This is a genomic window from Parageobacillus caldoxylosilyticus, from assembly GCF_019272935.1.
Classification (GTDB): domain Bacteria; phylum Bacillota; class Bacilli; order Bacillales; family Anoxybacillaceae; genus Saccharococcus; species Saccharococcus caldoxylosilyticus.
Window position 1 is genome coordinate 2,521,445 of sequence record NZ_CP040553.1, and the last position, 230,686, is coordinate 2,752,130.

Annotated in this window: 229 protein-coding genes, 1 tRNA gene, 1 other RNA gene, 6 pseudogenes, 1 riboswitch and 6 other annotated features (2 of these 244 cut by a window edge); of the genes and pseudogenes, 213 read left to right on the forward strand and 24 right to left on the reverse strand. The window is 45.4% G+C overall.

Features of this window, described 5'->3' with window-relative positions:
- From mdh to BV455_RS12930, 21 genes are all read left to right on the forward strand, one after another.
- On the forward strand, nucleotides 1–730 hold the 3' portion of the coding sequence (mdh, locus tag BV455_RS12830; protein ID WP_026078647.1) for a malate dehydrogenase. 209 nt of this gene lie to the left of the window's left edge; the window shows 730 of its 939 coding nt (coding positions 210–939); the start codon falls outside the window, past its left edge; the stop codon is at nucleotides 728–730.
- 89 nt (nucleotides 731–819) lie between these two features.
- Nucleotides 820–1,287, forward strand: coding sequence for a MaoC/PaaZ C-terminal domain-containing protein (locus BV455_RS12835; RefSeq protein ID WP_017437246.1), 468 nt, complete (start codon nucleotides 820–822; stop codon nucleotides 1,285–1,287).
- Between the two features lie 97 nt (nucleotides 1,288–1,384).
- Complete coding sequence (locus BV455_RS12840) at nucleotides 1,385–2,092, forward strand: response regulator transcription factor (RefSeq protein WP_042407574.1); 708 nt, start codon at nucleotides 1,385–1,387, stop codon at nucleotides 2,090–2,092.
- Nucleotides 2,085–3,839, forward strand: coding sequence for a two-component system histidine kinase PnpS (gene pnpS, locus BV455_RS12845; RefSeq protein ID WP_017437244.1), 1,755 nt, complete (start codon nucleotides 2,085–2,087; stop codon nucleotides 3,837–3,839). The genes BV455_RS12840 and pnpS overlap by 8 nt, the downstream gene beginning before the upstream one ends.
- A gap of 87 nt (nucleotides 3,840–3,926) precedes the next feature.
- Entirely contained in the window at nucleotides 3,927–6,557 is a 2,631-nt protein-coding gene (polA, locus tag BV455_RS12850; RefSeq protein WP_061578736.1) for a DNA polymerase I, read from the forward strand.
- A 16-nt stretch (nucleotides 6,558–6,573) separates the two neighbouring features.
- Nucleotides 6,574–7,398: a DNA-formamidopyrimidine glycosylase gene (gene mutM / locus BV455_RS12855; protein ID WP_218687252.1), complete on the forward strand. Its 825-nt coding sequence runs from the start codon at nucleotides 6,574–6,576 to the stop codon at nucleotides 7,396–7,398.
- A gap of 138 nt (nucleotides 7,399–7,536) precedes the next feature.
- A complete protein-coding gene (gene coaE / locus BV455_RS12860) occupies nucleotides 7,537–8,136 on the forward strand; it encodes a dephospho-CoA kinase (RefSeq protein ID WP_042407566.1) in 600 nt (199 codons plus the stop codon).
- Between the two features lie 118 nt (nucleotides 8,137–8,254).
- Nucleotides 8,255–9,286: a glyceraldehyde-3-phosphate dehydrogenase gene (locus BV455_RS12865; protein ID WP_017437239.1), complete on the forward strand. Its 1,032-nt coding sequence runs from the start codon at nucleotides 8,255–8,257 to the stop codon at nucleotides 9,284–9,286.
- Nucleotides 9,287–9,559: 273 nt separating this feature from the next.
- Nucleotides 9,560–9,934, forward strand: a complete 375-nt coding sequence (gene speD / locus BV455_RS12870; protein WP_003248680.1) for an adenosylmethionine decarboxylase — start codon at nucleotides 9,560–9,562, stop codon at nucleotides 9,932–9,934.
- Nucleotides 9,935–10,065: 131 nt separating this feature from the next.
- On the forward strand, nucleotides 10,066–10,464 hold the full coding sequence (locus BV455_RS12875; protein WP_017437238.1) for a hypothetical protein: 399 nt from the start codon (nucleotides 10,066–10,068) through the stop codon (nucleotides 10,462–10,464).
- Between the two features lie 70 nt (nucleotides 10,465–10,534).
- Nucleotides 10,535–10,996 carry a transcriptional regulator NrdR gene (gene nrdR, locus BV455_RS12880; protein WP_017437237.1) on the forward strand — a complete coding sequence of 154 codons (462 nt, stop codon included), beginning with the start codon at nucleotides 10,535–10,537 and terminating at the stop codon, nucleotides 10,994–10,996.
- 71 nt (nucleotides 10,997–11,067) lie between these two features.
- Entirely contained in the window at nucleotides 11,068–12,456 is a 1,389-nt protein-coding gene (locus BV455_RS12885; protein ID WP_017437236.1) for a replication initiation and membrane attachment family protein, read from the forward strand.
- Nucleotides 12,457–12,471: 15 nt separating this feature from the next.
- The gene (gene dnaI / locus BV455_RS12890; RefSeq protein WP_081160148.1) at nucleotides 12,472–13,407 is read left to right on the forward strand and encodes a primosomal protein DnaI; all 936 of its coding nucleotides are present in this window, start codon (nucleotides 12,472–12,474) and stop codon (nucleotides 13,405–13,407) included.
- A gap of 99 nt (nucleotides 13,408–13,506) precedes the next feature.
- Nucleotides 13,507–14,385 (forward strand): putative sporulation protein YtxC, encoded by an 879-nt coding sequence (ytxC, locus tag BV455_RS12895; protein ID WP_042407562.1) that lies wholly within the window; start codon nucleotides 13,507–13,509, stop codon nucleotides 14,383–14,385.
- A 344-nt stretch (nucleotides 14,386–14,729) separates the two neighbouring features.
- Entirely contained in the window at nucleotides 14,730–16,664 is a 1,935-nt protein-coding gene (thrS, locus tag BV455_RS12900) for a threonine--tRNA ligase (protein ID WP_061578734.1), read from the forward strand.
- A 168-nt stretch (nucleotides 16,665–16,832) separates the two neighbouring features.
- Nucleotides 16,833–16,966 (forward strand) — a sequence feature (ribosomal protein L20 leader region).
- Between the two features lie 41 nt (nucleotides 16,967–17,007).
- On the forward strand, nucleotides 17,008–17,583 hold the full coding sequence (gene infC / locus BV455_RS12905; protein WP_218687253.1) for a translation initiation factor IF-3: 576 nt from the start codon (nucleotides 17,008–17,010) through the stop codon (nucleotides 17,581–17,583).
- Between the two features lie 21 nt (nucleotides 17,584–17,604).
- The gene (gene rpmI / locus BV455_RS12910; protein WP_017437228.1) at nucleotides 17,605–17,805 is read left to right on the forward strand and encodes a 50S ribosomal protein L35; all 201 of its coding nucleotides are present in this window, start codon (nucleotides 17,605–17,607) and stop codon (nucleotides 17,803–17,805) included.
- Between the two features lie 25 nt (nucleotides 17,806–17,830).
- Nucleotides 17,831–18,190 carry a 50S ribosomal protein L20 gene (gene rplT / locus BV455_RS12915; RefSeq protein ID WP_017437227.1) on the forward strand — a complete coding sequence of 120 codons (360 nt, stop codon included), beginning with the start codon at nucleotides 17,831–17,833 and terminating at the stop codon, nucleotides 18,188–18,190.
- Nucleotides 18,191–18,252: 62 nt separating this feature from the next.
- A complete protein-coding gene (locus BV455_RS12920; protein WP_218687254.1) occupies nucleotides 18,253–18,516 on the forward strand; it encodes a DUF1294 domain-containing protein in 264 nt (87 codons plus the stop codon).
- Nucleotides 18,517–18,520: 4 nt separating this feature from the next.
- A complete protein-coding gene (locus BV455_RS12925; protein ID WP_042407558.1) occupies nucleotides 18,521–19,006 on the forward strand; it encodes a dUTP diphosphatase in 486 nt (161 codons plus the stop codon).
- Nucleotides 19,007–19,075: 69 nt separating this feature from the next.
- Nucleotides 19,076–20,161: a M42 family metallopeptidase gene (locus tag BV455_RS12930; protein ID WP_042407556.1), complete on the forward strand. Its 1,086-nt coding sequence runs from the start codon at nucleotides 19,076–19,078 to the stop codon at nucleotides 20,159–20,161.
- Between the two features lie 68 nt (nucleotides 20,162–20,229).
- Here BV455_RS12930 and BV455_RS12935 read toward each other — a convergent pair whose 3' ends face one another.
- Together BV455_RS12935 and BV455_RS12940 are read right to left on the reverse strand one after the other, a co-directional pair.
- The gene (locus tag BV455_RS12935; RefSeq protein WP_061580003.1) at nucleotides 20,230–21,111 is read right to left on the reverse strand and encodes an IS3 family transposase; all 882 of its coding nucleotides are present in this window, start codon (nucleotides 21,109–21,111) and stop codon (nucleotides 20,230–20,232) included.
- A gap of 8 nt (nucleotides 21,112–21,119) precedes the next feature.
- Nucleotides 21,120–21,416 (reverse strand): transposase, encoded by a 297-nt coding sequence (locus BV455_RS12940; RefSeq protein WP_042409082.1) that lies wholly within the window; start codon nucleotides 21,414–21,416, stop codon nucleotides 21,120–21,122.
- A gap of 185 nt (nucleotides 21,417–21,601) precedes the next feature.
- On the opposite strand from BV455_RS12940, the pseudogene BV455_RS12945 reads away from it, so the two are divergent.
- From BV455_RS12945 to BV455_RS12965, 5 genes and pseudogenes are all read left to right on the forward strand, one after another.
- A pseudogene (locus BV455_RS12945) lies at nucleotides 21,602–22,376 on the forward strand (class I SAM-dependent methyltransferase).
- A 421-nt stretch (nucleotides 22,377–22,797) separates the two neighbouring features.
- Nucleotides 22,798–23,826, forward strand: coding sequence for an IS1595-like element ISBsu3 family transposase (locus BV455_RS12950; RefSeq protein ID WP_190977641.1), 1,029 nt, complete (start codon nucleotides 22,798–22,800; stop codon nucleotides 23,824–23,826).
- Nucleotides 23,827–23,881: 55 nt separating this feature from the next.
- Nucleotides 23,882–24,319, forward strand: a complete 438-nt coding sequence (locus BV455_RS12955) for a GNAT family N-acetyltransferase (RefSeq protein WP_160155171.1) — start codon at nucleotides 23,882–23,884, stop codon at nucleotides 24,317–24,319.
- A gap of 163 nt (nucleotides 24,320–24,482) precedes the next feature.
- A complete protein-coding gene (locus BV455_RS12960; RefSeq protein ID WP_218687255.1) occupies nucleotides 24,483–26,153 on the forward strand; it encodes an IS200/IS605 family accessory protein TnpB-related protein in 1,671 nt (556 codons plus the stop codon).
- Between the two features lie 509 nt (nucleotides 26,154–26,662).
- On the forward strand, nucleotides 26,663–27,586 hold the full coding sequence (locus BV455_RS12965; RefSeq protein ID WP_218687256.1) for a pseudouridine-5'-phosphate glycosidase: 924 nt from the start codon (nucleotides 26,663–26,665) through the stop codon (nucleotides 27,584–27,586).
- 148 nt (nucleotides 27,587–27,734) lie between these two features.
- On the opposite strand, the gene sspI is transcribed toward BV455_RS12965, so the two are convergent.
- Entirely contained in the window at nucleotides 27,735–27,950 is a 216-nt protein-coding gene (sspI, locus tag BV455_RS12970) for a small acid-soluble spore protein SspI (protein WP_017437220.1), read from the reverse strand.
- Between the two features lie 97 nt (nucleotides 27,951–28,047).
- On the opposite strand from sspI, the gene BV455_RS12975 reads away from it, so the two are divergent.
- The 14 genes and pseudogenes from BV455_RS12975 to BV455_RS13035 all read left to right on the forward strand — a co-directional run bounded on the left by BV455_RS12975 (nucleotide 28,048) and on the right by BV455_RS13035 (nucleotide 44,448).
- Complete coding sequence (locus BV455_RS12975; protein ID WP_081160157.1) at nucleotides 28,048–28,818, forward strand: TrmH family RNA methyltransferase; 771 nt, start codon at nucleotides 28,048–28,050, stop codon at nucleotides 28,816–28,818.
- 85 nt (nucleotides 28,819–28,903) lie between these two features.
- Nucleotides 28,904–29,141: a binding site (T-box leader), on the forward strand.
- Between the two features lie 48 nt (nucleotides 29,142–29,189).
- Nucleotides 29,190–29,558: pseudogene (locus BV455_RS20685) on the forward strand (NUDIX domain-containing protein); the annotation flags it as partial.
- A gap of 102 nt (nucleotides 29,559–29,660) precedes the next feature.
- Nucleotides 29,661–30,695, forward strand: a complete 1,035-nt coding sequence (gene pheS / locus BV455_RS12980; RefSeq protein ID WP_026078643.1) for a phenylalanine--tRNA ligase subunit alpha — start codon at nucleotides 29,661–29,663, stop codon at nucleotides 30,693–30,695.
- Nucleotides 30,696–30,711: 16 nt separating this feature from the next.
- Complete coding sequence (pheT, locus tag BV455_RS12985; RefSeq protein WP_218687257.1) at nucleotides 30,712–33,126, forward strand: phenylalanine--tRNA ligase subunit beta; 2,415 nt, start codon at nucleotides 30,712–30,714, stop codon at nucleotides 33,124–33,126.
- Nucleotides 33,127–33,365: 239 nt separating this feature from the next.
- Complete coding sequence (locus BV455_RS12990; RefSeq protein ID WP_218687258.1) at nucleotides 33,366–34,673, forward strand: ATP-binding protein; 1,308 nt, start codon at nucleotides 33,366–33,368, stop codon at nucleotides 34,671–34,673.
- 763 nt (nucleotides 34,674–35,436) lie between these two features.
- Nucleotides 35,437–36,219: a hypothetical protein gene (locus tag BV455_RS12995; RefSeq protein WP_218687259.1), complete on the forward strand. Its 783-nt coding sequence runs from the start codon at nucleotides 35,437–35,439 to the stop codon at nucleotides 36,217–36,219.
- Nucleotides 36,220–36,223: 4 nt separating this feature from the next.
- Nucleotides 36,224–36,604 (forward strand): GntR family transcriptional regulator, encoded by a 381-nt coding sequence (locus BV455_RS13000; RefSeq protein ID WP_017434544.1) that lies wholly within the window; start codon nucleotides 36,224–36,226, stop codon nucleotides 36,602–36,604.
- Nucleotides 36,601–37,305 (forward strand): ABC transporter ATP-binding protein, encoded by a 705-nt coding sequence (locus tag BV455_RS13005; protein WP_218687260.1) that lies wholly within the window; start codon nucleotides 36,601–36,603, stop codon nucleotides 37,303–37,305. The genes BV455_RS13000 and BV455_RS13005 overlap by 4 nt, the downstream gene beginning before the upstream one ends.
- Nucleotides 37,302–38,216, forward strand: a complete 915-nt coding sequence (locus tag BV455_RS13010) for an ABC transporter ATP-binding protein (RefSeq protein ID WP_042406578.1) — start codon at nucleotides 37,302–37,304, stop codon at nucleotides 38,214–38,216. The genes BV455_RS13005 and BV455_RS13010 overlap by 4 nt, the downstream gene beginning before the upstream one ends.
- A complete protein-coding gene (locus BV455_RS13015; RefSeq protein WP_218687261.1) occupies nucleotides 38,209–39,156 on the forward strand; it encodes an ABC transporter permease in 948 nt (315 codons plus the stop codon). Before BV455_RS13010 ends, BV455_RS13015 begins: the two co-directional genes overlap by 8 nt.
- 263 nt (nucleotides 39,157–39,419) lie before the next feature.
- Entirely contained in the window at nucleotides 39,420–39,920 is a 501-nt protein-coding gene (locus BV455_RS13020) for a DUF5946 family protein (protein WP_042406576.1), read from the forward strand.
- 180 nt (nucleotides 39,921–40,100) lie between these two features.
- Nucleotides 40,101–40,553 (forward strand): MarR family winged helix-turn-helix transcriptional regulator, encoded by a 453-nt coding sequence (locus tag BV455_RS13025; RefSeq protein ID WP_017435427.1) that lies wholly within the window; start codon nucleotides 40,101–40,103, stop codon nucleotides 40,551–40,553.
- Nucleotides 40,550–43,672 (forward strand): MMPL family transporter, encoded by a 3,123-nt coding sequence (locus tag BV455_RS13030; RefSeq protein WP_218687262.1) that lies wholly within the window; start codon nucleotides 40,550–40,552, stop codon nucleotides 43,670–43,672. Before BV455_RS13025 ends, BV455_RS13030 begins: the two co-directional genes overlap by 4 nt.
- A gap of 107 nt (nucleotides 43,673–43,779) precedes the next feature.
- Nucleotides 43,780–44,448 (forward strand): type 1 glutamine amidotransferase domain-containing protein, encoded by a 669-nt coding sequence (locus BV455_RS13035; RefSeq protein WP_061579356.1) that lies wholly within the window; start codon nucleotides 43,780–43,782, stop codon nucleotides 44,446–44,448.
- A gap of 110 nt (nucleotides 44,449–44,558) precedes the next feature.
- On the opposite strand, the gene rnhC is transcribed toward BV455_RS13035, so the two are convergent.
- Nucleotides 44,559–45,464 carry a ribonuclease HIII gene (rnhC, locus tag BV455_RS13040; protein WP_061579357.1) on the reverse strand — a complete coding sequence of 302 codons (906 nt, stop codon included), beginning with the start codon at nucleotides 45,462–45,464 and terminating at the stop codon, nucleotides 44,559–44,561.
- A 118-nt stretch (nucleotides 45,465–45,582) separates the two neighbouring features.
- Here rnhC and zapA point away from each other — a divergent pair, with 118 nt between their 5' ends.
- From zapA to BV455_RS13175, 27 genes are all read left to right on the forward strand, one after another.
- The gene (gene zapA / locus BV455_RS13045) at nucleotides 45,583–45,846 is read left to right on the forward strand and encodes a cell division protein ZapA (protein WP_017435431.1); all 264 of its coding nucleotides are present in this window, start codon (nucleotides 45,583–45,585) and stop codon (nucleotides 45,844–45,846) included.
- A 4-nt stretch (nucleotides 45,847–45,850) separates the two neighbouring features.
- Complete coding sequence (locus tag BV455_RS13050; RefSeq protein ID WP_017435432.1) at nucleotides 45,851–46,390, forward strand: CvpA family protein; 540 nt, start codon at nucleotides 45,851–45,853, stop codon at nucleotides 46,388–46,390.
- A gap of 97 nt (nucleotides 46,391–46,487) precedes the next feature.
- Entirely contained in the window at nucleotides 46,488–48,215 is a 1,728-nt protein-coding gene (gene polX / locus BV455_RS13055; protein WP_061579358.1) for a DNA polymerase/3'-5' exonuclease PolX, read from the forward strand.
- A 24-nt stretch (nucleotides 48,216–48,239) separates the two neighbouring features.
- A complete protein-coding gene (locus tag BV455_RS13060; protein WP_042406566.1) occupies nucleotides 48,240–50,594 on the forward strand; it encodes an endonuclease MutS2 in 2,355 nt (784 codons plus the stop codon).
- Nucleotides 50,595–50,609: 15 nt separating this feature from the next.
- Entirely contained in the window at nucleotides 50,610–51,017 is a 408-nt protein-coding gene (locus BV455_RS13065) for a DUF350 domain-containing protein (RefSeq protein WP_017435435.1), read from the forward strand.
- Between the two features lie 16 nt (nucleotides 51,018–51,033).
- Nucleotides 51,034–51,198, forward strand: coding sequence for a hypothetical protein (locus BV455_RS13070; protein ID WP_017435436.1), 165 nt, complete (start codon nucleotides 51,034–51,036; stop codon nucleotides 51,196–51,198).
- A gap of 112 nt (nucleotides 51,199–51,310) precedes the next feature.
- Complete coding sequence (locus BV455_RS13075; protein ID WP_017435438.1) at nucleotides 51,311–52,984, forward strand: long-chain-fatty-acid--CoA ligase; 1,674 nt, start codon at nucleotides 51,311–51,313, stop codon at nucleotides 52,982–52,984.
- Between the two features lie 101 nt (nucleotides 52,985–53,085).
- Nucleotides 53,086–53,673 (forward strand): TetR/AcrR family transcriptional regulator, encoded by a 588-nt coding sequence (locus BV455_RS13080; protein WP_017435439.1) that lies wholly within the window; start codon nucleotides 53,086–53,088, stop codon nucleotides 53,671–53,673.
- Between the two features lie 31 nt (nucleotides 53,674–53,704).
- Complete coding sequence (locus tag BV455_RS13085; protein WP_042406564.1) at nucleotides 53,705–54,478, forward strand: enoyl-CoA hydratase; 774 nt, start codon at nucleotides 53,705–53,707, stop codon at nucleotides 54,476–54,478.
- Nucleotides 54,479–54,542: 64 nt separating this feature from the next.
- Entirely contained in the window at nucleotides 54,543–55,316 is a 774-nt protein-coding gene (locus BV455_RS13090) for an electron transfer flavoprotein subunit beta/FixA family protein (protein ID WP_017435441.1), read from the forward strand.
- A gap of 29 nt (nucleotides 55,317–55,345) precedes the next feature.
- A complete protein-coding gene (locus BV455_RS13095) occupies nucleotides 55,346–56,323 on the forward strand; it encodes an electron transfer flavoprotein subunit alpha/FixB family protein (RefSeq protein WP_017435442.1) in 978 nt (325 codons plus the stop codon).
- 173 nt (nucleotides 56,324–56,496) lie between these two features.
- Nucleotides 56,497–56,811, forward strand: coding sequence for a thioredoxin (gene trxA, locus BV455_RS13100; protein WP_017435443.1), 315 nt, complete (start codon nucleotides 56,497–56,499; stop codon nucleotides 56,809–56,811).
- Between the two features lie 347 nt (nucleotides 56,812–57,158).
- Nucleotides 57,159–57,926, forward strand: a complete 768-nt coding sequence (locus BV455_RS13105; protein ID WP_218687263.1) for an ABC transporter ATP-binding protein — start codon at nucleotides 57,159–57,161, stop codon at nucleotides 57,924–57,926.
- Between the two features lie 17 nt (nucleotides 57,927–57,943).
- Complete coding sequence (locus BV455_RS13110) at nucleotides 57,944–58,969, forward strand: aliphatic sulfonate ABC transporter substrate-binding protein (RefSeq protein WP_218687264.1); 1,026 nt, start codon at nucleotides 57,944–57,946, stop codon at nucleotides 58,967–58,969.
- Nucleotides 58,962–59,807, forward strand: a complete 846-nt coding sequence (locus tag BV455_RS13115) for an ABC transporter permease (protein ID WP_017435446.1) — start codon at nucleotides 58,962–58,964, stop codon at nucleotides 59,805–59,807. The genes BV455_RS13110 and BV455_RS13115 overlap by 8 nt, the downstream gene beginning before the upstream one ends.
- A gap of 18 nt (nucleotides 59,808–59,825) precedes the next feature.
- Complete coding sequence (gene ssuE / locus BV455_RS13120) at nucleotides 59,826–60,359, forward strand: NADPH-dependent FMN reductase (protein ID WP_017435447.1); 534 nt, start codon at nucleotides 59,826–59,828, stop codon at nucleotides 60,357–60,359.
- A gap of 26 nt (nucleotides 60,360–60,385) precedes the next feature.
- A complete protein-coding gene (gene ssuD / locus BV455_RS13125) occupies nucleotides 60,386–61,513 on the forward strand; it encodes an FMNH2-dependent alkanesulfonate monooxygenase (protein ID WP_017435448.1) in 1,128 nt (375 codons plus the stop codon).
- A gap of 142 nt (nucleotides 61,514–61,655) precedes the next feature.
- Complete coding sequence (locus tag BV455_RS13130; protein WP_218687265.1) at nucleotides 61,656–62,843, forward strand: hypothetical protein; 1,188 nt, start codon at nucleotides 61,656–61,658, stop codon at nucleotides 62,841–62,843.
- Nucleotides 62,844–62,982: 139 nt separating this feature from the next.
- Nucleotides 62,983–63,924, forward strand: coding sequence for an NAD-dependent epimerase/dehydratase family protein (locus BV455_RS13135; protein WP_042406554.1), 942 nt, complete (start codon nucleotides 62,983–62,985; stop codon nucleotides 63,922–63,924).
- Nucleotides 63,914–64,858 (forward strand): lysylphosphatidylglycerol synthase transmembrane domain-containing protein, encoded by a 945-nt coding sequence (locus BV455_RS13140; RefSeq protein WP_042406552.1) that lies wholly within the window; start codon nucleotides 63,914–63,916, stop codon nucleotides 64,856–64,858. Before BV455_RS13135 ends, BV455_RS13140 begins: the two co-directional genes overlap by 11 nt.
- The gene (locus BV455_RS13145; protein ID WP_061579363.1) at nucleotides 64,855–66,354 is read left to right on the forward strand and encodes an alkaline phosphatase family protein; all 1,500 of its coding nucleotides are present in this window, start codon (nucleotides 64,855–64,857) and stop codon (nucleotides 66,352–66,354) included. The genes BV455_RS13140 and BV455_RS13145 overlap by 4 nt, the downstream gene beginning before the upstream one ends.
- Nucleotides 66,314–67,075, forward strand: coding sequence for a glycosyltransferase family 2 protein (locus tag BV455_RS13150; protein ID WP_017435453.1), 762 nt, complete (start codon nucleotides 66,314–66,316; stop codon nucleotides 67,073–67,075). Before BV455_RS13145 ends, BV455_RS13150 begins: the two co-directional genes overlap by 41 nt.
- A 100-nt stretch (nucleotides 67,076–67,175) precedes the next feature.
- On the forward strand, nucleotides 67,176–67,934 hold the full coding sequence (locus tag BV455_RS13155; protein WP_042406544.1) for a hypothetical protein: 759 nt from the start codon (nucleotides 67,176–67,178) through the stop codon (nucleotides 67,932–67,934).
- A 28-nt stretch (nucleotides 67,935–67,962) separates the two neighbouring features.
- Nucleotides 67,963–68,889: an FTR1 family iron permease gene (locus BV455_RS13160; RefSeq protein ID WP_017435455.1), complete on the forward strand. Its 927-nt coding sequence runs from the start codon at nucleotides 67,963–67,965 to the stop codon at nucleotides 68,887–68,889.
- A 67-nt stretch (nucleotides 68,890–68,956) separates the two neighbouring features.
- A complete protein-coding gene (locus tag BV455_RS13165; protein WP_081159609.1) occupies nucleotides 68,957–70,396 on the forward strand; it encodes a nucleoporin-interacting protein in 1,440 nt (479 codons plus the stop codon).
- 18 nt (nucleotides 70,397–70,414) lie between these two features.
- Entirely contained in the window at nucleotides 70,415–72,187 is a 1,773-nt protein-coding gene (uvrC, locus tag BV455_RS13170) for an excinuclease ABC subunit UvrC (RefSeq protein ID WP_081159612.1), read from the forward strand.
- A 69-nt stretch (nucleotides 72,188–72,256) separates the two neighbouring features.
- Nucleotides 72,257–72,437: riboswitch (Lysine riboswitch) on the forward strand.
- Between the two features lie 100 nt (nucleotides 72,438–72,537).
- Nucleotides 72,538–73,761, forward strand: a complete 1,224-nt coding sequence (locus BV455_RS13175; RefSeq protein WP_081159614.1) for an aspartate kinase — start codon at nucleotides 72,538–72,540, stop codon at nucleotides 73,759–73,761.
- A 36-nt stretch (nucleotides 73,762–73,797) separates the two neighbouring features.
- On the opposite strand, the gene BV455_RS13180 is transcribed toward BV455_RS13175, so the two are convergent.
- Entirely contained in the window at nucleotides 73,798–74,250 is a 453-nt protein-coding gene (locus tag BV455_RS13180; protein ID WP_017435459.1) for a YslB family protein, read from the reverse strand.
- A 261-nt stretch (nucleotides 74,251–74,511) separates the two neighbouring features.
- Here BV455_RS13180 and BV455_RS13185 point away from each other — a divergent pair, with 261 nt between their 5' ends.
- The 25 genes from BV455_RS13185 to yihA all read left to right on the forward strand — a co-directional run bounded on the left by BV455_RS13185 (nucleotide 74,512) and on the right by yihA (nucleotide 101,987).
- Complete coding sequence (locus BV455_RS13185) at nucleotides 74,512–75,120, forward strand: succinate dehydrogenase cytochrome b558 subunit (RefSeq protein ID WP_017435460.1); 609 nt, start codon at nucleotides 74,512–74,514, stop codon at nucleotides 75,118–75,120.
- Nucleotides 75,121–75,155: 35 nt separating this feature from the next.
- Nucleotides 75,156–76,913, forward strand: coding sequence for a succinate dehydrogenase flavoprotein subunit (gene sdhA, locus BV455_RS13190; RefSeq protein ID WP_081159617.1), 1,758 nt, complete (start codon nucleotides 75,156–75,158; stop codon nucleotides 76,911–76,913).
- Between the two features lie 3 nt (nucleotides 76,914–76,916).
- Nucleotides 76,917–77,678 carry a succinate dehydrogenase iron-sulfur subunit gene (gene sdhB, locus BV455_RS13195; protein ID WP_017435462.1) on the forward strand — a complete coding sequence of 254 codons (762 nt, stop codon included), beginning with the start codon at nucleotides 76,917–76,919 and terminating at the stop codon, nucleotides 77,676–77,678.
- 504 nt (nucleotides 77,679–78,182) lie between these two features.
- Complete coding sequence (locus BV455_RS13200) at nucleotides 78,183–78,407, forward strand: helix-turn-helix domain-containing protein (RefSeq protein WP_017435464.1); 225 nt, start codon at nucleotides 78,183–78,185, stop codon at nucleotides 78,405–78,407.
- Between the two features lie 256 nt (nucleotides 78,408–78,663).
- Entirely contained in the window at nucleotides 78,664–79,107 is a 444-nt protein-coding gene (locus BV455_RS13205) for a MarR family winged helix-turn-helix transcriptional regulator (protein WP_042406531.1), read from the forward strand.
- A 9-nt stretch (nucleotides 79,108–79,116) separates the two neighbouring features.
- Nucleotides 79,117–79,911: a glutamate racemase gene (gene racE, locus BV455_RS13210; protein ID WP_017435466.1), complete on the forward strand. Its 795-nt coding sequence runs from the start codon at nucleotides 79,117–79,119 to the stop codon at nucleotides 79,909–79,911.
- A gap of 99 nt (nucleotides 79,912–80,010) precedes the next feature.
- Nucleotides 80,011–81,087, forward strand: a complete 1,077-nt coding sequence (locus tag BV455_RS13215; RefSeq protein WP_017435467.1) for a GerMN domain-containing protein — start codon at nucleotides 80,011–80,013, stop codon at nucleotides 81,085–81,087.
- 141 nt (nucleotides 81,088–81,228) lie between these two features.
- Nucleotides 81,229–81,999: a ribonuclease PH gene (gene rph / locus BV455_RS13220; protein WP_017435468.1), complete on the forward strand. Its 771-nt coding sequence runs from the start codon at nucleotides 81,229–81,231 to the stop codon at nucleotides 81,997–81,999.
- Nucleotides 81,996–82,601, forward strand: coding sequence for an XTP/dITP diphosphatase (locus tag BV455_RS13225; RefSeq protein ID WP_042406526.1), 606 nt, complete (start codon nucleotides 81,996–81,998; stop codon nucleotides 82,599–82,601). The genes rph and BV455_RS13225 overlap by 4 nt, the downstream gene beginning before the upstream one ends.
- A gap of 7 nt (nucleotides 82,602–82,608) precedes the next feature.
- On the forward strand, nucleotides 82,609–83,118 hold the full coding sequence (locus BV455_RS13230) for a metallophosphoesterase family protein (RefSeq protein WP_026078486.1): 510 nt from the start codon (nucleotides 82,609–82,611) through the stop codon (nucleotides 83,116–83,118).
- Nucleotides 83,119–83,336: 218 nt separating this feature from the next.
- Nucleotides 83,337–83,410: transfer RNA gene (locus BV455_RS13235), tRNA-Arg, on the forward strand.
- Nucleotides 83,411–83,678: 268 nt separating this feature from the next.
- The gene (ilvE, locus tag BV455_RS13240; RefSeq protein ID WP_061579366.1) at nucleotides 83,679–84,578 is read left to right on the forward strand and encodes a branched-chain-amino-acid transaminase; all 900 of its coding nucleotides are present in this window, start codon (nucleotides 83,679–83,681) and stop codon (nucleotides 84,576–84,578) included.
- Nucleotides 84,579–84,599: 21 nt separating this feature from the next.
- Nucleotides 84,600–84,869, forward strand: a binding site (T-box leader).
- Nucleotides 84,870–84,944: 75 nt separating this feature from the next.
- A complete protein-coding gene (gene ilvB, locus BV455_RS13245) occupies nucleotides 84,945–86,678 on the forward strand; it encodes an acetolactate synthase large subunit (protein ID WP_017435473.1) in 1,734 nt (577 codons plus the stop codon).
- The gene (gene ilvN / locus BV455_RS13250; RefSeq protein WP_026078488.1) at nucleotides 86,657–87,175 is read left to right on the forward strand and encodes an acetolactate synthase small subunit; all 519 of its coding nucleotides are present in this window, start codon (nucleotides 86,657–86,659) and stop codon (nucleotides 87,173–87,175) included. The genes ilvB and ilvN overlap by 22 nt, the downstream gene beginning before the upstream one ends.
- 28 nt (nucleotides 87,176–87,203) lie before the next feature.
- Nucleotides 87,204–88,229, forward strand: a complete 1,026-nt coding sequence (ilvC, locus tag BV455_RS13255) for a ketol-acid reductoisomerase (protein ID WP_218687266.1) — start codon at nucleotides 87,204–87,206, stop codon at nucleotides 88,227–88,229.
- Nucleotides 88,216–89,763 (forward strand): 2-isopropylmalate synthase, encoded by a 1,548-nt coding sequence (locus BV455_RS13260; protein ID WP_218687267.1) that lies wholly within the window; start codon nucleotides 88,216–88,218, stop codon nucleotides 89,761–89,763. Before ilvC ends, BV455_RS13260 begins: the two co-directional genes overlap by 14 nt.
- Before the next feature lie 17 nt (nucleotides 89,764–89,780).
- Entirely contained in the window at nucleotides 89,781–90,896 is a 1,116-nt protein-coding gene (gene leuB / locus BV455_RS13265; RefSeq protein ID WP_218687268.1) for a 3-isopropylmalate dehydrogenase, read from the forward strand.
- Nucleotides 90,897–90,915: 19 nt separating this feature from the next.
- The gene (gene leuC / locus BV455_RS13270; protein WP_017435478.1) at nucleotides 90,916–92,331 is read left to right on the forward strand and encodes a 3-isopropylmalate dehydratase large subunit; all 1,416 of its coding nucleotides are present in this window, start codon (nucleotides 90,916–90,918) and stop codon (nucleotides 92,329–92,331) included.
- 13 nt (nucleotides 92,332–92,344) lie between these two features.
- Nucleotides 92,345–92,938, forward strand: a complete 594-nt coding sequence (gene leuD / locus BV455_RS13275) for a 3-isopropylmalate dehydratase small subunit (RefSeq protein ID WP_017435479.1) — start codon at nucleotides 92,345–92,347, stop codon at nucleotides 92,936–92,938.
- A gap of 114 nt (nucleotides 92,939–93,052) precedes the next feature.
- A complete protein-coding gene (locus BV455_RS13280; RefSeq protein WP_042406604.1) occupies nucleotides 93,053–94,036 on the forward strand; it encodes a tetratricopeptide repeat protein in 984 nt (327 codons plus the stop codon).
- Nucleotides 94,037–94,215: 179 nt separating this feature from the next.
- On the forward strand, nucleotides 94,216–95,502 hold the full coding sequence (gene tig / locus BV455_RS13285) for a trigger factor (protein WP_017435481.1): 1,287 nt from the start codon (nucleotides 94,216–94,218) through the stop codon (nucleotides 95,500–95,502).
- Between the two features lie 227 nt (nucleotides 95,503–95,729).
- Complete coding sequence (gene clpX / locus BV455_RS13290; RefSeq protein WP_017435482.1) at nucleotides 95,730–96,995, forward strand: ATP-dependent protease ATP-binding subunit ClpX; 1,266 nt, start codon at nucleotides 95,730–95,732, stop codon at nucleotides 96,993–96,995.
- Nucleotides 96,996–97,112: 117 nt separating this feature from the next.
- Complete coding sequence (gene lonB / locus BV455_RS13295) at nucleotides 97,113–98,783, forward strand: ATP-dependent protease LonB (protein ID WP_017435483.1); 1,671 nt, start codon at nucleotides 97,113–97,115, stop codon at nucleotides 98,781–98,783.
- 289 nt (nucleotides 98,784–99,072) lie between these two features.
- Complete coding sequence (gene lon, locus BV455_RS13300; protein ID WP_033313765.1) at nucleotides 99,073–101,409, forward strand: endopeptidase La; 2,337 nt, start codon at nucleotides 99,073–99,075, stop codon at nucleotides 101,407–101,409.
- Complete coding sequence (yihA, locus tag BV455_RS13305; RefSeq protein ID WP_042406505.1) at nucleotides 101,406–101,987, forward strand: ribosome biogenesis GTP-binding protein YihA/YsxC; 582 nt, start codon at nucleotides 101,406–101,408, stop codon at nucleotides 101,985–101,987. Before lon ends, yihA begins: the two co-directional genes overlap by 4 nt.
- 101 nt (nucleotides 101,988–102,088) lie before the next feature.
- On the opposite strand, the gene BV455_RS13310 is transcribed toward yihA, so the two are convergent.
- A complete protein-coding gene (locus BV455_RS13310) occupies nucleotides 102,089–102,574 on the reverse strand; it encodes a LiaI-LiaF-like domain-containing protein (RefSeq protein ID WP_218687269.1) in 486 nt (161 codons plus the stop codon).
- 172 nt (nucleotides 102,575–102,746) lie between these two features.
- On the opposite strand from BV455_RS13310, the gene hemA reads away from it, so the two are divergent.
- The 8 genes from hemA to ysxE all read left to right on the forward strand — a co-directional run bounded on the left by hemA (nucleotide 102,747) and on the right by ysxE (nucleotide 111,338).
- Nucleotides 102,747–104,084: a glutamyl-tRNA reductase gene (gene hemA, locus BV455_RS13315; protein ID WP_017435487.1), complete on the forward strand. Its 1,338-nt coding sequence runs from the start codon at nucleotides 102,747–102,749 to the stop codon at nucleotides 104,082–104,084.
- 16 nt (nucleotides 104,085–104,100) lie between these two features.
- Complete coding sequence (gene ccsA, locus BV455_RS13320) at nucleotides 104,101–104,931, forward strand: cytochrome c biogenesis protein (RefSeq protein ID WP_017435488.1); 831 nt, start codon at nucleotides 104,101–104,103, stop codon at nucleotides 104,929–104,931.
- A 14-nt stretch (nucleotides 104,932–104,945) separates the two neighbouring features.
- Nucleotides 104,946–105,878, forward strand: coding sequence for a hydroxymethylbilane synthase (gene hemC / locus BV455_RS13325; protein ID WP_017435489.1), 933 nt, complete (start codon nucleotides 104,946–104,948; stop codon nucleotides 105,876–105,878).
- Entirely contained in the window at nucleotides 105,878–106,681 is an 804-nt protein-coding gene (locus BV455_RS13330) for a uroporphyrinogen-III synthase (RefSeq protein ID WP_218687270.1), read from the forward strand. Before hemC ends, BV455_RS13330 begins: the two co-directional genes overlap by 1 nt.
- Nucleotides 106,662–107,639 (forward strand): porphobilinogen synthase, encoded by a 978-nt coding sequence (gene hemB, locus BV455_RS13335; protein WP_042406500.1) that lies wholly within the window; start codon nucleotides 106,662–106,664, stop codon nucleotides 107,637–107,639. The genes BV455_RS13330 and hemB overlap by 20 nt, the downstream gene beginning before the upstream one ends.
- 16 nt (nucleotides 107,640–107,655) lie before the next feature.
- Nucleotides 107,656–108,951 (forward strand): glutamate-1-semialdehyde 2,1-aminomutase, encoded by a 1,296-nt coding sequence (gene hemL, locus BV455_RS13340; protein ID WP_017435492.1) that lies wholly within the window; start codon nucleotides 107,656–107,658, stop codon nucleotides 108,949–108,951.
- Nucleotides 108,952–109,075: 124 nt separating this feature from the next.
- On the forward strand, nucleotides 109,076–110,257 hold the full coding sequence (gene spoVID / locus BV455_RS13345; protein WP_017435493.1) for a stage VI sporulation protein D: 1,182 nt from the start codon (nucleotides 109,076–109,078) through the stop codon (nucleotides 110,255–110,257).
- A 70-nt stretch (nucleotides 110,258–110,327) separates the two neighbouring features.
- Nucleotides 110,328–111,338 carry a spore coat protein YsxE gene (gene ysxE / locus BV455_RS13350; RefSeq protein WP_026078491.1) on the forward strand — a complete coding sequence of 337 codons (1,011 nt, stop codon included), beginning with the start codon at nucleotides 110,328–110,330 and terminating at the stop codon, nucleotides 111,336–111,338.
- Here the strand turns inward: ysxE and BV455_RS13355 are convergent.
- The gene (locus BV455_RS13355) at nucleotides 111,304–111,492 is read right to left on the reverse strand and encodes a hypothetical protein (protein ID WP_017435495.1); all 189 of its coding nucleotides are present in this window, start codon (nucleotides 111,490–111,492) and stop codon (nucleotides 111,304–111,306) included. The two genes, ysxE and BV455_RS13355, sit on opposite strands and share 35 nt — an antisense overlap.
- A gap of 155 nt (nucleotides 111,493–111,647) precedes the next feature.
- Nucleotides 111,648–111,886 (forward strand) — a binding site (T-box leader).
- A 45-nt stretch (nucleotides 111,887–111,931) separates the two neighbouring features.
- On the opposite strand from BV455_RS13355, the gene BV455_RS13360 reads away from it, so the two are divergent.
- The 6 genes from BV455_RS13360 to BV455_RS13380 all read left to right on the forward strand — a co-directional run bounded on the left by BV455_RS13360 (nucleotide 111,932) and on the right by BV455_RS13380 (nucleotide 118,675).
- A complete protein-coding gene (locus tag BV455_RS13360) occupies nucleotides 111,932–114,574 on the forward strand; it encodes a valine--tRNA ligase (protein ID WP_218687271.1) in 2,643 nt (880 codons plus the stop codon).
- 90 nt (nucleotides 114,575–114,664) lie between these two features.
- The gene (locus tag BV455_RS13365) at nucleotides 114,665–115,960 is read left to right on the forward strand and encodes a bifunctional folylpolyglutamate synthase/dihydrofolate synthase (RefSeq protein ID WP_218687272.1); all 1,296 of its coding nucleotides are present in this window, start codon (nucleotides 114,665–114,667) and stop codon (nucleotides 115,958–115,960) included.
- A gap of 73 nt (nucleotides 115,961–116,033) precedes the next feature.
- Nucleotides 116,034–116,411: a hypothetical protein gene (locus BV455_RS20410; RefSeq protein ID WP_052510005.1), complete on the forward strand. Its 378-nt coding sequence runs from the start codon at nucleotides 116,034–116,036 to the stop codon at nucleotides 116,409–116,411.
- 175 nt (nucleotides 116,412–116,586) lie between these two features.
- Nucleotides 116,587–117,489, forward strand: a complete 903-nt coding sequence (locus BV455_RS20415; protein ID WP_245005279.1) for a vWA domain-containing protein — start codon at nucleotides 116,587–116,589, stop codon at nucleotides 117,487–117,489.
- 44 nt (nucleotides 117,490–117,533) lie between these two features.
- A complete protein-coding gene (locus BV455_RS13375; RefSeq protein ID WP_218687273.1) occupies nucleotides 117,534–118,445 on the forward strand; it encodes an Ig-like domain-containing protein in 912 nt (303 codons plus the stop codon).
- Complete coding sequence (locus BV455_RS13380) at nucleotides 118,442–118,675, forward strand: hypothetical protein (protein ID WP_042406492.1); 234 nt, start codon at nucleotides 118,442–118,444, stop codon at nucleotides 118,673–118,675. The genes BV455_RS13375 and BV455_RS13380 overlap by 4 nt, the downstream gene beginning before the upstream one ends.
- A 126-nt stretch (nucleotides 118,676–118,801) precedes the next feature.
- Here BV455_RS13380 and BV455_RS13385 read toward each other — a convergent pair whose 3' ends face one another.
- Both BV455_RS13385 and BV455_RS13390 read right to left on the reverse strand, forming a co-directional pair.
- Nucleotides 118,802–120,406 (reverse strand): hypothetical protein, encoded by a 1,605-nt coding sequence (locus BV455_RS13385; RefSeq protein WP_218687274.1) that lies wholly within the window; start codon nucleotides 120,404–120,406, stop codon nucleotides 118,802–118,804.
- A gap of 74 nt (nucleotides 120,407–120,480) precedes the next feature.
- Entirely contained in the window at nucleotides 120,481–120,966 is a 486-nt protein-coding gene (locus BV455_RS13390) for a Tfp pilus assembly protein (protein WP_338117438.1), read from the reverse strand.
- A 2-nt stretch (nucleotides 120,967–120,968) separates the two neighbouring features.
- Here BV455_RS13390 and BV455_RS13395 point away from each other — a divergent pair.
- The 25 genes and pseudogenes from BV455_RS13395 to pheA all read left to right on the forward strand — a co-directional run.
- Nucleotides 120,969–122,222 (forward strand): annotated as a pseudogene (locus tag BV455_RS13395) (ATPase, T2SS/T4P/T4SS family); the annotation flags it as partial.
- 97 nt (nucleotides 122,223–122,319) lie between these two features.
- Nucleotides 122,320–122,781, forward strand: a complete 462-nt coding sequence (locus BV455_RS13400; protein ID WP_218687275.1) for a pilus assembly FimT family protein — start codon at nucleotides 122,320–122,322, stop codon at nucleotides 122,779–122,781.
- A 21-nt stretch (nucleotides 122,782–122,802) separates the two neighbouring features.
- The gene (locus tag BV455_RS13405) at nucleotides 122,803–123,558 is read left to right on the forward strand and encodes a prepilin peptidase (protein WP_218687276.1); all 756 of its coding nucleotides are present in this window, start codon (nucleotides 122,803–122,805) and stop codon (nucleotides 123,556–123,558) included.
- Nucleotides 123,559–123,566: 8 nt separating this feature from the next.
- A complete protein-coding gene (gene pilM, locus BV455_RS13410) occupies nucleotides 123,567–124,520 on the forward strand; it encodes a type IV pilus biogenesis protein PilM (RefSeq protein ID WP_218687277.1) in 954 nt (317 codons plus the stop codon).
- Complete coding sequence (locus BV455_RS13415) at nucleotides 124,510–125,100, forward strand: hypothetical protein (RefSeq protein WP_017435511.1); 591 nt, start codon at nucleotides 124,510–124,512, stop codon at nucleotides 125,098–125,100. The genes pilM and BV455_RS13415 overlap by 11 nt, the downstream gene beginning before the upstream one ends.
- Nucleotides 125,097–125,315, forward strand: coding sequence for a hypothetical protein (locus tag BV455_RS20425; RefSeq protein WP_223845226.1), 219 nt, complete (start codon nucleotides 125,097–125,099; stop codon nucleotides 125,313–125,315). The genes BV455_RS13415 and BV455_RS20425 overlap by 4 nt, the downstream gene beginning before the upstream one ends.
- Nucleotides 125,255–125,851, forward strand: coding sequence for a pilus assembly protein PilO (locus tag BV455_RS13420; protein ID WP_223845227.1), 597 nt, complete (start codon nucleotides 125,255–125,257; stop codon nucleotides 125,849–125,851). Before BV455_RS20425 ends, BV455_RS13420 begins: the two co-directional genes overlap by 61 nt.
- 19 nt (nucleotides 125,852–125,870) lie before the next feature.
- A pseudogene (locus BV455_RS13425) lies at nucleotides 125,871–126,333 on the forward strand (type II secretion system protein).
- Between the two features lie 113 nt (nucleotides 126,334–126,446).
- A complete protein-coding gene (locus BV455_RS13430) occupies nucleotides 126,447–127,403 on the forward strand; it encodes a hypothetical protein (protein ID WP_017435514.1) in 957 nt (318 codons plus the stop codon).
- A gap of 112 nt (nucleotides 127,404–127,515) precedes the next feature.
- Entirely contained in the window at nucleotides 127,516–128,076 is a 561-nt protein-coding gene (locus BV455_RS13435; protein ID WP_061579374.1) for a Maf family protein, read from the forward strand.
- 46 nt (nucleotides 128,077–128,122) lie between these two features.
- On the forward strand, nucleotides 128,123–128,803 hold the full coding sequence (gene radC, locus BV455_RS13440) for a RadC family protein (protein WP_042406483.1): 681 nt from the start codon (nucleotides 128,123–128,125) through the stop codon (nucleotides 128,801–128,803).
- A 164-nt stretch (nucleotides 128,804–128,967) separates the two neighbouring features.
- On the forward strand, nucleotides 128,968–129,990 hold the full coding sequence (locus BV455_RS13445) for a rod shape-determining protein (protein WP_017435517.1): 1,023 nt from the start codon (nucleotides 128,968–128,970) through the stop codon (nucleotides 129,988–129,990).
- A 21-nt stretch (nucleotides 129,991–130,011) separates the two neighbouring features.
- Nucleotides 130,012–130,875, forward strand: coding sequence for a rod shape-determining protein MreC (mreC, locus tag BV455_RS13450; RefSeq protein ID WP_017435518.1), 864 nt, complete (start codon nucleotides 130,012–130,014; stop codon nucleotides 130,873–130,875).
- Entirely contained in the window at nucleotides 130,872–131,390 is a 519-nt protein-coding gene (gene mreD, locus BV455_RS13455) for a rod shape-determining protein MreD (protein WP_017435519.1), read from the forward strand. The genes mreC and mreD overlap by 4 nt, the downstream gene beginning before the upstream one ends.
- A gap of 8 nt (nucleotides 131,391–131,398) precedes the next feature.
- Nucleotides 131,399–132,118 (forward strand): septum site-determining protein MinC, encoded by a 720-nt coding sequence (gene minC, locus BV455_RS13460; RefSeq protein WP_017435520.1) that lies wholly within the window; start codon nucleotides 131,399–131,401, stop codon nucleotides 132,116–132,118.
- A 2-nt stretch (nucleotides 132,119–132,120) separates the two neighbouring features.
- The gene (gene minD, locus BV455_RS13465) at nucleotides 132,121–132,924 is read left to right on the forward strand and encodes a septum site-determining protein MinD (protein ID WP_017435521.1); all 804 of its coding nucleotides are present in this window, start codon (nucleotides 132,121–132,123) and stop codon (nucleotides 132,922–132,924) included.
- A 113-nt stretch (nucleotides 132,925–133,037) separates the two neighbouring features.
- Nucleotides 133,038–133,805: a M23 family metallopeptidase gene (locus BV455_RS13470; RefSeq protein WP_042406482.1), complete on the forward strand. Its 768-nt coding sequence runs from the start codon at nucleotides 133,038–133,040 to the stop codon at nucleotides 133,803–133,805.
- Nucleotides 133,798–134,661 (forward strand): M50 family metallopeptidase, encoded by an 864-nt coding sequence (locus tag BV455_RS13475; RefSeq protein WP_061579375.1) that lies wholly within the window; start codon nucleotides 133,798–133,800, stop codon nucleotides 134,659–134,661. The genes BV455_RS13470 and BV455_RS13475 overlap by 8 nt, the downstream gene beginning before the upstream one ends.
- Before the next feature lie 115 nt (nucleotides 134,662–134,776).
- Nucleotides 134,777–134,856: a sequence feature (ribosomal protein L21 leader region), on the forward strand.
- An 18-nt stretch (nucleotides 134,857–134,874) separates the two neighbouring features.
- Nucleotides 134,875–135,183 carry a 50S ribosomal protein L21 gene (gene rplU / locus BV455_RS13480; protein ID WP_042406479.1) on the forward strand — a complete coding sequence of 103 codons (309 nt, stop codon included), beginning with the start codon at nucleotides 134,875–134,877 and terminating at the stop codon, nucleotides 135,181–135,183.
- An 11-nt stretch (nucleotides 135,184–135,194) separates the two neighbouring features.
- Nucleotides 135,195–135,527, forward strand: coding sequence for a ribosomal-processing cysteine protease Prp (locus tag BV455_RS13485; RefSeq protein WP_042406475.1), 333 nt, complete (start codon nucleotides 135,195–135,197; stop codon nucleotides 135,525–135,527).
- 15 nt (nucleotides 135,528–135,542) lie between these two features.
- Complete coding sequence (gene rpmA / locus BV455_RS13490) at nucleotides 135,543–135,833, forward strand: 50S ribosomal protein L27 (protein ID WP_017435526.1); 291 nt, start codon at nucleotides 135,543–135,545, stop codon at nucleotides 135,831–135,833.
- A gap of 152 nt (nucleotides 135,834–135,985) precedes the next feature.
- Nucleotides 135,986–136,528: a sporulation initiation phosphotransferase B gene (locus tag BV455_RS13495; protein ID WP_042406472.1), complete on the forward strand. Its 543-nt coding sequence runs from the start codon at nucleotides 135,986–135,988 to the stop codon at nucleotides 136,526–136,528.
- Nucleotides 136,529–136,735: 207 nt separating this feature from the next.
- Nucleotides 136,736–138,022 carry a GTPase ObgE gene (obgE, locus tag BV455_RS13500; protein WP_061579376.1) on the forward strand — a complete coding sequence of 429 codons (1,287 nt, stop codon included), beginning with the start codon at nucleotides 136,736–136,738 and terminating at the stop codon, nucleotides 138,020–138,022.
- 26 nt (nucleotides 138,023–138,048) lie between these two features.
- Nucleotides 138,049–138,492 carry an ACT domain-containing protein gene (locus BV455_RS13505; RefSeq protein ID WP_275973703.1) on the forward strand — a complete coding sequence of 148 codons (444 nt, stop codon included), beginning with the start codon at nucleotides 138,049–138,051 and terminating at the stop codon, nucleotides 138,490–138,492.
- A gap of 19 nt (nucleotides 138,493–138,511) precedes the next feature.
- On the forward strand, nucleotides 138,512–139,360 hold the full coding sequence (gene pheA / locus BV455_RS13510; RefSeq protein ID WP_017435531.1) for a prephenate dehydratase: 849 nt from the start codon (nucleotides 138,512–138,514) through the stop codon (nucleotides 139,358–139,360).
- Nucleotides 139,361–139,434: 74 nt separating this feature from the next.
- On the opposite strand, the pseudogene BV455_RS13515 reads toward pheA, so the two are convergent.
- The 3 genes and pseudogenes from BV455_RS13515 to BV455_RS13525 form a co-directional block, all read right to left on the reverse strand.
- Nucleotides 139,435–139,895: pseudogene (locus tag BV455_RS13515) on the reverse strand (NUDIX hydrolase).
- A gap of 47 nt (nucleotides 139,896–139,942) precedes the next feature.
- Nucleotides 139,943–140,482, reverse strand: a complete 540-nt coding sequence (locus BV455_RS13520; protein ID WP_042406463.1) for a transcription repressor NadR — start codon at nucleotides 140,480–140,482, stop codon at nucleotides 139,943–139,945.
- A gap of 1 nt (nucleotide 140,483) precedes the next feature.
- A complete protein-coding gene (locus BV455_RS13525) occupies nucleotides 140,484–141,623 on the reverse strand; it encodes an IscS subfamily cysteine desulfurase (protein WP_061579378.1) in 1,140 nt (379 codons plus the stop codon).
- Nucleotides 141,624–141,731: 108 nt separating this feature from the next.
- Between BV455_RS13525 and nadB the strand changes: the two genes are divergently transcribed.
- The 16 genes from nadB to yajC all read left to right on the forward strand — a co-directional run bounded on the left by nadB (nucleotide 141,732) and on the right by yajC (nucleotide 155,506).
- The gene (nadB, locus tag BV455_RS13530; RefSeq protein ID WP_061579392.1) at nucleotides 141,732–143,279 is read left to right on the forward strand and encodes an L-aspartate oxidase; all 1,548 of its coding nucleotides are present in this window, start codon (nucleotides 141,732–141,734) and stop codon (nucleotides 143,277–143,279) included.
- A 37-nt stretch (nucleotides 143,280–143,316) separates the two neighbouring features.
- On the forward strand, nucleotides 143,317–144,147 hold the full coding sequence (gene nadC / locus BV455_RS13535) for a carboxylating nicotinate-nucleotide diphosphorylase (RefSeq protein ID WP_017435535.1): 831 nt from the start codon (nucleotides 143,317–143,319) through the stop codon (nucleotides 144,145–144,147).
- A 20-nt stretch (nucleotides 144,148–144,167) separates the two neighbouring features.
- On the forward strand, nucleotides 144,168–145,271 hold the full coding sequence (gene nadA / locus BV455_RS13540) for a quinolinate synthase NadA (RefSeq protein WP_042406454.1): 1,104 nt from the start codon (nucleotides 144,168–144,170) through the stop codon (nucleotides 145,269–145,271).
- A 156-nt stretch (nucleotides 145,272–145,427) separates the two neighbouring features.
- Entirely contained in the window at nucleotides 145,428–146,648 is a 1,221-nt protein-coding gene (gene safA, locus BV455_RS21070) for a SafA/ExsA family spore coat assembly protein (RefSeq protein ID WP_245005280.1), read from the forward strand.
- Nucleotides 146,618–146,971: a hypothetical protein gene (locus tag BV455_RS20430; protein ID WP_245005281.1), complete on the forward strand. Its 354-nt coding sequence runs from the start codon at nucleotides 146,618–146,620 to the stop codon at nucleotides 146,969–146,971. Before safA ends, BV455_RS20430 begins: the two co-directional genes overlap by 31 nt.
- On the forward strand, nucleotides 146,958–147,902 hold the full coding sequence (locus BV455_RS13550) for a phosphotransferase (RefSeq protein WP_081159654.1): 945 nt from the start codon (nucleotides 146,958–146,960) through the stop codon (nucleotides 147,900–147,902). The genes BV455_RS20430 and BV455_RS13550 overlap by 14 nt, the downstream gene beginning before the upstream one ends.
- Before the next feature lie 38 nt (nucleotides 147,903–147,940).
- Complete coding sequence (nadE, locus tag BV455_RS13555) at nucleotides 147,941–148,681, forward strand: NAD(+) synthase (protein ID WP_017435539.1); 741 nt, start codon at nucleotides 147,941–147,943, stop codon at nucleotides 148,679–148,681.
- A gap of 110 nt (nucleotides 148,682–148,791) precedes the next feature.
- Complete coding sequence (locus tag BV455_RS13560; RefSeq protein ID WP_017435540.1) at nucleotides 148,792–149,520, forward strand: YhcN/YlaJ family sporulation lipoprotein; 729 nt, start codon at nucleotides 148,792–148,794, stop codon at nucleotides 149,518–149,520.
- Between the two features lie 112 nt (nucleotides 149,521–149,632).
- Entirely contained in the window at nucleotides 149,633–150,376 is a 744-nt protein-coding gene (locus BV455_RS13565; protein WP_017435541.1) for a YebC/PmpR family DNA-binding transcriptional regulator, read from the forward strand.
- A gap of 195 nt (nucleotides 150,377–150,571) precedes the next feature.
- A complete protein-coding gene (locus BV455_RS13570) occupies nucleotides 150,572–151,054 on the forward strand; it encodes an intercompartmental signaling factor BofC (protein ID WP_017435542.1) in 483 nt (160 codons plus the stop codon).
- A gap of 124 nt (nucleotides 151,055–151,178) precedes the next feature.
- Entirely contained in the window at nucleotides 151,179–151,784 is a 606-nt protein-coding gene (gene ruvA / locus BV455_RS13575; protein ID WP_017435543.1) for a Holliday junction branch migration protein RuvA, read from the forward strand.
- Nucleotides 151,785–151,798: 14 nt separating this feature from the next.
- Complete coding sequence (ruvB, locus tag BV455_RS13580) at nucleotides 151,799–152,800, forward strand: Holliday junction branch migration DNA helicase RuvB (RefSeq protein WP_042406397.1); 1,002 nt, start codon at nucleotides 151,799–151,801, stop codon at nucleotides 152,798–152,800.
- Nucleotides 152,797–153,003, forward strand: a complete 207-nt coding sequence (locus BV455_RS13585) for a DUF2905 domain-containing protein (RefSeq protein WP_017435545.1) — start codon at nucleotides 152,797–152,799, stop codon at nucleotides 153,001–153,003. Before ruvB ends, BV455_RS13585 begins: the two co-directional genes overlap by 4 nt.
- 15 nt (nucleotides 153,004–153,018) lie before the next feature.
- Nucleotides 153,019–154,047, forward strand: a complete 1,029-nt coding sequence (gene queA, locus BV455_RS13590) for a tRNA preQ1(34) S-adenosylmethionine ribosyltransferase-isomerase QueA (RefSeq protein ID WP_218687279.1) — start codon at nucleotides 153,019–153,021, stop codon at nucleotides 154,045–154,047.
- 17 nt (nucleotides 154,048–154,064) lie between these two features.
- On the forward strand, nucleotides 154,065–155,207 hold the full coding sequence (tgt, locus tag BV455_RS13595; protein WP_042406391.1) for a tRNA guanosine(34) transglycosylase Tgt: 1,143 nt from the start codon (nucleotides 154,065–154,067) through the stop codon (nucleotides 155,205–155,207).
- Between the two features lie 23 nt (nucleotides 155,208–155,230).
- The gene (gene yajC / locus BV455_RS13600; protein ID WP_017435548.1) at nucleotides 155,231–155,506 is read left to right on the forward strand and encodes a preprotein translocase subunit YajC; all 276 of its coding nucleotides are present in this window, start codon (nucleotides 155,231–155,233) and stop codon (nucleotides 155,504–155,506) included.
- Nucleotides 155,507–155,545: 39 nt separating this feature from the next.
- Here the strand turns inward: yajC and BV455_RS13605 are convergent, their stop codons facing one another.
- Both BV455_RS13605 and spoVB read right to left on the reverse strand, forming a co-directional pair.
- The gene (locus tag BV455_RS13605) at nucleotides 155,546–155,920 is read right to left on the reverse strand and encodes a TIGR04086 family membrane protein (protein ID WP_061579383.1); all 375 of its coding nucleotides are present in this window, start codon (nucleotides 155,918–155,920) and stop codon (nucleotides 155,546–155,548) included.
- A 69-nt stretch (nucleotides 155,921–155,989) separates the two neighbouring features.
- Nucleotides 155,990–157,552, reverse strand: coding sequence for a stage V sporulation protein B (gene spoVB, locus BV455_RS13610; RefSeq protein WP_061579384.1), 1,563 nt, complete (start codon nucleotides 157,550–157,552; stop codon nucleotides 155,990–155,992).
- Between the two features lie 117 nt (nucleotides 157,553–157,669).
- Between spoVB and BV455_RS13615 the strand changes: the two genes are divergently transcribed.
- The 12 genes from BV455_RS13615 to BV455_RS13670 all read left to right on the forward strand — a co-directional run bounded on the left by BV455_RS13615 (nucleotide 157,670) and on the right by BV455_RS13670 (nucleotide 172,129).
- Nucleotides 157,670–157,963, forward strand: a complete 294-nt coding sequence (locus tag BV455_RS13615) for a post-transcriptional regulator (protein WP_017435551.1) — start codon at nucleotides 157,670–157,672, stop codon at nucleotides 157,961–157,963.
- 174 nt (nucleotides 157,964–158,137) lie between these two features.
- The gene (secDF, locus tag BV455_RS13620; RefSeq protein WP_218687280.1) at nucleotides 158,138–160,390 is read left to right on the forward strand and encodes a protein translocase subunit SecDF; all 2,253 of its coding nucleotides are present in this window, start codon (nucleotides 158,138–158,140) and stop codon (nucleotides 160,388–160,390) included.
- Between the two features lie 167 nt (nucleotides 160,391–160,557).
- On the forward strand, nucleotides 160,558–161,460 hold the full coding sequence (locus BV455_RS13625; protein ID WP_081159667.1) for a cation diffusion facilitator family transporter: 903 nt from the start codon (nucleotides 160,558–160,560) through the stop codon (nucleotides 161,458–161,460).
- A 56-nt stretch (nucleotides 161,461–161,516) separates the two neighbouring features.
- A complete protein-coding gene (gene recJ / locus BV455_RS13630; protein ID WP_042406379.1) occupies nucleotides 161,517–163,874 on the forward strand; it encodes a single-stranded-DNA-specific exonuclease RecJ in 2,358 nt (785 codons plus the stop codon).
- Nucleotides 163,874–164,386 (forward strand): adenine phosphoribosyltransferase, encoded by a 513-nt coding sequence (locus BV455_RS13635; RefSeq protein WP_017435555.1) that lies wholly within the window; start codon nucleotides 163,874–163,876, stop codon nucleotides 164,384–164,386. Before recJ ends, BV455_RS13635 begins: the two co-directional genes overlap by 1 nt.
- Nucleotides 164,387–164,575: 189 nt before the next feature.
- Nucleotides 164,576–166,774, forward strand: coding sequence for a RelA/SpoT family protein (locus tag BV455_RS13640; protein ID WP_017435556.1), 2,199 nt, complete (start codon nucleotides 164,576–164,578; stop codon nucleotides 166,772–166,774).
- A 14-nt stretch (nucleotides 166,775–166,788) separates the two neighbouring features.
- Nucleotides 166,789–167,247: a D-aminoacyl-tRNA deacylase gene (gene dtd, locus BV455_RS13645; protein WP_042406375.1), complete on the forward strand. Its 459-nt coding sequence runs from the start codon at nucleotides 166,789–166,791 to the stop codon at nucleotides 167,245–167,247.
- 84 nt (nucleotides 167,248–167,331) lie between these two features.
- Nucleotides 167,332–167,517, forward strand: a complete 186-nt coding sequence (locus tag BV455_RS13650; RefSeq protein ID WP_143420788.1) for a hypothetical protein — start codon at nucleotides 167,332–167,334, stop codon at nucleotides 167,515–167,517.
- Between the two features lie 68 nt (nucleotides 167,518–167,585).
- Nucleotides 167,586–167,817 (forward strand) — a binding site (T-box leader).
- Between the two features lie 47 nt (nucleotides 167,818–167,864).
- The gene (gene hisS, locus BV455_RS13655; RefSeq protein WP_017435559.1) at nucleotides 167,865–169,136 is read left to right on the forward strand and encodes a histidine--tRNA ligase; all 1,272 of its coding nucleotides are present in this window, start codon (nucleotides 167,865–167,867) and stop codon (nucleotides 169,134–169,136) included.
- An 11-nt stretch (nucleotides 169,137–169,147) separates the two neighbouring features.
- Nucleotides 169,148–170,923: an aspartate--tRNA ligase gene (aspS, locus tag BV455_RS13660; protein WP_017435560.1), complete on the forward strand. Its 1,776-nt coding sequence runs from the start codon at nucleotides 169,148–169,150 to the stop codon at nucleotides 170,921–170,923.
- Nucleotides 170,924–171,014: 91 nt separating this feature from the next.
- Nucleotides 171,015–171,198, forward strand: a non-coding RNA gene (gene ssrS, locus BV455_RS13665) — 6S RNA.
- Nucleotides 171,199–171,364: 166 nt separating this feature from the next.
- Nucleotides 171,365–172,129, forward strand: coding sequence for a tRNA threonylcarbamoyladenosine dehydratase (locus BV455_RS13670; protein WP_017435561.1), 765 nt, complete (start codon nucleotides 171,365–171,367; stop codon nucleotides 172,127–172,129).
- 88 nt (nucleotides 172,130–172,217) lie between these two features.
- Here BV455_RS13670 and BV455_RS13675 read toward each other — a convergent pair whose 3' ends face one another.
- The gene (locus BV455_RS13675; RefSeq protein WP_017435562.1) at nucleotides 172,218–172,868 is read right to left on the reverse strand and encodes an RsfA family transcriptional regulator; all 651 of its coding nucleotides are present in this window, start codon (nucleotides 172,866–172,868) and stop codon (nucleotides 172,218–172,220) included.
- 194 nt (nucleotides 172,869–173,062) lie between these two features.
- Here BV455_RS13675 and BV455_RS13680 point away from each other — a divergent pair, with 194 nt between their 5' ends.
- The 25 genes from BV455_RS13680 to BV455_RS13800 all read left to right on the forward strand — a co-directional run bounded on the left by BV455_RS13680 (nucleotide 173,063) and on the right by BV455_RS13800 (nucleotide 199,159).
- On the forward strand, nucleotides 173,063–176,113 hold the full coding sequence (locus BV455_RS13680; protein ID WP_042406369.1) for an efflux RND transporter permease subunit: 3,051 nt from the start codon (nucleotides 173,063–173,065) through the stop codon (nucleotides 176,111–176,113).
- A 111-nt stretch (nucleotides 176,114–176,224) separates the two neighbouring features.
- Nucleotides 176,225–177,118 carry a TetR/AcrR family transcriptional regulator gene (locus BV455_RS13685; RefSeq protein WP_042406367.1) on the forward strand — a complete coding sequence of 298 codons (894 nt, stop codon included), beginning with the start codon at nucleotides 176,225–176,227 and terminating at the stop codon, nucleotides 177,116–177,118.
- A gap of 38 nt (nucleotides 177,119–177,156) precedes the next feature.
- Nucleotides 177,157–178,467, forward strand: a complete 1,311-nt coding sequence (locus BV455_RS13690) for a replication-associated recombination protein A (protein WP_061579387.1) — start codon at nucleotides 177,157–177,159, stop codon at nucleotides 178,465–178,467.
- Nucleotides 178,468–178,515: 48 nt separating this feature from the next.
- A complete protein-coding gene (locus BV455_RS13695) occupies nucleotides 178,516–179,175 on the forward strand; it encodes a YczE/YyaS/YitT family protein (RefSeq protein ID WP_017435566.1) in 660 nt (219 codons plus the stop codon).
- A gap of 10 nt (nucleotides 179,176–179,185) precedes the next feature.
- Complete coding sequence (gene cymR / locus BV455_RS13700) at nucleotides 179,186–179,602, forward strand: cysteine metabolism transcriptional regulator CymR (protein WP_017435567.1); 417 nt, start codon at nucleotides 179,186–179,188, stop codon at nucleotides 179,600–179,602.
- Between the two features lie 18 nt (nucleotides 179,603–179,620).
- The gene (locus BV455_RS13705; RefSeq protein WP_017435568.1) at nucleotides 179,621–180,763 is read left to right on the forward strand and encodes a cysteine desulfurase family protein; all 1,143 of its coding nucleotides are present in this window, start codon (nucleotides 179,621–179,623) and stop codon (nucleotides 180,761–180,763) included.
- Nucleotides 180,764–180,778: 15 nt separating this feature from the next.
- Complete coding sequence (mnmA, locus tag BV455_RS13710; protein WP_061579388.1) at nucleotides 180,779–181,894, forward strand: tRNA 2-thiouridine(34) synthase MnmA; 1,116 nt, start codon at nucleotides 180,779–180,781, stop codon at nucleotides 181,892–181,894.
- Between the two features lie 145 nt (nucleotides 181,895–182,039).
- A complete protein-coding gene (locus BV455_RS13715; protein WP_017435570.1) occupies nucleotides 182,040–182,702 on the forward strand; it encodes a tetratricopeptide repeat protein in 663 nt (220 codons plus the stop codon).
- Nucleotides 182,703–182,720: 18 nt separating this feature from the next.
- Complete coding sequence (gene recD2 / locus BV455_RS13720; RefSeq protein ID WP_017435571.1) at nucleotides 182,721–185,075, forward strand: SF1B family DNA helicase RecD2; 2,355 nt, start codon at nucleotides 182,721–182,723, stop codon at nucleotides 185,073–185,075.
- A gap of 35 nt (nucleotides 185,076–185,110) precedes the next feature.
- The gene (locus BV455_RS13725; RefSeq protein ID WP_042406361.1) at nucleotides 185,111–185,584 is read left to right on the forward strand and encodes a PRC-barrel domain-containing protein; all 474 of its coding nucleotides are present in this window, start codon (nucleotides 185,111–185,113) and stop codon (nucleotides 185,582–185,584) included.
- A 16-nt stretch (nucleotides 185,585–185,600) separates the two neighbouring features.
- Nucleotides 185,601–185,792, forward strand: a complete 192-nt coding sequence (locus tag BV455_RS13730; RefSeq protein ID WP_015864601.1) for a hypothetical protein — start codon at nucleotides 185,601–185,603, stop codon at nucleotides 185,790–185,792.
- A gap of 12 nt (nucleotides 185,793–185,804) precedes the next feature.
- A complete protein-coding gene (locus BV455_RS13735; protein WP_017435573.1) occupies nucleotides 185,805–185,939 on the forward strand; it encodes a YrzQ family protein in 135 nt (44 codons plus the stop codon).
- A 96-nt stretch (nucleotides 185,940–186,035) separates the two neighbouring features.
- Nucleotides 186,036–187,097 carry an AI-2E family transporter gene (locus BV455_RS13740; RefSeq protein WP_017435574.1) on the forward strand — a complete coding sequence of 354 codons (1,062 nt, stop codon included), beginning with the start codon at nucleotides 186,036–186,038 and terminating at the stop codon, nucleotides 187,095–187,097.
- Between the two features lie 323 nt (nucleotides 187,098–187,420).
- A complete protein-coding gene (alaS, locus tag BV455_RS13745; RefSeq protein WP_017435575.1) occupies nucleotides 187,421–190,054 on the forward strand; it encodes an alanine--tRNA ligase in 2,634 nt (877 codons plus the stop codon).
- A 70-nt stretch (nucleotides 190,055–190,124) separates the two neighbouring features.
- Nucleotides 190,125–190,391, forward strand: coding sequence for an IreB family regulatory phosphoprotein (locus BV455_RS13750; RefSeq protein ID WP_017435576.1), 267 nt, complete (start codon nucleotides 190,125–190,127; stop codon nucleotides 190,389–190,391).
- A 3-nt stretch (nucleotides 190,392–190,394) separates the two neighbouring features.
- Nucleotides 190,395–190,811, forward strand: a complete 417-nt coding sequence (ruvX, locus tag BV455_RS13755) for a Holliday junction resolvase RuvX (RefSeq protein WP_017435577.1) — start codon at nucleotides 190,395–190,397, stop codon at nucleotides 190,809–190,811.
- Nucleotides 190,812–190,827: 16 nt separating this feature from the next.
- Nucleotides 190,828–191,115, forward strand: a complete 288-nt coding sequence (locus BV455_RS13760) for a DUF1292 domain-containing protein (RefSeq protein WP_017435578.1) — start codon at nucleotides 190,828–190,830, stop codon at nucleotides 191,113–191,115.
- Nucleotides 191,116–191,239: 124 nt separating this feature from the next.
- On the forward strand, nucleotides 191,240–192,334 hold the full coding sequence (gene mltG / locus BV455_RS13765; protein WP_042406356.1) for an endolytic transglycosylase MltG: 1,095 nt from the start codon (nucleotides 191,240–191,242) through the stop codon (nucleotides 192,332–192,334).
- A gap of 139 nt (nucleotides 192,335–192,473) precedes the next feature.
- Entirely contained in the window at nucleotides 192,474–193,127 is a 654-nt protein-coding gene (locus tag BV455_RS13770; protein WP_017435580.1) for an O-methyltransferase, read from the forward strand.
- On the forward strand, nucleotides 193,124–194,053 hold the full coding sequence (locus BV455_RS13775) for a peptidase U32 family protein (RefSeq protein ID WP_061579637.1): 930 nt from the start codon (nucleotides 193,124–193,126) through the stop codon (nucleotides 194,051–194,053). The genes BV455_RS13770 and BV455_RS13775 overlap by 4 nt, the downstream gene beginning before the upstream one ends.
- Nucleotides 194,054–194,113: 60 nt before the next feature.
- A complete protein-coding gene (locus BV455_RS13780) occupies nucleotides 194,114–195,382 on the forward strand; it encodes a peptidase U32 family protein (RefSeq protein ID WP_218687281.1) in 1,269 nt (422 codons plus the stop codon).
- 1 nt (nucleotide 195,383) lies between these two features.
- On the forward strand, nucleotides 195,384–196,019 hold the full coding sequence (gene udk / locus BV455_RS13785; RefSeq protein WP_017435583.1) for a uridine kinase: 636 nt from the start codon (nucleotides 195,384–195,386) through the stop codon (nucleotides 196,017–196,019).
- A 127-nt stretch (nucleotides 196,020–196,146) separates the two neighbouring features.
- Nucleotides 196,147–196,623 (forward strand): transcription elongation factor GreA, encoded by a 477-nt coding sequence (gene greA / locus BV455_RS13790; RefSeq protein ID WP_017435584.1) that lies wholly within the window; start codon nucleotides 196,147–196,149, stop codon nucleotides 196,621–196,623.
- 49 nt (nucleotides 196,624–196,672) lie between these two features.
- Nucleotides 196,673–198,451 carry a peptidoglycan D,D-transpeptidase FtsI family protein gene (locus BV455_RS13795; protein WP_017435585.1) on the forward strand — a complete coding sequence of 593 codons (1,779 nt, stop codon included), beginning with the start codon at nucleotides 196,673–196,675 and terminating at the stop codon, nucleotides 198,449–198,451.
- Nucleotides 198,452–198,523: 72 nt separating this feature from the next.
- Nucleotides 198,524–199,159 (forward strand): YrrS family protein, encoded by a 636-nt coding sequence (locus BV455_RS13800; protein ID WP_042406350.1) that lies wholly within the window; start codon nucleotides 198,524–198,526, stop codon nucleotides 199,157–199,159.
- A gap of 36 nt (nucleotides 199,160–199,195) precedes the next feature.
- Here BV455_RS13800 and BV455_RS13805 read toward each other — a convergent pair whose 3' ends face one another.
- A complete protein-coding gene (locus BV455_RS13805; protein ID WP_013400339.1) occupies nucleotides 199,196–199,402 on the reverse strand; it encodes a YrzA family protein in 207 nt (68 codons plus the stop codon).
- Between the two features lie 243 nt (nucleotides 199,403–199,645).
- Between BV455_RS13805 and BV455_RS13810 the strand changes: the two genes are divergently transcribed.
- From BV455_RS13810 to BV455_RS20690, 6 genes are all read left to right on the forward strand, one after another.
- Nucleotides 199,646–200,293 carry a class I SAM-dependent methyltransferase gene (locus tag BV455_RS13810; RefSeq protein WP_042406348.1) on the forward strand — a complete coding sequence of 216 codons (648 nt, stop codon included), beginning with the start codon at nucleotides 199,646–199,648 and terminating at the stop codon, nucleotides 200,291–200,293.
- A gap of 15 nt (nucleotides 200,294–200,308) precedes the next feature.
- Entirely contained in the window at nucleotides 200,309–201,007 is a 699-nt protein-coding gene (gene mtnN / locus BV455_RS13815; protein ID WP_042406345.1) for a 5'-methylthioadenosine/S-adenosylhomocysteine nucleosidase, read from the forward strand.
- Between the two features lie 64 nt (nucleotides 201,008–201,071).
- A complete protein-coding gene (locus tag BV455_RS13820; protein WP_042406342.1) occupies nucleotides 201,072–201,995 on the forward strand; it encodes a PLP-dependent cysteine synthase family protein in 924 nt (307 codons plus the stop codon).
- A 2-nt stretch (nucleotides 201,996–201,997) separates the two neighbouring features.
- Complete coding sequence (locus BV455_RS13825; RefSeq protein WP_061579638.1) at nucleotides 201,998–203,134, forward strand: bifunctional cystathionine gamma-lyase/homocysteine desulfhydrase; 1,137 nt, start codon at nucleotides 201,998–202,000, stop codon at nucleotides 203,132–203,134.
- A 63-nt stretch (nucleotides 203,135–203,197) separates the two neighbouring features.
- Nucleotides 203,198–203,428 (forward strand): YrhC family protein, encoded by a 231-nt coding sequence (locus BV455_RS13830; RefSeq protein ID WP_017435591.1) that lies wholly within the window; start codon nucleotides 203,198–203,200, stop codon nucleotides 203,426–203,428.
- A gap of 147 nt (nucleotides 203,429–203,575) precedes the next feature.
- On the forward strand, nucleotides 203,576–203,698 hold the full coding sequence (locus BV455_RS20690) for a hypothetical protein (RefSeq protein ID WP_268801768.1): 123 nt from the start codon (nucleotides 203,576–203,578) through the stop codon (nucleotides 203,696–203,698).
- Nucleotides 203,699–203,758: 60 nt separating this feature from the next.
- On the opposite strand, the gene sigK is transcribed toward BV455_RS20690, so the two are convergent.
- Nucleotides 203,759–204,469, reverse strand: coding sequence for an RNA polymerase sporulation sigma factor SigK (gene sigK / locus BV455_RS13835; RefSeq protein WP_017435592.1), 711 nt, complete (start codon nucleotides 204,467–204,469; stop codon nucleotides 203,759–203,761).
- A 193-nt stretch (nucleotides 204,470–204,662) separates the two neighbouring features.
- Here sigK and gltP point away from each other — a divergent pair, with 193 nt between their 5' ends.
- The 3 genes from gltP to ytvI all read left to right on the forward strand — a co-directional run bounded on the left by gltP (nucleotide 204,663) and on the right by ytvI (nucleotide 207,810).
- Nucleotides 204,663–205,928 (forward strand): glutamate/aspartate:proton symporter GltP, encoded by a 1,266-nt coding sequence (gene gltP / locus BV455_RS13840; protein ID WP_218687282.1) that lies wholly within the window; start codon nucleotides 204,663–204,665, stop codon nucleotides 205,926–205,928.
- 143 nt (nucleotides 205,929–206,071) lie between these two features.
- The gene (locus BV455_RS13845) at nucleotides 206,072–206,665 is read left to right on the forward strand and encodes an undecaprenyl phosphate transporter UptA (RefSeq protein WP_017435594.1); all 594 of its coding nucleotides are present in this window, start codon (nucleotides 206,072–206,074) and stop codon (nucleotides 206,663–206,665) included.
- Nucleotides 206,666–206,784: 119 nt separating this feature from the next.
- Complete coding sequence (gene ytvI / locus BV455_RS13850; RefSeq protein WP_061579640.1) at nucleotides 206,785–207,810, forward strand: sporulation integral membrane protein YtvI; 1,026 nt, start codon at nucleotides 206,785–206,787, stop codon at nucleotides 207,808–207,810.
- A gap of 62 nt (nucleotides 207,811–207,872) precedes the next feature.
- Here ytvI and motB read toward each other — a convergent pair whose 3' ends face one another.
- The 3 genes and pseudogenes from motB to pssA form a co-directional block, all read right to left on the reverse strand.
- Entirely contained in the window at nucleotides 207,873–208,634 is a 762-nt protein-coding gene (gene motB, locus BV455_RS13855; RefSeq protein ID WP_017435596.1) for a flagellar motor protein MotB, read from the reverse strand.
- Nucleotides 208,627–209,419: pseudogene (gene motA, locus BV455_RS13860) on the reverse strand (flagellar motor stator protein MotA). Before motA ends, motB begins: the two are co-directional and overlap by 8 nt.
- A 176-nt stretch (nucleotides 209,420–209,595) precedes the next feature.
- On the reverse strand, nucleotides 209,596–210,135 hold the full coding sequence (gene pssA, locus BV455_RS13865; protein ID WP_017435598.1) for a CDP-diacylglycerol--serine O-phosphatidyltransferase: 540 nt from the start codon (nucleotides 210,133–210,135) through the stop codon (nucleotides 209,596–209,598).
- A gap of 122 nt (nucleotides 210,136–210,257) precedes the next feature.
- Here pssA and BV455_RS13870 point away from each other — a divergent pair, with 122 nt between their 5' ends.
- Complete coding sequence (locus BV455_RS13870) at nucleotides 210,258–211,037, forward strand: phosphatidylserine decarboxylase (protein WP_061579641.1); 780 nt, start codon at nucleotides 210,258–210,260, stop codon at nucleotides 211,035–211,037.
- Nucleotides 211,038–211,057: 20 nt separating this feature from the next.
- Here the strand turns inward: BV455_RS13870 and BV455_RS13875 are convergent, their stop codons facing one another.
- A complete protein-coding gene (locus tag BV455_RS13875) occupies nucleotides 211,058–211,198 on the reverse strand; it encodes a sporulation histidine kinase inhibitor Sda (protein WP_017435600.1) in 141 nt (46 codons plus the stop codon).
- A gap of 338 nt (nucleotides 211,199–211,536) precedes the next feature.
- Here BV455_RS13875 and BV455_RS13880 point away from each other — a divergent pair, with 338 nt between their 5' ends.
- The 8 genes from BV455_RS13880 to BV455_RS13915 are packed head-to-tail and all read left to right on the forward strand — an operon-like array spanning nucleotide 211,537 to nucleotide 216,596.
- On the forward strand, nucleotides 211,537–212,052 hold the full coding sequence (locus BV455_RS13880; RefSeq protein ID WP_017435601.1) for a YqeG family HAD IIIA-type phosphatase: 516 nt from the start codon (nucleotides 211,537–211,539) through the stop codon (nucleotides 212,050–212,052).
- Nucleotides 212,052–213,158 (forward strand): ribosome biogenesis GTPase YqeH, encoded by a 1,107-nt coding sequence (gene yqeH, locus BV455_RS13885; protein ID WP_280638371.1) that lies wholly within the window; start codon nucleotides 212,052–212,054, stop codon nucleotides 213,156–213,158. Before BV455_RS13880 ends, yqeH begins: the two co-directional genes overlap by 1 nt.
- 36 nt (nucleotides 213,159–213,194) lie before the next feature.
- On the forward strand, nucleotides 213,195–214,028 hold the full coding sequence (gene aroE, locus BV455_RS13890; RefSeq protein WP_081160182.1) for a shikimate dehydrogenase: 834 nt from the start codon (nucleotides 213,195–213,197) through the stop codon (nucleotides 214,026–214,028).
- A 4-nt stretch (nucleotides 214,029–214,032) separates the two neighbouring features.
- The gene (yhbY, locus tag BV455_RS13895; protein ID WP_042406328.1) at nucleotides 214,033–214,326 is read left to right on the forward strand and encodes a ribosome assembly RNA-binding protein YhbY; all 294 of its coding nucleotides are present in this window, start codon (nucleotides 214,033–214,035) and stop codon (nucleotides 214,324–214,326) included.
- A 39-nt stretch (nucleotides 214,327–214,365) separates the two neighbouring features.
- Complete coding sequence (locus tag BV455_RS13900; RefSeq protein ID WP_017435605.1) at nucleotides 214,366–214,956, forward strand: nicotinate-nucleotide adenylyltransferase; 591 nt, start codon at nucleotides 214,366–214,368, stop codon at nucleotides 214,954–214,956.
- Nucleotides 214,925–215,503 (forward strand): bis(5'-nucleosyl)-tetraphosphatase (symmetrical) YqeK, encoded by a 579-nt coding sequence (gene yqeK, locus BV455_RS13905; RefSeq protein WP_017435606.1) that lies wholly within the window; start codon nucleotides 214,925–214,927, stop codon nucleotides 215,501–215,503. Before BV455_RS13900 ends, yqeK begins: the two co-directional genes overlap by 32 nt.
- Nucleotides 215,500–215,856 carry a ribosome silencing factor gene (gene rsfS / locus BV455_RS13910; protein ID WP_017435607.1) on the forward strand — a complete coding sequence of 119 codons (357 nt, stop codon included), beginning with the start codon at nucleotides 215,500–215,502 and terminating at the stop codon, nucleotides 215,854–215,856. The genes yqeK and rsfS overlap by 4 nt, the downstream gene beginning before the upstream one ends.
- Nucleotides 215,853–216,596 (forward strand): class I SAM-dependent DNA methyltransferase, encoded by a 744-nt coding sequence (locus tag BV455_RS13915; protein WP_042406324.1) that lies wholly within the window; start codon nucleotides 215,853–215,855, stop codon nucleotides 216,594–216,596. The genes rsfS and BV455_RS13915 overlap by 4 nt, the downstream gene beginning before the upstream one ends.
- Nucleotides 216,597–216,781: 185 nt before the next feature.
- On the opposite strand, the gene comER is transcribed toward BV455_RS13915, so the two are convergent.
- The gene (gene comER / locus BV455_RS13920) at nucleotides 216,782–217,603 is read right to left on the reverse strand and encodes a late competence protein ComER (RefSeq protein ID WP_061579642.1); all 822 of its coding nucleotides are present in this window, start codon (nucleotides 217,601–217,603) and stop codon (nucleotides 216,782–216,784) included.
- A gap of 98 nt (nucleotides 217,604–217,701) precedes the next feature.
- Here comER and BV455_RS13925 point away from each other — a divergent pair, with 98 nt between their 5' ends.
- The 3 genes from BV455_RS13925 (at nucleotide 217,702) to BV455_RS13935 (ending at nucleotide 221,187) form a co-directional block, all read left to right on the forward strand.
- Nucleotides 217,702–218,307 carry a helix-hairpin-helix domain-containing protein gene (locus BV455_RS13925; RefSeq protein WP_042406322.1) on the forward strand — a complete coding sequence of 202 codons (606 nt, stop codon included), beginning with the start codon at nucleotides 217,702–217,704 and terminating at the stop codon, nucleotides 218,305–218,307.
- A gap of 104 nt (nucleotides 218,308–218,411) precedes the next feature.
- Nucleotides 218,412–218,867: a ComE operon protein 2 gene (locus BV455_RS13930; protein ID WP_017435611.1), complete on the forward strand. Its 456-nt coding sequence runs from the start codon at nucleotides 218,412–218,414 to the stop codon at nucleotides 218,865–218,867.
- Between the two features lie 34 nt (nucleotides 218,868–218,901).
- Nucleotides 218,902–221,187: a DNA internalization-related competence protein ComEC/Rec2 gene (locus BV455_RS13935; protein WP_061579643.1), complete on the forward strand. Its 2,286-nt coding sequence runs from the start codon at nucleotides 218,902–218,904 to the stop codon at nucleotides 221,185–221,187.
- A 46-nt stretch (nucleotides 221,188–221,233) separates the two neighbouring features.
- Here the strand turns inward: BV455_RS13935 and BV455_RS13940 are convergent, their stop codons facing one another.
- Nucleotides 221,234–221,368 (reverse strand): YqzM family protein, encoded by a 135-nt coding sequence (locus BV455_RS13940; RefSeq protein WP_017435613.1) that lies wholly within the window; start codon nucleotides 221,366–221,368, stop codon nucleotides 221,234–221,236.
- 286 nt (nucleotides 221,369–221,654) lie between these two features.
- Here BV455_RS13940 and holA point away from each other — a divergent pair, with 286 nt between their 5' ends.
- Nucleotides 221,655–222,689, forward strand: coding sequence for a DNA polymerase III subunit delta (holA, locus tag BV455_RS13945; protein ID WP_017435614.1), 1,035 nt, complete (start codon nucleotides 221,655–221,657; stop codon nucleotides 222,687–222,689).
- Between the two features lie 49 nt (nucleotides 222,690–222,738).
- On the opposite strand, the gene rpsT is transcribed toward holA, so the two are convergent.
- Nucleotides 222,739–223,008, reverse strand: a complete 270-nt coding sequence (gene rpsT, locus BV455_RS13950) for a 30S ribosomal protein S20 (RefSeq protein WP_042406317.1) — start codon at nucleotides 223,006–223,008, stop codon at nucleotides 222,739–222,741.
- Between the two features lie 207 nt (nucleotides 223,009–223,215).
- Here rpsT and gpr point away from each other — a divergent pair, with 207 nt between their 5' ends.
- The 7 genes from gpr to grpE form a co-directional block, all read left to right on the forward strand.
- Nucleotides 223,216–224,334, forward strand: coding sequence for a GPR endopeptidase (gpr, locus tag BV455_RS13955; protein WP_042406315.1), 1,119 nt, complete (start codon nucleotides 223,216–223,218; stop codon nucleotides 224,332–224,334).
- 77 nt (nucleotides 224,335–224,411) lie between these two features.
- Complete coding sequence (gene spoIIP / locus BV455_RS13960; RefSeq protein WP_061579645.1) at nucleotides 224,412–225,611, forward strand: stage II sporulation protein P; 1,200 nt, start codon at nucleotides 224,412–224,414, stop codon at nucleotides 225,609–225,611.
- Between the two features lie 14 nt (nucleotides 225,612–225,625).
- A complete protein-coding gene (locus BV455_RS13965; RefSeq protein ID WP_081160175.1) occupies nucleotides 225,626–225,967 on the forward strand; it encodes a YqxA family protein in 342 nt (113 codons plus the stop codon).
- Nucleotides 225,968–226,129: 162 nt separating this feature from the next.
- Nucleotides 226,130–227,959 (forward strand): translation elongation factor 4, encoded by a 1,830-nt coding sequence (gene lepA, locus BV455_RS13970; RefSeq protein WP_017435619.1) that lies wholly within the window; start codon nucleotides 226,130–226,132, stop codon nucleotides 227,957–227,959.
- Nucleotides 227,960–228,029: 70 nt separating this feature from the next.
- Nucleotides 228,030–229,172 carry a radical SAM family heme chaperone HemW gene (hemW, locus tag BV455_RS13975; RefSeq protein WP_081160190.1) on the forward strand — a complete coding sequence of 381 codons (1,143 nt, stop codon included), beginning with the start codon at nucleotides 228,030–228,032 and terminating at the stop codon, nucleotides 229,170–229,172.
- Nucleotides 229,173–229,255: 83 nt separating this feature from the next.
- Nucleotides 229,256–230,290 (forward strand): heat-inducible transcriptional repressor HrcA, encoded by a 1,035-nt coding sequence (gene hrcA, locus BV455_RS13980; protein WP_017435621.1) that lies wholly within the window; start codon nucleotides 229,256–229,258, stop codon nucleotides 230,288–230,290.
- A gap of 97 nt (nucleotides 230,291–230,387) precedes the next feature.
- Nucleotides 230,388–230,686, forward strand: partial view of a nucleotide exchange factor GrpE gene (gene grpE, locus BV455_RS13985; protein WP_017435622.1) — the 5' end (the start) only. It continues 370 nt past the right edge of the window; the window shows 299 of its 669 coding nt (coding positions 1–299); it begins with the start codon at nucleotides 230,388–230,390; the stop codon falls past the right edge of the window.

Consider the following 230,686-nt stretch of genomic DNA (forward strand, 5'->3'; position numbering starts at 1 on the left):
TGAAGACACTGCTGATTCTGATGTCGTGATCATTACGGCAGGCATTGCGCGCAAACCAGGCATGAGCCGCGACGACCTTGTCACCACCAACCAAAAAATTATGAAACAAGTAACAAAAGAAGTGGTCAAATATTCGCCGAACTGCTACATTATCGTCTTGACGAACCCTGTTGATGCGATGACTTACACGGTATTTAAAGAATCGGGATTCCCGAAAAACCGCGTCATCGGTCAATCTGGCGTATTGGATACCGCCCGTTTCCGCACGTTTGTCGCACAGGAATTAAACATTTCTGTAAAAGATGTCACCGGCTTTGTGCTGGGTGGACATGGCGACGATATGGTGCCTCTTGTTCGTTATTCCTATGCCGGCGGCATTCCGCTTGAAAAATTAATTCCGAAAGACCGCCTTGATGCGATTGTCGAACGTACCCGCAAAGGCGGCGGCGAAATAGTGAACTTGCTTGGCAACGGCAGCGCTTATTATGCACCGGCTGCTTCACTTGCCGAAATGGTGGAAGCGATCATTAAAGACCAACGCCGCATCCTTCCGGCAATTGCTTATCTCGAAGGCGAATACGGCTACGAAGGCATTTATTTAGGGGTGCCGACGATTTTAGGCGGCAATGGTATCGAAAAAGTGATCGAACTAGAACTGACGGAGGAAGAGAAAGCAGCGCTTGCCAAATCGGTCGAATCCGTGAAAAACGTCATGCGCGTATTAGAATAAATAGTGGCAAAGACAAAAATTCGGGAATCATCCCGAATTTTTGTTACCTATTTATTGAAAGCGTTTTCTAAAACAAAGGGGTGTTTGACATGCTAAAAAAGCGCAAACTTGGGAGAAATATATCGGAAATTTCGGTCGGGGAAAAACTAGTAATCAACGCGAAAATTGAAGATAAAGATTTGCTGCTTTATCTTGGACTGACGGATGATGCCAATCCGCTATACATCCAGCACGATTACGCTTCCCAGACGCCGCTGAAAAAGCCGATTGTTCCGGCAGTAATGTTAACGGGAATGATTACTTCCGCCATTTCGAAATATTTGCCGGGCCCGGGAAGCCATATTACCAAACAGGAAATTCATTTTCTGAAGCCGGTTTATCATTACGAGCAATTGCAGTTTCTGTTTGAAGTGACAGAAGTAAATGAGGATCATCATAGGATTACAATTTCTGTGCAAGCGACGCGGGACGAAGACAAAGTACTCGAAGGAACGCTGTCCGTCTGTCCGCCGTATGTTTTATCTCCGCTTGATGGCCGGGTGTTAGAAAATTTTTGAGCAAAAACCGCCTGTTTCGTAAGGCGGTTTTTTTTAGTTTTATGGTATGATAAACATGGACAAACTTAATTCTAAAATAGCAGAGCGGAGGAGAAGGATGGGCAAAAAAGTGTTAGTTGTCGACGACGAACAATCGATTGTCACGCTATTAACATACAATTTGGAACAAGCAGGATTTACGGTCGTGACGGCAAACGATGGCGAGGAAGCGATCGAGAAAGTAGCCGATGAACAGCCGGCGTTAATCATTTTGGACTTGATGCTTCCAAAGCTCGATGGGGTCGAAGTGTGCAAACAATTGCGCCAGCAAAAAGTGATGACACCGATTTTAATGTTGACGGCGAAAGACGACGAATTCGACAAAGTGCTCGGGCTCGAACTTGGCGCGGATGACTACATGACCAAGCCGTTTAGCCCCCGTGAAGTCATCGCGCGGGTGAAAGCGATTTTGCGGCGCACGCAGCTTTCCAATCCTGCCGAGGAAAGCGAGGAGCGAATCGTCATTGGTGACTTGGAAATTTTTCCAGACAATTATGAAGCATATTTTGCCGGAAAACAGCTCGAGCTTACTCCGAAAGAATTTGAACTGCTTCTTTATCTAGCCAAACATAAAGGCAGGGTGTTAACGAGAGATCAACTGCTTAGCGCGGTATGGAATTATGATTTTGCCGGCGATACTCGTATTGTCGATGTTCATATCAGCCATTTGCGGGAAAAAATTGAACATGATACGAAAAAACCTTTATATATTAAAACGATACGGGGGCTTGGATATAAATTAGAGGAGCCAAAACGGAATGACTAGCTTCCGCACACGTCTGTTGTTCTGGCTGGTGACATTGATTGTCACGGTATTGATATGTCTTGGACTATTGCTTGGGCAATTATTTAAAGACTTTTATGTGGAAACGATGAATAAACGGTTGGAAAAAGAAGCAAAAGCAGTTGCCATTTTGTTGAAAAACGAATCACTGGCGCAAATTCGCCCCGACTTACAAGAAATGAGCGAGGAGCTGTCCTCGCGCATCACGATATTAAACCGCGAGGAAAAAGTGGTGTTTGACACCGGGCACGTTGCCAATATTAACGATCAAGCTCATGAGCAGATTATTCGCGACATTTTACACAAAAAACAATTTCACCAATTTTCGATTATCGAAAAAACGAATGATGTATATTATTATATTGTTCCTTACACAAAGGAAGGGAAAAACGCAGGATATGTCATTTTAAGCTCTCCGACCAATTCGTTGAAAAAGGTGAACCAGCAAATTTGGGGAGTATTGGTCAGCAGCCTGGGCACCGCTTTGATTGTCATTATTTTGCTTGGGTTAAAAATTGCCAATCAATATATGAAGCCGATCGAAGCGGCAACAGAAGTAGCTGTTGAGCTGGCGAAAGGAAATTATGAAGCAAGGGTGCCAAACGGGGAATACAATGAAGCGGGGATGCTCGTTCAATCCATTAACCGGCTTGCCCGCAATTTGCAGGAAATCAGCAAATCTCGGGAAATGCAAACCGACCGCCTTCATACACTGATCGAAAACGTCGGAAGCGGGCTTATTTTAATTGACAGCCGCGGCTACATTAATTTAATTAACCGCGCCTTTAAGGAATGCTTTCATATTCAACCATCCGATTATTTGTACCGGCCGTATACGGAAGCATTTATTCATAAAGAAATTGTACAACTTGTAGACGACATTTTTATTAAAGAAACAAACATTCGCAAACAGTTGTTATTGACGATTGGCATCGAACGAAAGCATTTTGAAGTGTACGGCGCCCCGATTATCGGCACGAATGACGAATGGCAAGGCATTGTGCTCGTTTTCCATGATATTACCGAGCTAAAAAGACTGGAACAAATCCGCAAAGATTTTGTCGCTAACGTTTCTCATGAGTTAAAAACGCCGATTACCTCGATTAAAGGATTTGCCGAAACGCTGCTGGATGGGGCGATGAAAGATGAGCAGGCGTTGCAGCACTTTTTGTCAATTATTTTAAAAGAAAGCGAACGTCTGCAGACATTAGTGCAAGAGTTGCTTGATTTATCGAAAATCGAGCAGCACGGGTTTGAGCTTCAGATGGAAACGGTCGATTTAGTAGCGGTGTTAAAGGAAGCTGCCGCTATCTTTCAACGCAAAGCGGAAGAAAAAGGCATTCATTTTTATTGGCATGCGCCTGCTGCGGCATATATAAAAGGGGATGTCAACCGTCTTAAACAAATTTTCATTAATTTGATTACAAACGCGTTAACGTATACGCCAAAGGGTGGAAAAGTAGAGATCGTCATTGAGGAACAAGCGAAGGAGATTCTTCTTCACGTTAAAGATACAGGCATTGGCATTGAACAAGAAGAGATTCCGCGCATTTTCGAACGCTTTTACCGAGTCGATAAAGCGCGTAGCCGCAACTCGGGCGGAACGGGTTTAGGACTGGCGATTGTCAAACATTTAGTGGAAGCACACCACGGCTATATTACGGTCACAAGCAAAGTCGGGCACGGTACGGCATTTACGGTGCACTTTCCAAAGCTATTCCAAAAGTAAACGAGAACGAAAAAACGTTCTCGTTTTTTTATTTATAGATGGGATCATGGTACAATAGGAACAAGAGTGCTAGAGGAGGGGAATGCGTTGAAAAAGAAGCTAGTATTGATTGATGGAAACAGCGTTGCCTATCGCGCTTTTTTTGCGCTGCCGCTTTTACATAACGATAAAGGGATTCATACGAATGCTGTATATGGCTTTACGATGATGCTGATGAAAATTTTAGAAGAAGAAAAACCGACACATATGCTTGTTGCCTTTGATGCCGGGAAAACGACGTTCCGCCACAAAACGTTTACCGAATATAAAGGAGGGCGGCAGCAAACGCCTCCGGAATTATCGGAGCAATTTCCGTTGCTTAGAGAGTTGCTTCAGGCATACCAAATCTGCTCCTATGAGTTGGAAAATTATGAAGCGGACGATATTATCGGCACGCTGTCAGCAAAGGCCGAAAAAGAGGGATTTGAGGTTAAAATCATCTCTGGCGACCGCGATTTGACGCAGCTTGCCTCTGATCATGTGACGGTAGATATTACCAAAAAAGGCATTACTGACGTCGAATCGTATACGCCGGAAACGGTGCGGGAGAAATATGGACTGACGCCGGAACAAATTATTGATTTAAAAGGATTAATGGGCGACAAGTCGGATAATATTCCAGGAGTGCCTGGCATTGGCGAGAAAACGGCGGTAAAGCTGTTAAAACAATTCGGTTCGGTGGAAAACATATTGGCATCCATCGAGCAAATCAATGGGAACAAACTAAAGGAGAATTTAGAGAAGTACCGTGATTTGGCGCTGATGAGCAAGCAGCTGGCGACCATTTCCCGCGATGCGCCGATCGAGCTCTCATTGGAGGATATCGAATACCACGGGCAAGATGTTGACAAAGTCATCGCTTTATTTAAAGAGCTTGGGTTTAATTCGCTTCTTGACAAAGTAGCTCCGCAAACGAAAAAAGAAGAGGCGGTACTGCCAAACATCGATTATACGATCGTCGAGGAAGTAAGCGAGTCGGTGCTCGCCGATCGGTCGGCGCTCGTTGTCGAAGTGCTGGAATCCAATTATCATAAGGCGCCGATTTTAGGGTTTGCGCTAGCGAATGAACACGGCCACTTCTTTATCCGCACCGATACCGCCCTGTCATCGCCGTTGTTTACCGCCTGGCTCGAAGATGAAACAAAGAAAAAAAGCGTTTTTGACGGAAAGCGGGCGATCGTTGCGCTAAAATGGAAGGGCATTGAGCTGCGTGGAATCGAGTTTGATTTATTAATCGCCTCGTATTTATTAAATCCATCGCAATCGACGGAAGATGTCGCTTCGGTGGCAAAAACGAAGCAATATATGGCTGTGCAATCCGATGAAGCCGTATACGGCAAAGGCGCCAAACAAACCGTGCCGGAAGAAAAGGCGCTGGCCGAGCATCTTGTGCGCAAAGCGGCGGCCATCCGCGCTTTAGAAAAAGAGTTTATACACGATTTGCAAGAAAATGAACAATACGCTTTATTTACCGATTTGGAATTGCCGCTGTCTTCGATTCTCGCTGAAATGGAATTTACCGGCGTAAAGGTTGATGTCGAGCGCTTAAAAGAGATGGGAGAAGAATTGACCGAGCAGCTCCGTGCCGTGGAGCAGGAAATTTACGAACTGGCGGGACAAGAGTTTAACATTAATTCGCCAAAACAATTGGGGGTTATTTTATTTGAAAAGCTGCAGCTGCCTGTATTGAAAAAAACAAAAACCGGATACTCCACATCGGCGGATGTATTGGAGAAGCTGGCGCCTCAGCACGAAATTGTCGAGAAAATTTTACATTACCGCCAGTTAGGAAAACTGCAGTCGACCTATATTGAAGGATTGCTAAAAGTAGTGCATTGCGACACCCACAAAGTGCACACCATTTTTAATCAGGCGCTGACGCAAACGGGGCGGCTAAGCTCCACGGAGCCGAACTTGCAAAACATTCCGATCCGTTTAGAGGAAGGGCGGAAAATTCGCCAGGCGTTCGTTCCGTCCAAGCCGGATTGGGTCATTTTTTCCGCCGATTATTCGCAAATTGAGCTGCGCGTGCTTGCCCATATTGCCAATGATGAAAATTTAATCGATGCGTTTCGCCACGATTTAGATATTCATACGAAAACGGCGATGGATATTTTCCACGTCACAGCCGATGAAGTGACGCCAAACATGCGCAGGCAGGCGAAAGCGGTGAACTTTGGCATTGTTTACGGCATCAGCGACTACGGGCTGTCACAAAATTTAAACATCCCACGAAAAGAGGCAGCGGAATTTATCCGCCGGTATTTTGAAATTTTTCCGGGCGTTAAGCAGTATATGGAAAACATCGTCCAAGAAGCGAAGCAAAAAGGATATGTCACGACGCTGTTGCACCGCCGCCGCTATTTGCCGGACATTACGAGCCGCAACTTCAACCTGCGCAGCTTTGCCGAACGGACGGCGATGAATACGCCGATTCAAGGAAGCGCCGCCGATATTATTAAAAAGGCGATGATTGATTTGGCGGATCGGCTAAAGCAAGAAAAGCTGCAAGCGCGGATGCTGCTGCAAGTGCATGATGAATTGATTTTGGAAGCGCCGAAAGAAGAAGTAAAGCGGCTGCAGCAAATTGTTCCTGAAGTGATGGAAAATGCGATACAGTTAAAAGTGCCGCTTAAAGTCGATTATCATTATGGACCAACATGGTATGACGCAAAGTAAAAGGAAGGGATGAAGGATGCCGGAACTGCCGGAAGTAGAAACGATTCGCCGCACTCTTATTCCGTTAACCGTTGGCAAAACGATCGAAGAAGTGCGGGTGTTTTGGCCAAAGATCGTTCAATATCCAGCCGATGTGACGGAATTTGCTGAGACGGTCAAAGGACAAACGATCCATGATATTGAACGGCGGGGGAAATTTTTAAAATTTATGCTCGATAAACATGTGCTCATTTCCCATTTGCGAATGGAAGGACGCTATGCGGTTTGGCGCAAGGGTGACCCTGCCGAACCGCATACCCATGTTATTTTCCGCTTTACCGATGGTACAGAACTTCGCTATCGCGATGTAAGAAAGTTTGGGACGATGCATCTTTATCCTAAAGGAGAAGAAGATGGCCGGCCGCCTTTGTCCCAGTTGGGCCCTGAACCGTTTTCTGAAACATTTACTGCAAATTTTCTTGCAGAACGGCTGCGAAAAACGAACCGTACCATCAAAACAGTGCTTCTTGACCAAACGGTTGTCGTTGGGTTCGGTAATATTTATGTAGATGAGTCATTATTCCGTGCGGGAATTCACCCTGAACGTATCGCGTCGTCGTTAACCGATGAGGAAGTTGCACGTTTACATCGCGAAATGGTGGCAATATTACAAGAAGCGATCGAAAAAGGAGGAAGTACGGTAAGGTCATACGTCAACACACAAGGAGAAAGCGGAATGTTTCAACTGCAGTTATTCGTGTACGGACGAAAAGGAGAACCGTGCAAACGCTGCGGGCAACCGATTCAAAAAACGGTTGTCGCCGGACGCGGCACCCATTATTGCCCTTGTTGCCAACGCTGATAAATGGGAATGACTCGATCAAAAACATAAATGTGCAAGGAGTCAAATCGAGGCGCTTCTCTGGCGTTTTTCGCGCATGTGTCGTTATAGCGGAAAGCATGGATCAGACGAATCGACGTGCATAAGGGAGAGGAAATCATGACGCTGACGATTGGATTGACCGGCGGCATCGCAAGCGGGAAAAGCACGGTGACCAAGATGATTCGCGAGCTGGGGATTCCGGTGATTGATGCGGACCAAGTCGCGCGCGATGTCGTCAAAGTGGGAGAGGAAGCATACACACAAATTGTCGCAACGTTTGGCCAGGATATTTTGCAGACAAACGGGGAAATCGACCGGGCCAAACTAGGAGCGATTGTCTTCCATAATGAGCAGGAACGAAAAAAGCTGAATGCCATCGTTCATCCGGCGGTCCGCCGCCGCATGATGGCGGAAAAAGAAGAGTACGTGCAAAGCGGGGCGAAAACGATTGTCCTCGATATTCCGCTTCTATTTGAAAGCGAGCTGACTCATTTGATCGATAAAGTCATTGTCGTATACGTCGATGATGAGGTGCAGCTCGAACGGCTAATGAAACGAAACGGGTTTTCGAAAGAGGAGGCGCTGGCGCGAATTCGTTCGCAAATGCCGCTTCGTGAAAAAGTCAAAAAAGCAGATGCCGTCATCAATAATAACGGAACGGTGGAAGAAACAAAACAACAGCTTTTGCAAATTTTAAGAGAATGGGACGCCCTTTAAAATGGGCGTCTTTTTTTATCATTTTGCTGAATTTTTTCTCCACATTTCACAAAAATATGATATACTATTTATGCGTAAATTCGTTAATTAGTATAACATATATGAGAGGAGAACATAAATGAAAGCGAAAGTAGCGATTAATGGATTCGGAAGAATTGGAAGAATGGTATTTCGCAACGCCATCCATTCTCCACACCTCGATATCGTGGCGATTAATGCAAGCTATCCATCCGAAACGTTAGCGCATTTAATAAAATATGATTCCAATCACGGCAAATTTGACGGAGAAGTCATTCCGCTCGAAGATGGCCTTCTCGTTGATGGAAAAAAGGTAAAACTGCTCAGTTCGCGCGATCCAAAAGAGCTACCGTGGAAAGAGCTCGATATTGATATTGTCATCGAAGCGACAGGAAAATTTAATTCCCGCGAAAAAGCAAGCCTTCACCTCGAAGCAGGAGCGAAGCGTGTCATTTTAACCGCACCGGGGAAAAATGAGGATGTCACGATTGTCGTTGGCGTCAATGAGCATGTGCTTGATATCGAAAAGCATTACATCATTTCCAACGCTTCCTGCACGACAAACTGCCTTGCCCCTGTGGTAAAAGTGCTCGATGAAGCATTTGGCATTGAAAACGGTTTAATGACAACGGTCCATGCTTATACAAACGACCAAAAAAATATTGACAATCCGCATAAAGATTTGCGCCGCGCCCGCTCTTGCGCACAGTCGATCATCCCGACAACAACGGGAGCGGCAAAAGCGCTAGGACTAGTATTGCCTCATTTAAAAGGAAAACTGCATGGAATGGCGCTCCGTGTTCCGACGCCAAACGTATCGCTCGTTGACTTGGTCGTGGATGTGAAAAAAGAAGTGACGGTGGAAGAAGTCAATGAAGTGTTTATTCGTGCCGCAAACGGCCCGCTAAAAGGCATCCTCGATTTTACGATGGAGCCGCTTGTTTCGATCGATTTTAATACGAATCCGCATTCGGCGATTATTGACGGCCTTTCGACGATGGTGATGGAAGGACGGAAAGTAAAAGTATTAGCATGGTATGATAACGAATGGGGCTATTCTTGCCGCGTCGTCGATTTAGCGAATATGGTCGCTGCTAAAATGATGGAAAAATTAAGCGTAAATGCAGGATAAAAAGGCGCTGGTCTTACCGGACCAGCACTTTTTTATGTGATCGGCAAGGGGGGTTCGCATCTTTTGTAAAAAAATTTAAAAAGCATGTTGCAAAAACAACATAAACAAAGTATACTATGTCTCGTGAACTTCTTAAAGGCAACGGTAATGTGACTACTTAAAGGGTTAGGACCTCTTAGGACTAACTTTCCCCCGTGGTAGTTATACATGCCATTATTGCAAAGGAATTTCATGTTTCTATTTAAGAAAATTTGTTTAAAGGGGGATTATGGAATGGACACAATGGGTCGTCACGTTATCTCAGAATTATGGGGATGCGATTTTGATAAGCTGAACGATATCGAATTTATTGAAAAAACGTTTGTCGATGCCGCACTGAAATCGGGTGCGGAAATCCGCGAAGTAGCATTTCATAAGTTTGCACCACAAGGTGTCAGTGGAGTAGTCATTATTTCTGAATCCCATTTGACGATTCACACATTTCCAGAGCATGGCTATGCGAGCATTGATGTTTACACATGTGGACATTTAGATCCGACCATTGCGGCAGATTATATCGCCGATAAACTCGGGGCCCAAACGCGGGAAACGATTGAACTTCCGCGCGGCATGCGCCCGATTGAAGTGAAAAAAGCGCAAGCATTATAATCGTAACGAGCGAAAGAAAAGAGGTGCGAAACGGTGGCGCCTCTTTTTTATTTTCAATAGTAGTACCCTTCTCGCCCAAAATAATGGTATGATAATGATGAAGTTAAGGAGAAGAATGAGGAGAAGTCGCGATGAGTGCTTGGAAAAAATGGAAATATGCGCTAACCAATCATTGTGAAACAAGGGACAATCATGAAGATGAAGAACTGCGGAGCCATTACTATAAGGCGACAAACAATGCGGTGATGAAAGCGGTAAAGGAGCTATTTGCCTCTTCCCCAGATTATGAATTGCTATCTGTTTCAGAGGAAAGGGGCGAATTTAGCGCGCAAACCCGCCGTGGCAAAAAGGTGTTTATTATCGCTACTGTGATCTCCGTCCGGCCGCTGGAAACCGCGGTGGACTTTTCCGTCACTACAGAAACGACATTGCTGCCGTTTGATTTCGGCCGGAGCCGCAACGTCATTATTGATTTGTACCGAAAGCTGGATCAGCGCCTGCCGTATATCGGATCGGGGCTGAATGCCTAATGAAACGGCTTGTCCGCTCTTTGTTGTTCCGTTATTATAAAAGATAAGAATAAAAAACGGAGTTGGTTTTATGAGATGCCCATCATGCCAGCATCACGGCACAAGAGTTCTCGATTCGCGGCCAGTGGATGAAGGGCGTTCGATCCGGCGCAGGCGGGAATGCGAACAGTGCCACTACCGCTTTACAACATTTGAAAGAGTGGAAGAAATGCCGCTCATTGTCGTGAAAAAGGAAGGAACGCGTGAAGAATTCAGCCGTGATAAGATTTTGCGCGGCTTAATTAAAGCGTGTGAAAAACGGCCGGTTGCGTTAGAAGAGCTGGAAAAAATTACACAGGATATCGAACGGGAGCTGCGCAACCAAGGCGTCGCTGAAGTAAAAAGTGAAACGATCGGCGAAATGGTGATGGAGCGGCTGTCGAAAGTCGATGAGGTGGCGTACGTCCGTTTCGCCTCCGTATATCGCCAATTTAAAGATATCAACGTATTTATCGAAGAGTTAAAAGAACTAATTAAAAAAGGACAGCGTTAAAGGGCTTATTTGCATATCGGTAACAAGCCCTTTTTTTCATCGTCCAAACTAAGCAACGGAAGGTCGAGAACATGGAACACCATTGGAAAGAGTTAATTCCGGTTGACCGTTATACGGTGCGAAGCAATGGAGTGCTGCATGACTTTGATCGAAAAGTGCTGACGCTTCTTTATCAACCGCTAATCGGTTATCGCGCCTTATGTTTATATATGACGCTATGGAGCGAATTAGAGCTGCTTTCGGAGAAGGAAACGACCCATCATAGCCTGATGGCGCTGATGCAGTGCAATTTAAAAGAAATTTATGAGGAACGTTTAAAATTAGAAGGGATTGGATTGTTAAAGACGTATGTGAATATTGAGCATGGCGATGAACCGAAGTTGTTCATTTACGAATTGCAGCCGCCGTTAGCGCCGGAGCAGTTTTTCACCGACGGAATGCTGAACGTTTTCCTCTATAATCGCATTGGCAAACATAAGTTTCAACAATTAAAACAATTTTTTTCCACCTCCGCGATCGACCAAACGAAATTTTCCTCTGTTACCCGTTCGTTTCATGATGTTTTTGCTTCTGTTCATATCGAGCAGATGGTGGCGAACATTCATGGGGAAATGCAAGAAGATTTGCAGCTGGCCGATGGGTATGAATATGTTGGCCGAAAAGAAAACACCTATCACCTCGACGATGACGTATTTGATTTCGAATTATTTTTTGCCGGTTTGTCGAAACATATGGTGCCAAGACGGGCGATTACGGCAAAAGTAAAAGAAGCGATCAAAAAATTGGCGTTTTTGTATGGTGTTGGACCACTTGATATGCAAAAAATTGTCATGAGCGTCATCGACCCGTCTTATCATATTGATATCGATGCGCTGCGCAAAGCCGTCCATGAATGGTATGAATTTGAACGCGGCGATTCATTGCCAAACTTGAGTTTACGAGTACAGCCGCTTCCATATCGAACCATGACGAATGTCGAGCCCAAAACGAAGGAAGAACAGCTGATGAAACAGCTGGAAACGATTTCTCCCCGCCAGCTGTTAATCGAAATTTCCGGCGGAGCTGAACCGTCGATGAGCGACTTGCAGCTGATTGAAGATATTATGTTTCAGCAGAAACTGCTTCCTGGCGTGGTGAACGTATTAATTTATTATGTCATGCTGCGGACGAATATGAAACTATCGAAAAAATATGTGGAGAAAATCGCAAGCCACTGGGCGCGCAAAAAAGTGCGCACCGTCAAGGAGGCAATGGAGCTGGCAAAGCAAGAAGCGAAAACGTACCAAAGCTGGGCGGATGAAAAAAGCAAAAGAACAAATAGAAGAACCGTGCGGAAAGAACTGTTGCCAGAATGGCTTAATATGGATTATAGTCAAAGCGATGAGCAAGATAATGAGGTCGACATTGAGGAAAAACGGCGCGAGCTGGAAGAACGGCTAAAAAAATACCGCGACGAATAATAGGATGTGAAAGCAATGGAACGAGTGAATCAATTATTACATCGGCTGCTAGGCAGAAAAGATTTTCAGCAGCGTTATGAACAAATGAAGCGGCAGATTTTGACGCATCCGGAAGTACAAGCGTTTTTGCGCGCGCATGAGCAGGAAATTACAAAAGAGATGGTAGACCGCAGTTTAATGAAACTGTACGAATTTATCGAGCAAAGCAAAAACTGCGATCAGTGTCCGAGTTTAGAGCAATGTAAAAACTTTTTGAAAGGATATCATCCTCATCTCGTTATAAAAGGGACGGTCATTGATGTAAAGTATGACCGCTGCCCGGCGAAAATCAAGCATGATGAACGTAAACAGCAGGAATCGCTCATTCAAAGCTTATTTGTGCCGCGCGAGATTTTGCAAGCGTCGCTGTCCCATCTTGATCTGGATGACGAAGGGCGAATGAAGGCGATTGAGCTGGCCGACCGTTTTGTTTCCGAGTATGAACCGGGAAAAAAGATGAAAGGCCTTTATTTATACGGCTCGTTTGGCGTTGGAAAAACGTATATCCTTGGCGCGATTGCCAACGCGCTGGCGAAAAAAAACGTCCAGTCGCTGATCGTGTATGTTCCCGAATTTTTCCGTGAGCTGAAAAGTTCGCTGCAAGATCAAACGGTGAACGAAAAACTTGATTACGTCAAAAAAGTGCCTATTTTAATGCTCGATGATATCGGCGCTGAATCGATGTCAAGCTGGGTGCGCGACGACTTGCTGGGACCGATTTTGCAATATCGGATGTTCGAAAATTTGCCGACGTTTTTTACCTCGAATTTTGATTTGCAGCAGCTTGCCCATCATTTGACGTATTCGCAGCGCGGCGAGGAGGAACAGGTGAAGGCGGCGCGCATTATGGAGCGGATTCTCTATTTGGCGCAACCGGTAGAAGTAAAAGGCAAAAACCGCCGTCTTGAATAGGATATTTCCGAAAACGGAAATATCCTTTTTTTATTCTAAACGACCGTTTGTCCCCATATATATAGAAACAAGCATTGACTCGTAAAGGGGGGACAGCGCTTGATTGAAATTTATTTGGAACAGGCAAGCGATGCGGAAAAGTTGTTTTCCTTATTGAAGGAGAGAGAGAAAAAAACGGTTCATCCGCTCTTTCGCACAACATATAACGGAAAATCCCTTGTTGCGATTTACATATATGAGAATCACGACGGCGTCATCTGCTCCGATATCATACCGGCTATCACGAATTTTATTTTGCGTTTTATTGAAGACCGGTTGTTATTATCGATCATTTCTGGTACGTTTTATTTTCAAGACAAGGAAGAACAGCAGCAAATTTTGCAGCTCGCCCATTCGTTTCTTGATGGCGAACGATATGACTACCGCAAAGGAAAACAGCTTTCCGTTTCCCGAGAAACATTGGTTCGAGAAGCGTTAGAGCAATTTTTAACAGATGGGCTTTCTTTTTCCTTCTCTTCCTTTATCACGTTTCGCCTAAAATCGTATATGGAGCGGCTGCAACATTACGTCGAGCTGGCGATCGATGAATATAAGCTGGAACAGGAATATCAAAATTTTGTGCAAACATTGCGCGACTGTATCGCAGCACGGCCACCGAAACTGTCACAAATCCATTTAGTCCACCAACCGCCGTCTTTTCTTTTTTACGATGAGAAGCTGCGGGAAATTACCGCGGGAGAATTGAAACAATGGATTGACCGCAATTTAATCGTCAGCCAGCCGATGTACATCGATTCTTCCGTGCTGGCGCCGCTTGTCTCCATCGCCCCGGATACGATTTATTTATATACCGACCTTATCGATGACGGAATGGTGCAAACGATTCAAAACGTGTTTCAAGAGCGAATCCGTCTTTACAGCCGCAGCGATTTTGCGCACCAGCGCGCGACGGGTGCAGGGCATGAGAAAGGAACTTGATTTTTCCATGAACCTGTTCTATAATAGCGTACATGAAAGAAATATGGAAAAGTGATGATGAGGACACGGGTGTATTTTTACGGTTTCCAGAGAGGGAAGGCAGCGGCTGAAACCTTCCTAACACGAAAAATACACTTACCACCTCGGAGCTGCGGCAGTGAACGACGCACATCCAGTAATTGCCGCCGGCATGTTCAGCCGTTATGATTTTCGAGCCATTGCCTAGGAGCGGTATGCCTTTTTGCGGCAATGGGAAGAAGGGTGGAACCACGACGCAAACTCGTCCCTTTGTTGAGGGAGGAGTTTTTTTATTTTTAACTCAAAAGAAGAAGGAGGAAAAGTGTATGTCGGAAATGATCCGCATTACATTCCCGGACGGAGCGGTAAAGGAGTTTCCAAAAGGAACGACAACGGAAGATATCGCTGCTTCAATCAGCCCGGGATTAAAGAAAAAAGCGATTGCCGGAAAATTGAATGATCGTTTTATTGATTTGCGCACGCCGATCCAAGAAGACGGCGCGATTTCGATCATTACGCAAGACATGCCGGAAGCGCTCGATATTTTGCGCCACAGCACGGCCCATTTGATGGCGCAGGCGATTAAGCGCCTGTACAAAAACGTGAAACTTGGTGTCGGGCCCGTGATTGAAAATGGATTTTATTATGACATTGATATGGAACATTCGTTAACACCGGAAGACTTGCCGAAAATCGAACAAGAAATGCGGAAAATTGTCAAAGAAAACTTGGAAATCGTCCGCAAAGAGGTAAGCCGGGAAGAGGCAATCCGCCTTTATGAGGAAATCGGCGATGACTTAAAGCTTGAGCTGATCAACGATATTCCGGAAGGAGAAACGATTTCCATTTACGTGCAAGGAGAGTTTTTCGATCTTTGCCGCGGGGTGCACGTTCCATCGACGGGAAAAATTAAAGAGTTTAAGCTGCTAAATATTTCTGGAGCATACTGGCGCGGCGACAGCAACAACAAAATGCTGCAGCGCATTTACGGAACGGCGTTTTTCAAAAAAGAAGATTTGGATGAATACTTGCGCCTGTTGCAGGAAGCGAAAGAGCGCGACCATCGCAAACTAGGAAAAGAGCTGGAATTGTTTACAACGTCGCAAAAAGTCGGACAAGGCCTGCCGCTTTGGCTGCCGAAAGGGGCGACGATTCGCCGCATTATCGAGCGCTATATTGTCGATAAGGAAATTGAGCTCGGCTATCAGCACGTCTATACGCCGGTGCTTGGCAGCGTCGAATTATATAAAACTTCCGGACACTGGGACCATTATAAAGAAAACATGTTCCCGCCAATGGAGATGGACAACGAGCAGCTTGTCCTGCGTCCGATGAACTGTCCGCACCATATGATGATTTATAAAAGCAAAATCCACAGCTACCGCGAGCTGCCAATCCGCATCGCCGAGCTGGGTACGATGCACCGCTACGAAATGTCCGGGGCGCTTTCCGGTTTGCAACGCGTCCGCGGCATGACGCTGAATGATGCCCATATCTTTGTTCGTCCGGACCAGATTAAAGACGAATTTAAGCGCGTGGTGAACTTAATTTTGGAAGTATACAAAGATTTCGGCTTAAACGACTATTCGTTCCGCCTTTCTTATCGCGATCCGCATGACAAAGAAAAATATTACGATGATGATGAAATGTGGGAAAAAGCGCAACGGATGCTGCGTGAGGCGATGGATGAACTGGGATTGGAATATTACGAAGCAGAAGGGGAAGCGGCGTTTTACGGGCCGAAATTAGACGTGCAAGTGCGCACCGCGCTTGGCAAGGACGAAACATTATCGACGGTGCAGCTCGATTTCTTGCTTCCGGAACGCTTTGACCTAACGTACATCGGCGAAGACGGAAAGCCGCACCGCCCGGTAGTCATCCACCGCGGCGTCGTTTCGACAATGGAACGGTTCGTTGCGTTCCTCATTGAAGAATATAAAGGAGCGTTCCCAACTTGGCTCGCGCCTGTGCAAGTGAGAGTCATTCCGGTATCGCCGGAGGCGCATCTTGACTATGCATACGAAGTAAAAGAAGCGCTGCAAGCGAAAGGATTCCGCGTCGAAGTCGATGAACGCGACGAAAAAATCGGCTATAAAATCCGCGAAGCGCAAATCCAAAAAATTCCTTACATGCTTGTCGTCGGCGACAAAGAAATCGCGGAAAACGCCGTGAACGTCCGCAAATACGGTGAACAAAAAAGCGAAACGATGGCGCTCGATGACTTTATTGCTTCCTTGCAGGAGGAAGTGCGGCGAAAATAGACAAAAACACACCCGTGAAGTTTTGCTTCACGGGTGTTTCATTTTTTTACTTGTCAAACCGTGAACGATTCGTTATAATGAAAAATGTTGTGTGTCAATCAAGAAAAGCGCCTTGACATGCCACTTCCAAGGTGATATATTGTATAAAGTGAATAGAATACTTGTTTGTAACAAAAGCAGAAGCACCCCGCTTCTCACCTGGTTGACGCCGGCATGGCTGTTGACAGGTCGTTACGGTTCGTGATATGGTTTTCGGACGTAAGCAGTGTGGGTGTCGTATGCATCCACACTTTTTTGTTGGAAGAGAAAGGCCGGCGATCGGTTGCTCTTCCGGAACCGCTCGATGCCGGGAGTGCGATGCGACAAACAAGTAATTCGCAAAAAACCTTGGAGGTGGCTGGTTATTAGCAAAGATTTTATTATCAACGAAAACATTCGTGCCCGTGAAGTCCGCTTAATTGATCCAAACGGCGAGCAGCTGGGGATCAAATCGAAACAAGAAGCGCTTGAAATTGCGGCGAGATTAAACCTCGACTTAGTGCTGGTAGCGCCAAACGCGAAACCGCCGGTATGCCGCATCATGGACTACGGCAAATTCCGCTTCGAGCAGCAAAAAAAAGAAAAAGAGGCGCGCAAAAAGCAAAAGGTGATCAACGTCAAAGAAGTGCGCTTAAGCCCGACGATCGAGGAGCACGATTTTAATACGAAGCTCCGCAACGCGCGCAAGTTCCTTGAAAAAGGCGATAAAGTAAAAGCGACAATCCGCTTTAAAGGACGGGCGATTACGCATAAGGAAATTGGTCAACGCGTCCTTGAACGGTTTTCCGAGGCATGTTCGGATATCGGCGTCGTCGAGACGGCACCGAAAATGGACGGGCGCAATATGTTTTTAGTACTAGCACCGAAAAACGATAAATAATCGAGTGAGGAGGAACACCCTATGCCAAAAATGAAAACTCATCGTGGCGCTGCAAAGCGTTTCAAAAAGACTGGTACCGGTAAATTAAAACGCGGTCATGCTTATACAAGCCACTTATTTGCCAATAAAACGCAAAAACAAAAACGCAAACTTCGCAAAGCAGCGCTTGTATCTCCTGGCGACTTCAAACGCATTCGCCAACTGCTTGACAACTTGAAATAATGGAGAAATATAGGAGGGAATATGTATGCCACGTGTTAAAGGTGGAACGGTAACGCGCAGACGTCGCAAAAAAGTGTTGAAATTAGCAAAAGGTTATTTCGGAGCGAAACATGCTTTATATAGAGTCGCAAACCAACAAGTAATGAAATCGTTAATGTATGCGTATCGCGACCGCCGTCAGCGGAAACGCGATTTCCGCAAACTTTGGATTACGCGCATCAACGCAGCGGCACGTATGCACGGCCTTTCCTACAGCCGCTTTATGCACGGTTTGAAATTAGCGGGGGTAGAAGTAAACCGCAAAATGTTAGCGGACTTAGCGGTTAATGACCAAGCTGCGTTCGCACAGCTTGCCGACCTGGCGAAAGCAAATTTGAACAAGTAAGGAAGCAGTGACCATTCTCGCTGACGGGAATGGTCTTTTTTCTTACAAGAAAGGAAATGGCAATGGTACAATATAGTTTGGTGATGAATATTATCGGTCTTTTCATCATGACAATCGATAAATATAAAGCGAAGCACCATCAATGGCGCATCGCCGAAAAAACGATTTGGCTCGTTTCCTTTATTGGCGGGGCGGTCGGCACGGCGGCGGGCATGTATTTGTTTCATCATAAAACGCGCCATCGTGCTTTCCGTTATGGTTTGCCGCTTCTGGCGGTGATGGAGATTGTGGCATATGTTTGGTTTTTAACTCTTTGTAGGGGGTGAAAGGATGGACTTTGCGGCGCTTTACTCGCTGCAGCGCCAGCTCGATGAGCGGATTGAGACGCAGCACGGCCTTATGGAGGAAGAGTTGTTTGCAAAAAAACTGCTTGCTTTGCTCGTCGAAATTGGCGAGCTGGCCAATGAAACGCGCTGTTTTAAATTTTGGAGCGTGAAACCGCCTTCTCCGCAAGAAAAAGTGCTCGAAGAATATGTCGACGGCCTGCATTTTATTTTATCGCTCGGCTTGGAATGCGATTTTCTATATTCCGAGATTCCGCCGCAATCGGCCGCTTTGCCGCTTGTCGAGCAGTTTCTCGCTGTTTTTCAAGCCGCGGATGAGTTTGGAAAAACGAAATCGCGGCAAAGCTATGACCGGTTGTTTACCGAGTATTTGCTGCTTGGCAGACAGCTAGGCTTTTCTACGGAACAAATCGAACAAGCCTATAAGCAAAAAAATCAAGTCAATCATGAACGGCAAAATCAGAATTATTAACAAATTTTATACATTATTGGCGGTTTTGGGTATAATAAAGGATGGATAGAAACAGAAAGGGGTTTCATAATGGCGAAATTCGATGAAACGTTGACGATGCTGAAGGATCTGACCGACGCGAGAGGCGTCCCTGGAAATGAACGGGAAGCGCGCGAAGTAATGAAAAAGTACATAACTCCTTATGCCGATGAAGTAACAACCGACGGTCTTGGCAGTTTAATCGCGAAAAAGAAAGGAACTGCCGACGGTCCGAAAATTATGATTGCTGGCCATTTGGACGAAGTCGGCTTTATGGTGACGCAAATCGATGACAAAGGATTTATCCGCTTTCAAACGCTAGGCGGCTGGTGGAGCCAAGTCATGCTGGCGCAGCGCGTGACGATTTTAACGAAAAAAGGCGAAATTACAGGTGTTATCGGTTCGAAACCGCCGCACATTTTGCCGCCGGAAGCGCGCAAAAAACCGGTCGAAATTAAAGATATGTTCATCGACATCGGCGCAACAAGCCGCGAAGAAGCAATGGAATGGGGTGTGCGCCCGGGCGACTCGATCGTTCCGTATTTTGAATTTACCGTGTTGAACAATGAAAAAATGCTGCTTGCGAAAGCCTGGGATAACCGGATCGGCTGCGCGATTGCAATTGACGTGTTAAAGCAATTAAAAGATGCCGATCATCCGAACGTCGTGTATGGCGTCGGTACGGTGCAGGAAGAAGTCGGTTTGCGCGGGGCAAGAACAGCGGCGCATTTCATTCAGCCGGATATTGCTTTTGCCGTGGACGTCGGCGTTGCCGGAGATACGCCAGGAGTTTCCGAAAAAGAAGCGATGGGCAAGCTTGGCGCCGGGCCACATATCGTCCTATACGACGCAACGATGGTATCGCATCGCGGCTTGCGTGAGTTTGTCATTGATGTCGCCGAAGAACTCAACATTCCGTATCATTTTGACGCAATGCCAGGCGGCGGCACTGACGCCGGCGCGATTCATTTAACGGCAAGCGGCGTTCCGTCGCTGACGATTGCGATTCCAACGCGCTACATCCATTCGCATGCTGCCATCCTTCACCGCGATGACTATGAAAATACGGTGAAGCTGCTTGTCGAGGTCATCAAGCGCTTAGACGCGGAAAAGGTAAAACAAATTACATTTGAATAATCAGCAAAGAGAAGCCGGCAACAAAGTGAAGTGACCCCTGTCAAGTAGACAGGAATAAAAAAGCACATTTAAGCAGCCTGAGTCCTATATTCATAAGGACTCAGGTTATTTAATTTCTTTTGGAAACGTTGATGGTTATAAAAACGAATATATTTGTGTACGGCATCCTTCACCTCTTCGGCCGTGCGGAAAGAGTACAGATTAAAACACTCTGCCTTGAAATGGCTGAAGAAGTTTTCCATGCAGGCATTGTCCAAACAGTTTCCTTTCCTGGACATACTGGCCTTTATATTGTATCTTTTTAGTAGATTGTTGTATTGGCGGGATGTATACTGGAACCCCTGATCACTATGAAGGAGGAGTCCATTTACATTCCGTTTTTTTATGGCCTTTTTTAGCGTGTCGATGACCAGTTTGATGTCATTTCTTTGACTGATATGGTAGGCCACGATTTCATTGTTGTATAGATCTTTAATGGCGGACAAATAGAGCTTTTGCCCATTAAAAATTAAATAGGTAATATCTGTCACCCATTTCTCGTTTGGCTTGGACGCGTGGAAATCTCGGTTTAGATGGTTGTCCGAAATCACATAAGGCTCTTTCTTTCCGTAATAAGGCCGTTTCTTCCGAATCACTGCCCGAATTCCCATCTCCCTCATCAGCCTTTGTACTCGTTTATGGTTGATATCCAGTTTGTATTTCCGTTTCAGCCAAACTTTTACTCTCCGATACCCATAGATTCCTTTCACTTCTTCATGGCACTCTTGGATTTTTTCCTTTAGCTGCTCGTCTTCCAAGTGCTTCGGAGAAGGGCGTTCCTGTCGTTTTACCCACTTGTAATATCCGCTTCGAGACACGCCTGCTATTTCACATAATCGTTGAATCGAACCATAACACCCGGCCATTTCTTGAATGATCGCGAACTTCTTGTGAGCTGGTACTGCTTCCATTCCCCCTTTCACCTCTTTAAGAGCTTTTTTAGCATCTCTACTTCCGCCTCAAGACGCTTGATTTTCATTTCAGGATCTTCCGGACGAGTTCTCGGTCTTCCTTTGCCTGGTCCTTTTGCCTTTCCTCGTTTTTCCTCTAGCCCTTTCATTCCTTCCTGTTCATAGCGTTTCACCCATCGGCGTACCATGGACTCATCAATCCCTAATTCTTTCGCCACCGTTTTATATCCCATGCCCTCTTTCCAATATAAATCCACCGCTTTCTTTTTAAACTTTGCATCGTATGTTTTTCGTATTTTCCCCATAGAAAAATCCCCTCCATAGTAGACAGATTAATTGGCTTTCTTTTTTCTGTCTACTATAAGGGGATCATATCAAAGGATGCCGGCTTTCTTTTTGCGAAGGGATATATAGAAGTGAAAGACAGAGATGCGAGAATGAAAAATCATATATTAGCATAACAAACTTAGGGGGAGAAAAATTGGTTTCTGTGAATGTATGGAATGCTGATATATATGATGAAAAATTATCATTTGTATCTGAATTAGGAAAAAGTTTGATACAAATGTTGGGCCCGAAACAAGGAGAAAAAATTCTCGATTTAGGCTGCGGGACAGGGGAGCTTACCAATGAAATTGCAAAGCTGGGAGCCGAAGTTGTCGGGATAGATGCGTCTTCACATATGATTGAAAAAGCTCGTAAAAAATATCCGTATATTTCCTTTTTTGTTGATAGGGGTGAAACGTTTCGAACCCAAGAACGCTATGACGCTATTTTCTCTAATGCGGCATTGCATTGGATGAAGCAGGCTGAAAGTGTTGTACAATCGATGGCTCTTGCCTTGCGCGAGGGCGGCCGGTTGGTCGCTGAATTTGGCGGAAAAGGAAACGTAGATGCTATTGTAAAAGCAATAGAAGAAGTTTTGTTAACAAACTATGGCATTGATGCAAAAGAAAAAAATCCGTGGTATTTTCCGAGCATTGGGGAATATAGCAGTTTGCTCGAAAAGTATGGTTTTCGTGTCATGTATGCTAATCATTTTGATCGCCCTACTCCTTTGCCTGATGGCGACCAAGGATTAGATCACTGGCTCGACGGCTTTGCTGGTGCCTTTTTTGCTGGGTTGAAATCGTCTGAAAAAGACATGGTTTATCAGCAAATAAAACAACGATTAAAAGCATACTTTATGGAAAGATGGCGTATGGATTGCCGATTATAAACGGATTCGAATAATGGCGGCGAAGGAGAAAACGGTTCAGTTTTGAAGCGCAAAAGTCAATTTTACATGAAAAATGGCGTGCAAACTGGCAACAGTTTTGGCACGCTTTTTTTATTATGAAATGTCACTTCAAAATTTCTAATATGCCCTAGCTTTTTTTATTTTTTCTTATTTTTACAGCAGCTATAACACAAATAAAAGCCCCCATAAAACTACAGACAATAGCAACAACAACACCATTATCCATCCAGTATGCCCCCCCTAAATTCAGTTCAAATATCTTAATAAAACACCTATATCTCTTATTAATGAATCGGCATTTTTTGTTTTTTAGTCATCGTAATAGTTGAAAAACGTTCTTCTTCTGTCATAAAATATGGCTCTGTTAAAGAACATTGTTGATATTTGAAACCCAACCAAGTTCTTGCTATAATTACAATTAGAACAAAGGTTCGGGAGTGTTAATGATGGACAAAGCGTTCAGTAACCTATTAAAATACATCGACAAGTTACCCCATACTAAAAAGGAACAAGTATATCAATGGGTAAAACGTTATGTTGACCCGACCTCTTCCGTTGGTGGTAGATTGATTAACGAAATGAGGGAAACTCGTTTTAAAGATGGTTTCGAGTGTCCCCATTGTACATCTGAACACGTTGTTCGATTCGGAAAAGTCAAGGGTCGTCAACGGTATCGTTGTAAAAGTTGCCTTAAAACCTTTACGGATACGACTAACACCGTTCTTTATCGCACCCGAAAAGGTGATGAATGGATTACATTTGTGGATTGTATGTTCAAAGGCTACTCCCTGCGTAAATCGGCTGAAATCGTAGGGGTTACTTGGGTTACACTTTTTTACTGGAGACATAAACTGCTATCCGCCTTAAAGCAAATGGATTTTGACCATTTTGAAGGTATCGTTGAAGTTGACGAGACCTATTTCTTGTACTCTCAAAAAGGGCAACGTGGCATTACAGAACGGAAGCCTCGAAAACGTGGAGGAAAATCCAAACACAGAGGAATCAGCCACGAACAAGTATGTGTTCTTGTTGCAAGAGACCGTACAAAAGCAACCGTCTCCAAAGTATCTTGTATGGGGCGTATTGTAAAAACCAAAATTGAAACTATCATTGGTACTAAACTATCGTCTGACAATGTGCTTGTTACAGATGCTTGGAGAGCATACAAAACCTATGCAAAAGAAAAAGGATTAGAGCATTACCGAATCAAATCCGATGATGGAAAGCACGTTATAAAAGGCTTATATCACATTCAAAATGTCAACAGTTTTCATTCTCGGATGAAGAAGTGGATTGACCGTTTTAAAGGTGTGGCTACAAAATATCTTGATAATTACCTTGCTTGGTTCTTATTTGTAGATAGCCGCAGTAACGAAAATACCAAGCAACATATAAAAGAGCTTCTGCTTACATCATTTGTATTTGAAATGACAGAAACTTTTGAAAGTCTCCGTCTATCTAAGTTCAGTGCTTAAAAAGGTCATTAACGGGCAATCGGCTTATAAATACTGGGAGAGGAGAACTCAATTTATGGAAATTAGAAAACCAAACGATTCGGAATATAAAAAGGTTTTATCACTTTCACCACAAGCATTATTCGAAGGTACATTAGGCGAAGCAAAACCGTCAGATGAAAAAGTCAAACAACTTATTGAACCATTATTGCAGAAAGGAAGCTATTATTTGATAGCAACTGAAGGCGATAATCTAATGGGTTGGATTCTTATAGGAACAAGTAAAGACCAATTTACTGAAAAGATATATGGATTTATTTATGAATTGTTTGTGTTAGAGGAATTTAGGGGAAATGGAATTGCAAAACAATTGATGGAAACTGGTATCGAACATCTTAAACAAGATGGATATTCAGAGGTTCGCTTAAGTGTATATGCAGGAAATCAAGCGATTAAACTGTATGAAAAATTAGGATTCAAAAATAGAACCATTACAATGAGTATGAACATATAAAACAAACATCTTTATTGAATATCTAATAGACTGGTTTATTGAGAATTGGGGAACCAAAAGATGGTTCCCTAACATTTTATTGAAAAAATCAACATTAAACATTAACAGAGCCAAAATATAAATAAATATACCGAACTTATGTTCTGTTAGAGGTGGAGAAAAGATGAAAAAAGCGTATTTTTCAAGAAGATTGTATAAATCCGAAATAGATATTCTTCATGTGACAGAAACATCTTATACATTAGAGTTATTCCATCGCGCAAAGCGTTTCGCTTTTCAAACACTGATCCGGGAAAAGCGATGGGGACGAAAATTGTATCCAAGTCTGCATATCGCTGTGAAGAAAAAGTACGGACTGAATGACTATTTTGCCAACAGTGCAGTTCGAGAAGCCAATGCTCTTCTTTCCTCTCTAATGGAATTAAATAAAATGCACATTCAACAGACAGAAGAAAAAATAAAAGATGTGAAGAAAAAACGGAAAACAGAACGAACCAAATTGACGAAATTACGCAAAATGAAAGAGAGTTGTATCAAAGGAAACCTACGGTTTCCGAAAAATACAAACTTTGTTTTGCATAAAAGCGGAATCATTTCTTTAGGATTAAAAGACCGTTCTTTCATTTGGATGAACACATATCTTTTTGAACATTGCTATCTCGATGTAAAAATCAAACGAACCAAAGCCAAAATTGGTCGTTTAACACATCGTTTGTATCGATTAGAACAAAAGAAAACCAAATTAAAAGAACATATTCCAAGTGCTGTTTTTGGCGGTAAAAAACTATTCAAACAACAATTTACGAAAGAAGAATTTATAAAGGATCACGAATCTTGGAGAAAACTTTTTTTAGCTGCCCGAAATAAAGAAATGATCATCTCCGGCCGGAAAGATGCCGACTCTGGAAACTTTGTATTCCATTACAATCCAGCAACCAATGAACTTCATATGACCTCCATAGGAGGTAGGGTAGTGATTTTTCCTAGAGTTGTGTTTCCGTACGGGCAAGAGATAGTAAATAAAGCGGTGACAGATCAAATCCAATGCAAAAACAAAAAAGAATACGGAAAACCAATCTCTTGGTCCGTGGAAGATCACGGGGAATACTATATCATCAAATGTCTAGTGGATGTAGAATCGAATCCATATATTAATTTTTCTACTTCCGATGGAGTTATTGGTGTAGATTGTAACTATAATCACATTGCTTGGACAAATGTTTCGAAAGATGGTAACTTTTTGGAAAGTGGAAAATTAACGTTTTCGATAGAAGGTAAAACTTCTGGTCAGATTACGAAAATCATTGAAGCAGAAGCCATTGCTTTGGTAGATATTGCGGTTCGAAAGAAAAAGCCCATTGTTTTGGAAAAGTTGGATACCACCTTATCAAAAACAGGGGATCGATACGGCAACAAGAAAGCAAATCGGATGAAGAGTATGTTCGCGTATCGAAAAATGATACAAGCGATCAAAAGCCGTGCTGACAAAATGGGTGTTGCTGTTATAGAAGTGAATCCGGCTTTTACTTCTGTCTCTGGAAAAATGAAGTATATGCGCAAATTCGGTATCTCTATCCACCAAGCCGCTGCATTTACGATTGGCCGTCGAGGGTTAGGATATAAAGAAAAAGCTCCAAAGGTGCTTAAAAAGTATGTCCCGAAAGATGCTTCTCACCATTGGAAACATTGGTCTATTTTGAATAAAAAGTTTTCTGTTCGTACACATACACTGTACCATCTTTTTAATGTGAATCAACCATATCAAGAGATAGATGTATTTCATCCATCATTGTTAGAAGAAGAAAAACAGCAACTAATAAAAACTTTGGCATAACAACATAATGAATACCTATTAATATAAAAATGTTGTTCATTCAAGAGCGCATTGTACCAGTATCTTACTCTCGTCACCGGAGCAGATGGCGATTCTAGGAGCTGGGTGCATTGCAATGCGTTCTTTGGATGCTATACGAATGGAAGATGGTGTACCTTCTATATGTGCTTTCATAGGCATATAGCTGGTCGTCCTGAAAGGGACACTTCGGACATCTTGTATGGCTACTCCTCTCGTTGAACGGAGGGGGCTCTTGGAACCTTTGAGCAACTGCGGCCAGAGGAAACAAGAATCCCCCACTTCCACCGGCATGAGCCGGTAAGTGGGGGTAGTTCAATTCGGGCTTTTTATACGGCATCCATAACGGAGAACCGTTTGTCAAGTCCTGCCAGCTAGGAATGTGCTGTTCCATCATTACATTGCAAACGAAAGAAACCGTTTGTTCCAACTTGAATCAACATTTATTAAAGCAAACATTCGCGCAATATTTTTCTCGGGAGGTCTAATCGATGAACTTAAAAGACGTGCTTGTTTTCTCAGAAGAAGTCGAAAAAGCAATGAAAGAAAATAAACCGGTCGTGGCCTTGGAATCAACGATCATTTCCCATGGCATGCCGTATCCGCAAAATGTAGAGACGGCAAAGGAAGTGGAGCAGCTCATCCGCGAAAACGGCGCTGTGCCTGCGACGATCGCCATTTTGGATGGAAAGATTAAAATCGGTGTCAATGAAGAGGAGCTAGAATTTTTAGGGACAAGCAAAGAGATCGAAAAAGTAAGCCGGAGAGATTTGCCATATGTGATTGCCATGAAAAAACACGGGGCGACCACCGTAGCGGCGACCATGATTTGCGCAAATATGGCCGGCATTAAAGTGTTTGCCACCGGCGGAATCGGCGGTGTTCACCGCGGCGCCGAGCAAACGATGGACATTTCCGCGGACTTGCAAGAACTGGCGCGCACGAATGTGGCTGTTGTATGTGCCGGAGCCAAATCGATTTTGGACTTAGGGTTAACGCTGGAATATCTTGAAACAAACGGCGTTCCCGTCATCGGCTACGGTACGGACATATTGCCAGCCTTTTATTCAAGCACAAGTCCGTTCAAAGTGAATTACCGTGTCGATACACCGGAGGAAATGGCGAAATTAATCGCAACAAAATGGGAACTTGGGCTAAACGGCGGTCTGGTTATTGCCAATCCGATTCCAAAAGAAGACGAATTGGAAGAGTCATACATCAATTCGATCATTGAGGAAGCCCTTAAAGAAGCGGAAGAAAAACAAATTGCCGGAAAAGCGGTGACGCCTTTCTTGCTCGATAAAATCAAAACATTAACAGTCGGAAAAAGCCTTGAAGCAAATATCGCATTAGTAAAAAACAACGCTGTCCTAGCCGCGAAAATTGCCGCTAACCTCAAGGGTTGTTACGCGTAGCAGCGCACCTTGTCATCAAGATGGGGAAGCTGATGACAAATGATGATCATGAAAGAGATGCAACACGGGAAGGGAAAGGAACTCTCCAACGGGGGATATTTCCTTCGTGAAAATTCAATAGGAAAGGGAAGCGGATACAGCTTCCCTTTTATGCGTGTTGTTTGACCGCTTGTTCCAGTGTCGTGAGCATTTCTTCTTTTTGCTGCTCGCTCGAATGTTTCCAAATTTCTTCAAAAAGGACGCCGAGCCCTGGCAAATATTTTTCCTCTCCACGCTGAATCGCATCAACGATCGTATCTTCTAATTGCTCCTTCGTGTTGTTGGCCACATTTTGTATAACTGCTTGGCGCAAATTTAAATCCATCTCGTTCACCTCACTAGTATGTAGTTACATGCTTATTTTTTACGCGAATTTCGTTTATTATGTATATGGATACGCAAAACGTAAAGGAGAATCAACGTTGAAACGAATTGAGTCGGTAAAAAATCCGCAAGTGAAGCAGTGGAAAAAGCTGTTGACGAAAAAGGAACGAGACAAAACAGGGCACTTTCTTATCGAAGGATTTCATTTAGTGGAAGAAGCGTTAAAAAGCAATATATCCATTATCCAATTGATTGTTGACGAGAATAAAGCGATCCCGGCAACCTGGGATGTGAGCGGTATCCCGATGGCCATCGTTACAGAAGACGTGATGAAAACGATCAGCGATACGGAAACACCGCAAGGCATCGCCGCCGTATGCGAGCAGTTTTCCTATGACGATATGGACTGGGCGCAGGCGAATGTGCTTCTGATTGACGCCGTGCAAGATCCAGGCAACGTCGGCACGATGATCCGCACCGCTGATGCGGCGGGAATGGATGCCGTCATTCTTGGCGAAGGATGCGCTGATCTATACAATCCGAAAGTCATCCGCGCTACCCAAGGATCGCTTTTTCATCTGCCGATTATTCGCGGAAATCTCCGCGAATGGATCGAGCGTCTGCAGGCGGAAAATGTCGCGGTTTACGGAACAGCGTTGGAAAATGGGGAAGATTATCGCCGTATCAAACCGTTGCGGCCGTTTGCTTTGCTTGTCGGCAACGAAGGAAGCGGGGTTCATAAGGAATTGCTGCAAATGACAACGAAAAATTTATACATTCCGATTTATGGACAGGCTGAGTCGTTAAACGTCGCCGTCGCCGCCGGAATTTTGCTTTATCATTTGCGTGAGGGCATTGTAAAATTATAGATAAAAGCTATTTTTGAATACGAGAGGTTGCATCGCCCTTGCCCGTTGCCTATAATATAAAAATAGTTAAATAAGTTAAATACGGAAAACGACGATGAAAGAGAAGAGTAGCTTGCCACTCGCCATCCAGGGAGAAAACGCCGTAGACTGGGAGCGTTTTTATGGCAGAAGCAAGTGAATTCACCTCTGGAGTTGACACTTGGACCATTCCGCGTCTGCGGAATGTAAAGGTGTTCCGGCCGATGCCGTTATCGCAATGAAGCGAACAGCGCGTTTTTTGCGCTGTTAACAAGGGTGGTACCGCGAGTGCACTCGTCCCTTATTTGAAGGGGCGAGTTTTTTTATGGAACATAGTGGAGAGGAGTAGGGGGATGGAGGAAGCGTGGATATTTGGCGATCGCCTCGAACATGTACATTACATCGTCAGGAGAGGCGCCTATGCGGTCATCATTAACGACGGCATGGTCGCTGTCGTGAAAACGCCAACGGGATATTTTTTGCCCGGCGGTGGGGTGGAAGGGACAGAAACATTGGAAAACTGTCTCAAGCGTGAAGTTTTGGAAGAAACGGGGTATAACGTCCGTATTCTCCAATTTATCGGACGTGCGCAAAAGTATTTCTACTCAACGACTTTTCATGACTATATGGCTAGCGATGGGTTTTTCTACATAGCAGAAATTACAGGAGAGCAACACTCCGTTTTCGAAAAAGACCACGAACTAGTGTGGATTCCACGCGAAGATATTCCAAAAGTGTTGTTCCATGAACATCAAGTATGGGCAGTCGAAGAAGCATTTTCTTTCTATGCTCGTTCGAATAAAGAAGAAAAGGAGGAGTTTTCCATGAAAGAACGGTTGCAGCAGCTTCAACAAGAAGCGCTCGAAAAAATCGAACAGGCTCGTGACTTGAAAGCACTCAATGAGGTGCGCGTCGCTTATCTTGGCAAAAAAGGCCCGATTACCGAAGTGCTCCGCGGCATGGGGGCATTATCGCCAGAAGAGCGTCCGGTCATAGGCGCGCTCGCCAACGAAGTACGGCAAGCGATTCAAAACGCGTTAGAAGCAAAGCAAACGAAGCTCGAACAAGAGGAAGTCGAGAAAAAATTAGCCGCGGAAGCCATTGACGTCACGCTTCCAGGCCGCCCGGTCCGAAGAGGAAATCACCATCCGCTCACGCGCGTCATTGAAGAAATCGAAGACTTATTCATCGGCATGGGCTATACGATTGCCGAAGGGCCGGAAGTCGAGAAAGACTACTACAATTTTGAAGCGTTGAACTTGCCAAAAGGCCATCCGGCGCGCGATATGCAAGATTCGTTCTACATTACCGAAGAAATTTTGCTTCGCACCCATACGTCACCGGTGCAGGCGCGCACGATGGAAAAACATCAAGGGCGCGGTCCGGTGAAAATCATCTGCCCGGGAAAAGTGTACCGCCGCGACAATGATGACGCGACTCACTCGCATCAATTTACGCAAATCGAAGGGCTTGTTGTCGATGAAAACATTCGCATGAGCGACCTGAAGGGAACGCTGCGCGAGTTCGCCCGAAAAATGTTTGGCGAAGATCGCGAAATCCGCTTCCGTCCAAGCTTTTTCCCATTCACCGAGCCGTCGGTCGAAGTCGATGTGTCCTGCTTCCATTGCGGCGGTCATGGCTGCAGCGTATGTAAAGGAACGGGCTGGATTGAAATTTTAGGCGCCGGCATGGTCCATCCAAACGTATTAGAAATGGCTGGATTTGATTCGAAAAAATATACGGGTTTCGCATTCGGCATGGGGCCGGAGCGCATTGCAATGCTCAAATACGGCATTGATGACATCCGTCATTTCTATCAAAATGACATTCGTTTCTTGCAACAATTCCATCGTGTATAAAAGGGAGGTTTGATCGATGTTTGTTTCCTATAAATGGCTGCAAGAATATGTTGATTTAACAGGCATCACCGCAAAAGAACTAGCCGACCGCATTACAAAAAGCGGCATTGAAGTCGAAAGCGTGGAAGTATTAAATAAAGGGGCAAAAGGCGTTGTCGTCGGGCATGTGCTTGAGCGCGAGCAGCATCCAAACGCGGATAAATTAAGCAAATGCCTCGTCGATATTGGCGAAGAGGAGCCGGTACAAATTATTTGCGGCGCCCCGAACGTCGCCAAAGGGCAAAAAGTAGCAGTTGCGAAAGTCGGTGCCGTCTTACCAGGAAATTTGAAAATTAAACGGGCAAAACTGCGCGGCGAAGAATCGAACGGTATGATTTGCTCCTTGCAAGAGCTCGGTATTGAATCGAAATTAGTACCGAAAGAATACGCTGATGGCATTTTCGTTTTTCCGAGCGACGCTCCGGTTGGCGCCGATGCATTGGAATTACTAAATCTAGATGATGAAGTATTAGAGCTCGGACTTACGCCAAACCGCGCCGATTGCTTAAGCATGATTGGCGTCGCGTATGAAGTGGCGGCGATTTTAGGCCGGGACGTGAAGCTGCCAACCATTGAGCTTCAAGAAAATGACGAAAATGTTCATGATTATATTTCTGTGCGCGTCGATGCGCCGGAAGACAATCCGTTATACGCAGGGCGTATTGTGAAAAACGTGAAAATCGGTCCGTCGCCGCTTTGGATGCAAACGCGATTAATGGCGGCAGGAATCCGTCCACATAACAACGTGGTCGATATTACGAACTACATTTTGCTTGAGTACGGCCAGCCGCTTCATGCGTTTGACTATGACCGCCTCGGTTCGAAAGAAATTGTTGTGCGTCGCGCAAAAGCAGGCGAAACAATTGTCACGTTGGATGATACGAAGCGCACGTTAACGGAAGATCATCTTGTCATTACCAACGGTACGGAGCCAGTGGCGCTTGCCGGTGTCATGGGCGGCGCGAATTCCGAAGTGCGAAACGACACGACAACGGTGTTTATTGAATCGGCCTATTTCACGAGCCCTGTCATTCGCAAAGCGTCGAAAGACCACGGTTTGCGCAGTGAAGCAAGCACGCGCTTTGAAAAAGGCATTGACCCGGCGCGGACGAAAGAAGCGCTTGACCGCGCGGCCGCGTTAATGGCCGAGTACGCTGGCGGCGAAGTGGTTGGCGGCATTGTCGAGGTCAATACGCTAAAAGAGCAAGAAGTGACGGTCACCATTACGCTAGACCGCATTAACCGTGTGCTTGGCACGACGATTACGAAAGACGAAGTTGCCACGATTTTAACGAACTTGCAATTTGCGTTTATGGAAGATAACGGAACGTTTACGATTACCGTTCCATCACGACGCCGGGATATTTCGATTGAAGAAGATATTATCGAAGAAGTGGCGAGATTGTACGGCTATGACCGCTTGCCGGCGACATTGCCAGTCGCGGAAGCGAAGCCGGGCAAACTGACAGCATATCAAGCAAAACGCCGGCAAGTACGCCGTTATTTAGAAGATGTCGGCCTGTTCCAAGCGATTACGTATTCTCTTACAAGCGAGGAAAAAGCGACAATGTTCGCGTTAGAAACGGCGGAACCGATCCGCTTGGCGCTTCCGATGAGCGAAGAGCGCAGCGTCCTTCGCCAAAGCCTGCTGCCGCACCTCTTGGAAGTAGCGAGCTACAACCGCGCGCGCCAAGTTGAAAACGTCGCTGTCTATGAAACAGGTGCGGTGTATCTGGCGAATGGCGACAACGAACTGCCAAGCGAAAAAGAACGCCTCGCCGGAGTTGTAACAGGCGTATGGCACGCCCACTTATGGCAAGGCGAGAAAAAAGCGGTCGATTTCTATGTCACGAAAGGCATTTTAGACGGATTGTTCGAGTTGCTAGGTTTAACGAATCGCATTGAATATAAACAAGCAAAACGCGAACATATGCATCCGGGGCGCACCGCTGATATTTTGCTAGATGGAAAGACGATCGGCTTTGTCGGACAGCTCCATCCGGTTGTACAAAAGGAGTACGATTTAAAAGAAACATATGTCTTTGAACTTGCCTTGACCGATTTGTTAAACGCCGAAGTGGAAGATATCCGCTATTCGCCGATTCCGCGCTTCCCATCGATTACGCGTGATATCGCCCTTGTTGTCGATGAAAACGTCATCGCTGGCGAACTGCAAAAAACGATTATCGAAGCGGGCGGCAAATTGTTGAAAGAAGTATCGATCTTCGACGTATACAAAGGAGACCGCCTTCCAAACGGCAAAAAATCGATTGCCTTTTCGCTCCGTTACTACGATCCGGAACGTACATTAACAGATGAAGAAGTGACCGCCGTTCACGAAAAAGTCATTCAGGCGGTGGAACAGCAATTCGGCGCAACATTGCGCGGATAAAACAAATCCCCCATTTTATGCGAAAGCATAAGGTGGGGGATTTGTTGATTTTAGGAAAATTTAAATAAAACGATTGAAAAAATTTTTTTAAGAAAAATTATGTCGAAAAACAAACGTTTATGTCAGAAAAACACTAAACATTCGTACTTAACATCTGACATTTCTTTCTTTTACAATAGTAAATGGCTAAATAAATGCTGAATTCATTAAGATTTTGTCATGTAAAGGAAGGTGTGAATATGTTCCTCGACATTGTAAAAAACGTCCTATTAAATTTGTTTTTTATTCTGATCCCAGTTTTCATTCTTGCATTATGGCTTGAGGAAAGAAACGCACCTGAAAAAATAAGGAAGTACATTTTAACACTGGCTTTTGCTATTATCATCATTCTTTGCATGACATTTCCTATCAATCCCAACATCGATGCGGAATATATTTACGATTTACATCAAGTGCCTCTTTGGTTGGGCAGTTTGTATAAAGGGCCGATCGCCAGCCTTTTTCTTTGTATGGTGACGATTGGCTACCGCTCTTTTTTTGGCGGAAAAGAATTCATGCTGACCGCTATTACATCGGTCGCCATTATGATCGCCGGCATAGCCTTATCGAAAAAATTTTTGGCCTTGTCTTCCAAACAGCGCATTTTGCTTGCTTTTCTATTATCCGCTGTTTCCGAGATGCTCATGGTCGTTTGGATCCAATCCTTTCATCACACATTGCCGGCTTCTTCAGCGTTTTGGCTCTACCTGCCTATTCAGCCAATCAGTATGATTTTCACATGCTATCTTAAAGAAGTTTTATATAAAAACAGCGTATTAAGAAAACGGATTATCCGCGCGGAAAAAATGGAAGTGGTCAGCCACTTAGCTGCTTCCATTTCCCATGAAGTGCGCAATCCCCTAACGACCGCGCGAGGGTTTATACAATTGCTGGAGCAAAGCCATTTATCGCAAGAAAAGCGGAAACAATACATTCGCATTGCCATCGAAGAATTAGATCGCGCTGAAGCGATTATCACGGATTATCTTACATTTGCCAAACCTGCTCCGGAAAGCGTAGAAAATCTAAATGTGAAAACAGAAATGGAACGCGTCATCGATATTGTGCGTCCGCTGGCAAACATGAATAGTGTTGAAGTCCAAACGTCGCTCATTCCTTGTAACGTCAAAGGGGAACGCCAAAAACTTCAACAATGCTTGCTCAATATTATCAAGAACGCTATTGAAGCAATGCCGAATGGCGGCACACTCGAAGTTTACATTTCTATCGAAAAAGATCAAGTGCTTATCCGCATCTCGGATACAGGGGTCGGAATGACCAAAGAACAAATCGAACGCCTTGGGGAACCATATTTTACAACAAAAGGAAGAAGAGGTACCGGACTTGGAATGATGGTCGTCTATCGAATTATCGAATCGATGGGTGGAACGATCCAAATTGCAAGCGAAGTCAACAAGGGAACACAAGTATCATTATATCTTCCACTCACGCAGTCTCTGCATACCCCTTCTGTGGAGCAAAAACGTGACGCCTTTGTCGCTTTATGAGACAAATCACGAATCGGAAAATTGTCTTTCCAGCAGTGATTCCAAGCATAAAAATCACGGAAAAGCTGGTTTTAATGCAAAGATGCTGAACATAAATTGTACGGGTTTAACCAAAGTAAATAAAAATTAGATAATTGTTCATTTTTGTTGTGTCTCAAGAAGATTAAGTCAATTGTAAAATTAGACTTTATCTCATTTTCAATGGAGTGCTAAAAACTCTTTTTCAGTGATTTTAACATGATTAAACTCATTTTCATTAAGGTTAATCAATATCTAGGATCTAAGAAATTTTGTCAATATTTAGAACGTGGTAAAAAACGCATAATCGATTCATGAAAATCCACCACCTTGGAAATTATATACAGAGGTCCAACTACCATCCCAAGGGGTGGATATTAACATGATTTCTAATTGAGTTGCGGAACATGCAATGGATGATGAAATCGCTCCTCTTTTTGCAATCTTTGTTGCGATGCATCGGCCGACGTTTTTTTACTGAAACGCCATACGCGGCAGGACGACCGCGAATTTCCAGAAAATCTTTGCTGAGATATTTCAAAATGTAAATAGTGTGGAACAAAGGATGTCGATCAAGCAATTTTACGACATCTTTTTTATTTGCCTCGTTTCCTTTGTTTAAGCATACGACGATTTTCGGTCGTTTATGTGTATGAAGAAAAGAAGAGTGACAAATTGACATTATTTTGAATATTAGTGTACTATATTACTAGTACACTAATCCACTATTGCTGGAGGGGAAAAAATGAGTTCGTGGATTGGCTTATTAAAAAAAGAATGGCGCATCTCTAAGATGTGGATAATAACTACGGTTGGAATCGTGATCGCCGTTAATATCGTGGCATATTTATTGGCTCTAAAATACGATGAACCGATAACGATGTTCGTTCCATCATTGATTGTCACATGCCTGCATGCTTTTTATATGTTGATCTTTATGGCTCTCAGCTTGCAAACGGAAGCGAAGCGGCTTCATTTATGGCTTCACACCCCACAGCCGGCATTTCGATTGGTAAGCGCCAAACTGCTTATCGCGTTTGGCAGCCTGCTTGTTTCCCTGTTTGTTTCAGCGCTATTTACCTACATTGCGTCGCTTGAAATAAAAGAGAGGTATTTCCATGAGGAAATGTGGAATCATGAGCTTTTTATCCAAAGCGGTGTGCTGGCGGTTTTGTCTATTATGCTGCTATCTATCCATATGGCGGTCTGGTGTTTATTTTATTGGGTGATTTACCGCATCTGTAAACAAATGTTTGCGAAACTATCGGGGCTGATTGTTGCGCTTATTTATTTTCTGTTAGGCTGGCTATTTTCGTTGTTTATGAAAACAAACGTATACGAATGGCTAACGGGATGGGGAAAAATAGCGATGCCGGGGGTTATGTTCAAGTACAATACAACTGAAGAATGGATAATGATTGAAAAGATTGAAACGATGTCAATAGGAGCAGTCGTTTTTTACGGTATTATGGCTGTCCTCGTATTTTGCGCTTCTATTTGGTTAATTGACAGAAAAGTTGAGGTGTAAAGACGTGGCCGGTGAGTTTGATACAACGAAGCCGATCTATATGCAAATAATGGAGAAAATTAATAAGAAAATTGTGCGCAACGAATGGAAAGCGGGAGATAAATTGCCGTCTGTGCGGGAGATGGCCGTACAAACAGGAGTAAACCCGAATACGATCCAGCGCACATATAGCGAGCTCGAAAGGATGGGGATTGTGGAAACACGGCGCGGTCAAGGAACGTTTGTCACGGAAAATGTGGAAGCCATCGAACGGTTGCGTGAACAGCTGAAACGAGATATTGTGGCTGATTTTATACGGAACATGACAGAGCTTGGATTTACGATGAATGACATGATAGCTTCGCTAAAAGATTTCAGTAAGGGAGAGGATGGAAAGAAACAATGATTGAGTTCGAGCGCGTCACAAAAAAGTACGGTAATGTCATCGCATTAGATGATGTATCGCTAAGTTTAGAAAAAGGAAAAATCATCGGCGTCCTTGGCGCAAACGGCAGCGGCAAATCAACTTTTTTGAAATTGATTGCCGGACTCGTTTTTCCTACGAAAGGAAAAGTGCTAGTCGATGGAATGGAAGTAACGAAAAAAATCAGCGGCAAAGTCGCGTATTTATCGGAGCTGGACGCCTATTATGACAGCTTTACGGTTAAGGATATGCTGGAGTTTTACGCTTCGCAATTTAGCGATTTCCACAAAGAAAAAGCGCATGACATTTTAGAGTTTATGGAAATCCAGCCTGATAAAAAAATAAGACAGCTGTCCAAAGGCGGAAGGGGCCGTGCGAAAATCGCTTTTACGTTAGCGCGGGAAGCGCCGATTTTATTGATGGATGAACCGCTGTCCGGCCTTGACCCGATGGTGCGCGAATCTATCGTCAAGGGACTGATTTCATTTGTCGATCTAGAACGGCAGACGATTGTGATGACGACACATGAAATCGATGAAGTGGAACCATTGCTGGATGAGGCGATTTTCCTCCGTGATGGAAAAGTGGCGGAGCGCGTCCACGTCGATGAATTAAGAGAAACAAGCCGCGATAGTGTAGTAAACCGGCTGAAAAAAATTTATAAGGGAGAGGAACGACCATGAATCCGCTTTTGCAGTTGAAAAATGTCAGGAAAGATATTGGCAAGAAAACGATTATCCATGATTTGTCGCTCGAGGTATTTCCAGGGGAGGTGTTTGGGTTTCTGGGGCCGAACGGCGCCGGGAAAACGACAACGATTCGCATGATTGTAGGGCTGATGGGAATTACTAGTGGCGATGTGCTGATTAATGGAATCAGTATTCAAAAAGACTTTGAAAAAGCGATACAGCATGTCGGCGCCATTGTCGAAAACCCGGAGATGTATAAATTTTTAACGGGTTATCAAAATTTATTGCACTATGCGCGAATGACAAAAGGAGTAACAAAGGAGCGAATCGATGAGGTTGTCAAACTAGTGGGGTTGGAAAAACGAATTCATGACAAAGTGAAAACATATTCGCTCGGCATGCGGCAGCGGCTAGGACTGGCGCAGGCATTGCTTCATCGGCCTTCTTTGCTTATTTTGGATGAACCGACAAACGGGCTCGATCCCGCCGGCATCCGCGAAATCCGCGACTATTTGCGCAAGCTGGCGAAAGAAGAAGGGCTGGGGATCATCGTTTCAAGCCATCTTCTGTCGGAAATGGAAATGATGTGCGACCGCTTTGCGATTATTCAACATGGAAGATTAGTAGGAATTGAATCGGTTCAAGAGCTGTCAAAACAAGCTCAAAAGGTGCTGCTTACAGTAAAGCCGGTGGAACAGGCACTAACCGTGATCAAAAACATCTATCCTCATATGAACATCACATCGGCAAAGCAAGGAATTGAAGTTTCCATCGATTATGAGGAAATACCAAGCTTGAATGCCGCCTTAGTGTCAGAAAATATCAAAGTATATGGCATTCAAGTTCTTACGAAATCGTTGGAAGAAAGATTTTTAGAAATGACGGGAGGTAATGAAATTGCCTAGCATTCTTTCATTAATTCAAAACGAAAATATGAAAATTTACCGCCGTATTGGCACATGGTTTATGATCGCTCTTCTTGCCTTGTCGACATTAGCGGGAGCGCTGATTACAAAAGCAACGCATAAAGAGCCGAAAAATTGGAAGGCGGAGGTTGCTTCGGAGATAAAGGAAATGGAAGCACAGCTTTCTGAGGAAAAGGTGCCGAAAATGTATAAAAATCATCTCGAACAGCAGCTGAAAATCAATGAGTATCGTCTAGAGCATAATATAAAACCTGTGGCGTCCAATACGTTCTGGGGATATTTGGTGAGTTCTGCAGACATTATTGCGCTGATCACGCTGTTTACGATTATTGTGGCGGCAGGAAGCGTAGCCAATGAATTTTCGTGGGGAACGATCAAGCTGCTTCTCATTCGTCCCGCCAGCCGCACGAAAATTTTGCTTTCGAAATACATTGCCGCTCTGTTGTTTGCGCTTTGCATGCTGCTATTGCTATTTGTTTTCTCGTCCGTCGTCGGCGCGATTGTTTTTGGAATCGAAAACATCCGCGAACCATATTTAGCGTACCAAAACGGAACGGTTGTTGAGAAAAGCATGCTTCTCCATGTCATGCAAGTATACGCACTCAATTGCGTTGATCTTGTCATGATGACGACCTTTGCGTTTATGATATCCGCGGTGTTTCGCAATCACTCGCTTGCGGTTGGACTGGCGACTTTTGCCCTGTTTGCAGGGCCGCAGATTACGACGCTTCTTGCCATGAAATTTGACTGGGCAAAATATTTATTATTTGCCAATACAGACTTAACGCAATATATTGATGGAACGCCGCTTGTCGAAGGAATGACAATGCCGTTTTCCATGATGATGCTGCTTATTTACTTTGTTATATTTAACGCACTTACATGGTTTATTTTCCGGAAGCGCGATATTGCGGCGTAATCGGTCCTATTCGCTTATGGAAACGATCCATCCCTTGGCCCTTGTTTTTTATCACGGTATGTGACTGCCAAGGAGATGGATTTTTTTATTAAATGTCCAAGCATTGTTTAGTGCAACGGAGAATGAGGTATATAACCAATTATTGTCCATTCTCATTATGTATTTGTTATGCTCAAACGAGCAAACGCCGCTCGTTTACGAATCTATCGTTTCTTGTAATTTTATCTTGTAAAATGAAAAAGAATGTACGGAGGTGTTTTCAAATGGGAAATCTTATTGTAGAATGTCCAGGATGCAAACTGAAACTTCCTAGTAAAAATTTAGAGCCTTGCGACCGTTATCACGCATCCGGCGAGTGCTGGCAGTTTTACGGAGAATTAGCCGCATATAACATGTCAAAAAATGATCCCGCCTTCATCCACCAACTAGCCGTCGACGCCTACGGCGCGCAACATTCAGGAGGAGTGACGCGCAACATTACAACGGCATTTGCGCTCATCGGCTTATATTTATCCATTGAATGCGGATACACGGGAAGGCAAGTACAGAAAGCACACATGGAATTAGCCAAGCGGCGGCACGATTGGCCTCGCTTCGAACCACCTCATCAAACATATTCGCTGACGGTATTCGATGTGTTGCGTGTGGAACCAGGCAAGAAAAGAGACGAGATGCTTAAATCCTGGGCAGAAGATGTCTGGAAGAGCTGGGAACACTACCATGATTGGGTCAGAACAATCTGCCATCAATGGCTCAATAGGTGAAGCCTGTTTGCGTTTTCGGCATTATCGAAAAAGTCACATGGCTGCGGTTTGTTAAGTTTTTTGCATAAAAATAACGGTTGTCCTTTCTCAATACTTCTCTTTTGACTTTTTTTCTAGGAGATTGTTACATTGTTTAATAGTTAAATAATTAAACTATTTTTCACAAAAAGGGGCGATAGCTTGCAGAAGAGAAACATTGATGATCTCATTGAACGGTATTTGTCTGTTTCGTTTATGGTAATGAAAAAAGCAGCGGCGCTCGTCAAGTGCGAGCTTGATGAGGATATGACAAACGACCAGTATTACCTGCTTCGCTGCATCAAAAAGAAAGCGAAATGCACATCCACCGAGCTTGCGTCCTTGTTTGGCGTAAACAAAAGCGCGATTACGGCGATGACGAACCGCCTTGTCGAAAAAGGCCTGCTTCAGCGCACGCGAGATCAAAACGACCGCAGGGTTGTTTATTTGACGCTGACGGAACGAGGAGACAAATGGATTACGGAAACGGAAGAAAAAATTCATAAATTGGTCGAATCGTTCATAACCAAATTTTCGGAAGAGGAAATTGAAGCATTTATTCAAACATATGAAAAACTTGTCCGCATTTTTCAGGAGATGGAGGGAACATCGTGAGAGGAATCATTAAAGGAAAATGGTTCGTGCTCTTGGTATGGGTCATCGCCGCTGCCGTGCTGATGGTGACGGCGCCGAACATGGCCGATCTTGTCCGCGAGAAAGGGCAGCTTAGCGTGCCGAAAGGATATTCGTCATCGTTAGCGATGGAGATTTTAAAGGAAGTGCAGCAGCGGGAAAACAAGGGGAGCGAACTGTCAACGGCGCTTGTGTTTTACCGCAAAGGCGGGCTGACGGACAACGATTGGAAGGAAGCGGAGCGTGCCGTTGAACAGCTGGAAGCGCAGAAAGAGGAGCTCGGGATTACCGAAGTTATTTCCCCGTTTAAAGAAAAAGAATTGAAAGATCAACTTGTTTCCAAGGATGGCACGACGATTTTAACGTCCGTGAAGCTGGAGCGGAACGGAAGAAGCGCGAAAGAAATAAGCAAGGCACTTTACAAAGCGATTGATGACATTTCTGTCGAACATTATTACACGGGAGGATGGATGATTGACGAAGACGTTGTCGTCAGCTCGCAGAAAGGGTTGAAAAAGACGGAAGGCATTACGGTTGTGTTTATTTTAGTGGTGCTGCTTGTCGTGTTCCGTTCGTTTGTCGCGCCGCTCATTCCGCTTGTGACGGTCGGGATAACCTATTTAGTGTCGCAGTCAATCGTTGCTTTTCTTGTGGATCAAGTGAATTTTCCGCTGTCGACGTTTACGCAAATCTTTTTAGTTGCTGTGTTGTTTGGAATTGGGACGGACTATTGTATTTTGCTGTTAAGCCGGTTTAAGGAAGAACTTTCACAGCATGAAAACCGCACGGATGCCATTGTCGCCACATACCGTACCGCCGGAAAAACGGTATTGTTCAGTGGAATCGCGGTGATGATCGGGTTTGCCGCAATTGGGCTGTCGACGTTTAAGTTGTATCAATCGGCTGCCGCGGTCGCGGTTGGTGTCGCGGTGCTGCTCGTTGCGCTGATGACGTTGGTGCCGTTTTTTATGGCGGCGCTTGGCCCAAAGCTGTTTTGGCCGGTGAAAGGAAATTTGGAACATAAACAAAGCCGATTGTGGGATGCCGCAGGCCGGTTTGCGTTTGCCAGACCGTTAATTGCGTTAGGCATCGTTGCGGTCATTACCGTTCCCGTGTTGGTGACATATGAAGGGAATTTGTCGTTTGATTCCCTTGAAGAAATTGGTGACGACTATGCGTCCGTCAAAGCGTTTAACGTTATTGCCAAAAGCTTTAATCCTGGCGAAGCGATGCCGACGCAAATCGTCATGAAAAACGATGAAGCGATGAACTCGCAGGAGTATTTCGCATTAATCGAAAAAATTAGCCGTGAAGTCGAAAAAATCGATGGGGTGGACAAAGTACGTTCTGTCACGCGTCCGACAGGAGAACCGATTGAACAATTGTTTGTCACCGAGCAAGCGAAAAACTTAAAAAACGGTCTTGGACAAGGAAAAGAAGGGATTGAGAAAATCAGCTCTGGACTAAGTCAAGCGAGCGAACAGCTCTCTGTGTCCGCGCCAAAATTAAAACAAGCGGCAAACGGCATGGAAAAGCTTGTATCAGGGACGGAGCGTCTCAAAATGGGGATCGGCGATCTGCAAAAAGGGTTGGCGCAGATTGAGCAAGGCATTCGCAGCGGTTCGATGGGAGCTGGCGAAATCAAAAAAGGATTGGCAACAATCCAGGACAATGCGAAAAAGCTACAGCAAGGCGCTGAACAGTTGCTGCAAGGATATGAAAAGGCGGGCGCCGGTCTCTCCTCGCTTGTCCGCCAGTATGAACAGCTGCAAGAAGGCATGAACGTCTTATCGGGGCAATTATCCTCGGTAAGCGCATCGTTGAATCGTATTGAGCAAACACATCCAGAGTTGCAGCAAGACCGCGAATACCAGCAGGCAAAAATGGTTGCTGCAGAACTGGCAAAACAATCACAGCAAATGACTGCTGGTTTTGTACAATTAAATACTGCGCTCAAACAGGCAAGCGATGGGGTGCGCCAAGCGAATGGCTCGTTTACGCAGCTTATCAGCGGCCAAAAAGCATGGATCGATGGCATGACCAAGCTGATTGCCGGGCTTGACGAGCTGCAAAAAGGGATGGATAAAGCAGCAAACGGACAGCGCCAAGTCATCGAGCGCCTGCCACAATTGTCGAATGGATTAAGCCAGGTAAATGCCGGGCAAGAACAGCTGCTGCAAGGATTTTCGCAGTTAGACGGGCAAATGAATCAATTAATTACAGGACTGGATCAAAGCGCGAACGGTCTTCGGCAAGTATCGAAAGGCCTCGGTTCCGCAGAAAGCTATTTATCCGAGCTTTCGTCTTCGCCAAACGAAGAAATGACGGGATGGTATTTGCCGAAACAAGTGCTTGAGAGCAAAGAGTTTGCCCAAGCACAAGATGCATATATGTCCAAAGATAGAAAAGTAGTGACGTTTGATGTGATTTTTGATGAAAATCCGTATTCGACGTCAGCGTTAAATAAAATCGATGATATTAAGCATGCGGTCGCGCGCGCGGTCAAAGATACGAAACTCGAAAACGCAAAAGTTGCCGTTGGCGGAGTGACAAGCATTTATTCTGATTTGCACACCATCTCGTCGAATGACTATTCCCGCACTGTCGTGTTGATGCTTGCCGGCATTGCGCTTATTTTAATCATTTTGCTTCGTTCGCTGATCATGCCAATGTATTTAATTTTATCGCTTATTTTGACATACTACACATCGATGGCGGTAACAGAGCTTATTTTCGTCCATGGACTTGGATATGCCGGCCTAAACTGGGCGGTATCGTTTTTCGCGTTTGTCATCTTGATCGCGCTTGGCATCGACTACAGCATTTTCTTGATGGACCGCTTCAACGAATATCGCGACAAGACGGTGCAGGAAGCGATGCTTCTGGCGATGCGCAATATGGGAACGGTCATTATTTCCGCTGCTGTCATTTTAGGCGGGACGTTTGCGGCGATGTATCCGTCCGGCGTCTTGTCGCTCTTGCAAATCGCGACGATTGTTCTTACGGGATTAATTTTATACGCGCTTGTTGTGCTGCCGCTCTTTGTCCCTGTGATGGTGAAAACATTCGGCAAGGCAAACTGGTGGCCGTTTATGAAGTAAAGGCGGTGCTCTGGCAGGGAGCCCGCTTTTTTGAGCATATTTATTGGTGCTTTTGTAGAAGATAATCTATGATAAAAGTACGAATTCGATAAAAGGAGGAATAGCCAATGACCAAGCGTGTGCTGATGGTGGTTACCAACCATACAACGATTACCGACGACCATAAAACAGGGCTTTGGCTCGAAGAATTCGCCGTTCCGTATCTGGTGTTTAAAGAAAAAGGATATGACGTAAAAGTAGCAAGCATTCAAGGCGGGGAAGTACCGCTTGATCCGCGCAGCATTGAAGAAAAAGATCCAGCTTGGGCAGAAGCTGAAAAAGAGTTGAAAAACACTGCCCGTTTGAGCAAAGACGATGCAACTGGGTTTGATGCGATTTTCCTTCCTGGCGGCCACGGGACGATGTTTGATTTTCCAGATAATGAAACATTGCAATACGTTCTGCAGCAATTCGCTGAAGATGGAAGAATCATTGGCGCCGTTTGCCATGGTCCGTCTGGTCTTGTCAATGTGACATATAAGGACGGGACGCCGCTTGTCAAAGGAAAGACGGTAACGTCGTTTACGGATGAAGAAGAGAGAGAGGTGCAGTTAGATCAATATATGCCGTTTTTACTTGAATCGACGTTGCGCTTAAGAGGCGCCAATTTCGTCCACGGTGAAAAATGGACGGATTTCTCCGTGCGTGACGGCAATTTGATTACCGGGCAAAACCCGCAATCCAGTAGAAGCACGGCGGAAAAGGTTGTTGAGGCGCTGGAGGAGAAAGGAAAGTAAAGATGATAAACGGCAGCGGGAGCCGAACTGACTCGTCTATGTATGAACGAAGAGAGGCTGACTCAAAAGGTCGTTAACAACGGTCTTTTCGAGCCATCCTCTTTTTATGTTTACTGTTTAGCAAGCCGCACTGCTTTTTCCGTATTAGCGAAATGAAGCTTTGCGCACGTTTCGAGAATGGCAGGCCCGTGCATTTGGATAAGCTTTGCAGCAGCTTGATCGACTTGTGCTCCCGCCCCTTTTGGCAATGTCATGCCGACTTGCTTGCTTAGCCGCTCTATTTCCTGCAAAAATACGTAGCGGGCGATCGTCGAAGCAGCGGCCACTGCAATATGAATCGTTTCTGCCTTCGGGTAGCAATACACACGATCGCGGACGACATTTGTTTCGCTTTCGAGGTAGCGAAAATATAAGTCCCGCTCAATAAATTGGTCAATAATGATCGCTTCTGGCTCAAGCGGCGAAAGTTGTTCCACGAGCTTTCTAATTGCTTCATTATGTAATAACGCCTTTATTTTCGTTTGCGGCATTCCGCTTCGTTGCCAGTCATTATACATTGGATTGGACAGTATCACCGTTTGGTGCGGGATCATGCTCATAAGCGATGGGGCGAGCCGGCGGATGGCTTCATCGGTTAATAGTTTCGAATCTTTTACTCCCGTTGCTGTGATCACATCCATTTGGTCTTTGGCGACATATGCGGCGGCAACGACAACTGGCCCAAAATAATCTCCGGTTCCGACTTCATCGGAGCCGACTGCCGATGCAGCAGCCAAACGAGGTTGGAAAGCCGCCGTTTCTTTTTGACCCGATTGTTTCATCCATTTCGCTGCTTCCTGTTCTGCCTCTTTTCCTTGAAACAGCACCTTTCCCGAACGGTAAGCGGTAATTGTGCAGCCTGATCGTTTGGCAACGAACAAAGCACCTGCAGGAAGATGCCCCGTTATATCGGAAGCGTAATGATTCCGCATCTTTTCCAGCATCGCTGCTGTTGCCGTGATGACGTGATTTGCCATGGCCATTCACTCCTAATTGCAATTGTTTTTTCTTTTGCATATCATAGTCGTATCTTTTCATTATATCAGCATTCATGGTATGATAAACAATAGGATTTTGCAGAATGGGGGAAATCATTTGGCGGAGCAACAAAAAACGCGGGTGACAGTCGATATATACGGGCAGCAATATACGATCGTCGGCACAGAAAGCTCAAGCCATATCCGATTAGTCGCATCGATTGTCGACGACAAAATGCGGGAGATTAGCGAGAAAAATCCGACATTGGATATTAATAAACTAGCGGTACTAACAGCAATTAATATCGTTCATGATTATATAAAATTAAAAGAAGAATATGATCGGCTTTTACAAAAACTACATAAGGAAAAGGATGAGTAACGGAATGGTCGATCTTCTTTTACTTTTTATCCTTTTAATGGGGTTTATGATCGGGCTAAAGCGAGGCTTTATTCTCCAATTTATTCATATGACCGGCTTTATCATCGCTTTTGTTGTCGCTTATCTTTATTATGAAAAATTAGTGCCGCCGCTGCGTCTGTGGATTCCGTATCCGACGTTTGGCGATCCGGAAACGGTCAAACTGCTGTTTGAAAGCACGCATTTGGATGACGCATATTATCGGGCGATCGCGTTTGCGATTTTATTCTTCGCTACGAAAATTGTGATGCAAATTATTGGTTCAATGCTGGATTTCGTGGCGCAATTGCCGCTCCTTCGCAGCATCAACCGCTGGGCTGGCGGAGCGTTAGGATTTGTCGAAGTATATTTAATTGTGTTTCTTATCCTATACATTGGTGCACTAGTTCCCATTCAAAGCTGGCAGGCAAAGCTTCAAGGTTCTTTTCTTGCTACTGCCATTGTCAAGCATACCCCATTTTTATCGGAAATGTTGAAACAAATGTGGATGCGTTACATGGTGTAATCACTTCTCTATGACTCATAGGGAAGTTTTTTTGTACTTTTTCGTAAAAACTTGTATTATGTTTCGTAGCGGATGGTACAGATAGGTAGGGGATAAAATGAAAGGAAACAAAAAAGATGTCATTCGTCTGTTGGAGACGATTGCGTTATATATGGAAATAAAAGGGGAAAATCCGTTTAAAATTGCAGCGTTTCGCAAGGCGGCAAGCGCATTGGAAACCGATGAACGAAGCATTGCGGAAATAGACGATTTCACCGCCATCCCGGGAATCGGAAAGGGGACATCAAGCGTCATCAACGAATTTTTGGAAACGGGTACATCGAGGGTTCTTGAACAATTAAAGGAGGAAATTCCTGAAACCCTGCTTACGCTGCTTCGGCTTCCCGGGCTTGGCGGAAAGAAAATTGCCAAATTGTACCAGGAGCTAGGGGTTGTCGATATGGCCACCTTAAAAGAAGCTTGCCTCGCTCAGAAAGTGCAGAAACTGCCGGGCTTTGGAAAAAAAACAGAAGAAAAACTATTAGCGGCGATCGAAGAAAGCGGAGCCCGTCCGGAGCGGCTGCCGCTGGCAGCGGTGCTGCCGATTGCCACGGAAATTGAAGAGCAGTTGAAGACGATGAAAGGAATCATCCGTTTTTCGCGTGCCGGCAGTTTGCGGCGCATGAAAGAGACAGTAAAAGATCTGGATTTCATTATTGCCACGAATGACCCGCAGCTGGTGCGGGAACAGCTGCTGCAGCTAAATCACATTTCCAATGTGATCGCCAGCGGGGATACGAAAGTATCATTGCAGCTTTCTTATGAGTACGACATTGCCGTTGATTTTCGGTTAGTGACAGAAGAACAGTTTGCCACAACGCTTCATCATTTTACAGGGTCGAAAGAGCATAATGTCCGCATGCGGCAGCTGGCGAAAGAACGAGGGGAAAAAATTAGCGAATATGGCGTAGAAAATGGAAAAACGGGAGAAATAAAAACGTTTCCGAGTGAACAAGCGTTTTTTGCTTATTTTCAATTGCCGTTTATTCCGCCGGAGTTAAGAGAAGACGGCACAGAAGTCGACCGTTACCGCGACGATTATCCGCTTCTTCATCTTTCCCATATCCAGGGGGATTTGCATATGCATTCGGCTTGGAGCGACGGGGCGTGTTCGATTGAAGAGATGGCGGAGGCATGTCGGAAGCGAGGCTACCGCTATATGGCGATTACTGACCATTCTCAATATTTAAAGGTTGCCAACGGGCTGACAGTCGAACGATTAAAGCGGCAGCGCGAAGAAATTGAACGATTAAACGCGAAATACGATGATTTTACGATTTTGGCTGGCGTGGAAATGGATATTTTGCCGGACGGGACGCTCGATTACGATGATGAGGTGTTGGCGGAATTGGACTTTGTCATTGCTGCGATTCACTCGAGCTTCTCGCAGCCGCGCGATGTCATTATGAAGCGGCTTACGGCTGCGCTTCGCAATCGCTATGTTGATGTCATCGCCCATCCGACAGGACGGCTGATCGGCAGACGGGACGGATATGACGTCGATATCGATATGCTCATAGAGCTGGCACGGGAGACGGATACCGTGTTGGAATTAAACGCGAATCCGAACCGCCTTGATTTATCGTATGTTTATTTGAAAAAAGCGCAAGACGCCGGTGTGAAAATTGCCATTAATACCGACGCCCATCATTTGGACATGCTTGAGGATATGGAAATTGGAGTGGCGGCGGCGCGCAAAGGCTGGATTCGCAAAGATACGGTCATCAACACATGGACGCTGGAGGAATTACGGCATTTTTTACGGCGAAAACGTTCCACTAAATAAAATGGGCATGGAGGTTTTGCATCAGTGCAGACAAAAGTTCTTCACGTATTGGAATTTGATAAAGTAAAAGAACAATTGTTAAAGCATGCGGCATCGTCGTTAGGAAAAGAAAAAATTGAAACATTGCTTCCGTCTTCTGACTTTGCCGAAGTAGTGGATTGGCTTGAGGAAACGGATGAAGCGGCGGCGGTGCTTCGTTTGCGCGGACATGTGCCGCTTGGCGGCATTTTCGATATTCGCGCAAGTCTGAAGAGGGCGAAAATCGGCGGCACGCTTAGCCCGCAAGAACTGCTGGACATTGCCAGCACTGTTTCCGCCAGCCGGCAGTTAAAGCAGTTTATCGAATCGCTGCACGAGGAACATGGAAACTTCCCGCGTTTGGCTGGCTATGCACAAAGCCTTGCTTTGCTTCCAGAAGTGGAGCAGGAGATTGAACGATGCATCGATGATCATGGAGAAGTGCTTGATCACGCGAGCGAACGATTGCGCTCGCTCCGTCAGCAGCTGCGCACGACAGAGGCACGCATTAGGGAAAAGCTAGAAAGCATCATCCGCTCGCCATCGGCGCAAAAAATGCTGTCTGATGCGATTATTACGATCCGCAACGAACGCTACGTCATTCCGGTGAAACAGGAATACCGCGGTGCTTACGGCGGCATCGTCCACGATCAATCGGCTTCCGGAGCGACGTTGTTTATCGAGCCGCAAGCGGTAGTGGAACTAAACAACCAGCTGCGAGAAGCGCGGGTGAAAGAAAAACAGGAAATCGAGCGGATTTTAATCGAACTGACAAAGGTAGTCGCTAACCACGCAGAAGCATTGCTAGAAACGGTTCATATATTGGCACAGCTCGATTTTATTTTTGCTAAAGCCAAATACGCCAACCAGCTGAAAGCGACAAAGCCGGCGATGAACGACCGTGGCTATATTCGCATGCTGCAGGCGCGCCACCCGCTCATTGATCAGGGCGTTGTCGTTCCTAATGATATTGAACTCGGCAAAGAATATAAAACCATCGTCATCACCGGTCCGAACACCGGTGGGAAGACCGTTACCTTAAAAACGATTGGACTATTGACATTAATGGCGCAGGCCGGCTTATTTGTCCCGGCCCTCGATGGCTCGGAGCTGGCTGTATTTCGCGCGGTTTATGCCGATATCGGCGATGAACAGTCGATTGAACAAAGCTTAAGCACGTTTTCCTCGCATATGGTCAATATTGTCGATATTTTGCGCCGCGTTGACGAAAAAAGCCTTGTTTTATTTGACGAGCTAGGAGCAGGAACTGATCCGCAAGAAGGAGCTGCGCTTGCAATCGCTATTTTAGATGAGGTGCATGGACGCGGAGCGCGGACAGTAGCCACCACCCACTATCCGGAATTAAAAGCGTACGGATACAATCGGGATGGCGTCATTAATGCCAGTGTTGAATTTGACACCGAAACGCTTCGTCCGACGTATAAATTATTGATTGGTGTCCCAGGTCGGAGCAATGCTTTTGAAATTTCGAGGCGGCTTGGCCTTGACGAGCGCATTATTGAGCGGGCAAAATCGCATATTAGCACCGAAAGTAATAAAGTGGAAAACATGATCGCCTCGCTAGAACAAAGCAAAAAGCAAGCAGAAGAGGAAGAAAAGCGGGCAAAAGAAGCACGGATGGAAGCGGAAAAACTGCGCGACGAATGGAGACAAAAATGGGAAGCGCTTGAAGAAAAGCAGGATGAGATCATCGATGAGGCAAAACGGAAAGCAGCCGATATCATCCGCGCCTCGCAGCAAGAAGCGGAGCGGATTATTCAGGAGCTTCGCCGCATGCAAAAAGAAAAACAAGCGGAAATAAAAGAACATGAGCTGATTGAGGCGAAAAAGCGCCTTGCCGAAGCGATGCCGACTTTGGCGAAGAAGAAAAAGGAACGCAAAAAAGAGAAGCGTCATGTCTTTCAGCCGGGCGACGAGGTGAAAGTGACAAGCTTAAATCAAAAAGGCTATCTTGTCGAAAAAGTATCGGATGAGGAATGGCAAGTCCAGCTCGGCATTTTGAAAATGAAAATCCATGAACGAGACTTGGAATATATCGGCAGCGCTCCGAAAACAGAGACAAAGCCGATCGCGACCGTCAAAGGAAAAGACTATCACGTCGGCTTGGAATTGGACTTGCGCGGCGAACGGTACGAAGATGCGCTTGCCCGTTTGGAAAAATATATCGATGATGCGCTATTGGCTGGGTACCCGCGCGTTTCCATTATTCACGGAAAAGGGACGGGTGCGCTTCGCAAAGGAGTGCAGGAGTTTTTGAAAAAGCACCGCGCCGTGAAAAGCTTCCATTTTGGCGAAGCCAGTGAAGGAGGAACAGGGGTAACGGTTGTCGAATTGAAATGACGGGGAGAGAGCGGGATGAAGACGTTTTGGGAAAATGAAATTGTAAAAATTGCCGCCAATTTCAGCGTAGCCGTTTTATGCATGGTCATCTTTTTGGCGGTGTTTGAATTAGTGACGAAATATAAAAATTGGGAAGAGATTCGAAAAGGAAATGTTGCAGTAGCGATGGCGACCGGCGGGAAAATTTTGGGTATTACCAATATTTTCCGTTATGCCCTTCGCCATCATGATTCATTGCTGGCGATGATCGGCTGGGGCGTATATGGCTTTTTGTTGCTGCTGATCGCGTATTTCATTTACGAATTTCTTACCCCGAAGTTTAACATCGACGAAGAAATTGCCAAAGACAATCGGGCTGTCGGCTTGATTTCCATGGTTATTTCCGTTGGTTTGTCTTTTGTCATTGGCGAAGGAATTCACTAAAGGGAGATAAAGAAGCATGGAGACATTGGCGAGAACATTGCTTATTTTTGCCGGAATTTTCCTCATTGGCGGCATCGTATATTTAGCGTGGAAAAATAAAACGATGGAAACATTGTCCAAAATATTGTTTATTTTATGTGCCTTTTTTGTATTGATCGGTCTTCTTTATTTATTTTTATAGGAAAGGGATCCCAAAAGGTAACTTTTGGGATCTTTTTTTGGATGTAAAATTCAAAAAAGTATAATAAAATAAAAATAAACGAATCTGAAATTTTTGAATATGGGGGAGTACGATGGAAAAGCCATGGCTTGCTCATTATCCACGGGAAATTCCGCATCACCTTAACTATCCCGATAAAACGTTGCCCGATTACTTGCGGGAAACGGCCGCACAGTTTGGCGGACATGAAGCGATTTATTTTCTTGGGAAAACGCTTACGTTCCGTGAAGTATATGAACAGGCGCTCACATTAGCGAATTATTTGAAACAAATCGGCCTGCAAAAAGGCGACCGCGTGTCGATTATGCTGCCAAACTGCCCGCAGGCGGTCATCAGCTATTATGGTGTGCTGTTCGCAGGCGGCATTGTCGTGCAGACGAATCCGCTTTATACGGAGCATGAATTGGAATATCAGCTGAACGACAGCGGCGCGACGATGCTGATTACGCTTGACATGCTTTATCCGAAAGCGGCCAAAGCGAAAGCGAAGACAAACGTGAAACATCTCATTATTACAAGTATGAAAGATTATTTGCCAACAGTGAAAAAATGGCTGTATCCTCTCATGCAGCGGAAGCAGCAACCTGTGATGGTCAAAGTGGAAGAGCGGAGCGACCAGCATTTGTTTTCGAAAATTATGGCCCAACCGAACGCAACAGAGCCCAGCGTGGAAATAAACTCAGCGGAAGATATCGCCCTGCTGCAATATACCGGCGGAACGACAGGCGTGCCGAAAGCGGCGATGCTGACGCACCGAAATTTAATCGCTAATACGTTAATGTGCGCCCATTGGATGTACCGCTGTGATAAAGGAACAGAATCGATTTTAGGCATTTTGCCGTTTTTCCATGTATACGGCATGACAACCGTGATGAATTTGGCGATTGTGCAAGCGTATAAAATGATTCTTTTGCCCAAGTTTGACGTGGAAGCGACATTAAAAACGATTGAGAAATTAAGGCCGACAATGTTTCCGGGAGCGCCGACCATGTATATTGCGCTGCTCAATCATCCGGATTTGGCGCGTTATGACTTGTCGTCCATTAAAGTATGTATTAGTGGATCAGCGCCGCTGCCAGTCGAAGTGCAAGAGAAGTTCGAAAAAGTGACGAGCGGCAAACTGATTGAAGGATACGGATTGACGGAAGCTTCCCCTGTCACTCACAGCAATTTCGTCTGGGACGGAGAGCGGGTAAAAGGAAGCATCGGCGTGCCATGGCCGGATACGGAAGCAAAAATTATTTCTTTAGAAACAGGGGAAGAAGCGAAAGCCAATGAAATTGGCGAGCTTGTTGTCCGCGGTCCGCAAGTGATGAAAGGCTACTGGAATCAGCCGCATGAAACGGAAAACGTGTTGCGCGATGGCTGGCTGTATACGGGCGATGTCGGTTATATGGACGAACGCGGCTATTTTTACATCGTTGATCGGAAAAAAGATATGATTATTGCGAGCGGATACAATATTTATCCGCGGGAGGTAGAAGAGGTATTATATCAGCACCCGAAAGTGCAGGAAGTGGTAGTCGTTGGCGTTCCAGATGAATACCGGGGGGAAACGGTAAAAGCATTCGTTGTTTTAAAACAAGGGCAGCAGTGTACGGCAGAAGAATTGGATCAATTTATGCGAAGCCGTTTGGCGGCATACAAAGTACCGAGAATTTACGAATTCCGCACAGAGCTTCCCAAAACAGCGGTAGGGAAAATTTTGCGCCGCGCCTTGCTCGGAGAAGAAAGAAAAAAAGAATGACTTCTTTTTGTCCAACTTAGGCTTGACAAAATAAATAAACAGTTCGTAAAATGAAAACATGAATGAATAATCATTCATATTTTCGTAAAGGAGAATGAGTATTGCGGAGGGATAAACCGAAATTTAAACAAATTATCGATGCTGCGGTAGTCGTCATTGCCGAACATGGCTACCATCAGGCGCAAGTATCAAAAATCGCGAAACAAGCAGGGGTCGCGGACGGCACGATCTATCTCTATTTTAAAAATAAAGAAGATATTCTCATATCGCTGTTTCAAGAAAAGATGGGCTCTTTTATTGAGAAAATCGAACAAGAAATAGCAGGAATTTCGAGCCCTTTAGAGAAATTATACGTATTAGTGGAAAAACATTTTGAATCACTGGCCGCGGATCATCATTTAGCCGTCGTTACTCAATTAGAATTGCGTCAATCGAATAAAGAACTGCGGCACCGAATTAATGAGGTGTTGAAAGGATATTTACGAATTATTGATGGGATTGTAAAAGAAGGGATTGAAAAGGGAGAATTTCGTCCCGATTTAGATATCCGACTAACGAGACAAATGATTTTTGGAACGATTGACGAGACGATAACGACATGGGTAATGAACGAGCAAAAATATGATCTCGTCGCTTTGGCCAAACCTGTCTATGAATTGTTAACGAAAGGATGCGCAGTTTCTCGCTAAAACGCAATCTGTTGGAAGGGGGAGAGGATAGATGGAATATTTTCACATCCATAAAGAGGAGTTTGTCGCGGACGTCACCTTTTCTCGTCCTCCGGCAAACGCTCTTTCATCCGCTGTATTGAAAGAGCTTTCATCCGTGCTTGATGAGCTGGAAGCGGATGATCAAGTCCGTGTTGTGCTTCTTCACGGCGAGGGAAGATTTTTCTCGGCAGGTGCCGATATTAAAGAGTTTACTTCTGTAAAATCCAGCGATGAAGCGACAGCGCTGTCGCAAAATGGCCAGCAAGTGCTGGAACGTATCGAACGTTTTCCAAAACCAGTGATTGCTGCCATCCATGGCGCAGCGCTAGGCGGCGGATTGGAGCTGGCGATGAGCTGCCATATCCGCATTGTTTCTGAAAACGCCAAACTCGGCCTGCCAGAGCTGCAGCTTGGCATTATACCTGGCTTTGCCGGAACGCAGCGGCTTCCTCGCTACGTCGGCTTTGGCAAAGCGGCCGAGATGATGTGGACGAGCGAGCCGATTACCGGAACAGAAGCGGTGCAGTGGGGCTTGGCAAACAAGGCGGTTCCGGAAGAGCAATTGCTGGAGGAAGCAAAGAAACTGGCGCAAAAAATTGCGCAAAAAAGCCCAATTTCGATTCGCGCTACCTTGCAGCTTTTAAATTCTTTTAAAGAAAAACCGTTCCGGGAAGCGGTGCATGAGGAAGCAATGCTGTTTGGAAGCGTGTTTACAACAGAAGATGCGAAAGAAGGCGTGCAAGCGTTCATTGAAAAGCGCCCGCCAGTCTTTCGTGGCAAATAATGTTTCTAATTGACAGAATCTTTGAAACTGAAGTAATGTTTGATCAAAATGAGGAGGGGCTCACATGAATATTTTCGTCTTAATGAAACGCACATTTGACACAGAAGAGAAAATTACGATTGTGGATGGCAAAGTAAGCGAAGAAGGAGCAGAATTTATTATTAACCCGTACGATGAATATGCTATCGAAGAAGCGATCCAAGTACGCGACAAACATGGCGGCGAAGTAACGGTTGTGACGGTAGGTAATGAGGATGCGGAAAAAGAATTGCGCACGGCGTTAGCGATGGGCTGCGATAAGGCGGTGCTCATTAATATTGAAGACGATGTTGAAGAGCAAGACCAATACACGACGGCGAAAGTGCTTGCCGAATATTTAAAAGATAAAAACCCGGATTTGATCTTGGCTGGAAATGTGGCCATTGACGGCGGTTCGGGGCAAGTTGGTCCGCGTGTTGCCGAGTTGCTTGGCATTCCGTATGTCACAACGATTACGAAATTAGATATTGACGGCAATAAAGTAACCGTCATTCGCGATGTGGAAGGCGACGAAGAAATTATCGAAACGTCGCTGCCATTGCTGGTTACTGCACAGCAAGGATTAAACGAGCCGCGCTATCCGTCGCTTCCAGGCATTATGAAAGCGAAAAAGAAACCGCTTGAAGAATTGGAATTGGATGACTTAGATCTGGAGGAAGAAGATGTCGAAGCAAAAACAAAAACGATCGAAGTATTCTTGCCGCCGAAACGGGAAGCTGGAAAAATTCTCGAAGGCGAAATTGCAGATCAAGTGAAAGAACTTGTCCGGCTGTTACGTTCTGAAGCAAAAGTAGTTTGATTTTATCAATAAAGTAGGGGGACTGAAAAATGGCACGCAAAGTACTTACATTAGCAGAAGTTCGTGACGGATCATTAAGAAACGTATCGTTTGAGGCAATTGCGGCGGCAAAAACGATCGCCCAGGGCGGGGAGGTCGTTTCCGTCCTTGTTGGTGAAAGCGTCCAATCGTATGCCAATGAGTTATTCTTCTACGGCGCCGACCGTGTGGTTGTTGTAGAGCATCCGAACTTAAAAAATTATACATCTGACGGCTATTCTCAAGCGCTGAAAGCAGTGATTGACGAAGAAAAACCAGAAGGAATCGTATTCGGCCACACCGCTTTAGGAAAAGATTTGTCGCCGAAATTGGCGATTAAACTTAACTCCGGACTTGTTTCCGATGTGGTTGCGGTTGAAGAAGCAGGCGGAAACCTTATCTTTACGCGTCCGATTTATTCCGGAAAGGCGTTTGAAAAGAAAATCGTTACAGACGGCATTATTTTTGTGACGGTACGTCCAAACAACATTCAGCCGCTAGAGCGCGATGAATCCCGTTCTGGAGAAGTAAAAGCGGTTTCCGTTGACATTAAGGATTTGCGTGCAATCGTGAAAGAAATCGTCCGTAAAACAGCCGAAGGCGTCGATTTAACCGAAGCAAAAGTTATCGTTGCCGGCGGCCGCGGCGTGAAAAGCGCGGAAGGATTTAAACCGCTGCAAGAGCTTGCTGAAGTGCTAGGCGGCGCCGTCGGTGCGTCCCGCGGCGCGTGCGATGCCGGGTATTGCGATTATTCGTTGCAAATCGGGCAAACAGGAAAAGTCGTCACGCCAGATCTTTATATCGCCTGCGGTATTTCGGGCGCCATCCAGCATTTAGCAGGGATGTCCAACTCAAAAGTCATCGTAGCGATTAACAAAGATCCGGAAGCAAACATTTTCAAAGTAGCTGACTACGGCATTGTCGGAGACTTGTTCGAAGTCGTTCCGTTGCTGACAGAGGAATTTAAAAAATTAAAAGTGCATTCATAATTATGACAGAAACGGGCAAGGCAAGCCGGCTTTGCTCGTTTTCTGCTGTCTGCCAGACGGCATAATTCCTGCCAGAAAGCGAATATTAGAAACGAAGCAAAACATTCGCGCCAAACTTCATTACATGGTATACTTTGCTTACAGCATTACTAGCGAAATAGGAGGAATGCAAAATGGCAATTGTGAATGCGACAGATCAAACATTTGCGGCAGAAACGAAAGACGGCGTAACTTTAGTCGATTTCTGGGCGCCTTGGTGCGGACCTTGCCGCATGATCGCACCGGTTCTTGAAGAATTGGATCAAGAAATGGGCGATAAAGTAAAAATCGTTAAAGTGAATGTCGACGAAAACCAAGAAACGGCTTCGAAATTCGGGGTAATGAGCATTCCAACATTGCTCGTTTTCAAAAATGGAGAGCTTGTTGACAAAACGGTAGGCTATCAACCGAAAGAAGCGCTTGTTCAACTGCTGGAAAAACACGTATAATTCCTTTTTCTTCAAGGGGATTCAGGCGATATATTGCCTGAATCTCTTTTTTATTTTTTATTTATGATAACGAAAAATGTAAAAAAACAATTGACCGAATTTACAAAATTGTTTATATTTATAATCAATAAATCTTATAGGTTAACTATGAATTAAAAACTGCTATTGGTACAACGCTTTGTTTTTTTGCGTTCATAAACATAGTTAACCTATAGGAATTATATATTTTATAAAGAACAACTAAGATCATTTTTCTTCATTCAGATCGATTCAAAGAGGAGGCGGTTTTATGAGAATAGTGATTACAGCATTTTTCTTCTAACATTCGCAGAAAGGAGGAGGACGAAGTGAGTATACAGATTGATGTGAAAAGTAAAAGTTTTTTCCAAGGAAAACAAGGAGTTCATGTGCTTCAAGATGTTCACCTAGAAATAAAAAATGGTGAATTCATTACGATCATTGGCCCAAGTGGATGTGGGAAAAGTACATTGCTAAAAATTGTAGCAGGGTTGGATACCGATTATAAAGGTACGGTAGAAATAGATGGTGTTCAAATTGATGGTCCAGGGTTAGAGCAAGGCTTTATTTTTCAGGAACATCGTTTATTCCCATGGTTAACCGTGGAAGAAAATATTGCAGCCAATCAATCGCTGAAAGACGTAAATGTCCGGAAAAAAGTGGATGAGTTAATAGAGCTTGTCCGGCTAAAAGGCTTTGAAAAAGCCTACCCGAAAGAATTATCAGGGGGAATGGCACAACGCGTGGCAATTGCGAGAGCATTGCTGCGGGAACCAAAAATATTATTGCTCGATGAACCGTTTAGTGCACTTGATGCCTTTACAAGAAAGCATTTGCAAGATGTTTTACTGGATATATGGCAAAATAAACAAATTACGATGATTCTTGTCACTCATGACTTAGATGAAGCGGTTTATTTAGGAACGAAAGTAATGGTGATGAAAGCAAAGCCAGGACAAATTCGTAAAATTGTTTCCGTTCCATTGCCATTTCCACGACAGCGCGTTCATCCATCTTTCCAAGAAATGAGGCAACGCATATTACGTGAATTTGAAACAGCGGAAAACTCTCCTTTACTGGAGGGACTAGGAATTTAAGAGAGGAGGAACCTCGTATGAGGAAACATATATTCATTCTGTTTATAAGCCTGTTTATCGTGTTGATGTCTGGCTGCGGACAGGAATCAATGACAAGTACAACAGCGAAAGGAAAAGAAAAAAACGTAACGATTCGCATCGGCATTCAGCAAAGTCTTGGACCGCTTTTACTGGCAAAAGAAAAAGGATGGTTTGAAAAAGAATTGGAAAAAGAAGGAGTCCAAGTCAAATGGATTGAGTTCCAAAGCGGACCTCCACATTTTGAAGCGATGGCATCCAATAATCTTGATTTCGGAGTTGTTGGAAACTCTCCGGTAATTGCTGCCCAAGCCGCCAACATTGAATTTAAGGAGATCAGTAAAGCAGCAGAAGGATTAAAAGGAGATGCCATCATTGTACCGCAAGGAAGTAAAATTAACAGTCTGAAGGATTTAAAAGGGAAAAAAATCGCCGTTGCCAAAGGAAGCAGTGGATTTAACTTCTTATATGAAGCCCTCCAGCACGCTGGCTTGAAAGCGTCAGAGGTTGAAATGATTCAATTGCAACCGGATGAAGCGCAAGCAGCGTTTGATACACATAAAGTGGATGCTTGGGCGATTTGGGAGCCGTTTATTTCCTACGAGGTGATCAAAAATAAAGCACGTATCGTAGCGGATGGAGAAGATCTTCAAGCATATTCACCATCATTTATCGTGGCACGAACGGGGTTTATCAAAGAACATCCTGATTTAACGGTCCAATTTTTAAAAATTTATGAGAAAGCTCGGCGTTGGCAAAATGATCATTTTAACGAAGCGGCAGAGATTTATGCGAAAGTGAAAAAGTTAGACAAAGATGTCGTACTGCGAGCATTACGCAACAACCCATCATTAAACGAGCCAATTACGGATGATATTATTCAAGCACAGCAAAAAACCGCTGATTTCCAATATGCCCAACATATCATTAAAACAAAAATTAATACAAGCAAAGTAGTCGATAACCAATATATTAAACAAGTGTTTCAAGAATTAGAGAAGGAAGGTGAGAACAAACATGAATAAAACAACCATCACTGCCAGGCAGCCGCTTCTGCGAAAAGAGTGGGAAAGAAAGATTCCAGCTTTCGGCCGTAAGAAAATAAAAAAGTGGATGACACAAGCGGCATTGCCACTATCCGTTATATTCATATGGCAGCTTGTTGGGATGACAGGGACCGTTTCCAAAACCGTCTTGCCAACGCCGGCAGATATTATGAATGCTGCTTATCAATTAACTATTTCAGGGGAATTATTTACCCATTTGAAAGTTAGTATTTTTCGAGCGGCGACAGGATTTTTGCTTGGAGCCGGCATCGGGCTCCTTGCAGGCATTGCTGTAGGTTTTTCTACCAAAACGGAGGATGTCATCGACCCTACGGTACAAATGCTGCGAACGATTCCTCATTTGGCAGTGGCGCCACTTTTTATCTTATGGTTTGGGTTTGGAGAGACATCGAAAATTTTATTGATCGCTAAAGGCGCGTTCTTTCCTGTGTATGTGAATACATTTCTTGGCATACGAGGAGTCGATGCGAAGCTGTTTGATGTCGCACGTATTCTCCATTTTAGTAGATGGGAGAAAATTACGTTGCTCATCATCCCGTCTGCTCTTCCTACTATTTTATCTGGAATTCGTCTTTCTCTTGGAGCGGCCTGGCTCGGTCTTGTTGTTGCGGAGTTGATGGGTTCTACAGAAGGAATTGGATATATGATGATGGATGCAAGACAGTTTAGCAATACGGATATTGTTTTTGTCGGCATTATTCTTTTTGCGGTGGTAGGAAAACTTACAGATTCATTAGTCCGTGTATTGGAGAAACGGCTGCTTCGTTGGCAGGATACGTATAAAGGAACGATGTAAAAAAAGGGGGAGACATTAATGACGACAATCACTTTAATCTCGGGAAGTCCATCTAAACAATCCAAAACAGCGGAGATCGCTAACCGATTGCAAAAAGAATTGCTCAAAAGGGGGCATCATGTTCATTTAATCCATGTTCGGGATTTGCCGGCAGAAGATTTGCTGCATGCAAAATTCGATAGTGAAGCGATTGCTCAAACCCACGAATGGATTCGTGAGGCAGATGCGGTCATGGTGTTAAGTCCTGTCTACAAAGGCAGCTATACGGGTATTTTAAAAGCATTTCTCGACTTGTTACCGGAAAAGGCATTTTTAGGTAAGATTATTGCTCCGATCGTCACAGGCGGAACTATTGCCCATCTGTTATCGATTGAATATGCGCTAAAACCTATTTTCTCCATTATGGGAGCAAAAGAGATTTTACATGGAGTATTTATTTTAGACAAAACGATTCAACGTGATGAAACGGGAGAAATATTTTTTCCATCCGACATTGAAGAAAGGATAAAGGAAGTGTTGCAATCTATTTCAAACACTCAAACCCTCATTTAATGAATGATAGAAAGGAGAAAATGAAAATGGAATTATTATGGTTTATCCCTTCCCATGGCGATGGACGTTATCTTGGAACAACAAAAGGAGGCCGTACTGCGGAGTATAGTTATTTTCGGCAAATTGCCCAAGCTGCTGACCGGCTGGGCTATAAAGGGGTATTAATTCCAACGGGGAAATCATGCGAAGATCCATGGCTGCTTGCGTCGGCATTGGCAGCGGAAACCGAACAATTGCGTTTTCTTGTTGCCGTACGACCGGGATTAATGTCTCCTACACTCGCGGCGAGAATGGCTTCCACATTAGACCGAATTTCGGAAGGCCGGTTGCTTATTAATGTCGTAGCTGGCGGAGATCCCGTTGAACTCGCGGGTGATGGGCTATTTTTAAGCCATGACGAGCGCTATGAAGCAACGGATGAATTTTTAACAGTTTGGAGACGATTGTTAAGCGGCGAAGAAGTCACTTTAAAAGGAAAACATATCAACGTAACTGGGGCTAAGCTTCTGTTTCCGCCAATACAAAGACCGTATCCTCCGGTTTATTTTGGAGGGTCGTCGCTAGCAGGCCAACAGGTGGCAGCGAAACATGCAGATGTTTACTTAACATGGGGAGAACCGCCAGCACAGGTGGAAGAAAAAATTTCCCAAGTGAGAAAATTGGCTGAACAGCAAGGACGTACAATTGAATTTGGCATTCGGCTTCATATTATTGTGCGCGAAACAGAAAAGGAAGCGTGGAATGCTGCACAACAGCTCATTCGTTATGTGGACGACAAAACCATTCAGGAAGCACAACGAGTTTTTGCCCGGTATGATTCGGTCGGGCAGCAGCGTATGAAACAGTTGCACAATGGAAGCAGAGAATCGTTAGAAATTAGTCCAAATTTATGGGCGGGAGTTGGTCTTGTCAGAGGAGGAGCAGGAACCGCTTTAGTCGGGGATCCGGAAACAGTGGCAGAGCGGCTATTAGAGTACCATCAATTAGGTATCCGGTATTTTATTTTATCCGGTTACCCGCATTTAGAAGAAGCATATCGGGTAGCTGAACTGCTATTCCCGCTTCTGCCATTAAACCACAAAAAACGGACAAAACAGTCTATACAAGGAGAGATTATCGGACATGAATTTTTTCCTTCATTTATCAAAGTGTGATGATAGGGAAGAGCTTGCCCAAACGTTGGCAGGCTCTTTTCTTTAATAAAAATCCCATTGACGTTGATAATCATTATCTATTATAATCAACTTATGCCAATGAAAATCATTATCAAATAAAAAGGTGTGAGGGGGATACATAATGTCAGTTAAATGGAAGCTGCTTGCTGTTTTTACAGCGTTTGCGATAATGATGGGAGCTTGCTCGAACAGCGAAGAAACAGCAACAACCAAAACGGAGAAAAAAGAGCAAACAGCCGCTGAACAAAGGGAAGAAAAAACAGTGGAAACAGAGAAGAAAGAAATCCATTATGCTGATGTATTTAAACAGGCGCTTGTCGAGCTGGAAAAAGCAAAGCAAGGGCAAAAAGTTGACTTTGATAAAGTGACAAAACTATATGAAGAAAACTTACAGACGCTTGTGCAAAAGCGGGACGCCGAATTTCAAGATACGCTTGACCAACATATTACTACTGCGCTGGCGGCAGGGAAAGATGGTTCACTCGATCCAGTGGTCGTAAAACAAATCTTTGATAAGCTCATGCAAAAAGTATTTTATACCACAATCAAGCATGAATTTACCGAAGTAGAGGAAAATTGGGCAAATAAAGAAGCAGTGAAAGAAGAAATCGAAGAAGCGAAGCAGTTTTACGCGATTTTACAGCCAACGGTAGAAAAGCGTGACGCCGCTTATGGAACAAAGTTAGCGGACGCGATTAATGGAGCGTTCGCACAAATTGAAGATGCGGCTGCAAAAGACGATTTGCTTGCCTTCTCCTTAGGAAAACAAGTCGTAGACAAAACGCTGATGAAAACCTTTTATTTAGCGACAGGCGCGCTTCCGCACGGCTACGCTTCAAAGGCGGCAAATGCGGCAAAACAAGATGAAAAAGAAGCGAAAGTCGAACAAGCAGAAGGATGGGCGTTTTATCAATCCGTATATCCATATATGAAAAAGCATGCACCAGAAGAAGCGGACTACATTTTAAAACAATTTGATTTGCAAACAGATGTAAAAACGCTTGATCCGGCAGCGATCAATAAAGCGTTCGTCCGCGGCTGGGCAAAGGTGGCGCTTCATGAATATGAAGAAAGTAAAGAAAGCTGGGGACAAGATAAATCGGTAATTACTGCATTGGAAGGCGCTTTATTTATTAATATGATGGAAAGCGACTTAAAAGCGTTGTTAGGTGATCAAGCTTATGCGTCATTGAATGATCAGGCGCAGCGCTATCTTGAGGCGGCAAAAGCGAAAAATAAAGCGGAGGGGGAAAAACTTCTTTCCCAACTAGAAGCAACATTAAACACTGCTATGGAAAAGGCAAAATAACGATAAGGCAAAAAACCTTGTTCTTTAGCAAGGTTTTTTGCCTTCTTATGAAGGAAATCAAATTTTGGCGCTGCTGCTTTTCGATTTTCTTATGATAATATGCTAATAGGAATAAATCATTAATTTTGAGGTGAATCCATTGAAAATTCTCATTACAGGGGGAGCCGGGTTTATTGGAAGCCATCTTGTTGCCAAATTGCTCTCGCTTGGGCATGATGTGATGGTTATTGATAATTTTCATCCTTACTACCCGGCGGAACGAAAGCATCGGCAATTTCGTGCGTTGACGGGAGGAAATCTTCCTGTTTATCGCATTGACTTGCTAGATAGAGAAAAAACGGAAGAATTGTTTCGCCGCTATCAGCCGGATTGTGTGTATCATTTAGCGGCGCTGCCCGGTGTTCCAAATTCACTTCTTAAGCCGCTTGATTATGTCGATTATGATATCAAAGCGACGATTAATGTGCTAAAGGCAGCGGGGGAAGCCGGAGCCGGGCATGTGTTATTCGCATCTTCCTCGTCTGTCTACGGCAACCAGGGGAATGTGCCGCTGAAAGAAGAGATGGCGACGGGAGAAGTCGTTTCGCCATATGCCGCCGCAAAATACGGAGCGGAGTCGTTTTGCTATGCGTATGCCCATCTATTCGGCTATCAGGTGACGATTTTTCGCTATTTTACTGTATACGGTCCGTGGGGCCGACCGGATATGGCGATCAGCAAGTTTATCCGCCATCTGTTACGTGGTGAAGAGATTGTCGTGTACGGCACGAACACAGCAAGAGACTATACGTTTGTGGATGATGTCGTCAGCGGAATGGTAGCGGCGCTCGGCCGCCGCGGCGGAAATGATGTGTTTAATTTAGGATCAGGGCGGCCGATCGCGATGGAGCGATTGCTGCAAGAACTGAAAACGCATTTTCCAACGATGAAGGTGAGATATGCACCGGAGCGAAAGGGAGATGTAAAAGCGACATGGGCGGACATTACGAAAGCACAGCGGGCGTTCGGATACAAACCGAGCGTAACGTTCGAGGACGGGCTGGCGCGAACAGTCGCGTGGGCAAGGGCGTATGAAACGTAAACACGCAATGGCAGCGGTGCGGCTAGTCGGTGCCGGGCTTGTCCTTGTGTTCCTATGGCTGACATACCACTATTTCGATGGAGAGGTGCTTCTTGAGCAACTCCACTTGCTTTTTCGAAGACCGGACACGCTGGCATGGATGTTGATCATATACGTCGCTTCCTTTTGGCTAAGGACGCTGGCATGGAAGTCATACGTGGGAAAACCAATTTCTTTGATTGTATACGCCAAAGGTATTTTTTTAAGTTTGCTTATTAATCATATTTTTCCGTTAAAAGCAGGCGATATTGCCCGTGTTGCTGTTTTAGCAAAGCAGAAGGACGTGTCTGTCGATGAAGCGGTTCACTCGGTGGCGGTGATGCGGCTTTTGGACATGCTGGTTTTGTGTCTTTTGTCGGCATGGGGAATGTATGCATACGCCAATCGATTTCCTGCAATCAATGCAACGGTTATTGGTGTTATAGGAATAATCGGCGCAGCTGCAATTACTGTTTTGCTGTCACGCAAATCGGATGCAGAATGGATTCGTAAACACCATCGCATGATAAAAAGTGCATTAAGAGGAAAACGCGGCGTTTATATGGTGGGCATGATTGCGCTCAGCTGGTTGTGTGAGGCGGTTGTCGTTTATGAGATGACCCACATGCTTAGGTTGCCCTTGTCCTTTTGGGAATCCGTATGGGTCAACAGCATCACTGTATCCGGTCAAGTGTTTCAAATCGCTCCAGGCGGGCTGGGGACGTATGAAGCGGTAATGGCGTTTGCGGTTACGAGAATCGTCCCGGACTGGAACAGCGCGTATATGGCAGCGATGATGGCCCATGCGTTCAAATTTGTTTTTTCTTATTTAGTTGGCATTGCCATGCTGTTTATGTCTCCAAGAGATATTTCGTTCGTTGGGGCGGCTTGGAAAAAAGGAAGGGAGAGACAATGAAAGAAGCTTCAACATTTGAAAAAGTAGCGGCGCGATGTTGGAATTTGCTGAACGAGGGAAAACCGTTTACGCCGATTTTCGTTATCGGGACGATGGCGATCTACCATCTTGCCAGTTTCGGTACCATCGAGCATATGAAACACTGGTTCTTTGGTTTTCTAGCAGCGCTTCCGCTTTTTGTTATCTATTATATGTACGACTATCCGCTATTTTTGCGAAATTATTTATGGATTCCATACGTTGTGTTTTTAATCGTTTGGCAGTTTGCCGACATTAAGCTGCTAAGTTTAGCACTGGGGCTATATTTTTTCTTTACCGTCTTTTTTTGGGGTACGCTTTACTATCATTTGCGCATTGGTACATCATGGTGGAATTTTACCCGTTTTTGGAAATTAGTGCTGAAAAATAGCGATTCGACAAGCGGAAACGCGCAAGAACAGTTGCCGAAATTTTTGTTGCTTTTGTCGATTTGGCAGTATGTGTACGTACAGCTGGAGCGAGAAGCAGGCGATCTTTCTCTTGCGGGCTTTGCACTCTATTATGCAGGTGTCTTTTTATTTTCTTTCATTTTGCACAGCCAGTTATTTGATTGGAAGCCAAAAATCATTCCGACATACACCAATAATGCCAGCGTTCCAAAAGAGCCAATCAATGAGAAAGTCATTGTGATTGTCATCGACGGCATGCGGAAAGATCGGTTTGAACAAGCCAATGCCCCATTTTTAAAACGGCTGCGCCAGCAGGGGACGGAATTTACGCAAATGGAAACGGTTTATCCGGCACGTACTGTCGTTTGTTTTACCTCGATGTTCACCGGAACATATCCGTTTGAACACGGCATACGCTCCAATATGGTATGGAAGCTTGGCATCAAGGTAGAAAGCATTTTTGACTCACTAAGAAAAATAGGAAAAACGGGGCGGCTGCTTGGCATTGCCCATCTCGTCGATTCGTTTGGAGATGATGTCGAAACGGTAACGGCGGTCATGCATAATGACGTAGCTGACCGTAATATCATCGAACGCGCCAAACGCATTATGGAAGAGCAAGATCCTGATTTGCTCATTGTTCAATTAATTGCCACGGACCAAACGGGGCACAGCCGCGGCGTATTATACGAGGAATATCTTCAAAAAATAGAAGAAGCGGACGCGCTTATCAAGGAGTACGTCGAGTGGCTTGAACAGAAAGGAAAATTAAAAAATGCAACGTTAATCATTTGCGCCGATCACGGACAAGCAGACGGCATCGGCGGACACGGGCATTTGGATGAAGGAGAGCGGTTTGTGCCGTTTTTCTTGTACGGACCGGCGATTGAGCGAGGCAAACGGATCGATGAAAAGAAAAGTCTCGTATCCGTGGCGCCGACGATTGCTTATTTGTTGGGCGCACCGTACCCGAGCCATAGCCGCGGGCCCGTGTTAACGGAAGCGATTCGAAAGAGGGAAGCAGAAGATGAAGAAGCAAAAAGTGATCGTCTTCTTACCAGCGTATAACGAAGAGCAATCGATTGGCGAGGTCATTCGCAGAATTCCGCGTTCTTTCCATCCTTATGTGGATGTGAAAGTATTGGTCATTGATGACGGTTCGACCGATAACACCGTAGCAGCTGCAAGAGAAGCAGGCGCTGATTACATTTATCAAATGCCGGAAAACCGCGGGCTTGGTGCCGCTGTACGCCAAGGGCTGCAGGAATCTCTCCGCCTCGGTGCGGATATCGGCGTGATGATTGATGCGGATAATGAATATCCGGCGGAACAAATCCCGGAATTGCTCGCTCCGATTTTTGCGGGAGAAGCGGACTATACGATGGGCTCGCGCTTTCTTGGCACGATTCGCGGGATGAAATGGCATCGCCGTCTGGGCAATTACTTCTTTACGTTTCTGCAATCGCTTCTTCTGCGAACATGGATTTACGACGGGCAATCGGGGATGCGGGCTTTTTCGCGGCAAGCGATGGAACATGCGGAGATCATCCATGATTATAACTACGCCCAAGTGCTTACTTTAAATTTAGTTCGCAAAGGGTTTCGCATCAAAGAAGTACCGATTCGCTATCAAGTGCGGACAACGGGACAGTCATTTATTAAATTTCGCGCGTATGTCACGGCCGTTCTTCCAGCAATTTGGAGGGAGATGCGGCGGCCGGTGAAAAAAGTAGTGATTGATGAAGACGCCCATCGCCTCCCAAGCATAGCGGACAAACAATGTTCGTAGCCCTTTCCTTTTCGCGAACAGGAAAGGGAATTTTTTTCATTAATATATTGACATAGAAGATGATAATCATTATCATTGGTGGTGTAGGAGGAGATCGATAATGAGGCGATTTTATTTATTTTTTTCTCTAGCGATGATATTCATTCTCAATAGTATTCCGATTTCTGCTTTTGCGTACTCCTATGGCGACCCGAATGAAGAAAAAGTAGCGGAAGTTTATAAACAAATGGCTGAAAAGTTAAACGAGCAGCCGCCAAACTTTACGGAGGCGCGCAAAATTTTCGAAACGGTAAAAGAAGAAATCGATATGCATATGGGAACGGAGCCTTCGCAAGCAGTGTTATCGGCGCTCGACAAAAAGGATAAAGAAGCAGTTTTGGAAACTATGGAAAAAATTCTTGTTTTAAATATCGCACGCCGGTTGGAAAATATCGAGAAAAATTTTGAGCAGTATGATACGAGCAAACGGTTATTAGCAAAGGCATTTGCTACATACGAAGCGCTTTCCCCGATGGTGCAAGGCAAAGATGCAGCCCTTGATAAACGGTTAAGAGATGAATTCAATAAAGCGCTGCAGTCATTAGGAAACCCAGGATTGTTTGGTGTCGGCGAGAAGAAAGCGGATATTGAGCAATTTAAGAAAAGCAAGGAAACGATTTTAACGTCGTTGCAAAAGCAATTTGGATTGAAAAGTTTGAAAGTGGGACATTTTTCGGAAAGTGCAACGGAAAAGCCGCAAGAAGTGCAGAAAAAAGAATGGACGGACTTATCCAAATTAAAAAACTGGATTCCGATTGCGATTCTTATTGTTGTGATTGCCGGGGTTGCCGTGTATTCATGGCGTCGCAAGCGGACATGACGGATGGAAACAAAGGGGGACACATGCGATGGAAGTTCAAGCGCTGTTAATTACGTTCCGTGAAGCACTCGAGGCGCTGCTGATTGTCGGAATTATTACGTCTTATTTAAAGCGAGTCGGCCATCAAGAATATACAAAGTACGTTTGGCTTGGGGCAGGATTGGCGATTTTAGCGAGCGTTGGGGTCGCAATTCTTTTCCAAGTCGTGTTCACTGGATTTGCCGCGATGGGAAGCGAAACGTACTTAAAGATCGGCATTATGTTTGTTTCGGCGATTTTGCTGACACAAATGGTCTTTTGGATGGCCGAGCATAGCCGCGATATGAAAAAAAGCGTTGAAGGAAAGATGGATCAATTTATTACGGCAGGCAATGTCATTGGAATGGTCATCCATTCGTTTTTAGTCGTTCTCCGCGAAGGTGTCGAAACGGTCTTTTTCTTTGCCGCGATTACCCATGGCAACATCGGTGCGGCGATGCAAGGATGGGGAGCGACGACAGGAATTGCGATTGCGGCGGTTGTCAGCTACCTTTTCTTCAAAGGAACGATGCGCATCCCGCTAAAGACGTTCTTTAAAGTAACCGGAGCGTTCATCGTCTTGATTGCTGCGGGCTTGCTTGTCCAAGGCATTTCCATGCTTCAGGATTTAAATATCATCGGCAGCGTAATGCCTCACGTTTATGATTTAACATGGCTGCTTCCGGAACATCCGATTGATTATGAACATTATCTCCGCGATCACGGCGTCGCGCCTGTCTTTTCAGGAGAGGTCGGCGTGTTTTTAAAAGCGCTCTTCGGCTATTCATCCATGCCATCGCTGGAAGAAGTCATTGCCTATATTGGATATTTTGTCGTGATTTATTTATTAGTTGCGAACCGTAATACAAAGAAAAATATGGAGCAAACAAAAACGGTCGTTCAAGCGCTTGAACCAAAAACGAAAAAGGTGATGTAAAAAGTGCAAGACATGATTGTCTTGTGCTTTTTCTTATTTTTTATAAATGATTAAGGTGAGAAAGGCGATGAAACATTTTCTAGGAAATAATCGATTTTTGTCATATTTTAGTTTCGTTATATTAGCAAGTTTGTTCTTGCTGGAAATATATTATGCGAGCCCTTATGCGGCGACATGGGATCAGGTCGATTTTGCCTTGGCGTTAGACCGTTATGATTTATTGGCGATGCAGCCGCATTTTCCGGGATACCCGTATTTCATTCTTGGCGGCATGTTCGTTCATGCATTCGTTGACAACCCGGCGAAGGCGCTATCCATCTTCAGTGTCGTTGCCATGTTTTCCGCAACCGTTCCAATTGTTCTTCTTGCAAAAAAATATCTCTCGACCGCGGCTGCGTTGTTCATTAGTGCTCTCATTCAGTCAGCCAGCTATGTTATGGTCATTGCTGGACAGCCGATGTCGGACGGTGCGGCATTAGCGGCGCTATGGTGGTACTGGTGGTCCGTTGAGTGGGCAAGAGAGCGCGATGGATGGCAACGGCAGCTTCTTCCGCTTGCTTTTTTTAGCCTATTAACGGGAATCCGCTTGTCGTATGCTCCATTTGCGGTGGCAATCTTGTTTTTATGGTACGAAGATTGGAAAAAACATCGCAGTGTCCGCCGAATCGTTTGCTTTTTGACGGCAGCTGCCTTTTTCCAATTTATTTGGATCACAGCGGTTGCGGCGACAGAAGGAAGTTTCCAATCCTTTTTCAAACTGGCTCTTTCATTTACAAGCGGCCATTTTGAGGAATGGGGAGGAACAGCGGCAAATGACGGGCAGCCGTTATGGGAACGAGTGATTCATTTTTTCTTTTATAATATTTTATGGACAGGGATAGCAAGCCAAAACGTTATCCTGCTTTTTTTGTATATGGTTGTATGGACAGCGATATGGCGGTCAAGGAAGTTCTTGTTTCCGCGCTGGCTTCTCGTTTCTGGATTTGTTTATTTTCTTTGGGCGTTATTTGCGCAAAATATTGAGAAACCGCGTCACATTCTCCCGCTTGTTCATCTTGTTTTGTTGTACGGATGGACCTGCTATGTCCGCCATCATCTGTCTATGTATCGATGGAGCATAGCGCTGGCTGTGTTAGCCGTGCAATTCGTAACGGGGACATGGCATCTGCGCGAACAAGCATTGCAGTTGCCAGCAGCCTATCAGTTGGCGTATGATTTACGCGACAGCAGAGAAAATTTCGTTCTATATACATGGGAGGAAACGCGAGTATTGCAGTATCTTGATGTCGATTTTCCACACAAAGACGTATTGCACTTTTCATTTTTTTTACAAGACAAGGAGAACTATAGACATGTTAAAATTTATATGACCGATCATGTGGTCAAGGGCTTTCAAGCACAGGGGATTTCCCTTTCCCGCCATGTGCGGAAAGTGAAAATATATCGTTCCAGCACACTGGCAGATCCGGTGTACGGAAACATTACGTTGTATGAATGGATGAATTAATTTGATGGAGTGATTATGATGCATGATCACTTAAAAGAAAAATTAGCCATACTCCCGGAGCAGCCGGGATGTTATTTGATGAAAGATAAAAACGGTACGGTCATATACGTCGGTAAAGCAAAAGTGCTGAAAAACCGCGTGCGCTCGTATTTTACCGGCACGCATGATGGAAAAACGCAGCGACTTGTCAATGAGATTGCCGATTTTGAATATATCGTCACTTCGTCCAACGCCGAGGCGCTTATTTTAGAGATGAATTTAATTAAAAAGTATGATCCGAAATATAACGTCATGCTGAAAGATGACAAAAGCTATCCGTTTATTAAAATTACGGCGGAAAAACATCCGCGCTTGCTCATTACGAGAAAAGTGAAAAAAGACGGCGGCAAATACTTCGGACCATATCCGAACGTGCAGGCGGCCAATGAGACGAAAAAGCTGTTAGACCGCCTCTATCCGCTGCGCAAATGCTCGACCATGCCGAACCGTGTTTGTTTATATTACCATATGGGGCAATGTCTTGCCCCATGTGTATATCCGGTGTCTGAACAACAAAATAAAGAGATGGTTGAGCAAATCGTTCGTTTCCTCAACGGTGGATATCAGGAAGTGAAAAAAGAATTGGCAGAGAAGATGATGAAAGCAGCGGAAGCGCTCGAATTTGAGCGGGCGAAAGAATACCGCGACCAAATTGCCCATATTGAAGCGACAATGGAAAAGCAGAAGATGACCTTGAATGACTTTATCGACCGCGATGTGTTCGGCTATGCGTATGACAAAGGCTGGATGTGCGTGCAAGTCTTTTTCATTCGCCAAGGGAAGCTGATCGAGCGCGATGTATCAATTTTCCCAATGTATCAAGATCCGGACGAAGAGCTGCTGACTTTTTTAGGACAGTTTTATACCAAGGCCAATCATTTAAAGCCAAAAGAGGTGATTTTGCCTGCCGAAGTCGACGGAGAGCTTGCCGGTCAGCTGCTAGAAGTCACGATTGTGCAGCCAAAAAAGGGAAAGAAAAAAGAATTGGTCGAGCTGGCCAGCAAAAATGCGGCAATTGCCTTGAAGGAAAAGTTTTATCTAATCGAGCGGGACGAAGAGCGGACGATCAAGGCGGTGGAAAACCTAGGAAAAATATTAGAAATACCTGTTCCCCACCGTATTGAAGCGTTTGACAATTCCAATATTTACGGAGCCGACCCAGTATCGGCGATGGTCGTATTCATTGATGGAAAGCCGGAGAAAAAAGAATACCGCAAATATAAAGTGAAAACAGTCGAAGGGCCCGATGACTATGAATCGATGCGTGAAGTGGTGCGGAGGCGCTATACGCGCGTGCTAAAAGAAAAGCTTCCGCTTCCCGATTTGATTATTATTGACGGTGGGAAGGGACATTTGGCAGCGGTACGCGATGTGATGGAAAATGAATTAGGTCTGAATATTCCGCTTGCCGGCCTCGCCAAGGATGAGAAGCATCGCACATCGGAGTTAATCATGGGGGATCCGCCGAAAATCGTGCCGCTTGAGAGAAACAGCCAAGAGTTTTATTTGCTGCAGCGCATTCAAGACGAGGTGCACCGGTTTGCGGTTACATTCCATCGGCAGACGCGGGAAAAAACGATGTTTCGCTCCGTGTTAGACGATATTCCTGGCGTCGGCGAAAAAAGAAAAAAAGCGCTATTCAAGCATTTCGGTTCATTGAAAAACATGAAAGAAGCAACGGTCGAAGAGCTGCAACAAGCGAACATTCCGCGCACGGTGGCTGAAAAAATTTATAAGAAATTACGAGAGTAGTATTGTCAATAGCATAAAAATTTGATATTATTGCTCTAAATTGCATATTCATACACTTCCGATCGCTGAAGTGAAGATAGAGGTGCGAACTTCAAGAGTACACATTCGGAGGAAAATGAGTTCCGATGATGAGTGTGGAAAGGGGAGCGTCGCCGAAGTGGGAAAAGTCTCATTGCTTTTTCCGCTGGTCCTGCGTTTAAGAAATGTAGGACTGTCAAGATGTTATTCATCTTGGAGAGCTATCTCACTGTGCGAGGCGAATTCGCTTGTTTCCGTTTTCGTGATGCACAGCAATGAGATTTCTCTCATTGCTTTTTTTATTTTATAAACAGGCAAAAGGGTGAGACGAAATGGGAATTATTGTACAAAAATTTGGCGGAACATCCGTCGGTTCGATCAAAAGAATTCGACACGTGGCCACTCGGGTGATAGAGGAGGCCGAAAAGGGGAATCAAGTTGTCGTTGTTGTTTCCGCAATGGGCAAGACAACGGATGAACTTGTTGATTTGGCAAAACAAATTTCCTTACAGCCAAGCAAGCGGGAAATGGATATGCTCCTTTCGACAGGGGAACAAGTAAGCATAGCCCTGCTCGCCATGGCATTGCAGGAAAAGGGATATAAAGCCATTTCCTTAACGGGATGGCAGGCGGGGATTACAACGGAAGAAATGCACGGCAATGCCCGCATTATGAACATTGATACAGTCAGAATCCGCCGTTATCTTGATGAAGGGGCAATTGTGATCGTTGCCGGGTTTCAAGGCGTGACGGAAACAGGGGAGATCACCACGCTCGGCCGCGGCGGTTCCGATACGACAGCGGTGGCGCTGGCGGCGGCGTTAAAAGCAGATAAGTGCGATATTTATACGGATGTAACTGGCGTGTTTACGACCGACCCGCGCTATGTAAAGACAGCAAGAAAAATAAAAGAGATTTCCTATGATGAAATGCTTGAGCTAGCCAATTTAGGAGCGGGGGTGCTGCACCCGCGCGCGGTGGAATTTGCGAAAAACTATGAAGTGCTGCTTGAGGTGCGCTCAAGCATGGAAAAAGAAAGCGGTACAATCGTGAAGGGGGAAGTTTCGATGGAACAGCATTTAATCGTACGCGGCATCGCTTTTGAAGATCAAGTAACGAGAGTGACAGTGTCTAGAATCAAAAACAGTTTATATGCATTGCCGACTATTTTTACGGCGCTCGCAAAGCGAGGCATTAATGTGGACATTATTATTCAAAGCGCGGGGAATGCGGACATTACGTCTGTTTCTTTTTCGATCCGTACGGAGGATTTGCCGGAAACGCTTCAAGTATTGCAATCGCTTGAAGAGGCAAACGTACAATATGAAAGCGGCTTGGCGAAAGTGTCGATCGTTGGCTCTGGCATGATTTCAAACCCTGGGGTGGCGGCGCGCATGTTTGAAGTGCTGGCAGGCGAGAACATTGAAATCAAAATGGTCAGCACGTCAGAAATTAAAATTTCTACTGTCATTGATGAGAAAAACATGGTTCGAGCAGTTGAAGCGCTCCATGAAGCGTTTGGACTTGCCGAAGAAGCGGCGGCAGTGCGCGCATAAAATGAAAGAAGCCTGCACCGGACAGGCTTCTTTCTATTATTCTATCTGCTGTTTGCGGTCCCATTTAATGATAATGAGTGCTTTATTTTCCCGCCTTTTTTGTTGTTCAAATGCTTCGGTGACGAGGCGCTTTTGTTGTTCGATTTGCTGGGCGAGAAATCCCGCTTCGAGCTGGAAGGTGCAATGCTCATGAAGGGTAAACCGCGCGGCAATAATGTCGCCGGACAGTTCTACGTGAAGTTCGTCTTTGCGCTCTTCAACAATGGACAGTGTCCCCCAGCCGGCTTTTTCAAAAAAAGTAATGATATCGGATACTGTTTCGAGCGGGTAGCGGCGCGCTAAACTTTTTCCAGCCCAGTATAAAATGCTGGCCGCTTCTTTTCCCAGCAATTCCGGAAGGACAATTTGCCGGAGAAGTTCCGCGCCGAATGCGGAAATAGAGATGTCTTCTAATGACTTGTATTGTTCTTCTAGTGTTGGCAGTTTCACATGATTCCCCTCTTTCTATCCATTCATCATTATAGCGAAATAGAGGGGGACGTGCATTATCTTTCTTTCTATTTTTCTCTATCGTTTTCGTATGCAAATGTTTGAACATTTTATGACTTTGTTTTCTTGACGCTTGTACAATGTGGGGGTACAATGAATGTGACACAATGATTAATGGAAATGGAAGCCGTTACATTTCACTCATTGTGGATGGGGAGCACACGATTTTTTCACTGTTTATTTATTAAAGGGGGTTTACATATGGCAGGAAATCGCGAATTTTATTACCGTCGGCTCCATTCACTGTTAGGAGTCATTCCAGTAGGGATCTTTTTAGTACAACATTTGGTCGTAAACCATTTTGCGACAAGAGGACCAGAGGCGTTTAACCGGGCGGCTTCTTTTATGGAGAATTTACCGTTTCGTTATTTTTTAGAAATATTTGTCATTTTTCTTCCACTGCTGTTCCATGCCATTTATGGTCTTTATATTGCTTTTACGGCGAAATTTAATGTCGGAAATTACGGATATTTCCGTAACTGGATGTTTATGCTGCAGCGGATTACGGGAATTATCACGTTAATTTTTGTGACATGGCATGTGTATGAAACGCGCGTTCAAGCCGCGTTTGGAGCGGAAGTAAACTATGAAATGATGGCCAATATCGTGGACAATCCGGTTATGCTTGGCTTTTATATTGTCGGAATTTTGTCAACGGTGTTTCACTTTGCCAACGGTTTATGGTCTTTCTGTGTAAGCTGGGGTTTAACGGTGTCTCCTCGTTCACAACAAGTTTTCACTTATTTAACGATGATTATTTTTGTTGCGCTTTCTATTGTCGGCATTCGTGCCATTTTAGCATTTGCCTGATTGACAACTAGCAATCTTTTAGGGAGTGAGTAGCAATGAAAAAAGGAAAAATCATAGTAGTTGGCGGCGGTCTAGCTGGTCTAATGGCAACCATTAAAATCGCGGAAGCAGGGGTACCTGTAGAATTGTTCTCGCTCGTGCCTGTAAAACGGTCTCACTCTGTCTGTGCGCAAGGCGGGATTAACGGTGCGGTAAATACAAAAGGGGAAGGCGATTCTCCTTGGGAACATTTTGACGATACCGTATATGGCGGCGACTTTTTAGCGAACCAGCCTCCGGTCAAAGCGATGTGTGAGGCAGCGCCGAGCATCATTTATATGCTTGACCGCATGGGAGTCATGTTCAACCGTACTCCTGAAGGGTTGCTTGATTTCCGTCGTTTCGGCGGCACACAGCACCACCGTACTGCCTACGCAGGAGCAACGACAGGCCAACAAATTTTGTATGCCCTTGATGAACAAGTACGTCGTCATGAAGTAGCCGGGCTTGTAACGAAATATGAAGGATGGGAATTTTTGGGTGTTGTCTTAGATGATGAACAAATTTGCCGCGGCATTGTCGCACAAGACTTAAAGTCAATGGAAATTAAAGCGTTTCCTGCGGACGCAGTCATTATGGCGACAGGCGGACCAGGAGTCATTTTCGGTAAATCGACGAACTCCATCATCAATACCGGTTCGGCCGCATCGATCGTCTATCAGCAAGGTGCTTATTATGCAAACGGGGAGTTTATCCAAATTCACCCGACGGCGATCCCTGGGGACGATAAATTGCGTTTGATGAGTGAATCTGCCCGCGGGGAAGGCGGAAGAGTCTGGACATATAAAGACGGGAAACCATGGTACTTCCTTGAAGAAAAATATCCGGCTTACGGGAACCTTGTTCCTCGTGATATTGCAGCACGGGAAATTTTCCACGTCTGCGTCGACTTGAAGCTTGGCATCAACGGCGAAAACATGGTATATCTCGATCTTTCCCATAAAGATCCGAAAGAGCTTGATGTAAAACTCGGCGGAATTATCGAAATTTATGAGAAATTTATGGGAGAAGACCCTCGCAAAGTGCCGATGAAAGTATTCCCGGCTGTGCACTATTCGATGGGCGGTTTATGGGTCGATTATGATCAAATGACAAACATTAAAGGCTTGTTTGCCGCTGGCGAGTGCGATTATTCGATCCACGGCGCGAACCGTCTTGGAGCTAACTCCTTATTGTCAGCGATTTACGGAGGTATGGTCGCTGGTCCAAACGCAGTCCGCTACATTCGCGGTTTGGAAAAATCGGCAGACGCAATGCCGTCATTGTTGTACGATCGCTACGTCAAACAAGAAGAAGAACGCTGGAACAACATTTTATCGATGGATGGAACAGAGAACGCATACGTGCTGCATAAAGAGCTTGGGGAATGGATGACAGCAAACGTGACGATCGTTCGTTACAATGACAAGCTGCTGAAAACAGATGAAAAAATTCAAGAATTGCTTGAGCGCTATAAAAATATCAGCGTAACCGATACATCCAAATGGAGCAACCAAGGAGCGACATTTATTCGCCAGCTGTACAATATGCTTCAACTTGCTCGCGTTATTACATTGGGGGCATACAACCGCAATGAAAGCCGCGGTGCGCACTATAAACCAGAATTTCCAGAGCGAAATGACGAAGAATGGCTCAAAACAACGATGGCTCGCTACACTCCGGATGGCCCAGCGTTCCATTATGAAGATGTCGATGTATCGCTGATTAAGCCACGCAAACGCGACTACACGAAAAAGAAAGAGGAAGTGAAATAAACTATGAGCGAGAAAAAAACGATTCGACTCATTGTAACACGTCAAGACCGTCCTGATTCTGCGCCATACGAAGAAGAATTTGAAATTCCATATCGTCCGAATATGAACGTCATTTCTGCGCTGATGGAAATTCGCCGTAATCCGGTGAACGCGAAAGGTCAAAAAACGACCCCAGTTGTATGGGAAATGAACTGCCTTGAGGAAGTATGCGGCGCTTGTTCGATGGTCATTAACGGCAAGCCGCGGCAAGCATGTACGGCGTTAATTGATCAATTAGAGCAGCCGATCCGTTTGGAACCAATGCGCACATTCCCAGTTGTGCGGGACTTGCAAGTCGACCGCAGCCGCATGTTTGACTCGCTGAAAAAAGTAAAAGCATGGATTCCTATTGACGGAACATACGACTTAGGTCCTGGTCCACGCATGCCGGAACGGAAACGGCAATGGGCATACGAACTGTCGAAATGTATGACATGCGGCGTATGTTTGGAAGCATGTCCAAACGTCAACAGCAGATCCAACTTTATCGGCCCAGCTCCGCTGTCACAAGTTCGTCTCTTTAATGCCCATCCGACAGGCGCGATGCATAAAGCAGAGCGGCTGAAAGCAATCATGGGAGATGGCGGTTTGGCGAACTGCGGCAACTCGCAAAACTGTGTGCAATCCTGTCCAAAAGGTATTCCGCTTACGACGTCCATTGCCGCACTAAACCGTGAAACAACGATTCAAATGTTCCGCGATTTCTTTGGAAGCGACGAAGTGTAATGATGGGAGAGGCTGGCGCAAAAGGTTGCTGAACCGACCTTTTGAAGTCAGCCTCTCCTTTTCTTTTTTCTCTTTTTGGTTGTTATTGGATGTTTGTCAAGAAAAATCGCTTCAGCCTCTTTCTTTTCTTTTGCGGCGGTGAGTTATGGTGACTGACTCTATTATACCAAGAGAGGAACGGCTTTCTTATTTTTTTGTCAAACAAAAGTAAAGGTGTCCTAAAAGCAGTCACTTTTGAGACACCCTCTTTCTATTAGGAGGCACAGGGGATGAAGCAAATCGATTACATCAACAAAATAAGTATACCGGGAAAAGTGTCCTATGGAGTGATGGGATGAGACAAATGCTTCAACAGTTCCAGGCGGCGCTTGTATAGAAAAAACACCTATTTTTCTATTAGATAAGCGAAATTCCGTCACCGTAACCCTCGTTTTCACATAGTATATGGTGAGTAAATACCCATCCGGTAGTTCAGGTCTAGTGAAGCAAGGAGGGTTACAACACTTGAAGGATAAATCATTTCAACCAAAGCCGTTACTGACAAAAAGAGAGAAAGAGGTATTCGAATTATTAGTGCAGGATAAGACGACAAAGGAAATTGCGCAAGAATTGTTTATTAGCGAAAAAACGGTTCGCAACCACATTTCGAACGCAATGCAAAAGCTTGGAGTAAAGGGGCGCTCGCAAGCTGTTATCGAGTTGCTTCGAATGGGGGAGCTTGAACTATAAACAATGCCGGCTTACCTTATTTTAAGGTGGCCGGTTTGTTATCTTTTTTGGTCCATGATCGAAAAGTCGTTTATCGTATAATATGCTGATGAATGGATAAGATGAATTTTTATATTGATTATAGAAAAAAGTGGTGTAAAATGAAATATATCGAATCATGTCGAACAACGTAAAGGGATTCGGTTGTCTGACATCATTCTTGCATTTTTTTAAAAAAACGTTAAAAATATAAATGTAGTTTTGTAGGGGAGATCGTATGCCGCTTTCGATGGATGAAAAGACCGTCGCTGAGTTGGAAAAGCTGCTTCGGTATATTGCTGCGAATTTAAAGCAGCGCGGCCGTGAAATTTTAACGCAATATCCAATCACGCCGCCGCAATTCGTCGCGTTGCAATGGCTGTTGGAAGAAGGGGACTTGACGATCGGCGAATTATCGAACAAAATGTATTTGGCATGCAGCACAACAACTGATTTAGTGGACAGAATGGAACGGAACGGCCTTGTTGCTAGAGTAAAAGATAAGCATGATCGACGGGTCGTTCGCATCCATCTCCTTGAAAAAGGGGAACGAATTATTGAAGAAGTGATTCAAAAGCGCCAACATGATTTGGCGCAAGTACTACAACATTTTTCTGGTGACGAAATTGTTTTTTTAGAAAAATGCTTGCGTAAACTACATCAAGAAATCAAGAAAGAATGAGGCGATCACTTGGAAAGACCAATCGGAGTTATTGATTCAGGAGTTGGCGGATTAACAGTTGCAAAAGAAATTATGCGGCAATTGCCAAAAGAACAGATTATTTATCTTGGGGATACAGCGCGTTGTCCATATGGACCGCGTCCTGAACAGGAAATTCGTCAATTCACATGGGAAATGACGAATTATTTATTGCAGTATAATATTAAAATGCTGGTGATTGCTTGTAATACAGCAACAGCTGTTGTATTAGACGAAATTCGGGAACAGCTCGATATCCCGGTATTAGGCGTGGTACATCCCGGAGCGCGTGCGGCGCTAAAAGTGACGAAAAACGGGCATATTGGTGTGATTGGTACAATTGGTACGGTAAAAAGCGGCGCGTATGAAAAGGCGCTGAAGTCCATTAACCATCGAGTTCATGTTGAAAGTTTAGCATGTCCGAAGTTTGTTCCGCTTGTAGAGAGTGGAAACTTCGAAGGAGAAGAAGCAAGAAAAATAGTTGCTGAATCACTTGAACCGTTTAAATCAAGTAATATTGATGTCCTTATTTTAGGATGCACTCACTACCCTTTGTTAAGTCCTCTTATTCAAGAATATATGGGAAAACGTGTAAAACTGATTTGCTCCGGTGGTGAAACAGCACGCGAAGTGAGCGCAATTTTGCACCACAGCCATCTGCTTTATACAGGGCAGCGTGAGGTGGAACATTTATTTTTCACAACCGGGTCGAAGGAGCTGTTCGAAAAAATTGCATCGAAATGGTTTGGAAGACCAGTCGAACACGTACAAACGATCGAATTATAAAAAAATCCTTTAGCGTCAAAGCTAAAGGATTTTTTTATTCTATTTTTCTAAAAGGCTCGTATACATAGTAGTACAAACTATGAGTAGGAGGGAACTTTCATGTTCAATCGGAGATCATGGAAATTAGCCGCATCCGTCGTGACATCGCTGTTATTGCTTAGCGGCTGTGGGTTATTTCAAAAGGATGATGCCGTAAAAGAAATTGATCCGCCGCAAGATGTCAGTTACTTGAAAGATGGTCAATCGCTGCAGGAAGTAACGAAAGAGAACGAGGGAAAACAGGAGAAAGAAAAAGCAACAGAAACCGTTAAACGCGAACTTTACTTAATTGATAAAAATGGCTTTGTCGTGCCGCAAACGGTAGAATTGCCAAAAACAAAGGCAGTAGCGAAGCAAGTGTTGGAATATTTAGTCGAAGACGGCCCTGTTTCTGAAATATTACCAAATGGGTTTCGTGCTGTCTTGCCGGCAGGTACAACAGTGTTAGGGACCAAGTTGGAGAAGGATGGGACGCTTATTGCCGATTTTTCTCCAGAATTTGCCCATTATAAACCAGAAGACGAGAAAAAAATTTTACAAGCCATTACGTGGACGCTGACTCAGTTTGATAATGTAAAAAGAGTCAAAATTCGTATTAACGGTTATGACCAAGATGTGATGCCAGTCAACAAAACCCCTATCCAAGGCGGGGTCAGCCGTGCGGATGGAATTAATATCGAAGCTAACGGCGTCAATGATATTACAAACACTCACCCAGTTACCGTCTATTTTGTCGCACAGCAAGGAAATGAAACGTACTACGTTCCAGTAACACGGCGCGTATCCAATAAAGAAAAAGACAATATTACCGCTGCGGTGAATGAGTTAATTAAAGGTCCGGACTACGGCAGCGGACTTGTCAGCAGTTTTCAGCCAGATACTAAACTATTGGAAAAACCAAAATACGAAGACGGAAAAGTGACATTAAACTTTAACGAAGCGATTTACGGCAGCAATAAGAAAAATGTCATTTCCGATCTTGTGCTAAACTCCCTTGTCCTGTCGTTGACGGAGCAACAAGGAATTGAAAGCGTCTCTATTACGGTAAATGGGAAAGCCAATCTGGTAAGAGAAGACGGCAAACCGTTAGCCAAACCTGTAACAAGGCCAACAAATGTGAACACAGGCAGCTTCTAAGCAATACAAAGTTTTATATTATGTCAGAAAAATAAGGTGTAAACGTAATGGAGCCGCTGGCGGTTAGATGCAATATTATGATATAAAAAAGAGGTAGACGGTGTTCTACCTCTTTCTTTTTATGGCAAAGGAGGTTTTTTGATGAGGATTGATGGCAGAGACAACAAGCAATTACGCCCTGTACATATGGAAAAACATTTCATTAAACATGCAGAAGGATCTGTACTGATTACCGTTGGCGATACGAAAGTCATTTGTACGGCGAGCATCGATGATAAAGTGCCGCCGTTTATGCGCGGCGGCGGCAAAGGATGGATTACGGCGGAATATGCGATGCTGCCGAGGGCGACGGAGCAGAGGAATGTTAGGGAGTCCAGCAAAGGAAAAGTGTCAGGGCGCACGATGGAAATCCAGCGCCTGATCGGAAGAGCGCTTCGTTCTGTCGTGCAATTGGACAAGTTGGGTGAAAAAACAGTATGGATTGACTGCGACGTCATTCAAGCAGATGGGGGAACGCGGACCGCATCGATTACAGGAGCATACGTAGCAATGGTATTGGCGTTTGCCAAATTAGTCGAGGAAAAGAAACTAGATGAACTTCCCGTCCATGATTTTCTTGCGGCAACATCCGTCGGAATCGATCCGGAACACGGGATTATTCTTGATTTAAACTACAGCGAAGACGCGCGTGCCAAGGTTGACATGAACGTGGTAATGACAGGAGCGGGACGCTTTGTTGAAATTCAAGGGACAGGAGAAGAAGCGACATTTTCCCGCGAGCAATTAAATGAGCTGTTAGATACGGCGCAATTCGGAATTCAGCAGCTGATTGAAATTCAGCGGAGTACGTTAGGAGAGCTTGCCGCGCAAATTGACATGAAACGAAGCGAAGAAAGTGGGAATGCATCATGAAACAAGTCATTATCGCGACAAAAAACGCTGGAAAAGCACGAGAGTTTCAAGCACTTCTTGGAAAAAGAGGAGTTGAAGTAAAATCGCTTCTTGACTTTCCCAATTGCCCTGATGTAGAAGAAACAGGAAACACGTTTGCCGAAAATGCGATACTAAAAGCGGAAGCGATGGCCCGCTATTTCAACACGACGGTCATTGCCGACGATTCTGGTCTGTCGATTGACGCGTTAGGCGGAAGGCCGGGAGTGTATTCCGCCCGCTACGCCGGTGAAGAAAAGAATGATCAAAAAAACATCGCCAAAGTGTTATCAGAATTAGAAGGGGTTCCTTTCGCAAAGCGAACCGCCCGTTTCCATTGCGCGCTTGCCGTCGCCGCTCCAGGGCGGCGCACCGCGGTCGTCGAGGGAACGTGTGAAGGATACATTGCCGAAAAGCCGCAAGGAGAAAACGGGTTTGGCTATGATCCGATTTTTTACATCCCGCAAAAGGGAAAAACAATGGCGCAATTGTCGGCGGAAGAGAAAAATCAAATCAGCCATAGGGCCAAGGCGTTGGAAAAATTAGATAAACAATGGGATGAAATCATAAACGGCAAGGAGTAAGGGAATGATGAAAGCATTAATTGTCAGCGATAGCCATGGATTAACAAAAGAACTGGAGGAAATTGCCGAGCGCCACCGGCATCAAGCAAACGTGTTCATTCATTGCGGAGATTCGGAATTGTCTCCTGATCACAAAGAAATCGCCCATTTCTTCATCGTGCGCGGAAATTGTGATTTTACCGCTGCATTTCCAAACGAACGAATCGAAGAGGTGGAAGGCATCCGCTTTTTCATCACTCACGGCCATCTTTATAACGTCAAAATGTCATTGCTGAACTTGTACTATCGAGCCAAAGAGACAAAGGCCAACGTCGTATGTTTCGGCCATTCCCATATCGCAGGAGCCGAAAAAATCGATGATATCTTGTTTATCAATCCGGGCAGCATCTTATTGCCAAGAGGACGGAAAGAAAAGACATACGCACTATTGCAAATCGAAAACGGAAAAGCAACCGTGCAATTTTACGACCTTGATGGAAAGGAAATACCGTCGCTTGCAAAAACATTTACCATGTGAGCGGGGCATTCCCCCGCTCTCCCTATCTTGACTTTACTAAAAAACTTTTTTATAATATATAATGTCTTTGACAAATAATAATTTTTATTTATGTCCCAGTAGTGACGAGCATTACATCCATGAATTCACTACGAGTTGTCTCGACGCATCCAGCTTCTCTGAGTCAGCTAGTAGAGGAAGAGGCAGCTAATTAAAAAATAGGAGTGTAATAATACTATGTCCCAGTAGCTCAGCTGGATAGAGCAGCGGCCTTCTAAGCCGTCGGTCGGGAGTTCGAATCTCTCCTGGGACGCTGAACAAAAACCTCCTTTTCGGTTTACCGAAAAGGAGGTTTTTACTTTTATACGGACAAAAAATTTTTTTAACGATGGAAAACCATTGATTTCATCGATATGTAAGCGCATACAAATAGTCTAACGAATCAAAATATTCAAAAAAATGCTATTGACTCCCTCTTATTTTCGGATTATTATAATTTTCAAATAAATCAAACGATCCATCATCATCAAGGTGCTGGATGAATGGAAGCGTCGCACTTATCAAGGAAGAGGGGAACAAAATTGAGTGAACAATGGATCTTTTTAAACGGCGAATTTGTAACAAAAGAGAACGCAAAAATTTCCGTATATGATCACGGCTTCTTGTATGGCGACGGTGTATTTGAGGGTATTCGCGTCTATAGCGGCAACGTATTTCGATTGCGTGAGCATATAGATCGCCTATACAATTCCGCTAAATCGATTTTACTCACCATTCCTTATACGAAAGAAGAAATGATCCATTATGTTGTCGAAACGATACGAAAAAACCAATATCAAGATGCCTACATTCGCCTTGTTGTTTCGCGTGGAGTCGGCGATTTAGGGCTTGATCCGTATAATTGCCAAAAGCCGCAAGTAGTGATTATTGCTGAACCGTTAGCATTGTTCCCTAAACATTTATATGAAACAGGGATTGAAGTGGTGACGGTAGCAACGCGAAGAAATCGCTCGGATGTGCTCAGTCCGAAAGTAAAATCGCTGAACTATTTGAATAACGTCCTTGTCAAAATCGAAGCCCATCTTGCGAATGTAAGCGAGGCGTTAATTTTAAACGATCAAGGGTATGTCGCCGAAGGCTCAGGAGACAACGTTTTTATCATTAAAGACAATGTCGTGTATACACCGCCTGGATATGTCGGGGCACTTGAAGGAATTACGCGCCAAGCGATTATCGAGATTGCCCAAGACCTTGGCTATGTTGTAAAAGAAGAGCCGTTTACCCGCCATGACGTTTATGTGGCCGATGAAGTCTTTTTAACCGGAACGGCCGCAGAAGTGATCGCCGTGGTGAAGGTCGATGGACGTGTCATCGGTGAAGGGGTTCCAGGGCCGCATACAAAACGGCTTCTAGAAGAATTTAGACGCCGTGTCGTTTCCGAAGGGGTAAAAGTATATCCGACGAATGTGAATGTCGGGTAATGAACCATGATAATTGGATAAGAAAAAGCGTTGAAGAGGATAAGTAGTCAGCGGGGACAACATCCACAGAGAGCCGGGGGAGCTGGAAACCGGTGATGTTGCCGCTTGATGAACTCACCTCTGAGTGCCAGCCTGAACGTCATGCGACTAGTAGGGTTGGACGGGTGGGGCAGCATTTGCTTCACTCGTTATTAAAAAGAGCAATTGGACGCTTTCCAATTGCTCCTGAGGTGGTCGGTATGACCACGAAGAAGGGTGGTACCGCGGAAAGGAAACCTTTTCGCCCCTTTGGCCGAAACAAAGTAGGCCATCGTGGGCGAAAAGGTTTTTTTCATATGTGATGAAAAAGACAGGGGAGGATCGAGCATGACGAGGATGAAAGTGGAGGAAAAGGCAAAAGAAAAAATGAAAATGAGCGGAGCGCTGATGCTCATCGAAGCATTAAAGGCGGAAAAGGTAGAAGTGATTTTCGGATATCCGGGCGGCGCCGTACTTCCGCTTTATGACCAGTTATATCGATCGGGAGTGTTCCATGTATTAACGAGACATGAACAAGGTGCGATTCATGCAGCCGAAGGATATGCACGCATTTCCGGAAAGCCAGGGGTGGTCATCGCTACATCAGGCCCGGGAGCAACAAACATTGTGACAGGTTTAACAGATGCAATGATGGATTCGCTGCCGCTTGTTGTATTTACCGGCCAAGTGGCAACCAGCGTCATTGGATCGGATGCGTTTCAAGAAGCGGATGTCGTCGGGATTACGATGCCAATCACGAAACATAATTATCAAGTCCGCGATATTAGCGAGCTGCCAAAAATTATTAAAGAGGCGTTCCACATTGCTACAACAGGAAGACCTGGCCCGGTGCTCATCGATATTCCGAAAGACATTACGACAGCAGAGGGAGAGTTTGATTACGAACAAGAAGTTCATTTGCCGGGCTATCAGCCGACCACCCAGCCGAACCACTTGCAAATCCGTCGTCTTGTCGAAGCGGTAAGCCAATCGAAAAGACCAGTTATTTTAGCCGGGGCAGGAGTATTGCATGCCAATGCTTCCAATGAATTGCGGCAATATGCGGAACAACAAAACATCCCGGTTATTCATACATTGCTAGGATTGGGCGGATTTCCAGCCGATCATCCATTGTTTTTAGGCATGGCTGGCATGCACGGCACATACACAGCGAACATGGCGCTTTATGAATGCGATTTGCTTATTAATATCGGAGCAAGATTCGACGATCGCGTAACAGGAAACTTAAAATATTTCGCGCCAAAGGCGACGGTGGCCCACATTGATATTGATCCGGCAGAAATCGGGAAAAACGTGCCGACAAAAATTCCGATTGTCAGCGATGCAAAAGCAGCCTTGCAAGAATTAATTCATCAGCAAGGAAAGCCGGCGGACACAAGCGCATGGCTGCGTCAGCTAAATGAATGGAAACGGAGATTTCCGCTTTATTACGAAGAAGATGCGCAAACGATTAAACCGCAAAAACTAGTGGAAATGATTTATGAATTAACGAACGGGGAAGCCATTATTACTACCGACGTTGGCCAGCATCAAATGTGGGCGGCGCAATACTACAAGTTTAATAAACCACACCGCTGGGTGACTTCCGGCGGGCTCGGAACGATGGGATTTGGCCTCCCGGCGGCGATTGGCGCACAGCTGGCGGACCGAAATGCTACGGTTGTTTCCATTGTGGGTGATGGCGGTTTTCAAATGACATTCCAAGAGCTATCGGTTATTCAAGAGCTGCAGTTGCCAATTAAAGTGGTCATCATCAATAATCAAGCACTCGGCATGGTTCGCCAATGGCAAGAACTTTTTTACGAAAAACGATATTCCCATTCTCTCATTCCGAATCAGCCGGATTTTGTAAAACTAGCAGAAGCATACAATATGCCGGGCTTCCGGGCGAAAACGGAGGTGGAAGCAATAGAGGTACTGAAGAAAGCATTTGCGATCGACGGTCCGGTTTTACTTGATTTCCATGTTAAAGCGGATGAAAACGTCTATCCAATGGTTGCGCCTGGAAAAGGATTGCATGAAATGGTGGGGGTGAAAGCGTGCGGAGAATTATCACAATGACTGTCAATAACCGTCCTGGTGTTCTCAACCGCATTACCGGGTTATTTACAAAGCGGCATTATAACATTGAAAGCATTACCGTCGGCCATACAGAAATCGAAGGAATTTCCCGCATGACTTTTGTCGTCAATGTCGAAGACGAGCGGACGGCCGAACAAATTATTAAGCAGTTAAACAAGCAAATTGATGTGCTTAAAGTCAACGATATTACCGAGCAAGCGATCGTCGCGCGCGAGCTGGCGCTCGTGAAAGTATCCGTAACTCCTGCGCTTCGCCAAGAGATTTATACGCTTATTGAACCATTCCGCGCTTCGATTGTCGATGTAAGCAAAGATAGCCTTGTTATTCAAGTAACAGGCGAATCCGAAAAAGTAGAAGCTCTTATTGAGTTATTGCGGCCTTACGGAATTAAAGAAGTGGCAAGAACAGGTACAACAGCGTTTACACGCGGCTCTCAAAAAACAGCCGCTACGTATAAAACTGCTTTCATTATCTAAAAAACAATGAAAAAAGGAGAGAGGAACAGTGGCAAAAGTTTACTATAACGGAGATGCAAATGAGAAATACTTACAATCAAAAACGGTGGCGATTATCGGCTATGGTTCGCAGGGACATGCGCATGCGCAAAATCTTCGCGACAGTGGAGTGAACGTGATCGTCGGCCTTCGCCAAGGGAAGTCATGGGAACAAGCGGAAAAAGACGGTTTTCCGGTATATAGCGTTCGCGAAGCAGCAAAACGAGCTGATATCGTGATGGTGTTGCTGCCGGATGAAAAGCAGCCAAGTGTATACAAAGAAGAGATCGAGCCAGAGCTTCAGCCGGGAAATGCGCTGGTCTTTGCGCACGGATTTAACATTCACTTTAACCAAATTGTTCCTTCTGAATATGTCGATGTCTTTTTAGTCGCGCCGAAAGGCCCGGGACATTTAGTGCGCCGCACCTATACAGAAGGAGCAGGCGTGCCGGCATTAATTGCGGTGCATCAAGATGTATCAGGAGAAGCAAAAGAAACAGCGCTTGCCTACGCGAAAGCAATCGGCGCGACAAGAGCGGGAGTGTTGGAAACAACGTTTAAAGAAGAAACAGAAACGGATTTATTTGGCGAACAAGCGGTATTGTGCGGAGGATTAACATCGCTCATTAAAGCAGGATTTGAAACGCTCGTCGAAGCAGGGTATCAGCCGGAATTAGCCTACTTTGAATGTCTGCACGAAATGAAATTAATCGTCGATTTGCTTTACGAAGGCGGCCTTGCGTGGATGCGCCATTCGATTTCCGATACGGCGCAATGGGGAGATTTCATTTCTGGGCCGCGCATTATCAACGATGCAGTGAAAGCGGAAATGAAAAAGGTTCTTCATGACATTCAAACAGGCAAATTCGCCAAAGGCTGGATTTTGGAAAATCAAGCGAACCGTCCAGAGTTCAATGCGATCAACCGTCGCGAAAACGAACACCTCATTGAAATCGTCGGCCGTGAATTGCGCAGCATGATGCCGTTTGTCAAAGCAAAACAGAAAGATGAGGTGGTCACGAGTGCGAAAAATTAATATTTTCGATACGACATTGCGTGACGGTGAGCAGTCGGCTGGAGTGAATTTGAATTTGCAAGAAAAGCTGGAGATCGCCCGCCAGCTTGAGCGGCTTCGCGTCGACATCATTGAAGCGGGCTTTCCTGCCGCTTCAAAGGGGGATTTCCAAGCGGTCAAACAAATTGCGGAAACGATCAAGACATGCTCTGTCACCGGGCTTTCCCGCTTGGTGCAGAGCGATATTGATACGGCGTGGGAGGCGTTAAAAGGCGGAGCGGAGCCGCGGCTCCATCTCTTCATCGCCACCTCTCCGATTCATATGATTCATAAATTGCGGATGACGCCGGAACAAGTCATTGAAACGGCGGTAGAGTCGGTCAAATATGCGAAACGCTATTTTCCGATTGTGCAATGGTCGGCGGAAGACGCCTGCCGCAGTGAACTTCCGTTTTTGGCTAAGATTATTACAGAAGTGATCAAAGCAGGAGCGACGGTTATTAATATCCCAGATACAGTAGGGTATATTACTCCGAAAGAATACGGAAATATTTTCACTTTTTTACGCAACAATGTTCCGAATATTGAAAAAGTATCTCTTTCCGCTCATTGTCATGATGATTTGGGAATGGCGGTCGTCAACTCTTTAGCCGCTATTGAGCACGGGGCAACGCAGGTGGAAGGAACGATCAACGGAATCGGTGAACGGGCAGGAAACGCGGCGCTCGAGGAAATTGCGGTCGCGCTTTACATCCGCAAAGATTACTACCAGGCGGAAACACGCCTGAACCTGCAAGAAATTAAACGGACGAGCAATTTAGTGAGCAAATTAACCGGCATGGTCATTCCGCCAAATAAAGCGGTCGTCGGCAAAAATGCGTTTGCCCACGAATCGGGAATCCATCAGGATGGCGTGCTAAAAGAAAAAACAACGTACGAAATTATTTCGCCGGAGCTGGTCGGGGTTCAATCGAACTCGATGGTGCTTGGCAAGCATTCCGGACGGCACGCATTGCGCAACCGTGTGGAAGAGCTCGGTTATACCTTGTCCGATGAAGAAATCAATCAATTGTTCGTTCGCTTTAAAGAGCTTGCCGATAAGAAAAAGGACATTACCGATGATGATTTAGTCGCGCTTATTTTCGAAGAAAAATTTGACCACTTTAAAGATTTTTATCAATTATCTTCGATTCAAGTCCAATATGGCACGAACCAAATTCCGACCGCGGTGGTTGTGCTAAAAGACGGAGAAGGAAAAGAGATTCAAGAAGCAGCTACGGGAGCGGGCAGCGTCGAAGCATTGTATAACACGTTAGAGCGCTGCTTTAAAACGCCGATTACGTTGCTGGACTATCGGATTGAATCGGTCAGCGGCGGACGCGATGCGCTGGCGCAAGTGTTTGTGAAGATGCGGGTGAACGACATCGAAACGAGCGGGCGCGGCACGGCGCAGGATGTGCTCGAAGCATCCGCAAAAGCCTATATTAACGCTGTTAACCGTGTATTTATGATTGAAACGATGCGTATGGAAAACCAAAAAGTCGCAATGCAATAAAACGGGAGGGAAACAGCATGGGAAATTATCGGATTGCCGTATTGCCGGGAGATGGAATCGGTAAAGAAGTAACAAAGGGAGCTGTTGAAGTTTTAAAGGCGATTGAAACTCGTTTTGGACATCATTTTGAGTTTGCATATGGATGGATTGGCGGGGCTGCCGTTGATCAAAAAGGTACGCCGCTTCCAGAGGAAACGCTTGCTCTTTGCCGGGAAAGCGACGCGGTATTGCTCGGGGCAGTCGGCGGTCCGAAATGGGATCAACATCCTCCACATCTGCGTCCGGAAAGAGGATTATTGCAAATTCGCAAAGAGATGAATTTGTTTGCCAATTTGCGGCCCGTGAAATTTTACGATAGTTTAACGGATTCTTCGCCATTAAAACAGGAAGTCATTCAAGGAGTCGACCTAGTCATCGTCCGCGAATTAACTGGAGGGCTGTATTTCGGCAAGCCGAGCGGGCGAATGGTCGAAAACGGAGAAGAAAAAGCGGTAGATACGCTTCTATATAAAAAGGAAGAAATTAAACGGATTGTAAAAGTAGCGTTTGAGCTGGCGCGCAAGCGAAAGAAAAAAGTGACATCAGTCGATAAAGCGAATGTGCTGGCATCGAGCAGAATGTGGCGGGAGATTGCCGAAGAAGTGGCACAAGAGTTTCCAGATGTCACGCTTGAACATATGCTTGTCGACAATGCGGCCATGCAGCTGATCCGTTCTCCGCAGCAGTTTGATGTGGTCGTGACAGAAAACATGTTTGGCGATATTTTAAGCGATGAGGCATCGATGCTGACTGGTTCGCTTGGCATGCTGCCGTCGGCAAGTTTATCGGCTTCAGGACCGAGTTTGTATGAGCCGATTCATGGTTCTGCGCCGGATATTGCCGGACAAAATAAAGCGAATCCGATTGCGGCCATTTTATCAGCCGCGATGATGCTCCGTCTTTCTTTCGGACTTTCCAAAGAAGCAGAGGCGGTGGAAAAAGCGGTGCAACAAGTATTGGCAGCGGGATTGCGGACGGCGGATATCGCGCAGAAAGGACAACGGGTGGTTTCCACAGATGAAATGGTGAATGAAATTAAAACGGTAATTTTAGACCATCAAACGATTTCCCACATTATGGCTGTATATGCATAACACATGCGAGGTGAAAGTAGTGAAGCCGAGAACGATTATTGATAAGATTTGGGAAAACCATGTCGTTTATCGGGAAGACGGAAAGCCGGATTTGCTTTATATCGACTTGCATTTAGTGCACGAAGTCACCTCTCCGCAGGCGTTTGAAGGATTGCGGCAAAAAGGGCGGAAAGTGCGCCGCCCTGATTTGACCTTTGCCACCATGGATCATAACGTTCCAACGGTGAATCGCTTTGTCATTGCCGATGAAGTGGCGCGAAATCAAATTGCCGCACTAGAACGCAACTGCCGCGAATTTTCGATTCCGCTTGCTGATTTATACAGCGAAGAACAAGGAATTGTCCATGTCATCGGTCCGGAGCTTGGCTTGACACAGCCGGGGAAAACGATTGTTTGCGGAGACAGCCACACATCCACACACGGGGCGTTTGGGGCGCTCGCTTTCGGAATTGGAACGAGCGAAGTCGAACATGTACTTGCTACGCAGACGCTCTGGCAGCATAAGCCGAAAACGCTGCAAATACGCATCGATGGAAAATTAGGTGAAGGGGTTACGGCAAAAGATGTTATTTTAGCGATCATCGGGCGTTATGGGGTCGGCGTCGGCACCGGATATATCATCGAATTTACCGGTGAAGTCATCCGCAATATGTCGATGGAAGAAAGAATGACGATTTGCAACATGTCGATTGAAGCGGGAGCGCGCGCCGGTCTAGTAAGTCCGGATGAAACGACATTCGCCTATTTGCGGGGCCGCAAATACACTCCAAAGGGGGAAGAGTTTGAAAAAGCGGTGGAACGCTGGCGCGCTTTGGCAACCGATGAAGGAGCCGAATACGATAAAACGATTGAAATAGATGCCTCAACAATTGCGCCAATGGTCACGTGGGGAACAAATCCGTCGATGAGCACCTCTGTCGATGGAACGGTGCCACATCCGGAAGAGTTTGCAAGCGAAACGGAACAAAAAGCCGTGCGCCGCGCGTTGGAATATATGGGGTTGAAGCCGGGAACCCCGATTACGGAAATTCCGGTGCAGCACGTTTTTATCGGTTCCTGTACGAACTCGCGCATCAGCGACTTGCGTGAAGCGGCAAAAATCGTCAAAGGGAAAAAAGTGGCGAAAGGAGTGCGCGCCCTCGTCGTTCCGGGATCGCAGCAAGTGAAAAAACAGGCAGAAGAAGAAGGATTAGCGCAAATTTTCATCGATGCGGGATTCGAATGGCGCGACTCCGGTTGCAGCGCCTGTTTAGGAATGAATCCGGATATTATTCCGGAAGGGGAGCATTGCGCTTCCACATCAAACCGAAACTTTGAGGGACGGCAAGGAAAAGGAGCAAGAACGCATTTAGTCAGCCCGGCGATGGCGGCGGCTGCTGCGATTTACGGACATTTTGTCGATGTGCGCAAATTGAAGAAAGAACCGGTCCATTAAGGAGGGGAAACGTGTGAAGCCATTTACCATTCATAAAGGGAAAGTAGCCGGCATCGACCGCGCCAACATTGATACAGACCAAATTATTCCGAAGCAGTTTTTAAAACGAATTGAACGAACCGGGTTCGGCAAGTTTCTCTTTTACGATTGGCGCTATATCGACGGAGAAAAACCGAATCCTGCTTTTGAGCTGAACTGGCCGGAAAACGAAGGAGCCACGATTCTCGTTGCCAACGAAAACTTTGGATGCGGTTCCTCGCGCGAACACGCGCCATGGGCGCTGCAAGATTACGGATTTCAGGCGATTATTGCTCCTTCGTTTGCCGACATCTTTTACAACAACTGTTTAAAAAATGGGCTGCTGCCGATTCAACTGGCGAAAGAAGATGTGGAATATTTATTGCGGGAAAGCAAAAAGGCGGATTACGAATTAACGATTTCGCTGGAAAAGCAACAGGTATATGACGATCACGGATTTGCGCGGGCGTTTGCTATTGATCCATACCGCAAACAGCTCCTATTAAAAGGCTGGGATGAAATCGATTTGACTTTCGTTTATGAGCCGTATATCGCTGAATACGAAAGAAAGCACTGCCCGATGCCGTAACGGTGGAAAGCTGTTCCGACAAAAAACGTTGGAACAGCTTTTTGCATGTTTTGCTTGTATCTTGCCGGAAAACTTGTTACACTTGTGTCAAAAATTTTATTGGAGCGGGCGAAGATGAACAAGGATAAAAACGGAAAAGTTATTTTGTTTCCGCGCGTAAAGGAACGGCTTGTGGAAGAAGGACTGGAGGCATTGCAGGCGAAACGGTACGAGGAAGCCCTTTATTTTTTCAGCGAGGCAGAGCAGCTTGGGGAGCGCCGTTTTTCCGTCCAGCTCAGCATAGCCGTCTGCCATTATGAACTAGGGAATTTCCATGAAGCGGAGCGCCGCTTGCGCGTATTGTTGCAGGAAAATGAAGGGAATATGGATTTATTGCAAATGTATTTGTCCATCTTAATGCAAACGCACCGGTATGAACAAGCAGAAACGGTCATCCGCGATGCGCTGCGTCATCATCCTCTTCCTGCTTCCTTACGGGAAAACTTGCTAAACCTGTTTCGTTTCGTCCAAAAAATGAATAAACGCCCGTTGCCTCCTGCCGAACAAGCGAAAGTGCAGAGGTTGCTCGAGTCAAGCGATATAACGGAACATATGCATGTAATCAGGCAGCTGGAGAAGGAAGATATTGTTCCTGTACTTCCTCAATTAAAGCAATATTTAGTCAATGAAACAAACAGCCCGATCGTCAAAACGATGCTGCTGCGTTTGCTTACGTTAAAAAAGATTGATGATGTCGTGATAGTTGAAAAATTTGGAAAAAGAATCGAAGTGACGCCGGCGCTGTTAAACGAACAAGCGGAAACCGCGTTTGCGGCAGAACTGCTCGAGCGTCTGGAACATTGCCTCGCAAGCGAAAATCCAGGCTTGTATGATGTTGCGGCAGAGATTTGGCTTCGTTACACGTATGTTCTTTATCCGTTTTCTCCCGAGCCTGCCGCAAGCAAAGCATGGATGGCGGCGCTTCATTTTGTTGCTTGCCAATTTCAAGGAGTGCCTGCAGCGATGGAGAAAATTGCTGCCCGATATGGTGTTTCAGGGGAAGAGATCGCCCCGCTTTGCGACAAACTTTGCGAAATAGAGAATTTTTCCTACTTTTAATCGCTTACTTCATATTGAAACATTATTGTTGTATGTTATAATATAATGGCTGTATTGCGTATATGTTTTTGTATGTTTCACTACATATATGGGAAAGATAACAAGATAATGAAAACCGGAGCCGTTTCATTATCTTCCGCCTTTTTTATTTATAATGATTTTTGGTTGGAGGGAATATTATGTCAGTCAAATGGGAAAAACTCGAAGGAAACGAGGGCGTTCTTACGGTTGAAGTGGACGCGGAAAAAGTAAATGAAGGCTTGGATGCAGCATTTAAAAAGGTAGTGAAAAATATTACACTTCCAGGATTCCGCAAAGGCAAAGTGCCGCGCGTGATTTTTGAAAAACGCTTTGGTGTCGAAGCTTTATATCAAGACGCATTAGACATTTTATTGCCGGAAGCATATGCCAAAGCGGTCGAAGAAGCAGGAATTGAGCCTGTCGATATTCCGGAGATTGATATTGAGCAAATGGAAAAAGGAAAAAACCTTATTTTTAAAGCAAAAGTAACGGTGAAGCCGGAAGTGAAATTAGGCCAATATAAAGGATTAGAAGTAGAAAAAATGGATACGACAGTGACCGATGAAGATGTAGAAAAGGAATTAAAACGTCTGCAAGAAAACTATGCAGAGCTTGTCGTCAAAGAGGATGGCAAAATTGAAAACGGCGACACCGCAGTAATCGACTTCGAAGGATTTGTTGACGGCGAGCCGTTTGAAGGCGGCAAAGCGGAAAACTACTCGCTCGAAATCGGCTCTGGCACATTCATTCCGGGATTTGAAGATCAGTTGATCGGCATGCAAGCAGGAGAAGAAAAAGAAATTGAAGTGACATTCCCGGAAGAATATCATGCGAAAGAGTTGGCGGGCAAGCCGGCAACATTTAAGGTGAAAGTGCATGAAGTAAAAGAAAAACGTCTTCCGGCATTAGACGACGAATTTGCCAAAGATGTGGACGATGAAGTAGAAACGCTGGAACAATTAAAAGAAAAAATCCGCAAAAGACTAGAAGAAGCGAAAAAGAATGAAGCAGAAGCAGCGCTGCGCGACGCGTTGGTCGAAAAAGCGGCGGAAAATGCCGAAATTGATATTCCAGAAGTGATGATAAAAAATGAAACCGACCGTATGTTGCGCGAGTTTGATCAACGTTTGCAAATGCAAGGGCTAAACCTTGACCTTTACTATCAATTCTCTGGTCAAGACGAAGCAGCTTTGCGCGAGCAAATGAAAGAAGATGCCGAAAAACGCGTCCGCGTTGCCTTGACGCTTGAAGCAATCGCAAAGGCAGAAAATATTGAAGTAACAGAAGAAGAAGTCAACGAAGAATTGGAAAAAATGGCAAAAGCCTATAATTTGGAAGTCGGAAAATTAAAAGAGCTATTAGGAAGCCTAGAAGGCGTCAAAGAAGATTTAAAATGGCGCAAAACGGTTGATTTTCTTGTAGAGCATAGCAAAGTTGCGGCATAATATATTATAGAGAACAAGGCGCGAGACGTTCGTGCCTTGTTCTTTATAACAAAAAATGGGGTGTGATAAAAAATTTTCTAATTTTTCTAACGAATTATATTTTTTTCATTAGCCTTTTGAGGATAATTTATGATAAAATGACGAATACATAAGTTTTGTCGGCGAAGTTTTGCAAAGGAAATAAAATACATACAAGTGGTGCGATTTCGGAGCAAGGGGTGAAACAAATGTTTAAATTTAATGATGAGAAAGGACAGTTAAAGTGTTCGTTTTGCGGAAAGACGCAAGATCAAGTGCGCAAGCTCGTTGCCGGTCCAGGCGTATACATATGTGACGAGTGCATCGAGCTTTGTACGGAAATTGTGGAAGAAGAGCTGGGCAATGAAGAAGAATTCGAATTTAAAGATGTGCCAAAGCCGATGGAAATTCGCGAAATTTTAGATGAATATGTCATCGGCCAGGATGAGGCAAAAAAATCGCTGGCGGTGGCCGTTTACAACCACTATAAGCGCATTAATTCCGGCAGTAAAATCGATGATGTTGAATTATCGAAAAGCAACATTTTAATGATCGGGCCGACAGGAAGCGGAAAAACGCTGCTGGCGCAAACATTGGCGCGCATTTTGAACGTGCCGTTTGCGATTGCCGACGCGACATCGCTGACGGAAGCCGGATATGTTGGGGAAGACGTAGAAAACATTTTACTGAAACTGATTCAGGCAGCCGACTACGATGTAGAGCGGGCGGAAAAAGGCATCATTTATATCGATGAGATCGATAAAATCGCCCGTAAGTCGGAAAATCCATCCATTACTCGCGATGTATCTGGTGAAGGGGTGCAGCAGGCGCTGCTGAAAATTTTAGAGGGGACGATTGCAAGCGTTCCTCCGCAAGGCGGCCGCAAACATCCGCATCAAGAGTTTATTCAAATTGATACGACGAACATTTTATTTATTTGCGGCGGTGCGTTTGATGGGATTGAGCCGATAATTAAGCGCCGTCTAGGGAAAAAAGTAATCGGATTCGGCGCTGACATGCAGCAGTCAGACGTGGACGAGAAGAATTTACTGTCCAAAGTTCTGCCGGAGGATCTATTAAAGTTTGGGTTGATTCCAGAATTTATCGGCCGTCTCCCGGTGATTACTACATTAGAGCCGCTTGATGAGCAAGCGCTGATCGATATCTTGACAAAACCGAAAAACGCGATTGTCAAACAATACCAAAAAATGTTGGAGCTCGATGGAGTCGAACTCGAATTTGAAGAGGAAGCATTGCGAGAAATCGCGAAAAAAGCGATTGAGCGGAAAACAGGGGCGCGCGGCCTTCGCTCGATTATTGAAGGCATTATGCTTGATGTCATGTTCGAGCTTCCGTCCCGTGAAGACGTGCAAAAATGCATTATTACGCTCGAAACGGTTCGCGATAATAAGCCGCCAAAATTAATTCGCCACGATGGCACCGTTGTGGAACAAGAACGGAAAACATCGGCATAATCAGTCAGAAGGAAACTGCCTTTATTGATAAGGCGGTTTCTTTTTTTGTTTATTCCTGCCTGTTCGCGGAGATACTATCATACTACATACTATTTGAAGGCAGGAGGATTTCAGCAAATGAATTGGACAAACGTTGTGTTATTGATACAATTGTTTTTCGGGATTATTATCGGCCTTTATTTTTGGAATCTGCTGAAAAGCCAGCGGGTGCAAAAAGTTTCCATTGACAAGGAATCCCGAAAAGAAATGGAGCAGCTGCGGAAACTGCGGTCCATTTCCCTGACTGAGCCGTTGGCGGAAAAAGTGCGACCGAAAAGTTTTGAGGATATTGTTGGACAGGAAGATGGAATTAAAGCGCTTAAAGCGGCATTATGCGGCCCAAATCCGCAGCATGTCATTATCTACGGACCTCCTGGCGTTGGAAAAACGGCAGCAGCCCGCCTTGTGTTGGAAGAAGCGAAAAAAAATCCGCTTTCTCCATTTAAGAAAAACGCCGTGTTTGTCGAGTTGGATGCCACAACAGCGCGATTTGACGAACGCGGCATCGCCGATCCGTTAATCGGCTCGGTGCACGATCCAATTTATCAAGGTGCCGGGGCAATGGGCCAAGCAGGCATTCCGCAGCCGAAACAAGGCGCGGTCACCAATGCGCACGGCGGAGTTTTGTTTATTGACGAAATTGGCGAGCTTCATCCGATTCAGATGAATAAATTATTAAAAGTATTGGAAGATCGCAAAGTATTTTTTGAAAGCGCCTATTACAGCAAGGAAAATCCACAAATTCCGAGCCACATCCACGACATTTTCCAAAACGGCCTCCCGGCGGACTTCCGTCTTGTAGGAGCGACGACAAGAACGCCGAATGAAATTCCGCCAGCGATTCGTTCACGTTGTTTAGAAGTATTTTTCCGCGAACTGGACCAAGATGAAATTGCGCTTATTGCGAAAAAGGCGGCGGAAAAAATCCGGTTGAAAGTGTCAGAAAATGGAATTCGTATTCTTGCGTCCTATGCGCGCAACGGCCGGGAAGCGGTCAATATCATGCAAATTGCCGCGGGGATTGCCATTTCCGAAAACCGCGAAAAGATTTTAGATAAAGATATTGAATGGGTCATTCACTCGAGTCAATTGTCACCTCGGTATGAAAAGAAAATTGCAGGAACGCCGTCAGTCGGGATTGTTAACGGTCTGGCGGTATACGGACCGAATACTGGCGCGCTTTTGGAAATTGAAGTCACTGCGCTGCCGGCAAAAGAAAAAGGAACCATCAATATCACTGGCATCGTCGAAGAAGAAAGCATCGGAAGCCGGGAAAAATCGATTCGCCGCAAAAGCATGGCAAGAGGGTCGGCGGAAAATGTCATCACCGTATTGCGGGCGATGGGAGTGCCGGCGGACCGCTATGATATCCATGTGAATTTTCCAGGCGGGGTGCCCATTGACGGACCATCGGCGGGAATTGCCATTGCGACCGGAATTTATTCCGCGATTTACCAGCTGCCTGTTGATTGTACCATAGCCATGACAGGGGAGATCAGCATTCGCGGTTATGTTAAGCCGGTCGGAGGAATCTTTCCAAAAATCAAGGCGGCGAAACAGGCTGGGGCAAAAAAAGTGATCATTCCGGCCGAAAATATGCAGTCGATTTTACAGGAAGTAGAAGGGATTGAAATCATTCCGGTTCGCCGTTTAGAGGAAGTATTTTCGCACGTATTTGGCGAAGAGGCCGCCTTGCCGAACGATGCCATTCCTGCGGCTGCCGATCGCTCCGAAACGAAGAGCGTGTGACCGTAATGTGACGACTTCGACGAAACAAAAAAGATGTCGAAGTCGGTTTTTCTTTGTATTATATTCTTAAACAAGAGGTTCACAAGAAAAAGCGGATTTTGACATTAGGCGTTTTGTTCAGGAATAGCTTTTCCGCCTTCGCATGCGAACGAAGAACGTCCTTTAGGCTGACTGTGTTGTCCGCCAAAAATAGTGAGTGATTTGTGAGGAAATAGATCGAGCCCAATTGCGTCATGGAATTTTACAAATTGTACTGCCGTGCTATACAATAGACGAATAGAAGCAAGATATGGAGGTGTTCGTGGTGAAGAAAAAGGAGCTTGTCGTTCCCCTTTTGCCGCTAAGGGGATTGCTTGTTTTTCCAACGATGGTATTGCATTTGGATGTTGGACGGGAGAAATCGGTAAAAGCGCTTGAGCAGGCGATGGTCGAGGATCATATCATTTTATTGACATCGCAAAAAGATGTTTCCGTCGATGAACCGGATATGGATGATTTGTATAAAATGGGGACGCTTGCTCGCGTAAAACAGCTGCTGAAGCTTCCGAACGGAACGTTTCGCGTGTTAGTGGAGGGAATGGCGCGGGCATTTATTACCGAGGTAGTCAGCGAAGAACCATATTTTGTTGTAAAAGTGGAAAAATTTGTTGATCGTTCTGCAAAGGATTTAGAAGATGAAGCGTTAAAACGGACGATGCTCGAATATTTTGAACAGTACATAAACTTGTCGAAACGGTTATCTGCGGATATTTATGCTTCGATTGTCGATATTGATGAGCCGGGACGAATGGCTGACATTATCGCTTCCCATTTGCCGCTGAAACTTGAAGAAAAACAGCGTATTCTTGAAACGATTGATATAAAAGAGCGAATCAATAAAATCATTCAAATTCTACATAATGAAAAAGAAGTTCTTCAGCTTGAGAAAAAAATCAGCATGCGCGTCAAACAGTCGATGGAGCGCACGCAAAAAGAATATTATCTGCGTGAGCAAATGAAGGCGATTCAAAAAGAACTAGGCGAAAAAGAGGGCAAAGCAGGGGAAGTCGAAACATTAAAAGAAAAAATCGAAGCGGCCGGCATGCCTAGCCATGTAAAAGAAACCGCGCTCAAAGAGCTGGACCGCTACGAAAAAATCCCGGCGACCTCGGCGGAAAGCGCAGTCATCCGCAACTATTTAGACTGGCTGATTGCCCTTCCGTGGTCGAAACAGACGGAAGACATTCACGATATTAAACGAGCGGAGACAATATTAAATGAAGATCATTACGGTCTTGAAAAAGTCAAAGAGCGGGTGCTGGAATTTTTATCTGTGCAGCAGCTGACGAAATCGTTAAAAGGCCCGATTCTTTGTTTGGCAGGGCCGCCGGGGGTTGGAAAAACATCGCTGGCTCGTTCGATTGCAAAAGCGCTCAACCGCCGCTTTGTTCGCATTTCTTTAGGCGGCGTCCGCGATGAATCGGAAATTCGCGGCCATCGCCGCACCTACGTCGGCGCGATGCCAGGGCGGATTATTCAAGGAATGAAAAAAGCGGGGACGATTAATCCGGTATTTTTGCTTGATGAAATCGATAAAATGTCGAGCGATTTTCGCGGCGACCCGTCCGCAGCGCTCTTGGAAGTGCTCGATCCGGAGCAAAACCATACGTTCAGCGACCATTACATTGAAGAACCTTATGATTTATCGAAAGTTATGTTTATCGCGACGGCGAACAACTTAACGACGATTCCGCAGCCGCTTTTAGACCGGATGGAAGTCATCCACATTCCTGGTTATACGGAAGTGGAAAAGCTGCAAATCGCGAAACGTCATTTGCTGCCAAAACAGCTGAAAGAGCACGGACTCAAAAAATCGGCTTTGCAAATCCGCGATGAGGCGATGCTTGATATCATCCGCCATTATACCCGGGAAGCAGGGGTGCGCGAATTGGAGCGGCAGCTGGCCGCGATTTGCCGAAAAACGGCGCGCCTGATTGTCGCGGAAGAGAAAAAGCGCGTTATTATCACGAAAAAAAATATTGAAGAATTTCTAGGCAAAAGAAAATACCGTTACGGGCAGGCAGAATTGGAAGATCAAGTCGGCGTGGCGACGGGGCTTGCCTACACAGCGTTTGGCGGCGATACGTTATCGATTGAAGTGTCGCTGGCTCCGGGAAAAGGAAAGCTGGTGCTGACCGGAAAATTAGGAGATGTCATGAAAGAATCAGCCCAAGCGGCATTTAGCTATGTACGTTCGCGGGCCGAACAGCTTGGCATCGATCCAGAGTTTCATGAAAAATACGATATTCATATTCACGTTCCCGAAGGCGCGGTGCCGAAAGACGGGCCATCGGCCGGGATTACGATTGCAACTGCGCTGATTTCCGCCTTAACAGGCCGGCCGGTAAGCCGTTTTGTTGGCATGACGGGAGAAATCACGCTGCGCGGCCGCGTTCTCCCAATCGGCGGATTAAAAGAAAAAACGTTAAGCGCCCATCGCGCCGGCTTGAAAAAAGTCATTTTGCCAAAAGACAATGAAAAAGATTTAGACGATATTCCTGATGTGGTAAAAAAAGATTTGCAATTTGTTCTTGTTTCCCATCTCGATGAAGTATTGCCACATGCGTTGGTAGGGGATCGGCCATGAACGTGACCAAAGCGGAAATCGTCATCAGTGCGGTAAAGCCGGAGCAATATCCAGCCGGCAACTTGCCGGAGTTTGCGCTCGCCGGGCGTTCAAACGTCGGCAAATCTTCATTTATTAATAAAATGGTGAACCGAAAAAATTTAGCACGTACCTCATCGAAACCGGGAAAAACGCAAACATTAAACTTTTATTTAATTAATGAGTCGCTCTACTTTGTCGATGTCCCAGGATACGGTTTTGCGCGAGTGTCGAAATCAGAGCGGGAAGCATGGGGCAAAATGATGGAAACGTATTTTACGACACGAGAGCAGCTGCGCGCGGTGGTACTGATCGTTGATTTGCGCCATCCGCCGACGAAAGATGATGTCATGATGTATGAGTTTTTAAAGCATTATGATATTCCGACGATCATTATTGCCACAAAAGCGGATAAAGTTCCAAAAGGGAAGTGGCAGAAGCATAGAAAAGTAGTGCGCGAAACGTTGAAGATGGCAGACGGCGATGAATTGATCTTGTTTTCGGCGGAAACAGGGCAAGGAAAAGAGGAAGCATGGGCGGCATTGGAGCGATTTCTTTAACATATCCCGAAAGAAGTCTCCCACTTCTAAGCGAAGCGCAGGTGGCGGGTAGTTCACGAGAAAAACACCAGCGTTCATCAAGCTGGTGTTTTTTGCATGGATTATTTCCGCTTTACCAATAATATGTATATACCAACAAGGATTAGCCCAAGCGGCCAAAACTTCCAAATCGATGTGATGCCTGTTTCGACGATATAAAACAGCGGCTGAAATTGTTTGGAAAACAACGTAATAAAGGCTAATGCCAAAAAAAAGAAGCCTTGGCCAAGCCCGTTTTTTACTTTTAAGGAGCTAATGAAAAACGCTATCGCAATGATAAAGAAAAAGACGCCGATATGATTTGGCCATTGTTTGAACCAATGGACAAATAAAATGTGAAGTCCGAATCCAAACAAAAGGATGCCTGGAAAAAGATGTTGGTATTCACGGGCAGAATACGCCTGGCCGATCAGCGCCGCTCCGAAAATCATTAACAGCGCCGGCCAATCTTGAAAAAGATGTGAAAATGAGGAGTGAAGCTGATTCACCAAAAAGTAAACGCCCAGTCCAACAAGAATAATGCCAGAGAACGTCGCGTGTTTTTTCATCGGTTCCTCCCAGTTTCTTGTCAAACTTTTTTTATGATACAATAATTACAGTATCAAGTTTATCATATGCGTTCTACCATGTTCACACTTTTTTCACAAAGAAGAAAGACACATGTGTTATAATTGTAAAAGATATTTTACGTATTTGACAAAATAAGGGGGTATAAAGAACGTGCATGTAGTTGTCGTTGGCGTAAACTATAAAACGGCCCCTGTTGAAATCCGTGAAAAACTGACGTTTAGCGAACCGGAATTGGCTGATGCGATGAAGCAGTTGCAGCAGCAAAAAAGCATTTTAGAAAATGTAATCGTGTCTACATGCAATCGTACGGAAATTTATGCCGTTGTCGACCAGTTGCATACTGGCCGTTATTATATAAAAGCTTTTTTAGCGGACTGGTTTCATATCGACCTCGACACGCTTGCACCGTATTTAAATGTGCTTGAAAATGAAGCAGCGGTGGAGCATTTATTCCGTGTTGCTTCCGGTCTCGATTCAATGATTTTAGGGGAAACGCAAATTTTAGGACAAGTGAAAACAAGCTACCTTCTTGCTCAGGAGGCAGGAACGACCGGCACGATTTTTAATCATTTATTCAAACAGGCGGTGACATTTGCCAAACGCGCCCATTCGGAAACAGAAATCGGCGCGCACGCGGTGTCGGTAAGCTATGCGGCGGTCGAGCTTGCCAAAAAGATTTTTGGCGATTTATCTTCCAAACATGTTTTAATTATCGGCGCCGGCAAAATGGGAGAGTTGGCGGCACAAAATTTATATGGCAACGGTGTGAAAAAGGTAACCGTTGTCAACCGCACGCTCGAAAAAGCGGAGCAGCTGGCGAAAAAGTTTTCCGGGACGGCCAAATCGCTTTCCGAACTGTCTTGTGCGTTGCTTGAAGCCGACATTGTCATCAGCTCGACAGGAGCAAAAGGCTATATCATTACGAAAGAAATGATGGCTCCGTTAGACAAGATGAGAAAAGGCCGCCCGCTGTTTATGGTCGATATTGCCGTCCCGCGCGATTTAGATCCAGCGCTTGCTGAATTGGAAAGCATCTTTTTATATGATATTGATGATTTAGAAGGAATTGTGCAAGCGAATTTGGCAGAGCGCGAAAAAGCGGCCAGACAAATCGGGAATATGATCGGTACGGAACTTGTCGCCTTCCAGCAATGGCTGCAGACGCTTGGCGTCGTGCCGGTGATTGCTGCACTTCGCGAAAAAGCATTGGCGATTCAAGCCGAGACGATGAAAAGCATCGAGCGGAAGTTGCCGCACTTATCGGAACGGGATCGTAAAGTATTAAATAAGCATACGAAAAGCATCATTAACCAATTGCTGCGCGATCCGATTTTACGGGCAAAAGAACTGGCGGCAGAGCCAAATGCGGAAGAAGCGTTGCAATTGTTTATGAAAATTTTCAATATTGAGGATGCCGTTGAGGAGCAAAAACAAAAACAAGGAAAAGCAGATGGTCAACGCGCCGCTATGCCGTCTCTGCAGTCATAAGAGAGGATTTTGGCATATGTTAGAGATGACCATGACCCGGTTTTACGAGCTGTCTATTATTCTGTATGTACTGTCCATACTTTTATACTTCATTGATTTTCTCCAACATAACCGGAAGGCGAATCAACTCGCCTTCTGGTTACTTTCTATTGTTTGGCTGTTTCAAACGTTCTTTTTTTTGTTTCGCATCATACAGACAGGGCGCTTTCCAGTTTTAACGATGTCGGAAGGCCTTTACTTTTACGCCTGGCTGCTTATTACGCTGTCTTTGGTCATTAACCGGTTCATGCGCGTGGATTTTATCGTTTTTTTCACGAATGTGCTTGCTTTTTTGATTTTGGCTATTCATACGTTTGCGCCAAACCATCAGTCGCCGGCTGTTGCCGAGCGGCTCATTTCTGAGCTGCTTATTATCCATATTGCTATAACGCTGTTCGCGTATGCGGCGTTTTCGCTTTCATTTATCTTTTCGATCTTATACATGCTGCAATATAGCTTATTAAAGCGGAAAAAATGGGGCAAACGGTTGTGGCGGATGGCGGATTTAACGAAATTAGATTTTATGTCGTATGTTTTAAATTTGCTTGGATTGCCTATGTTGTTATTAGGATTAATTCTTGGAGTCATCTGGGCCTATATCAAAGTCGAAAATTTTCATTGGTATGATGCCAAAGTGTTAGGCTCCTTTCTGGTGCTGGCGGTGTACAGCGTTTACTTTTACAAGCGCGCTGTCCAGCAAGTGCAAGGAAAGGCGATTGCGCTTTGGAATATCGGTTCGTTTTTATTTTTATTGGTAAACTTTTTCTTATTCGGCAGTTTATCGAGATTTCATTTTTGGGATTCATAACGGAGGAGTGCAAAATGCGGAAAATCATCGTCGGATCGCGGCGCAGCAAACTCGCCCTGACGCAAACCAACTTGGTGATTGAGCAGCTGAAACGATTAGGAGCGCCGTTTGAATTTGAAGTAAAAGAAATTGTCACGAGAGGAGATAAAATTGTCAATGTGACGCTCTCTAAAGTCGGTGGCAAAGGGCTGTTTGTGAAAGAGATTGAACAAGCTATGTTAGATAGCGAGATTGATATGGCTGTACATAGTATGAAAGATATGCCGGCTTTGCTGCCGAAAGGCTTGGTGATCGGCTGCGTGCCGCTAAGAGAAGATCATCGCGATGTGCTCATCAGCAAACAGAAAAAAACGTTTGCCGATCTGCCAAGCGGGGCAATCATCGGGACAAGCAGTTTGCGGCGGTCTGCGCAAATACTCGCTAAGCGGCCGGATGTCAACATTAAATGGATTCGCGGCAACATTGATACAAGGCTGGCAAAGTTGGAAAGCGAAGCGTATGACGCGATTATTTTGGCGGCGGCCGGATTGGTGCGCATGGGCTGGGCAAGCGATGTCATTACCGAATATTTATCAACCGATGTATGTCTTCCTGCCGTTGGGCAAGGGGCGCTGGCGGTGGAATGCCGCGAAAATGATGACGAGCTGCGCGAGTGGTTGCAAAAATTAAACGATGTCAATACCGAGCGGGCGGTACGGGCGGAACGTGCCTTTTTACAGCAGATGGAAGGCGGCTGTCAAGTGCCGATCGCCGGCTATGCGTATATTGATGAGCGCAACGACATCGTGTTGACCGCACTTGTCGCATCGCCGGATGGAAAAGAAATATATAAAGAGATGGTAAGCGGAACGAATCCGGAGGAAGTTGGAATCCAAGCGGCAGCCCTATTAAGCGAACAAGGGGCGAAAGCGTTAATCGAGCGGGTGAAAGAGGAGATGAATCGGTAATGGCAAGCGGTCCGTTGATGGGGAAAACGGTGCTTGTGACAAGAGGAAAAGAGCAGGCGAAAACGTTCTCGGAAAAGTTGCGCCAAGCGGGAGCAACGCCGATTGAAATTCCGCTTATCTCTATTTCCCCTTTCTCTAAACCGGAAACGATTGCCGAGTGCGTCCGTCATCTGGCCAATTATGACTGGCTTATTTTTACGAGCGCCAACGGGGTAAAGTTTTTCTTCCCATTTGTAAAAAAGGAAACGCCGCTTCCAAAAGTAGCGGTAGTCGGCAAAAAAACGGCGGCGGCGTTAAAAGCGTATGGTGTTTCTCCAGCGGTGGTCCCTGATGAATTTGTCGCCGAAGGGGTTATCGAGGCGCTAAAACCGCTTGTTAAGCCGCGCGACCGCATCCTTCTAGTGAAAGGAAATTTAGCAAGGCCGGTATTGCGAGATGCGCTGATCAACATGGGAGCAGACGTAACGGACCTTATCGCATACGAAACATCAATGAACGAATCAGGAAAAGAACAATTGCTATATCTGTTGCGGGAAAGAAAACTGGATGTGATCACGTTTACAAGTTCTTCTACCGTACAAAGCTTTATGCGGATGATGGAAGGAGAAGACATCGCTTCGTTACTTAGCGGTTGCGTGATCGCCTGCATCGGCCCTGTTACGAAGGAAACAGCGGAAAAAGCGGGGCTTTCTGTGCATATTTGTCCGGATCAGTATACGATTGATGATATGATAAAAGAGATGGAACAATATTTTGCAAAACGAACGATGGAGGGAAAAATAAATGGCGACATTACGATTTGATCGCCATCGCCGTTTGCGGCAAACAGCGAATTTACGGGCGATGGTAAGAGAAACGCATCTGCATGTAGACGACCTTATTTATCCGATTTTTGTCGTCGAAGAAAAAGGGGTAAAACGGGAAGTACCGTCCATGCCCGGAATATACCAATTTTCGCTTGACCGCTTAAATGAAGAAATGGACGAAGTCGTCCAACTAGGCATTAAATCGGTAATCGTTTTCGGCGTGCCAGCAGAAAAAGATGAAGTCGGTTCGCAAGCATATTGTGAGCATGGGATCGTCCAGCAGGCGATCCGCCAAATCAAAGCAAATTATCCAGATATCATTGTCATTGCTGATACATGTTTATGTGAATATACGAGCCATGGACATTGCGGCGTGATCGAAAACGAGCAAGTATTAAACGATCCATCGCTTGAATTGCTGGTGAAAACCGCGGTCAGCCAGGCGCAGGCAGGCGCTGATATTATCGCGCCTTCGAACATGATGGACGGTTTCGTTGCCGCGATTCGCCAAGGACTCGATGAAGCAGGATTTACGCATGTACCGATTATGTCTTATGCGATTAAATATGCATCCGCGTTCTATGGTCCGTTCCGTGATGCTGCAGATAGCACGCCGCAATTCGGCGACCGGAAAACATATCAAATGGATCCGGCAAACCGTCTTGAAGCGTTCAGGGAAGCGGAATCGGACGTACGCGAAGGCGCCGACTTTTTAATGGTAAAACCATCGCTTGCTTATTTGGATATTATCCGTGACATGAAAAACCATTTCCATCTTCCGCTTGTCGCCTATAATGTCAGCGGCGAATATTCGATGGTAAAAGCAGCGGCGCAAAACGGCTGGATTAACGAAAAAGAAATTGTGATGGAAATGCTTACTGGCATGAAGCGGGCCGGCGCGGATTTAATTATCACGTATTTTGCTAAAGATGTGGCTCGCTGGTTAAATGAGTAGAAAGGAGAACCAATAGATGCGAAGCTATGAACGTTCAAAAGCGGCGTATGAAGAAGCGGTCCGGCTGCTGCCGGGTGGTGTCAACAGTCCTGTCCGCGCATTTAAATCCGTCCGCATGACACCGATCTTTATGGCGCGCGGCAAAGGTTCGAAAATTTACGATATCGATGGCAATGAATATATCGATTATGTGTTATCTTGGGGTCCGCTTATTTTAGGCCATGCGAATCCTCGTGTTGTCGAAGCGTTAAAAAAAGTGACGGAAAACGGCACGAGCTTTGGTGCACCGACATTAATTGAAAACGAGTTAGCGAAATTAGTGATTGAGCGGGTACCGTCCGTCGAAATTGTGCGGATGGTGAACTCCGGAACGGAAGCAACGATGAGTGCGATTCGTCTGGCACGTGGCTACACAGGGCGTAATAAAATTGTTAAATTTGAAGGAAGCTATCATGGTCACGGTGACTCGCTGCTGATAAAAGCTGGTTCAGGAGTAGCGACACTTGGATTGCCGGATAGCCCTGGCGTTCCAGAAGCGGTGGCGCAAAATACGATCACTGTTCCTTACAACGATTTAGAAAGCGTCCGCTACGCATTTGAACGATTTGGCGAAGATATCGCTGCGGTCATCGTCGAGCCGGTTGCCGGAAACATGGGTGTGGTTCCGCCGGTTCCGGGCTTTTTGCAGGGATTAAGAGACATTACGAAACAATATGGGGCGCTGCTTATTTTCGACGAAGTCATGACCGGCTTCCGCGTGGATTATCATTGCGCGCAAGGATATTTCGGCATTGAACCGGATTTGACGTGTCTTGGAAAAGTCATCGGCGGTGGACTTCCGGTCGGAGCGTACGGCGGAAAAGCGGAAATTATGGAAAAAGTCGCGCCGAGCGGTCCGGTTTATCAAGCCGGCACCTTATCGGGAAATCCGCTCGCCATGACGGCTGGATATGAAACATTGATTCAGCTGACGCCGGAAACATACGATGAATTCCGCAAAAAAGCGGATCGATTGGAAGAAGGATTGCGCAAAGCGGCAGAAAAATACGAAATCCCGCATACAATTAACCGCGCTGGTTCGATGATTGGTTTCTTCTTTACAAACGAAAAAGTGATAAACTACGAAAAAGCGAAAACATCCGATTTAGATATGTTTGCGATCTATTATCGCGAAATGGCGGAACAAGGAATCTTCCTGCCGCCGTCGCAATTTGAAGGATTGTTTTTGTCCACGGAACATACAGAGGAAGATATTGAAAAAACAATCGCTGCGGCAGAACGCGCATTTGCGAAAATTCGCGAAGGGAAATAAACGAACGGGTTGTCCACTTTTGGTGGGACAACCCGATTTTTTTATTCATACTGCTTCTTTTTCCTTCATACAATGGATAATGTCATAGAAAAATTTCGCAAAGGGACGGAAGGAGGAAACACGGTTGGAGCAATCGTATTTGCGTTTTTCCCTCGAGGAATCGGTCTGGTTTAAAAAAGGACAGGAAGTCGCCGAATTTCTTTCTATTTCGCTTGATCCGGTCGTCTCCGTCGATGAATACGAGCAATATATTACGATTCGCGGGGCTTTGCAATTAAGCGGGGAATTTCGCATGGCGGAAGGGGAAGAGAGCGATATAGATACAGATTCATTTGATTTTGTCAGCCATCGATTTATTCAGCGCATTTCCACGCGTGAAGACGGCATCAGCGAATTGTCGCACCGTTTTCCCATCGATATTACGATTCCAAAAAACCGCATTCATCATTTAGAGGATGTATACGTGACAGTCGAATCGTTTGACTATGATTTAAGTGAAGATGGGAGATTGGTAGTGACGGCGGATATTTCAATCAGCGGCATTAGCGAAGCGCCGCTTCATCAGGAATCTTTGGCAGCTGCGGAAGAAGATGACGAACCGTTGTTTGAACCGTTTGAGGTAGTGGCGCGCAAAGAGGCATATGAAGATGAACAGCGGAACGAGCAGCCGGAAGAAGAGCCGGTTTTTGTTGCGGATGGCATGCTGGCAGAGCAGAATGAGGAGCAAGAGGAAGCAGCAGCTGATCGAAAAGAAAAGAAATTCAAAGAAGAAAAGAAACTCAAGGAAGAAAAGAAAATCAAAGAAGAAAATGTGGTGCCGTTAAATCCGGCGGAACAAACGGCGGAAAAGAAAGAAACAGCGGTGCCGTTTATGGAAAACGAACCGGTGCAGACAGAAGAAGAAAATAAAGTAGTAGAAGAAAAAGAAGAAAATAAAGTGGTAGGAGAAAACGAAATGGAAGAAGAAACGGCTGTACCGCAGCAGGAGGCAAAAGTGTCGATCGGCGCCATCAAAGAAAATGATGAAAACAAAACGGAAGAAGTAGAAGATGAAAACGAAAAAACAAAAGTAAAAAGCGAAAATGCGTTATATTTAACAAAACTATTTGCCAAAAATCAAGCGGAGGAATTTACGAGAGTAAAAATTTGCATCGTTCAGCAAGGAGATTCGTTGGACAAGATCGCCGAACGGTACGACTTAACCGTCCAGCAACTGCTGCGTGTCAATCAATTGGAAAGCCCGGAAGACATTCATGAAGGGCAACTGTTATATATCCCGGCGCTGGTGGGGAGCCGCCCTTTATAGTGAGGGAAATATGATTCCTCACTTCTTTTTATGGAGGGAGGTCGTTTTTTTGAACGAAGAACACATCCGCATGTACGCTCCCATTTTGCAGCAATACGGGTTAAAGCCGTTTCGCGTCGATGATTACGGGAAAGTAAAAAAAGTCTACGCGAACGCCGGACTATTTGCTTTAAAAGAAATAACAAACGCCAGGGAAATGGCGGCCGTCCAGCAATCATACATGCTGTATGGAAAACAAATGATTCCCCTTTATTTATCCAGGCAAGGTTTGCCGTTTGTCTCGCATGGCCGGCATTATTATTTAATGCCGTGGATTGCGATAGAGAAAAGAAAAGAAAAACACGAACAAATTCGCTCTTTTTTCCGCACTCTCGCTTATTTGCACCAAACGTCGCTCAAGCAGATCGATGTTCGCGAAGAAGAGATCAGCGCCTATTATGAGCAGAAAAAGAAGGAATGGAAACAGCAGCGTTCCTTTTTGCAAGCTTATATAGAAAAATGCGAAAATACATGGTATATGTCGCCATTTCAGTTGCAATGCTGCGCCTATTTTTATGAAATCATGCAAGCCTATTGGTTTGCGGAGACGGAGCTAGAGAAATGGTATGAAAAGATAAAGGAAACAAAAAAATGGAGAATCGCCTGGATTCACGGAAAAGCACGGCTTTCTCATTATCTTGAAACGGGAAAAGAACAGCGCTATTTTTTTAGCTGGGAACGGGCCAGCTGGAATTCGCCGCTTTTCGATATCGTCATGGCGCTTCGCCATCATATGCGTACATTCCCGCCAGTCAGTAATGAATGGGCAGAAGGAGTAAAAGAGTATGAAGAAATATTGCCGCTCACGGAAGAGGAGCGCTCCTTTCTTTACAGCCATCTTGCCCAGCCGCATTTTTTTTATCGCTGCATTGATGAATATGAAACAAAACGGAAGCCCGAAAAAAACGAACGTGAATATGTCGCTGAATTGCAGCGTCATTATTTTGCGATGAAAAATATGGAATACATCGTCATGCGTCTTGTTCAGCAGAACGAGACAGAAAACACTAAATCCATTCCAGATGAAGAGCCACCGCAATAAGCACAAAAATGGCCAATAAGATGACATCAAACGTCGTCGGTAACAAAATGGTACGCACGGCTTGAAAAATGGTAATTGGAATGATGACTTGCGCACAGATGGCGCGCACTTGGCGAAGCCATGGCGGCCATGAATATGGATTAAATCGTTTCATCGATCCGTCCCTCCTTCTTTTCGTTACTATATAAAATATGATTGGACGATCTTTTTGTCACCAAAAACGAATGGATGGAATAAATAAATAAAAACTTGGCAAAGATGATTGACGATGAAATAAGTTTTTCGGTAGTATAATAAACAGAAAAATAGCCAAAAGCGAAGACAGGGAAGAGTACAACGAATAACGCCTTCAGAGAGGGAAATCATTAGCTGCGAGATTTCCTAGGACAGTTATCGTTGGAAGGTCGCCCTGGAGCTGCTTCTTTGAACGGTGTTTGCCTAGTAGAGGAAGCCGGTCGCAGACCGTTATCGCAATGAAGCGCTTAAGCAAGTTTGATTTGCTTAAGAAAAAAGGTGGTACCGCGAAAGAGTCTCCTTTCGTCCTTTTTCGGATGAAAGGAGTTTTTTATTTATTAAGAAGGAGGGAAAACACAATGGAGCAAAAAGAGATTACGATGTCTACGAAATACGACCATAAAGCGGTGGAAGCCAATCGATATCAATGGTGGCTTGACGGGAAATTTTTTGAAGCGACAGGTGATCCTGATAAAAAGCCGTTTACGATTGTGATCCCGCCGCCAAACGTAACAGGGAAGCTGCATTTAGGACATGCATGGGACACGACGCTGCAAGACATTATTACGCGCATGAAACGGATGCAAGGCTATGATGTGCTGTGGCTTCCGGGAATGGACCACGCCGGCATCGCCACACAGGCAAAAGTAGAGGAAAAACTGCGCAAGCAAGGACTGTCCCGCTATGATTTAGGCCGGGAAAAGTTTCTCGAAGAAACGTGGAAATGGAAAGAAGAATATGCGAACCATATCCGCCAGCAATGGGCGAAATTGGGGCTTGGCCTCGATTATACGCGCGAGCGCTTTACATTAGACGAAGGATTATCGAAAGCGGTGCGCGAAGTGTTCGTATCGCTTTATCGAAAAGGACTTATTTATCGCGGTGAATACATTATTAACTGGGATCCGGTAACAAAAACGGCGTTATCGGATATTGAAGTTATTTATAAAGAAGTAAAAGGCGCGCTTTATCATATGCGCTATCCGCTTGCCGATGGATCGGGATACATCGAAGTGGCAACGACCCGTCCGGAAACGATGCTCGGCGATACCGCTGTAGCCGTTCATCCGGATGATGAGCGCTATCAACATCTCATCGGCAAAACGGTGATTTTGCCGATTGTCGGCCGGGAAATTCCGATTATCGCCGATGAATATGTCGATATGGAATTCGGCTCGGGCGCGGTGAAAATTACGCCGGCGCATGACCCGAACGACTTTGAAATCGGCAACCGCCATAATTTGCCGCGCATCCTTGTTATGAACGAAGACGGCACGATGAATGAAAATGCCCTGCAATATCAAGGATTGGACCGCTTTGAATGCCGCAAGCAAATCGTGAAAGATTTGCAAGAACAAGGCGTGCTATTTAAAATCGAAGAGCATGTGCATTCCGTTGGCCATAGCGAACGGAGCGGCGCTGTGGTGGAACCGTATTTGTCGACGCAATGGTTTGTAAAAATGAAGCCGCTTGCCGAAGCAGCGATTGAGCTGCAAAAAACAGAAGGAAAAGTACATTTTGTTCCGGAGCGATTTGAGAAAACGTATTTGCATTGGCTCGAAAATATTCGCGACTGGTGCATTTCTCGACAATTATGGTGGGGGCATCGCATTCCGGCTTGGTATCATAAAGAAACAGGAGAAATTTATGTCGATCATGAACCGCCGGCCGATATTGAAAATTGGGAGCAGGACCCAGATGTATTAGACACGTGGTTCAGCTCGGCCCTATGGCCTTTTTCAACGATGGGCTGGCCGGATACAGAGACGCCGGATTACAAACGCTATTATCCAACCGATGTGCTTGTCACCGGATATGACATCATTTTCTTCTGGGTATCGCGCATGATTTTCCAAGGTCTTGAATTTACGGGCAAGCGGCCGTTCAAAGATGTACTCATCCATGGACTTGTCCGCGACTCGCAAGGAAGAAAAATGAGCAAATCGCTTGGCAACGGCGTGGATCCGATGGATGTCATCGACCAGTACGGCGCCGACTCGCTCCGCTTTTTCTTGGCAACAGGAAGCTCGCCGGGACAAGATTTGCGCTTTAGTACCGAGAAAGTTGAAGCCACATGGAATTTTGCCAATAAAATTTGGAATGCGTCTCGCTTCGCGCTGATGAACATGGGCGGAATGACGTACGATCAGCTTGATTTAAGCGGAGAAAAAACCGTTGCCGATCATTGGATTTTAACTCGTTTGAACGAAACGATCGAAACAGTGACAAAACTCGCTGAAAAATACGAGTTTGGTGAAGTCGGCCGCGTGCTGTACAACTTTATTTGGGACGATTTGTGCGACTGGTATATTGAAATGGCGAAACTGCCGCTTTACAGCGACGATGAGGAAGCGAAGAAGACGACTCGCTCCGTATTGGCCTATGTATTGGACAATACGATGCGTCTGCTTCATCCGTTCATGCCGTTCATTACCGAGGAAATTTGGCAGCACCTTCCACATGAAGGGAAGTCGATTACAGTTGCGAAATGGCCGGAAGTGCGCCCTGAGCTTTCGAATCGTAAAGCAGCGGAAGAAATGCGTCTTCTTGTTGATATTATCCGCGCGGTCCGCAACATTCGCGCTGAAGTGAATACACCGTTAAGCAAACCGGTTAAATTGCACATTAAAGCAAAAGATGAACAAGTGCAGGCAACGCTGGAGAGAAACCGCGCGTATTTAGAACGGTTCTGCAATCCAAGCGAGCTTGTGATTGCAACCGACATTCCAGCGGCAGAAAAGGCGATGACCGCGGTCGTTACCGGTGCGGAATTGATTTTGCCGCTTGAGGGGCTTATCAATATCGAAGAAGAAATCAAGCGGCTCGAAAAAGAACTGGAAAAGCTTAATAAAGAAGTCGAGCGTGTGCAAAAGAAACTAAGCAACGAAGGGTTTCTTTCCAAAGCTCCGGCACATGTCGTTGAAGAAGAGCGGAGAAAAGAAAAAGACTATTTAGAAAAACGCGAAGCGGTTCGCGCCCGTCTGGCGGAATTAAAAAAATAGACAAGGGAATGCTGCTTCTTTTATCATGAAGACGAGTCCATGATTTTGGATTCGTCTTTTTCTTATCATCATACAAGGAGGAACATGCCAATGGTTCGCACCTATGAGGAAGCGCTAGAGTGGATTCATGGACGTTTGCGTTTAGGAATAAAACCGGGATTAAAACGAATGGAATGGTTTATGGAAAAGCTCGGACATCCAGAACGCCGCATCAGGGCGATTCATATCGCGGGAACAAACGGCAAAGGGTCAACGGTGAGCTATTTGCGCCATATTTTACAAGCGGCAGGCTATTCTGTCGGCACGTTTACTTCGCCGTATGTCGAGCAATTTAACGAACGCATCAGCGTCAACGGCAAGCCGATTGGCGATAAAGAAATTGTCAAACTCGTCCAAGTGATCAAGCCGCTTGCCGAGGAACTGGAGCAAACGGAACTTGGCGCGCCGACGGAATTTGAAGTGATTACTGCGATGATGCTTTATTATTTCGGGAAAAAGAACATTCAAGACGTTGTGCTTATAGAAGCAGGACTTGGCGGCCGTCTTGATTCAACAAACATCATTTATCCGATTCTCTCCATTATCACCAACATCGGCTATGACCATATGAATATCTTGGGAGAAACATTAGATAAAATCGCGTTTGAAAAAGCAGGCATTATTAAATCAGGTGTACCGTTGATTACCGGCGCCGAGCAGCCGGAAGCCTGGACGGTGATTTCGGAAAAAGCGGCATCGCTGAAAGCAAAAACGTATCGGCTCGGGGAGGACTTTTTTATTGTTCGGCACGTGCCGATCACTGATGGAGAGCGTTTTTCGCTGGAAACGCCGTTTTCGCAATATCCGGATTTAAAAATTACGATGTTCGGAGCACATCAAGTGCAAAATGCGGCGCTGGCGGTGATGGCAGCGGAGTATTTGCGGATGTGCTATTCGTTTTTGATTGAAAAAGAACATATTTATGAAGGACTGGAAAAGGCGAAATGGATCGGACGATTCGAACGTGTAAGCAATAAGCCGCTTATTATTATTGACGGCGCCCATAATGAGGAAGGAATTCATAGTCTTGTTGATACGGTACGTTCGCACTATCCCGATAAAGATATTCACGTGTTATTTGCGGCGTTGGCGGATAAACCGCTTGATAAAATGATTCCGCCGCTTGCCGAAATCGCCGAAACGATTACGTTTACTTCGTTCGATTTTCCGCGCGCTGCATCCGCCGAACAGCTTGCTGAGCTGTGCGACCATCCGAACAAAGCGACGACGGACGGCTGGAAAGGCTGGATGAAAGAAACGAAAAAACAAAAACGAAGCGACGCTCTTTTCTTGATTACCGGATCGCTTTACTTTATTGCGGAAGTGAGAAAGTTTTTAAAAAAGTAATAACATTGTCATGAAAGCCATTGGTATAATAAAAGAAAAATAGTACTTTAGAAGGGGGAGGGGAGGTGCGGCATTGTGGCGAAAACGAATATCATTCATCGGAATTTTTGTGATTATATTAGGCTTTTTACATATTGATGCACAATTTGTGCGGGCAGATAGTAAAAAAGAAGGGAATATTACTTTAGTAACGGATGAAAAAATTGAAGGATGGGCTACATCCCCGGGGGAAGGGAACGGAAAGGGAAACACGATCAGCCATTTTGTTGTCCGCATTAACGTAAAGGGACAGGAAGACACAACGGTAAGAAGCTATCGCGTAGACGCGGTCGAAGCGCCGGCCGACCGAAACGGCGAGAAAAAATATATGTTTTCGCTCGATATGATCGGCAAATGGCCGGCGGCGCAAGGAGAAACGGTGACATACAAAATTGTCGTTGATGCCTATTGAGAGAACGGGGAATATTTTTCTTTCCCATCTCTCCCTTATGAATACGTGAAAAGAAATTCCCAAAGCAGCACAGATTTAGACTTTGCCTTTACATCCCCGCAAAATGAATATGCAAAGCCGCCGAACGGGGATGCGCAAGGAAGATTGGATGTAACGTTAACCCCCAAAAGGAAGAGTGGACAACATCGTTCGCTCTCCGATTGATGTTGTGTTTGTGTTTGACGTATCGGGATCAATGACTCTGATGAAGCTGCAAAGCGCTAAATGTGCGTTTCAATCCGCTGTTGATTATTTTAAAGCGAACTCCAATCCGAACGATCGTTTTGCTCTGATTCCGTTTTCCGATACAGTAGTAGCTAATAAAGTAGTTCCTTTTTCTGCAAAACAAGATGTCAAAGACCAATTAGATCTTATTGCCAGAACGGCGAACAGCTTTAATGCCGGCGGAGGAACGAACTATTCGGCGGCGTTGCAAACAACGCAATCATTTTTTAATGATCCATCGCGAAAAAAATATATCATTTTTTTAACTGATGGAATGCCGACGGTGTTAAGAACTAAAGAAAAAGTCACGTTTGATTTTTTGGGAATTACATGGACAGAAATGGCAGATGTTGAGTATGTACTACTAGCTGACGGACGAACTGCCGTGCGAACAGCTTATTCGCAACATGGAATTAAACAATCAAGATATGTAAATTATCAAGATACAGAGGAGAAAATTCGTACGGACGCAATCAATGTTGCTAGGAATCTCGGCATGAACAATATCGTACTCTATTCCATCGGCTTCGGTAATCATCAAGAAGTCGACATGGGCTATTTAGAAAAGTTATCTGCGATGACAGGCGGACAGGCAAAGCAAGGGATATCGCAAAATTTAACGGAAATTTTCCAGCAGTTTTCGAAGCTGGCGACCGATCCGGTGTTAAACGGAACAGTGAAAATTCCACTAGCGTCGTTTGACGGAAACGTGCAAATCGTCGAGACGGATCAAGTTTGGCTTGATGAAAAGAAAGAAAACGCCTATACGCCGAGATTGCGTTTCCAAATACGGTCATCGACTATAAGGAGCTAAATAATAAAGAGATTACCGCCGAATTAACGCTTCAAGCGTGGGCGATGGAAGAAGTGCAATTGCCGCCGGCTGTCGTTTCGTTCCAAGACAGCAAATACGGCGCGTGGATGGCATCTTTAACTCCTCCTTCGCAGCGGATCGCAATGAAAGTCCGCTTGCATGAATCATTTGATATGTATTATGAAGGGGACAGCCGCGGCCTTATTACAAAATGGCAAGCGTTTGATTCAGCGACCAATTTGCTTGGGATGACGAAACATCCAAACGATGACGGATTGTTGATGCTTCCAGTAAAGGCGCTGCAATTTAAGGAAGACGACGATTCCGTTCTTCTCGTCACGTACAATAACGATGAGACGGTAACGCTATATGTAAAATCGCGCGTGTCAATCATGACGGAAAGCGGCCAATCTGTCGCAAGCGGCGCGACCGTCACAGAACCGCCGATCGTAAAAATCACCGGTTTTGTCGTGGGGGAAGGCGTTACGTACGAATATAAAATCGAAAATTCAAAGCAAAGCAGCGATTGGACGCCGCTTTCTTCGCCGTACGAAATTCCGATCACTTCGGATGGAACATCGACAATATACGTGAAGGCGGAAGGCGGTTTAACGAAAGGGGACGGCATTACGACTGTATCGCTTACGTATATTAAGCTCATTTGCCAATTAACATTAGGAAGCTATAAACAGACGATAGAAATCGGCGAAACGCAGACAATTCCGGTTACGATCGCGCCAAGCGATGCGACGAATAAAACGCTGCAATGGATTTCGAGCAATCCGGACGTCGCGACGGTGGTAAATGGAACAGTCACAGCGGTTCAGCCGGGAACGGTAGAGATTACGGTGGAAGCAACAGACGGCAGCAATGCGGCGGCAAAGGCTACCATTACGGTCATTGACCCGTTCGTGCCGCTCAAAGAGATCCATTTCCAACAGGAAGTTTTATTATGACGGTAGGCGAAGAGCTTGACATCGAATCGCAATTAACCTTTATTCCAAGTGATGCGACAGATAAACGCCTTGATTCTGTACAATCGTCCGCTCCGGAATATGTCGAAGCGCGCCTTCAGCGCAGGGCAAATGGTATATCGTTGCCAAAGATGTCGGATATTCGACGATTACCGCGATTGCCAAAGCGAAAACGGAGGATGGTAAAGAAATCAAAGATTCGATCACGGTGATTGTCCGAGAGGCATCGTCCAACGATGGAGAAAGCGGAAAGAATAGATGGTAAAACAAAAAGGGAGCCTGAACATTCGCTTTTAGGCTCCCTTTCTTTTTTACTCAAAGAACATTCCTGCGTCGTTTTATTTTACCACTAACTTGTCAACAGCAAGAGACAGCTTTTTCACAAACGGCAATCCTTCACCGCGGTTGATAAATACTGATTTATCATGGCGGATGACAAAGCGGGATTCTTCTGTTTGATCCGGCGATGAAGGAGGAATGAAGGAAAGGAGTCCGCCTTGTTTTTCCGCCGCGCCGCGATAAGCGTTGATGACAAGCCCGGAAACGTCCGAATCGGGCGCGCGTTCAAGCTCGTTGCCGCGCGCAAACAATCCTCCTTGAATATTGATATAAGATCCGACCGCGTAGAGAACGGCGTTGCTGTCGGTATAAAAGTATCCTTTTAAGTTCGGCTCGGCAAACGAAAAATCGTTTTCAAATTCGTTAATGCGTGCGATTTCTAACGGCCCTTTAGAAATAAGGACAACTTCTTTATTATTCCAGCCGGCAATATTGGCGTTGTAAATCAACGTGCGCCCAAGGACGTAAATCGTAGAATCAAACTTTATATCGCCGCTGATTGTCAAATTGCCGAGCACAATCATATTTCCCCGCACCTTTGTTGGGATGTTGACGCTGTTCCCTAAAAAAAGATCGCCGTTGACAATCAGCCATTTGTCTTGCAAATCAAGCTCCCCGCGATCAAGGAAAAATAACGGAGAATCTTCTGATTGCAGAATAATAGATTGATGAGTTGAATCGATATTTGCGCGTAATGACGAAATATTGTCAAAAACAGCAAAGCGGTCTTGGTCTTGCAGCTCACTGAAAAGTTGGTCTATGCTTTTATCAATATAAGTCTCATATTCTTGGCTAAATGTTTCTATTCCCGCCGCTTTTAACAGCTTATCTTTTACTGTCCATGCAAAATCCACATCAATAAATTCTTCTTTTTCTTTTTGAACGGAAGGAGATTGCGACTGAAAGCGGACGCCCGGAGAAAAATTGGCCATCCCGCGCTCGAATGTGTTACTGGCAAACGTATAGCAGTGGTTTGCTCCGTTTTGATGGTCGCACGAGTAACTATTTCCGTTGACAAACAACACACTTGTTTTGCTTGCCGTTGGAAAAGATGTTTGTTCTATATATTTTTGCGAGTTGTCAATGTAGTTGGCGACGTTGGTGATATATGCGTTCTTCCCGGCGTACGTATTTCCGTCTATATACGCCCCGCCGTTTAAAACAACGCCTTCTTTCGATCCAATCACGTATTTCAAAAAGCTTGGCGCATTTGTCAAAATCCCCCGTCTTTCCACCGTTTTGCTGCCGTGGGGTTTCGAAATCAGATAAACGCGAGTAAATAATTTTGTGTGATAGATATTATAATCACCTGTCACATCTTTAATGTCCACACCATAGCGCTGTCGCAAGGTAGGAATTAATGTATTTAACTGCATATCTAATTTTTCTGGCGTAGACAACTCCAAATCATCTATCTCTACTTTCATTTCCGCAATCGTTTCCTCGATAGCTTTTGTCGCTTCATGAAGCGATTCAATGTCTTGCACGCGCACTTCCGTAAATCTCGCCTGATAAATAGAAACAGATAAAATTGTTAAACCGAGCAAAAAAAAGATGGTAATGATCAGAAGGATGACGACTAAACTATATCCTTTTTCATTCATAGCCTCACTTCCTTTAAAATCCGAATTCGTTCTTTAATGTAAACGGCTTTATATATAACAGGCCGTCCGGATCGTCATGATCGCGGTCTTGAACAGAAATCGTCATGATCGCGGTCTTGAACAGAAAGTTTGATCGTAACGACGCCGCTTCGGCAAATATTGTCTTCTTGTTTCGCACAGCGATAAGAAAGTTCGGACTGGCTAGAAACGATTTTTAAAAGAGCGGAATGAAGCTGCTCCCCGTTGAGCAGTACGGCATCCTGCTGCAAAGAAACGGTGAGCGTTTCACCATTCGTTTTTTGCTCTTCGACAATGCCGACGGACGGATTGATCACTTTTTGGCGATCGGTTACAAACTGCAGCTGCTGGTCCGTAGTTTCCTCCATGTCGAGGCCGTCGGGAGAAAATTGATACAGTTTATTCATAATAGCCGCCACGAGATAATCGGCTTCGCTGCGCAGTTGATTTTCGATGTTAATGCGCTTGTATGCGTTAAGCCCGCTGAGGAACACTCCATAGATGGAAGCAAGTATAAGAGAGGAGATCGTCATCGCCGCCAACTACGGAGCATCGCATTCCGCAAGACGGCCGGATTAAGATGGACATCGATTTTCATCTGGTCGATTTGCGTGTTTCTACATTGCCGACTATCTACGGCGAAAAAATTGTGATGCGTGTGCTCGATCTGGGAGCGGCGTTGAATGATATTCATAAACTTGGCTTTAATCAATTAAACTTGCAGCGGTTTATTGACTTGATTGAGCGGCCGACCGGAATCGTCTTGATTACCGGACCGACCGGATCGGGAAAATCATCGACGCTCTATGCGGCGCTTAATCATTTAAACAGCGAAGAAGTCAATATTATTACGATTGAAGATCCTGTCGAATATGAGATAGAAGGAGTTAATCAAATCCAAGTCAACCCTAACGTCGGTTTGACGTTTGCCCAGGGGCTGCGTTCGATTTTGCGCCAAGACCCGAACATTATTATGGTCGGGGAGATCCGCGACCGCGAAACGGCGGAAGTAGCGATTCGCGCGTCCCTGACCGGCCATTTGGTGTTAAGTACCCTTCATACGAATGACGCGTTAAGCACGATCACGCGCCTAGTCGATATGGAAATTGAGCCGTTTTTAGTGGCGACGTCATTAGCGGGAGTCGTTTCCCAGCGGCTCGTCCGCCGCGTCTGCCGCGATTGCCGGGAAGAACGGGAACCAACGAAGCGGGAGATCGAAATTTTTGCCCGCCGCGGCATGAAAATTGAGAAGCTCATTCGCGGGCGCGGCTGCCCTACGTGCAATATGACGGGCTATCGCGGACGGATGGCGGTTCATGAGCTGCTTGTCATGACCGAAGAAATGCGCCGTGTTATTTTAAATAAAGAGCCGTTTTCGAAACTGCGCGAGCTTGCCATAAAAAATCACATGATTTTTTTAATCGATGATGGATTATTAAAAGTCAAGCAAGGACTAACAACGCTCAATGTTGTCGAAAACGAAGTGATTGCAAAAGTGATGAAGCAGGCGCGCGACGCGCTTGAGAGCGGCCAGTCGCTGGCGGAGCCGATGAGGCGGCATTGGGCGTCTCCGCCGCTGGTGACGCAAATGATTGCGATTGGTGAAGAAACGGGATCGCTGGACGCAATGCTGGCCAAAGTCGCCGACTTTTACGAAGCGGAAGTCGACGCCGGCACCGACCGGCTCAAATCGCTCATCGAGCCGCTCATGATCGTGCTGCTGGCAGGACTCGTCGGGACGATTGTCACCTCGATTATCGTGCCGATGTGCGATGTTTTTAACCATATCCAGCAATAAGTTGTAAGGAATATATTCTCATATATTCACAAATAATGTAAAATTATTAGGAAAAAAGTGTGGTAAACACAAAAATAGGGAGAGGGGTATTGTTACGATGAAACGATTGGTGAAAAATGAACGAGGGCTTACATTAATCGAATTGCTCGCCGTCATCGTCATTTTAGGTATTATCGCGGCGATTGCGATTCCGGCGATTGGGGGAATGATTGACAACTCGAAAAAAGACGTGTATGTAGCAAACGTGCAGCAAATGATTAACGCAGCGAAAATCGTGGCAACGTCGGATAAAGATTTGATTCCGGCAGATAAAAGCACTAAAAAAATTACATTAAAACAGCTAGAGGATGATGGATATTTAGAAACGGTGAAAGATCCGGGTAAAACTCAGAATGGTTATGATGAAAATAATTCATATGTGAGGATAGCTAATGAGAACAACAAATTATCATACAGTGTAAAACTCATTAATGCAGAACGAGGAGTTCAGACTAAGTCAGGGGGACCTATCGCTGAAGATGACTTAAAACGTTCTGAAGTACGTGATAATCCATCATAATATATAATGGCTTGATTTGAAATGATACAAGTATTTATTTTCCTATACTCCCTCCTTCTCGGCTCGTTTTTTAATGTCGTCGGCCTGCGCGTGCCGGCGGGTGAGTCGATTGTCTTCCCTCGTTCGCGTTGCCCGTGCTGCAAGCGTACGCTTGCGGCGCGGGAGCTGATTCCGGTCGTGTCGTATATGGTGCAGGGCGGGAAATGCCGGGGATGCGGGGAGAAAATATCGCCGTTATATCCGTTTATCGAGCTGTCGACGGCGCTTCTTTTTACGATTTCGCCGCTGCTTATGGGATGGTCCAAAGAATTGCTCGTCAGTTGGACGCTCATTTCGCTGTTGATGATTATCGTTGTCTCGGATATCCGCTATATGATCATTCCTGATAAAGTGCTGCTTGCTTTTGCTTTTCTGTTTTTTATCGAGAGGCTGTTTATTCCGTTCATTCCGTGGCGGGACGCGCTGATCGGCGCGGCCGCCGGCTTTTCGCTGCTTTTTCTCATCGCTGTCATCTCTAAAGGCGGCATGGGCGGAGGCGACATTAAACTGTTTGCCCTGCTTGGATTTGTGTTAGGATGGAAAACGGTGCTGCTTGCTTTCTTTTTCTCTACCTTTTACGGGACGATCATTGGACTGGCCGGCATGGCGCTCGGCAAAGTGCGGCGCCGCGAGCCGATGCCGTTCGCGCCGGCGATTGCGCTTGGCGCATTAACGGCGCACTTCTTCGGCTACGATATCATTCAATGGTACAAGGGATTCATTTTCTTTTCAATATAAGGGGAAACATGAGCATGGTTAGGCTGTGGAAACGAAAGCATAAAACTGCTAATTTAGTGATTAAAGATCATGTCATCCGCTATGTCGAGACAAAGCCGGGCGACCCGTTGTCGGTGCAGAAATGGGGCGAGCGTCCTCTTCCAAAAGGAATCATTCAAGACGGCAAAATGATCGACAGCGAGACGCTAGAAATGATTTTGGAAGAATGCGTGGACGAATGGAAATTAAAAGGGCGCCGCGTCCGTTTTATCGTTCCGGATTCTTTCGTGATGATTCGGCGCATTCCGCTTTCTGCTAATCCCGAAGATGATGAAATCCGCGGCTATTTATTTATGGAGTTGGGAGAGACGATTCCGGTGCCGTTTCCTAATCCGGTATTTGATTATGTTGTGGTAGAAAGGAAGAAGGAGGAAACGGTCATTTTGCTGTTTGCCGCTCCGGAAGAGGCGGTGTCTCATTATACCGCGTTATTTGAAAAGGTAAAGCTGCGCCCGATTGCCGCCGATGTTTCTCCTCTATGTGCATACCGGCTTTTTTATATTGCTCGCCAGATGAAACGCGATGATCATATTTTGCTCATTCAATTTGATCAAACTTCCGTGAATGTGAGTGCGTTCTATGAACATAAACCCGCTTTTATGCGCCATTTTCCGCTCGAGCCGTATGAGGAAATGGAAATTGATAAAGCATCGCCGTTTATCGATCCGTTTGAAGATATATATAAAGAAATCGAGCGGATGATGAAATTCTATTCATTTTCACTGCAGCAAGGAAAGCAGCAAATTACGCGCGTCTTTCTTATCGGGGATCACCCGCAGCTGCCTCACGTTTATGAAGCATTGCAAGAACGGTTCGAGGCGCCTGTCGAACAGCTTTCTGCTTCCATGGCGGGCGCGGTGGACGCGCGTTATTATCTTGCATGGGGACTTGCGCTAAAAGAGGGAACAGACGATGATCGTTGAGATTAACTTATTGCCGAAAAAAGAGCCGAAAAACGCATCCGTTTTGGTGAGCGTTGCCGTCTTTGCCGCGCTTCTCATCGCGGCTGCCGTTGTTTTTTACGTTTTGAGTGCGCGGGCGGATGAACAAATTAACGCGCTCACGGGCGAACTCAAACAGATTAGAGCCATGCAGGCGATCGAGCAGCAAAAGCAAAAAGGTGCCCAATCGGTCCAAGAAATGAAGGAGCTTCATGAAGCGGTGCAATGGTCGAAAAATTACCCGCTGAAAATGGTGCCGCTGTTGCGCAATATGACGAAGCTGCTGCCGGAGCGCGGATTTATGATGAATTTTTCCTATACGGGAAATGAGACGGTCACCGTTTCCATACAGTTTGATACAAGCGAACAAGCGGCCTATTACTTAAAGCGGCTGTCAGACGCAAAATTTGTCGAAGCTGTACAGCTGAAAAGCGTTTCAACAGTGAATATAACAGACACAAGCGCGGAAGAGGGAATGGAAAAGCAAGTGGTGCCCCGCTATCTTGCGCAATATGAAATTCATATTCGCAAACAAGCGCTAGAGGAAAAGGAGAAACAATGATGACCGTACGTTTCTCAAAACGACAAGTTGTTATTTTGCTGCTGTTGTTCGTCGTATTTGGCGCCATATTTGCAGGATTGTATTTTTATTGGCTTTATCCGCGGCTTCAACAAATCGAACAGTTAACCAGCACGGTTATTAGCGAGAAAAAATATTGGCGGCCATTAAAGCAGAAGCTGCCAGACAACGGGACGGCATGCCGGAAAGCATTGTAGCGCTGCAAAAGAAAATTCCGGTGAAACCGCTGACCGAGCAGCTTCTTCTTGATTTGGAAAAAGCAGAGGTCGTATCTGACAGCATGATTACCAGCATCAGCGTTTCTGAAGGTGAAAATGCTGCGGCAGGGGGAGAAGAAACAAACGCAACAGTGGGAAAAACAGAAACCAATATAGCGTCAGCGAAAAAGCAATCTTTCTCGGCCGCCTTGCCGGACGGGCTGAAAAAAGTGACCATGCAGCTAACGGTGCAATCGCCGTCCTATTATCAGCTGGAACGTTTTTTACAGACGCTTGAAAATTTGGACCGAATTGTTTCCGTCGAATCGCTTTCATTTGCCGGTAATCCGGAGCTGACATCGGTCGATACAGAAGTAAACCCGCTGACTTATTCACTGACCGTTAGCGCTTTTTATTATCCAAAACTAGCACATTTACAAAAGATGCTGCCACAGCTGGATGTTCCTCCGCCGAGTGAAAAGGACAACCCGCTGACCGAAGTGATTCCCGGGGAGCAACTGCCAGCGCAGCAGTAACGGATGGCGGAGTGATCATATGCTGCTGAGGGGCAATCGTGGAATGACGCTGATCGAACTGCTGGCTGTCATTGTTATTTTCGGAGTTGTATCATCCATCGTGGTGATTGCGGTGCTGCAGCTGATCGAAAAATCAAAAGAGAGGGCGTTTGTATCGGATGCCTATGCGCTTTATGAGGCAGCGCGGCTTTATGTCGGGGCGGAAAAAGTGGAGTTTTTGCCAGCGCGCTCTTCGGCGTTGTTGACATACCGCCAGCTTGTCGAAGAAGGACTGCTTCATCCGCTCCAAGATCCGTTTACCGGCAATGTGCTGCCATGGGAAACGAACCCGTCTTATGTGCTCATCACCAAAGGTGAAGACGGATCGCTAAACTATTCTATTTGCTTAAAAAGGAGAAACGAAGCAACTTTGCACTTATTCCGACACATCTCCAGAAGTTCCTGTCGAAGCATTGTCTGTGGAGCAAATTCATGACCAATAAGCACAAAATTTGGCGAAATGATTTGCGAACAAGACGACAAATGTCTTGTTCTTTTTTTCTTTGTTTATGATAAGATAGGCGGAAAAGAGGGAAATGAGAAGGATGGTGGCACAATGGACAAGCAGCGACAGGAAATTACGGTGAGAATTAACGGAAAAGAGCGCCCATTTGCGGTGGATCACCCGCAGCAAAACGATAAAGCAGAACCACTGAAAGTCGTGATGGAAGAAAACGTGAGCAGCATAGAAGCTTCGAAGCAAACCGCCTCCTTCCCATCGATAAAAAAGAAGCAAAACAAGAGCCTTAGATGGAATGCCCGCGCAAAATCAGCGCTCGTCTCCACTGTCATCGCGGTTATTGTTGGGACAAGCTTTGGTTTCATTGTATTAAATATGATTCCAAAGCAAAAAAGTCATTCGCTGCCTGCGGAGGAAGCAGCGCTATCTGCTCCCATAGAAACGGAAACTTCGACGCAGTCGGACATCAAACCAGTTAATGAAAATAGGGACGTTTCTTCTCCATTTACCATCAGCGTCATTCAAGCAGGAGTATTTTCAAATGCCAAAGCGGCAGCTGGCTATGCCAAGCGGCTGAAGTCTTCTTCCATTCCTGTTGTGACGGTGGGGGAGCAGCCGGTCGCCTTGTTGATCGGAGTCGGGCAGGACAAGGAGACGTTGCGGAAAGTCAGTCAGCTGTATGAAGACGGGGTGCAAAGCACATATATTAAATCATTGTCGTTTAACGATGCCGATAGCAGCAAACGCACTTCCGTCATTCAGGAAGGGGAAACGTTATATATGTATATGGCGGCTGTTTCTGCCGTTTTGTTGGGGAAAGGCGACGTAAAAGGCGATGCGTGGGAGGAATTAGAAAACCATTATAAGCAGTTTGCCGCTAAATCGATTCCGAATGATAAGCATGTAAAACAATATGTTTCCGCGATAAAAAATGCCTATCTTGCCTTAGTTGCATACAAAACGAATCAGCAGGAAGAGCTGCTGCGGAAAACACAGCAAGAGCTGCTAGAAGCACTGCAATCATACATGTCCATTTTTCCATTGAGAAGCTAGACAGCTTCTTTTTTTCGTGTTATTTCGACTTTGAAAAATTGTGTCCGCCCGCAAAATTTGGTACGATACAGTTGTATCTTCCAATCTGAAGCGAGTGCAAAGGGTGATGATCGTGAAACAGTTAATTTTAGCGTCCAGTTCCCCGCGCCGGAAACAGCTTCTTGAATTAGCGAACCTCCCATTTCAAATCCTCGCCAGCCGCATTGAAGAATATGTTCATGAAGGGGAAGCACCAGAGCAAACGGTGCAGTCGCTTGCCTACCGAAAGGCGAAAGCGATTGCTGTCCAACATCCTGATGCGTACGTCATCGGGGCAGATACGATTGTCGTCTATCAAAACAACATACTAGGAAAGCCGAAAACGAAGGAAGAAGCAGCGCAAATGCTGCGTATGTTGTCGGGGCAGGAGCATGAAGTATTGACAGGTGTAGCGATTCTTTCTCCGAGCGGACAAGCATTGTTTGTGGAAAAAACAAAAGTGTTTTTTTGGGATTTAACCGAGGAAGAAATTGCTGCTTACGTTGAGTCGGGGGAACCGATGGATAAAGCAGGAGCATACGGCATTCAAGGACGGGCTGCATTGTTTGTGAAACGAATTGAAGGCGATTATTTTACCGTTGTCGGGCTGCCGCTGTCGCGAACCGTGCGTGAACTAAAGCAGCTTGGCTGGTAATTGGCTTTGATCCGGAAAAGATAAAAGGGGGGGACAGGCAATTCAAATGACATGGATGATTCGCGATGTGCCAAAGGATGTTCGTCCGCGTGAACGTCTTCTTTCCTCTGGACCGGAAAGTTTGGCGGACCATGAGCTGCTTGCGATTTTGCTGAGGACGGGAACGAAAGAAGAATCCGTATTGCAGCTTGCCCACCGCCTGCTTCAGCGCTTTGAGGGACTTCGGCTGTTGAAAGATGCGACGGTCGAAGAAATAACAAGCATTAAAGGAATCGGGACGACCAAAGCGATCCAAATTTTGGCGGCGATAGAGCTTGGACGGCGCATTCACCGTCTTGGATACCATGACCGCTATGTGATCCGTTCTCCCGAAGATGGGGCAAAATATGTGATGGAAGACATGCGTTTTTTGTCGCAGGAACATTTTGTCGCCATTTATTTAAACACAAAAAATCAAGTGATTCACCGCAAAACGGTATTTATCGGCAGTTTAAACGCCTCTATTGTTCATCCGCGCGAAGTGTTTAAAGAAGCAATCAAGCGCTCGGCTGCCTCCATTATTTGCGTGCATAACCATCCCTCCGGCGACCCAACCCCAAGTCGAGAAGATATTGATGTAACGAAGCGGCTTGCCGAATGCGGCCGGATCATTGGTATTGAACTCCTAGATCATCTAATTATTGGCGATCAAAAATTCGTCAGTTTGAAAGAAAAAGGGTATGTATAGCGGTTCTCATTTTTTGTCGAATCAGTTATAATATCAATTATGAGTTTTTATGAAAGCTGTGGGCGGTGTTGTACGGAACAGGGAAACACACTGATGAGCAAAATCGACAAATTTAGTGAATGATTTATAAAAAGCATTTCGTTTCAGAAAGGGAGATATCAAATATGTTTGGATTTGGGACAAAGGATCTCGGCATTGATTTAGGAACAGCAAATACGCTTGTATACGTAAAAGGAAAAGGGATTGTGGTAAGAGAACCATCGGTTGTCGCCATACAAAAGGATACGAAGCAGATTGTCGCGGTCGGCAATGAAGCGAAAAACATGATTGGCCGTACGCCTGGCAATGTCGTTGCACTGCGACCGATGAAAGATGGAGTGATCGCCGACTATGAAACGACAGCTACCATGATGAAATATTACATTAAACAGGCGACGAAAAATAAAGGATTTTTTGCTGGAAAACCGTACGTAATGGTATGTGTGCCATACGGGATCACCGCGGTGGAGGAGCGCGCCGTCATCGACGCGACGCGTCAGGCAGGAGCGCGTGATGCCTATACCATCGAAGAGCCGTTTGCTGCAGCGATCGGCGCGAATCTTCCTGTATGGGAGCCGACTGGCAGCATGGTTGTTGACATCGGCGGTGGTACGACGGAAGTAGCCGTCATTTCGCTTGGCGGCATCGTCACGAGCCAATCGATCCGCATCGCCGGCGATGAAATGGATGAAGCTATTATTCAATACATTCGCAAAACATACAATTTAATGATTGGCGAGCGGACGGCGGAGGCGATTAAAGTTGAAATAGGCTCGGCAGGACATCCGGAAGGAATCGGCAAAATGGAAATCCGCGGCCGTGACTTATTGACAGGGCTTCCGAAAACGATTGAAATCAGCGCCGAAGAAGTTGCCGAAGCGCTGCGCGATACCGTTTATGCGATTGTTGATTCCGTCAAAAATACGTTGGAAAAAACACCGCCGGAGTTGGCGGCGGATATTATGGACCGCGGCATTGTCCTAACGGGCGGCGGCGCATTGCTGCGCAATCTCGACAAAGTGATCAGCAAAGAAACCGATATGCCGGTCATTGTCGCCGAAAATCCGCTCGATTGTGTCGCAATCGGAACAGGAAAGGCGCTTGATCATATCGATTTATTCAAAAATAAAGCGAGAGACCATCGCTGACAGTAAGAGGGTGTCAACATCATGCCACAGTTCTTTTTAAATAAACGGCTCATTTTATTGCTTGTTAGCATGATTGTCCTCGTGGCATTGATTGGTTTTTCTTTAAAAGATCGCCAACTTACATGGCCGGAGCAGTTTTTGAAAGATACAACCGGTTTTGTACAATTGATTTTCCATAAGCCCGCACAGCTCGTTGCGGGCTTCTTTGAGAATATCAACGACATTAAAAATACATATAAAGAAAACAAGCTGCTGAAAGAAAGACTCGAGGAATATGTCACGCTAGAAGCGCAAGTGCAAACATTAAAAAAAGAAAATGAAAACCTGCGCGCCTTGTTGCATAAAACAGAGAGCCTGCGCGATTTTATCCCAATTCAAGCCACTGTGATCGGCAGAAATCCGGAACGTTGGCGGGAAACGATCATCGTGAACAAAGGAGAGCAGCACGGTGTCAAAAAGGATATGGCTGTCATTACTCCGGAAGGATTAGTCGGAAAAGTGCAGCATGCTTCTCAATTTACTTCCACTGTTCAATTATTGAGCGCGCTCGATCAAAATAGCCGCATTTCTGCGTACGTACAGGGGAAAGAAAACGTCTTCGGCCTCATCGAAGGATACGATGAAAAGCGGAGAGAGTTATTGCTAAAAGAAATTCCATTTGATGCAAAAGTGAAGAAAAAGCAAAAAGTGCTAACATCCGGTCTAGGCGGCATTTTCCCAAAAGGACTCCCTATCGGGGAAGTGACGAAAGTAGAGCCGGATCAATATGGCCTTACGAAAGTCGTTTACGTAAAGCCGTTTGCCAATTTATATGACATTGATGACGTCATTATTGTCAAAAGAAAAATTGATGAAACGCTGCAAGAAAAGGAGGAAGCAGAGTGAAAAAATGGATGCTTCCTTTCCTTGCGATTTTATGTTTTGTTGTCGAAAGCATTTTTGTCGATTTATGGCCAAAGAATGATTTATATATCGATTATTTTTTTGTGCCGCGCTTTTTTCTTGTTTTTCTTGTGTTTACGGCGGTCTATATTGGAAAAATGCGCGCAATGATTTACGGGTTTATTTTTGGTCTTTTGTATGATTGCGTCTATACCGAATTGCTTGGCGTTTATGCGTTTGCGTTTACATTAATCGCTTATCTCGCTGCCAAGGCGATGAAGGTACTTTACCAACATTGGTTCATCGCCTGCTTGCTTGCGCTCTTTTTTATCACCGTTCTGGAATTTTATGTGTACGGCATCCAACTGCTCATCGGGCGGACCGATATGCCTTGGCAAACGTTTTGTTCACACCGGTTATGGCCGACGCTGCTGCTTAACAGCGCATTTTTGCTTGTCTTTTCTTACCCGTTAAAGCAGCGGCTCGTAAAAATCAAACGCCTCGAACAGGAACATTAAAAAGGAAAATGAGTATTTTTGTAGAATTATTCGTTGAGGTGAACGTTGTGACGAAAAAAAAACAATACGTAACGATTAAAGGAACGAAAGATGGGCTAACGTTGCATCTCGATGACAATTGCTCCTATGACGATTTGTTGAGAGAGCTGGAAGAAAAGTTAACGGTTAGCGAAAAAATAGAACCGGACAGTCCGCTCGTTTCCGTTCATCTCAAAGTCGGAAACCGTTATTTGACACCGGAGCAGGAGGAAGAATTGCGCACGTTAATCCGCCGTACAAAAAATTTTGTCGTCTCCTCTATCGAAAGCAATGTCTTGACAAAGGAAGAGGCGCTCGAGTGGAAGCGAAAAACAGAGATTGTATCTGTTTCTAAAATTGTTCGTTCCGGTCAAGTGCTGCATGTGCAGGGAGACCTTTTATTGATCGGCGATGTCAATCCGGGGGGAACGGTGATTGCCGGCGGAAATATTTTTATACTTGGAGCATTGCGCGGCATCGCCCATGCTGGGTATTATGGGAATAAAGAAGCGGTTATTGCTGCATCAGTGATGAAGCCAACACAGCTGCGAATTAGTGATGTAATGAATCGGGCTCCCGATTATAAAACGGATGAAGGGAACGAAATGGAGTGCGCCTATATCGATGAACATAACCAAATTGTTGTTGATCGCTTGCAGCTGCTTATGCATTTGCGGCCGAATTTGACGCGGTTAGAAAGGAGAATGTGACAGTGGGAGAAGCTATCGTCATTACATCCGGAAAAGGCGGCGTCGGAAAAACGACGACAACTGCCAACGTTGGCACGGCGCTTGCTATACTTGGGAAGCGGGTTTGCCTTGTTGATACGGATATCGGGCTGCGCAATCTTGACGTCGTCATGGGGCTCGAGAACCGCATTATTTATGACTTGGTAGACGTTGTCGAAGGGCGTTGCACCGTGCAAAAAGCGCTAGTAAAAGATAAGCGGTTTGACAATCATCTTTATTTATTGCCGGCTGCGCAGACGAGCGACAAGTCCGCCGTTACCCCAGAGCAGATGAAACAGTTGGTAGACGAATTAAAACAAGATTACGATTATGTGCTAATTGACTGCCCGGCAGGTATTGAACAAGGCTACCGCAACGCAGTGGCAGGAGCGGATGAAGCGATTGTCGTAACGACTCCGGAGGTATCTGCAGTGCGCGATGCCGACCGAATCATCGGCCTGCTAGAAAACGAAGAACATATGAAGCCGCCTCGCCTCATCATTAACCGCATTCGCGGCCATATGGTCAAAAACGGCGATATGCTCGATGTGGACGAAATTGTTATGCACTTGTCGATTGATTTATTAGGAATTATTGCCGATGATGAAAACGTCATCAAAGCTTCTAATAAAGGGGAACCGATCGTTTTAGATCCAAACAGCAAAGCATCGATTGCCTACCGAAACATCGCCAGAAGAATTCTCGGCGAATCCGTTCCACTGCTGCCGTTAGAAGAGGACCGAAAAGGATTGTTCTCGAAAATTAAAAAACTATTTGGCGTGCATTAATCGTTGCAATGAATCCCTGCAAATGAATAAGCAGGGATTTTTTTATCGAAATCATATCTAACAAGGTTGTCTAATAAACTAGTACAAACAATATTGGAAGGATGGTGAGAATAATGAATCGACGTGTCCGCGAAATTCGCAAGCGCATTGAAAAGCGGAGAAAAGCACGGCCGCATCACTACGAGGCACCCCGGCAGGCAGTATGGGACTTGACCGACGAAGAGCGGTACGGCCAGCCAGTCGTGACGTACGACCGCTATTCATTAGAAGAACCGCATCCTCTTTTTCACAAAGAGGTGTTCATTTTTAAAATGCTTCTTTCTGCTTGCCTTGTTTTAGTGACAGCCATTTTATTTAAAAATCCAGCTGATTCGTTAGAGCCTGCCCGTCAGTTTGTCAAAAGCACGATGAAGCAAGAATTTCAATTTGCGGCTGTTTCCAAATGGTATGAAAAACAGTTTGGCGAGCCACTCGCCTTTATTTCGCAAAAACCGGAAAGCGAAACAAAAACAACAGGAAAGCAGTACGCTGTTCCTGCTTCAGGCCGCGTATTGGAAAGCTTTCAGAAAAACGGCCAAGGAGTGATGATTGAAACGACAAGCAATGCGAAAGTCGAAGCGATGAATGAAGGGATCGTGACATTTGCCGGCACGAAAGAGAAGCTGGGGAAAACGGTGATCATTCAACACGCGGATGGAAGTGAATCGTGGTATGGCAATTTAGGCGCGATTTCTGTCAAATTGTATGATTTTGTTGAAACGGGCAAACAAGTTGGGACAGCAATGGCGAGCGCTGACGATCAAACAAAAGGGGTGTTTTATTTTGCGATAAAACAAGGAGACCATTTCATTGATCCGATTCAGGTGATTTCCTTTGAATAAGTATATCGCGTTATTGACAAAAATTCACGTGCATCCGCTATTATGGATGTTTTGTGGCATTGCTGTCATCACCGCCCACTTCTGGCAATTATTTCTATTATTTATGATCGTGTTTATCCATGAGCTGGGACACGCTGTTGCCGCCGCTTTTTTTTCTTGGAGGATCAGGCAAATTTTGCTTTTGCCGTTTGGTGGTATGGCAGAAGTCGAGGAATACGGGAACCGACCGTTCCGTGAAGATCTGATTGTAACGCTCGCCGGTCCGGTACAGCATCTTTGGATGATGGCTGTTGCGTTTTTTTTATGGAAGATCGGCTTTATCACAAGCGAAGGATTAGAGATGTTTACCCATTACAACACCGCCATTCTTCTTATTAATTTATTGCCTATTTGGCCGCTGGATGGCGGCAGGCTGGCGTTTCTTCTTTTCACTTATTATTTTCCGTTTAGTGAAGCACATCAAAAGACGGTCTTGTTTTCCGCTGCGGCGCTTGTTTTTTTCGTCATCGGCATTTTGCTGATCGAGCCGAAACAGCTTGATTTATGGATCGTTGCCGCGTTTTTAATGATATCGTTGCAACAGGAATGGAAGCATCATCGATATATCGTCATGCGTTTTTTGCTCGAGCGCTATTACGGGAAACGGAGCGATTATACAAAATTGCGGACGATTGCTGCTTCAGAAGAGGAGCGGATTTCCAATGTCTTGCAAAAATTTTACCGTGGACAAAAACATTCCGTCATTGTCACGAGAGCGAATCGTGAACGGGTGACGCTGGATGAAAACGAGCTTTTGCATGCCTTTTTTGCCGAAAAACAAACCGATGCCTCGCTAAGCCAGCTCATTTATGCGTAAGAAAACGATATTGACATTTTTCATTTTAGTATGATACTATACTTTACGTTGTAGAATTTTTGTGCCGCCGACATGGAGGCGGACAAAAATGGTGCGGCTAATATATTTTACAGCACCCGTACTACAACCGCTCAGCGCGGGTTGCAAAGCGTTCTGTCAAGAACCGCCTTGTCGCTGGCGAGTCTGAGTCTATATAAGGAGGTGCAGTTTGATATGTACGCAATTATTGAAACTGGCGGTAAACAAATTAAAGTAGAAGAAGGGCAAGAAATTTACATCGAAAAAATTGATGCCCAAGAAGGTGAAACGATAACCTTTGATAAAGTGTTACTGGTCGGCGGCGAAACGGTAAAAATCGGCAACCCTACAGTCGAAGGGGCAACGGTAACAGCGAAAGTACAAAAACATGGCCGTCAAAAGAAAATTATCGTGTTCAAATATAAGGCGAAAAAGAACTATCGCCGCAAACAAGGTCACCGTCAACCTTATACGAAAGTAGTCATCGAAAAAATTAACGCATAAAGGCACTGCCAATGATTAAAGTAGAAATTGAACGCACGAAGGAAGGCAAAATTTGCGCGTTTACGATGAAAGGGCATGCGCATTTTGCCAAACATGGGCAAGATATTGTCTGTGCCGGCGCATCGGCCGTATCGTTCGGCACCGTCAACGCGATCGAAGCGCTGACAAAGATTCGGCCGCATGTTGCACTAGGGGAAACCGGCGGCTATCTTCGCTGTGAGCTTCCGGAAATTGAAGATGCAGCGACGGCTGAGAAAGTTCAGCTTCTTCTTGAAGCGATGCTCGTTTCCCTGCAGACGATAGAGCGTGATTACGGAGAATATATTCGCATTATTCAGCGATAGCAGGAGGTGACAAGGATGCTAAGACTAGATCTCCAATTTTTTGCTTCGAAAAAAGGGGTAGGTTCGACGAAAAACGGCCGTGACTCCATTGCGAAACGCCTTGGGGCAAAACGCGCTGACGGCCAATTCGTTACTGGCGGTTCGATTCTTTACCGTCAACGCGGCACGAAAGTTCATCCAGGATTGAACGTTGGACGCGGCGGTGACGATACGCTGTACGCAAAAATCGACGGTATCGTTCGTTTTGAACGTCTTGGCCGCGACCGCAAAAAAGTAAGCGTCTATCCTGTCAGCAAAGAAGCATAAGCAAATGTGAAGAAACTCTAACCATATGGTTAGAGTTTTTTGTTTTTCCAAAAATGATGAAAAACCATTCACGTTTTTTGTAAAAAAATGCTATAGTAAAGATAAATGAATGATAGATAAAGTCGTGTAAATTAGGAATAGGAGCGCTATGGATGGAGAAGCAATGGAGAATTGTCGATGTACTGCGCCATTCCCGCCACGACTGGCTAAATAAAATTCAGCTTATTAAAGGAAATCTGGCGCTAAATAAAATAGAGCGGGTTTACGAAATTATCAATGACATTATTTGTGAGATGCAGCACGAAACAAAGCTGACCAATTTAAAGGCGGTGCAATTTGCCGAGCTCCTTATGACTTATAACTGGCAGCCGCGGCTTATTTCCTTGGAGTATGAAGTGCTTGGCGAGGAACGTGACTTATCGCTTTATGATGAAGATTTGACGCAATGGAGCAGCAGCTTTTTAGCGTTTATGGAGAAGCAGGCGGATGGACGTCAGGAAAATCATATGAGCATTTCCATTGAAGTGATGCCGCAAGGGACAAACATATTTTTTGATTACAGCGGGACAATACAAGATGAAAATGAGGTTAAGCGCTGGCTTCATAACTGCCAGTTGCCGCCATCCATTTATCTTGACACTTTTGACGTACATACGAACGAAATGACCGTACTGATCAAAATTGTATTTAGCTGAGTGCGGAAGCGGAGTGGGGAAAGCCGTTTATTTTTCGCGTGCAGCAGCCCGGCCGTTGCCCGGCACTTTTTGTTATATCAATGTCCCTTTTCGTTTCGCCTTTGCTGCTTTTTTCATGAAGCAACATACTATTGACAGCCTTTCCTTTGCTTTTGTATACAATAATAAACAGTGATAGCATTTCAACAACAGATCGGAGGAACGAAGATGTTTGTCGACCAAGTGAAAATTTACGTAAAAGGCGGTGACGGCGGCAACGGAATGGTTGCCTTCCGCCGCGAAAAATATGTGCCAAAAGGCGGTCCTGCCGGCGGTGATGGCGGAAAAGGCGGAGATGTTGTTTTCGTCGTCGACGAAGGATTAAGGACGCTGATGGATTTCCGCTATCAGCGCCATTTTAAGGCGGCGCGGGGGGAAAATGGCATGTCGAAAAATCAGCACGGAAAAAACGGTGAAGATTTGATCGTTAAAGTGCCGCCTGGGACGGTTGTCATCGATGCCGATACGAATCAAGTGCTAGCCGATTTAACGGAAAACGGTCAACGGTTTGTCGTCGCAAAAGGCGGACGCGGCGGACGAGGAAATACACGTTTTGCCACGCCGGCAAACCCAGCGCCGGAAATTGCCGAAAATGGGGAGCCGGGAGAAGAACGCAACGTCATTCTTGAATTGAAGCTGCTTGCCGATGTCGGTTTAGTCGGCTTTCCAAGTGTCGGAAAATCGACGCTTCTTTCTGTCGTTTCCGCGGCGAAGCCAAAAATTGCCGAATATCATTTTACTACGCTTGTTCCTAATTTAGGCGTGGTCGAAACGGATGACGGCAGAAGCTTTGTTATGGCCGATCTTCCTGGGCTGATTGAAGGAGCCCATCAAGGCGTCGGGTTAGGCCATCAGTTTTTGCGCCATATCGAACGGACGCGCGTCATCGTCCATGTCATTGATATGGCGGCGACGGAAGGGCGGGATCCGTATGAAGATTATTTAGTGATCAATGAGGAGTTAAAACAATACAATTTGCGCCTGACGGAACGCCCGCAAATTATTGCCGCTAATAAAATGGACATGCCGAATGCCGAAGAAAACTTGCAAAAGTTTAAAGAAAAAATCGGGGATAACGTGCCGATTTTTCCAATTTCTGCGGTGACTAGACAAGGGGTGCGCGAACTGCTATTTGCCATCGCCGACCTTTTGGAAACAACGCCGGAATCCCCGCTTCACGAAGTGGAAGAGCCAGCGGTGCAGCGCGTCGTCTACAAGTATGAAAAAGAGGAGCCGCCATTTACGATTGCAAGAGGCAGCGATGGTGCGTTTATTTTATCTGGGGAAAAAGTAGAAAAACTATTTAAAATGACCGACTTTTCAAGGGAAGAATCCGTCCGCCGCTTTGCGCGGCAGCTGCGGGCGATGGGAGTGGATGACGCGTTGCGCGAACGTGGTGCGAAAGATGGCGATATTGTAAGGCTGTTGGATTATGAATTTGAATTTGTCGATTAATGTTGAAAGGGGCAGGGGAGGCTTCATTGGATAAAAAATTTTATTTAGTTCGCGAGGACGTATTGCCGGAAGCGATGAAAAAGGTGCTGCTGGCCAAAGAATTGCTAGAGCGCAAAAAAGTCGATTCGGTTGCCGAGGCGGCGCAGCTTGTCGATATCAGCAGGAGTGCATTTTATAAATACCGTGATGCGGTATTTCCGTTCCAGGCCGTAATCAAAGAAAACATTGTTACGTTATTTTTCCATTTAGAAGACCGTTCCGGCACACTTTCCCAACTGCTCGGTGTTGTTGCCGCCGCCGGCTGCAACGTGCTGACGATTCATCAGACGATTCCGCTTCAAGGCCGCGCCAATGTTACGCTATCCATTAGCACCAATGACATGAAAGAAGATATCAATGAGCTGCTTTCGAAATTGCGGAGTCTGGAGTTTGTCGAAAAGGTAGAGATTGTCGGTTCAGGAGTGTATTAACGCAAGGGAGAGGCAAGGCATGAAAATAGGCTATTTAGGACCAAAAGCGACATTTACGGACTTAGCGGTAACGACGATATTTCCGGATAGCGAAAAAATTCCATACGATACGATTCCGGAATGCATCGATGCCGTCAGTAAGGAAGAGATCGATGCCGGCGTCGTGCCGCTGGAAAATGCGTTAGAAGGATCCGTGAATTTAACGTTGGACTATTTGATTCATGAACAATTGCTGCCGATCGTCGGGGAAATTATCGCCCCGATTCAGCAGCATTTAATGGTGCATCCGTACCACGCCCATCATTGGAGGGAGATCAAAGAAGTTTATTCGCACTCCCATGCAATCGCCCAATGCCATAAATTTTTGCATACGACTTTGAAAAACGCCAAACAGGTGTATATGACATCGACGAGCGCGGCGGCCAAATTTGTCAGTGAACACCCGCATCTTCCGATTGCAGCGATCGCCAACCGGCTGGCGGCACAAGAGTACGGGCTGACGATTGTGCATGAAAACATTCACGACTACGATTATAACCATACGCGCTTTATTGTCGTCCGCAAACAAAATAAGCCGCTGGATATCGATTCGCCGCTTTATGCGGGCGATAAAACAACGCTTGTCGTCATGCTTCCAAAAGATCAGCCCGGCGCGCTTCACCAAGTGCTGTCCGCGTTTGCCTGGCGCAAATTAAACTTGACGAAAATCGAGTCGCGCCCGGCAAAAACCGGGCTTGGCAACTATTTTTTTATCATTGACATTGATCAAAAAATGGATGATGTGCTCATCCCCGGGGCCATTGCGGAACTAGAGGCGCTTGAATGTACGGTGCAAGTGCTAGGAAGTTATCCGTATTATATTATTTGATTATATTATTTGATGATAGATCTAATGATAGATCTAATGATAGATCACGATGGCCAAACAAGAACCATCCCTAGTTAAAAACGCAGGGATGGTTTTATATGTTTTTTCAGAATATGGTAATGTCTTTGGATCATTTGTTCTGGAAGCTGGTTAATTGGAAAGAACCTCACATCCAATGATTCCTCAGGATTTGCGTGGATTTCCCCAGAAAATTCATTTGTTTCATACACGATCGTAACGGCGTAAAATTCGTCTCCATTAGGTACTTTCACGTACGTGCCCGGTCCGGAAAGGACATCAAGGAGACGGCAATTTCCGATGGTGAGCCCTGTTTCTTCCCATACTTCCCGTCTTGCTGTTTCTTCAGCCGATTCTCCAAGCTCCATCAATCCGCCAGGAAGTCCCCAATATCCATACGGTTGTCTGCGCTTTTGCAGCAATACTTCATTTTTTCATTTTTAATGATTGCCAGTGCGCCAACTAAAATAACGGGGCGATGGCCGACAAGAGCGCGCAGTTCTTCAATGTAGCCCATACCGTTCTCCCTTTCTGTTGCCTCGAAAAATTGTAAGGATTGAATCTCTACGATTCAATGAGCAGCCCTGCTTTTTTGAGAGCGTGACAAGCGGCATCAAGCTTGGCGACGGAGTCTGCTTCAATCGTATGAAGATGGGTGCCGTCTGTCAGCTGCAGCAAATACGACGACTTTGTTTCTTCAATCTTTTGAATGAATTGATCGACCTCCAGGCGGTTGCTGACCATGATCGAGGCCGTCAAGTCTCCGTATACGGGATGTTCAATTTTCACATCCTTGACGGTGACGCCATGGTCGACGAGAATATACAATTCCTTTTTTGTCTGTTCGGGCGTATGGTAGCAGGCAATCGTGCGCGTATATGTTTGCGCCGGAATGTTTGGCGGCAAGTATAAATAGCCTTGGCTTGTGGCGATAATCGGTTCATTGCGCGCTTTTAAGAGCGAAATATCCTGCACGATCACTTGGCGGCTGACGTTCGTTTTTGCCGCGAGTTCAGCGCCGGTGATCGGCCTTTTGCTTTCTTTCAGCCATTGCAAAATGAGCTGGCGCCGCTGTTCCCCAAGAATTTTTTTCTCTTCTTTCAACTCATTCAAACTCCTTTCTTTGCTGATGGATGCGTTCCAAAGAAGAGATGAGCTGATCAATGTCGTTTTTGGTCGTCCATTTTCCGAACGAGACACGGATCAATTGTTTTGCTTCTTCTTCCGTTTTCCCAACGGCTAACATCGTACGAGACGGAGCTTGTTTACCGATTTGGCACGCGCTTCCTGTCGAAATTGCAATACGATCGCGATTGCATTCGAGCATGACATATTGCCCTTCGACTCCATGAACAGAAAGACCGATAATGTGCGGCAGCCGCATGCAAGGATGGCCCTCTACCGTAATTGGCAATTGCTTTTCACGAATCATTGCCAAAAAGTAGCGGCGCAGCTGCTCGAAACGCGTTTGTTCGGCCTCTATATTTTCACAAATGTGCTGTGCCGCTGTAATAAAAGAAGCGATTCCAGGCACATTGACTGTCCCTGGACGAAATCCATATTCATGGGTGGCGTTAGGAAAACATGGTTGCCAATTGATGCGCGGGTCAATATATACTGCCCCGACCCCTTTTGGCCCATAAATTTTATGAGCAGAAATGGAAAGGCTGTCGATACACATCTTTTTTACATCTATTCGTATTTTACCAAAAGTTTGGACACAATCGCTATGAAAGATTACCCCATGACGCCGCAGCAGCTGTCCAATTTCAGCAATTGGCTGTATGGTTCCGATTTCCGAATTGGCATGTTGAATCGAAGCGAGAATCGTTTTTGGCGTAATCGCCCGCTGTAAATCGTGAAGGCGAATTTGGCCAAAACGGTCCACCGGCAAATAAGTGACCGAAAATCCTTCCATTTCTAGCTGCTTAAAAAGATGGTAAAGGGAAGCATGTTCGATTTCCGTTGTGATGAGATGGTTGCCACGGTGACGGTGTGCGTTAACAAGCGAGCGGACAGCCAGAATGTTTGCTTCCGTACCCCCGCTTGTAAAGTAAACTCCCCGTTCCTCCCCATTAATGATGTAGGCTAGTTCCCTTCTGCATAGCGTTAAAAGCCGTTCGGCTGCGCTGCCAATATCATGCAGGCTGCTTGCGTTTCCAAAATAAGCGGATGCAGCTTCTACATAAGTTTGCAGCGCTTTTTCGCTCATCGGCGTCGTCGCCGCATAGTCTAAATAAATCATTGCCATCCGTCCTTTATTTTCAAAATGGTAAACAAAACTCTTGTCATTAGTTTAAATATGTGTCAATATATGTGTCAAGACATATAAAATCAGGAGGCGCTTTTCGTGATGGAAAATGAGGTCATTATTGTCGGCAGCGGTATCGCCGCCTTAACTACCGCCTATTATTTGCATGAGCATAAAAATGTGACGATTTTCACAAAGAGGAGAAAGGAGGAGAGCAACTCGTGGCTGGCGCAAGGCGGGGTGGCTGCGGCCATTTCTGTAGAAGATCATTGGCAATGCCATTTTCATGATACGATTGCGGCCGGCTGCTACCATAACGATGAAAAAATGGTGGAACTGCTTGTCCGCGAAGGACCAAAGCGAATTTCTGAATGGATGGAAGAGGGAATGCGGTTTGATACCAAGAAAGATGGAAGTCTCCACTTTGGGCGCGAAGGGGGGCATGGCAAGCGGCGCATTTTGCATGCGGGAGGTGATCAAACAGGGAGGACGATTGTTGCGTTTTTGCTTGAAAAGCTAGCGGGACGTGTGCGAATGGTTGAGGACGAATATGTAATGGAACTGCTTGTTGAACATGGGCGGTGCGTCGGGATAAAAACGAAAAACCGTTCAGGGCAAATCGCGTTCCATTACGCGAACACTGTCGTGCTTGCTGCGGGCGGCTGTGCAGGCATCTATGCTTTTTCTTCTAATTCCCAGGCGGCGACGGGTGATGGAATTGCGTTGGCGTACCGCGCGGGCGCGAAAATGGCGGATATGGAGTTTATTCAGTTTCATCCAACAATGTTATTGGCTAATGGGAAAGCGGTCGGCTTAATTTCGGAAGCGGTACGCGGCGAAGGAGCAGTGTTAGTGACGGAAGACGGGCGCAAGGTGATGGAGTCTGTTCATCCATTACGGGATTTAGCGCCGCGCGACATTGTCGCACGCGCGATTCATGCTGAAATCCAGCATGGTCACCGCGTTTATTTAGATGTTTCGATGATTGCCCGTTTTCGTGAACGATTCCCAACGATTGCGAAACTATGCCAAGCATACGAGGTAGACATTGATAAAGGAAAGATTCCAATCGTTCCAGGCGCCCATTTCTTAATGGGCGGCGTCCATGTGAATGATCACGGGCAGACATCGATTCAAGGGTTATATGCCGTCGGAGAGGTAGCTTGTACGGGTGTTCACGGAGCAAATCGGTTAGCTAGCAATTCTCTGTTAGAGGGGATTGTGTTCGGAGCGCGTGCTGCAGAGGCTATCCGAAGAGAAACAGCGTCGCCGGTACAATTGCGTAAAAAAACAAATGATATACACAGCAACAAAAAGGTCGTGAACGACTTGCCAGAAATATCAACCATTCAAACGATCATGTCAACATATGTCGGCATCGTTCGTGATGAACAAGGATTGCAATATGCAAAAAAATGGTTCGAACAATTTCCATTGTCATATTTTGCGAACAGCTCTCTTGATCATTTTTCCATTAATGAAATTGCAATTATGCATATGTTGCTAACGGGCTGGCTAATCACGACGTCTGCTCTGCAGCGTACGGAAAGCCGGGGAGGGCATTACCGTTCCGACTATCCATTTGAGCGGAAGCAATGGAAGCAGCGGCGGATTTGGCGGACAAAGAGCGAGCTAAATGTAATAGCGTAGCAAAAGTATCCATACCGGAAGAACGGGGGGAAAGACGATGAACCAACTCAAATTACAACAGCTGTTGCAGCAATTTTTCATTGAAGATATTGGTGAACGCGATATTACGAGTGAAACGATTTTTCTAGACAATGAATGGGCAACAGGAACATTTACTGCTAAAGAAGATGGAGTGTTGGCAGGTACGGATATTATTACGACAGGCTACCATCTTTTGCATTCACATATCAATGTAACGCTTTATAAACGTGATGGCGAACAAGTAAAAAAAGGGGAAGCGATTGCCATTGCGTCCGGACCGGTTGCACCGCTGCTGACCGGCGAGCGCGTGATTTTAAACCTCCTCCAGCGCATGAGCGGCATCGCCACTTTAACACATCAGGCGGTTACGATTTTAAACAGCAGCCATACACGCATCTGCGATACACGCAAAACGACGCCAGGACTGCGGATGCTGGAAAAGTACGCCGTTGTATGTGGAGGAGGCTATAATCATCGTTTTGGTTTATATGACGGCGTCATGATTAAAGATAACCACATTGCGTTTTGCGGTTCGATTACAAAAGCGGTGCAGGCGGTGCGCAAGAAGCTGGGGCATATGGTCAAAGTTGAAGTGGAAACAGAGACGAAAGAGCAAGTATTAGAAGCAGTTCAAGCGGGTGCAGATGTGATTATGTTTGACAATCGCACTCCGGACGAAGTGCGCGAGTTTGTTTCACTCGTACCAAAGTCGATCGTAACGGAAGCATCGGGCGGAATTACGCTTGAAAATCTTGCGGAATACGGGGCAACAGGGGTTGATTATATTTCGCTCGGCATGCTGACGCATTCAGCTGCCGCTCTAGATATCAGCTTCAATTTACAATAACGGAAACGGGGGAAGAACGCATGAGCATTTTAGAACAAATGAAACGGCTTGATGATATGCCGGAAAGCTATAAAACAATGAGCATGGAAGAGATGGAAGCGCGCGTGCGCGCCATCAAAGAACGATTTGGAAAAAGATTGTTTATCCCAGGACACCATTATCAAAAAGACGAAGTAATACAATTTGCTGATGCAACAGGTGACTCGCTTGGGCTTGCGCAAGTGGCGGCGCAAAACGGTGAAGCAGAGTACATTGTGTTTTGTGGAGTACATTTTATGGCGGAAACAGCAGACATTTTAACGGGTGACCATCAAAAAGTCATTTTGCCAGATATGCGGGCTGGGTGCTCGATGGCCGATATGGCGGAAATTTCACAGGTGGAACGGGCGTGGCCAATTTTACAGAAGCTGTTTAGCGACGAGATTTTGCCGTTGACGTATGTGAATTCGACGGCGGCGATTAAAGCGTTCGTTGGACGCTATGGCGGGGCGGTCGTTACTTCCTCGAACGCGAAAAAGATGGTCGAATGGGCGTTTACACAAAAAGAGCGAATTTTCTTTTTGCCGGATCAGCATTTAGGCAGAAATACAGCCTATGAGCTTGGAATTTCGTTAGACGAGATGGCGGTATGGGATCCGCATGCCGATCATTTGGAGTACAACGGCGATATAAAGAAAGCAAAAGTGATTCTTTGGAAAGGACATTGTTCCGTCCATGAAAACTTTACTGTCCGCCATATTGAGCATATTCGCAAAACAAAGCCGGATATGCGTATCATTGTGCACCCGGAGTGCAGCTGGGACGTTGTGCAAAAGGCTGATGATGCCGGTTCGACGAAATATATCATTGAAACGATCCGCAATGCCCCTTCCGGCAGCAAATGGGCGATCGGCACGGAAATGAATTTGGTGAACCGCCTAATGCACGAACATCCAGATAAAGAAATCATTTCGCTAAACCCGTATATGTGCCCATGTCTCACGATGAACCGCATCGACTTGCCGCATTTATTATGGGCGCTTGAAGCGCTTGAAAAAGGAATCGTCGTCAATCAAATTACTGTTCCCGAAGCGATTGCCAAAGATGCAAAGCAGGCGCTTGACCGCATGCTGGCGCTGGCCTAGAACACTCATCCTGCCAAGCAGCATTGGGATGCCGGCAGGATGATTTTTTTATCATAAAACAAGGGGATGGATCATAGATTGTGTTGAAGGATGATGGCGACAACAAGCAGGGGCTGAAATACAATGCGAACAGTTTCGGTTTAGGAGGGGAACGGAGTGAAAATCCATATTGTTCAAAAGGGCGATACCCTTTGGAAAATCGCTCAAAAATACGGGGTGGATTTTGAACAATTAAAAAAAATAAACGGACATTTAAGCAATCCGGATATGATTATGCCGGGAATGAAAATTAAAGTGCCGACGGCAGGGGTTCCGGTAAAGAAAGAAGCGCCGAAAAAAGAGGCAAAAATTAATCTTGCTCCAAAAAAAGAAGAAAATATAGAGCATCCGTATGCCAATGCAAAGCCGTTTGTATCGGTGAATATTGAGGCGGAGTTGTCGGAGCCTATAAAAAAAGAAAAGGTAAACAAAGCTCCCAAGGCAGGGGTGAAAGAAGCGCCAAACGTGTCGATCAACGAAGCGCCAAATGTGCCGATCAACGAAGCGCCAAATGTGCCGATCAACGAAGCGCCAAATGTGCCGATCAACGAAGCGCCAAACGTGCCGATCAAGGAAGCGCCAAACGTGCCGATCAAGGAAGCGCCGAAAGCACCGATCAAGGAAGCGCCGAAAGCACCGATCAAGGAAGCGCCGAAAGCACCGATCAAGGAAGCGCCAAAAGCGCCGACCAAAGAAGCACCGAAAGCACCGATCAATGAGACACCAAACGTGCCGATCAATGAGGCGCCAAAAGCGCCAGTCAATGAAGCGCCGAAATCAATGGAAAACAAACCGTCCGGAACATCTAATGACGCACTGGGTTCCGAAGAAAAACAGATCAATATTCCACCGTTGTCACATACGATTCCACCGGTAACGCCAAATGTCAATATTAACTTTTCGAATGTTATTCCTAACGTTCCGCCGATTCCGCCAAAACCGAAAAATATTTTGCCGGGGATTATGGAACAAGAGTTAGAAAGTCCTGCCGAAGCAGAAACAGAAAAAGAAAAAGCGTTCCAGGATGACGATAATCCACCGCCGGAGCTGCCAAAAGTTCCGTATGTTCCGATCATGCAGCAGCCGTATTTGCCAGGGGCGTTTCCAACTGCGCCGATATCCCAGCAGCACTGCGTGCCAGTAACGCCGATGTTTCCAGGCGCTGGATATTATTTTCCATCCATGCCAGCCGTTCCGGTTCCTTATCCGTCTTACACCCAGCCGTTCACTAGCGGGGGATGGAAAGCAGTTCCCATGCGTTTCCGGGAATCGAAGAAAGCAGCAGTGAATCAGATGAAGCGCCGCCAATGCCGGGATATCACGGAGAAGAAGAGGTAGAAAATCCGACAGCGTTCCATATTCCATCTGCTGGCTATTCTCCATCTTCAACATATGCACCTGCCTCCTATCCTGGATCGTATGCGCCGTTGCCAATGGTACAAGGATACGGATGGTATCCGCCAGTCTATCCATCGTTTTCGCCAGTTGCGCATCATTACTACGCACCGGCTCCAGCCGCTTTTTATCCGTATCCGCCGCAACCGTATATGTCAGGAGCGGCATATCCGTTCGCGCCAACGGCTGCTGCATTTCCGCGTGCAGAAGGGCGGGTGTTTACCGAACCGCAAGACGAGGAGAGCAATGGTTATGATGAACCATAAGCAAAAAAGAGACGATGTTGCTAGTCGTCTCTTTTTTCTGCTGAAAGAAGTATACGGTTTCGATGTGAAAAAGATAAACATGCTAAAACATAACGTATGGATGGTTGCGGCACGCGAAGGCTGCTGGGTGGTAAAAAAATACCGCACTTTTTTCGAAGCGATGAAACAAGCAATGCTTATGCAATCGTTAAGACAAATGGGGTTTCGCCATGTTCCCGCGGTATATACGGCCATAGGACAGCATGGTGTATTTTTCTTTGCCGGCCGTTTTTGGCTTACACAAACTTATATTTCCGGCGCGAAAATGCTATCCTTTACGGAAAAAAAGGATATTGCGGCAGGGCTGCAGTTGTTGCAAACATATCATTCCGTTACGGACATGCTTCTTTCCCACCCGATATGGCGAATGACGCTCCCATATTACCATTTATATAGAAAATGGCAGCGCCGCTATGAGGATTTTTATATCCATTTGCCGCTTATTGAGAAAATTATGGAAAAAGAAGATATCGCCTTTACGATGCAATATGCCGAATATTGTCTTTCCACTTGCGCCAATTATATATCATCGTTAGCGAGGGAAAGGGTTGCGATCATTCACGGTGATGTTGCCGCCCATAATTTTTTACGAACGAAAAAGGGAAAAGTATACTTAATCGACTACGATGCTGCTGCCATCGCTTCTCCGGCCATTGACTATTTGCAGTATGCGAGCCGGATATTGCCGCATTTGCAATGGTCTTTTTCTGATTTGTCCCGGTTTTCTCCTTTTTCCGATTGGCTTGCCAAACCGTGGTTTCTACACGCGCTTTTATTTCCAGCCGATATTTTCCGGGAATGGCGCTTTGCATTAAAATATAACAGACGGCTCGCGATTGCCCGTAAGGAACGGGAATCCTTTGTCCATAAGATTGTAAGTATGCTAAAATAAATATATGCCATTTTTGGGAGAAAGGAAGTCGAAAAACGATGCAAGAAAAGATTGAAAAGCTGATTCAATGGTTGCGCGAACAAGTAGCGAATGCCGGATTGAACGGGGCGATTGTCGGAATTAGCGGCGGCATTGATTCTGCGGTGGTCGCCCATTTAATTAAACGTGCGTTTCCCGACAACTCGCTCGGGCTGATTATGCCGTGCAAAAGCAATCCGAAAGATATGGAAGACGCATTAAAAGTAGTGGAAAGCTGCGGCATTAAACATTTTATTATTGATTTAACGGAAACGCACAATACGTTATTTGGGGAAGTGGAAAAAAAACTGAAAGAAAAAGGGGAATGGAATGAAGAAACGGCGCGGTTAGGAGATGCCAACACGAGAGCGCGCTTGCGCATGACAACGTTGTATGCCGTCGCCAATAATTATGGGTATATCGTAGTCGGAACGGATAATGCCGCAGAGTGGCATACCGGCTACTTTACCAAATACGGAGATGGCGGAGTCGATTTAGTGCCGCTCATTCATTTTACAAAAGGTGAAGTACGTGAAATGGCGCGCATTCTTGGCGTTCCTGAGGAAATTATTACAAAAGCGCCAAGCGCGGGATTATGGGAAGGACAGACAGATGAAAATGAGATGGGAACGACATACGAAATGATTGATAAGTATCTAAAGGGAGAAGAAATTCCGGAAAAGGACCGGCAAATTATTGAACGCCTGCATAAACGCTCGCAGCATAAACGGCAATTGGCAATTGCACCGCCAAAATTTTAATATTGCCGCTAACTGACAGCCATAAAACCCCCATTCCTTCGCCAAGCTAATAATAAGGCCGAAAGATGTTTTTTCGGCCTGGTGCGAAGGAAAACAAGGGGGTTTTTCCATTGAGAAACGCAATGAAAATCATCGGGGCTGTTTCCATCTTAAGCGCGATGGCTGCGTGCGCCAATTATGCGGACAACGATGATAGACGCTACAATGATGCGACGCGTCCGATCGGCTATTATTCCACTGAGCGTTTTGCTGATGACTTCCGTTACGGCCGCTATGGAACAAATGCCATCAATTACGACAATAACTATATATTAAGCCGCCGCGGACCGGTAACGGATTACTTTGCTACCGACAACAACCGCACGGGTGTTCCAGGGGTTACCCGTTTTGATACGGATGTGCCTGCGCTTCCGCGCAATACGGATTTCGGGGATGCGGACCGCAACTACCATGGGCATTTAAATTCGATGGAAAGTAAAACAGTTCCTTCTTACTATAGAAGCTATAGCGGGAACTTAGCCGAGACGATTTCCCGCCGTGCCGATGCAGTAAAAGGAGTCAACGATGCGCGGACGCTTGTTTACCGTAACCATGTGCTGGTTGCGATTTCAACGAATGACAAGCAGAGAGATCGTATTGAGCGTCTCGTCGCCCAAGCGGTCGCACCGTATACGAAAGGAAAACATGTGCGCGTTGTTTCCAACCCGAGCATGTACAACCGCGTCCGCACCATCGACAACGATATTCGCCGCGGCCGGCCATTGAAAGAAATCGAACGGGATCTAAAAACGATTTTTATCGATGGAAAAATTAACGAACGTCCGGCTAACACACGTTAACGATTGTAAAAAGGGAGCACCTTTTTAGGCGCTCCCTTTTCCATATGACATTTTCCTCTTTTTTTGGTATAGTAATATCGGAAATTTCGTTGCGATGAGAGGAGAAATTTCGATGGCTGGACATTCGAAGTGGAAGAACATCCAACGCCGGAAAAATGCACAAGATGCGAAACGCGGCAAATTATTTATGAAATTGGCGAAAGAAATTTATGTAGCGGCAAAAACAGGTGGAGGCGATCCAGCGTCTAATCCAGCCTTGCGCCTGGTAATCGAAAAAGCAAAAGCCGCTAACATGCCAAGTGAAAATATTGAACGTGCGATTAAAAAAGCAACGGGAAACCAGGAACATACAAACTATGAAGAAATCCGCTACGAAGGATACGGGCCTGGCGGCGTTGCCGTGATGGTTGTTTGCTTAACGGATAATAAAAACCGTACCGCTTCGAACGTACGCGTGGCCTTTTCGAAAAACGGCGGCAATTTAGGAGAAACCGGCTGTGTTTCTTATTTGTTTGAGCGCAAAGGACTGCTCGTTATCGCGCGCGAAGGACTCGACATTGACGAAGATGAGATGCTTCTGCAGGCGATTGAAGCGGGAGCGGAGGAAATGGAAACGACCGAAGATTCGTTTGAAATTTATACGACACCGGAAACGTTTGAAGAAGTGAAGGAACAATTAGAACAAAAAGGCTTTACGTTTGCCAGCGCGGAAATTACGATGATTCCGCAAACGTATACGACGCTTGCTGGCGAAGATTTAAAGAAAATGCTAAAACTGATCGATACGCTTGAAGATGACGATGATGTGCAAGAAGTGTACCATAATTTAGACGAGTCCGTGCTGGAAGACGAATAAACAATGAAACGCATTCCCGATGTCTCAAGACATCGGGAATTTTTTTCGATATTGTTCGACAAACACTACATAGAAGTGCCGCTTTGCAAAAATAATAACGGCAGAATGAGGAGAGAAAATGGATAAAATTGCTCATATAGGCGAAAATAGAAATAGGGGTATCGTTAATTTTATCATGAAAGAGAGGAAATGGAGATGCGAATTCTTGCCGCTTTCTTCATGGTGATGTTGTTTGCCTTGCCTATCGACAATGTTGCTGCCGCATCAGATTCCGTAAAAATGACGGTGATTTTGCAACGGCAATACTTAGATGGAGAAGTGAGCCAAGAAACGAGGGAAGAAACGGTTGTTTCGCTGAAAGAGATATGGAAAAAATATAAGGATTGGCAGCTCATTAATATGGATGATCAGACGATTATATTCCGCAAAACGGTAAACGATATTTCGCCCCTTTTAAAGGCAAACGGCTATTTTGGAATTACCGAAGATGGAACGTTGTCGATTTTTAATGGAAAACCGACCCGTTCCAATAAGATTATCCAATCTTTCTTTCAAATTGATGTAAAAAAACTGGAAAGCCGTCAGCACGAACAATTGAAAAAAGGAATTCGCGTCCTCTCGAAAGCGCAATATAAAGATGTGATTGAAACATATCGCCATTTTGCCGTGATCCGATAAAAAGACTTATCATTTTTGGTAAGTCTTTTTTTATGTTCCAAACAGGAATATACATTCGCTTTTTGTTATAATGTAATGGTATGATACAATGGAAAGGCAGAAAGAAAAGGAGAGGAGCACAGCGTTGATCGAATTTGTCCGCGGGTATGTCGATTATGTCTGCCCGGAATACATTGTCATCGACAACAATGGCGTTGGGTACCAAATTTTTACCCCGAATCCGTTTTCCTTTCAAGAAAGCCGCGATACGATGGTAACCGTTTATACATATCAGTACGTGCGTGAAGATATCGTTGCTTTGTACGGATTTCGCACCCGTGAGGAACGAATGCTGTTCGCCAAACTATTGCAAGTATCTGGAATTGGCCCCAAAGGCGGATTGGCGATTTTAGCCGCGGGGCAGCCGGAGCAGCTGGTTGAAGCGATTGAACAAGAAAATGAAGCGTTTTTATGCAAGTTCCCAGGGGTCGGAAAAAAAACGGCCCGGCAAATGATCCTTGATTTAAAAGGAAAGCTGGCGGCGATTGCGCCTAGGCCGCATGCCGCCTTCGTTTCCCAACAGGAGGAGACGGGATCGCTTTACACCGCTGCGCTTGAGGAGGCCATCGCGGCATTAAAAGCGCTCGGCTACGGGGAAAAGGAAATTCAAAAAGTCATACCAGCGCTTAGCAAAGAAAACTTATCTACTGAGCAATATGTGAAGCGCGCGCTGCAGCAACTGTTAAAATAAAGGGAGGGGTGGAAGTGGAAGAACGCCTTGTCTCCGGTGACGTCCACCGTGAAGACGTTTCACTTGAACACAGTCTCCGCCCAAAGTTTTTGCATGAATATATTGGACAAGAGAAAGTAAAAGACAATTTAAAAATATTTATTGAAGCGGCAAAAATGCGCGAGGAAACGCTTGATCATGTTCTGTTGTACGGCCCGCCGGGACTGGGAAAGACGACGCTGGCGGCGATTATCGCCAATGAAATGGGTGTCCATCTGCGCACCACTTCCGGTCCGGCGATTGAGCGCCCCGGCGACTTGGCAGCCATTTTAACGTCATTAGAACCAGGTGATGTATTATTTATTGATGAGATTCACCGGCTGCACCGTACGGTGGAAGAAGTGCTGTATCCGGCGATGGAAGATTATTGTTTGGATATTGTCATCGGCAAAGGGCAGACAGCCCGGTCCATTCGCATTGATTTGCCGCCGTTTACTCTCGTTGGAGCCACAACAAGGGCGGGTGCTTTATCTGCCCCGCTTCGCGATCGGTTTGGCGTTATCAGCAGGTTAGAGTATTATCATGTAGAGCATCTTACCCAGATTGTAATACGGACAGCGGAGATTTTACAGGTAGAGATCGCGCCGGAAGCGGCAGTGGAAATCGCACGGCGCTCTCGCGGCACGCCGCGCATCGCCAATCGCCTGCTGCGGCGTGTCCGCGATTTCGCGCAAGTGCGGGGAAACGGGGCGATCACTTTTCCGCTGGCAGAGGAAGCGCTTGAGCTCCTGCAAGTCGACCGGTTAGGTCTGGACCATATCGATCATAAACTAATAACAGCGATTATAGAAAAGTTTAGCGGCGGACCAGTAGGGATTGATACGATTGCCGCGACGATCGGCGAAGAGGCGCAGACGATTGAAGACGTGTATGAGCCGTACTTGCTGCAAATCGGCTTTTTGCAGCGGACGCCGCGCGGCCGCATTGTGACGCCGATAGCGTACGAACATTTTGGAATGGAGGTTCCAAAACGATGAACAGCCTGCCTAAGCTCATTATGACGATTGGTGCGGTTCTCATTATCATCGGGTTTTTCATGCAGTTTATAAAACTCGGCCGGCTCCCCGGGGATATTATTATCCGCAAAGGAAATATGACGTTTTATTTTCCGGTTGTCACATCGATTTTGCTAAGCGTGGTGCTATCGCTTATTTTTTATGTGCTAGGAAGGTTTCGCTAAAGAAAGGAGAGCAACATGAAAATTGACTTGTTTGACTTTGAACTGCCAGAAGAATTGATTGCGCAAACGCCGCTGCCAAACCGCGATGCTTCGCGGCTGATGGTGTTAAATAAAAAAACCGGGGAAATCCGCCATGAAACTTTTCGCAATATTATCTCGTATCTATGTGAAGGGGACTGCCTCGTGCTGAATGATACGCGTGTCATGCCGGCGCGGCTTTATGGCGAAAAAACAGATACAGGCGCCAATATTGAAGTATTGCTTTTGAAACAATTGGAAGGAGACCGCTGGGAAACGCTAGTGAAGCCGGCGAAACGCGTGAAAGTCGGCACGGAAATAACATTTGGCGACGGGCGGCTGAAAGCGGTATGTGTGGATACGTTAGAGCATGGAGGCCGCGTGTTGGAGTTTTCCTATCAAGGCATTTTTTATGAAGTGCTCGAACAGCTTGGGGAAATGCCGCTGCCTCCGTATATTAAAGAAAAATTAGAGGACCCGGAACGCTATCAAACCGTCTATGCCCGCGAGGTGGGATCAGCGGCGGCGCCGACAGCGGGTCTGCATTTTACCAAGCCGCTTTTGGACGATATCCGCGCCAAAGGGGTGCATATCGCGTTTATCACCCTTCATGTCGGACTTGGCACGTTTCGTCCGGTGAGTGTCGAAAACATTGAGGAGCATGATATGCATGCGGAATTTTATCAAATGCCCGAGGAAACCGCGCAGCTGTTAAATGAGGTGAGACAGCAAGGCGGCCGCATTATCGCTGTTGGCACCACCTCGACGCGCACGCTAGAGACAATTGCGACGAGACATGACGGCAAGTTTGTCGCGGAAAGCGGCTGGACCGATATTTTCATTTATCCTGGCTACGAGTTTAAAGGAATCGACGGATTAGTAACCAACTTCCATTTGCCAAAATCTACGCTCATCATGCTTGTCAGTGCGCTTGCCGGCCGCGAAAATATTTTGCATGCCTACCATGTGGCGGTAAAAGAGCGCTATCGCTTCTTTAGCTTTGGCGATGCGATGTTGATTATTTAAGAAAGGGGAACGTTCGATTGACATCACCGATTCGTTTCGAGCTCATCAAAACATGCAGACAAACTGGAGCGCGTCTCGGCATTCTTCACACGCCGCACGGCTCGTTTGAAACGCCGATGTTTATGCCGGTTGGCACGCTTGCGACCGTAAAAACGTTATCGCCGGAAGAATTGAAGGAAATGGGCGCTGGCGTGATTTTAAGCAACACGTATCATCTCTGGCTGCGCCCGGGGCCTGACATTGTTCAGGAAGCGGGCGGCCTTCATTCGTTTATGAACTGGGACCGCGGCATTTTAACCGATTCCGGCGGTTTCCAAGTGTTTAGTTTAAGCGAATTTCGCCGTATTGAGGAGGAAGGGGTATATTTCCGCAATCATTTAAACGGCGATAAACTGTTTTTATCGCCGGAGAAGGCGATCGAAATCCAAAACGCGCTTGGCTCGGACATTATGATGGCGTTTGACGAATGCCCGCCGTATCCATCCACACATGAATATATGAAAAAGTCGGTAGAGCGGACAAGCCGCTGGGCGGAACGCTGTTTAAAAGCACATCGGCGTCCCGCGGAACAAGGATTGTTTGCGATTGTACAAGGCGGAGAATTTGAAGATTTGCGCAGACAGAGCGCGCAGGACTTAGTGTCGTTAGATTTTCCAGGGTATGCAATCGGAGGTTTATCTGTTGGCGAGCCAAAAGAAGTGATGAACCGGGTGCTCGAGTTTACGACGCCGCTGTTGCCGGCGAATAAGCCGCGCTATTTAATGGGAGTCGGCTCGCCTGATTCGCTGATCGACGGAGCGATTCGCGGTATCGATATGTTCGACTGCGTGCTGCCGACGCGAATCGGCCGCAACGGAACGGTAATGACAAGCGAAGGAAGAGTCGTCATTAAAAACGCCCAATACGCCCGAGACTTTTCGCCGCTTGATCCGAACTGCGATTGCTACACTTGCCGCAATTATACGCGCGCGTACATTCGCCATCTCATCAAATGTGAAGAAACGTTTGGCATTCGTTTGACTTCTTACCATAACGTCTATTTTTTGATAAAATTAATGGAGCAAGTGAGACAAGCGATTCGCGAAGATCGTCTCGGCGATTTCCGCGAGGAATTTTTCGAGCGTTACGGTTTCAATAAACCAAATGCGAAAAACTTTTAACGATCGCGAAAGGAGGGAAAGGAATGAACGCAGCGATTGCAAATTTATTGCCAATTATCCTGTTTTTTGTCATTTTTTACTTCCTGCTGCTTCGGCCGCAGCAAAAAAGACAGCGTGCGGTGCAGCAAATGCAGGCGAATTTGAAAAAAGGGGATAAAATCATTACGATTGGCGGCTTGCACGGGATCATCGATTCCGTTGATGAAGATAAAGTGGTGATTCGTGCAGGAGACGGCACTCGTCTTACATATGACCGCTCAGCGGTGCGTGAAGTAGTAGCGGAAGGTAACAACAAATAATAGAAAAACGGCTACCAATAAGAAAAGGTAGCCGTTTTTTTAGCTGCGCGATGCTTTCATATTGACGCCGACGATGCCGCCGAGTGCTGCCGCGACGAAAAAGATAAGGTGATAAATCCATTGTTCCAAGGTAAAGGATTTTGCCAATCCTAAAAATTGAAAGAGAAATATGATGGCAGTAAATAATAAACTGGTCATACCACCGGTCAGCCAGCCTTTTTCTTTTCCTTTTCCGCCGGCGATCAGCCCGCCGATGAACATGGAAAGAAGCGACCCAGCAAAAATAATCCATGTTAATGAAGCTTCCTGCACATCTGTCCACTTGAGGATAAGAGATAGAAAGAAGCTGATCACTGCCGCCAGCAAGAAAATAGTAACAACCCCGTAAACAACCGCTGTTCCCCATCTTGACATCTCTCTTCCCCCCTGTCCCTGATAATACGTTTCACCAAAGTATATTCCGCTTTGGACATGTTTAGAAGTTTATTTGCGCTTTTTTTTCGTGATGAAGGCGCCGATTCCCGGAATATAGGCAAGCTCTTCCCGCCTAATTAATTGAAAAATGATTAATAAAAGCGAGTAAACGATAATGGTCACGATGATAGATGCCAATGTTTGCAGCGAAAGCGGGAGGTAAGCGAAAGAATAGTGAAAGGATACATATCCGACAATCCCGGCTGCAACCATAGATAGAAATGCTTTCATATATTCCATGGCATAAATGGAACAGGACACCGCCTTGACAACCGTTGCAAAATGGAGCAAGGTGACAAGCACCGTATTGATGGCGATCGCTAGCGCCGCCCCCATAATTCCTAAACTAGGCTGCGTGGCAAGCGCAAAAATGCAGGCCAGCTTTACTACAGCGCCAATCAGGCTGTTGATCATCGCCGCATTTGCCAAATCAAGGCCTTGCAGTACGGCTTGGAGCGGACCTTGAAAATAATAAAAAAGGAAAAACGGTGCCATCACTTTCACAAAAATCGTTGCTTCGCTTGTTCCGTACATCCATTGCATGAGCGGTTCGGCAAATACGTATAAAACGACGACGGAAAGGCCGCCGGTCACAAGCGACAGGCGCATGGCCTGCTGAATGCGGTGCTCCACGAGCAGCGTCTGTTTTTGCGCCATCGCTTCACTGATTGCTGGGACCAGTGAGGTCGACAATGAATACGTAATAAAGGAAGGCAGCATTAATAATGGAAGCGCGTAACCGGTGAGCTGGCCGTATTGTTTTGTCGCCAGGGAGGTGGCAACTCCGGCAATAGCCAAGCTGTTGGCGACGGCGATCGGTTCTAAAAACCAGGAAAGCGAACCGATGAGACGGCTTCCTGTCGTTGGCAGCGCGATGCGCATTAAGCTGGTAAACGTCTCTCTTCCTGCTTTGACATAGTGGAAAAACTTTGTCCGCAGTTTGATCGATTTTTTCAATTGAAACATGCAAAGCAAATAGATGAGCGACATCAATTCGCCGATCACTGAGGAGAACATGGCGCCGGCAGCGGCGTATTCAATGCCATACGGCAATAACGCTTTTGTGCACATGGCGATCAAGCTGATGCGGACGATTTGTTCTAAAAGCTGGGAAAAGGCGTACGGTTTCATTTGCTGTTTCCCTTGGAAATATCCGCGCAGCACGGAAGAAATGGCGACGATCGGAACGACCGGAGCGATAGCAATTAATGGATAATAGGTGCGCGGGTCAGTGAATAATGTTCGTGCTAACAACGGGGCGAGCAAAATCATCGCAGGAAAGAAGACTAAACTAAGCGTGCCGGTAATCGTTAACGAGACGACGAGAATTTTTTTTACCTTTTTCCGATCGCCGACGGCTTCCGCTTCCGCGACGAGTTTGGAAATGGCAACAGGGAGCCCCATTTGCGTAATGGTAATGGCAAGCACTAATGTCGGCATCGCCATCATATATAAGCCGACGCCTTCCCCGCCGATGACACGTGCGACAACAATGCGATTGACAAATCCAAGTATTCTTGTGATGAAGCCGGCAACGATTAAAATCATCGTTCCTTGTAAAAATTTAGACATCGCCTCTCCCTACCTTCTCAAATACCATAATCTTTTATACAATTAACTATATGCAGTACATATAAACAAGCATGACAAGTATTGTGGGCGAGCATGCCAGAGGGGGAAGAGGAAAAAATGGAAAAGGAAAAACAAAAGGAATTGCGCGAACTGCTGATGCCGGCGCTGCAATGCAAGTATGATGAATTTCGCCTGCTCGGCTACGAGCAAGTGACCATCGATCAAATATGGGAATGTCTAGCGCAAAAGAAGTGGAAAAATGGAGAAGAAAGAAAATTATATGAGCTTGTCAATGATATTTTATCGCTGCAAATTGGCGAATATATGTCATTTATTACGATGCAATCCTATAAAGAACAGCGTTTGGCGGGTGATGATGATTTAGAGGCGATGTTGGAGGAATTATTATAGTGATGTAGGAATTTGACAGTTTTCGTTTGCTGTTTCATAATTGGAATATTGAGAGATATCTTGATGCCGGCGGATGCAAAACCAGTTGTCGCAAAACGTGAAACTGAACTTTTCCTGTTAGCGGAGTAGGACGGGCCCTTAACAGGAAGATGAACTGAAGGAGGATTTTTTACGATGGTGAAACGCAGTCGCATTGTCGCGTTTTTCCTGTTGCTTTTGCTTCTGGCAGGAGTGATGGGGCCGACGATTCAAGGAATTGTACATAACATTAAATTAGGCCTTGATTTGCAAGGCGGCTTTGAAGTGCTTTATGAAGTAAAGCCGGCAAAAAAAGGCGATAAAATTGATCAAGAAACGCTAAAAAGCACGGTCAGCGCGTTAAACAAACGGATTAACGTGCTCGGCGTAAGCGAACCGAACATTCAAATCGAAGGAAAAAACCGCATTCGCGTTCAGCTTGCTGGGATCAAAGATCAAAACCAGGCGCGCGAAATTTTATCGACGCAGGCAAAATTAACGTTCCGCGACGTCAATGACAACGTGCTAATGGATGGAAGCGACCTTGTCCAAGGTGGGGCCAAGCTGTCTTTCGATGAGAACGGCAAGCCAAGCGTCGCGATTAAATTAAAAGACGCCGATAAATTTAAGCAAGTGACTGAAAAAGTATATAAAATGGGGCCTCCAAATAACTTGCTGGTCATTTGGCTTGATTTTAAAGAGGGAGAAGACTCCTATCGAAAAGAAGCGGGAAAAGCACATCCAAAATTTATTTCTGCGGCAGCGGTAAACCAAGTATTTAACCAAACGGATGTCTCCATTGTGGGCAATTTCACCGTTAAAGAGGCGCAACAATTAGCCGATCTGCTTAATGCTGGCGCGCTTCCAGTAGAATTAAAAGAGATTTACTCAACATCGGTCGGAGCACAGTTTGGCCAAAACGCCCTGCAAAAAACGATTTTTGCCGGCATTGTAGGAGTAGCTGCGATTTTCCTCTTTATGATTTTGTTTTATCGCTTGCCAGGGGTTATCGCGGTCATCACATTGTTGGTGTATATTTACTTGATTCTTCTTATTTTTGACTTGATGAACGGCGTGTTGACATTGCCGGGAATTGCCGCTCTTATTTTAGGTGTCGGGATGGCGGTAGATGCCAACATCATTACGTACGAGCGGATTAAAGAGGAGATTAAGCTCGGCAAGTCGATTATGTCGGCGTTCCGTTCGGGAAACAGAGGGTCGTTTGCGACGATTTTGGATGCGAACATTACGACGATTATCGCTGGTGTCGTTCTTTTTATTTACGGGACGAGCTCGGTCAAAGGATTTGCGACGATGCTCATCATCAGCATTTTAGCCAGCTTCATCACGGCGGTGTACGGCACGCGCCTGTTGCTTGGCCTGCTTGTCCAAAGCCGCTGGCTGAACAATAAACCAGGCTATTTCGGCGTAAAAAAATCGGAAATCTTAAATATCGCGGAAACAACGGATGATACGGAAGTGCCGACAAGATTTGATCGTTGGGATTTCGTAAAACATAGTAAAAAATTTTTCATTTTTTCCGGTTTGCTAACGGCAATCGGGATTATTGCCTTATTAACGATGAAACTTCATCTTGGCATCGATTTTACGAGCGGGACGCGCGTCGAAGTGATCAGCGACAAGCCGATAAACGCGGAACAGCTAAAAGATGAATTCGGGCAGCTTGGGCTGAAACCGGAGGATGTTGTGTTGTCCGGCGACCGTAATAACGTTGGTGTGGCTCGCTTTATCGGCGTATTAAACAAAAAGGAGATTGCCGAGCTGAAATCGCATTTTAAACAAAAGTACGGCTCCGAGCCAAACGTGAGCACGGTGTCGCCGGTCGTTGGAAAAGAATTGGCGCGCAACGCGTTTATTGCCGTGCTGATTTCCTCGCTTGGAATCATTATTTACGTGACGATCCGCTTTGAGCTATATATGGCGCTGGCGGCGATTGTCGCGCTGCTTCATGATGCGTTTTTCATTATCACCTTTTTCAGCCTGACGCGGCTGGAGGTGGATTTGACGTTTATCGCCGCGGTGCTGACGATCATCGGTTATTCGATCAACGATACGATCGTTACGTTTGACCGCATCCGCGATTTGATGAAGAAGCGGAAAGTGAAAACGGTAGACGACTTGAAACATATTGTCAACAGAGCGCTGCAACAAACGTTTACCCGTTCGATTAATACGGTATTAACGGTTATCTTTACCGTTGTCGCTCTTTTAATCTTTGGCAGCGAAGCGATTTTTAACTTTAATATCGCTCTGCTCGCTGGGCTTATATGCGGTGTTTACTCTTCATTATGCATTGCGTCGCAATTATGGGTAGTTTGGAAAGGAAACCAGCTGAAAAAAGGAAAAGGAAAAAAGAGCTCCGCGAAAGAGCTGAAACCGCAAGTATAAGCCCAACATCATCGATGGGATTCATCCAAAAAGTGCTCCGTAAAAAAGCGGAGCACTTTTTTGTTTATCGTGGCAATGTTCGCGGATAAAATATCCTTTCCTTATTGAGAAAATGAAAAAACGGATAAACTATGGGAGGCAGGCATGGAATAGAAAGGAGGAGGGGCATGAAAAAGGAAGAACGTTTTCGCCAAGCGGAATTTGCCGCCATCGTTGGAATCATCGGCAATGTTGTGCTTGCCGTTGTTAAAGGAGTGGCGGGAGTGCTGGGCAACAGCAAGGCGCTGCTTGCCGATGCCGTTCACTCTGCTTCCGATGTCGCCGGATCGCTCGCGGTATGGATCGGCTTGCGCGCGGCGAAGCGGCCGCCGGATGAAGACCATCCGTACGGCCACGGGAAAGCCGAGTCGATTGCTGCCATTATTGTAGCGGTGCTTTTATTTATTATTGGAATAGAAATCGGCCGATCGGCCGTGCTTGCTTTTTTTCAGCCGCTCAGGCCGCCGGAAATCATTGCGGTATATGTGCTAGTTCTCTCGATTTTGGTAAAGGAAGCGATGTTTCGCTATAAATATCGCCTAGGAAAAAAATTAAACAGCAACGCCATTATCGTCAACGCTTATGAACATCGTTCGGACGTTTTCTCCTCGATTGCCGCCCTCATCGGGGTTGGCGCGGCAATAATAGGAGGAAGATGGAAGATCGATTGGCTCCTATATGCCGACCCGGTTGCAGGGTTGTTTGTTTCCGTTCTCGTGTTAAAAATGGCGTGGGATCTGGGAAAGGAATCGATTCATACGGCGATTGACCATGTATTGCATGAAGAGGAAACGGAATATTTGCGCAAGGCCGTATTGTCGTTTCCCGATGTCAAACAAATTCATGAGCTGCATGCGCGCGAACATGGGCATTACGTCATTGTCGATTTAAAAATTGCCGTGGATCCTTTTATCACCGTCGAAGAAGGGCACCGCATCGGCAAAAAAGTGAAGGAAAAGCTGCTGACGCTTCCGCGCGTGGAAAATGTGATGGTACACATCAATCCGTATCATCCGGAAAAAAACACGTAACTTCATTGCCCACCCTTTTTTTTTTTTGTATAATAGGAAGAGTTGAGGTGGGATACATGTTAATAGCAAAAACGCGTTGGGATGTGAAGCATCCTGACGAACATATCGTTAAACATTTAGCAGAACAGTTGCACATCGACCCGCTGATTGCCAAGCTTCTTGTGCATCGCGGCGTTTGTACGGCAAAAGAGGCAGACGCTTTTTTGCATCCGCTCAAGCAGCCGTTTCATGATCCATTTTTGCTCGATGGAATGGAACGGGCGATTGCGAGGATAAATCGGGCGATACGGCAAGGCGAGTCTATTTTAGTATACGGTGACTATGATGCCGATGGTGTATGCAGCACGACTGTCATGGTTAGCGCTTTAAAAGAAGCCGGTGCTGTTGTTGATTTTTACATTCCCAATCGCTTTACCGAAGGATACGGTCCGAATGAAGCCGCTTTTCGCCGCGCGAAGGAGCAAGGAGTTTCTCTTATTGTTACGGTGGATAATGGCATCGCGGCGGTGAAGGAAGTGGCCCTTGCCAATGAGCTTGGCATGGACATTATTGTGACCGACCATCATGAGCCGGGACCGGTGTTGCCGGAAGCGTATGAAATTATTCATCCAAAAAAACCTGGAAGTACATATCCGTTTCGTGAACTAGCCGGCGTCGGGGTAGCGTTTAAAGTTGCCCATGCATTGCTTGGGGATGTTCCGCGCCATTTATTGGATGTCGTCGCCATTGGGACGATCGCTGATTTGGTGCCTTTGACGGGGGAAAACCGCTTGCTGGCTGCGCAAGGACTTGAAGAACTGCGCCGCACGAAGCGCATCGGCTTGCGCGCCTTATGGCAGCAGTGCAGGATAGAAGCGAAGGAAATCAACGAACAGACGGTTGGCTTTGTGATCGCGCCGCGAATGAATGCGGTTGGACGTTTAGGCGGAGCGGACCCGGCTGTAAGGCTGCTCATGACCGAGGATGAAGCGGAAGCGAAAAGGCTGGCGAAAGAAATGGATGACCTTAATCGCGAACGCCAGCAGTTAGTAGCTGAAATAGCGGAAGAAGCGGCGCAAATCGTTCGTGAACAGTTTCCGCCGGCCAGGCATAAAGTGCTTGTCGTGGCGAAAGAAGGATGGAATCCGGGGGTCATCGGCATCGTTGCTTCCCGGCTAGTCGAACAATTTTACCGGCCAACGATCGTTTTAAGCATTGATGCTGAAAAAGGAATTGCCAAAGGCTCAGCGCGAAGCATTCATGGTTTTGATCTCTTTGCCAGCTTATCGACATGCCGTGATATCTTGCCGCATTTTGGCGGCCACCCAATGGCAGCTGGAATGACGTTATCGATCGACCATATTGACGAATTGCGGCAGCGCCTGAACGCTCTTGCCGATGAAACGTTGTCAGACGATGATTTCACTCCGATTACGGTCGTCGATGCGGTTTGTTCCGTCTCCGATTTAACGCTGTCGGCAGCCGAACAGCTGGAACAATTCGCCCCGTTTGGCGTTGGCAATGCGAAGCCGCTTTTTTTAATTGAAAATGTTTCCGTCGAAATGATGCGCCGCATCGGCGCCGATCAATCTCATTTAAAGGCGGTTTTTGCCGAAAATGGCGCCACTGTTGATGGCATTGGGTTTGGATTTGGTCATCTATATGATGAAATCGCTCCAGATGCAAAAGTGTCTGTTGTCGGCGAATTAGCCGTAAATGAGTGGAATGGATTGCGCAAGCCGCAGCTGGTGATTTATGACGTCGCCGTGCGCGAATGCCAATTATTTGACGTTCGCGGCCAAAGGGATATCCGTTCCCTCATTGCATCGCTTCCGAAAGAAAAACGGCTGCTCATTATGTTTCGCAAAGAAACGGAACAGCTTGCAGATATGGCATTATTTAAGGATGAATTGCATTATATTCATTCCAGCGAAGAAGCGGCAGCTCTTTGCTTGGACGGCCGCTATGTAGTGCTATTGGATCTGCCTCCGTCATTACAAATATTAAAAATGTTGTTGCGTTCTAGTTTACCTGCGCGCATTTATGCGGTATTCTATCAAAGGGAGATTCATTTTTTCCGCACGCTGCCGACGCGCGACCATTTTAAATGGTTTTATGCATTTTTACGAAAGCAAGGCGTGTTTCATATCGCCAAACATGGCGGTCAATTGGCGCGTGCACGTGGATGGACGGAAGAAACCGTCCACTTTATGGCAAAAGTATTTTTAGAGCTCGAATTTATTACCGAACGCAACGGAGTGATATCGCTTATTCCGCAGCCGGCAAAGCGTGACTTAAACGAATCGCCGACGTATCGTCTAAAACAAGCTCAGCTGGAGCTGGAAAATCTTCTTTTGTATTCAACTTACGAACAATTAAAGCGTTGTCTTTTCGAAATGAAAGGGTCGCAAACATACGAGGAGGCAAATGTGTAATGGACTTAAAAAAATATATTACAATTGTTCCTGACTTCCCAAAACCGGGGATTATGTTTAAAGATATTACGACGTTAATGGATAAAGGCGAAGCGTATAAATATGCGACAGACCAAATTGTGGAGTATGCACGCAAAAAGAAAATCGATATCGTTGTCGGTCCGGAAGCGCGCGGGTTTATTATTGGCTGTCCGGTTGCGTACGCGCTTGGAGTTGGATTTGCCCCAGTTCGCAAGGAAGGCAAATTGCCGCGCGAGGTAGTCCGTGTCGAATACGGTCTAGAATATGGAAAAGACGTGCTGACCATGCATAAAGACGCGATTAAGCCGGGGCAGCGGGTGTTAATTACCGATGACCTGTTGGCGACAGGCGGGACGATTCGCGCTACGATTCAGCTTGTCGAACAGCTTGGCGGCATCGTAGCCGGCATTGCCTTTTTAATCGAGCTTACCGAATTAGGCGGACGCAAAAAGCTAGAGGGCTATGATATTTTAACGCTCATGCAATTCTAACCATCGACATCATCGGCTTTTTTCGCTATAATGGATAAAAAGGGCACTCTCATGAGTGCTCTTTCTTATTAGCCGTTGTTGTCTAAATATGTCAACGGTCGACATTGCATAACTCTTTACATGAAAAATTTTTTTCATGATAATAGTATCAATACATGATTTTATTATACGTAAAGGTGATAGGATCCTATGGCCAATGAACAAGTATTGACAGCGGAGCAAGTTTTTGAACAAGCAGGCTGTTATTTGTCGGAAAAAGACGTCGAATTTATTAAAAAGGCGTATGAGTTTGCGAAACATGCCCATCGCGATCAATATCGCAAATCAGGGGAGCCGTATATCATTCACCCGATTCAGGTCGCGGGGATTTTAGTAGATTTAAAAATGGATCCTGCCACGATCGCTGCTGGATTTCTCCATGACGTCGTCGAGGATACAGAGGCGACAAAAGAAGATTTGGAACGGGAATTTGGCGCTGAAGTGGCGATGCTTGTCGACGGGGTGACGAAGCTGGGAAAAATTAAATATAAATCTCAGGAAGAACAGCAAGCGGAAAACCATCGCAAAATGTTTTTGGCAATGGCGCAAGATATCCGCGTCATTTTAATTAAATTAGCGGACCGTCTCCACAATATGCGGACGTTGAAACATTTGCCGGCGGAAAAACAGCGGCGCATCGCCAATGAAACATTGGAAATTTTCGCGCCGTTGGCCCATCGCCTTGGAATTTCCAAGATTAAATGGGAACTGGAAGATACCGCTCTCCGCTACTTAAATCCGCAGCAATATTACCGCATTGTGAACTTAATGAAGAAAAAACGGGCTGAACGAGAGCAATATTTGGAAGAAGTCATTCAGGAAGTGCGTGAACGGCTGAACGAGGTTCAGATTCCGTGCGAAATTTCCGGCCGGCCAAAGCATATTTACAGCATCTACCGCAAAATGGTCATGCAAAACAAACAGTTTAACGAAATTTACGATTTGCTTGCCGTCCGCATTATTGTCAACAGCATTAAAGACTGCTATGCCGTATTAGGCATTATCCATACTTGCTGGAAGCCGATGCCGGGGCGTTTCAAAGATTACATTGCGATGCCAAAGCCGAATATGTATCAATCGCTCCATACGACTGTAATCGGTCCAAAAGGAGAGCCGCTTGAAGTGCAAATTCGCACGTTTGAGATGCATCAAATCGCGGAGTTTGGAATTGCTGCTCACTGGGCGTATAAAGAAGGGAAGACCATTAAGCCGAATTCGTTCGAAGAAAAGCTTTCTTGGTTCCGGGAAATTTTAGAATGGCAAAACGATGCAAGCAACGCCGAAGAATTTATGGAATCGCTGAAGATGGATTTATTCTCCGATATGGTGTTTGTGTTTACGCCAAAAGGCGATGTCATCGAATTGCCGGCCGGCTCGGTGCCGATTGATTTCGCCTACCGCATCCATTCGGAAATTGGCAACAAAACGATCGGCGCCAAGGTCAACGGCAAAATGGTCCCGCTCGATTACAAGCTGCAGACAGGCGACATTGTCGAGATTCTGACTTCGAAGCACTCATACGGGCCAAGTCAAGATTGGCTGAAGCTGGCGCAAACGTCCCATGCCAAAAATAAAATCCGTCAGTTTTTCAAAAAGCAAAGACGGGAAGAAAATATTGAAAAAGGAAGAGAGCTTGTTGAAAAAGAAGTCCGCAGCCTCGGGTTTGATGTAAAAGAAATTTTAACGGCGGAAAACGTCAAGCGCGTTGCGGAGAAATTCAATTTTTCCAACGAAGAGGATATGTACGCCGCTGTCGGTTATCATGGGATTACCGCGGCGCAAATTGCTCACCGTTTAACAGACAAATGGCGAAAACAGCGCGATTTAGAAGAGCAGCAGAAAAAATTGACGGAGACGATATCGGAAACAAAAGTGCCGGCTGGAAAGAAACGCGATTGCGGCATCCGCGTTCAAGGGGTGGACAATTTGCTGATCCGCCTGTCGCGCTGCTGCAACCCGGTTCCCGGCGACGAAATTATCGGTTTTATTACGAGGGGCCGGGGCATTTCCGTCCATCGCGTCGATTGTCCTAACGTGCAGACGGAAGAAGCGGCCGACCGCTTAATTTCGGTCGAATGGGAAAGCGATGCAAAAACAAGCCGCGAATATAACGTGGATATTGAAATTACCGGTTTTGATCGCCGCGGCTTGCTCAATGAAGTGCTGCAGGCGGTGAATGAAACAAAAACAGATATTTCGGCTGTTTCCGGCAGATCCGATCACCGCAATAAAATCGCCACGATTAATATGACGATTGCGATTCGCAATGTCAGCCATTTGCAAAAGGTGGTCGACCGCATTAAACAAATACCAGATATTTACTCGGTACAGCGAATCATGAATAACTAGAAAGGAAACGGTTTATGAAAGTAGTCGTACAGCGAGCGAAAAAAGCAAAAGTAACGGTGAATGGAGAAGTGGTCGGGGCGATTGGGCACGGACTTGTCCTGCTTGTCGGCGTCACCCATAGCGATACGCTCGAGGATGTCGCCTTTATCGCCGATAAAATCGCCCATTTGCGCATTTTTGAAGATGAAGCGGGAAAAATGAATCTTTCCGTGCTGGATGTTGGCGGCGATATTTTATCTGTTTCGCAATTTACGTTATACGGCGATTGCCGAAAAGGCCGGCGGCCGAATTTTATGGAAGCCGCAAAACCGGATCATGCACTGCCGCTGTATGAAGCGTTGAACGAGGCGCTGCGGCAGAAAGGGATTCGCGTGGAAACTGGAAAATTTGGTGCAATGATGGAAGTGGAGCTCATTAATGACGGTCCAGTGACACTCATTGTTGAAAGTAAGGAAAAAACGGGGAACGAATGACGTTCACCCGTTTTTTTTATTTTATTTTTTGCCGAAATAGGAAAGAATAAAACAAACGGATGCGACGAATTTCCATGAGGAAGGATGAGAAAAATGCGGCATAGCGCGAAAGGAGAATTTGCCCATCGCAAGGCAAGCGAATTATTTCATGTCGATTTTCACGAATTTATGAGAAAAGAGGCGGAATATACCGCCTTTGAATTAGCGTCTGAGTTTGGCTTGACGCTAAGAGACGTACAAAAGCTAAAAAAACAAATTTTTCGTTCCTAAAAACAATGATTTTCTCCTTGACAAAATTCGATTTCATTCGTAACATAAGTTATAAAAATTGTACATATGAACAACCAATGACGGAGAAAAGTAGTTAAGAATACACATGGCCAGAGAGGAAATGCCTGAGGCTGGAAGCATTTCTCCATGATGACTTAACGAAAGACACTCCGTAGGTTTCCCTTTGAACGTGCATGGCGCCAGTAAAAGGGAACGCGAGTCTCGCGTTATCGGTAACAAGTGGAAGCTTTTTTGCTTCAATTAGGGTGGCACCACGGGAACAGCGCTCTCGTCCCTATCATTTATAGGGAACAAGGGCGTTTTTATTTTGGTAAAGGAGGTTTGTTATGGCTTTTCAAATTCCAAGAGGAACGCAAGATATTTTGCCTGGTGAAGCCGAAAAATGGCAGTATATTGAAAAAATCGCCCGCGATATTTGCGAGCGTTACAATTACCATGAAATTCGCACGCCAATTTTTGAACATACGGAGCTGTTTTTGCGCGGCGTCGGCGACACGACCGATATTGTACAAAAAGAAATGTACACGTTTGAAGATAAAGGCGGAAGAAGCTTGACGCTTCGCCCGGAAGGCACGGCACCGGTCGTCCGTTCGTTTGTGGAACATAAAATGTACGGCAATCCGAATCAGCCGGTGAAGCTGTATTACATAGGGCCGATGTTCCGCTATGAACGCCCGCAAGCTGGAAGATTCCGCCAGTTTGTGCAATTTGGCGTCGAGGCGCTCGGCAGCAGCGATCCGGCGATGGACGCGGAAGTGATTGCGCTGGCGATGGAACTATATCAAACATTAGGATTAAAGCAACTAAAATTAGTGATTAACAGTCTGGGGGATGCGGAAAGCCGCAAAGCGCACCGCCAAGCGTTGATCGACCATTTCCGGGGCCGGATTCATGAGCTTTGCGAAGACTGTCAAGTGCGTCTCGAAAAAAATCCGCTTCGCATCCTTGACTGCAAAAAAGACCGCGATCATGAGTTAATGGCGACAGCGCCGTCCATCCTTGATTATTTGAACGAGGAATCGCATCAGTATTTTGAAAAAGTAAAATCGTACTTGACGAAGCTGGGCATTCCGTTTGAAGTGGACGCGCGTCTTGTACGCGGGTTGGATTATTATAACCATACCACTTTTGAAATTATGAGCGATGCCGAGGGGTTCGGCGCAATCACGACATTATGCGGGGGAGGCCGTTACAACGGGCTCGTCCAGGAAATCGGCGGGCCAGAAACGCCTGGCATTGGCTTTGCTCTTAGCATTGAGCGGCTTCTGGCCGCACTGGAGGCAGAAGGTATTACATTGCCGGTTCGTGAAGGCATTGATTGTTATGTCGTTGCTGTCGGCGAAAGAGCAAAAGAGGAATCCGTGCTGCTGGTAAATCAGCTGCGAAAAGCAGGGATAGTTGCTGATAAAGACTACCAGGACCGCAAAGTAAAAGCACAGCTGAAAGCAGCTGACCGGTTAAACGCGAAATTGGTGGCGATTCTTGGCGATGACGAGCTTGCCAAAAATGTCATCAATATAAAAGAAATGAGTACAGGCGAACAAACGGAAGTACCGTTGCCGTCATTGATCGATTTCTTAAAAGAACGATTATCATAGGGGGCATCAGCATGTTTGGCAGGACCTATTATTGCGGGGAAATCACGGAAAAAGCGATTGGCGAGAAAGTCGTGCTCAAAGGCTGGGTGCAAAAACGCCGCGACCTTGGCGGACTGATTTTCATTGACCTTCGCGACCGCACAGGCATCGTGCAAGTCGTCTTCAGCCCAGAGGTGTCGCAGGAAGCGCTGCATGTTGCTGAAAAAGTGCGGAATGAATATGTGTTAAGCGTCGAGGGAACTGTTGTGGCCCGGGAAGAAGGAACGATCAATCCAAATCTTCCAACAGGAAAAATTGAAGTTCAAGCCGAACAGATCACCATCATTAATGAAGCGAAAACACCGCCGTTTATTATTTCTGACCAAACAGACGTTGCTGAAGAAGTGCGTTTGAAGTATCGCTATTTAGATTTGCGCCGCCCGGTGATGTTCCGTACGCTGCAGCTTCGCCACCGTGTGACGAAAGCGGTTCGCGACTTTTTAGACGGCGAAGGTTTTTTGGAAGTGGAAACGCCGATGTTAACGAAAAGCACGCCGGAAGGGGCAAGGGACTATTTAGTGCCAAGCCGCGTTCATCCAGGCGAATTTTATGCGCTGCCGCAGTCGCCGCAAATATTTAAGCAGCTGTTAATGGTTGCGGGATTTGAACGGTATTATCAAATTGCCCGCTGCTTCCGCGATGAAGATTTGCGCGCTGACCGGCAGCCGGAGTTTACGCAGATCGATATCGAAACATCGTTTATGAGCCAAGAAGAGATTATGGACTTAACGGAACGTATGATGGCCCACGTTGTAAAAGTGACGAAAGGAATCGATGTTTCCCTTCCGTTTCCGCGCATGTCGTATGACGAGGCGATGAGCCGTTACGGTTCAGACAAGCCGGATACGCGTTTCGGTTTAGAGCTTGTCGATGTATCGGAAATAGTGAAGAATTCTTCCTTTAAAGTATTTGCCGGCGCTGTTGCCAACGGCGGACAAGTAAAGGCGATCAATGCAAAAGGCGCGGCAGATCGGTATTCCCGCAAGGATATTGATGCGTTGGCCGAGTTTGTCGCCCGCTACGGCGCAAAAGGGCTGGCTTGGCTGAAAGTGGAAGCAGACGGGTTGAAAGGGCCGATTGCGAAATTTTTCACCGAAGAAGAGCAAGCAGGACTCGTTCAAACGCTCGAGGCGGAAGAAGGAGATTTATTGCTGTTTGTCGCCGATAAAAAAGCGGTGGTTGCCGATGCGCTTGGCGCCCTGCGGCTGAAGCTTGGCAAAGATTTAAATTTAATTGATGACACAAAGCTTCATTTCCTTTGGATTACGGACTGGCCGCTGTTAGAGTATGACGAGGAAGAAGGGCGTTACTATGCGGCACATCATCCATTTACGATGCCGGTACGGGAAGACTTGCCAGCGCTTGAAACAAATCCAGAAAAGGTAAGAGCACAGGCATATGATCTTGTTCTTAACGGCTATGAGCTTGGCGGCGGATCGATGCGGATTTTTGAGCGCGACGTACAAGAAAAGATGTTCCGTGCCTTGGGATTTACCGAAGAAGAAGCACGCGCGCAGTTTGGCTTCCTGCTGGAAGCGTTTGAATACGGCACCCCGCCGCATGGCGGCATCGCGCTTGGCTTAGACCGGCTTGTCATGCTGCTTGCGGGACGGTCCAACTTGCGTGATACGATCGCGTTTCCAAAAACGGCGAGCGCCAGCTGCCTGCTCACCGAAGCACCGAGTCCAGTCAGCAAGCAGCAGCTAGAAGAATTGCATTTAGCGGTTCAATGGAAAAAAGAAGAGTAAGCAGGTTCCTATCGTCCTTTATTCCCCAAAAGTATGTGGGCGGGGAGGTTCACAAGCGACCAAATCTGTGATACAATAAAAGCAAATAGAAATAGTCCTGATGTGTTCGTCGTATAACCTATTGTTTTGACCGAACAATAAGTTATACGGGAGCCCGGGTTTCCAAGCGGCGTACATGCCTCCCCGTACGAGGAAGTGCAAACCTTGGGACAGGGCACCCACCTGCTTGGGAGCGGGTTCAAAACGAAGGCATCGACGGCACGATTGGGACTGACAGCTGAAATTTTGCTACATATGCCAGGCTACTTCCCTATGTAAAGGCTGCCCTTTACATAGGGTTTTGTTTTTGCTGGCATAAAAATGTGATTGAAAATAAAGCGCCGATTATTGTAGGATAAAAAACGGTATGGAAATTACAATAAAGCAACGGAGAGGATATTGATGCTACATCAATTTTCACGCAACGAATTGGCAATCGGCAAAGAAGGGCTGGAAAAATTAAAACAAGCAACAGTGGCTGTTCTCGGCGTCGGTGGGGTCGGCTCTTTTGCGGTGGAAGCGCTGGCTCGTTCCGGCATCGGACGGCTCGTTCTTGTCGATCGGGACAATGTCGATATTACGAATATCAACCGGCAGATTCATGCGCTTCTTTCGACGATCGGCCGTCCGAAAGTCGAATTGATGAAAGAACGCATCGCCGATATTAATCCGGAATGCGAAGTGATTGCGCTGCAAATGTTTTATACAGAAGAAACATATGAGCAATTTTTCAGCTATGATCTTGATTTTGTCATTGACGCTTCTGATACGATTATTTATAAAGTGCATTTAATGAAGGAATGTTTAAAGCGCAATATTCCGATTATTTCTAGCATGGGCGCCGCCAACAAAATGGATCCGACGCGTTTCCGCATCGCCGATATCTCGAAAACGCACACGGATCCGATCGCGAAAGTCATCCGTGCCAAATTGCGCAAAGAAGGCATTCGTCGCGGGATTCCTGTCGTATTTTCTGATGAAAAGCCGATTATTATTCGCGAAGATGTCCGCAAAGTCGTAGGCAATGACCAGTCGCCGATCCGCAAAGCGCAAATGCCGCCGTCTTCCAACGCGTTTGTGCCGTCGGTGGCCGGATTGATCATGGCGTCATACGTCGTGCGGGAACTTTTAAAAGACATCAAAATTTATCGGGTTGGAGAAGAATGAACCTCTCCCATCTACACTCTGTTAAGAGGTGGGAGACTTCTCGGTAAATATGTGAAAAACGTCGCAGACTATGGGCTGCGACGTTTTTTTAAGAACGGGCAATATGTTCCAAATTTCCGTTTTTATCCATGCGGAAAATATGGGCTGGCGGCACTCCGTACTCTTCTTCCAACACGAGTTTACGGGCACGCTCCATAATTTTTACTAATGCCTCATAATCTTCTTGAATAGTGGATTGCTGTGCTTCGAGGCGCTCCAATTTTTGTTGTAATTCTTCCCGCTGTTTTTGCAGCTGTACCTGTTCTTGTTTTAATCGTTCATTTTCTTTTTTCATTGCTTCGACCTGTTCGTAGTCGTGTTTTAACGTTTGCAAAAAAGCGATGCATTGCTCAAGGGTGAGCGTCGAAGCAGGGAGAAATGGCGACGATCCTTGATAAGAAATGTTTTCTGATGATGGAAGCAACGTTGCTGCGTTGTTTTCTTTTTGGAGTTTTTTGGCCATTTCTAGCGCGCGCTTCCGCTCTTTGCGCTGTTTTTTCGCCAGTTCAATCGCTTCAACATATCGTTTCCGAACTTCGGCGTTCCAGCGGAACCCGCATGCGGCCGCTGTCCGGTTCAAGCGGTTGCCGACTTCTTCAAATGCGGCAAGCTGCGTTCCCCCCTCGCGAATATATCGTAGCACCGTTTCCGCCAACACGACATCTTCCTCGTGAGACCAGGCGTCTTGTCTTGTTTTCATGTTGTCACACCCCGCAAATAAATTTAGATAGATGATAGTTTTTCCTCTTGTTGGCAAATTTAAACTTTATATTTTTTATTTCATTGAAAGTTTGCCAATAATCTTTTATAATGGGCCTATATTTATTACGACCAGTCGGTTGCAAAAAACTATGAACAATTGGTTAGAAATGACGACGGGAAAGAGGTGGAAGGATGAATTTTTTAACAAGATTTAGCCTAAAAAATGCAGTCGCCGTATTCATTATTTCTTTTTTGCTGATTATTTTAGGAGCATACTCGTTTTCATCCCTGAAAGTCGATTTGCTTCCAAACATTGAGTTTCCGCAATTATCGATTGAAATCGTTTATCCGGGGGCGTCGCCGCAAGATATAAACGATCAAGTAACGGCGAAGCTGGAGGAAAAATTCAAATCGCTTGAAGGGCTAAAGAACATGCAAAGTTCTTCGTATGAAAGCATGGCCGTTATTAATCTCGAGTTTCCGTTTCATACCGATATGGAGGAAGTGGAACGGCAAGTTGACACATTAATAAAAGACACGGATCTTCCGGAAAATGTGGAGACGAAAGTCAACCGGTTTTCATTTGGAACGATTCCTATTTTTAATATTTCTTTATTTGCCAAGAAAGATGTGGATTTGCAAAACATATTAGAAACAGAAGTTATTCCTGAGTTAAATAAAATTGATGGAATTAACTCCATCTCTGTCGGCGGGGAGAAGGAGGAAATTATAAAAATTACTGTCGATAAGCAAAAAGCGCTGCAGGCAGGATTGACGCTGACACAGATTAAAGATCAAATCAACGAAAAATACATGTCTTTCCCAGCCGGCAATGTTCATACCGATACGCTGCAAATTCCGGTTCGTGTGCAGGAAAAGCTAGAAACGGTGAAAGAGCTGGAAAATATGGCGCTGACATCGCCGGTGCTGCAATCCATGCCTGCTGCGGCGCAAGCAAAGCCAGCGATTAAGTTAAAAGACATCGCCAGCATCGAAACGGTTGCCGATCGGGCCGAGTTTACGCGCTATAACTTGAAAGAAGCGCTATCGATGGCAGTAACGAAAAAGCAAGACGCGAACACGGTAGAAGTGGCGGACAAAGTGACCAAAGTATTGGATTCGTATAAGGACAAATTCGATTACACCATCGGTTTTGATTCGGCGGAAGGAATTAAAAAATCGGTCGAATCGCTCGTCCGGGAAGGATTGCTCGGGGCGCTGTTCGCTTCGGTTGCGGTGCTTCTCTTTTTGCGCAATGTGCGCGCGACGGTCATCGCGATCGTGTCCATTCCGCTTTCGCTATTGGTCGCTTCCATTTTTCTCAATCGAATGGATATTTCTTTAAATGTGATGACGCTTGGAGGGATGGCCGTAGCAGTAGGGCGCGTCGTCGATGACAGCATTGTCGTCATTGAAAATATTTTTCGCCGTGTGCGCAAGGCGAAAACGGGAATAACGGATGAACTCATTCAAGATTCGACGAGAGAGATACTAAAAGCCATTACCTCTTCGACGATTACGACAGTGGTTGTCTTTTTGCCGCTCGGCTTTGTCGGCGGAATTACCGGCGAATTTTTCCTGCCGTTTGCTTTAACCATTGTGTTCGCGCTGTTGGTTTCTTTGGTTGTTGCCGTTACGGTTGTGCCGATTTTGGCGAAATTCTCCTTTAAAAAAGTTCCGCCGGAAGAAAAAGAAGGAGCGCTGCAGCGTGTTTACGGACGCGTCATTGCCTGGGCGCTTCGCCATAAAGCGCTTGTTTTGCTGCTATCGGTGGTATTGCTTGTCGGTTCATTTGCACTCGCTCCGGCGCTAGGGTTTACTTTTTTGCCAAATGAAGAGCAAAAAACGTTGGTCGCCAGCATTGAACTCCCGTCTTCAACGTCGCTGGAAAAAACAAATGATGTATCATTAGCATTAGAAAATATGTTTGTCAAGCAGAAAGAAATTAAAAACGTCACCGCAGCCGTTGGCAGCCGTGATTATCGCAGCGGACTAAAACGTCAAAACCAGGCAAACTATTTTATTAATTTAAAAGAAGATGTTGCTGTTGCGCCATTAATCAAAAAGCTAGAGAAAAAGATGGAACAAATCGTCAATGAAAAAGCACCCGGGACAAAGTTCGGCGTGCGCGAGATGGAGAGCGGCGGTCCGCCGACCAATAACAATGTCGATATTGATTTGTATTCCAACAATTTATCTTCCTTGCAAAAAGCAGCAAAACAAGTAGAAACCTATTTAAATAAACGCCATGATTTGAAAGATGTAACGAACAACTTCGCCGATAAGCAAAAACAAATCGTCGTCGATATCGACCCGGAAAAAGCGGCCGCTTATGGCGTTTCTGGATTTCAAATTTTAGGAACGATTGCCGACGCCACGAAGCCGGTGGAGGTCGGAGCATTAACGCTAAACGGAAAAGAGCGGACCGTTCAATTATCGTACAATCAACATCTTCAATCGGTAGATGAACTGAAAAATACGATGATTTTTACAAAGAGAGGACTTGTTCCTGTCTCTGAGCTGGCGTCTGTCAACGAGGTAGATACGTATACATCAATTCAAAAACTGAATGGAAAAGTGTTTGCCCGTGTATCCGCGCAAATCGTTGGCGATAACATCCAAAAAGTCACCAATGATGTCATTCGCCATGTGAAAAATGATCTGAACCTTCCAGATGATGTGTCATTAGAGGGAGGGGGCGGCAGCGATGAGACGATGCAAACGTTCCAGGAGCTTGGCATTGCGATGCTCATTGCCATTGGCCTTGTCTATATTACGATGCTTGTCACATTCGGAAAAGCGCGCATCCCGTTTGTCATTCTGTCTTCGCTTATTTTCGTGCCGATCGGCTCGCTTCTTGGCTTATATATCGCAAAAGAGCCGCTGTCCATCAGTGTCATGATCGGGCTATTAATGCTAATTGGAATTGTCACGACCAACGCCATCGTTCTTGTCGACCGCATTGGACAAAATCGTGAACAAAAAGGAATGACGATTCGCGCCGCGATTATGGAAGCAGGCAAAACACGGCTGCGGCCGATTTTAATGACGGCATTTGCAACGGTGACAGCGCTGATTCCATTGGCGCTGACGAGCGAGTCCGGAACATTGATTTCCAAAGGATTGGCGATTACCGTGATCGGCGGTCTTACTTCTTCCACTTTGTTAACGCTTATTCTCATTCCTGTGATGTATGAGTTATTCTTTATTCGCCAAGCGAAGGCAGAACGGATGAAACAGTAAATGGAAGGATGGCCCATGTTGCAACGGGCCATCCATCGTTTTTGTTTCGTTTTTTTCCCAAAAAAGAATCTATTATAATAATCATAAACAAGAATAAGGAAGGAGAAAACATTGAACCGGAAAGAAGAAATTATTCAGGCGGCAATGAAGCTGTTTGCGCAGAAAGGCTATTATGCTACATCGATGCAAGAAATTGCCGAGCAGAGCGGGATAGCGAAAGGTTCAATTTATAATTACTTTAAATCGAAGGAAGAAATTGCGGTGTCGATTTTGCGTTATTACTATGACGTTCTCTTTCACAAAATGAAAGATATTGCCGATGATGCCGCATTGTCAGCACGGGAAAAATTTGAAAAACAGCTGTCTGTGCAAATCGAGGAATTTTACCGCCATAAAGAGCTAGTCCAAATGCATATGGGCGAACAAACGGTAAAAGTCAATGATGAAGTTCATCGGCTCGTGTTTCGCATTCGTGCGAAAATGCTCAACTGGTATCGCCGGGCCATCGAAGAAATATACGGAGAAAAAGTGCGCCGTTTTTCGCTGGATTGTGCGACGATGCTCAACGGAATGCTCAAAGAATATTTGTTTTATATGGCGATTGACCGAAAACAGCTGCCTTTAGCCAAGATGGCGCCGTTTTTGCTTCGGCGGCTCGATGCGCTAGTGGCTAGCATGACCGGACAAGAAGAACCGTTATTAACGATAGAAACGATGCACGATTATCTTTCCGCGGAGCAAACCGATCAACAGGAGAGGCAGAAACAAATTCTCGCCTATCTTGACCATATGATCGCCGCTGTGCCGATTAATGGAGAAATGGAAGAGGATGTACGCTACTCGTTAGAAACATTAAAACTGGAGATGAAAAAAGGAGAAGAAGCACGGCCGTTTATGGTGGATGCGCTGCTGCTTTATTTAGAGAAATGGGATTTGCCTTTATACAATGAATTAAAGGCGGCAATAGAGCGCTATTTCGATAGGCAGAAGTTCTCTGCCGGCTAAAGAACAACGATACTTTTCATTGGCGGAGGGATCGTTTTATGCTTTTTACGGCGGAACCGCTTGCTGTCCGCATGAGACCGCGGAATATTGACGAGATCGTCGGGCAAAAACATATTATTGGGCCGCATACCGCTTTGTACAAAATGATTCAAAAAGGGTATGTGCCTTCGTTATTGCTGTACGGAGAGCCGGGGACGGGAAAAACATCGCTTGCCTATGCGATTGCCGGGACGGCTGGGCGCGAGTTTTTTGCCATTAATGCGACGACGTCGGGAAAAAAGGATATCGAAGAAGTAGTGGAGACGGCGAAGCTTATCGGCAACGTCATTTTATTCATCGATGAAATCCACCGTTTTAATAAGGCGCAGCAAGACTATTTGCTTCCCCACGTGGAAAATGGCCTGATTACGCTGATCGGCGCTACGACGGAAAACCCGTTTCACGAAGTAAATCCGGCGATCCGCAGCCGCTGCGGACAAATTCAACAATTGAAGCGCCTTTTGCCTGATGATATCGTTGCCCTCTTACGGCGTGCGCTGCAAGATCCGGACAGAGGATTAGGAAACTTTCGCATTGTGATCGAAGAAGAACTGCTGTTTCGTATTGCTGAAGCGTCCGGAGGAGATGCGCGCATTGCGTTAAATTTGTTAGAAGCGGTCGTCTATGCTTCGCGGGAAGTCAATGGGCAAATTTATGTCAAAGAGGAGACGATAGCAGAGTGTACAGCAAACCGGGGATTTACCCATGATAAAAACGGAGATGTGCATTATTCGCTTCTATCGGCGTTTCAAAAAAGCGTGCGCGGCAGCGATGTCGATGCGGCGCTTCATTATTTGGCACGCTTGCTTGAGGGCGGGGATTTAGCAGCCGTTTGCCGGAGATTGCTTGTCATCGCCTATGAAGATATCGGGCTTGCCAATCCGATGATGGGAGTGAAAGTGCAAGCAGCGGTCAACGCGGTAGAACGGTTAGGGCTCCCGGAGGCAAGAATTCCGCTTTCAGTCGTCACGATTGAGCTATGTTTAAGCGCGAAATCAAACTCTGCCTATAAAGCGCTCGATGCGGCAATTGCCGATGTGCGCGCCGGAAAGATCGGCGATATTCCCGATCATTTAAAAGATGCGCATTATCATGGGGCAAGCGTGCTTGGACACGGAAAAGGATATCGGTATCCCCACGATTATCCAAACGGCTGGGTAGCACAGCAATATTTGCCGAAGGAGTTGGCAGGTGTAAAATATTATATGCCGAAAGAACACGGGGAAGAAAAATATTATGCGAAAGTATATGAACGGCTGGAACAATTAAAACAGCAAAATTTCAAAAATGAAGGAAGCAAAATTTTATGATATAATGACAATCGATTTGTTTACTTTGTTCAATAATGGAGGGAGCCTATGTCCCATTCTCACTATAAATATGCATCTTTGTTCCGCTGGACAGTTTATTTTATTGGCTTATTGGTAATGTCTTTCGGGATTGTACTGACAATTAAAGCCGATGTTGGCTGTGCGCCGTGGGATGTATTGCATATCGGATTGTACCGAAAATTCGGGCTGACGATTGGGACATGGTCAATTATTGTCGGCATTGTGATTTTGGCGTTATCTTCCCTGCTTGTCAAACGGCTGCCAAAACTCGGCGCTTTTTTGAATATGCTTTTTGTCGGCGTATTTATCGATATGTATATGATGATTCCGTATTTGCAAACTCCTGCTACAATTGCTGGAAGATTTGCGATGCTGCTGATTGGCATTGTTATTGCCGGTTATGGAATGGGACTTTATATTTCTGCCGATGTTGGCGCTGGTCCTCGCGATAGCTTGATGCTTGCCCTGATGGATTTAACCGGCTGGAAAGTGCAATATATTCGCATTGCGATGGAAGCTTTTGTTTTATTGATCGGTTGGCTGCTAGGCGGACCGGTATCGATAGGGACGCTCATTTTTTGCGTGACGATCGGATCGGTGGCTGGCGTTGCCCTTCCGCAATGCCGAAGAATCACCGAGCGCATCATGGAACCAATTCATATGGAAACACAAGGTTTAAGTCGTTAGGAGGAGTAATATGAAGATTTCGACAAAGGGTAGGTATGGATTGACGATTATGATTGAGTTGGCAAAAAAGTATGGCGACCGCCCGATTTCGCTGCGCTCGATCGCCAAAGCAAATAATTTATCTGAACATTATTTGGAGCAGCTTGTCACACCGCTTAGGAATGCCGGGCTTGTCAAAAGCATCCGCGGGGCATACGGCGGCTACGTGCTAGCGGATCATCCGGCGAAAATTACCGCTGGGGATGTGATCCGCGTGCTAGAAGGGCCGATCACGCCTGTCGAAGAACTCGAGGAAGAAGAGCCGGCCAAACGAGAGCTATGGATTCGCATTCGCGATGCGGTCGAGGAAGTGCTAGACAGCACGACGCTGGAAGATTTGGCGAAGTATAGCGAAGATGATAATGAGGCATATATGTTTTATATTTGATGGAAAGGAGAATGATCATTGGACCGGATTTATTTGGATCATGCCGCTACGTCACCGGTTCATCCGGACGTGGTCGAGCGCATGATTCCGTTTATGACCGAAGTGTTTGGAAATCCGTCAAGCATTCATTATTTTGGCAGACAAAGCCGTCATGCCGTGGATGAAGCAAGAGCTTTGGTGGCAAAAAGCATTGGCGCGAAAGAGACGGAAGTCATTTTCACCAGCGGCGGGACGGAAGCGGATAATATGGCGCTCATCGGCACCGCGATGGCAAACCGTGATCGCGGGCGCCATATTATAACGACGGCGATTGAGCATCACGCCGTATTGCGTGCATGCCAATATTTAGAAAAACAAGGGTTTGATGTCACCTATCTCCCAGTAGATGAACATGGAAAGGTTTCTCCAGCCGATGTCAAAGCGGCGCTTCGCGACGACACTATTCTGGTTTCGATTATGTTTGCGAATAACGAAGTAGGCGTGCTGCAACCGATTCGCGAAATCGGGGAATTGCTAAAAGAGCACCAGGCTTATTTTCATACGGATGCGGTGCAGGCTTATGGACTTGTACCGATGGACGTCAATGAGCACCATATTGATTTGCTGTCTGTTTCAGGCCATAAAATAAACGGCCCAAAAGGGATTGGCGCTTTATATGCCCGGGAAACGGTCAAGCTGTCTCCGCTTTTTTACGGCGGGGAGCAAGAGCGGAAACGCCGCGCCGGAACGGAAAATGTCGCCGGCATTGCCGGGCTCGCGAAAGCAGTGGAAATTGCCCAAGAAACGATGAAGCAAAAGCAGGAAGAGTATCGCTTGCTCCGGGAAACCATGTTATCTATTTTTGCCGAATCAGGCATCGATTTTGCAGTAAACGGAAGTGAAGACGGATTGCCGCATATCGTCAATGTGGCGTTTCCAGGCACAAACGTCGAGTCGATGCTGGTCAATCTCGATTTGGCGGGAATCGCTGCTTCCAGCGGTTCGGCGTGCACCGCTGGATCGATTGATCCGTCCCATGTGCTCGTCGCCATGTTCGGAAAAGAATCAGAACGAATTCGCTCGTCGATTCGCTTTAGTTTTGGACTTGGAAATACAAAAGAACAAATTGAGCGGGCAGCAACGGAAACGGTAAAAATTGTGAAAAGATTAACAAACAAATAAACGGGGGTGAAACATGTGAATAAAGCACCAAAAGATACACGTGTCGTTGTCGGCATGTCTGGTGGTGTGGATTCTTCCGTCGCGGCGCTGCTTTTAAAACAGCAAGGCTACGATGTCATTGGGATTTTTATGAAAAACTGGGATGATACAGATGAAAACGGTGTCTGCACGGCGACGGAAGATTACGAAGATGTAGTGCGCGTCTGCAATCAGATCGGCATTCCGTATTACGCCGTCAATTTTGAAAAACAGTATTGGGATAAAGTGTTTACGTATTTTTTGGATGAATACAAAGCCGGACGCACTCCAAACCCGGATGTGATGTGCAACAAAGAAATTAAGTTCAAAGCATTTTTAGAACATGCGCTATCGATTGGAGCCGACTACGTAGCGACCGGGCACTATGCGCGCGTGGCGTATCGCGACGGCGAATATAAAATGCTGCGGGGCGTTGATCAAAATAAAGACCAAACGTACTTTTTAAACCAATTAGGACAAGCGCAGCTGTCCAAAGTAATGTTTCCGATCGGACATCTCGAAAAAACGCAAGTGCGGCAAATTGCGAAGGAGGCGGGGCTTGCCACCGCTGGAAAAAAAGACAGCACGGGAATTTGTTTTATCGGGGAACGCGATTTTAAAGAGTTTTTAAGCAATTATTTGCCGGCGCAGCCAGGCGTGATGAAAACGCTGGATGGTGAAGTAAAAGGAAAACACGACGGGGTGATGTACTATACGATCGGGCAGCGCCACGGCCTTGGCATTGGCGGAAGCGGCGAGCCGTGGTTTGTCGTTGGAAAAAATGTCAAAGAAAATATTTTGTACGTAGCGCAAGGATTCAACAACAAATATTTATATTCCACTTCCCTTATTGCCATAAACGTCAATTGGGTGTCGGATCGCAAACCGACGCAATCGTTCCATTGCACGGCAAAATTCCGCTATCGTCAGCCGGATACCGGCGTTACCGTTCATCCGATTGATGACGAAAGAGTCGAAGTGGTGTTTGATGAACCAGTTCGTGCCGTTACGCCGGGGCAAGCGGTTGTCTTTTACAACGGTGAGGAGTGCCTCGGCGGCGGCACCATTGATGAAGTGTTCCGCGATGGTGAAAAGCTCTGGTATGTCGGTTAAAGGATGATAGCCTTGGGCCTTGGAAAGCGAAAAAAGCGGTGACAGATAGGAAACACCTCAACTCTTGCCTGGGTTGAGGTGTTTTTGTAAATGATAGAAAATTGCGAACATATGTGCTACAATTGGTGTAAGGGGTGACAAAACAATGGGAGATAAAAATCAACAAGGAATTTCCTATATGCAGCAAGGAAATTATGAGGAGGCGATTCAATGCTTCCACGACGCGATTGAGGAAAATCCGAAAGATCCGGTCGGCTACATTAATTTTGGCACGGTGTTAGCCGCGGCGGGAGAAGAGGAAAAGGCGCTGCAGTTTTTCCAGAAAGCGCTCGAGCTTGATGATAATGCAGCTGCCGCTTATTATGGAATAGGCTCCGTCTATTACAAACGCGGGCAATTCACGCAAGCAAAGAACATGTTTGAACAAGCGATGCGAAAAGGATTACAGGATGCGGATGCTTTTTTTATGCTCGGCATGTCGCTAATCAACCTGGAGATGCCGCGGCTGGCGCTTCCGTATTTACAAAGGGCGGTGGAGTTGAAGGAAAACGACGTGGAGGCTGTGTTTCAACTAGGATTATGCCTTGCCCATCTCGAATTGGTAGACGAAGCGATGGACTATTTCCAGAAAACGATTCAGCTAGATCCCCGTCATGCGGATGCCTATTATAATTTAGGCGTCATTTATGCCTACAAAGAGGATATCAAAACCGCCCATGACATGTTTTCTACTGCTTTGGAAATTCAGCCGGATCACCTATTAGCAGGATATGGAAAAAAGATGATGGAAAAGAAGCTACAACAATAAAAAGGCAGGGGATTCCCATTGCGCCAACAGGAATCGTTTGCATTAGACGAAGCGTCGTTTATTAAAGGAACATGTGTTGCTACTATTTTCCATAACGAGGAAAATTTTTATTCCGTCATCCGCGTCCGTGTGGAAGAAACGAATGAAGCATGTGAAGAACAAGAAGTAGTAGTGACCGGATATTTTCCGAAAATGAACGAACAGGATACGTATATTTTTTATGGGAAATTTCACAACCATCCGAGATTTGGCCGGCAGTACGTAGTCGAACATTTTCGCAAACAGTTCCCGAATACGAAAGAGGGACTCATTCATTATTTAGCGAGCGATTTATTTAAAGGAATCGGAAAAAAAACGGCAACGGCCATCGTCGAAACGCTCGGGGAAAATGCCATTTCTAAAATTTTAGAGGATCCAAGCGTATTAGATGGCGTTCCGAAATTAACGAAGCAAAAGGCGAAAGAATTGTATGAAACGCTGCGCACCCACGAAGGATTAGAGCAAACGATGATCGCCCTTTCACAGTTTGGGTTTGGGCCGCAGTTAGCGATGAAAATTTATCAAGCATATCAAGAAGAAACGCTTTCCATTATTCAGCAAAACCCATACCAGCTTGTTGAAGATGTTGAAGGAATTGGATTTGGCCGTGCTGATGAATTGGGATATCAGCTTGGCATTTCGGGAAGCCACCCAGCGCGGATTCGCGCCGCCTGTTTATTTGCGCTGGAACAGGATTGCCTACAAGAGGGACATGTATATATAACGAAAGACCAACTGACAGCACATGTGAAGCAGCTTTTAGAAGCAAAGCGCAGTGAAACAATCCGCGCCGAAACGATTGAGCAAATGTTGGTCATGCTTGCCGAGGAAGGCAAACTCATTGAGGAGGAGGAAAGGTTTTACATTCCGTCACTTTATTTTGCCGAAAAAGGAATTGTGACAAATGTAAAACGCTTGCTGCAGCAAACGGAAGCGGTCATGACGTTTCCAGAATCGGAATTTTTACTGGCGCTCGGCAGATTGGAGGAGCGTTTGTCTGTACAATACGCTCCGCTGCAAAAAGAAGCGATTCGCCAGGCGCTTTCCTCTTCGCTTTTTATTTTAACCGGCGGGCCCGGGACGGGGAAAACGACGGTCATTAAAGGGATCGTGGAAATATTTGCTGATTTGCATGGCCTTTCCCTTGATCCGAAAGACTATACGAAAGACCGTCCGTTTCCGATTTTGCTTGCCGCACCAACGGGAAGAGCGGCAAAGCGAATGAGCGAGGCGACCGGGCTTCCCGCTGTAACGATTCACCGGCTGCTTGGCTGGAACGGAGCGGAAGGTTTTACGCATGACGAGGATGAACCGATTAGCGGCAGGCTTTTAATTGTTGATGAAATGTCAATGGTCGATACGTGGCTGGCGAATCAGCTGTTTAAATCGATTCCTGACGGCATGCAGGTGATTCTTGTTGGCGATGAAGACCAGCTTCCATCAGTTGGGCCGGGACAAGTGTTAAAGGATTTGCTGAGGGCAGGAGTGGTGCCGACCGTTCGCCTGACCGAAGTGTACCGGCAGGCGGAAGGATCATCGATTATTGAATTGGCCCACCAGATGAAAAACGGCCTCGTTCCTTCCGATTTAACGGCCCAAAAAGCGGATCGCTCCTTTATCCGTTGCCAGACAGGACAAGTAGCCGAAGTAGTGCGGCAAATTGCCGATAATGCGCGCAAAAAAGGCTTTGCTGTAAAAGATATTCAAGTGCTCGCCCCAATGTACCGCGGACCTGCCGGAATTGACCGGATGAATCAAGTGCTGCAAGAATTATTTAATCCAAAGTCTGAAAAAAAGCGGGAGCTTTCTGTCGGAGATGTCGTGTACAGGGTCGGCGACAAAGTGCTGCAGCTTGTCAATCAGCCGGAAGATAACGTGTTTAACGGAGATATTGGTGAAATTGTCGCCATTTTTTACGCGAAAGAAAATACGGAAAAGCAGGATTTGGTCGTTGTTTCGTTTGATGGCATCGAGGTCACGTATTCGCGGCAAGACTTGTCGCAAATTACCCATGCCTATTGCTGTTCAATTCATAAAGCGCAAGGAAGCGAATTTCCAATTGTTATTTTGCCGGTTGTCAAAAGTTATTACCGCATGCTGAAGCGGAATTTGCTATATACCGCCGTGACAAGAAGCAAACAGTTTTTAATTTTATGCGGGGAGGAAGAGGCGTTTCGGCTCGGAGTCGCCCGCAGCGATGATGGGACGCGGCAGACGACGTTGGCGGAGAAATTGCAGCGGTTTCTCGCGCCATTTACCGAAGGAGAGCTGCCGATGGAAGATGCGAACATAGGGATGGAAAACGTTTCACCGTATGATTTTATGAGCAGCTAGCCAAGCTAAGCATGGCTGGAAAGGTGGGGAGATCTTTGCGAACATTTTCTCATATGAAAGGTCTTCCAGTATATGAACAAAAAACAGGGAAGATCGTTGGAAAAATCAGCGATATTTGTTTTACCAGTCATGGAAAAGTGCAAGGATTTGCAGTAGAGAGCAAAGGGTGGTTTGCCCGCCATCGCTATCTCCCGTTTTCGGCCGTGCAAGCAGTTGGAACGGATGGGGTTATCATAAAGGATGCTGCCTGTTTACAACCATTTTCCTCTTTCCAAACCGGCTACTCTCTTTACAGTGAGCACGGAATCGCCGGCAAACCGGTGATTACGGCGGATGGAAAAAAACTTGGATTATTAGAGGATGTATATTTTCACGGGCAATTGGGCATAATCGGAGGATATGAGATTACAGACGGTTTTTTTGCCGATTTAACGGAAGGAAAAAAGCGAATTGCTGCTGCCCCTTTCACCGCGGGGGAAGAAGCGATTATTGTAAACACAACGATGTAAGGAGAGTGGCTGTTTCGTGCTCATTTGCCCGAATTGCAAAAGCAAAAATTTAGGGAAAATTGGTGTGAATCAATACTATTGTTGGGACTGCTTTATTGAATTGTCCGTGTCAAAAGGGATTATTCACGCCCATCAAGTCGAGGAAGACGGGACGTTAAGCTCGTTAGATGATTTGTTTGATGAACACGAGCGCACAATCCAATTTTAGGAGGGAACGTGCATGAATCGGACAATGACCTCTCTGTTGGCATTAGGATTAGGCGTTGCTGCCTATCGAGTAGCACAGCGCAATAACTGGATGAACAACCGCACAATGAAAAAAATGCAACGCCGTTTAGCCCGCGCCGTTCGCTAAAAGCTGGCGCCAATTCCTGTAAACATAGCGGGAATTGGCGCTTTTTTGCATAATTCCGCTCCCTTCTCCTACACTAACGGTAAGGGGGGTGTTATGATGGGGGAACAGCAGTGGTTGTCGATTGTTCGAATTGGCAAATGGCTGCTTATTACGGTTATTATTTATTTAGTCGTCCGCATGAAAGAAGTGTGGCTGCCTGCCGTCGATTTATTGATTACCGCGTTGATTCCATTTATCATTGCCGCTTTTATTACTTATTTATTGCATCCATTGGTGGAATACATTCATGAAAAGGGAATCCCGCGCTGGATAGCCATTTTATTGATCTATTTTCTTTTTTTCGGCGGCATCGGCTACGGCTTGTATAAAGGCATTCCGCTGTTTATTGAACAGTTGAAAGAATTGAGCGAAAGCTTGCCGGCGTTAATCGAAACATACCGGAATTGGGCGAAGGACATTCATAACCAGACGTCGACATGGCCAATGGAAATTCATACACGAATTGAAGCGATGCTGACGCTAATGGAACGAACCGCCGCCGATACGTTAACGATGGTGATGAATGGTGTAAAAGGGTTGGTCAATTCGGCGTTTCTGTTTCTGCTTATTCCATTTATTGTATTTTACATGTTAAAGGATATCGAACTGCTGAAAAAAGCGGTATGGTATATGACGCCGAAACGGTGGCGGGAGCCGGGAATGGCCTTTTTGAAAGATGTTGACGAATCGCTTGGCAACTATATCCGCGGGCAATTGTTTGTAGGAGCCGTGATCGGCACGGTGGCCGCGCTCGCTTTGTGGCTTGTCGGAATGGATTATCCGCTGTTGCTTGGCTGCATCATCGGCATCACCAATATTATTCCTTATTTTGGACCAATTATCGGCGCCATTCCCGCGGTCATTTTAGCGGCAACCGTTTCCTTGAAAATGGTGCTCATCGTCGCTGCTATTATTTTTCTCCTTCAATTTTTGGAAGGAAATATTTTATCACCACTGATTGTCGGAAAAAGTTTGCATATGCATCCGCTCGTGATTATGTTTGCTTTGTTTTTTGGCGGCGAAATTGCCGGGGTGCTCGGCCTTATTATTGCTGTTCCGCTTCTGGCAGTATTGAAGGTGGCTCTTCTTCATTGGAAAGAACATTACCAGCCGCGTTGACAAATTGATATGGCTTGTCTATAATCATACATTGAAAAAGTGAATACATAATGCGATGACGGATCGAGTATGTTACAGTCCATCTTAAAGCGCGAATTCGCGCACAGAGAGGAATTTCCGCGGCTGAAAGAAATTCCAGATGAAGGGTAACAGAACGCTAATCCGGAGCGCAGGCAAAACCTGACGTCTAAGCCACGTTACGGCTAATGAGGTGATGAACGCTCTGCCGTTCATAAACAGGGTGGTACCGCGAGCATAACTCTCGTCCCTGAAGGGGATGAGAGTTTTTTATATATATTATTACATAGAAAGGGAGGATCATCATGAAGAAGCTTACTTCTGCGCAAGTAAGGAGAATGTTTTTAGAGTTTTTTAAGGAGAAAGGCCATGCCGTTGAGCCAAGCGCCTCTCTCATTCCTGTTGACGATCCGTCGCTGTTATGGATTAACAGCGGGGTGGCGACGTTAAAGAAATATTTCGACGGCCGCATTGTTCCAGAGAACCCCCGCATTTGCAATGCGCAAAAATCGATCCGTACCAATGACATTGAAAACGTCGGCAAAACCGCACGCCATCATACATTTTTCGAAATGCTCGGAAACTTTTCCATCGGCGACTATTTCAAACGGGAAGCGATTCATTGGGCATGGGAATTTTTAACGAGCGAAAAATGGATTGGCTTTGAGCCGGAGCGGCTGTCTGTCACGGTTCATCCGGAAGACGAGGAAGCGTTTGAAATTTGGCATAAAGAAATCGGCATTCCGGAAGAACGAATCATACGGTTGGAAGGAAATTTCTGGGATATTGGCGAAGGACCGAGCGGACCAAATACAGAAATTTTCTATGACCGCGGCGAAGAATTTGGAAACGATCCGAATGATCCGGAATTGTATCCGGGCGGGGAAAACGACCGCTATTTAGAAGTGTGGAACTTGGTATTTTCGCAATTCAACCATAATCCAGACGGCACGTACACGCCGCTTCCAAAGAAAAACATTGACACGGGCATGGGCCTGGAGCGGATGTGCTCGATTTTGCAAGGAGTGCCGACTAACTTTGAAACCGATTTGTTTATGCCGATCATTCGCGCGACAGAGCAAATTTCCGGACAAAAATATGGTGTGGACAAGGAGAAAGACGTGGCTTTTAAAGTGATCGCTGACCATATTCGCGCGGTCACATTCGCGATTGGCGACGGCGCGCTGCCGTCAAACGAAGGGCGCGGATATGTATTGCGCCGGTTATTGCGCCGTGCGGTTCGCTATGCTAAGCAGCTCGGTATCGAGCGGCCGTTTATGTACGAATTGGTGCCGGTTGTCGGCGAAATCATGAGCGATTTCTACCCGGAAGTAAAAGAAAAAGCCGAGTTCATCCAAAGAGTGATCAAAAATGAAGAAGAGCGCTTCCACGAAACGCTTCATGAAGGGTTGGCGATTTTAGCAAGCGTCATTCAAAAAGAAAAAGAACGGGGAAGCGATGTCATTTCCGGAGAAGATGTGTTTCGCCTTTATGATACCTATGGTTTTCCAATTGAACTAACGGAAGAATATGCGCAAGAAGAAGGAATGAAAGTCGACCACGACGGATTTGAACGGGAAATGGAGCGGCAGCGTGAGCGCGCCCGTGCCGCTAGACAGGACGTCGACTCGATGCAGGTGCAAGGCGGCGTGCTCGGCGATATTAAAGTAGAAAGCAAGTTTGTCGGTTACGATCAGCTCCATACCGCCTCTACGGTCGCCGTTATTGTCAAAGACGGGCAGCTTGTTGATGAAGTAAAAGAAGGAGACGAAGCGCAAATTATATTAGATGTAACTCCGTTTTATGCGGAAAGCGGCGGACAGATCGCCGACCAAGGCTGGCTTGAAAACGAAACGACAAAAGCGTTTGTAAAAGATGTGCAAAAAGCGCCAAACGGGCAGCACCTGCATTATGTCGTCATCGAAAAAGGAACATTGAGAAAAGGAGAAACATATACAGCGCAAATTGATGAGGCAAAACGGGCCAATATTATTAAAAACCATACAGCGACCCATCTGTTGCACCAGGCGTTAAAGGATGTGCTCGGGCCACATGTCAACCAGGCAGGATCGTTAGTCGCTCCAGACCGCTTGCGCTTTGACTTTACTCACTTTGGCCAAGTGAAGCCAGAGGAGCTAGAGCAAATTGAAGCCATTGTCAATGAAAAAATTTGGCGCAGCATTCCGGTCGACATTTTCTATAAGCCGCTTGAAGAAGCGAAAGCGATGGGGGCGATGGCGCTATTTGGCGAAAAATACGGCGAGATTGTCCGCGTCGTGCAAGTAGGCGATTACAGTTTAGAGCTTTGTGGAGGCTGCCATGTGCCGAATACCTCGGCGATCGGTTTGTTTAAAATCGTCTCCGAGTCCGGAATCGGCGCCGGCACCCGCCGGATTGAAGCCGTTACAGGCGAAGCGGCGTACCGCTTTATGAATGAGCAAATCGCCCTCTTACAAGAAGTAGCGCAAAAATTAAAAGCGAACCCGAGAGAAATAATGGGGCGACTAGACGCATTAATGAACGAAATCCGTCAATTGCAGCGCGAAAATGAATCACTTGCGGCCCGTCTTGGCAATTTAGAAGCGGCTAATCTTGTCCATAAAGTCAAAGAAGTAAACGGCATTCCGGTATTAGCTAGCAAAGTCAATGCGACAGATATGAATCATTTGCGGACGATGGTAGACGATTTGAAGCAAAAACTAGGATCCGCTATTATCGTGTTGGCTGCTGTGCAAGAAGAAAAAGTAAACTTGATCGCCGGTGTCACGAACGATTTAGTGGAAAAAGGATACCATGCTGGAAAATTAATTAAAGAAGTGGCCGCTCGCTGCGGCGGCGGTGGCGGCGGTCGTGCTGACATGGCACAGGCCGGCGGAAAAGACCCAAGCAAAGTCGGAGAAGCATTGCAATATGTCGAAAAATGGATAAAATCCGTTTGATAATTGATAAAGATAGTGTACAATGGATGTAAGATAGGGAGATGCCAGAACGGAGAGCGAGGTGGAGACGGTGAGCTCGTTTGACCAAACGATGCGGTTTCATTTTTCGGAAGAGCCAGCCGAAACAAATATTCGCGAAGTGCTGCTGACGGTGTATGACGCTCTGCAAGAAAAAGGATACAATCCGATTAATCAAATTGTCGGGTACTTATTATCTGGCGACCCTGCTTACATCCCCCGCCATAAAGATGCGCGCGCCTTAATACGAAAAGTGGAGCGTGATGAATTAATTGAGGAATTGGTGAAATTCTATTTACAAGGGCAACGAAAGGATTAACCGATGCGTATATTGGGACTTGATTTAGGTACAAAAACGCTTGGAGTAGCAGTTAGCGATGAACTGGGCTGGACGGCGCAAGGACTGGAGACGATCGCAATCGACGAAGAGCGAGGAGAATACGGGCTGAAGCGGCTTCGCGAAATTATTGACGAATATCAGGTCGAAACGATTGTCGTCGGATTTCCAAAAAATATGAATGGAACTGTTGGTCCGCGGGCGGAGGCGAGCCAGCGCTTCGCAGAATTGCTCAAACGGGAATTTTCCCTTCCAGTCATATTGTGGGACGAGCGTTTATCCACTATGGCGGCGGAACGGATGTTAATCGCCGCCGATCTCAGCCGAAAAAAGCGCAGAAAGGTCATCGATAAAATGGCGGCTGTCGTCATTTTGCAGTCGTATTTGGATAGTAAACAGTAAATTGGAGGAGAAAAATATGGAACATGGCGATCGACATATTACTGTTGTCGATGAAAACGGCAATGAGCAATTATGTGAAATATTGTTTACGTTTGAGTCAGAGGACTTTGGAAAATCGTATGTGTTTTATTATCCGGTAGGTGCAGAATTTGAAGATGATGACGAAGAAACGGAAATTCATGTGTCAGCATTTATTCCTGGTGAAGGAGAGCAGGAAGGGGAACTGCTGCCAATTGAGTCGGAAGAAGAATGGGAAATGATTGAAGAAGTATGGAATACGTTCTGCGCCGAACAAGAAGAATGAGAGAAGTAGGATGAAAAAGATGGCCCGGTATACCGGACCATCTTTTTTATTGAAAAAAAGACAAACGAATAGCGAAAAATGCAAAAATTTGTAGTATAATATCACGAGTGAAAGGAGGTTTCCAATGGACAATAACCAATTTTTACAAAAAGATGCACAAATTGTACGAAAAATCGTGTTGCTCGTTTGTGCTGCTATATTGATTGCTTGTATCGCGATAGGGGTAGGCAGCTATTTCTATATCAAGTCGGCGTTGCAACCAGTCGATCCACAGGACAAAAAGCCTGTTCATATATCGATTCCTATCGGCTCTTCCGTGAATGAGATTGCCAATCTGTTGGAAAAAAAGAGGCTGATCAAAAGCGCAACGGTGTTTCGCTATTACGTCAAATTTAAAAATCATGTGGATTTCCAAGCAGGGGAATACAAACTAAATCGTTCCATGTCCGTTGACGATATTATTGCAGTTTTAAAAACGGGAAAGATAACGAAAAAAGCCGGACTTAAACTAACGATTCCGGAAGGGACGCAAATAACGCAAATCGCGGCCATCATTGCCGAAAAAACGGGATACAAGAAGGAAGAGGTGCTAAAGCAGTTAAATGACCGTGCTTATATTGAACATTTGATGCAAAAATACCCTACCGTTTTGTCGAAGGATATTTTTAATAAAAACATCCGTTATCCGCTAGAAGGCTATTTGTTTCCTGCTACGTATTCGTTTGATGAAAAAAAGCCCCCTATTTCCGACATTATTGAGGAGATGTTGGGGAAAACAGCAGAGGTGTTAGCGAAATACGAACAGGATATGAAGAAAGCAAATATGTCGCCGCACCAGCTGTTAACCATATCCTCTCTAATTGAGGAGGAAGCAACGGAAAAAGCGGATCGCCAAAAAATTGCGAGCGTGTTTTACAACCGCCTCCGTAAGGGCATGCCATTGCAGACAGACCCTACCGTTTTGTATGCGCTTGGCAAGCATAAAGATCGCGTTTATTATAAAGATTTAGAAGTAAAATCCCCATATAATACGTATATCTACAAAGGCCTCCCGCCTGGGCCGATTGCCAATGCCGGGATGATGTCGATTCAAGCGGCATTGAAACCTGCGAAAACGGACTATTTCTATTTTCTTGCTACACCAGGCGGAGATGTTGTTTTTACCAAAACATTGGAAGAACATAATCGCCAGAAGGAGAAATATATTGGAAAACAATAGAATCGAATGTGAATTGCTGGACGACGGGCGAAAATATTTCGCATTTCGCATGTTTTGTGGTAGTATATATAAAGTTATCAATCGCTATCCTACAATAAGAGTCCTTCAGTGACTCTTATTTTTTCGAGGAGGGGCTCTTTTGATATCGAAAGAAATCGTCCAATATATTAAGCAGTTTATTCCGGAGCGGGATAAGCAAATAAAAGAGATGGAGCGTTACGCGCAAGAATATGATATTCCCATTATGGAAGTGACGGGAATAGAAGTAATGCTGCACATATTGAAAATCGCCCAGCCAAAGCGGATTTTGGAAATCGGCACAGCGATAGGGTATTCGGCGATCCGCATGGCAAAAGCGCTTCCCGCCGCCGAAATTGTTACGATTGAAAGAGACAAGGAGCGATATGAACGAGCCCTTTTTTATATCAACCAAACAGGGACAAGCGGGCAAATCCGCGTCATTTTCGGAGATGCGCTCAACGTCTATAGCGATGTCGCGAAAGCCGCCCCATTTGATGTTTTGTTTATTGATGCGGCAAAAGGACAATACCAGCGCTTTTTTGAACTGTATGAGCCGCTGCTTGCAGAAAACGGCTTGATCATTACGGATAATGTATTGTTCAAGGGGCTTGTTGCAACAGAGGAGCCAATTGAAAACAAGCGCATGCGCCAGTTAGCGGCGAAAATTCGCCGTTATAACGAATGGCTTGCAGGCCGCAACGATTACGAAACGATCATTCTTCCGGTTGGGGATGGGGTGGCAATATCAAGAAAACGAGGTGAAAGGCAATGAAAAAACCAGAATTGTTAGTGACGCCAACGAGCGTTTCCCACATACATGATTTAGCCAATGCCGGCGCCGATGCGGTGATGATCGGCGAACAGCGTTACGGTCTGCGCCTCGCCGGGGAGTTTTCCCGCGCGGATGTAGCAGAAGCGGTGAAAGCGGCGCACCAATACGGCATGAAAGTATATGTCGCGATGAATGCCATTTTTCACAACGATAAAGTCGATGAACTTGGCGATTACATTCGTTTTCTTGCCGAGGTCGGCGCCGATGCGATCGTCTTTGGCGATCCGGCCGTATTAATGACGGTGCGTGAAGTCGCTCCCCATATGAAGCTGCACTGGAATACGGAAACGACGGCGACAAACTGGTATACGTGCAACTACTGGGGGAGAAAGGGGGCAAAGCGCGCCGTTCTCGCCCGTGAATTAAATATGGAGGCGATTTTGGAAATTAAGAAGCATGCGGAAGTAGAAATCGAAGTGCAAGTGCACGGAATGACGTGCATGTATCAGTCGAAACGTTCATTGATCGGCAACTATTTTGAGTATCAAGGAAAAGTGATGGAAATCGAACGAAAAAAATATGAAAAAGGCATGTTTTTATATGATAAAGAACGCGACAATAAATATCCGATTTTCGAGGACGAAAACGGCACACATATTATGAGTCCAAACGATATTTGCATCATTGATGAATTGAGCGAGATGGTAGACGCGGGGATTGACAGCTTTAAAATCGATGGAGTGCTGCATGAACAAAGCTATATTACCGAAGTGACTAAACTGTATCGCCGCGCCATTGATTTATGTGCAGAAAACCGTGCGCAATACGAAAAAGAAAAGGACGAGCTGTTGGCGAAAATCGAAGCGATTCAGCCGAAACACCGCCCATTGGATACGGGATTTTTCTTTAAAGAAACGGTTTACTAACAACAAAAACGAGCGATGCGTTGCATCGCGCTAGGCAATAAGAAAAGGAGGAATGAGCGGATGCTGCTAAAAAATGATAAAATTTCCGAAATCATTGACGGCAAACGCGTAATCGTGAAAAAACCCGAGCTTCTCGCTCCGGCCGGCAACTTGGAAAAGCTAAAAATCGCCGTGCACTACGGCGCAGATGCGGTGTTTATCGGCGGTCAAGAATACAGCTTGCGCGCGAACGCCGATAACTTTACGATCGAAGAAATAAAAGAAGGCGTTCAGTTTGCAAGCCAATATGGCGCCAAAGTGTACGTAACGGCCAACATTTATGCGCATAACGAAAACATTCCCGGTCTTGAGGAATATTTACAGGCGTTAGAGCAGGCCGGCGTTCACGGCATTATTGTCGCCGACCCGCTTATTATTGAAACGGCGCGCCGGGTGGCGCCAAAATTGGAGGTGCACTTAAGCACGCAGCAGTCGCTCGCTAATTGGAAAGCGGTGCAATTTTGGAAAGAGGAAGGATTAGAGCGCGTCGTGCTCGCGCGCGAAACGAGCGCGCAAGAAATCCGCGAAATTAAAGAAAAAGTCGATATTGAGATTGAAGCGTTTATTCACGGAGCGATGTGCTCGGCGTACTCCGGCCGCTGCGTGTTAAGCAACCATATGACAGCGCGTGATTCCAACCGCGGAGGCTGCTGTCAATCGTGCCGCTGGGATTATGATTTATATAAATTAGAAGGGGATAAAGAGATTCCGCTCTTTGATGAAAACGACGCACCATTTGCCATGAGCGCTAAAGATTTGAATTTGATTCGCGCCATTCCAGCCATGATTGAATTAGGAATCGACAGCTTAAAAATTGAAGGACGGATGAAATCGATCCATTACGTGGCGACGGTTGTGAGCGTATACCGCAAAGTGATTGATGCGTATTGCGCGGATCCCGACCATTTCGTCATTCGCGAGGAATGGATAAAAGAGCTTGATAAATGCGCCAACCGTGATACAGCTCCGTCTTTCTTTGCTGGCATGCCAGGATACAACGATCATATGTACGGTTCGCACAGCCGCAAAACGACCCATGAATTTGCTGGCCTTGTTCTCGATTATGATAAAGAAACGCGAATGGTGACATTGCAGCAGCGTAACTTCTTTAAACCAGGTGATGAAGTGGAATTTTTTGGTCCGGAAATTGAAAACTTCACGCAAGTCGTAGATAAAATTTGGGATGAAAATGGGAACGAATTAGACGCGGCGCGCCACCCGCTGCAAATCGTCAAGTTTAAAGTAGAGCGCGAAGTCTTCCCGTACAACATGATGAGAAAGGAGAACTAACATGGGGAAGAAGCCTGTTGTCATCGGCGTAGCCGGTGGATCCGGCTCGGGGAAAACGAGCGTGGCAAAGGCAATTTATGAGCATTTTGGCGATCGCTCGATTTTAGTGCTTGAGCAAGATTTTTACTATAAGGATCAAAGCCATCTCCCGTTTGCAGAACGGCTGAAAACGAATTACGACCATCCGCTTGCGTTTGATAATGATTTGTTAATTGAGCATATTCATAAATTGTTGCAGTATGAGCCGATTGAAAAGCCGGTGTATGATTACAAACTTCACACACGGTCGAATAAAGTCATCCACGTCGAGCCAAAAGATGTTATTATTTTAGAAGGGATTCTTGTCTTAGAGGATGAGCGTTTGCGCAACTTAATGGATATTAAAGTATACGTCGATACCGATGCGGACATCCGCATTATCCGCCGCCTGCTCCGCGACATTAAAGAACGCGGCCGCACGCTCGAGTCCGTCATCGAACAGTACGTTTCCGTCGTCCGTCCAATGCATAATCAATTCGTCGAACCGACGAAACGCTATGCCGATATCATTGTTCCGGAAGGCGGGCAAAATCATGTCGCCATTGATTTACTGGTCACAAAAATTCGCACAATTCTTGAACAAAAATCGTTTTTATAATAACATAGCATAGATAAAACAATATAAATATATATAAACAAGTAAACGTACGAACAGCGTTTTCCGTTGTTCGTACGTTTTACATACACATCATGAAAAAGAAAAATATATAGAGGAGTGAAAGATGATGGCAAATGAAAAGCAATATCCGATGACAAAAGAGGGAAAAGAGAAACTGGAACAAGAGCTTGAATATTTAAAAACGGTAAAGCGGAAGGAAGTAGTGGAACGCATTAAAATTGCCCGCGGTTTTGGGGACCTGTCGGAAAACTCGGAATACGATGCCGCCAAAGATGAACAAGCATTTGTCGAGTCGCGCATTCAAACGTTGGAAAATATGATTCGCAATGCGGTGATCATTGAAGAAGACAAGGAAAATCCGGATGTCGTTTCCTTAGGAAAATCAGTGACATTTATTGAACTTCCGGACGGGGAAGAAGAAACATACACGATTGTCGGCAGCGCAGAGGCCGATCCATTTGAAGGAAAAATTTCCAATGACTCCCCGATCGCAAAATCGCTGCTTGGCAGAAGAGTTGGCGAAGAAGTCACCGTGCAAACACCAGGTGGCGAAATGCTCGTAAAAATTGTTGCCGTTAAATAGGTTTCAAAATAAAACACCTCGTCGAAAATGAAGATGAGGTGTTTTATTTATGTGGAAAAAACGAGTAATGGTGGTGCTTGCTCTTATCCAAATCAGCATTTTTCTTCTCATCGGCAGGCTTGTTCAAATCCAGTTAGTGAGCACAGAGTCGTTTTCCGTGAAGAAAGTCAATTTGATTGAGGAAAGCGTTGCGCAACGGACGCAAGAGTTAATGATTGACGACGGGAGGGGAATGTTTACGGATCGAAACGGGAAACCGCTCACGAAACAGTATATCCCCTCTCTTGTGCTATTCCCGTTTTTAAAAACGATGGAATGGCCTGTCGAGCAAGTGGCAAACATTCTTCACATTTCACCGCAAGTCATCATTGATCAGCTACAAAAAGCAAAAGAACCGTTTGTATTGACTATGGACAGCCATCCATTTGTGCTGAGCGAAAAACAAATGGAAAAAATCAACCAGTTGCATATTCCAGGCGTGTTTGCGGTAAACAAGCAGTATCCGCTTGAAAAAGTATATGCGCCGCATTTAATCGGATTTACCCGAGCGGACAGCCGCCTTTTGCGTTCCCGCTACCCAAAGCGGCATCTTCCTCCGCATACGGAAGTGGGCATTCATGGCCTGCAAAAGGCATTTGACGAATTTTTAATCCCTGAAGGAGAAACAAAGCTGTTGTATCATGTTGATGCGGAAGGAGGCCCTTTATTTGGCCTTGACGTGAAGTATAGTGATCCTAGCAATCCATTTTATCCTGTTTCTGTAAAAACGACAATGGACCGCGATTTGCAAAAAATTGCCGAAAGGGCCGCTGATGAGCATCATTTAAAGAAAGGCGGCATTGTACTATTGGATATCCCAACAAACAGCGTTCTCGCAATGGTCAGCCGTCCTGATATGGACCCGAGCAATCCGTATAAAAACCACGGCGCGGAAAACCAGATGGTGTTGCCGCAAATCCCAGGCTCCGTATTTAAGACCGTCGTTGCCGCCGCTGCGTTGGAAAAAGGGATGGTTTCGTCAACGGAAATGTTTGATTGCGGCAAAAAAATTGATGGAGTAACGCCGGATCGAGATCATGATTACGGAACGCTAGGGTTTGAGGAAAGTTTTGCGGTCAGCTGCAACAACGCGTTTGCGACGCTTGGGAAAAAGCTTGTTGAACAAGAGCCGGACATTTTGGAAACGTATGCGAAAAAACTTGGCTTATATCCGCTCGCCGGATGGCGAGGCGATGTCTATCATGAAACGGATTTTAAACAATTTCCAGAGGAGAGAAAAGGAACGATATGGCATGATGAGCGTGATAAACATGTGCCGCTTGCCGTTGCGCAAACGTCAATTGGACAAAAAGACGTGCGCGTATCGCCGCTGGGGGTCGCCAACATGATGGCAACAATTGCCCGCAATGGCGAGGCAAGGCAAGTGAGGGCGGTAGACAAAATTTTATATAAAAACGGCACGACCTTGTTCACGTTTCCGCAGCAAACGTTTTCCGATGAACCGCCGATTTCTTCGGTTACCGCCAATCAATTGCAGCGGTTATTGCGCAAAGTGGTGACGGATAAACAGGGAACGGGACGGCGTTTTCAATCGCTTCCGTATGCGGTCGCCGGAAAATCGGGTACGGCAGAAACCGGAAAAAAACTTGCCAATGAAGAACTTGTGAATAAATGGTTTGCTGGCTATTTCCCTGCCGATGCCCCGAAATACGCGCTTGTCGTCGTCGAGCTGGACTGCCACAGTTCACGGACGGTAACGAACGATATCTTTTTCGATCTCGTACAAAAAATATATGAGTTTGACAAACAGGACAAAAAATCGGAATAACGACGAAACAGTTTATTAGAAAGGGTCGCCATGATACAATAGAAGCAGCTAAATGAGGGAGGTTGTCAACGGTTGGCAAAAGAAATTGGACCGCGTTTCGCACAACGGGCAAAGCGCCGGAAAATCAATCGCATTCTCAATGCCGCCATTGCCGTCGTCGTTTTGTTGATTGTGGTGGTGGCGTGGAATTTATTTGCTGGTGACGACGAGCCGCATAAGCAAGCGGCGAACACATCGGCAAAAACGGAAACGAAAGAAAATCATGATGATAAAAAAGTAGAGGTGGAGATGGGGGATAAGCAGCAAATAAATGAAGAAAGTGAGCAATCCGACAAGAAAGAGACGAGCGAGGAAGAAGAACAAGAACAAGAAGTGATAGAAACGCCAGGAGCCCCTGGTTCCAACATCGAGAAAGAAATCGTCAATCCGGCATGGCAGCCGATTGGCACGACGCAGTCGGAGCCGCATGTCACCCAATTTAAAAAAGATTCGGTAGATTGGAAGGAAATGCTCGACGCGGTCAGTTACGCGACCGGAGTTTCCCAATCGGATATGATCGTGTGGTTTATTGGCAATAATGGACCGAACAAAGCGGTGGCCACCATTTCTACGAGAGATCAAACACAGCACTACAAGGTATATATCGAATGGGTCGAAAACCAAGGATGGAAACCGACGAAAGTGCAAAAGCTGAAAGAAAAGGAATAAGAAAGTAGCGGATTTCCTGTGTTGATGGAAATCCGCCTATTTTTTTGCTTTGAAATGGACGACAGCGCTGTAAAACCTTTTTCCGTTTTCCGCTACATGCATTTGATGCGAAACATGGTGGACGTGAAGCAAAAGCGCCTTATTATGCTCGATTTGTTCGTTAATTTTTTTCTCGAGCGTCTGCAAATCATCGGCCTCAAAAAATTCGATTTTATCCTCAATGAGATCGAGAGAAATGTTCATGGATCAAGCCTCCTTTCACCGCCAAGTGTAGCAGATTTTCACGTTATAATCTATTCGGGCGCGGAAAACATTTGCGATTTTTATCGCAAGCTGGCCTTTTTGTCTGGGAAAAATAGAGGAATGGGTAAAACGAAAAAAATTTATCATTGAAGAAAATAAAAACTTATGATACATTGAGAACAGATTTGAGGTATAAAACATAGTATATTTATAGGAATTATAAAAATTATGGAGCGTGACACCATGGGCAGAGAGTTTCTTGATTTGTTTGAAGAATGGGCGGAATCATATGATCAATCCGTGGAAGGATATGACGAAGAATACCGCGAGGTGTTTGCAAATTATGATGATATTTTAAATACAGTCGCCGATAAGGCAGGGAATGTCGTGCTTGAATTCGGCGTCGGCACAGGAAATTTAACGCAAAAGCTAATCGGACAAGGCAAAACAGTGTACGGTGTAGAACCGTCTGCACCGATGCGAAAAAAAGCACGCGAAAAGCTAGGGGCACACGTGTCAATCGTGGACGGGGATTTTTTGCAGTTTCCGCTCCCCCCAGAGCCGATCGATACGGTTGTCAGCACATATGCTTTTCACCATCTTACCGATGCGGAAAAAGGCGAAGCAATTGCCAAGTATGGCAAGTTATTAAAAAAAGGTGATAAAATAGTGTTTGCTGACACTGCTTTCCGTGACAAGCAAGCGTTTCAGCAGGCCATACAGGAGGCAAGGGCGCGCGGTTTTCATAACTTGGCTGAAGACCTCGAACGTGAATATTATACGACATTGGACGTATTGACAAAACTATTTGCAGAACACGGCTTTTCCGTCACATTTACACAAAAAAATGCATTTGTATGGGTGATGGAGGCGGTAAAACAAGAAAAATAAGGAAGAGGGAGAAACATGAAAGTAGCGATTATCGGGGCAATGGAAGAAGAAGTAACTATTTTGCGTGACCAAATGGAAGGACGGGAAGAAACGGTCATCGCCAATTGCGAATTTTCAACGGGCCAGATCAACGGTGTCGATGTCATTTTGTTGAAATCGGGCATTGGCAAAGTAAACGCGGCGATGGCAACGGCTATTTTGCTGGAGCGGTTCCGGCCGAATTACGTCATTAATACCGGTTCAGCGGGAGGATTTTTAGCGGCGTTAAATGTCGGTGATATCGTCATTTCCAGTGAAGTGGTGCATCACGATGTCGATGTGACGGCTTTTGGATATGAGTATGGGCAAGTGCCGGGAATGCCGGCGCGTTATCAAGCGGACAAGACATTAATAGACATTGCCAAACGCAGCGCCCAAGAAATTAACGATGTGCAAGTTGTCACAGGCCTCATTGCCACTGGTGACTCGTTTATGAACGATCCGGCGCGCGTCGAGTTTGTCCGAGGCAAGTTTCCGGAGCTTTGCGCCGTCGAAATGGAAGCGGCAGCGATTGCCCAAGTATGCACACAATTTGCTGTGCCGTTCGTGATTATTCGTGCACTCTCCGACATTGCCGGCAAGGAATCGGATATCTCATTTGAACAATTTTTAGATACGGCGGCGAAACATTCCGCCCGTTTAGTCGCATCGATGCTGTCATTATTGCAAAAATAAACCAATAAACCGAGGAAGGCGTCCCTTCCTCTTTCTATGTTTGTTAAGAAATGGAGTGACAAAAATGCGAGTGGCCAAAAATGTGCACGAGCTGATTGGACATACGCCGGTGGTGGAAATTACGCAATTTCCTCTGCCGGAAGGAGTCCGCGTATTTGCAAAATTGGAATCTTTCAACCCGGGAGGAAGCATTAAAGACCGTCTTGGCCAAGAGTTATTGCGCGACGCATTAGAAACAGGAAAATTAAAGGAAGGTGGAACGATCATTGAGCCGACGGCGGGAAACACCGGCATTGGGCTGGCTCTGGCGGCGATTGGCAAAAACATCAACGTAATTTTTTGCGTGCCTGAAAAATTCAGCATCGAAAAGCAGCAAATCATGAAAGCGCTCGGTGCAACAATTGTCCACACACCGACGAGCGAAGGAATGCAAGGAGCGATTCGCAAGGCGCAAGAGCTGGCCAGTGAGATTCCGAACTCCTATTGTCCGCAGCAGTTTGCCAACCCGGCTAACCCAAGAACGTATTATAAAACGCTCGGCCCGGAACTATGGGAAGACCTTGACGGACAAATCGACATATTTGTCGCCGGAGCCGGTTCGGGCGGAACGTTTATGGGAACGGCAACGTTTCTAAAAGAAAAAAACCCTAACATTAAAACGGTCATTGTCGAGCCTGAAGGGTCGATTTTAAACGGCGGAGAGCCGGGACCGCATAAAACAGAAGGAATCGGCATGGAATTTTTGCCGGACTATATGGATCCGAGCTACTTTGATGCGATTCATACGATCCGTGATGAAGATGCGTTCCGCCGCGTCAAAGAGCTCGCTGCCAAAGAAGGATTGCTCGTTGGCAGTTCTTCTGGCGCCGCGTTCCATGCCGCATTGCTCGAAGCGGAAAAAGCAAAGCCGGGAACGAATATCGTCGTCATTTTTCCGGACAGCAGCGAGCGCTATTTAAGCAAAAAAATTTATGAAGGTGGGATATGATAATGAGAAGAAAAACAAAGCTCATTCACGGCGGCATTTCAGGTGATCCGTATACGGGAGCGGTTTCTGTTCCGATTTATCAAGTTAGCACATATAAACAAGAAGGTGTTGGCGGTCATAAAGGCTTTGAATATTCGCGCACCGGTAATCCAACCCGCCACGCGTTAGAAGAACTGATTAAAGATTTAGAAGAAGGATATGCCGGTTTTGCATTTGCCTCCGGAATGGCGGCGATTACAGCGGTCATGATGCTGTTTAACAGCGGGGATCACGTCATTTTAACCGACGATGTGTATGGCGGCACGTATCGCGTTATGACAAAAGTGCTAAACCGCCTAGGGCTTGAATCGACTTTTATTGATACAAGCGATCTTTCAAACATCGAAAGACATATCCAGCCGAACACGAAAGCGCTTTACATTGAAACGCCAACCAACCCGCTCTTAAAAATTACTGACATTCAAGCTGCTTCCGCCATCGCCAAAAAGCATGGCCTGCTTACGATCGTCGACAACACGTTCAGCACCCCGTATTGGCAAACGCCGATTGCTCTTGGCGCCGATATTGTTGTCCATAGCGCGACGAAATATTTAGGCGGCCATAGCGATGTGGTCGCTGGTTTGGCGGTTGTCAATTCAGAAGAATTAGCAGAAAAACTACATTTTATTCAAAACTCCACCGGAGGAATTCTCGGTCCGCAAGATTCATGGCTGCTTATGCGCGGCATCAAGACGCTTGGCGTGCGCATGGAGGAGCATGAAGAAAACACGAGAAAAATCGTTGAATTTTTAGTGAATCATCCAGCAATCCAAAAAGTATATTATCCAGGATTGGAAACACATCCAAACCATGAGGTTGCCAAAAAGCAAATGCGCGGATTTGGCGGCATGGTCTCCTTTGATGTCGGAAGCGCAGAGAAAGCCGATCAAGTGTTAAACCGTGTCCGCTATTTTACGCTCGCGGAAAGCTTGGGAGCGGTGGAAAGTTTAATTTCGCTGCCGGCGAAAATGACGCACGCATCCATTCCGAAAGAACGTCGTGAACAATTAGGAATTACTGATGGGTTGATTCGCATTTCTGTTGGATTAGAAGATGTGGAAGATTTAATTGAAGATCTAGCGCAAGCATTGCATGGTTAAAATTACATCCCCACATTTGCTGTCCTGTATGATACAGTTAAGGATGGAAAGTGGGGGATAGCGATGGAACGGCAAAAGCAACAATGGAAGGAAAAAGCGGCTGATTACAAAATGTTTGCTGGCGTATTGCTGGCGTTAAGTGTCTTTTTGTATATTGGCACGCTTCTTCCTACGATTGCGCCGGAGAAAAAGGCGTATTTGCTTAGTTTCATTGTGATATTGTTAATAGGCGCGTTTTCCTTTTTTCAACGAGCGATCAAATATATCCGCTTATTGCGGGAAACGGACAAATAAACCTGCCTTTTCTTGTTGGAGAGGCAGGTTTATTACCGTTTTTACCAAAAACTGTTTGTAAACATATTCCAGTTGGATATAATTACCTCTGTGATTTCATAAATTGTTCACAACCATGCGAAGAAACCGATTGTTCCTCCGTGTAAAATGAAAGAGGAAGAACTGCAAGGAGGGGAACAAGGGATGTTCGCAATGGTGATGGGGATTGTGGTTACTGCAGCGATAGCATTGATTATAACAGCGGAAGTAAGTGTGGAAGCAGAAAATTAACAAAATAAGAAGAAAAAGGAAAGGTGTCCCAATAGCCATCTTGGGACACCTTTTGCATATTTATCTTCGCTTTTCTTTTTCATTGCGATAAAATTCATGAAACATTTTCATTAATGCGCGCTTTTCGATTCGGGATACATAGCTTCTTGAAATGCCAAGTTCTTTGGCGATTTCGCGCTGTGTTTTTTCCTGCTGCATATCAAGGCCGAACCGGCTAATAATGACTTCTTTTTCTCGTTCATCCAACACATCGATGTATTTTTTCACCTGTTCGAGTTCCATGTTCAGATGAATTTCATCCACAATATCGTTTCCTTCGGATTTTAAAATATCAATTAAGCTAATTTCGTTTCCTTCTTTATCCTGCCCGATCGGCTCATGCAAGGAGACGTCCTTTCTTGTTTTTTTCAATGAGCGCAAATGCATTAAAATTTCGTTTTCAATGCAGCGGGCTGCATATGTGGCCAGTTTTGTTCCTTTACTGGACGAGTAGCTTTCGATCGCCTTAATCAGGCCGATGGTGCCGATGGAAATTAAGTCCTCCACATCTTCGCCGGTATTTTCAAACTTTTTTACAATATGGGCAACAAGACGTAAGTTATGTTCAATTAAAATATTGCGGGCCTGTTTATCTCCTTTCGCCATCAGCTCTAAGTATTTTTCTTCTTCCTTGGGGCTTAACGGTTGGGGAAATGCGTTGTTTTTAATGTATGATACTAAAAACATTAATTCTTTCATTAGAAACGCAAACGCTGATAAAATGCCGGACATTCTGTCACCCCCCACCCTATGTCGTTGTAGGCAATGGCCTATTTTATGTATATGACGGAAGGAGGTTGTACGTGTTTGAACAAAAAAAGAAAGAAGCGTACGTAAATAACAAATATTATTGACGTACGAATGTTGTAATAGTAAAATAATTTTGTCGTTTTTTGTCTAAAAATTATCCAAAGGAGGCGATGAGGTGAAAAAGATTGGATTAGCTTGGCAAATTTTTATCGGTCTTGTTCTGGGGATTGTTGTTGGGGCTATTTTCTATGGAAATCCAAAAGTAGCTACTTATTTGCAGCCGATTGGAGATATTTTCCTTCGCCTTATCAAAATGATTGTCATTCCAATTGTGATTTCAAGCCTTGTTGTAGGCGTTGCTAATGTTGGAGACTTGAAGAAGCTTGGAAAACTAGGCGGAAAAACGATTATTTATTTCGAAATTATCACGACGATCGCGATTGTCGTTGGTTTATTGGCGGCGAATATTTTTCAGCCGGGAGCCGGCGTGAACATGAAATCGTTGGAGAAAACAGATATTCAAAGCTATATTGATACAACGAACGAAGTGCAACACCATTCGATGGTTGAAACATTTGTCAATATTGTTCCAAAAAACGTTTTTGAATCGTTATCAACTGGTAATATGTTGCCGATTATTTTCTTCTCGGTTATGTTTGGTTTAGGCGTAGCAGCAATCGGGGAGAAAGGGAGGCCGGTGTTGCAGTTTTTCCAAGGTACGGCGGAAGCGATGTTTTATGTGACAAACCAAATTATGAAATTTGCGCCGTTTGGCGTGTTTGCGCTGATCGGTGTAACAGTTTCGAAATTTGGGGTTGAATCGCTCATTCCGCTTAGCAAACTTGTCATTCTCGTTTATGCAACGATGATTTTCTTTATTGTTGCGGTGCTTGGTGGAGTTGCTAAGCTTGTTGGTATAAATATTTTTAATATTATCAAAATTTTAAAGGACGAATTGATTCTGGCGTACAGTACAGCGAGTTCGGAAACGGTTCTTCCGAAAATTATGGAGAAAATGGAAAAATTCGGATGCCCGAAAGCGATTACATCGTTTGTCATTCCGACAGGCTATTCGTTTAACCTAGACGGTTCTACGTTATATCAGGCGCTGGCTGCCATTTTTATCGCACAGCTGTACGGCATTGATATGCCGATTTCGCAACAAATTTCCCTTATACTTGTGTTAATGGTAACATCAAAAGGAATCGCCGGAGTGCCGGGCGTCTCGTTTGTCGTGTTGCTCGCGACGCTAGGAACGGTTGGCATTCCGGTAGAAGGATTGGCGTTTATTGCCGGAATCGACCGCATTTTGGATATGGCCCGCACGGCTGTCAACGTCATTGGCAACTCGCTGGCGGCGGTCGTTATGTCCAAATGGGAAGGACAATATAACGAAGAAAAAGCAAAACAATATATTTCCGAGCTGCAGCAAAGTGCATGATGGTGAAAAGCTGTCCGAAAAAGACAGCTTTTTTTTCTATGGATAAATTTATTTTTTTCTGCCATGCAGTATAGTATAATTGGTTGCGGAATAGGGTTGTAATGGACGGCTTGGCTTTAATATACATACATAGGAGGAGAACGATGCACGAGTTGGTACAGACGGTTTTTACCTTTTTGGCGGATTTAGGATATTTCGGAGTCGCCTTGGCATTAATGATTGAAATTATTCCAAGCGAAATTGTACTTGCCTATGCGGGATATTTGGTATCGCGTGGAGAAATATCCTTGATTGGAGCGGTGATAGCGGGAACGATCGGCGGAACGATCGCCCAGCTGTTTCTTTATTGGATGGGGTATTATGGCGGCAGACCGTTTCTTGATAAATACGGAAAATATTTGTTGATTAAAAAGAAACATCTTGATGTAGCGGAACAATGGTTTGAAAAATACGGTCCAGGCGTCATATTTACTGCGAGATTCATTCCAGTTGTCCGCCACGCTATTTCGATCCCGGCGGGCATCGCGAAAATGTCGTGGAAAAAATTTACTTTCTATACAACGTGCGCGATTATTCCGTGGTCGATTTTCTTTATTTATTTAGGGGAACGACTAGGAAGCCACTGGCAGGAGATTGATCAAATTGCTCGCCCGTATTTGCGGCCGATTATGGCGGCAGCGGTCATTGCTATTGTCGTTTATATCGGCGTCCAAATGTATCGGCGCAAGCGGATGTGATCTCTTACAATCAAACGAAGCTGTGATGGGGAGCTCACGATGGTTGATTGTTTTATCTCCATTCCCTATATTTATGATAGGGACTGCTCAAAAAAAATCTAATTGAATGGGGTACGATAGTGAAAAAGTTTATTATTATTGCTTTCATTCTCGCCGTAGTATTATTTCTGCTACCATACAGCTTGCCGCTTGTTTTTGCATTAGCGACGGCGTTATTACTGGAGCCGTCAGTGCAGCACTTGCAAATCCATTATCGGTTGAAACGGGCGCATGCGGTAACGGCAATTTTTTCGTTATTCCTTGTCATCGTTGGCATTTCTTTTTACTTCCTGATCGCCATCCTTGTACAGCAAATGATGACTTTTTCGCAAAAACTGCCGCACTTTTTGAGTGAGACGACGAAAGTTTTAGATGACTTAATTCAGATGTGGGAGTCGTACTCGAGTTCGATTCCGAAAGAAATTATTCATTCATTGGAAAACAGTGTAAAAACAATTCAACATTTGCTCTTAGAGTTTGCCACTAATTTAACGCAGTCGATTGTTCATTATATCACGCTTATTCCCGGTTTTCTTATTCATTTCTTAGTATATTTAGTAGCGTTGTTTCTTATTAGTTTAGATTTGCCGAAACTAAAAAGGGGAACGAGAAAATACTTGTCCGAGCGCACGTATCAGCGGCTGGCGATGGTGGTGGCGCAGTTAAGCAAAGCCGGCATTGGCTTTATTAAAGCGCAGTTTTTGCTCAGTTTGATCACCTTTTTTATTGCCTTGGCCGGCTTATTGCTGTTAAAAGTGGATTATGCTGTTGTTATGGCATTAATTATTGTGATTGTAGATATTTTGCCTATTTTAGGAACCGGTTCTGTGCTGGTGCCTTGGGGAGTCATCAGCATTGCCAATGGCCATAGCGGGCTTGGCATCGGTCTTATTGTATTGTTTGTCATTATTACCGTAGTGCGCCGAATTATTGAGCCAAAAGTGTTTTCAACGAACTTAGGCATTTCTCCTTTGGCTGCATTAATCAGCGTTTATTTAGGGTTTCAGCTGCTGGGTTTCATCGGATTGTTTATTGGACCGGCATTGGTGATTTTAGTAGAAACAATGGTAAAAGCTGGAGTGATCAAATTTTCTTTTAAGCTTTAAGCAAAAACAGGCTGGCACATATTTGCCAGCCTGTTTTTGCTTCGGTGTGCAAACGATAGTTTTCAGTGAAGGGAATGGGGTGATGTTTTCGTGTGCGGCAAAATTAAAATTTCGACGCGCCGATTTTTCATCCTCCCCTCAGGAGTATCATTTGATGCAACCGGCTTAAATTCCCCGTATCCTTTTGCGCTAAACGAGCGCGGATCGAGCTTCGGGTTTTCCAATAACAGTTTCATAAAATTTACCGCCCGCATCACGCTTAGTTCCCAGTTGGAAGCGAACTGAGCATTATGAATCGGCACGTTATCCGTATGCCCGCTAATAATAATATTGCGCGGCGGATTCATGACGAGCAGCTGGGAAATTTCTTTAGCGAGCCTCCGGTCTTTTACCCGTACTTCTGCACTTCCCGAATCAAATAAAATATCGTTTAATATGGTGATCGCCAATCCTTCTTCCGTTAAAGAGGTCTGCAATTTCCCGTTTAAATGATTTTGCACGATGTACTCATCAATTTTTTCTTTTACATTCTGTAATTCTTCTTTATCTTGTTTATCGAGTGCGCTTTTATGTTTATGGTCTTGCTTTGACGACGAAGGAAGCTGTTTTGGCTCAACCGGGCTTTCGAAATCAAGGACACCCGTCCCGCCAGTAAACGAGGCGCTAAATGAGCGGGAAATTTCCTGGAATTTTTTTTGGTCGATTTGGCTGCTCGCAAACAAAACGATAAAAAGGGAAAGCAATAGCGTTAATAAGTCAGCGTACGGAATCAGCCAGGATTCGTTCATATTCCCTGCCTGCTTCACTTTCTTTTTCTTACTCATTTCCTTTTTCTCCCTGTTCCATCAGTTTCCGACGTTCGCCTTCCGAAAGATAGGAAGCAAGCTTTTGTTCAATCGTTCGCGGCGCTTGTCCTTCCAAAATAGAAAGGACTCCCTCTATCATGATTTGCCGTATTTTTGCTTCTTCCCTTGATTTTCTTCTTAATTTATTGGCAAATGGATGCCATAGCACATATCCAGTGAAAATTCCAAGCAAGGTGGCGACGAATGCCGCGCTAATCGCCTTGCCAATTTCGCTGATATGCTCTATATTCCCCAGTGCCGCAATGAGTCCGATGACTGCACCAAGCACTCCAAGTGTCGGCGCATATGTACCTGCTTGTGAAAAAATAGATGCATTTGCCTCGTGTCGCTCTTCCATCGCTTCAATTTCTTCGGTCATGACATCGCGAATAAAATCTTGCGTTTGCCCGTCAATCACCATGCTTAAACCGTTTCGTAAAAATGGATCGTCAATCTCATCTAATTTCGCTTCTAAGGCGAGCAGCCCTTCACGCCGGGCTATGTTCGCCCAGTCGACAAACAACGGAATCAGTTCTTCCACCGTTGGAATATTTTGTTCTTTAAAAATGACGGCTAACAACTTCGGTATTTTTTTTTATTTCGCGGGCCGGAAACGCGATGGTAACAGAAGCGATTGTTCCGACGATAATAATGAAAATTGCTGCCGGGTTAATTAATACACTTAGATTGACCCCTTTAAAGAACATTCCTAAGGCAACAGCAATGATGCCAAGAAGAATTCCAATAATCGATGTTTTATCCAATGAAATCCCCCCGTTACATGAAAAACACAATATTCCATTTTTGTGCTTTATAATAAATCCACATTTATCATATAATTAATAACAAAGATTGAAAAGGGAAAATAGTGTGATAAGGAAACAAAAGGGCTGCCCAATCCGTTTGATTTCGCTGTTGGAAAGGACAGCCTTGCTTAGTTTTATATTTTTTTCAGCTTAAATGTTCCGACCATTAAAAACGATAGGGTGATCATTAGGAAAATAAAAAACTGCGGGGGAAAATAATGAATCGTTAAGTAGCTTAACGTCAGCAGCACTCCTGCTGCCGTAATGGGAAGCCCGGAAAAATAGCCGTTATTTTCTGTAATATTGAACCTCGCAAGCCGAAAGGCGCCGCAGCCGATATATAAAATAGTGAAAAATGCACCTGGTGCACCAAATTCGTACAGCAAACCCTGATACATTAGCAATGCAGGGGCCACTCCAAAGGATATGATGTCACTCATTGAATCCAATTGTTTGCCGAGGTCCGATTCAATGTTTAGTTTCCGCGCAACAGCTCCATCAAAGCGATCGACCAAGGCCGCTAAAAAGATAAGGAGCAGGCTGACATGAAGCTGTCCTTTTAACGTCGTTAGGACGGAGAAGCCGCCAAGCGATAAATTAGTCATGGTTAAGATGTTTGCCATGTTTGCTTTTAATTTTTTTAATGTGTAATCTAAATAATCGGATAAAAACATTTCTCCTCACTCCTTTTTCGCCATAAAACACGGCCGGCAAAATCTACTACCATTATACTCATTTTACTTGTAATATGAAAGGTAGCAAAAAACACTATCGCCACAAATTGGAGGGAATATGTTTGCTGAAATGGTTGTATCGCCTGCTGATTGAATTGACGAATCATTGGCTTTCGTCAAAAATCATTGCCATTTTTACGAAATCCCGTTTAAGTGCAGTACTTATTCCATCGTATGCAAAAATTTATCATATTAATCAAGAAGAGATGGAAAAAAACTTAAAACATTATAAAACGTTGCAGCAATTGTTTATTCGCAGGCTAAAAGCAGGGACAAGGCCGATTGACGAAGCCGAAAACAGTGTGATTAGTCCGGTCGATGCCATTATTGAAGATATTGGCATCATTCATGAAAATAGTGAAATCGTTGTGAAAAACAAAACGTATTCGATTGCGGAGATGCTTGGCAGCAGCGAGGCCGCCAAAAAATATTTGAACGGATTATTTATTATTTTATATTTAAGCCCAAGCCATTATCATCGCATTCACAGTCCAATATCTGGAGTGGTGCAGAGGCAATGGGCGCTTGGAAAAAAATCATATCCTGTCAATCGTCTTGGCTTGAAGTACGGGAAACAGCCGCTGTCGAAAAACTATCGCATGATCACGGAAGTCGATGCAAACGGAAAACAAGTTGCGATTGTAAAAATAGGTGCGATGTTTGTCAACAGTATTGAGCTTACTCATGCAAGCAAAGAATTGACGAAAGGACAGGAAATTGCCTACTTTTCTTTTGGCTCTACTGTTGTTTTATTATTTGAAAAAGATAGCATTGAGCTTGATGAACGGATCGTTGTGCCCATGGGAATTAAAGTTGGGGAACGGCTTGGGTACTTAAAATAAAAAAAAAGCCCTGAGGCGAATCAGGATGACAGTTTAATTTTATGACTTAACGAACGGCGCTGGATTTCTTTTTCGATGAGCGCAATAAATTCAGGATTTAAATTCAGCTCTTTTGCCTTATAATACGATTCGATCAACAGCTCATCGGATAGATGCTTCATGCTGAAACCTCCTTCAGCAATGGAATATAATTTGTAATTGATACATATAATGGTAAGTTACTTTAACTGTATCATGATTTCCGGAATAGAACAACCGTTCTGTTATCCACAACGACTCGTGGATAACATGTGGAAAACATGTTTATAAGATTGTAAAAGCATGATAATTAGCTTGTGAATGATGTGGGTAAAACTTATCCACATTTTTGTGGATAAGGGATTTTGTCGAAAAAATTTTTTTCTGTGTATATATTTGTCAAAGTTTGTTTTGAAAGGTACACAAAAATTATGTATGATGAGGAAAGGCAAAGAAAAGGCCAAAAGGTAAGGTGATTGGTGTGTTTCATTATTTTTTGCCAAATCAGTTTGTCAAACGCGTATTGGATATCACCCCTAGCGAGTTAAAAGAGAAAGGGATTAAAGGGATCATTACCGATTTGGATAATACGCTTGTCGAATGGGATCGGCCGTGCGCTACTCCAGAGCTAACAGAGTGGTTTGAAAAGATGAAGCAGGAAGGCATTAAGGTGATGATTGTATCGAATAATAACAAAAGGCGGGTGCAATCTTTTGCGGAACCGCTTGGAATTCCCTTTATTTTTGAAGCCCGAAAGCCGCTGACGCGTGCCTTTCAAAAGGCATTAGCGACGATGCAATTGCGCAAAGAGGAAGTGGTTGTGATTGGCGATCAATTGCTGACAGATGTATTTGGCGGCAATCGTTTGGGGTTAAATACGATTTTGGTCGTTCCTGTCGCGCAGACAGACGGACTGTGGACCCGATTTAATCGCAAGATAGAACGGAAAATTTTAAATATGATGCGTAAAAAAGGGATGGTTTACTGGGAGGAATGATGGTGGAACAACAAATTCGTTGCATTGGTTGCGGAGCAGTCATCCAATCGGAGGATCAAACAAAGCCTGGATATGCCCCGGAGAGTGCGCTAGAGAAAGAAGAAGTCATTTGTCAGCGTTGTTTTCGTTTGAAACATTATAATGAAGTACAAGATGTTTCTCTGACTGATGATGATTTTTTAAAAATTTTGCACCGTATCGGACAATCGGACGCACTAATCGTTAAAATCGTCGATATTTTTGACTTTAATGGAAGCTGGCTTCCAGGTTTGCATCGATTTGCAGTCAATAATCCGATCTTGCTTGTTGGTAATAAAGTAGATTTACTTCCGAAATCCGTGAAATACCCGAAGCTGATTCACTGGATGAAGCAGTCGGCAAACGACCTCGGTTTAAGACCGGTTGATATTTGTTTAGTGAGCGCGGTGAAAGGAATCGGAATGGCGAAAGTGATGGAAGCCATCGAGAAATACCGGTTCGGCAAAGATGTGTATGTCGTTGGCTGCACGAATGTCGGGAAATCGACGTTTATTAACCGGATTATTCAAGAAGTCACAGGCAAAGGCAATATCATTACTACTTCTTATTTTCCGGGAACAACGTTAGATATGATCGAAATTCCATTAGAGGATGGAGCTACGCTTTACGATACGCCGGGAATTATTAACCATCACCAGATGGCGCACTTTGTGGATAAAAAAGATTTAAAAACCATTACGCCAAAGCGGGAAATCCATCCTCGGGTATATCAGTTAAATGAACAGCAAACGTTATTTTTCGGCGGCCTTGCCCGGCTTGACTACACCAAAGGAGGACGTCGGCCTTTCGTCTGTTACTTTTCCAATGAATTACTGATTCATCGGACAAAGTTAGAAAAAGCAGATGCATTATATGCCAGTCAATTAGGCGAGCTTCTTTCGCCGCCAAACAAACATTATGCCGCGGAATTTCCGCCACTAGAGGCGCATGCATTTACCATCAAAGAACGAAAAACCGATATCGTATTTTCCGGGCTTGGCTGGGTAACTTGCCATGATCCAGGAGCGCAAGTGATTGCCTATGCCCCAAAAGGAGTCGACATTTTCATCAGAAAATCATTGATTTAGTGGCCTGTGTAAGCATCATAAACGGGAGGGGAGAAAATGGAAAAACTATACGCGCTGTTTGGCTGTCCGGTTCATCATTCTTTGTCGCCGCTTATGCATAACGATGCGTTTCGTCATATGAACATCGCCGCCCACTATCATGCTTTTCATGTAGAACCGGAATACTTGAAGGATGCTGTCGCCGGGGTGAGGGCTCTCGGGATTGCCGGGTTAAATGTAACGATCCCTCACAAAACAGCTGTCATGCCGTTGCTCGATGATATCGATGCAGAGGCGCGCCGCATCGGTGCTGTGAACACGATCGTCAATGAAAATGGACGCTTAATCGGTTATAATACAGATGGCCCTGGATACGTCCGGGCGCTCGAAGAAGAAACAAACGTTGAAATCAAGGACAAGCGCATCTTGCTCATCGGCGCCGGTGGAGCGGCAAGAGGAATTTATTTTTCGCTTATCGATCGCGGGGCAAAACAGATCGATATTTGCAACCGCACGGTACCCAAAGCAAAACAGCTTATTGAGGAAGGCGATGCTGCAGTTTCATCAGCCGCTTATTCTCTAAATGAAGCGGAACAACGTTTAGGGGAATATGATATTGTGATTAATACAACGTCGGTCGGCATGTATCCAAACATGGAAGAAATACCGCTATCGCTTGCCAACCTGAAAGAAGGAACGATTGTTTCCGACATTATTTATAATCCGCTAGAAACAAAATGGTTAAAGGAAGCACGGGAGCGCAATGCCATTGTGCAAAACGGCGTCGGTATGTTTATTTATCAAGGAGCGCTGGCGTTTGAAAAGTGGACAGGAATATTTCCGGATGTAGAGCGGATGAAAAAAATTGTGATGGAACAGCTTAGGAGGTAACCTAATGTTAACAGGAAAACAAAAGCGGTTTTTGCGGGCGAAAGCTCATCATTTGAAACCGATATTCCAAGTTGGAAAAGGCGGAGTAAACGAAAATATGATTAAACAAATTGTCGATGCGCTGGAAGCGCGCGAGCTGATTAAAGTAAGCGTGCTGCAAAACTGCGAAGAAGATCGCCATGTTGTCGCCGATCAGCTTGCACAAGGGGCGGGAGCGGAACTTGTACAAGTAATTGGGAATACAATTGTATTGTATAAAGAATCAAAAGAAAACAAGCAAATTGTGTTACCGCGCTAAACAGCAAAGCCGCATATAGAGACGGCGGAGGGAAGAACGATGAGAAAAATTGGTATTTTTGGAGGGACGTTTGATCCGCCTCACTGCGGGCATTTATTAATGGCGAACGAAGTACTGCACGCCCTTCAGTTGTCGGAAATTTGGTTTATGCCAAACCGGATCCCACCTCACAAACAACATGAACAAGTGACAAGAAGTGAAGATCGTTTGCGCATGCTTGAATTAGCGATTGCCGGTCATCCGCACTTTCATATCGAAACGATCGAGCTGGAAAGAGAAGGACCTTCCTATACGTATGATACGGTGCGTCAACTTCTTTCTATGCATCCGAATGATGAATTTTATTTTATTATTGGTGCGGATATGGTTGAATATTTGCCGAACTGGTATAACATCAATGAACTAATCAAGTTAGTGACATTTGTCGGCGTCAAACGCCCTGGCTTTTCCATGGAAACAACCTATCCGATTATCGAAGTGGAAGCACCGCAGTTTTCTGTTTCTTCTTCTTTTATTCGCGAGCGGGTAAGAAACGGACAAACCATTCGCTACTTAGTACCGGAATGCGTAAGACTTTACATTGAGGAGAAGAAGTTATATGGAGCGACAAGAAGCGTTAACTATCGTTAAAAAGCAATTGACTGAACACCGCTACCAGCATACGATTGGCGTCATGGAAACAGCGATCGAGCTGGCGAAGCGATATGGAGCTGATGTAAAAAAAGCAGAGTTGGCAGCGATTTTTCATGATTATGCCAAGTTTCGGCCAAAAGAAGAAATGAAACAAATTATTTTGGAGCAAAATATGCCAAAAGATTTGCTCTCCTATAACACCGAACTATGGCATGCGCCAGTCGGCGCCTATTTGGTGAAAACGGAAGTCGGCATTAGCGATGAAGAAATATTAAATGCGATTCGTTATCATACATCCGGCCGCGCCAATATGACGGTATTGGAAAAGGTCGTTTACCTGGCTGATTATATTGAACCTGGGCGTATATTCCCAGGGGTGGAGGAAGTCCGCGACCTTGCCAAACAAGATTTGAATAAAGCGCTAATCAGAGCAGTGCAAAACACCATTCAATTTTTATTGAAGAAAAATCAGCTTATTTACCCGGATACGATTCACACCTATAATTCTTTAATAATGGAAATAAAGGGGGAATGGGAAAAATGACGGAACAGGAACTATTGAGCTTAGTGGTTCGCGCGGCTGACGATAAAAAAGCAGAAAACATCGTTGTCCTTAATATGAAAGGAATTTCCCTTGTCGCCGATTATTTTGTTATTTGTCATGGCAATTCGGAAAAACAAGTACAGGCGATTGCGCGGGAAATAAAAGAAAAAGCGGAAGAACACCATATCCCGGTGAAACGAATCGAAGGTTTTCATGAGGCGAAATGGGTGTTGGTCGACTTAGGCGATATTGTTGTCCATGTTTTTGATAAGGAAGAACGCAGTTATTATAATTTAGAGCGTTTATGGGGAGATGCGCCGCTTGAAGATGTGGCGAGCGTGTTGCAGCAATGACATATGAGTCATCTGCTTATTGGTACGATACGTTAATGGAAGAAGCGCCGTACGATGCGTGGCAATCATTTGTGCAACATAAACTGCAGCAATATGGGCGTCGCGGTGCAGCCCGCATTCTCGATATTGGGTGCGGCACCGGAGAGTTGGCGATTCGGTTGGCAAAAGCAGGATTTGCCGTTACCGGTGTCGATTTATCGGAAAATATGCTCGCGGTTGCACAAGCCAAAGCGGAAGCGCAGCAGGTAACAGTTGAATTTTTTCAGCAAAACATGACGGATCTCCAGGGATTTTCCGACTTTGACTGTGCGACGATATTTTGCGATTCCCTTAACTATTTATTAGAAGAAAGAGAAGTGCAGCAAACATTTTCCTGTATTTATAAACTGCTGCGCAAAGACGGCTTGCTGTTATTTGACGTTCATTCACCGTATAAAATGGATTGCGTTTTTCGTGATGCCTTGTTTACCAGCAATGATGAAGAAATCAGTTATATTTGGTCGTGCTACCCGCTTTCCTTTCCGCATAGCGTTGAGCATGAGCTGACATTTTTTGTCCGCGGCGGCGATGGAAAATATGAGCGGTACGATGAGTTCCATCAGCAGCGCACTTACGAAGTGATTCAGTATCAACAATGGTTAACGGAAGCGGGATTTACGGTGCTGGAAATAACTGCGGACTTTACTGACGAAGCACCAACGGAAACGTCTGAACGCATTTTCTTTGTTGCACAAAAATAAAATGACGGCCGTTTCTGCAAAAGAGAACGTGCCGCGCCTGCTATTTTAGCTTTTCGGCCAAAGCCCAGAGCAGTCCATATCTTTATCGGGCTTTGGCCGAAAAGCTTATGATCGATGAGTGCAGTTTTCATTTTCATCCAACACTTTTTGAAGTTTAGGCAGGATTTTTTCTTTTCTTGTCGAATTTAACAACCGAATTGCTTTTTTACTTTTTCGATGTCGCCTTTAAATTTTTCATGTGTTTTATCGAATATTTCCTCAAATACCCCTTTCATTTCTTTTTCCAGTACTGCGATTCCTTCTCCAGTAATGCCTCCTTTAACGCAAACTTTTTCCTGTAGTGTCGGAAGTGTGTAAAGATTATGCTTCAGTAGCTCCCCTAGTCCGATGATCATGTCCGTTGTCAATGCTGTTGCCTGCTCTTTTGTGATTGCGGTTTTTGCAACGGCCGCATCGATAAAACGCTGCAACAAATAGCTGAAAAAGGCGGGGCCACAGCTCGCGATATCAGAAGCGATCCGCGTAATTTCATCGTCGATATAAGAAGGTGTAGAAATGTGACGGAACAGTGTTTCAATATAGTTTCGGCATTGCAAAGAGCAGCGTTTCCCAACTGTGATCAGCGTGCTGCCGGCGAACGCGCGGTTTGTAATGCTTGGAATGACACGAACAACCTGGCAAGGTACGACAGCTTCGAGCTGCTCTACGCTAATCGGACTGGTGATGGATATGAGACAATGTTTCTTTGTCCAAAAGGAAGATAATCGTTGTAAAAGGGGGTGAATATCTAACGGTTTTACGCATAAAAATACGATTGTTGCCCGTTGCACCACTTCTTCTGCGCTGGCAACAACGCATACACCGGAATAAGTCTGCTTTATGTCTAACGCTTTTTTCAATGTGCGGTTCGTAATAATCAGCTCATCTTCCTTGACCGCACCCGATTCGAGAAATGCCTCAATTAAAATCCTTCCCATATTTCCCGTGCCAATAACGCCAATTTTCATGCTTTGCTTCCCCCCTCCCTGGCATTACCTATATGTCTCTTCAACGATATGTATGAGCGCTTTATCTATTTTATGACTAAACGGAAAGGATGATGCCCGTGTGGGAAACGATCAAAAAATATGATAAAAGATGGTACGGCTTGCTTTTGGTGCTGTTAGCCGCCGGCGCCATTATGCTGTTTAGAAATAACGAAATAGCGGAAAAAGAACAGGAGCCGATATTGGAAGTAAAACAACATGTTCCGGATGCAGTGCAGGAAAGAAAAGAGGAAACAAAGACAGTAATGGTTGATATAAAGGGAGCGGTTGTGCACCCGGGGGTGTATGAAATACGGAACACGGCGAGGGTGAATGATGTCGTCGCTTTAGCGGGAGGATTTACAAGGGAAGCAGACGAGACAAAGGTAAATTTAGCGGCGAAGGTGCATGATGAAATGATGATTTACGTGCCGGTGCGAGAAGAAACGAATGCGCCTTCCGCTGTCCCATCGCTCCAGGCGGATGATTCCAATAAAATTTATATTAACACCGCATCAGAGCAAGAAATATCCCAGCTTCCGGGGATTGGAAAAACAAAAGCGCAGGCGATTATTGCGTACCGCGAAGAGCATGGCCCTTTTCAAAAGACGGAAGACTTATTAAACGTGACAGGCATTGGCGAAAAGACGCTCGAAAAGATAAAAGAGTATATTGTTGTGCCATAACGGGCGTTGACGCGTTGCTGGCTGTGCGATTACACTAAAAATATGCCCACATGTCATATAAACATGAAAAAACCGATTTGCAATGGACAAGCGGGGGAGAAAATATGAAGCGGATTACATGGGATCAATATTTTATGGCACAAAGCCATTTGCTAGCCTTGCGCAGCACATGCACACGGCTGGCAGTGGGGGCGACGATCGTCCGTGATAAGCGGATTATTGCCGGAGGATACAACGGTTCGATCGCTGGCGGCGCCCATTGTATTGATGAGGGATGTTACGTTATTGATGGACATTGTGTTCGTACCATCCACGCGGAAATGAATGCGATTTTGCAATGCGCCAAGTTTGGCGTCCCGACAGAGGGAGCAGAAATGTATGTCACGCATTTTCCGTGCTTGCATTGCTGCAAGGCAATCATTCAAAGCGGAATTCGCGCCGTATATTATGCGAAAGATTATAAAAACCATCCATATGCGCTTGAGTTGTTTGAACAAGCGGAAGTCCACGTACAACAGGTGCCATTCGATCAAAAAATATTGTCACTTTTACAAAAATAAACAGACGGAATCATGCATAGAAAGGGGCGCAGACGTGAGGGGGAATGTTGTTTATATAGCTGTAGCCGCTATTTTTTCCATAACGGCTGCCTATGCGCGGTCTACTGTTGCTTGGCTGTTTCTCATTCTTTATGTCTTGTTTCTCTTCATCCGCAAAAGGCGCCTCTTTCTTGTTTCTGTCGTTGCGAGTTGTCTTTTTTACCTTCATTTCGTTTATATGGATCAGCAAAATAACACGCATCTCTCGGATAACATGACGGTATTTTTGTTTCGTTTGACTGCCCCTATTACGATAGAGGGAGATCGGCTGCAGACTATCGTCAATGTGAACGGCGAGAAACTTCAGCTTGTGTATTACATAAAGTCTTCAAGGGAAAAACAATTGCTTTCGTCGCTTTTGACTCCCGGAACCATCTGTAAAGTGAAGGGAACGCTTGAGCGCCCGGCGTTGCCGCGCAACCCCAATGCGTTTCATTACCGCCGTTATTTGCGATTTCACCACATTCATTGGATTTTAACCCCACAATCCATCCTTTCACAAAACTGCCATCTTTCTTCTCCTACCATATACGAACAGCTTCTTTCTCTTCGTGAAAAAGGAATCCGGCAAATTGAAGACCATTTTCCGGCGGAAACGGTTGGCATTGTGCAGGCGCTGATATATGGAGAGCGGAAACAGCTGGATGAGGCGCTGTTAGAAGGGTATCAGAAGCTCGGCTTAATCCATTTGTTGGCCATTTCCGGGTTGCATGTCACCTTGTTGGTTGGAGCGGTATTTTTTCTATTGATTCGTTTGTTCACAAGGGAAACGGCTACAATTATGCTTCTGATTCTTCTGCCTGTATATGTCGTGTTAACCGGTTCTTCCCCTTCGGTGATTCGCGCTTGTTTGACGGCGATGCTCTTTTTAGCAGCCAATTACCGAAAGATGACATTGCCGCCCCTGGACACGTTAAGCATCGCTTTTCTCCTTATGCTCATCGCGGATCCTTATATGTTATGGGATGTCGGATTTCAATTATCGTTTACGGTGACGTTTGCCCTTATTTTATCCTCGCGGGTGATTATGTTCTGCGATTCCGCACTGTGGCGCCTATTCTGGCCGGCGTTGATTGCCCAATTGAGCGCACTGCCGCTTCTTGTCTACTATTTTTTTGAAATGTCGCTATGGGGCATCATTCTTAATATGATTTTTGTGCCTCTTTATTCCTTTATTATTTTGCCGCTTTCTGTGATATCCGTTGCCGTGTGTGCAATGAATCCGCTTTTTTCCGTTCCTTTCATGTGGTTGCTGCAAAAGGTGATTGTTTGGTCGGACAAAGTTGTTCTCTTGTTTTCCTCTTCCTATCCGCTATCGCTTACGCTCGGCCGCCCTTCTTTTTTTCTGCTCATTGGCTATGTTGCGGCCATTTTGGTTGCCTTTGTGCAAATGGAGAAGCGGCGTTATTGGGGAATCGGATGGGTTTTCATCGTGATCGCGCTTCATGCGTTGAGCCCGTATATCGACCGTTATGGCGAGGTTGTTTTTTTAGATGTCGGACAAGGAGACTGCATCTATATCGAATTGCCCTATCGCAAAGCGGTGTATCTAATTGATACCGGCGGAACATTGCCGCAGCAAAGGGAAACGTGGCAACAACGAAAACGAAAATGGGACGTGGGCAAAGATGTTGTTATTCCTTTTTTAAAATCAAACGGAGTAAGATCGCTTGATAAGCTGATTACTACACACGAAGACGTGGATCATATTGGAGCGGCAGAAGAAATCATACGTACATTTGCCGTCAAGGAGCTGCTAGTCAGTAAGGGGGATGGAAACCATTCGCCGCTGCAGGAAAAACTCCTTCAACTTGCGCGGCAAAAACATATTCACGTGTTGAACGTGGCAAGAGGAGACCGATGGAGTGCGAGCGGAACTTCTTTTTACGTTCTCCATCCGTCTGCGACGGATGCTAAGGATAATAATAATTCCATTGTATTATATGCAAAACTTGGCGGCGTATCCTGGCTGTTTACGGGGGATATAGAAGAAGCTGGGGAAAAAGAGTTGGTTAACGCATTCCCGCGGTTAAAAGCGGACGTGTTAAAAGTCGCGCACCATGGAAGCGCCACTTCGACAACAGAATTATTTTTGGACCAAATCCAGCCGAAAATAGCAGTCATTTCGGTGGGCGAACATAACCGTTACCACCATCCTTCTCCGTCCGTGATCGAACGTTTGCAGAAAAGAAATACGCTTATTTTGCGGACGGATCAGCATGGTGCGGTGCGCTATACTTATGTGAAAAACCACGGAACCTTTTCTGTCATGTTGCCATAACATATAGTACGAAAAAGAAAAGAGACTGCTTATGTAAGCAATCTCTTTACGATCCGAAAAATTTAATTAATGTGGCAATAATGAACATCGTTGCAAAAAAGCCGAATGAAACGATAAAACCAACAGCAGAGTCAACGGCGTCATTGCGTTTGCTTTGTACGTCTTTTTCAAATACGTTCATCCTTTTACCCCTCCTCGTGCAATCATTTTTAGTATAGACGAAAAAGAAAAAAAAATCTATATCCCCTTGTCCATTTCCTTTGTTAACAACAGTTGACACAAATACTTTTTTGCGCCCGGGAAAATATAAAAATAACCCGTTGACAAATAAGGTCCTAGGACTTATTTGTCAACGTTTATATAAAGGGGAGCCGGTTTTCCCGCTAACCGGTTCCCTTGTAAAAATAAGAAAAACATTGTATCTTTTCAACAGAGAAAAATTGTTGACAGAAATGGAGAAGAGAAATATGGTGGTTGACTTTTGGGGAAAAATCAAAAAAGGTCGTCTGTCTCCCCTCTATTTATTATATGGCACCGAATCGTTTTTATTAACGGAAACATATGAACTTTTGCTTCGCACCGCATTAGCCGAAGAGGAACGGGAATGGAATGCATCGGTGTACGATTGCGAAGAGACTCCGGTGCAAACGGCGTTGGAAGACGCAGAAACGTTTCCGTTTTTTGGAGAGAAACGCGTCATTCTCATTAAAAACCCTTACTTTTTTACAGCGGAGAAGGAAAAAGAAGTGGAGCATGACTTGAAAAAATTAGAATCGTACATATTGTCTCCTTCTTCTTTTTCGATCGTCATTTTCGCGGGTCCGTATGAAAAATTGGACGAGCGTAAAAAAATAACGAAATTAATAAAGGAACATGCCGAGGTTTTAGTGGCCGCACCGCTTGCAGAAAAAGAACTGCGCGCATGGATCGCGGAGAGAGTAAAACAGGACAATGTAACGATAGAGGAAAATGCCATTGATACTTTGTTAAAGCTGGCGGGAACGAATTTAACAACGCTTGCCAACGAGTTAGACAAGCTTGCTTTGTTTGTCGGATCGGGAGGAACGATCCAGCAAGAGACGGTGGAAATGCTCGTTTCCCGCACATTAGAGCAAAACGTGTTCGTATTAGTGGAAAAAGTGACGAAGCGGCAAATCGCCGAGGCGCTGCAGGTGTTTTACGATTTGCTCGAAAATAACGAGGAGCCGCTGAAAATTTTGGCGCTCCTTGCCAGTCAATTCCGCCTTTTATATCAAGTAAAATGGCTGATGTCGAGAGGATATGGCCAGCAGCAAATCGCTTCTATTTTGAAAGTGCATCCGTTTCGCGTTAAGCTGGCGATGGGACAAGCGGCGCTGTTTTCCGAACAAGAGCTGGCGGCGGCTGTAAGGCAGATTGCCGAGGCGGACTATGAGATGAAAAGCGGGGCGATGGACCGGCAGCTGGTAATGGAGCTGCTGCTGATGCGCTGGAATGAAGGAATGTTCACTAAAGCCGAATAATCATATTTTTGCCGATATAAAAAACGACCTGCCATCAGGTCGTTTTTTATTAGGATGCGATAATGCTGTTTAGCTTTTTCGCTAGACGGGATTTTTGCCGGCTAGCTGTATTTTTATGAATGAGGCCTTTGCTTGCCGCTTTGTCTAGCTTTTTGGAAGCAATAATGAATGCTTCTTGGGCTTTTTCTACATCTTTTAATTCAACCAACGCTTCAAATTTTTTGATCGCTGTACGCATTGCCGATTTCATCGAAGCGTTGTGAGCACGGCGTTTTTCACTTGTTTTTGCACGTTTAATAGCCGATTTAATATTTGCCACGTTCTTTCACCTCCGTCATCTGCCATCTCTGTCCTTATATTATTTCCGTATTAAAGAACAGTAAGAACAAGTGTTATTCTATCAAACGAGGTCTAATTATGCAAGAGCATTCAAGCAAAAATGCTTTACTGATGGTGCAAAAAACGAATGAGAAGTGTAAAAAGCGGCGACACTAAAAGAAAAACGATATGTTTTAGGAGGAACGATATGGATCAGTCAGTGGATTTAAGCATGTATTCGGTGCGGACAGATTTAGCGATCGAAGCTCATGAAATCGCCGTAGAGGAACGCCTGCAACAGAAGAAAGAAAGCGCCTCCCCGATTGAAGGCGTCATGATTCGCGACCGCGAAATAGATGGGGTTAAGCTGTCGTATGTACAAGTAACGGAAGAAGGATCAAAATCGATTGGAAAAAAGCCAGGAAATTATTTGACGATTGAGGCGCAGGGTATTCGCGAACATAATACGGAGCTGCAGCAGAAAGTGCAAGAAATATTCGCCAAGGAGTTAAGCCAATTTTTGCAGCGATTGCACATTGGCAAAGAAGCGAGCTGCCTTGTTGTTGGCTTGGGCAATTCGAACGTAACACCGGATGCGTTAGGGCCGTTGACGGTGGAAAATTTGCTGATTACAAGGCATCTATTTCATCTTGAGCCGGAAAGCGTTGAAGAAGGGTTTCGTCCGGTAAGCGCAATTGCTCCGGGGGTAATGGGAACAACAGGGATTGAAACAAGCGATATTATCGATGGGGTTGTCAAAAAAACAAATCCAGATTTTATCATTGTGGTTGATGCTTTAGCGTCCCGTTCAATCGAACGGGTCAATGCAACGATTCAAATTTCCGACACCGGAATTCATCCAGGCTCGGGGGTGGGAAATAAACGAAAGGAATTAAGCAAAGAAACGTTAGGGATTCCTGTTATTTCCATTGGGGTGCCGACCGTGGTCGATGCGGTATCGATTACAAGTGATACGATTGATTTTATTTTGAAGCATTTTGGCAGAGAACTGCGTGAAGGAAACCGGCCGTCTAGCGCTCTTGCTCCAGCGGGATGGACATTTGGCAAGAAAAAGAAGCTGGCAGAAGAGGACATGCCGTCGCCGGAGCAGCGTTCGACATTTCTTGGCATGATCGGCACGCTTGAGGAAGAGGAAAAGCGCCGCTTGATTTATGAAGTGCTTGCTCCGCTTGGCCATAATTTAATGGTGACGCCAAAAGAAGTCGATATGTTTATTGGCGATATGGCCAATTTATTAGCAAGCGGGCTTAATGCTGCATTGCATGAGCAAATCGATCAACATAATACTGGTTCCTACACCCATTAATAGAGAAAAAAGAAGTTCTATCTTTTCCAGCTTGGCCATACGTTAAATTAGTAGACAAGCTGGGAAAGGGTGAAAACATGAAAAAGTGGCGTTCTCCGCACATGATCGTTGCCGTTCCGGGAGCCAGCCTTAAAAAAATCATGATTTTGGCGGTATTGGGCTGCATGATGGTATTTACGCTGGTAGGAGCGATTACATCATTAAACCCCGAATACCGAATTTCTTCTTCGTCCGTGAATTACGTAACGAATCATTTTCCGAATGAGACATTTGTCCGCTTATTTAGTTTTGAAAACCATTATTTTTCGCAAATGCTACCAAAGGAGCGGCAGCGGGTGAGTTATTCGGCCATGTTGTTTCGCATGGCAACAAGCGTGAATCCGGACGACCCGCGCAGCTTGCTCGGCAGCGAGCTTCCGGGATTTGCTTTATATGACAGCAAAATTATCGTTGCCGGAGAAGGAACGGACTACACCAACATGCCGTACGAATCTGCCCCGCCGCTTGAGGTGATGCTTGCAGAACGGCAAGCTTCCCTCGAAGACCTAGAGAAGGCAGATAAAAAACATGAGGAGAAGCAAGTTCCCCCACCAACGCAAACGACAGGCGGCAGAAGGGTTGTATATATTTACCATACACATACACGTGAATCATACTTACCTGCCTTAAAAGGAGTGACAGATCCTGATTTAGCGTTCCATCGGACGGTAAATGTGACAAAAGTGGGAGAAAAATTGGCGGAAGAATTAGAAAAACGCGGTATTGGAGCGGAAGTAAGCGAGGTGGATATTGAGGCGGAACTGCAAAAAAAAGGAATGAAATATTATCAAGCTTATGATATGTCGAGAAAAACCGTCGTCGAAGCAATGGGCAGAAACCACGATTTGCAATATTTCATCGATATTCATCGCGATTCGCGCAGGCGAAAATACACAACCGTCACGATTAATGGCGTCGATTATGCGCGCGTTGCTTTTATTATCGGCGGCGAAAACGCGAAGTATGAAAAAAATTTGCAGCTTGCTACACAGCTTCATCAATTGCTGCAAAAGAAATACCCTGGGCTGAGCCGCGGGGTGATCGAAAAAAAAGGAGCCGGGACGAACGGAAAATTTAATCAAGATTTATCGCAAAATGCGATTTTAATTGAAGTCGGTGGAGTGGATAATACCTTTGAAGAGCTGTTTCGGTCTGCATCCGCGCTTGCCGATGCGTTTAGCGAGTATTATTGGCAGGCGCAAAAAGTTCAGGCACCCGCACCGGCAGAAAAACGATAAAGGAGCGGAGTGGTATGGCCAAATTTATCGTTCAATTTTGCTTTGCTGTGCTGATCCTCTTTTTTGGCGTATTACTCGGCATGCAGCAGGCAAATGAAGGAATGCAAAAGATGAGAGGATATGAGGACACGTCGCTGCCGTCTGTACTCCATCTTTCCAAAAACCAAAGCGGAGAAATCGAGGCGTCTGTATTCGGAAAAAAAGTGGAAGTAGATGATCTGCAGGAGAAAAAAGAAAAGATCGAAAAAATAAAAGCGTTCAACCTTTTTTCCGAGCTTGGCAAACAATTTGCCAACGCAGTCGAGACGTTGATGGAACAGCTGCTTTCGTTTTTCACCAAACTATTCGGAAAGTGACAATCAGAAAGATAAAAGAACATTGGCGAAACGCAGGAAAACGGTTCGCCAATGTTTTTCTTTATAACGAGAGCGTTTGCGAAACTATGTCATTGAATCTTGCTTGCTCTGTTGCTATAATCAAAGCTAGTGTAGTTTCGGGAAATAGTAGGAGTGAGAGAGATGAATCGAGAAGAAAGATTAAAACGGCGCGATCGGATCCGCAATTTTTCCATTATTGCTCATATCGACCATGGAAAGTCGACGCTCGCGGACCGCATTTTAGAAAAAACAGGTGCGCTTTCCGAGCGGGAAATGCGAGAGCAAATGCTAGATTCGATGGATTTGGAGCGGGAGCGCGGCATTACCATTAAACTAAATGCGGTTCAGTTAAAGTATAAAGCAAAAGATGGGGAAGAATATATTTTCCATTTAATCGATACGCCTGGCCATGTCGATTTTACGTATGAAGTGTCGCGAAGCCTTGCTGCTTGCGAAGGAGCGATTCTTGTCGTCGATGCGGCCCAGGGCATTGAGGCACAGACGCTGGCCAACGTCTATTTAGCGATCGATAATAATTTAGAAATTTTGCCGGTCATTAATAAAATCGATTTGCCAAGCGCCGAACCGGAACGCGTTCGCCAGGAGATTGAAGAAGTAATCGGGCTTGACGCATCGGATGCGGTGCTGGCTTCGGCAAAAGTCGGCATTGGCATTGAAGAAATTTTAGAAAAAATTGTAGAGAAAATTCCAGCGCCATCCGGCGACCCGGACGCACCGTTAAAGGCGCTTATTTTTGATTCGCTGTACGACTCCTATCGCGGCGTTGTCGCCTATATTCGCGTTGTCGATGGAACGGTGAAGCCGGGGCAGCGAATTAAGATGATGTCTACTGGCAAAGAGTTTGAGGTCGTCGAAGTCGGTGTGTTTACGCCAAAACCAAAACAAGTCGACGAATTAACGGTCGGCGATGTCGGCTATTTAACGGCTTCCATTAAAAATGTAAGCGACACGCGCGTCGGCGATACGATCACCGATGCAGAAAATCCGGCTTCCGAGCCGCTGCCAGGATACCGCAAGCTAAACCCAATGGTCTTTTGCGGCATGTATCCGATCGATACAGCCCGCTATAACGATTTGCGCGAAGCGTTAGAAAAGCTGCAATTAAATGATGCGGCACTTTATTTTGAACCGGAAACATCGCAAGCGCTCGGGTTTGGTTTCCGCTGCGGCTTCCTTGGGTTATTGCATATGGAAATCGTTCAAGAGCGCATTGAACGTGAATTTAATATTGATTTAATCACAACAGCGCCTAGCGTCGTCTACAAAGTGCACTTAACAGACGGAACGGAAGTAGAAGTTGATAATCCGTCCAATATGCCGGAACCGCAAAAAATTGACCATGTCGAGGAGCCATACGTCAAAGCGACCATTATGGTGCCGAATGATTATGTGGGGCCGGTGATGGAGCTGTGTCAAGCGAAACGCGGCAACTTTGTCGATATGCAATATTTAGATGAAAAACGCGTCACCTTAATTTATGATATTCCGCTCTCGGAAATTGTCTATGACTTCTTTGATACGCTCAAATCGAGCACAAAAGGATATGCTTCGTTTGATTATGAACTGATTGGCTATAAGCCGTCAAACTTAGTGAAAATGGATATTCTTTTAAACGGCGAAAAAATTGATGCGTTATCGTTTATTGTTCACCGCGACGCGGCGTACGAGCGGGGGAAAGTGATTGTCGAAAAATTAAAAGACTTAATCCCGCGCCAGCAGTTTGAAGTGCCGGTGCAAGCGGCCATCGGCAATAAAATTATTGCCCGTTCGACCATTAAAGCGCTGCGCAAAAACGTGCTGGCGAAATGTTACGGCGGGGACGTATCACGGAAGCGCAAACTATTGGAAAAACAAAAAGAAGGAAAAAAACGGATGAAGCAAATCGGTTCGGTTGAAGTTCCGCAAGAAGCGTTTATGGCGGTCTTAAAAATCGATGATAATAAAAAATAATCTGTATGTACAAGGCTGTCTCTTCCTTTTTCGGGATAGCCTTGTTTATTTATAGGAAAGGATGTTTATGTTGGTGAAATCCGCGTATTTCCACATACCGTTTTGTGCGCAAATCTGTTACTATTGCGATTTTAATAAAGTGTTTTTCCAAGGCCAACCGGTGGATGAATATTTGCAAGCGATGGAGCGGGAAATGAAAAAAACGGTGGAAGTCTTTCCGGCCGAGCGGCTTGATACTTTGTTTGTCGGCGGCGGGACTCCGACTGTTTTAGAAATGAAGCAGCTTGATTTTTTGCTCGAAAGCATTTATAAACACTTCCGTTTTTCCAAAGACGAAGTGGAATTTACATTTGAAGCGAATCCAAATGAACTTTCAAAAGAAAAGTTGCAGCTGTTAAAAGCCGCGGGGGTCAACCGCCTAAGTTTCGGGGTGCAAACGTTTCATGATTCCTTATTAAAGACAATAGGAAGGACACATCGCTATGGCGATGTCATGCGTACGATTTCATTAGCGAAAGAAGCCGGCTTTGATAATATCAGCATTGATTTAATGTATGGGTTGCCCAACCAGACGCTGCAGCAGTTTCAGGAGGACCTGGAAATCGCCTTTTCCCTTGATATTCAGCATATTTCCGCTTATTCTCTCATCATTGAGCCAAAAACGATTTTTTACAATCTGTGGAGAAAAGGAACGCTTCCGTTACCGAGCGAAGAGGAAGAAGCAGAAATGTATGAGGAAGCGATGCGACAGATGGAACTTCACGGATATCAGCAATATGAAATTAGCAACTATGCGCGCCCGGGCTTTCAAAGCCGCCATAATTTAACGTATTGGAACAATGAAGAATATTACGGCATCGGTGCAGGAGCCCACAGCTATGTAGACGGCGTTCGCCGCGTTAATATCGGTCCGATTAAACAATATATCGCCAAAGTACAGGAAACAGGACTGCCGTATCGTGAAGTTCATCGTGTCACATGGATGGAACAAATGGAAGAAGAAATGTTTTTGGGACTGAGAAAAACAGAAGGAGTATCCAAACGGCGCTTTTCCGAAAAGTTCGGCAGAGACATGCATGATGTGTTTGGGGCAGCCATTCGTGCCGAACGGCAAAAGGGGCTGCTTGAGGAAACAGACACGCACGTGCGCCTGACTCGCCGCGGACGACTCCTTGGCAACGAGGTGTTTCAAGCGTTTCTCACCGGAATGTAAACATTGACATTAGCATATGGATTTGATACCTTAATAATAGATTTAGCACTCGGTGTATTTGAGTGCTAACAGAGGTGATGAGCGTGTTAACGGAGCGCCAATTGCTTATTTTGCAAGTGATTATTGATGATTTTATCCGCTCCGGACAGCCTGTCGGGTCGCGGACGTTATCGAAAAAACATGAAATTGCTTTAAGTTCGGCGACGATCCGCAATGAAATGGCAGATTTAGAGGAGCTTGGATATATCGAAAAAACGCATGTATCCTCCGGTAGGGTGCCGTCGGAAAAAGGATATCGTTATTATGTCGACCATTTGTTATCGCCGCAGCGTTTAACGAAAGAAGATATTCAAAAAATCAAGTCTATTTTTGCTGAGCGAATTTACGAATTGGAGAAAGTGGTGCAAAAATCGGCGCAAATCTTATCCGATTTGACGAATTATACGTCGATTGCTCTTGGGCCGGCGGTGAAAGAGAATAAATTAAAACGAATCCAAATCATTCCGTTGAACCAGCAAACCGCTGTGGCAATTATTGTTACCGATACGGGACATGTAGAAAACCATGTTATTACCGTTCCTGCGTCGGTGAACCCATCGGATCTAGAAAAAATGGTGAATATTTTAAACGAACGGCTAATTGGCGTCCCGCTGATCGATTTAAAGGATAAAATTTATAAAGAAGTGGCCGATGTGCTGCGCAAGCATATTCATAACTACGATAGCATGTTGAAAACGATTGTCGAAACGCTGGACATCCCGCAGGAAGAAAAGATGTTTTTTGCCGGGAAAACGAATATGCTTAACCAGCCGGAGTTTAGCGACATTCAAAAAATTCGTCCGCTTATGAAAATGATTGAACAGGAAAAAGATTTTTATCGTTTGTTGCGCAAACATAACCGTAAAGGCATTCAAGTGACGATTGGCCGTGAAAATCAATTAAGCGGAATGGAGAACTGCAGCCTGATTACAGCGACGTATTCGATCGGCGATGAGCAGTTGGGGACCATTGCGATTCTTGGACCGACACGAATGGAGTATTCCCGCGTCATTACCATTTTAAATAGGGTGGCTTCCGATTTATCCACCGTGTTAACAAAATGGTATCAAAATAGTTAGCAATGGTCATATTGGATAATGGATGGATGGGTGCAATCCATCCTTTCCTTGTGACCATTTATACATAGACATGCTGCTTTAAAGGGAGGTGAAACCGATGGAACAACAAAAAGCAACTCAAGAAAAACCTACATATGAACAAGAGCGGACAGCGCCAGAACCGCAAGAGGGGAAAGCAGAAGAGCGCGCCAAAAATGAACAGCAGGAGGAAAGTGCGGGAAACGCGCAGCAGGAAAATATGCAAGCGCAACAAGAAGCACCTGAAGAAGAACAGCCAAAAGCGGAGCAAGGACAAAACGATGAGCTGGCGGCGGCAAACGCGAAAATTGCGGAACTTGAAGCGAAGATAAAAGAAATGGAAAACCGCTATCTTCGTTTATATGCCGATTTTGAAAA

Excerpts from the sequence above, each read along its gene's own strand:
- greA (WP_017435584.1), top strand. The coding sequence starts at position 196,147 with ATGGCAAATGAAAAGCAATATCCGATGACAAAAGAGGGAAAAGAGAAA.
- pheS (WP_026078643.1), top strand. The coding sequence starts at position 29,661 with ATGAAAGAACGGTTGCAGCAGCTTCAACAAGAAGCGCTCGAAAAAATC.
- BV455_RS12940 (WP_042409082.1), bottom strand. The coding sequence starts at position 21,416 with ATGGGGAAAATACGAAAAACATACGATGCAAAGTTTAAAAAGAAAGCG.
- BV455_RS13380 (WP_042406492.1), top strand. The coding sequence starts at position 118,442 with ATGACGGTAGGCGAAGAGCTTGACATCGAATCGCAATTAACCTTTATT.
- mreC (WP_017435518.1), top strand. The coding sequence starts at position 130,012 with ATGCCACAGTTCTTTTTAAATAAACGGCTCATTTTATTGCTTGTTAGC.
- queA (WP_218687279.1), top strand. The coding sequence starts at position 153,019 with ATGAAAATTGACTTGTTTGACTTTGAACTGCCAGAAGAATTGATTGCG.
- BV455_RS13735 (WP_017435573.1), top strand. The coding sequence starts at position 185,805 with ATGAATCGGACAATGACCTCTCTGTTGGCATTAGGATTAGGCGTTGCT.
- nadB (WP_061579392.1), top strand. The coding sequence starts at position 141,732 with ATGGAAAATGAGGTCATTATTGTCGGCAGCGGTATCGCCGCCTTAACT.
- recJ (WP_042406379.1), top strand. The coding sequence starts at position 161,517 with ATGTTAATAGCAAAAACGCGTTGGGATGTGAAGCATCCTGACGAACAT.
- BV455_RS13585 (WP_017435545.1), top strand. The coding sequence starts at position 152,797 with ATGAACAGCCTGCCTAAGCTCATTATGACGATTGGTGCGGTTCTCATT.
- ssuE (WP_017435447.1), top strand. The coding sequence starts at position 59,826 with ATGACGACAATCACTTTAATCTCGGGAAGTCCATCTAAACAATCCAAA.
- sspI (WP_017437220.1), bottom strand. The coding sequence starts at position 27,950 with ATGGATTTAAATTTGCGCCAAGCAGTTATACAAAATGTGGCCAACAAC.
- rpmI (WP_017437228.1), top strand. The coding sequence starts at position 17,605 with ATGCCAAAAATGAAAACTCATCGTGGCGCTGCAAAGCGTTTCAAAAAG.
- ssuD (WP_017435448.1), top strand. The coding sequence starts at position 60,386 with ATGGAATTATTATGGTTTATCCCTTCCCATGGCGATGGACGTTATCTT.
- yqeK (WP_017435606.1), top strand. The coding sequence starts at position 214,925 with ATGGAGCGACAAGAAGCGTTAACTATCGTTAAAAAGCAATTGACTGAA.
- mltG (WP_042406356.1), top strand. The coding sequence starts at position 191,240 with ATGGACAATAACCAATTTTTACAAAAAGATGCACAAATTGTACGAAAA.
- radC (WP_042406483.1), top strand. The coding sequence starts at position 128,123 with ATGACATGGATGATTCGCGATGTGCCAAAGGATGTTCGTCCGCGTGAA.
- BV455_RS13280 (WP_042406604.1), top strand. The coding sequence starts at position 93,053 with ATGAACAAGGATAAAAACGGAAAAGTTATTTTGTTTCCGCGCGTAAAG.
- BV455_RS13095 (WP_017435442.1), top strand. The coding sequence starts at position 55,346 with ATGGCACGCAAAGTACTTACATTAGCAGAAGTTCGTGACGGATCATTA.
- BV455_RS13075 (WP_017435438.1), top strand. The coding sequence starts at position 51,311 with ATGGAAAAGCCATGGCTTGCTCATTATCCACGGGAAATTCCGCATCAC.
- uvrC (WP_081159612.1), top strand. The coding sequence starts at position 70,415 with ATGCATGATCACTTAAAAGAAAAATTAGCCATACTCCCGGAGCAGCCG.
- rnhC (WP_061579357.1), bottom strand. The coding sequence starts at position 45,464 with ATGGCAAATCACGTCATCACGGCAACAGCAGCGATGCTGGAAAAGATG.
- sigK (WP_017435592.1), bottom strand. The coding sequence starts at position 204,469 with ATGTCCGGCATTTTATCAGCGTTTGCGTTTCTAATGAAAGAATTAATG.
- BV455_RS13605 (WP_061579383.1), bottom strand. The coding sequence starts at position 155,920 with ATGTCAAGATGGGGAACAGCGGTTGTTTACGGGGTTGTTACTATTTTC.
- BV455_RS13145 (WP_061579363.1), top strand. The coding sequence starts at position 64,855 with ATGAAAGAAGCTTCAACATTTGAAAAAGTAGCGGCGCGATGTTGGAAT.
- BV455_RS12990 (WP_218687258.1), top strand. The coding sequence starts at position 33,366 with ATGTTCCTCGACATTGTAAAAAACGTCCTATTAAATTTGTTTTTTATT.
- BV455_RS13795 (WP_017435585.1), top strand. The coding sequence starts at position 196,673 with ATGTGGAAAAAACGAGTAATGGTGGTGCTTGCTCTTATCCAAATCAGC.
- aspS (WP_017435560.1), top strand. The coding sequence starts at position 169,148 with ATGTTTGGCAGGACCTATTATTGCGGGGAAATCACGGAAAAAGCGATT.
- BV455_RS20425 (WP_223845226.1), top strand. The coding sequence starts at position 125,097 with ATGATGACCGTACGTTTCTCAAAACGACAAGTTGTTATTTTGCTGCTG.
- comER (WP_061579642.1), bottom strand. The coding sequence starts at position 217,603 with ATGAAAATTGGCGTTATTGGCACGGGAAATATGGGAAGGATTTTAATT.
- BV455_RS13205 (WP_042406531.1), top strand. The coding sequence starts at position 78,664 with ATGCCGCTTTCGATGGATGAAAAGACCGTCGCTGAGTTGGAAAAGCTG.
- BV455_RS13010 (WP_042406578.1), top strand. The coding sequence starts at position 37,302 with ATGAATCCGCTTTTGCAGTTGAAAAATGTCAGGAAAGATATTGGCAAG.
- BV455_RS13230 (WP_026078486.1), top strand. The coding sequence starts at position 82,609 with ATGAAAGCATTAATTGTCAGCGATAGCCATGGATTAACAAAAGAACTG.
- dtd (WP_042406375.1), top strand. The coding sequence starts at position 166,789 with ATGAAAGTAGTCGTACAGCGAGCGAAAAAAGCAAAAGTAACGGTGAAT.
- BV455_RS13070 (WP_017435436.1), top strand. The coding sequence starts at position 51,034 with ATGGAGACATTGGCGAGAACATTGCTTATTTTTGCCGGAATTTTCCTC.
- motB (WP_017435596.1), bottom strand. The coding sequence starts at position 208,634 with ATGAGTAAGAAAAAGAAAGTGAAGCAGGCAGGGAATATGAACGAATCC.
- BV455_RS13035 (WP_061579356.1), top strand. The coding sequence starts at position 43,780 with ATGACCAAGCGTGTGCTGATGGTGGTTACCAACCATACAACGATTACC.
- BV455_RS13310 (WP_218687269.1), bottom strand. The coding sequence starts at position 102,574 with ATGAAAAAACACGCGACGTTCTCTGGCATTATTCTTGTTGGACTGGGC.
- BV455_RS13740 (WP_017435574.1), top strand. The coding sequence starts at position 186,036 with ATGGGGGAACAGCAGTGGTTGTCGATTGTTCGAATTGGCAAATGGCTG.
- BV455_RS13650 (WP_143420788.1), top strand. The coding sequence starts at position 167,332 with ATGAGAAAAATGCGGCATAGCGCGAAAGGAGAATTTGCCCATCGCAAG.
- BV455_RS13110 (WP_218687264.1), top strand. The coding sequence starts at position 57,944 with ATGAGGAAACATATATTCATTCTGTTTATAAGCCTGTTTATCGTGTTG.
- ruvX (WP_017435577.1), top strand. The coding sequence starts at position 190,395 with ATGCGTATATTGGGACTTGATTTAGGTACAAAAACGCTTGGAGTAGCA.
- BV455_RS13005 (WP_218687260.1), top strand. The coding sequence starts at position 36,601 with ATGATTGAGTTCGAGCGCGTCACAAAAAAGTACGGTAATGTCATCGCA.
- speD (WP_003248680.1), top strand. The coding sequence starts at position 9,560 with ATGGACACAATGGGTCGTCACGTTATCTCAGAATTATGGGGATGCGAT.
- pilM (WP_218687277.1), top strand. The coding sequence starts at position 123,567 with ATGAGCATGGTTAGGCTGTGGAAACGAAAGCATAAAACTGCTAATTTA.
- BV455_RS13780 (WP_218687281.1), top strand. The coding sequence starts at position 194,114 with ATGCTGCTAAAAAATGATAAAATTTCCGAAATCATTGACGGCAAACGC.
- BV455_RS13550 (WP_081159654.1), top strand. The coding sequence starts at position 146,958 with ATGATGAACCATAAGCAAAAAAGAGACGATGTTGCTAGTCGTCTCTTT.
- BV455_RS13020 (WP_042406576.1), top strand. The coding sequence starts at position 39,420 with ATGGGAAATCTTATTGTAGAATGTCCAGGATGCAAACTGAAACTTCCT.
- BV455_RS12950 (WP_190977641.1), top strand. The coding sequence starts at position 22,798 with ATGGACAAAGCGTTCAGTAACCTATTAAAATACATCGACAAGTTACCC.
- BV455_RS13965 (WP_081160175.1), top strand. The coding sequence starts at position 225,626 with ATGGCCAAATTTATCGTTCAATTTTGCTTTGCTGTGCTGATCCTCTTT.
- hemB (WP_042406500.1), top strand. The coding sequence starts at position 106,662 with ATGGCGACATTACGATTTGATCGCCATCGCCGTTTGCGGCAAACAGCG.
- sdhB (WP_017435462.1), top strand. The coding sequence starts at position 76,917 with ATGAGCGAGAAAAAAACGATTCGACTCATTGTAACACGTCAAGACCGT.
- nadA (WP_042406454.1), top strand. The coding sequence starts at position 144,168 with ATGAGCATTTTAGAACAAATGAAACGGCTTGATGATATGCCGGAAAGC.
- spoIIP (WP_061579645.1), top strand. The coding sequence starts at position 224,412 with ATGAAAAAGTGGCGTTCTCCGCACATGATCGTTGCCGTTCCGGGAGCC.
- sdhA (WP_081159617.1), top strand. The coding sequence starts at position 75,156 with ATGAAAAAAGGAAAAATCATAGTAGTTGGCGGCGGTCTAGCTGGTCTA.
- BV455_RS13485 (WP_042406475.1), top strand. The coding sequence starts at position 135,195 with ATGATTAAAGTAGAAATTGAACGCACGAAGGAAGGCAAAATTTGCGCG.
- BV455_RS12885 (WP_017437236.1), top strand. The coding sequence starts at position 11,068 with ATGGAACACCATTGGAAAGAGTTAATTCCGGTTGACCGTTATACGGTG.
- BV455_RS13570 (WP_017435542.1), top strand. The coding sequence starts at position 150,572 with ATGCGAATTCTTGCCGCTTTCTTCATGGTGATGTTGTTTGCCTTGCCT.
- BV455_RS13940 (WP_017435613.1), bottom strand. The coding sequence starts at position 221,368 with ATGAACGTATTTGAAAAAGACGTACAAAGCAAACGCAATGACGCCGTT.
- BV455_RS13845 (WP_017435594.1), top strand. The coding sequence starts at position 206,072 with ATGCACGAGTTGGTACAGACGGTTTTTACCTTTTTGGCGGATTTAGGA.
- BV455_RS13115 (WP_017435446.1), top strand. The coding sequence starts at position 58,962 with ATGAATAAAACAACCATCACTGCCAGGCAGCCGCTTCTGCGAAAAGAG.
- holA (WP_017435614.1), top strand. The coding sequence starts at position 221,655 with ATGGTGGTTGACTTTTGGGGAAAAATCAAAAAAGGTCGTCTGTCTCCC.
- ccsA (WP_017435488.1), top strand. The coding sequence starts at position 104,101 with ATGTTAGAGATGACCATGACCCGGTTTTACGAGCTGTCTATTATTCTG.
- BV455_RS13155 (WP_042406544.1), top strand. The coding sequence starts at position 67,176 with ATGAGGCGATTTTATTTATTTTTTTCTCTAGCGATGATATTCATTCTC.
- BV455_RS12865 (WP_017437239.1), top strand. The coding sequence starts at position 8,255 with ATGAAAGCGAAAGTAGCGATTAATGGATTCGGAAGAATTGGAAGAATG.
- BV455_RS13050 (WP_017435432.1), top strand. The coding sequence starts at position 45,851 with ATGGTCGATCTTCTTTTACTTTTTATCCTTTTAATGGGGTTTATGATC.
- BV455_RS13805 (WP_013400339.1), bottom strand. The coding sequence starts at position 199,402 with ATGAACATTTCTCTCGATCTCATTGAGGATAAAATCGAATTTTTTGAG.
- trxA (WP_017435443.1), top strand. The coding sequence starts at position 56,497 with ATGGCAATTGTGAATGCGACAGATCAAACATTTGCGGCAGAAACGAAA.
- lepA (WP_017435619.1), top strand. The coding sequence starts at position 226,130 with ATGAATCGAGAAGAAAGATTAAAACGGCGCGATCGGATCCGCAATTTT.
- pheA (WP_017435531.1), top strand. The coding sequence starts at position 138,512 with ATGAAAATAGGCTATTTAGGACCAAAAGCGACATTTACGGACTTAGCG.
- hisS (WP_017435559.1), top strand. The coding sequence starts at position 167,865 with ATGGCTTTTCAAATTCCAAGAGGAACGCAAGATATTTTGCCTGGTGAA.
- BV455_RS13215 (WP_017435467.1), top strand. The coding sequence starts at position 80,011 with ATGTTCAATCGGAGATCATGGAAATTAGCCGCATCCGTCGTGACATCG.
- BV455_RS13365 (WP_218687272.1), top strand. The coding sequence starts at position 114,665 with ATGGTTCGCACCTATGAGGAAGCGCTAGAGTGGATTCATGGACGTTTG.
- BV455_RS12960 (WP_218687255.1), top strand. The coding sequence starts at position 24,483 with ATGAAAAAAGCGTATTTTTCAAGAAGATTGTATAAATCCGAAATAGAT.
- BV455_RS13430 (WP_017435514.1), top strand. The coding sequence starts at position 126,447 with ATGGACAAGCAGCGACAGGAAATTACGGTGAGAATTAACGGAAAAGAG.
- rplU (WP_042406479.1), top strand. The coding sequence starts at position 134,875 with ATGTACGCAATTATTGAAACTGGCGGTAAACAAATTAAAGTAGAAGAA.
- hemC (WP_017435489.1), top strand. The coding sequence starts at position 104,946 with ATGCGGAAAATCATCGTCGGATCGCGGCGCAGCAAACTCGCCCTGACG.
- BV455_RS13930 (WP_017435611.1), top strand. The coding sequence starts at position 218,412 with ATGAAGCGGATTACATGGGATCAATATTTTATGGCACAAAGCCATTTG.
- tig (WP_017435481.1), top strand. The coding sequence starts at position 94,216 with ATGTCAGTCAAATGGGAAAAACTCGAAGGAAACGAGGGCGTTCTTACG.
- BV455_RS13150 (WP_017435453.1), top strand. The coding sequence starts at position 66,314 with ATGAAGAAGCAAAAAGTGATCGTCTTCTTACCAGCGTATAACGAAGAG.
- thrS (WP_061578734.1), top strand. The coding sequence starts at position 14,730 with ATGTCGGAAATGATCCGCATTACATTCCCGGACGGAGCGGTAAAGGAG.
- rplT (WP_017437227.1), top strand. The coding sequence starts at position 17,831 with ATGCCACGTGTTAAAGGTGGAACGGTAACGCGCAGACGTCGCAAAAAA.
- BV455_RS13400 (WP_218687275.1), top strand. The coding sequence starts at position 122,320 with ATGAAACGATTGGTGAAAAATGAACGAGGGCTTACATTAATCGAATTG.
- udk (WP_017435583.1), top strand. The coding sequence starts at position 195,384 with ATGGGGAAGAAGCCTGTTGTCATCGGCGTAGCCGGTGGATCCGGCTCG.
- BV455_RS13525 (WP_061579378.1), bottom strand. The coding sequence starts at position 141,623 with ATGATTTATTTAGACTATGCGGCGACGACGCCGATGAGCGAAAAAGCG.
- polX (WP_061579358.1), top strand. The coding sequence starts at position 46,488 with ATGAAAGGAAACAAAAAAGATGTCATTCGTCTGTTGGAGACGATTGCG.
- dnaI (WP_081160148.1), top strand. The coding sequence starts at position 12,472 with ATGGAACGAGTGAATCAATTATTACATCGGCTGCTAGGCAGAAAAGAT.
- BV455_RS13635 (WP_017435555.1), top strand. The coding sequence starts at position 163,874 with ATGGACTTAAAAAAATATATTACAATTGTTCCTGACTTCCCAAAACCG.
- mtnN (WP_042406345.1), top strand. The coding sequence starts at position 200,309 with ATGAAAGTAGCGATTATCGGGGCAATGGAAGAAGAAGTAACTATTTTG.
- alaS (WP_017435575.1), top strand. The coding sequence starts at position 187,421 with ATGAAGAAGCTTACTTCTGCGCAAGTAAGGAGAATGTTTTTAGAGTTT.
- BV455_RS13830 (WP_017435591.1), top strand. The coding sequence starts at position 203,198 with ATGGAACGGCAAAAGCAACAATGGAAGGAAAAAGCGGCTGATTACAAA.
- yhbY (WP_042406328.1), top strand. The coding sequence starts at position 214,033 with ATGTTAACAGGAAAACAAAAGCGGTTTTTGCGGGCGAAAGCTCATCAT.
- BV455_RS13625 (WP_081159667.1), top strand. The coding sequence starts at position 160,558 with ATGAAAAAGGAAGAACGTTTTCGCCAAGCGGAATTTGCCGCCATCGTT.
- BV455_RS13130 (WP_218687265.1), top strand. The coding sequence starts at position 61,656 with ATGTCAGTTAAATGGAAGCTGCTTGCTGTTTTTACAGCGTTTGCGATA.
- BV455_RS13375 (WP_218687273.1), top strand. The coding sequence starts at position 117,534 with ATGGAAGAAGTGCAATTGCCGCCGGCTGTCGTTTCGTTCCAAGACAGC.
- BV455_RS13695 (WP_017435566.1), top strand. The coding sequence starts at position 178,516 with ATGTCCCATTCTCACTATAAATATGCATCTTTGTTCCGCTGGACAGTT.
- ysxE (WP_026078491.1), top strand. The coding sequence starts at position 110,328 with ATGTACGCTCCCATTTTGCAGCAATACGGGTTAAAGCCGTTTCGCGTC.
- BV455_RS12920 (WP_218687254.1), top strand. The coding sequence starts at position 18,253 with ATGGTACAATATAGTTTGGTGATGAATATTATCGGTCTTTTCATCATG.
- BV455_RS13690 (WP_061579387.1), top strand. The coding sequence starts at position 177,157 with ATGCTTTTTACGGCGGAACCGCTTGCTGTCCGCATGAGACCGCGGAAT.
- BV455_RS12955 (WP_160155171.1), top strand. The coding sequence starts at position 23,882 with ATGGAAATTAGAAAACCAAACGATTCGGAATATAAAAAGGTTTTATCA.
- nadE (WP_017435539.1), top strand. The coding sequence starts at position 147,941 with ATGCAAGAAAAGATTGAAAAGCTGATTCAATGGTTGCGCGAACAAGTA.
- BV455_RS13385 (WP_218687274.1), bottom strand. The coding sequence starts at position 120,406 with ATGAATGAAAAAGGATATAGTTTAGTCGTCATCCTTCTGATCATTACC.
- rpmA (WP_017435526.1), top strand. The coding sequence starts at position 135,543 with ATGCTAAGACTAGATCTCCAATTTTTTGCTTCGAAAAAAGGGGTAGGT.
- BV455_RS12875 (WP_017437238.1), top strand. The coding sequence starts at position 10,066 with ATGAGTGCTTGGAAAAAATGGAAATATGCGCTAACCAATCATTGTGAA.
- BV455_RS13875 (WP_017435600.1), bottom strand. The coding sequence starts at position 211,198 with ATGAAGCATCTATCCGATGAGCTGTTGATCGAATCGTATTATAAGGCA.
- BV455_RS13670 (WP_017435561.1), top strand. The coding sequence starts at position 171,365 with ATGCTACATCAATTTTCACGCAACGAATTGGCAATCGGCAAAGAAGGG.
- BV455_RS13810 (WP_042406348.1), top strand. The coding sequence starts at position 199,646 with ATGGGCAGAGAGTTTCTTGATTTGTTTGAAGAATGGGCGGAATCATAT.
- BV455_RS13825 (WP_061579638.1), top strand. The coding sequence starts at position 201,998 with ATGAGAAGAAAAACAAAGCTCATTCACGGCGGCATTTCAGGTGATCCG.
- hemL (WP_017435492.1), top strand. The coding sequence starts at position 107,656 with ATGCGAAGCTATGAACGTTCAAAAGCGGCGTATGAAGAAGCGGTCCGG.
- BV455_RS13330 (WP_218687270.1), top strand. The coding sequence starts at position 105,878 with ATGGCAAGCGGTCCGTTGATGGGGAAAACGGTGCTTGTGACAAGAGGA.
- yajC (WP_017435548.1), top strand. The coding sequence starts at position 155,231 with ATGAACGCAGCGATTGCAAATTTATTGCCAATTATCCTGTTTTTTGTC.
- BV455_RS13640 (WP_017435556.1), top strand. The coding sequence starts at position 164,576 with ATGGCCAATGAACAAGTATTGACAGCGGAGCAAGTTTTTGAACAAGCA.
- BV455_RS13675 (WP_017435562.1), bottom strand. The coding sequence starts at position 172,868 with ATGAAAACAAGACAAGACGCCTGGTCTCACGAGGAAGATGTCGTGTTG.
- yqeH (WP_280638371.1), top strand. The coding sequence starts at position 212,052 with ATGGTGGAACAACAAATTCGTTGCATTGGTTGCGGAGCAGTCATCCAA.
- BV455_RS13065 (WP_017435435.1), top strand. The coding sequence starts at position 50,610 with ATGAAGACGTTTTGGGAAAATGAAATTGTAAAAATTGCCGCCAATTTC.
- BV455_RS20430 (WP_245005281.1), top strand. The coding sequence starts at position 146,618 with ATGCCGGGATATCACGGAGAAGAAGAGGTAGAAAATCCGACAGCGTTC.
- gpr (WP_042406315.1), top strand. The coding sequence starts at position 223,216 with ATGGATCAGTCAGTGGATTTAAGCATGTATTCGGTGCGGACAGATTTA.
- BV455_RS13160 (WP_017435455.1), top strand. The coding sequence starts at position 67,963 with ATGGAAGTTCAAGCGCTGTTAATTACGTTCCGTGAAGCACTCGAGGCG.
- pheT (WP_218687257.1), top strand. The coding sequence starts at position 30,712 with ATGTTTGTTTCCTATAAATGGCTGCAAGAATATGTTGATTTAACAGGC.
- BV455_RS13090 (WP_017435441.1), top strand. The coding sequence starts at position 54,543 with ATGAATATTTTCGTCTTAATGAAACGCACATTTGACACAGAAGAGAAA.
- pssA (WP_017435598.1), bottom strand. The coding sequence starts at position 210,135 with ATGTTTTTATCCGATTATTTAGATTACACATTAAAAAAATTAAAAGCA.
- minC (WP_017435520.1), top strand. The coding sequence starts at position 131,399 with ATGAGTATTTTTGTAGAATTATTCGTTGAGGTGAACGTTGTGACGAAA.
- BV455_RS13565 (WP_017435541.1), top strand. The coding sequence starts at position 149,633 with ATGGCTGGACATTCGAAGTGGAAGAACATCCAACGCCGGAAAAATGCA.
- BV455_RS13165 (WP_081159609.1), top strand. The coding sequence starts at position 68,957 with ATGAAACATTTTCTAGGAAATAATCGATTTTTGTCATATTTTAGTTTC.
- rph (WP_017435468.1), top strand. The coding sequence starts at position 81,229 with ATGAGGATTGATGGCAGAGACAACAAGCAATTACGCCCTGTACATATG.
- BV455_RS13495 (WP_042406472.1), top strand. The coding sequence starts at position 135,986 with ATGGAGAAGCAATGGAGAATTGTCGATGTACTGCGCCATTCCCGCCAC.
- BV455_RS12965 (WP_218687256.1), top strand. The coding sequence starts at position 26,663 with ATGAACTTAAAAGACGTGCTTGTTTTCTCAGAAGAAGTCGAAAAAGCA.
- rsfS (WP_017435607.1), top strand. The coding sequence starts at position 215,500 with ATGACGGAACAGGAACTATTGAGCTTAGTGGTTCGCGCGGCTGACGAT.
- BV455_RS13185 (WP_017435460.1), top strand. The coding sequence starts at position 74,512 with ATGGCAGGAAATCGCGAATTTTATTACCGTCGGCTCCATTCACTGTTA.
- BV455_RS13415 (WP_017435511.1), top strand. The coding sequence starts at position 124,510 with ATGATCGTTGAGATTAACTTATTGCCGAAAAAAGAGCCGAAAAACGCA.
- BV455_RS20690 (WP_268801768.1), top strand. The coding sequence starts at position 203,576 with ATGAAAGAGGAAGAACTGCAAGGAGGGGAACAAGGGATGTTCGCAATG.
- lonB (WP_017435483.1), top strand. The coding sequence starts at position 97,113 with ATGAATTGGACAAACGTTGTGTTATTGATACAATTGTTTTTCGGGATT.
- BV455_RS13715 (WP_017435570.1), top strand. The coding sequence starts at position 182,040 with ATGGGAGATAAAAATCAACAAGGAATTTCCTATATGCAGCAAGGAAAT.
- BV455_RS12995 (WP_218687259.1), top strand. The coding sequence starts at position 35,437 with ATGAGTTCGTGGATTGGCTTATTAAAAAAAGAATGGCGCATCTCTAAG.
- lon (WP_033313765.1), top strand. The coding sequence starts at position 99,073 with ATGGAGGTGTTCGTGGTGAAGAAAAAGGAGCTTGTCGTTCCCCTTTTG.
- BV455_RS13140 (WP_042406552.1), top strand. The coding sequence starts at position 63,914 with ATGAAACGTAAACACGCAATGGCAGCGGTGCGGCTAGTCGGTGCCGGG.
- BV455_RS13820 (WP_042406342.1), top strand. The coding sequence starts at position 201,072 with ATGCGAGTGGCCAAAAATGTGCACGAGCTGATTGGACATACGCCGGTG.
- BV455_RS13760 (WP_017435578.1), top strand. The coding sequence starts at position 190,828 with ATGGAACATGGCGATCGACATATTACTGTTGTCGATGAAAACGGCAAT.
- BV455_RS13445 (WP_017435517.1), top strand. The coding sequence starts at position 128,968 with ATGTTTGGATTTGGGACAAAGGATCTCGGCATTGATTTAGGAACAGCA.
- leuB (WP_218687268.1), top strand. The coding sequence starts at position 89,781 with ATGGGAAATTATCGGATTGCCGTATTGCCGGGAGATGGAATCGGTAAA.
- spoVB (WP_061579384.1), bottom strand. The coding sequence starts at position 157,552 with ATGTCTAAATTTTTACAAGGAACGATGATTTTAATCGTTGCCGGCTTC.
- BV455_RS12925 (WP_042407558.1), top strand. The coding sequence starts at position 18,521 with ATGGACTTTGCGGCGCTTTACTCGCTGCAGCGCCAGCTCGATGAGCGG.
- BV455_RS13680 (WP_042406369.1), top strand. The coding sequence starts at position 173,063 with ATGAATTTTTTAACAAGATTTAGCCTAAAAAATGCAGTCGCCGTATTC.
- BV455_RS13615 (WP_017435551.1), top strand. The coding sequence starts at position 157,670 with ATGGAAAAGGAAAAACAAAAGGAATTGCGCGAACTGCTGATGCCGGCG.
- BV455_RS13405 (WP_218687276.1), top strand. The coding sequence starts at position 122,803 with ATGATACAAGTATTTATTTTCCTATACTCCCTCCTTCTCGGCTCGTTT.
- coaE (WP_042407566.1), top strand. The coding sequence starts at position 7,537 with ATGACGCTGACGATTGGATTGACCGGCGGCATCGCAAGCGGGAAAAGC.
- yihA (WP_042406505.1), top strand. The coding sequence starts at position 101,406 with ATGAACGTGACCAAAGCGGAAATCGTCATCAGTGCGGTAAAGCCGGAG.
- mutM (WP_218687252.1), top strand. The coding sequence starts at position 6,574 with ATGCCGGAACTGCCGGAAGTAGAAACGATTCGCCGCACTCTTATTCCG.
- nadC (WP_017435535.1), top strand. The coding sequence starts at position 143,317 with ATGAACCAACTCAAATTACAACAGCTGTTGCAGCAATTTTTCATTGAA.
- BV455_RS13900 (WP_017435605.1), top strand. The coding sequence starts at position 214,366 with ATGAGAAAAATTGGTATTTTTGGAGGGACGTTTGATCCGCCTCACTGC.
- BV455_RS13775 (WP_061579637.1), top strand. The coding sequence starts at position 193,124 with ATGAAAAAACCAGAATTGTTAGTGACGCCAACGAGCGTTTCCCACATA.
- aroE (WP_081160182.1), top strand. The coding sequence starts at position 213,195 with ATGGAAAAACTATACGCGCTGTTTGGCTGTCCGGTTCATCATTCTTTG.
- clpX (WP_017435482.1), top strand. The coding sequence starts at position 95,730 with ATGTTTAAATTTAATGATGAGAAAGGACAGTTAAAGTGTTCGTTTTGC.
- BV455_RS13470 (WP_042406482.1), top strand. The coding sequence starts at position 133,038 with ATGAATCGACGTGTCCGCGAAATTCGCAAGCGCATTGAAAAGCGGAGA.
- ilvB (WP_017435473.1), top strand. The coding sequence starts at position 84,945 with ATGACGAGGATGAAAGTGGAGGAAAAGGCAAAAGAAAAAATGAAAATG.
- obgE (WP_061579376.1), top strand. The coding sequence starts at position 136,736 with ATGTTTGTCGACCAAGTGAAAATTTACGTAAAAGGCGGTGACGGCGGC.
- secDF (WP_218687280.1), top strand. The coding sequence starts at position 158,138 with ATGGTGAAACGCAGTCGCATTGTCGCGTTTTTCCTGTTGCTTTTGCTT.
- BV455_RS12935 (WP_061580003.1), bottom strand. The coding sequence starts at position 21,111 with ATGGAAGCAGTACCAGCTCACAAGAAGTTCGCGATCATTCAAGAAATG.
- BV455_RS13360 (WP_218687271.1), top strand. The coding sequence starts at position 111,932 with ATGGAGCAAAAAGAGATTACGATGTCTACGAAATACGACCATAAAGCG.
- BV455_RS12840 (WP_042407574.1), top strand. The coding sequence starts at position 1,385 with ATGGGCAAAAAAGTGTTAGTTGTCGACGACGAACAATCGATTGTCACG.
- BV455_RS13085 (WP_042406564.1), top strand. The coding sequence starts at position 53,705 with ATGGAATATTTTCACATCCATAAAGAGGAGTTTGTCGCGGACGTCACC.
- BV455_RS13175 (WP_081159614.1), top strand. The coding sequence starts at position 72,538 with ATGGGAATTATTGTACAAAAATTTGGCGGAACATCCGTCGGTTCGATC.
- nrdR (WP_017437237.1), top strand. The coding sequence starts at position 10,535 with ATGAGATGCCCATCATGCCAGCATCACGGCACAAGAGTTCTCGATTCG.
- infC (WP_218687253.1), top strand. The coding sequence starts at position 17,008 with ATGCCGGGAGTGCGATGCGACAAACAAGTAATTCGCAAAAAACCTTGG.
- BV455_RS13225 (WP_042406526.1), top strand. The coding sequence starts at position 81,996 with ATGAAACAAGTCATTATCGCGACAAAAAACGCTGGAAAAGCACGAGAG.
- pnpS (WP_017437244.1), top strand. The coding sequence starts at position 2,085 with ATGACTAGCTTCCGCACACGTCTGTTGTTCTGGCTGGTGACATTGATT.
- BV455_RS12835 (WP_017437246.1), top strand. The coding sequence starts at position 820 with ATGCTAAAAAAGCGCAAACTTGGGAGAAATATATCGGAAATTTCGGTC.
- BV455_RS12930 (WP_042407556.1), top strand. The coding sequence starts at position 19,076 with ATGGCGAAATTCGATGAAACGTTGACGATGCTGAAGGATCTGACCGAC.
- BV455_RS13915 (WP_042406324.1), top strand. The coding sequence starts at position 215,853 with ATGACATATGAGTCATCTGCTTATTGGTACGATACGTTAATGGAAGAA.
- BV455_RS13355 (WP_017435495.1), bottom strand. The coding sequence starts at position 111,492 with ATGAAACGATTTAATCCATATTCATGGCCGCCATGGCTTCGCCAAGTG.
- cymR (WP_017435567.1), top strand. The coding sequence starts at position 179,186 with ATGAAGATTTCGACAAAGGGTAGGTATGGATTGACGATTATGATTGAG.